The following is a 225871-nucleotide window of genomic DNA, read 5'->3' on the forward strand; positions in this document are numbered from 1 at the left end:
GGTGGTGCGGAGAGGGGATGGCGCCGTTGCCATGGCGTTGTCCTTCTGCGGAGGGGGAGGACGGGGTCATCACGGATCGGGGACGGGGCTGGCTGGCGCGCTCTACTAGCGCGCTCTAGTCGAGTACGATGGCCGCTGTCCGAATGTCATGTCAATAGCTTGTTGCCGGGGGATTTCGCGACTGACCGTAAGGTTGGGCCGCGTCGGAAGGTGATCACGGGTGGAAACATCGGGCAGGCAGCGGCCCACCATGGCGGACGTCGCCGAGAAGGCGGGCGTGTCCCGGGCCCTGGTCTCGATCGTCTTCCGCGATCAGCCGGGGGCGAGCCCGCAGACCCGTGACCGGGTGCTGCGCGTCGCCGACGAGATCGGCTACCGGCCCGACAGCGCGGCCCGGCTGCTGGCCCGTGGCCGCAGCCGCACGCTCGGCGTGATGTTCACCGTGCGTCAGCCCTTCCACGCCGACCTCGTCGAGGCCATCTACCCCGAGGCCGAGCGGCTCGGCTATGACGTCCTGCTCTCCGCGACCGCTCAGGGGCGTGGCGAGGCCAAGGCCGTCGAGGCGCTGCTCGGCCACCGCTGCGAGGCGGTGATCCTGCTCGGCCCCGACGCCCAGCCCGCGGACGTCGACGCACTGGGACACCGCACGGTCGCCGTCTCCGTCGGCCGCCGGGTCCCCCACGCCCGCGTCGACAGCGTGCACACGGCCGAGGGCAAGGGCGTACGGCAGGCCATGGAGCACCTCGTCGAACTGGGCCACCGCGGGATCGTGCACATCGACGGCGGCCGCGGACCGGGCTCGGCCGAGCGCCGCCGCGCCTACCGGGCCGCGATGCGCCGCCATGGCCTGGAGCCGGAGCTACGGGTGATCCCGGGTGAGCACACCGAGCAGTCGGGCATCGACGCGGGACGGCTGCTGCTGGCCGAGCGCGATCACGGCCGGCCCCTGCCGACGGCGGTCCTCGCGGGCAACGACCGTTGCGCGATGGGGCTGTTGATGACCCTGGCGCACGCGGGTGTCGAGGTTCCGCGCGATCTGTCGGTCGTGGGCTACGACGACAGCCACCTCTCCCATCTGATGCCGATCGGCCTGACCACGGTCCGCCAGGACGCGGTGCTCATGGCCGAGTACGCGGTGCGGTTCGCCGTGGAGCGGCTGGAGAACACGGTGCCGGAACCGAGAGAGGCGGTGCTGGACCCCAAGCTGACGGTACGGGGCACCAGCGGACCGCCCACGGGTGGCTGAACGCGAGGCGGCTCACCGATTACCCGGGGCTGGAGCGACGCCTGTTGGAACGCGGCTTCCACCACCTGGCGGATGGTGTGAATACGGCTGGGCAGCAGCAGGCCGACGTCGACCAGCTCCTGAGATGAAGGCCATGTCCATCCGGCCGGTCATGATCGCTTCGCTGATGACCCCGCCGAAGTTCTCGCGAAGACCTGAAGGAGGTCATGGCCAAGTCCCGGGCCCGCGTCGACGCGGAAGACGGGTACATCGCCGACTACCGCGCGGGGAAGAGCGTGATCGAGGTCAGTCGGCTGGCGGCGGTGCTCGAGGCCAAGGGGCTCGTCATCGACGAGTAGCGCCGGGCGGCGCGCGGCAGGTCCACACCTTCCCGAAGGAATCGTGGGGTCTACAGCTTCTCGAAGGGATCGTGGTTCGCGAGCAGCTTCTCCACCCGCGCCTGATCGACCCGGCTGACGATCTGCCCGGCCTCCTGCCGGTCCCGGATCACCTTGGCCAGGGTGAAAGCGGAGGTCACCAGGTAGAGCACGGAGATGGCGAGGAAGCCGCGCACCCAGGCGTTGGCGCTCAGCTGGAAGATGCCGATGGCGGTGGCGGCCATGGCGACGGCGAAGGAGGCGATCGCCTGACCGTAGAACGCGGCCGTGCTCTGCTGCTTGACCGGTGTCTCACTCATGCGGACAAGAATGGGCGGATGCGAATCGGCCCCGCATCCGTCCGGATACTCAGGTACGTACTCAGAAATACGTATTCGGAAATCGGCGCCGTCAGTGCGGTTGGCGCAGTCCCGCGATGAGGAGGGCGACCAGTCGGCGTGCGTCATAGCCGGGGTCGTGCTCGGCGCCGATGCAGAGGTTCCCGACGCCGCGCATGAGCTCGAGCGCCTTCAGATCGGACCGGATCTCTCCGGCTTCGGCCGCGGCGTCGAGCAATTGGGTGCACACGGGCAGGAGGCGGTCGATGAAGTACGAGTGCAGCGTGTCGAAGCCCGCGTTGTCGGACCGCAGCACGGCGGCGAGGCCGTGCTTGGTGACCAGGAAGTCGACAAAGAGATTGATCCACTGGCCCAGCGCGGCATGCGGCGTCTCGCTGCTCGCCAGCAGGGCCGGACCGGCCTCGGCGCAGGCCTCGACCTGGTGCCGGTAGACGGCGATGATCAGATCCGCCCGCGTCGGGAAGTGGCGGTAGATCGTGCCCACCCCGACACCGGCCTTGGCCGCGATGTCGCGTACCGGAGCTTCCACGCCCGAGGTGACGAAGACCGAGGCGGCCGCGTCGAGCAGGGCCTCCTGATTGCGCCGGGCGTCCGCCCGCTTGGACCGGGCCGAGGGCCCCGCGCCCTTGTCGCCGTCGTTCACCGCGCACTCCCTCCACTGCCGGACTTGCCATACGGAACAGCGTTCCGTATCTTTACCGGAGCCAGGTTCCGTTTGCTTATGATGCCAGAGCGGGGGCCCGGCAACCAAACCGCGCATTGCCGTCGCGCAATGCCACCACGCTTCCCCGCAGTGGAGGAACACGGTCATGCAGTACCGCACCTTGGGCCGCACCGGTGTGCAGGTCAGCTCCCTCGCGCTCGGCGCGATGAACTTCGGCAGGATCGGGCGCACCACCCAGGACGAGGCCACCGCTCTCGTCGACGCCGCTCTCGAGGCCGGGATCAACCTCATCGACACCGCCGACATGTACAGCGCCGGCGAGTCGGAGGAGATGGTCGGCAAGGCCATAGCCGGCCGCCGCGACGACATCGTGCTGGCCACGAAGGCGGGGATGCCCATGGGCGACGAGCCCAACCACCGTGGCAGCTCACGCCGCTGGCTGGTCACCGAGCTGGACAACAGCCTGCGCCGTCTTGGCGTCGACCATGTCGATCTCTACCAGATCCACCGATGGGACCCGGCCACCAGCGACGAGGAGACGCTGTCGGCGCTCACCGACCTCCAGCGCGCGGGGAAGATCCGCTACTTCGGCTCCTCGACCTTCCCCGCCTACCGCGTCGTACAGGCCCAGTGGGCCGCCCGCGAGCACCGCCTGAGCCGCTATGTCACCGAACAGCCCAGCTACTCGATCCTCCAGCGGGGAATCGAGCGCGACGTACTGCCCGTCACCGAGGAATACGGACTCGGCGTGCTGGTGTGGAGCCCACTGGCCTCGGGCTGGCTGTCGGGCGCCATCCGTGCGGGCCGGGCCATCACCACCAGCCGCTCGGCAATGATGCCGGAGCGCTTCGACGTCACCCTCCCCTCCAACCGGGCCCGGCTCGATGCCGTCGAGCGGCTGGCCGAGGTCGCCGACGAGGCCGGACTGACCATGATCCAGCTCGCGCTCGGATTCGTCACCGCGCATCCCGCCGTGACCAGCGCGCTCATCGGTCCCCGCACACTGGACCATCTGCGCACGCAGCTCGCCGCCGCCGACACCGTGCTCTCCGCCGATGTGCTCGACGCGATCGACGCGATCGTGGCCCCCGGCACCGACCTCGCCGCGCATGAGAAGCACGACACTCCGCCCGCGCTGCTCGACCCGTCACTGCGGCGCCGCTGACGGGTCCGGCGCCGCCTCCCTCCGGGCGCGGGTGAGCGCGGCGACCGCTTCCCGGGGGTCGTCCGCGTGGAACCGGAGCGTATGGGCGACGCCTTGGCGCCCGAGGGGCCGTACGAAGGTCACCGGCTCCGTCAGCTCCACCGTCACCGTGGTCTGGCTGCCCACCGCGAGGTCGAGCACCCCGTCCGGGCCCAGCCGCACCAGCCGTGCGTCCGGATAGCGCCGGTCGACCCGGGCGGCGGCGATGGTGGCGGCCGGAATCCGCAGGTCGAACAGTGCGCCGTAGCGGATGCGCAGCGAGCCGTCGGACCCCACGACATGCGGCCGGACCACACAGGCCGCGTGCAGGGCGAGGACCAGCACCACCCCGTACACATCGATGACGAGCGTGATGGCGTGCACGACCGGCCAAGGGATGATCAGTGCCAGCCCGACGGTCTCGATGACCGACACGAAGATCATCCCGTACATCATGGCCGTCTGGGGTCCGGTGTAGGGGACGGCCAGCGCGCCCTCGGGGACCTGGTGGCGGCGGCGCAGCACCCACGGTCCGAGGCTGTGCAGGGCCCGGGCCTCGTGCATGAGGAGTCGGCGCGCGACCAGCGGGACCCGGCTCATGACGCCCTCCTGCCCAATCGGCCGGTCAGCTGCTCCATCACCCGGCGCACCACCGCGGCCTGGGCGGGCGAGTAGTCGTCGAGCAGTGCCTGCTCGAAGCCGGTCGCCGTCGGGCCGCCGTCCGGGATGGCCGCCAGCACCTCGTCGGGCACGGCGGCGGACAGCTCCTCGGCCAGCGGCGCGATCCGGGGATCGTCCGCCGCGGCCCCCTCCAGTTCGTCCAGCCGCTCGTACAGCGGGAGCACGGCGGGGTCCTCGGCCAGCGGCCGCAGCGCCGTGTACACCGCGTCCCCGCCGATCATCCCCTCGAGCAGCATCAGGTGCTCGCGGTCCTTGGCGGCGGTCGGCGAGGAGGTGGCGGGCGCCACCTTCAGGAGCTCGATGAGCGCGGGGGAGAGCGGCGCGTCCGGTGTGAGCGGGCCGTCCAGCAGCGCCGCCAGCACCTTGCGGCGCTGCTGGATCTCGTGTTCCTGGCGGGCGAGATCGGTGTCCAGCTCGCCCAGCACCTCGGCCAGCTCACGCCCGGCGTCGTCGGCGAGGACGTCCCGCACCTCGTCCAGGGAGAGCCCGAGCTCGGTCAGCCGCCGGATCCGGGCCAGCAGAACGGCGTCCCGGAGGGTGTAGACCCGGTATCCGTTGGCGCGCCGCCGGGGCTCGGGCAGCAGACCGATGTGGTGGTAGTGCCGCACGGTCCGGGAGGTGACTCCGACGAGCGCGGCGATTTCTCCGATGCGCATGTGGCCAGTAGAAACCCTGCCGCTGCGACAAGGTCAAGCGCGGCCGCCCGGCGGCCCCTCGACGGCGCCGATATCGGGGCGGCCGCGGTAGAGCGGGGCGCCACGGTAGTCACGGCCACCGTTGTCCGGGACGACGGTGCCGGTGCCGATCAGCGGTGAGTCCGGGCGGGGAGCGAAGCCCAGCGCGGTGCCCAGCCGCGGTCCACTGTCGGCCGTGCCGTACGGCCCGGACACCTCGGGGTTCACCAGCAGCGGGTCGCCCGTGCGCGCGGTGGGGTCGGTGGCGGGGACGGGCAGCGGTCCGCGTGGTCTGTGCGGTGTGCGCGGCGGCGGGGTGCGCGACCAGTGTGGCCGCGCCGAGAGCGGCGGCCACGAGAAGGCCGAGCGGCCGTCGGCCGCGTCTGACGGATCGTCGTCCGGATGTCATTCGTCGAAGAGAAAGCGCTGTCACACGGAGCGTCAAGGGTCCGTCACTTCCGTAGCGGCCGTCCGGCGCCGAAGCCCCCCGCACCGGCGGTGACCTGGCCGAGGCGCTCGGACTGCACCCGCGCGGCGCCGCCGACTTCCTCGACGCGCTGGTGGCCCTCGGATTCCTGGAGCGCTCCGAGGGCGTGTACCGCAACAGCCCGTCCGCCGACACCTTTCTCGACCGCAGCAAGGCCACCTACGCGGGCGGCATCCTGGAGATGGCCAACAGCCGGCTGTATCCCTTCTGGGGGTCGCTCACCGAGGCGCTGCACACCGGGAAACCGCAGAACGAGCACAAGCACGGCGGCGACGTATTCGACGCCATCTACCACGACCAGGAGGGCCTCGAGCGATTCCTGCACGGAATGACCGGGCTCAGCATGGGCAAGGCGATGGTGATAGCCGAGCGGTTCCCCTGGGCCGACTGCCGGACCGTGCTGGACGTCGGCGGAGCGGTGGGCTGCGTCCCGGTGGCGGTGGCCCAGCGCCACCCCCATATGAGCGGCGGTGTCTTCGCGCTGCCCCGGGTGCGGCCCGTCTTCGAGAAATACGTGGCGTCCTTCGGCCTGGAGGACCGGCTCACCTTCCACGGTGGCGACTTCTTCACCGATGACCTGCCCCGCGCCGATGTGATCGTGCTGGGCCAGATCCTGCACGGCTGGGGCCTGGAGGAGAAGCGGCTGCTGCTGAAGGAGGCGTATGACGCGCTGCCCGACGGGGGAGCGGTCCTCGCCTACGACGCCATCATCGACGACGACCGTAAGGAGAACACCTTCGGTCTGCTGGCCAGCCTGAACATGCTCATCGAGACCCGGTCCGGCTTCGAGTACCCGGCCGCCGGCGGCCGTGCCTGGCTGGCGGACACGGGGTTCAGCGGCAGCCGGATCGAACCGCTGACGGACGGCTACTCCATGCTGGTGGGCATCAAATAGCGGTGACCTGGCCGCTCGGCCCGGCCCCGGGACCAACCCGGCGCCGGGCCGGAGCCGCTAGAAGCGGTAGCGCAGGATCCGGCCCACATTCCGGAAACCGGGCAGATGCGCCATCACCCGCATGCTCATCCGGCCGGAGGCCGGCATCTTCTCCACCCCCGGCATGTCCACGCTGCGCACCGCGTCGAGGCAGGTCAGCCCCGGGTGCCAGGTCTCGACCTCATGGGGGTCGTCCAGGCCCCAGTGGAGAGTGGCGCCCGCGTTGCGCACCGCGGGGACCATCTTCTGGAGCCGGATGCCCAGCGGCCCGTAGACATCGAAGAGCAGCTGGCCGCTGGGGAACCGCTCGGTGATCCGCTGGATCAGCCGCTTGCCCTCCTCCTTGCGCAGATACATCGTCAGCCCCTCGGCGACGACCACGGCGGGCCGGTCGTCCGGCACCTCGCGCAGCCATGCCTCATCGGTCACCGAGGCGCCGACCATCTCGTAGTTCCCCGACGGCTCGGGCAGCAGCCGCCGGCGCAGATCGATCACCTCGGGGTAGTCGACGTCGAGCCAGCGCACCGACGACGGCGGGTCGAGGCGCTGCACCCGGGTGTCGAGACCGCACGCGAGATGGAGCACGGTCGCCTTCTGATGCTCGGCCAGGAACTCCAAGGCCCAGTCGTCGAGCTGTTTCGCCCGCAGGGCGATGCCGACCGCCGTCGTGTCCGTCATCCCCGTTTTGCCGAAGTCGTAGGCCACGCGCTCCACGGCCTCCCGGGCCGCGTGGTCGTGCAGGATGGAGTCGGGTGAACGGCTGTCCACCGCCCTGCCGTACAGCGTGGCGAGCAAGGTCTCCTGAGCGCCGCTGAGAGTGATCTTTTCGCGATCCATGGTTCCTCGTCGATGTGGGGGTACCGGACGGACCATTCCGTACGGTTGCGTAGGGAATGGGCAGAACCCGTGTCCGTACGGTCCCACGTTCCCCCCGGCAAAAGCGACCGGCCCCTGGGCCATTCGAGTTCATCCGGCCAACATCGGGCGGACGGGCGCGGTGAGCGTCAGTGGTCCTCGCCGTGGTCCCGCGTCAGCCACAGATCGGGGCCGAAGACCTCGTAGTGGATCGCGGAGGGGTGCACACCCCGCTCCAGCAACTGGGTCCGCACCGACCGCATGAAGGGCATCGGCCCGCACAGATACGCCTGCACGCCGTCCGGGATCTCGATGCCGGACAGGTCGACGCGGCCGGTGCGCTCGGCCGGCCAGTGGCCCTCGGGCCGCTCGTACCACGTATGGGCGGTGCCCCGCGCCAGCTTGGTGACCAGCCGCTCCTGGTCTTCGCGCAGGGCGTGGTCGGCGGCGGAGCGGTCGGCGTGGACGGCGATGACCGGGGCCTGGTGCCCGCGGGCCGTCAGCTCCTCCAGCATGGCCACCATCGGGGTGCAGCCGATCCCGGCGGAGGCGAGCAGCAGCGGTGTGTCCGTGCCGTCGAGCACGACATCGCCGTAGGGCGCGGAGACGGTGAGCTCGTCGCCCTCGTGGATGTGGTCGTGGAGGTGGCCGGAGACCTCACCGGCCGGGCCCTCGCCCGCGGCCTCGCGCTTGACGGAGAAGGAGCGCACGGTGGCGCCGGGGGCGTTGGTCAGGCTGTACTGGCGGATCTGCCGCGCTTCGTCGGCCAGTTCCACCTGCACCGAGACATACTGGCCCGCCGTGAACGCCGGGGCGGGGCGGCCGTCCGCCGGACGGATCCGGAAGGTGGCCACATCCGCGGTCTCCCGGACCCGCTCGACCACCTCCCACTGCCGCCAGGTCCCGCCGGCCAGCACGCCCTGCTCCGCGTACAGCCGCCGCTCGATCTCGATCAGGGCGTTGGCCATCAGCCAGTACACCTCGTCCCAGGCGGCGGCCACCTCCTCGGTGGCCGCGTCGCCGAGCACCTCCGCGATGGCGGCGGACAGATGACGGTGCACCACCGGATACTGCGCGGCGCTCACCCCGAGCGAGGCGTGCTTGTGGGCGATCCGGCTCAGCAGGGCGTCGGGGCGGGTGCCCGGCCGCTCCACCAGGGCGGTGGCGAACGCGGCGATCGCGCCCGCGAGGGCCTGCCGTTGGGTGCCCGCGGCCTGGTTGGCCCGGTTGAACATGTTCCTCAGCAGTTCGGGGTGGGCCGTGAAGAGCTTCCGGTAGAACAGCTCGGTGATGGTGCCGATGGCCTCACCAACGGTGGGAAGCGTGGCGCGGACGGTCTCGGCGGACTTCTGGGAGAGCATGAGCGGGCCTAACTGGTATCTCAGATTCGTATTCAACGGCATGGGTGAACCGGGCATGGTGACCTCCGTGTCAGCACGGCTCGGTGGGATGGGATCCGGGGTCCGTGACGCGGACGGCGGCCTCATGGGGACAGTCCGGGTGCGCGCCCGACCAGCCCCAGCAGTACCGGGCCGGTCGGGGACGCCACCAGATCGTCGACCGTGAGGGGGTCGAGCGAGGCGAGGAACGCCTCCTGCGCCCGGCGCAGCGCCATCCGCAGCCGGCAGCCCTGCCGCAGCGGACACGGCACATCCCCCTCGCAGTCGACGACATCGCCGACCCCCTCGAGCTCCCGGACCAGCTGGCCGACCGAGGCGGTGCGCCCGGTCGTGGTGAGCGTCAGCCCGCCGCCCCGTCCGCGCCGTGTCTCGATCAGACCCAGGTGTTGTAGCCGGGCCGCGACCTTGGCCAGATGGCTGTACGGCACCTGCATCTCCTCGGCGACCTGCCGGGCGGTGCAGGGCTCGGCGCCGGTGACCGCCAGCCGCATGATCGTGCGGAGCGCCAGGTCCGTTGACTTCGTCAGCCGCATTGCGGCAGATTACGATAATACGAATCTGAGATGCAATTTATAGCGGCGTGTTCCGGCCTCCGGCGTACGGGTGTTCCGGCCACGGCGCCGGTCAGGCCTCGCCGGGCGGCCGCCCGCGCAGCGCCCGCGTCACCGACCAGGCGACGGACACCATGGGCACGGCCACCACCGCCCCGACCACCCCCGCCACGATGCTCCCGGCGATGACCGAAATCGCCACCACCACCGGATGGAGCCGCACCGCCCAGCTCATCACCAGCGGATGCAGCACATGGCCCTCGAACTGACCGACCGCCACGATCAGCAACAGCACCACGGCCGCGATGGCCGGACCCCGCCCGGCCAGGGCCACCACCGTCGCCACCGCCAGCGCGATCGGCGAACCGATCAGCGGGACGAACGTCGCGAAGAAGACCAGCAGCGTCAGCGGCAGGGCCAGCGGCACCCGCAGCAGGAACAACGCGATGCCGACCAGGGCCGCGTTGGAGGCGGCCACGACGATGATGCCCCGGGTGTACCCGGCGAAGGTGGTCCACGCCGCCCGCGCCGCACGCTCCCACGGGGAGCGGGCGCGCTCGGGGAGCTGGCCCCGGAACCACTGCCACATCCGGTCGCCGGAATGGATGAAGAAGATCGAACAGAACAGGGCCAGGAACAGTGCCGTGCCCGCCTCCACGACCCGCCCGGCGCTGCTGAGCGCCCTGCTGATCAGCGTCGCGCGATGCCGTGACACAAAGGCGGTGACCTTGTCGTGGGTCCCCGACAGCACCCCGTGCCGCACATGGAACGGCGGCCCCTCCAGCCACCGCTCGATCCGGCCGATCCCGCCGCGCAGCTCACCCACCAGCCGACCCGCCTCCGCGGCCGCCGCGTTCCCCACCAGCGCCAGCAGCCCCAACACCGCGAACAGCGTGCCGAACACCGCCAGCGCCACCGCCAGCGGCCTGGGACACACCCGCGCCAGCAGATCGGCCAGCGGGCGCAGCAACGCGGTGGCCACCAGCGCCAGGAACACCGCGATCGCGACGAGCTCGAACCGCCCCAGCACCGTGAACGCCAGATAGACGGCCACCCCGATGACCATCAGACGCCATGTGTACGCGGCGGTCAGCCGCAGCCCGGGATGGACCCGTCCGTTCTCGTCCCCCGCCCGGCGCACCGCCGCCGTCAGGGCCGCGGAGCCGGAGCGGCGGGCCCGCGCCACCGCCCGCGAGGCCCGCCCCGCCGGTCCGCCCGCCACCCCACGCCGAGGGCGTACGCCCCGGCCTCCCGGCCGCTCGGGCGGGGGAGGAGAGTCGCTGCTCACGTCGGCGCCACCGCCTTCTGCGTCCGGTCCTGCGCGGCGGAAGAGGATGGTGATTCATCCTGCTACGTACAGATTCAATCAGGGTTGCCGTCCGGGCGCCGGACACCTCTTCCCGGCGCGGCGGCCCTCATGTCCCCGGCGCGGCGGCCCTCGTGTCCCCGGCGCGGCGGCCGTCCTCGCCCCCTGCCGTTCCGCACCCGGGCCCGCCTAAGATCGCCCTGGTCACCCGCTCGCCAAGGCACTCTGCAAGGAGCCGCTCGTGACATACGACATCACCGCCATCCGCGCACAGTTCCCCGCGCTGAAGGCCGGGTCGGCCCACTTCGACGGCCCGGGAGGCACCCAGACCCCGCTCCCCGTCATCGAGTCCATCTCCGACGCGCTGGCCAACCCCCTGGCCAACCGCGGCCACCTCACCGCGGGGGAGCGCAACGCCGAGGCCCTGGTCCAGTCGGCCCGGGGGGCCATGGCCGATCTGCTCGGCGCCGACCCGGCCGGGATCGTCTTCGGGCGCAGCGCCACCGCCCTCATCTACGACTTCTCCCGCACCCTCGCCAAGACCTGGTCGCCGGGCGACGAGGTGGTGGTGTCCCGGCTGGACCACGACTCCAACATCCGCCCGTGGGTCCAGGCCGCCGAGGCCGCCGGGGCCACCGTGCGCTGGGCCGACTTCGACCCCGCCACCGGCGAGCTGACCCCCGATGACATCAGCGCCCAGCTCGGCGACCGCACCCGGCTGGTCGCGGTCACCGCCGCCTCGAACCTGATCGGCACCCGCCCGGACATCCCGGAGATCTCCCGGCGGGTGCACGCGGCCGGGGCGCTGCTCCACGTCGACGGCGTGCACTACGCCGCCCACGCCCATGTCGACATCCGGCGGCTCGGAGCGGACTTCTTCGTCTGCTCCCCCTACAAGTTCCTCGGCCCCCACCTCGGCGTGCTGGCAGCCGACCCCGAGCTCCTGGAGACCCTGACCCCGGACAAGCTGCTCCCGTCGACGAACGCCGTCCCCGAGCGCTTCGAATTCGGCACCCTGCCCTATGAATTCCTCGCCGGCACCCGCGCCGCCGTCGACTTCCTCGCCACCCTGGACCCCGGCGCGGAAGGAAGCCGCAGGGACCGGCTGGCATCGTCGTTCGCGGCCCTCGAGGAGCACGAGGCCACGCTGCGCGGGCGCATCGACGAGGGGCTGGCCGCAATGGACCCGCTCACCATCCACTCCCGTGCTGTGGACCGCACCCCGACCGTGCTGCTGACCATCGACGGCCGCGACACCACCGACGCCTACCGCTACCTCGCCGGCCGTGGCGTCGACGCCCCCTCCGGTTCGTTCTACGCGGTGGAGGCATCCCGCAGGCTGGGCCTGGGCGACACCGGTGGGCTGCGTATCGGCCTGGCCCCCTACACCAGTGCCGAGGACGTGGACCGGCTGCTGGAGGCGCTCTCGGACTTCCTGCGCACTCCGGCCCCGCGCGGCTGACTCACCCGGCGCCCACCAGCCGGTCTCATGTCTCGGTGGCGTGCCCTTCGAGCAGCTCCGCCACGAGTCCGCGGGCATGCGCGGCGTCGAGCCCGGCGGGGCGGAAGAGGATGCGGTACATCAAGGGCGCCACGATGTGGTCGACGACCGTCTCGACGCCGGGGGTGTCCTCCCCGCGTTCGGCCGCGCGGGTCAGGATGACATCGACCTGGTCGGCGGCGTAGGCCGAGCACTGGCCGGCGTTGCTGCCGTCCGGGTCGCCGAGCAGGGCGTCGCGGATGTAGGCACGCCCGGCCGGGGAGGCCATCTCGTCGAGGAACTGCTCGGCCCAGGCCGTCAGATCGGACTCCAGACCGCCGTGGTCCTGGGGCGTGGTCTCGGGCCGCAGACGCTCGACCGCGACATCCGACAGCAGTTGGCTGAGGTCTCCCCAGCGGCGGTAGATCGTGGAGGGGGTGACGCCCGCGCGCTGGGCGATCAGCGGCACCGTGAGACCGTCGCGGCCCACCTCCGCCTCCAGTTCGCGCACGGCGGTGTGCACCGATGCCTGGACCCGGGCGCTGCGCCCCCCGGGGCGCACCATCTGCCTGCTCATTCATCCCACCTTAAAGCAAATCTGTTGCTTCTGGGGAGGCGGTGCGTCCCGGGGCCGCTCAGTGGACGCGTCAGGCCGTGGGCGCCGGCTCGAGTGCGGGCCGCGCCGGCTCGAGTGCGGGCCGCGTCCGCTCGTAGGCGTGACCGACCCGCAGCAGCACACCCTCCCCGAGCGGCCGCCCGAGCAACTGCATGCCGATCGGCAGGCCCGCCGTGTCGTGGCCGACCGGGACGGACAGCGACGGCAGCCCGGTGAGGTTGGCGGGGGCCGAGAGGCGCACATAGGCGTCGGAGACGGCCTCGACGGTGCCGTCCGGCCAGGTGATCGTCTCCTGACCGGCCTTCACCGCGGTGGCCGGGACCGTCGGGGCGGCGATCACATCGACGTCCTCCAGCATGCGCGCCCACTCCCGCCGCATCAGGGTGCGGGAGCGCTGGGCGCGCAGATAGTCCCCGGCGGGCATCAGTTCACCCGCCTCCAGCAGGATGCGCACATCCGCCTGGTACAGCTCCGGCGCCGTGCGCAGGGTGCGCTCGTGGTACGCGGTGGCCTCCGGCACCATCAGGCCCCACTGCGTGGCCTGGATGTAGCGGGTCATGGGGATCTCGACCTCGACGAGGCGGGCGCCCAGGGCCTCGAGCCGCTCGACGGCCCGCCGGACCGCGGCCTCCACCTCCGTGTCGACGTGCTCGAAGTAGTAGTTGCGCGGCACGCCGACGCGCAGTCCCGTCAGGTCCTCGGCCGCGCCCGGCCGGTAGTCCCGTGCGGGCACGTCCAGGGACGCGGGGTCGCGGGGGTCGTGCCCGGCCAGGACCGCCAGGACCAGGGCCTGGTCCTCGACGGTGCGGGTGAGCGGGCCGACGTGGTCCAGCGACCACGAAAGGGAGGTGACGCCGTGGCGGGGGACGAGGCCGTACGTCGGCTTGAGGCCGACGACCCCGTTGAGCGCGGCGGGGACGCGGATGGATCCGCCGGTGTCGGTGCCCAGGGCGAAGGCCGCGGTGCCCGCGGCGACGGCCACGGCGGATCCGCCGCTGGAGCCGCCCGCGACCCGGCCGGTGTCCCAGGCGTTGTGGGTCTGCGGGGTGGTCAGCCCGTACGCGAACTCATGGGTGTGGGTCTTGCCGACCAGGACCGCGCCGGACGCGCTCAGCCGGGCGGCGACCGTGCTGTCCGCCTGGGCGCGGTGGTCGGCGCGGACCCGGGAGCTCGCGGTGGTGGCCACGCCCGCGACGTCGATCAGGTCCTTCAGGCCCATCGGGATGCCGTGCAGCGGGCCGCGGAGGCGGCCGGCCGCGGCTTCGTCCGCGGCCTCGCGCGCGGCCCGGCGCGCCCGCTCAGCCGTCACCGTGGCGTAGGCGTTCAGCCGGGGTTCCAGCCGCTCGACGCGGTCCAGGACGGAGTCCACCAGCTCGACGGGGGACAGCCGCCGGGCCCGGATCGCCTCGGCGGCCGCGGTGAGGGACAGCTCATGCGGCCGCATCGCGCTGCTCCTCTCCCGCGCGGTAGGCGGGGGCGGGCGGGGTGTCGCCGAAGTCCAGCTCGCGCAGCACGGCGACGACGGCGTGGATGTGGTTGGCGGTGGCCGCCGCGGCGGCGTGGCGCTCGGCCGGCAGCGGAAGCCCGGCGCGTGCGGCCCAGCGGGCCGCCTCCGGAGGGGTGAGTTCAGCGGCGGACAAGGTGTCTCCCTCAGCGAGATCGAGGCAAAAGCTAACTGTTTGCGTTAGTCGACTGTAGGGCCTACGGTGACTTAAGGCAAACGGATTGCGTTTAGGAAGAGCGGACCATGCATACACCCCAGGCCATCGACATCCCCTTCTGGACCGTGGGCGACATCGCCGTCCACCGCGTCGACGAGGTGCTCCTGCCGCCGCAGACCGGGCCATGGCTGCTGCCCGACGCCACCACGGACGTGGTCTCGCGGCAGGACTGGCTGCGCCCCGACTTCGCCGACCAGGACGGCACCCTGCGCATCGCCAGCCACAGCTTCGCCTTCGAGGTGGGCGGGGCGCGGGTCCTGGTCGACACCGGCATCGGCAACGGCAAGACGCGGGCCAACCCGGCCTGGCACGATCTGCGGACCGACTACCTGGAGCGCCTGGCCGCCGCCGGGTTCCCCCGGGAATCCATCGACCTGGTGATCCTCACCCATCTGCACACCGACCACGTCGGCTGGAACACCCATGAGGTGGACGGCGCATGGGTGCCCACCTTTCCGCACGCGCGCTACCTCACCTCCCGCGCCGAGCGGGAGTTCTGGGCGGCCTACGACATGGACGAGCCGCGCACCCAGATGTTCCTCGACTCCGTGATTCCGGTCGAGGACGCGGGACGGCTCGATCTGGTCGACGTCCCGGACGAGGGCACCGAGGTCCTCCCCGGACTGCGGCTGATCCCCACGCCCGGGCACACCCCCGGCCATATCGCCCTTCAGCTCGACAGCCGCGACGAGCGGGCGCTGATCACGGGCGACTGCGTCCACCACCCCGTCCAGCTCGCCCACCCCGCCATCGGCTCATGCGTCGACATCGCCCCCGAGCAGTCCGAGGCCACCCGCCACAAGCTCTTCGGCGCCCTCGCCGACACGGGCACCCTCCTGCTCGGCACCCACTTCCCGCCGCCCACCGCCGGTCATGTGATCACCCACGAGAATGCCTACCGGCTCTCGCCCGTGCTCCCGGGCGCGCGCTGACACGCCCCTCCGCGGGTGGTGCTGTTCGCCTGGATGTTCCCGTAGGGGCGCTATTGGGGCCGGGGCGGTGCGACGGGCAGGCTCGTGGGTGCTTTGCCTGCTTCGTATGGAGAGGGGTCTCCTTTGGCCGGTGTGTTGTCGCGGGGCGATCGGCTGCCGTCGTTGACGGGGCTTCGCTTTCTGCTGGCCGGTGTGGTGTTGGCGGGCCATGTGCTGACGCTGGGCAGATTCTTCGAGGACCAGGGGGTCTATGAGGCCGCCGACGCCTCGTCCATGGCGAGCGCGGCGGCGGTCTCCTCGTTCTTCCTGCTCAGCGGTTTCGTACTGGCGTGGAACGCCTCCCCGGCCGACACCGCCGTCCGGTTCTGGCGCCGCCGGCTGGTGAAGATCTTCCCCAACCATGTGGTGACCTGGTCGCTGATGCTGGGCCTGCTCATGGCGACGGGCACCGCCGCGTTGCTTCCGGTGCCGGACCCGGGGCCGGGGGAGGCGGTCCGGAATCTGCTGCTGGTGCACGCCTGGGTCCCCGACATGGCCGATTTCAGCAGCGTCAACCCGGTGACCTGGTCCATCTCCTGCGAGGCGTTCTTCTACCTCCTCTTCCCCCTGCTGATCCGGCCGGTGCGCGCCCTCCCGGCACGGCTGCTCTGGCCGGTGATCGCCCTGGTGGCGGCGCTGGTGGTGACGATGCCGCTGGTGGCGATGGCCGTCACCGACGAGGCGGCTCCCGGGAGCTGGTCACCGCTGTCGACGGAGCGCTGGTGGCTGATCTACTTCTTCCCGCCGGTGCGGCTGCTGGAGTTCGTCCTCGGACTGGTGCTCGCCCGGGCGGTCCAGCTCGACCGCTGGCCCACGCTGCGTCCGCGGTGGCCGCTGCTCGCCCTGGCGGGGGTCTTCGCGGCGCGGACGGAGCTGCCCGAGGAGTACCTGTGGGGAGCCGCGACCTGTCTGCCGATGGCCGCCCTCATCCCGGCCATCGCCACCCGCGATGTCGAAGGGCGGGAGAGCCTGCTCGGGCGCCGTGGGCCGGTGCTGCTGGGCGAGGCGTCGTTCGCGCTGTACATGGTGCACTTCCCGCTGCTGTACGAGATCCGGGTGCTGCTGGACCGGCGGACGTTCGACACGGTGACCGCCGCGCTGTTGTCCGTGGTGGTGTCGGCCTTCTGCGTGGCGGTGTCGCTGCTGCTGTGGCGCGGTGTCGAGGTGCCGATGATGCGTCACTTCGCCCGCCCCCGTGGCCGTTCCGTACCGGCTGCCGAGCCCGCGCCCGGCGACCGGACCGCACCCCTGCGCCAGCAGGACCCCGCTCCTTGACGCAGGCGGCCCGTGCGCATCGCTCAGTCCGGCGACGTGGCGACGCGCACGCGGTGGCTTTCGCCGTCGGAGAGGAACGACGCCAGTTCCCGGCCCTCCTCTCCGACGGCCGTGCGGTCGGCCGAGGAGAGGCGGCCCAGCGGGGTGACGACCACGGTGGCGTCGTCCACCCTCCAGGTCGCGGCGACACGGCCGTCCACCAGCACCACGCGCTCCCCGGCGACCGACAGGCCGCGGTGGGCGTCGTCGATGATCCGGCCGCGGTCGTGGTACCCGAGGATCGCGTTGTCGAACGCGGGCAGGAACCGCACCGGCGCGGGGGTGTCGGGGTCGGGACGTGGCGCGTCGGGGAGGTCGAGCAGCTCCCGGCCGCGTTCATCGCGGAAGGTGACCAGCTCCTCCCGTATCGCGGCCACCGCGGCCGGGAGCCCGGCGAGGCCGCACCAGCCGCGCAGATCGGCCGAGGACGCGGGGCCGAAGGCGGCCAGATAGCGCCGTACCAGCGCCTGCCCGACCGGGTCGGCGCCGTCGGAGGCGGGCGCGTCCACCGGTCGGCCCAGCCAGGAGGAGAGCAGGACGTTACGCACACCTCCCCGGGAGCGCCACAGCCCGCGTGGCGGCGCCTGCGCCACCGGGACGAGGGCGGCGATCAGCATCTCGCCCAGTGCCCGCGGTGCCGGGGCGGGCCAGCGGTCGGCCAGCGCCCGCACCAGCTCGGCCATCGAGCGGGGCTCGCCGTCGGCCATCACCGCCCGGCCCGCGGCGGCGAGTTCGTCGAGGTCCACCCCCTCCAGCTCGCGACGGTAGGTCCCGAGTACCCGCTGGCGCAGCATGGCGTCGTGGCGGGCGCGCCAGGCCACGATGTCATCGGCGGTGACGAGGTGGACGGTACGGCGCATGAGGTGGGTCCGCACCACGCTCCGACCGGTCAGCAGGTCCGAGAGGACGCCCGGGTCGAACGCGCGCAGCCGTGACCAGAGCCCGGTGAACGGCTCCTGCGGTTCCTGCGCCTGCATGCCACACAGATGCGCGACGGCGTCGTGGACCGGCATATCGGCCCGATCGAGCAGCAACTGCCGGGCGAGTGTCGCCCGGCCCAGCGCCTGGCGGTCGAGAACGGTCATCGCGCCACCGCGGCGCGCTCGTCGGCCGATCGCCGCCGTAGCGACGGGAGTTGGACGGATGGCGGGGTGTAGGACACATCGGCGGTGTCGATGAAGTTGGTCCCCGAGTCCAGCGCCCGGTGGATGATCCGGACACAGTCGTCGTGATCGGGGTTGCCCGCCTGGCCGAACATCATCGTGCTCAGGCAGTAGGGGCTGACCCGGATACCGGTCCGCCCCGGCTCACGCGTCTTCACAGTCGCGCCGTTCCCTTCGGTTCCTTGGCTGTTGGGGTCCGGAGCCGTGCCGGTGACGGGCGTCACCGGCACGGCTCCGAGGAGATCCGGTCGGGCGGTCAGCCGGACTTCTGCCCGTCGAGCGACTCGCGGATGATGTCCGCGTGCCCGGCGTGCTGGGCGGTCTCGGCGATGACGTGCATCAGCACCCGGCGCACGCTGTGCGCCGCGCCCGGCTCGTTCCAGGGCGCCTCGGGCAGCGGGTGCGTCGCCGACAGGTCGGGGACGGCGGTGATGATCTCCTCGCTCCGGGCGGCGACCTCCTCGTAGCGCCGGAGGACACCGGCCAGCGTCTCACCGGGCAGCATCTGGAAGTTGTTCTGGTTGTCGATCGCCCACTGCGGGATCTCCCGTGCGGTACCGGCCGCGAGGTCGGCCCAGGTGACACCGTCGGGCAGGTCGTAACGCAGCGCTGACGGGCCTTCGAGGACGAAGCGCAGCCAGCCCTCCTCGATGGCCGCGACATGCTTGATCAGCCCGCCCAGGCACAGCGCGCTGACCGTCGGGCGTTCGCCGGCCTGCTCGTCGCCGAGCTCGCGCACCGTCCTGGTCAGGGCGGATCGCGCGGCGGCGAGTTCGGCGAGCAGGTCGGCCCGCTCGCCGTCGAGAGTGGTGGCGGGAGTGGTGGCGGGAGTGGTGGCGGCGGTCACAGTGATCGGGTCCTTCGGTCGTTCTCGTCGTCTGACGAGGACTACCGTCGCAGGGGTAGCGGACAGGGTGTGGCCGCTTCTCCGGGCAGAATCGGTGGTATGCCGAAGACATCAGCGCGACTGCTGTCACTGCTCTCCCTGCTCCAGGCGCGCCGGGACTGGCCGGGGCAGCTGCTGGCCGAGCGGCTGGACGTCAGCCCGCGCACCGTGCGCCGCGATGTCGACCGCCTGCGCGAGCTCGGCTATCCCATCGTGGCCGCCAAGGGCCCCGACGGGGGCTATCGGCTCGGCGCCGGGTCGGATCTGCCGCCGCTGCTCTTCGACGACGACCAGGCCGTGGCCCTCGCCGTGGCGCTTCAGACCGCCACCGCCACCGGGGCGGGGATCGAGGAAGCGGCGGCGCGTGCGCTGAGCACCGTCCGGCAGGTGATGCCCGCGCGGCTGCGCCATCGCGTCGACGCCCTCCAGGTCACCGCGGTGGAAGGCGCGGATACCCGACCGAATCCGCAGGTCGGCCCGCGGGTGCTCATGACCCTCGGCGCGGCCGTCCGCGCCCGCGAGGTGCTGCGCTTCACTTACGCCCCCGTGTCCGCACCGGATGCCTCCGACGCCGACCCCGCCGTCACGCCGCCGCGCCGTGCGGAGCCACACCACCTCGTCAGCCGGGGTGGGCGCTGGTATCTCGTCGCCTGGGACCTCGACCGCGACGACTGGCGCACCTTCCGCGTCGACCGGATCACCCCGCGCACCCCCACGGGGCCGCGCTTCACCCCGCGCGATGTGCCCGGAGGGGATGTGGCCGCCTTCGTCGCGAGCCGGTTCCAGGGTTCCGACGGCTTGGGTGGCTGGCCGTGCCGAGGAGAGGTCATCCTCGACCTGCCCGCCTCCGTCGTGTCCACCTACACCCGGGACGGGGTCGTCGAGGAACTCGGCCCGGACCGCTGCCGGCTCGTCCTGGGCGCGTGGTCATGGCCCGGACTGGCCGCCACCATCGGCAGGTTCGACGCCGACATCGAGGTCATCGGGCCGCCCGAGCTCAAGGGGGCCTTCGCGCACCTGGCCCGCCGCTTCGCCGACGCGGCGGCCGAGGCAGCCACCGGGGACACCGTGCCACCCCGCACCGCTGAGCGACCCGCGCCACCCCCGAGCCGCTGAGCGACCCGCGCCGCCCGTCCGCTGAGCGACCCGCGCCGTCCATCGCGCCTCAGGGCGCGGCGTCGAGATCCACCTCGAGGTTCTCGGCCTCGGTCCAGAACCCCTCGTCCGCGTCCTGGAGCCGGGACGCCGCGTGCCTCAGGTGGAGCAGCGCGGCGTCGCGGGCCGCCTCGGCGTCACGGGCCTCGATGGCGGCCAGGATGGCGTGGTGCTCCTGCCGGACCGCTTCGAGGAAGTCGCCGCGGCGCGCCTCGTTCGCACGCGTGACGCGGATTCCGCCGCGCAGCACCTCGCCGAGGTAGCGCAGCGTGGAGAGCATCACCGCGTTCCCGGTCGATTCGGCGACGGAGCGGTGGAAGGCGAGATCCTCGTCCACGCCGTCGCCACCGGCCGCCACCGCCGTGTCGATGGCCTCCAGGGCCTGACGCATGCGGGCGAGGTTGGCCGGGGTGGCCCGGGTGGCCGCGAGGTACGCCGCCTCGCCCTCGATGGGGCGGCGTACCTCCACGATCTGCCGCACCTTGGACTTGGTGTCCTCGGCGGTCTCGGCCTCCAGGTCCAGGGGCCGGGTGCGGCGCGGCATCACGAACACGCCGAGCCCCTGACGGGGTTCGACCAGGCCCGCGTTGCGCAGCCGGGACACTGCCTCGCGTACGACGGTCCGGCTGACGCCCAGCTGCTTGACCAGCTCCACTTCGGTCGGGAGCTTGTCGCCCTCGGCCAGCCGTCCGGACTCGATCTCTTCCGAGAGTATGGCCGCGACCCGATCCGCGAGCCGCACGGGACCGCTCACCTTGGAGAACATGGTCTTCAGTTTATCGGCACCGTCCCGGTCGCCCCGGCCGCTACGGGGTGTCCCGCGGACCATGCGGCCCCGCCCCGTGGCAGGGGCTTCGCCGCGTGGCAGGGGCTTCGCCCCTGGACCCGGGGTCTGGGGCGGAGCCCCAGTTGCGGGAAGGGGCGGGGAGGGGAACAGCCCACCGCAGGCATCGAGATCCGTCGGACACCCCTAAGAGCGCGCACCGTCCACCACCGCGTCGGCGTGGTCTTCGAGGTAGGCGCGCACCACCGAGGCGAAATCCGGGTCGGGGGCCAGCCCGAGCGCTGCGGCGCGCGCGTTGTCGAACACGGCGGGCCACGAGCCGACGATGGCCTCGACATCGGGGTCGGGCGCGACCGTCACCAGGTCGGCGACGGCGTCGCCGGCCACCTGCCGCAGCGTGCTCAGCATGTCGGCGACCGAGACCGTGAGCGCGGGAAGGTTGACCGGCACCCCGCCGTCGATCCGGCCCGGCCCGGCACCGCGCTCCGCCTCCGCGACGCGGAGGATGCCCTCGACCGTGCGCCGTGGCGAGGCCAGCGCCACCTTCAGCTCGGGGTGGACCGGGCAGATGGCCGGGAGGCCCGCGAGCGGCTCGCGGATGATGCCGGACAGAAAGCCGGAGGCGGCCGCGTTCGGCTTGCCCGGCCGTACCGACACGGTCATCAGCCGGGCGACGCGCCCGTCCAGGAAGCCGCGGCGGGTGTAGTCCGCGATCAGCTGCTCGCAGACGAGCTTCTGGATCCCGTAGCTCGACCGCGGTGTGGGCAGGGTGGACTCGCTGACGACCGGCGGCAGCGGCAGCGCGGGGTCGGATCCGTAGACGGCGACGCTGCTGGAGAACACCACCCGCGGCACCGGCCCGCCGGCGGCCGACTGGGCCCGCGCGGCCTCCAGCACCGCGCGTGTGGTGTCCACATTGACGCTCATACCGAGGTCGAAGTCGGCCTCGCACTCGGCCGAGACCGCGGCGGCGAGATGGATCAGCACATCCACCGGCTCCGCGAACACCTCGTCAAGACGGTCGGCCAGATCGCCCTGGACGATGCCCACGAGGGGGTCGTCCGCCCCCGAACCGGGCGGCACCACGCGGTCGGCGAGCACCAGCCGGTCGATCGGCGCACCGCGGAACGTCCGTGACGCGAGCAGTGCGGCGGCGACCCGCCGGCCCAGGAAGCCGAAGCCACCCGTGATGACGATCCTCATGCGTTGTCTCCTCGGTAGTCGTGGCGCCAGCCGAGCCCCTCGCTCGTACCGGCGCGGGGGATGTACTCACAGCCGATCCACCCGTCGAAGCCCAGGCCGTCGATGACGCCGAACAGATGGCGGATGTTCAGCTCGCCCCGGTCGGGCTCATGGCGATCGGGTACGCCCGCGATCTGAAGATGGCCGACCCGGCCGGTCGGCAGGTCACGGCGCAGGGTCGTGGTGAGGTCGCCCTCGACGATCTGGCAGTGGTAGAGGTCGAGCTGCACCTTGAGGTTCGGGGCTCCCACCTCCCGTACCACGGTGTGCGCTTCGGACTGCCGGTTCAGGAAGTAGCCGGGCATGTCGCGGCCGTTGATCGGCTCGATCAGGATGTCGACGCCCGCCGCGGCGGCCCGTTCCGCGGCCCAGGCGAGATTGGCCAGATACGTGTCGCGGTGCTCGGCCGAATCGCCCGGTCCCACCAGCCCGGCCATCACATGCACCCGTGGGCAGCCGAGCTCCGCCGCGTACTCCAGGGCCCGGCCGATCCCGGAGCGCACCTCCGCCTCGCGCCCGGGGAGCGCCGCGATCCCGCGCTCCCCGGACTCCCAGGCGCCGGGAGGCGCGTTGAAGAGCACCTGCCTCAGACCGTGGTCGTCGAGCCTGCGGCGCAGCTCGGTGGCGTCGTACGGGTAGGGGAAGAGGTACTCGACGGCCTCGAAGCCGTCCGCCGCCGCGGCGGCGAAGCGGTCGAGGAAGTCGTGTTCGGCGTACATCATGGACAGGTTCGCGGCGAACCTCGGCATGCTGGCTCCTGCGTTCGGGCCGGGACGTCCCGGTCAGCGGTTGACGACCTGCTTCTTGGTGGTGAGCACGGCAGCGGCGCCCACGACCAGAGTGAGGGCCAGGACGTACATCGGGATCGACGCCGAGCCGGTGGCGTCCTTGAGCGCGCCGATCATGTAGGGGCTGACGAAACCGGCCAGGTTGCCCACCGAGTTGATGATGGCGAGGCCCGCCGCCGCCGCGGTGCCGCCCAGGAACGCGGTGGGGAGCGACCAGAACAGCGGAGCGCAGGTCAGCACCCCGGCCGCGGCCACGGACAGCGCGGTCAGGGACAGCGCGGTCGACCCGTTCCACACGGCGGACAGCGAGAACCCGACGGCGCCCATCAGGCTCGGGACGACCAGGTGCCAGCGTCGCTCGCGGCGCTTGTCCGCCGAGTGGCCGAACAGGTTCATCGCGACGAGGGCGGCAAGGAACGGCACGGCGCTGAGCACGCCGATCGCGAGGTTGCCGTCGATGCCGGTGGACTCGACGAACGTGGGCATCCAGAAGGTCAGGGCGTACTGGCCCATCACGAAGCAGAAGTAGATGAGGCACATCAGCCATACCCTGGGCTCACGGAAGGCGTCCAGGACCCGGCCGTGCACCGCCCGGTGCGCGCCGTCCTCGGCGACCGCCCGCTCGACGACGGCCTTCTCCTCGTCGGTCAGCCACTTCGCGTCCCGCACGCCGTCGTCCAGGTAGAAGAGGGTGAGGACACCGACGAGGAGCGCGGGGACCGCCTCCAGCAGGAACATCCACTGCCAGCCCTGCCAGCCGTTCACACCCTGGAAACCGTCCATGATCCAGCCGGAGAGCGGATTGCCGAAGATGCCCGCCACCGGGATGGCCGACATGAACATCGCGATCACCCGGGCCCGGCGGTGCGAGGGGAACCAGTAGGTGCAGTAGAGGATCACCCCGGGGTAGAACCCCGCCTCCGCGGCACCGAGCAGAAACCTCAGCACATAGAACGTCACCTCGTTGGTGACGAACATGAACGCCGCCGAGACCAGGCCCCAGCTGATCATGATGCGGGCGATCCAGGTGCGGGCTCCGACGCGTTGCAGCATCAGGTTCGAGGGCACTTCCAGGAGGAAGTAGCCGATGAAGAACAGGCCCGCCCCCAGGCCGTACGCCGCATCGCTGAACCCGAGGTCATCGGACATCTGGAGCTTCGCGAAGCCGACGTTGACCCGGTCCAGGTAGGAGGCCACGTAGCACAGGACGAGGAAGGGGACGATGCGGCGTACGACCTTGCGGTAGACGGTGTTCTCGCGGGCAAGCGCGGGCGTCTCGGTCGCCACTGCGGGCATGGGCATGACGGAATCCTTCTGCGGCTCAGGGATTCTGCGACGGGGACGGGGACGGGGACGGGGACGGGGACGGGGACGGGGACGGGGAGGGGGATGGGAACTGGGAGGGAACGGGGACGGGGGGAGTGACAGGTCACCACGTGGCGCCGAACGTCGTCCTCAGTTCGTCGATCGCGTCGGTGGTGAGAGGCCCCGGTCGACGGTCGGTCAGGAGCCAGAGGCGTGCCGTCTCCTCGAGTTCTTCGAGGACGGCGAGGGCGGCGGCCGCGTCCGGGCCCCAGACCACGGGGCCGAGCCGGTCGAGCAGGACGGCCCTGATCGGCGTATGGCTCGCCAGGTGGTCGGCGATCCGGGCGGTCACCAGGTCGGCCACGCGCGGGTCTCCGGGCCGGTGGTAGGGGATGAGCGGCACGTGCCCCACCTTCATCACGAAGTACGGCGTGATGGGCGGGAGTACGTCGTCCTGGCTCCACACTCCGGCCAGGGTGAGCGCGACCAGGTGGGTGGAGTGGGTGTGGATGATGAACCGGGCCGTGGGGTCGGCCGCGTAGATACGCCGGTGGAGCGTCAGGGTCTTGCTCGCGCGGTCGCCCGCGCGCTGCTCACCCTGGGCGTCGACCAGCGCGAGGCGGTCGCGCTCGAGGAAGCCCAGGGCGGCGTCGGTGGGTGTGATCAGATGGCCGTCGCCGATCCGGGCGCTGAGGTTCCCGGCGCTGGCGTGCACATAGCCCCGGTTGAACAGGCTGGTGCCCACCCGGACGATCTCGTCGCGTGCCTCGTCCACGGCGGTGTCGTGGAGCTCGGTCATGAGACCTCCCGGTCGAGCAGGGCGAAGGAGTCGGTGAAGAACGCGGGGCCACCGAAATTGCCGGACTTCAGCGTGATGTGGAGTGTGTCCCCGCCGGGCAGCGCCGCCGCGCACCAGGGCACACCGGGGTCGATCTGCGGTCCGATGCGCAGTCCGGTGACGCCGAGCGCCCGGACGACCGCTCCGGAGGTCTCGCCGCCCGCGACGACGAGTTGACGCACACCGCGCTCCACCAGGCCCTCGGCCACCCGGGCCAGGGTCCGCTCCACCAACTCGCCGGCCTCGGCGGCGCCGAGCCGGGTCTGGACGGTGCGGACCGCCTCGGGTGCCTCGGTGGAGTAGAAGAGGACGGGCCCGTCGGCCAGACGCCCCTCGGCGAAGGCGAGCGCCTCGCCGGACACGTCCTCACCGGCCGCGACCCGCAGCGGATCCACGCTGAACGCCGGTCGGCCGGTGCGCAGGAACTCCTGGACCTGCTGGTTGGTGGCGGCGGAGACCGATCCGGAGATGACGGCCCGGTGGCCGCCGGGCGGTGGCAGCGCGGCGGCGGCGTGGGACGGTGTGAACCCCCAGTTCGCGGGCAGCCCGATGGCCAGGCCCGAACCGGCGGTCACCAGGGGCATCCCCTGGACCGCCGCGCCGAGGCGCACCAGGTCGTCGTTGGAGACGGCGTCGACGATGGCGACTCCGGCACCCTGCTCGCACAGTTCGTCGATCCGCGCCCGGACCGCCGTGGCATCGCGGCCGACCACCGTGTGGTCGATCAGGCCGACCGTTCGGGTGGTCTGCGCGCCGAGGACCGAGACCAGATTGGGGTCGGTCATCGGGGTGAGCGGGTGATGGCGCATACCGCTCTCGCTGAGCAGCACATCGCCGACGAAGAGATGCCCCTTGAAGACCGTGCGCCCGTTGTCGGGAAACGCGGGCGTGGCGATGGTGAAGTCGGTGCCGAGCGCGTCCATCAGGGCCTCGGTGACCGGCCCGATATTGCCGGCCGGTGTCGAGTCGAAGGTCGAGCAGTACTTGAAGTAGATCTGCTCGGCACCGGCGGACCGCAGCCAGGCGAGGGCCCGCAGCGACGCGTCGACGGCGTCGGCGGCCGGAACGGTCCGCGACTTGAGCGCGATGACCACGGCGTCCGCGTCCACCGGCCGTTCGGCGCCGGGCGGCGGTACGTCGATCAGCTGGACCACGCGCATGCCCGCCCGCACCAGGTTGTTGGCCAGGTCGGTGGCGCCTGTGAAGTCGTCGGCGATGCAGCCGAGTCGGACGCCCATGTCAGGCCTCCACCGGCTGGGGCAGATCGATCCCGGGGAAGATCTTGATGACCGCGCTGTCGTCCTCCGAGCCCAGGCCGGACGCCGACGCCTGGAGGAACATCTGGTGAGCGGTGGCGGCCAGGGGGAGCGGGAACCTCTCCGGCCTCGCCGAATCGAGGACGAGCCCGAGGTCCTTGACGAAGATGTCGACCGCGGAGAGCGGTGTGTAATCACCGGCGAGCACATGCGCCATCCGGTTCTCGAACATCCACGAGTTGCCCGCGCTGTGCGTGATGACCTCGTAGAGCGCCTCGGCCGGAACACCGGCCTTCAGACCCAGGGCCATCGCCTCGGCCGCCGCGGCGATGTGCACCCCCGCGAGCAGCTGGTTCACGATCTTGACCTTCGAGCCGAGACCGGGCTGCTCGCCCAGGCGGTAGACCGTGCCGCTCATGGCCTCGAGCACCGGGTCGGCGACCGCGTACGCCGCGGCGGGGCCCGACGTCATCATGGTCAGCTCACCGGCCGCCGCACGCGTGGCGCCACCGGAGATGGGGGCGTCCAGGTAGAGCGCACCCCGCTCGGCCAGACGTCCCCCGAGCTCCGCCGACCAGCCCGGGTCGACCGTGGAGCACATCACGAAGACGGCCCCCGGGCGGAGCCGGTCGGCGGCCCCGTCTGCGCCGAACAGCACCGACTCGACCTGCGCCGCGTTGACCACGACACTGACCACGACGTCCACCGCGGCCGCCAGGTCGCCGGGGGAGGCGTACGCCGTTCCGCCGTCGCGGGCGAAGTCCTCGGCCACCTCCGGCCGCAGATCGTGGACCCCGACGTCGTAGCCCGCCGTGCGCAGGCTGCGCGCCATGCCGAGCCCCATGGCCCCGAGCCCCACCACGCCCACGCGCGGCCGCGCCGGCCTGTCCTGGTCGCTCATGCCCCTCCTCGTCCTTGGGTTGTGCTTTGGGGGAGCGCCGCCGCGCTGGCTGTGGTGTCCGGGGCGCGATCGGCCCCGACTGCCTGCGGCGATCGGGTCATATGATGACCTGAAGACAAGTCTCCCGCATACTGTGACGTCCGTCACACGAGGTTGAGATGAGGGGGGAGGGGGGCGGGTGGGACGTGGCGCGGCCGGGCGTGGTGTGTCCAGCTCGGCTTCGATGTCAGGCGGCCGCTCGGGGGTCGCGCCGGGGGCCAGACACCGGCCGGGTGCCAGGGCACGATCTGCCCCTCGCGCACCAGCTCTCGCCATACTGCTCGGGCTTCACCGGCTTGAGCACCGGCTCCAGCAGCGGCCCGGCGGCCTCGTCGGGCGTCGGTGCGTCGCTGACGTCCCACCACCCCTGGGAGGTGGGGGTGTTCATCATCCCCGGACACACGGAGGCGATGAGCACATCGCGCGCCAGGTCGTCCTCGCGGCGCCGCTTCGCCAGTGTGCGTACGGCCGCCACTTGGCCGATCTTCGAGGGGATATCGACGAAGGCGGGCCAGGGGCCGCTGAAGGCGCTGCCGTCCCGCACCGCGTCACGCCAGTCGGCGACCGCGCGGTCCACCTCGTCCAGTGTCGCCAGGTCATCGAACCGGCTGTGCAGCACCGGGGCGAGATAGCGGAGCGAGCCCAGCGCACTGGCCACGACGATCAGCCGACCACCGTCCCGCAGCCGCGGGGCGAGCGCCCGCAGCACCCGTGTGGTGGCACATCAGGGCGGCAATGTGAGCAGCGTCAACTTTCGTGAGGCCGACCTATGCCGAAGTCGAATGGCCCGTACCATCACGGCGATCCGCGGGCCGCGTGCGTACGGGCGGCGCGGGAGTTGCTGGAGGAGGGTGGCAGTGCCGGGCTGTCGCTGCGGGCGGTGGCGCGGCGGGCCGGTGTCTCCGCCACGGCCCCCTACCGCCACTACGCGGACCGCGAGGCGCTCGTCTCCGCGGTCGCCGCGGAGGGCTATCGCGAACTCGCCGGGTATCTCGCCGCGGCGCATCCCGCACCCTCGACGCCCGACGCCCGACGCCCGACGCCCGACGCCCGACGCCCGACGACCTCGCCGCCGTCGCCGTCGCCTACGTCCGGTTCGCACTCGACCACCCGGCACTGTTCCGGGTGATGTTCGTGGAGCCCTGCGACCCGAGCGGCGACGAACGGGGCGACGCGACCGCCGCCATTTCCGCATACGTCTGCGACCTCGTCCGGCGCGCCTTTCCCGGTGTCGACCCGGAGGCGCTGTCGACCGCGGTGTGGGCCCTGGTCCACGGCCTGGCATTTCTTGCACCTCGACGGCAAACTCGACACCTCCACCCCCGACGCGGTCGCCGACCAGGTCCGCACCGCCGTCCACGCGCTGCTCACCGCCGCCGAGGTGACGTCGCAAGACCGGCCCGGGGGGTAGCCGGGGCCGGCGACATAGGCGCGGGTGCGTTCGTCGAAGCGCATGCGGGTGAGCACGATGGTGTGCAGGGCGTTGTTGGCGGCCCGGTCGCCGCCGCGGTTGAGGCGGTGGCGGTGGGTGCGTCCGGACGAGGCCGGGATCGGCGCGACCCCGGCCAGGTGCGCGAACGCGGCTTCCGAACGCATCCGTTCAGGGTTGTCCCCGGCCGGGGCCAGCAGCTGGCCGGCGGTCTCGGGGCCGACGCCGAACAACTCCAGCAGTTGGGGTGCGGCCTGCTTGACCAGCGGGCTGATCTCGGCGTCCAGCTCGGCGATCTCCTCGTCGAGCGCCTGGTGGCGGCGGGCCAGTCGACGCAGCGCCGCTCGCGTCGCGGCCAGGGGCCGGGACAGGTTGTCGCCGGGCCGCAGCCGGGCGAGGGTGCGTATCAGGGATGCCCTCTCCAGCAACCGTCACCTGTTCACGCAGTATGGCGGGGGCCGAGACGAGGAGGCCGCGGATCTGGTTCATCGCCTGAGTGCGGGCCTTGACGGCGCTGCGGCGCGCGATCCGCAGGACCCGGACCGTCTCGACCAGACCGTCCCGGCTCTTGGGAATGCCGGTGGCCCGCCCGGACAGCACGGCCATCGAGGCGGCGTAGGCGTCGATCGGATCGGATTTGCCCTTCATCCGCCGCGTCTTGCGGTCGGGGCGGTCGACGTCGATGACCGTGACGCCGGCGGCGGTCAGCACCCGGGCGAGTTCGGCCCCGTAGGCGCCGGTGCCCTCCACGCCCACCGCGACGAGCTCGCCGTGTGAGCGCATCCAGTCCAGCAGATCGCGGTAGCCGCGGATCGTAGCAGGGAACTCCCGGTCGGCCAGGTGCCGGCCGACTGTGCCGACAAGGCTGCCGCCTTGATGAAGGGCATCCGGCCGGTCACGGCCACCGACAACTGCCGCCGGGACATAGCCCGTGACCTGCTGGCCGACCTGCGCAGACTGGACCGGCACGTCAAGGGCAACGAAGCCGAAATGCGCGAGGCCATCGCTGCGACCCGCACCACGCTGACCACCCTGCCGGGCCTGGGCACCGTGCTGGCCGCGAAGGTCCTCGGCCACATGGGGGACATCAGCCGGTTCCCCACCGAGCACCACTTCGCCAGCTACACCGGCAGCGCACCTCTGGACGCCTCCAGCGGCAACAACGTCCGCCACCGGCTCAACACCGGCGGCAACCGCGCGCTGAACTCGGTCCTGCACACCATCGCCGTCTGCCAGATCCGCGACGGCGGGCGCGGGCAGGACTACTACCTCCGCAAGATCGCTGAGGGGAAGACGCCTTCGGAGGCTCGCAGGGCTCTCAAGCGACGCCTGTCCAACGTGGTCTACCGGATCATGAAACGAGACCAACGGAACCACCTCGCTCAAGCCGCTTGACACACAGAGGCGCTATAAGGTCACAAACGCCCGTCCGGCCGCGTGCGTGGTGACACCCGGCGGGCCGACAAATCCGAAACAGGACAGCCAAGACGTCAGTCAGGTGAGGGGTCAAACCCACCAGCAGCGTCACCACGTCACATCCTCACTGCCGACTTCTATGGCGGGATGACCCTTGTCTGTGGTCATCTCACCCAGCTCGGCCATCGCCGGGTGGCCTATCTGAGCGGCCCCGAAGCGTCCTGGGCCAACGCGGAACGCATCCGGGCCTTCGAGGCCGCGGCGGCCTTCGGCATCGATGTCACCGTCATCCCTTGCGGTCACACGGCGCGGCATGGCTACGACGCGGTCGACGCGGTGCGGGGCCGCGGTGTCAGCGCTGTTGTCGCGTACAACGATCTGGTGGCGCTCGGTGCGATGGCGGCTTTGGAGGAGCCGGGTCTGCGGGTCCCTGAAGATATGTCGGTGATCGGCTGCGACGACATCTCCGTTGACGACCTGCCCAGTTCACGCCGCCTTACCACGGCCTCGATGGCCCGGGATGAACTGGGCAGGCTGGCCGCCCAGGAACTGGAGTCCGTGATGGCCTCCGACGGCGACACCGAACCTCGATCCATTCCGATGGAGCTTCGCGTACGGCTCACCAGCGCGCCGCCTGCGGGAGCGCCGGGCTAGAACTCAGCGGAGGCCGACGGAGGTGCCCGCGGTCAACTGGTGGTAGCGGGCTCCGACGCCGGGGCCGTTGGCGCCCAGGAACCCGCCGACCATCGCGTTGCCGACGTCGTTGAGGGCGCCGTCGTGGATGGCGTAGGCGTCCCGTGGGGCCACCTCCCGCACGTAGTCGATCAGCTGTCCGGTGGTCGACCAGGGGCCGTGCACGGGCAGTAGCAGGGTGTCGACGATGGCGTCCGGGACGGTGAGCGCGTCCCCGGGGTGGAAGAGGGTGTCGTCGATGAGGAACCCGACGTTGCCGACCGGCGGGATGTCGGGGTGGATGGGCGCGTGCCACGTGCCGTAGACCCTCACCTCGAAACCGGCCGCGGTGAAGGACTCGCCCTCGCCGACGGTGGTGACCCGGGTGCCGAGGCCGGCCAGCTGCTTGGCGACGGAGGTGTTGGTCCAGAGGCGCAGGGCCGGGTTGTTCTCCGCGGCCTTGCGGAGCGCCTCCTCGGAGAAGTGGTCGAAGTGTTCGTGGGTCACCAGGACCGCGTCCGCGCCGTCCAGTGCGTGCGGTTCGGTGAGGCCGCCCGGGTCCACGACGAGGCGGTGGCCGTCCTTGTCGATACGGACGCAGGCATGGCCGAACTTGGTGAGCTGCATGGTGGGTCTCCTTGATCCATGGCTGAAACTGCACAACCAGGTTGTGCAAATGGACTGTACAACATGGTTGTACAACTTGCCTTCATGATCTGGGTAGGGTGGGGCCATGGAAGAAGACGACGCACTGGCTGAAGACCTGCGGCAGGCGGTCGGCGAACTCGTCCGCGCCGTACGGGCCGCCGACACCATGCCCTCCGGAGGGGCCGCCATCCTCGGCCACCTCGACCGCGGTGGCCCGCAGACCACGGCCGACCTCGCGCACCGGCGCGGAGTGACCCACCAGTCGGCCGCCAAATCCGTCAAGGAACTGGTCGGCGACGGCCTCGTGCGCACCGAGCCCCACCCCAGCGACGGCCGCAAGCGCCTGCTGCACATCACCGACGCCGGCCGCGCCCGCCTCCAGCGGGAGCGCGCCCAGCGCGCCGGCTGGCTGGGCGCCGCCATCCGCGACACGCTCAGCCCCGACGAGCGGCGGCAACTGCGGGACTGCGTACCCCTGCTGACCCGTCTGACCGCCCGCATCACCGAAAGGTGAGCCCGGAGGCGATGTGTCTGGTTCGGCATCTTCTGGGGGTCAATGGTTTATATCCCGGGGGGGAGATGCCTGGCATAAGCAGTTCGGGATTTCCGAGCGCGCTGTGCGGTGGCTGGCGCGAACCTCGACGCCGCCAATGGTGGATTCGAGTGAATGGGTGGACCGGGGGAGTGGGATGCGACTGCTCGTGAAGCGGTCATCCGATCAGGTCAAGGGGCAGATCGCCGTTCCGACCTCGAAATACCACGCGCATCGCGCCCTGATGCTGGCCTCGCTCGCCCCCGGGACCAGCCGCATCGTAGGGCTGTCGAACGCGCAGCACATCCGGCACACCATCACCGCGCTGCGCGGCCTCGGTACGCGGATCGAGGTGGACGGGGACGACTTCCTCGTGCACGTGGGTCCGTACCGTCCGCTGCGATCACAGGTCTCGGTGGGCGGTGCGGGTACGGCGCTGTATTTCCTCACCGGGCTCGCCTCTCTCGCGAGCGCGCCGGTGACCGTCGTGGGGCAGAAGTCCTTCCCCCGGCGTCTGATAGGCCCGCAGCTCCAGGCTCTGTCCGATCTCGGTATCGACCTCGATTCGCCCACCGACGGCCCGCCGATTTCCGTACGGCCGCGCCGCCCGAAAGGGGGCCACGCGCGCATCGAGGGCATTCTTTCGCAGTGAATTTCCGGATTGCTCATGGTGGCGCCGTTCGCGACCGGGCCGAGCACCATCACCGTGGAGGGCGAGTTCAACGAGCGCTCCTACGTGGATCTGACGGTCCGGATGATGCGGCGGTTCGGACTGCGGGTCGATGTCTCCGAGAACGGGCGGCGGTTCGACATCGAGCCCGGCCAATGCCCCACCCCCGCAACGGTGGTGCTGCCTCCCGACGTCGGCGCGGCGGCGTTCGGCCTGGCCGTGACGGCGCTGCACCCGGCCGATGTGCTGTTCCGGGGGCTGCCCGCGCTCCCCGTGGACCAGGTGGACCACCCCGATGCGGATCTGCTGAACATCGTCGCCGGGATGGGCCTGCCGATGACGGCCGACCCGGCGACCGGCATGGTGCGCGTCCGCCACGACGGGATCAGGCTGCGCCCCGCCCGGATCGACTGCCGGGCGGTGCCCGACACGCTGCCCGCGCTGTCCGTGCTCGGGGCGCTGGCGGACGGCACCACCGTGTTGGACAACGTGGCACAGGTGGTAAGACCCGTCCATGAGGGTCTAGTTGGTCTGGGACAGTCGCGTACGTCCAGGTCGGAGCCTCACAGTCCGGGGCAGTCCGTACAGTCTGTGAGATCTGTGTGAGATGTGTGGGTACGCGAGTAGGTCAGTCGGGGAGCGACTGGTCCGGTTCGGGCCCGGTGCCCAGTCGGCGGCGGCCCGGCGGTCGCGTCTGCATCTGGTCCTCGTCGGAGGCGTCGGAGGGGTCGAGCTGCTGGGCGGCGGCCCGCTCAGCAGCTGTGCGGGCCCGCTCGCGACTGTCGCCGACTGGCGTCGACTCCGGCTCGTCGGGGCGGGGCCCGGCGCCCAAGGTACGGCGGGTGGGACTCACTGCTCTCGTCTCCCCGGTGCTCCGAGTACGCCGCGGTTGCGCAGGTCGCCCAGGTCCGGGAGCTGGACTGTGGGCAGTCCGGCGTCCAGGTCGGCCTCGTGGGCGCCCTTGCGGTACGGGGATGTCGTAGCGGGTGCCGCGAGTGGCTCCTGGGGGCCGGAGCCCAGGACGCGGCGTACGGCTGTCACATGATCATCATACGGGCAGGGTGCTCTACAGCACGCCGTGCAGGGCGTTCTCGGTGAACCCGTCATCGTCCTCGCGGTAGCGGCGCATCACCTTGGAGCCCTTGGCCCATCCGCCCTGCTTCTCCGCCACGGCGTCCGGGTTGCCCGCGCGGGAGGACTCGGTGACCAGTCCGCGGCGCGGGCCGTGCCCGGTGGGCCGGATGTCGAGGTCGGCGCGCTCCGCGAGCCGGGTGATGACGTCGCCCACGGCCTCGGCGCCGAGGCCCTGGTCCATGACGGTGTGGTGCCGGGAGTGCAGCCGCCGGTAGGCGAACCCGTCCGGGTCGGCGCCGATGCCGGACGCCTCCCGCCAGCGGCGCCAGGCCCGGACGGGGCAGAGGTGGGCGCGGGAGCCGTACGGCACCTGGACCACGCGGGGGTAGTTCTTGCTGATCCGCACGTCCACGATCAGGCCCCGGCCCTCGGGGTCCTCGGCGACGTGGCGCTCGCGGAGCCATCCGACCTCGTGCTCGCGTCCGGCGATGGCGAAGTGCATCGTCATCATCGACAGGTCGCGTACGCCGGACAGGTCGTCCGGCAGGGTGCGGACGATCCGTTCCATGTGCCGGACGAGCAGGGCCGGGGCCTGGCCGCGGCCGCGCTGCTCGCCTGCCTTCTCCATCGCCTTGACCTTCGCCTTGAGCAGGGCGCGGGGCCTCCTCGGCGACGTCGACCGCCAGTTGCAGCTTGTGCTCGCGGCGGCCGGTGACGACGACGCCGGCCAGGCGGCGGTCGATGGTCGAGGGCGCCATGAACAGCCCCGGCACCAATCCTGGGTGACGGACACCCCCGGCTGTCCGTCCTCTTTCCCCGCAAGGCATGCCGGGAATGCGACGACCGGCTGAAATGCACCGGCAACATCGACGGCAAGGGACGCCACATCTTCCTGCTGACTGAGCCCCAGCAGAAGATCCAGACGCAGGTGCGGAAAGACCAGAAGACCAGCAACTGGCAGCGGCGCTATGCCGTCCGCGCGGGCTGCGAGGCCACCGTCTCCGAAACGGTCCACGCGCACGGCCTGCGGCACTGCCGTTACCGCGGCCTGGCGAAAACGCACGTCCAGCACGTGCCCACCGCTGCCGGGGCCAACATCATCCGCCTCAGCGAACACTTCCCACCAGGCATTACACCAGCATCGCCGCCTCGACCACCCAGCCACTTCCAGCAGCTCTGCCCAGGCTCCCCACCTAGAGATCACCAACAGCACCCAGAAGATGAGCCAGAGCCGCTGAACGTGAACAAAGCCAGGTGGGTGAAGGTCAGCGGGCCGAGTGGGCGCCGGCCATCAGCGCGGCGAGGTCCTCGGGCTGCAGGAAAGAGGGGGGAGGGGGCGGGCCCCAGCTGAAGAGGCTCTTGGCGGCCTCCCAGACCTCGGGCTTCCACAGCGCGTCGTCGACGACGCAGTCCATGTCGGAGTAGTACTCGGAGAAGTTGCCGGCCGGGTCCTTGAGGTACCAGAAGAAGTTCGAGCCGACGTGGTGGCGTCCCAGACCCCAGATGTGGCGCTCGGGGTGCTCCCGCAGCATCGCCGTGGCGCCGCGGCCGATCTCGTCGACGTCGTCGACCTGCCACGAGGTGTGGTGGACGAAGTTGACGGGCGCGCTTGACACCAGGATGTTGTGGTGCTCGGTCGAGCAGCGCATGAACGAGGAGAGCCCGGGTACCTCGTCGCTGATCTTCAGGCCGATGCCCTCGGCGAAGAAGCGCTGGCTGGCCTCCTGGTCCGTCGAGCCGATGACGACGTGTCCGAGCTTGCGGGGACGGACCCTGCCCTCGCGCAGGATCCCCGGGGCGCGGCCGGTGCCGCGGTCCGTGCGGCCCGGCCCGTTGTACGCCGTCGCCGGCGCCTCCGGTTGCTCGATGCGCGGGGTGACCGTCACCTCGACCTGTACACCGGTGATCGGCTCGACGGCGGCGACGCGCGTGTCCGAGGCGTCCGCCTTCAGGTCGAGCCGGCGCAGCCGGGACTCGATAGCGCCGATGTCGTCGGGGTTCTCCGCGCCTATCGACAGCGCCACGAGCTGGCGGGCGGGTGAGGCGACGAGGCGGAGCTGGCGGCCTCCGTCGGCGGTGGAGAGCCAGCCGTCGTCCTCGCGGGTCAGCCCGAACTCTTCGTAGTACCGGGTCGTGGCGTCCACGTCGGGGACGCCGATCGTGACCGAGCTGAGTCGGTGCAGGGCCATCAGGAGACCTCCTTGGTCGCCTCGGCGACGAAGCGCTGGCGCAGCTTGCCGATCCCGTCGAATGGCGTGCCGCGCAGTTGACGGATCGTAGGCGGGGGCGGACGCGGGATCGGGGTCGACCCCGGCGGATCGCGGGAACCGGACCTGCCCGCCGATCCACGGTACGGACATCAGCAACCGACCTGCGCGAACTTCTCAGCACGGCTGCTCACCCCGCAGGTCTCCGCCGCCTTGACAGCAATAACCTACACTCGTTTACTCATCTTGCCAACAGTTGTTCAGTCACGAGCTGGGCCGGGACCCCACCACGGTGGTCGGCGCGACCGGAAGGACCGGTCGTCGGCTCGTCGACTCCGCCCTGGACTCCGCGCCGGACCGCTCGCGGATCTACGACGCTCCGTCCTGTCGCCGCGCTCATGCCGGGCGCGGCGCGGGTTCTTTCGAGGACCGGTGCCGGACCCCGGGGGTGATCCACGCGCTTCCCCCTCGGACGCCGGGATCGCTCCGGTCCCAGGGGCCGGAGCGTTCGTGACGTCGGGGCGGTACCGCACACGAAGGGCGCGCCGGACCGTCAGACAACCGTCAAGCGCAGCGGGGGCCGGCCGTCAAGTGGGCCGGTGAGGATCGCTGTTGTCACTTCCACTATCTGAAAGGGATTGAGTCATGGCTACGCTCCTGTACCGGCTGGGCGCCTTCGGCGCTCAACGATGGCGGACGACGACGGTCGGCTGGCTGTTCGTCCTCGGGGCCGTCGTCGGCCTGGGAGTGGAGTTCCACGGATCGTTCCAGAACAGCGGATCCATCCCCGGCTCCCCGGCCCAGACCGCGCTGACGAGGATGGACCGGCCCTGGCCGGACCCGAACGGCATCGGTGATCCGGACGCGAGGCGCTCGGGCGGGTCCCGCGCTCGATCCGCGTGGACGAAAGTCTGCTGACGGGCGACCACCCAGCCGAACACCGAAGGATCCCGCGGCCGCGGGTCGCCTTCCAGCGGATCACGTCCGTTGCCCGACGGCCGACAGACGTGATCCGCCACCGCACGGCCGAGCGCGTCTTCGGTATCGGCCGGGCCACACCACCGTCCCCCTGTGGACGTCACCGCTCGCTGTGTGCCCTTCTTACCAGCGACTGAGCAGAGAGAACGGATCATCATGCGTATTGCAGCGCCCGGCGCTCGGACATCTGCCGCCGCGTCCGCGGGACGGCTCGCCGTCAAGGTCCCGGAAATCACGGCCCTGTTCTGGGTCGTCAAGATCCTCACCACCGGGATGGGCGAGACCTTCTCGGATTTCCTTGTCGGCCACCTGAATCCGGGACTCGCCTTGGGCTCGGGCGCGACCGCGTTGGCGATCGCGTTGATCGTCCAGTTCCGCAGCGACCGCTACCACCTCTGGATCTACTGGTCGGCCGTGACCATGGTGGCCGTCTTCGGCACCATGGTGGCCGACGCCCTCACCTTCCTGGTCGGGCTTCCGTACCCGGTGACGACGGTGGGGTTCTCGATCATGCTGGCCGTCATCTTCGTCTGGTGGTACGCCCGGGAGAAGACCCTGGATGTGCACAGCATCACCACGCCGCGCCGGGAACGCTTCTACTGGTCGATGGTGACGATCACCTTCGTCCTCGGCACCGTCGCCGGCGATCTGACAGCCGACATGCTGCACCTGGGGTACCTGGGTTCGATCGTGGTGTTCGCCATCGCCATCGCGGTCCCGGCCGCCGCACACCGCTGGGCGGAGCTGGGCACCGTTGCCGCGTTCTGGTCGGCCTACGTCGTCACCCGCCCGCTCGGCGCGTCGATCACCGACTGGCTGTCCTCGTCCCGTCAGGACGGCCTGGGCCTGGGGTTCGGCTGGGTCAGCCTCGGCGCGACGATCGTCATCGTCGCGCTGCTCGGACTGCTGACGACGCGCGGCGACCGCCCGGCCGCCGGCCTGCGCTCTGACGCCGTCCGCCCCGGAGAGGCGGACGCCTCGCTGTAGGTGTCCATCGTGGTGGTGACGACGTGCCGTCGCGGCGGTCGCGCGCCGGAAGGGACTCGGCATGGAGATGGCCGCGCCGCAGGAGCGCCGCGACGTGGTGGCGGGCCTGTGGCCGACCGGGCTCAGGTCACCTCCATGCGATCCGGGCGGCGACCGGCAGGTGGTCGCTGCCGGTGGCGGGCAGGGCGCGGATGTGGCCGACGGTTGCCGAGCGGGCCATGACCTGGTCGATCCGGGCCAGCGGGAAACTCGCGGGGAAGCTGAAGGCGAAGCCCCGCTCCGCCACGTTCATCCGCGAGGTCAGCGGGGCCAGCCCACGGTCGTCGACCGTGCCGTTGAGATCGCCCAGCAGGACCACCCGATCGCGCTTCTCGGCGGCGATGGCCGCGCCCAGCAGACCGGCGCTCTCATCACGCCAGGAGGACGCGAGGCCAGTCGCCCGGACGCGCACCGACGGCAAGTGTGCGACATACGCCGCGATCGCGCCGTGCGGCGTGTGGACGGTGGTCCGCAGCCCGCGATTCCACCCCTCCGCGATCCCCTGGGGTTTGATGTCCAACGGCCGGGCATCGGTGAGCGGATGCCTCGACCAGAGTCCGACGGTGCCCCGCACGGCGTGGTACGGATAGTCCGGAGCGAGGGTCTTCTCGTAGACCGGCAGCGCGCTGGGCACCAGCTCCTCCAGCGCGATGAGATCGGGCCCGGCGTCGGCCAGGGCGCGGGCCGTACCCGCCGGATCGGCGTTCTCATCGCTGACGTTGTGCTGCACCACCACCAGGTCACGCGGGCCGGGCTCCGCCCCGGGCGGGAACAGCCCGCCGAAGAGATACGTCCACGCCGCCACCGGCAGCAGCAGTGACACCAGCGCGAGGGCCGAACGGCGCAGCAGTGCCAGGCCGAGCAGCGCCACGACCACCACGCCGAGCCACGGCAGGAACGTCTCCAGCAAACTGCCCACGTGCCCCGGGGAGTTGGGCACGGCCCGGTGGAACACCAGCAGCCCGGCCGTCAGCACCGCCAGTACGGCGAGCACCCGCCCCCGCGTCCAGGGCGACCCGCCCCGCGGGTCCCCGGTCGCGCCTCCCCACCGGGCCCACCGCACCAGTCGGCGCCTCGCCCGCATCGGCGCCGTCGTACCGCCGTCCACCCGCTCCACCATGGCTTCCCATCCGTGTGATTCCGCACCCCAAGACGGGCCACCGGGCGCATCGGTTTCCGTTCGCGGGGCGGCGGCACGGGGCCGACGGAAATTCCGGTGACGATGGGCCGCCCGCTCCCTAGGATTGGGCCCTGTGCTCTCCCGTCCCTCCTTCATCAGCGACGAAGCGATCGCGCGGGCCGTCGCCGCGCATTGGCTGCCGGACGTCGCCGAGGTCGCGTATCTGCCCTGGGGTTTCGGCGCGCATCACTGGCGGGTGGCCGGTGGCGGCACGACCCTGTTCGTGACGCTGGACCAGCTGGAGCCGCGGCATACAGAGGCCACGCTGGAGGCCGCCTACGCGGGAGCGGCGGCACTGGCCGCAGCCGGTGTGGACGTGGTGTGCGCGCCGTTGCCCGCCCGGTCATCCGGCCGGTTCACCGTCGGCTCAGAGGCGGGTGCGCTCAGCGTGACGCCGTGGCTGGACGGGCGGAGCCCCACCGAGGAGGAGGCGAGCCGGCCCCGGCACGTCCGCGAGGTCGAGGCCGCGCTGGCCACGTTGCACGCCGCCACACCGCCGGCCGGTCTGCGGCACTGGACTCCCCAGGTCGGCCCCGGGTTCGCGGGGGAGCTACGGACCCGGACCGCGCGCCCCTGGACGTCCGGCCCGCTGGCGGAGGAGGCGCGGGCCGCGATCGCCGCACACGATGCCGCGATCACCCGCTGGACGGACCGCTACCTCGCACTCGCGGACCTCGCCCACTCCCACCGGGACCAATGGGTGGCCACCCACGGCGAGCCGCACAACGACAACCAGGTCGTGGGCGCGTGCGGGCTCAAGCTCGTCGACTGGGAGTCGCTGGCCCTCGCGCCACGCGAGCGGGACTACGCCGATCTGCTCGCGGCCGGTGCGGGTGACCGGCTGCGCCCCGACCCGGCGATGGGCGAGCTGTTCGCGCTCGACTGGCGCCTCTCGGAGATCGCCGAGTACGCGCGCTGGTTCGCCGCCCCGCACACCGGCACGGACGACGACCACACCGCCCTGGAAGGGCTGTACGAGGAATTGCAGCAGGTCACCGCGCCAGGGCAGCCCGGGCCACCGTGACCGCCTGCCCGGCGTAGCCGCGGCCGAACAGCACGGTGTGCACCAGCAGCGGGAAGAGCTGGTGCAGTCCGACGCGGTCGGCCCAGCCCTCGGCGAGCGGCGCCACCTCCTGGTAGCCGACCAGCACCTGGTCGAGATGCGGGCAGCCGAACAGGTGGAGCATCGCCAGATCGGTCTCCCGGTGACCGCCGTGCGCGGCCGGGTCGATCAGCCACGCCTGACCGTCGGCGCCCCACAGGACGTTGCCGTTCCACAGATCGCCGTGCAGCCGGGCGGGCCGCTCGGCCGGTCCGGTCAGCTCGGGCAGCCGCTCACATGCGCGTTCGATCACCTCGGCCTCGCCGTGGCGCACCGTGCCGTCGTCGACGGCGCGCCGCAGATAGGGCAGCACCCGGTGCTCGGCGTACCAGCGCGGCCAGTCGGTGCCCGTGACATTGCGCATCGGGGCCATACCGATGTACGCGTCCGTGGGGCCGTCGGGCGGCGGGGCGCCGAACGAGGGGGCGCCGACGGCGTGCAGGGCGGCCAGGTCGCGGCCGAACCGGGCCGCCGCCCGGGCGCTCGGCCGGCCGACCGGCACCTGGTCGGTGACCAGCCAGTGCCGGTCGTGGCCGTGCACCGCCGGGACGCGGACCGTTCCGGCGTCGGCCAGCCAGCGCAGCCCCGCCGCCTCGGCCTCCACCGCACCAGGATCGTCACCGCGTTTGACCATCACCGTCTGCCCGCCGTCGAGGGTGACCTCGGTGAGCATGGCGGACAGCGGCCGCCGCCGGGTCGCCGGACGGCCGGTGAGGCGGGCCGCCGCGGCACCGGGGTCCTCGCCCGTCCCGGCCTCGGCACGGGCGCTCATGAACCGAGGCGCTCGCGCACCCGGGCCAGCAGGCCGGGCACCGAGGCTTCGATCATGGCCAGCACCTCGTCGAACCCTTCTGGACCGCCGTAGTACGGGTCGGGTACGTCCAGGTCGCCGGTGGCGTCCGGGTCGAAGGACCGCAACATCCTGACCCGGGACGGATCGTCGACCAGCCGGCGCAGCGCCTTCTCGTGGCCACGGTCCATCGCCAGGAACAGCTCGGCATCCGCGTGCTCGGCACCGATCTGGGCCGCGACATGCTCGACCGGATAGCCGTGCCGTGCCAGCAGCTCGCCGGCCCGTTCGTCGATCGGCTCACCGGCGTGCCAGGGGCCGATACCGGCGCTGCTGACCCGTACCGCGCCGTCGAGTCCCGCCCGGCGCAGATGCTCGGCGAAGACCAGTGCGGCGGAGGGTGACCGGCAGATGTTCCCGCTGCATACAAAGCAGATGTGCACGGCCACCAGGGTAGGGCCTGGCGCCGCGGTGGCGCAGGGGGCGGGCCGCCCGGGGAAGACCCCGGCTCACCCCGCCCAGGGCTTGTCCACCAGCGGTGTCCGGAGCCACCCCACGCCTCCGGTGCCCTCATCGGGCCTCAGCTCCAGCATGTGGCCACCGGGCCGGTCCGAGGCCCGCGCGATCGCGCTCACCAACCGCTCGGCGAGATCGGGGCCCTCGGTGTCGTCCATGTCGTCGACCGGCGCGCCGGCCCGTACGTCCTGGCGGACCTCTTCACCGCTGTGGAGGGTCAGGATCAGGTGCTGAGGTGTCTTCCTGTCCCATCTGACCTGCTCGATGATGTCGGCGCGCACCATACGGCCGCCGAACGACGCGCTGTTGACCCGCACCCACACATCGGGCGTCATCGCGGCCCTCCCTCGCACGGGCGTCGATGCTCCTCCTCGTCCCTTCCCGTTGTACCGGACGGACCCCGGCGTCAGGCGCCGTGGTCCGCGAACGGACCATCGGCGGCGAAGGCCAGCGTGGCGAAGCGTTCCCCGATACGGCGGTGGGTGGCGGCGTCCGGGTGGAGCTCGTCGGGCAGCGGCAGTTCGGCGGCGTCGGCCTCGCCGTAGAGATCGCGGCCGTCCAGGTAGTGGAGGTGGGGGTCGTCGGTCGCCCGCTGCTCGACGATCCGGGACAGCTCGTCCCGGATGACGCCCAGCGTCAGCTTCCCGGCGGCGCGCTCGGCGGGGTCGCCGGTGGCCAGGAACCGCAGCTTTCCGGCGCCGAGCGCCTGGAAGTCGAAGGACGCGGGGCCGGGCGTGTCCTCGTGGATGGGGCACAGGATGGAGGAGACGACCAGCAGTGGCGTGGTGGGATGCCCCTCGCGGATGGTGTCGAGGAAGCCGTGCACCGCCGGGCCGAAGGCGCGCAGCCGCATCAGATCGCCATTGACCAGATTGATGCCGATCTTGATGCTGATCAGGTCGGCGGGGGTGTCGCGCATCGTCCGCGCGGTGAACGGGTCGAGCATGGCGCTGCCGCCCAGACCGAGGTTGATCAGTTCCACGCCGCCGAGGGAGGCGGCCAGCGCGGGCCAGATGGCGGTGGGGCTCGCGGCGTCGGAGCCATGGCTGATCGAACTGCCGTGGTGCAGCCACACCCTGCGGCCCCGGTCCGGTACGGGCTCGACGGGGGCATCGGTGCGCAGGGCGATGAGCTCGGTGGTCTCGTTGTGCGGCAGCCAGATCTCGATGTCCTTGACGGTGTCGGGGAGGTCGGTGAAGCGGAGGGTGCCGGCCGGGCCGGGGTGACTCTCGGCGGTCCCGGTGGCCAGGTCGATGGCCAGGGTGTTGCCGCCGGTCACCGTGGACTGGGCGGTCAGACGCCCGTCGATCAGCAGGTCGTAGACGCCGTCCGGGCGGGGCGGGGCGCCCGCGTAGACCCGCTTGGTGGGCAGCGTGTCCAGCTCGACGGCGGTGGCCCGGGTCCGGAAGGCCAGCCGTACGCCGGACGGCTGGGCCTCCACCATGGCCAGCTGCCCATCGGTGCACTGGGCGCGGGCCCAGGCGGGCAGCCGGTGCGGCAGCAGTCCGTGCGCGGTGCGCTCCAGGTCCAGGGCGCCCCGCAGGATGTCGTCGGTGATGGGCGTGGTGATCCAGTGGTGCTCGGTGGTGTGCATCGTTCCAGCCTGTTGATCAGGGATGTACGTATGGATCGCGCGGGCCCGCGATGAGGGATACGCGCGGTGAGCGATATGCGCGGTGAGGGATACGCGCGATGAGCGGTGCGCGCCGCGTCAGGGCGCGGGCCAGTTCCGCAGCAGGGCGTCGAGGGCGTCCAGGGCCCGAGACCAGCTCACCTGGCTGTCCGGAGCGCTGTGGCTGAACCCGCCCGCCATCTCGAGGCTGACGTAGCCGTGGAAGACGCTGCCCAGCAGCCGGACCGCATGCGTCTGGTCCGGTTCGGTCAGGTCATAGCCGCGCAGAATCGCCCGGGTCATCTGTGAGTGCCTGACCCCGGCGCTGGCGGCCGCCGCCTCCGGGTCGAGCCTGAGCCGGGCGGCGGTGTAGCGGCCGGGGTGCTCGCGGGCGTAGTCGCGGTAGACGTTGGCGAAGGCGATCAGGGCGTCCTTCCCCGCCCGTCCCGCCAGGGCGTCGGCGGCCCGGTCGGCGAGCTCCTCCAGGGCGAGCAGGGCGATCCGGGTCTTGAGGTCCTGGGAGTTCTTCAGGTGCGAGTAGAGACTTGCGACCTTGACGTCGAACCGTCTGGCCAGCGCCGAGACGGTCACCTGGTCGAAGCCGACCTCATCGGCGAGCTCCGCCCCAGCCTGGGCCAGGCGTTCCGTGGTGAGTCCTACCCGTGCCATAGCCTTCCTCTCCTCGACCAGAGCCGATTATGCATTTGCCTAAAGGCTTTAGGCAAATTAGCGTGCGGTCTGTGAAGCCGATGACTGAGCAAGAGATCCGCGCCGCGTTCGTGAACTGCTCCAAGGGCGAGGCCAAACGCCTGTCCGTCCCGCGCGACCTGGCCGACCGGCCCTGGGACGACCTGGACTACCTCGGCTGGCGAGATCCGCAGGCCCCCGACCGTGCCTATCTGGTCACCGTGCTGGACGGCCGCCCGACCGCCCTCGCGCTGCGCTGCCCGGGCCCCGCCTCCTGGCAGGCGCGGCGCAGCATGTGCTCGATGTGCCTGACGGCCCACACGGGCGGCGTGTCCCTGATGGTGGCGCCGAAGGGGGGGAAGGCCAGGCAGCAGGGCAACTCGGTGGGCGCCTATATATGCAGCGACCTCGCCTGCTCGCTGTATGTGCGGGGCAAGAAGGACGCGGGCGCCGGATCGCGCCCGCAGGAGTCGCTCACCCTGGAGCAGAAGATCGAGCGGACCGTGGCGAACGTCGCCGCGTTCCTCGCCAAGGTGACCGCCTAGCTCGTATCCCCGGGGGGCCTGTCACGGCCCGTTCAACGGCGGTGCCCCGCACGCCACGGCGTGCGGGGCACCGAGCGGGCCGGACGTCAGCCGCAGTTGGTGTTGGCCTTCTCGAAGCGCACACCGTCGATCCAGCCCCACCAGTCCACGCAGGTGCCCCGTGCGTCCGTGTAGATGGGCCCGGCGTAGGAGCGGTAGTTGCCGCTGTCGTAGATGTTGTGGATCTCCGTGTCGCTCCGCGAGAGGTAGATGGTCATCGGGACCGGGTCACCGGCGACGTTCCGGATCGCGACCAGGCAGTTCTTGCCCGTGGTGGAGCTGTAGGTGAGATACGCCGTGCCCTTGTCCCCGACCTCGGTGGAGTTGACGACCGTGTAGCCGGAGCCGCAGGCGCCGTTGTACGCCGCGTGCGAGGGCGCCGCGGAGGCCGCGGGCGCGGCCACCATGAGGGCGGCCGCGCCGGCGCCGGTCACTGCCGCGCCGGCCAGGGCGCGCTTGATGTGCGTCATGGGTGGGTCCCCGTTCGTGTGGTGTCGGTGCTGTCGGTTGAAGTGCCGTGGGTGGATTTCCCGGTCATGACGACCCGCCACCCGGCCCTTGAGTTGTCCCCCTGCACCGTTACGGCTCTGTCCCCACTGTCACCAGCGTGTAACGGGGGCCCCGCGCAAGAAACACAAGCCGAAAAGATCCTGACGGCCATCGAGCCACCAGTGGACGAGATATCGAATGTTGTGGTGTTCCGGTGGAGGGGATGGGGGTGTTTTCTGGTCCTTCCTCGGCGCTTTCGCCGGATGGGTTGTCGTTGCTGGATGTGGGCGTCCCCGGCGGTGCTGCCGGTGACGCGTCTCTCTTAGACTGTGCCGGTCCCCAAGTTGATCGGAGCACCATATGCGTCGCCTTGCCGCCGCCCTTTTGGTAATGACCGCCTTTGCCTCGCTCGCCGGCTGCGCGCAGGATTTCGACCGGGGCCCTGACGGGCAGGTGACCGATAAGGTCAAGGACGGGAAGAAGTTCTACTTGGTCGTCAAGCCGACCAAGGGGGACGGGGAGAAGAAGTTCCGCGTCAGTAAGTACGACTATCACGACTGCAATCGGGGTTCGAAGTACCCCAAGTGCGTTGACGATTAATCAGTCCGTCTTCACCGACGAGTTCGTCGTCACCGCCGATCGCCGGGTCGGCCGTCCCCTTCGGCCGACCCGTTTGCGATAGGAGTGATTGAGCGTGCGACGAAGCGTGCGCTGTGCGGAGCGATTGGGATAGGGTCGGCCCGGAGGTGAGCCCTGTGCCCGCTGAGGACGAGTTGTTCAGCGCCGTCGACGCGCTGCTGGAGCAGGTCGCCCAGGACGATCTGCCGGCACCGGCCGAGCGCAAGAGGCTGCGTGAGGCCGCGGGGCTGAGCCAGGCCGAGGTCGCCAGGGCGCTGGACATCCGCCGGGAAGCGGTGGGCAATTGGGAATCCGGCAGGACCGAGCCGCGACAGCCGAAGCGCGCCGCCTACGTCCGGCTCCTGAAGGGCCTGGCCGCCCGCTTCCCCGCCCCGGCCGCGGATGAGCCGGGCCTCCCCGACCCGGCCGCCGAGGCGCCGGATCTCCATGCCCCGGCCGTGGAAGCGCCGCGTCTCCCCAGTCCGGCCGTGGAGGCACCGGTCCATGGCCCGGCCGTGGAGGAGCCGGGACTCCCCGCTCCCGCCCCGGCCCCGCGGCGGGTCCGCCCGCCCCGGCCGTCCACTTCGCGGCGCCCGGACGCGCGGCGACCCGCGACAGCGCCAACCACGGCGAGCGCCAAGACCACCGCCGCCACCCCCGCCGTGGACCCACGCTTCGCCAACGGCCCGCTGGCGGTCGTGGACTGCGCGGAGGGCCGGCTCGCGGCGTACTGCCCCGGGGGTCTGATCCTGGACACCCCGGCCAAGTCCCTTCCCGCCCTCGTGGACTGGACCCTGGCCGAGGCGCGGCTGGGCGCCCCACGGCTGAACCGCAACGGCAGGGACGCCGACCCGGTGCTGGTGCTCACCGACGCGGCCGCGGTGCGCTTCGGCCTGCCGGCCCGGCTGACCGACGAGGAGCGGCGGGCCGGTCGGCTGTCCGAGGGCCACAAGGTCCTCAAGCAACTGGAGAAGGCCGACTGGCGGCTCACCCGGCGTGGACTCGGCCCATGGGCGCGAATCTACCGCCCCGCCGAGGGCTCACGGCGCGCCTGCGTCCAGCTGTGCGTCCTGGGCTGGGACGCCCGCGATGCCCGCTCCTGGGGCGCGGCCGCGCAGTTGCCGCCCGCCGAGCTGGCGCAGCTGCTCGGCACGTACGCCGACCGCGTCATGACCCCGTGCGGCTCCACCGCCGTCACCGGCCTGGAGCTGATGACCGCTCTGCACCCGCCCACCCGCGCCGGTGAGCCGGACAGCGGTGGACGACGGCACAGCGAGCACAACCCCGGCTCGCTGGGCACCCAGCCGGTGCGGTGCGCCCCGCCCGAAGCCCCGGACGGCCACCCGCTCCTGGCCCACCTGCCGCGCTTCCACCAGCGCACCCCCGAAGAGGTCCTGGTGGAGGAGGCGTACGACTGGGCACGGCCGCTCACCGACGAGGAGTGCGCCAAGCGCTATGTGGTGGGCATCGACGTCAACATGGCCTTCGCCGCGGCCGCCAACGGCACCGCCTTCGGCCTCGGCGCACCCGTGCACGCCGAGCGACCGCCGTTCGACCCGAAGATCCCCGGCTCATGGCTGGTGGACCTCTCCCACGTCGAACTCGATCCGCGCCTGCCGAGCCCCTTCACCCCGACCGGGGAGCGGCCGTCGGGACCCGCCTGGTACGCCACGCCGACCGTCGCCTACGCCGTCGAACTCGGCTACGGTGTCGCCCCCGTCGAGGCGTACCTCCGCCCGGACAACGGCCGCTATCTGGACGCCTGGTACACCCGGCTGCGGGACGCCTATATCGCCACGATGGCGGACCTGGGGGTCACCGCCGGGATGGAGCCGGGGGAGTTCCTGACCGCGATGGACGGCCACCGGCAGGCCGACCCGCGGATGGCGATCGTCCTCTCCGCGATCAAGGCGACCGTCAAGGGCGGCATCGGCAAGCTGCGCGAACGCCCCCGTGGCGGTGGCTGGCGCCCGGGCCAGCCCTGGCCGGCGCTCCAGCGCCCGACGTGGCGGCCCGACATCCGCGCGGCGGTCATCTCCAAGGCGCGGATCAATATGCACCGCAAGATGCTCAAGACGGCGGCGGCCACCGGCCAGTACCCGGTGGCGGTTCTCTCCGACTGCGCCGTCTACCCCTCCGACGGGCCCAGCCCGCTGGACTTCCTGCCCCACCGGGACGGCAAACCGCTGCCGGGCGGTTTCCGGATCGGGGTGAGTCCGGGGATGGTCAAGCACGAGGGCACCCAGACGACCCTGTGGGCCGAGGGCGTGCGCGAGGAGCACGGCGATGACCTCAATCTCGCCCGGTACATCAAGGACGGCCACGTCGCCGCCCCGGACAACGGAGAGTAGGGGCGACGATGGGCATGCTCGCTGAGAGCCTGGACAAGGCGGTGGAGGGCTCCTTCACGCGTCCCGTCCCCAAGTCGGCCGGTGCGCAGATGCGGTATCTGGTCCGACAGCTCAAGGGCACCCGGGCGGTGGCCGATCTGCTCGGCATCTCCCAGCGCACCGTCGAGCGGTACGTCAAGGACCAGCTCAAGCGGCCCCGTAAGCCCCTCGCCACCCGGATGGAACGCGAGGTGAGGAAGCGGTGGCAGCCGCAGGTGCGCGCCAGGGCCAAGAAGCAGGCCGCCACCACCGGCGGCATCGTCCTCGACACCCGCGCCCGCTTCGGCTTCACCGCCGCCCCCGGCACCACCGATGACGCCCGGCTGCGCCACATCACCCAGGCGCTGCCGCCGCAGTACGCCGCGCGCCTCTTCGACGCCCAGGAGGAGGGCGCCGCCGAACAGCGACTCCGCGACATCGCCGCCGAGGGCCTCCAGGAGATCTACTTCAAGGACCGCGGCCGCCGGGCCCAGGGCCTGCTGGTGGAGTTCACCGACATCGACTACATCGAGATCGACCTGTAAGCGGCGGCCACAGGCGAAGCCCTGACCTTCGTCGGAGTTCTGTCGGTGCTCCCGGCTACATTCGCCATGTGACTGAGCCTTCCTACCTCGCCGCCGTCCGGGAGTCCTACGACACCGTCGCCACCGCCTACGTCGAACGCGTCAAAAACCCCGCCGAATTGGATCCGCTGTCGCGCGGGATGCTGGCCGCGTTCGTCGAGCTCGTACGGACGGCTCGGCGTGGCCCGGTGGCGGACCTGGGGTGTGGGCCCGGCAAGGTGACGGCACACCTGGCCGGGCTGGGGGTGTCGGCGTTCGGCATCGACGTGTCGCCGAAGATGGTCGAGCTGGCCCGAAAGGCTCATCCGGACCTGCGGTTCACCGTGGGGTCGATGACCGCGCTCGAGATCGGGAACGATGAGCTCGGTGGCATCCTGGCCTTTTACTCCACCCACCACACCCCACCGGAGCTGCTGCCCGTGGTGTACGCCGAGTTCCATCGCACCCTGGCGCCCGGCGGACACCTCTTGCTGGTCGGCTATGTGGGGGACGACGAGTTGCTGCGTCCGACGCGGGCGTATGGCGGTCATCCCGTGTCGTACGCATCCCATCTGCTGCCACCGGATCGGCTCGCCGAACTCCTGGACCGGGCCGGGCTCGCCGTCACCGCACGGCTGGTGCAAGCACCCGGCGAAGGCGTGAAGCGGACGGTGGCCAGCTTCATGGCCCGCAAGCCGGAATGACGCCCCCCGGGGTTGCCCGGCCGGATCGAAGGCGTCTCGGCAAACGGTGATCCGGCCTTGCGTGATGGTGAACGTCCCCCGGACCCGGAGGAGCCCCAAGGCGCGGGTGTCAGCGGCGCCCCAGCACCTCGGCCACGCGAATGAACCCGTCCGTGCCATGGCCCAGCGCGATGGCGCGGCGGGTCATGCCCTCGGCCGCGCGCGTCACCCCCGCGTCGATGCCGTGCCCCTCGGAGGTGTGGACGATATGGGCCATGGTCGATACGCCCGAGGTCATCGGGTTGCCCTCACCGGAGAAGGTGCCGCGGTCCAGCTCCTCCGCGGTCTCTTCGAAGAGCGGCGGAAGGATCGCGCCGATGCCCTTGGCGAAGGGCGCCAACTCCCGGGCGCTGATCCCCTCCACCCGTGCCACCGCCAGGGCGTGCGCATAGCCCGCCATCGCCGTCCAGAAGATGTCGAGCAGCGCGATGTCGTACGCCGCCGCCCGGCCGATCTCCTCGCCGAGGTGGGTATGGGTACCGGCCAGTGCCTCCAGTACGGGCCGGTGCTCCTGGTAGAGCTCCGCCGGGCCGCTGTGGATGAACACCGAGGCAGACGTTCCCATGGTGGTGGTCGGCGTCATGACCCTCGTAGTTCACCACACACCACGGTCAACGCGCTTGCGGCGACCGCCTCTTCCGCCGAGGACGCGCCAACCGCGCCCCGCTCGATCAGCTCCCGGTCCCTGCCCGGCGTCCGGTTCCAGACCGTGATCCGCAGCCCGGCGTCCGGAAACGCGTCGGGCGTCGGCGGTTGCCAGGACTCAGCGAGAAGGTTCTGAGTCAGGCGCTCCGTGAGATGGAGACGGACGGGCTGGTGCACCGGGAAGTCCACGATGTGCTGCCACTGAAGACCGTGTACTCCCTCACCCCGTTCGGCCGCGACCTTTCCCAGGCGTTGGCCCTCCTGTCCGATTGGGGACGTCGTCGCCTGGAGAAGCTGGCCGAGGCCCAGTCGGCACCCTGACGCGACGCCACCTCCGTGTCATCCGATCCGGCGGCCCTCCGGCCGCCCACCACCAGATTCGCCCGGCCGCGCGTCGGTGCCAAGTACCCAAAAATAAGTGGGTACGGCGGATGACACGGGACCGGTATGCGAAGGTCCCGATGACCCCGAGCGGTCAGGTCGTCTTCTGCGTGGACAGGACGGCGGCCTGTACCTCACCGAGGGCCTGTCGGGCGACAGCGCTGAACTCATCGGTGTTGTCGAAGTCGCTCCAGCGCTCGTAGGCGATCTTCAAGGCGAGTGTTCCCAGCTCCGCGGTCACTCGGGCCATGAGGGCGGGTGCACCACGGTGCGCCAGGGCCCGGGTGATCGAAGCGGTGAGGTTCATGCTCTTCAGGGCCTCGCGCTCCTGAAGGTCGGGATGGGCGTCGATCACCGCTCGCCTGCGGACGGCGAATGCGCGGTGGGCGGGCGTGAAGACGTTCCGCCCGAGCGCGTCGAAGCCGCACCCCACCGCTTCGAGCGGGTCGGCCCCGGAGTGCGCGGTCGCGATCGCGGTGGTGAGGTGCTCGGTCAGTGGGTCCTCGCCGAAAAGCACCTCCCGCTTGTCCTGGAAGTGCCGGAAGAAGGTGCTCTTCGTGAGCCCTGCGCGTTTTGCGATGTCGAGCACGGTCGTGTTCTCGTAACCGCGCTCCGTGAACAGTTCGAGGGCGGCTTCAGCGAGCCGTCGCGATGCGTTGGGTTCCCAGCGAGCCATGAACACAGCTTACGGGACTTGGTCTCGTCATAGGGTAAAGTGATAAGACCAAGTCCCATCACTGGCCGTGGAGGCATGCTATGAGCCGAGCCGTCATGCACGAGACGTTCGGAGGACCCGAAGTACTGGAGCTGCGCGAGGTCCCTGAGCCGCACGCGGGAGCGGGGGAGGTCCGCGTGCGCGTGAGTGCCGTCGGCCTCAACCCCATGGACTGGATCCTCACCTCGATGCCGGAAGTGGCGAAACAGTTCGGCATCACTCTTCCGTCCGGCTTCGGCACCGACTTCGCCGGCACCGTGGACGAGGTCGGTCAAGGGGTCTCCGACTTCACCGTGGGCGACCGTGTCCACGGATCCGCAACGGGCCGGGCCGCCGCCGACTTCGTGGTGGTCGACCCCTCCGGAGCGGATACGCTCCGTCGCACTCCGGCGGAGATCGGCGACCAGGTCGCCTGCACGCTCGCGGTGGCGGGAATGACCGCCTCGGCGGCGCTCGCGGCGGCCGACGTCAAGGCCGGCGACACCGTGTTGGTCGGGGGCGCCGCCGGCGGTGTCGGCGTGTTCGCCGTCCAGCTCGCCAAGCTCGCCGGTGCCCGGGTGATCGGAACCGCCTCCGAAGGCACCTTCGGCTTCCTGCGGCAGTTCGGTGCCGAACCTGTCGCCTACGGTCCCGGCCTGGAGGCCCGAGTGCGCGAGGTGGCCCCCGACGGCGTCAGCGCGGCGACCGACCTGTTCGGCACGGAGACGGCCGAGGCGGCGCTCGCGCTCGGCGTCCCGGCGGAGAGGATCTCCACGGTCGCCGCCGGACCCAACCCGCCCGGAGGTGTGCGCCCGACCGGCGGCATGAACGCGCGCCCCGAGGACCTGAAGCGGATCACCGACGCCATAGTCGCCGGTGACATCACCGTGCCGATCGCCGCGACCTTCCCCGTCGAGCAGATCCGCGAGGCCGTGCGACTGCAAGCCGGACGCCACGTCCACGGAAAGATCGTGGTCAACCTCTGAGCCCGTCATTCATTGCGGCCCGGTGCGCTCGCGGCCACGTACGTTCGCCACCGGTGGACTTCGGCTTTCCGGTGTTCGCGGCGCCCGCGGCCCGTATCTCAGCAGTCCAGCAGATGTTCTTGTGAACAGAACATCTATCCCTCATTCTGTCGAGACTGCGAACACACCGACAGCAGGGCCCCCCTGCTGCGTGCGCAACCCCCTGTCCATGGACAGAAAGTGAGATCGTCATGAGTAGCCGGCATCGCCAGTAGCGTCAGCACCTCGCTGCACGGCAGCACCGCCCTGGTGACCGGTGCCACCTCGGGCATCGGCCGTGCCGTGGCCCAGCGTCTGGCCGAACGGGGCGCGCGGGTCGTCCTGCATGGGAGGGACCCCGCGCCCGCGGCGAGTCCTTGGTGAAGGAGATCGCGGAGGCGGGCGGATCCGCCCGGTTCATCGCCGCGGACCTGACCGATGCCGGGGACACGCTGCGGCCGGCCGCGGCCGATCGGCGCCGTCTACGGGGCCTCCAAGGCCGGTGTCGAGATCCTCACCCGTTACTGGGCCACCGAGTTCGGTGGCAGCGGGGTACGGGTCAACACCGTCTCACCCGGGCCGGTGAAGACCGAAGGCACCTCCGCCATGTTCGGAGCGCAGGTGGCCGTGCTGGACCAGGTCAACGCCCGGGGCCGGGCGGGTGAACCGCACGAGATCGCCGAGATCGTGGCCTTCCTCGCCAGTCCCGCGAGCAGCTACATCAACGGCGCGATCCTCTTCGCCGACGGCGGCGAGCTCAGCACGCTGCCGGACTGAGGGGCACCGACCCGTCGCCAACTGGGCTGGGGGCCACACCACACCGACATGCTGACCATGGTCGGAGAACCTCGCCTGCGGGAGCTGGCCTCCCCGCGCCCATAACCGCCCGGCGCGGGCTACCGGTTCGGCGGGATTCGGTAGACGGAGACGTGGGAGCGCGACTCGGCGGTGAATTCGCCGCCGGACCAGTCCGCGTGTCTGCTCTCCAACTCGAATCCCGCCAGCTGGGCCATCAGATCGAGTTCGGCCGGCCAGATGTAGCGGTGCGGGCTGCGGGTCAGCCGGGCCTGCCGGGTGTCGTCGAACCGGAAGTGGTGTGAGACGACGTGCTGGCGCAGTACGTCGTAGGTGTCCAACCCGATGTAGCCGGGCTCGGCCTGACAGACGGTGGCCGTCTGGCCCGGCGGGAGCTTGCGCAGCTCGGGCACCCAGAGCTCGATCACGAACCTGCCACCGGGCTTGAGGTGGCGGGCGGCGTTACGGAAGCACTCGACCTGCTCGGCCTGGGTGAGCAGGTTGGAGATGGTGTTGTAGACGAGGTAGACGAGCGTGAACTCCCCGGGGGCCACGGACGTCGCCATGTCGCCCACGATCACCGGGATCGTCGCTTCGTCGGCCCTGGTGCGCAGTTGCCGGACCATTGGACGCGACAGCTCGATACCGGTGACGGAGACCCCGCGTTCGGCGAGCGGGACGGCCACCCGGCCGGTGCCGATGGCGAACTCGAGTGCCGCTCCGCCGCCCGCGAGCTCGGCCAGGCGGTCCACGGTCGGCCCCAGGATCTCGGGCGCGAACATGCCCGTGCCGGGCGTGTCATAGCGCTGCGCGGCGTCGATGTCCCAGATCTCCTCCTGCTTCATGGCGTCACCCTTCACCGCTGGGGCATGCGATGTCCACCGAATTTGCCCCTCGGGGCCCGGGCCCGGGTTCGCCCGTGCGGCCGGCCTCGCGCTTTACCTTCACACCATCCCCACACAACACCGTTGACGCACTGGGCTGCCGCGGGCACCCGGCTGGGGTCGCCTGCTGAGGAAGGGGCCCTTCGTCGTGATTGTTGTAGCGGTTGCAGTGCTGCCCATGCTGGTTTTGATGCTGCTGGTCATGGACCGTGTCGAGGACTGGCTGTCCGGGTCCTCCTCGGTCCCACGACACGCGGGTGAGCGGCGTCATCTGCGGTTGATCCCCGGCGGGGTGCGGGGATCGGGCTCCCGGGCGAAGGCCGCGTCGTCCGAGCGGCGGTCGAAGGCCGCCTGAGGCCGGTGGCCGGGGGGCACACTGGCGGGCCTTACCGCTTCCTCGGCTCGGTGCTACTGGTGTTCCTGGAGTGTGCGAGGAGGCGCCTGAGCCAGCGGGTGCGGGCGTTGCGTGCGTCCTCGCTGATGGCCGCCCGCGGTGCCATGCCGTCGAAGCCGTGGTACGCGCCGGGCCATACGTGCAGTTCGGCCTGGCCGCCGGCCTGCCAGATCCCGTTCGCGTACGCCACGTCCTCGTCGCGGAACATCTCCGCCGAGCCGACGTCTATGAACGCCGGAGGAAGACCCGAGAGGTCCGTGTCGCGGGCAGGCGCCGCGTAGGGTGGCACGTCCGCCGTGCCGTAGCGGTCGCCCAGCAGCGCCTTCCAGGCGGTCTCGCCGGAGATGAGATCCCACATGCCGAGGCCCGACATCTGGTGGCTGGAGAAGGTGTGTCCGCGGTCGTCGAGCATCGGGCACAGCAGGAGCTGCCCGAGGATGCCGGGGCCGCCGCGGTCACGGATCAGCAGGGCGAGGGCCGCGGCGAGGCCGCCGCCCGCGCTCTTCCCGCCGACGATGACGCGGTCCGCGTCGATGCCCAGTTCGGCCGCGTGCCCGGCGGCCCAGAGGAGCCCCGCGTAGCAGTCCTCCAGCGGTCCGGGGTACCGCGTCCCCGGTGCCAGCCGGTACTCGACCGAGATGACGGCCATGTCCAGCGGGAGGACCCACTCGCGAAGGATCCGCGGCAGTACCGACCACGCGTTGCCCATGATCATCGCGCCGCCGTGCATGTAGTACAGCAGCGGCAGCGGCCCTTCGCGCCCGGCGGGCCGCACGCTCACCAGCGTGACATCGGGCCCGTCCCGCAGCCCCGGGACGGACAGCTCCGCCACCTCGAAACGGCCGTCGGCCCGGAGGTCATCGGCCGTCGGCCTGGGCCGGGTCGCGGCGTCCCGCTTCTGCCGGGCCGCGAGATTTCCCGGAGTGACCGGCTCTCTCGGCCCGTTGCCCAGGGACCCCAGCGCGACGCTCAGCTCGGGGTCGAACGGAGGCACCGGCATCGGCCTCGGGGCGGAAGGGCTTGTGTGGGGGAGGCTTGTGTGGGGGAGGCCTGTGTGGGGGAGGTTCATACCGCGCAGCCAAGCATCCGGCGCCGCTCGGCGACACCGATGGTCACGGCGGCTCGTACGTCCGTTGCGCGTTCGGTACCCCCGCTGGTCCCAGCCCCGGGAGATCGCGGACGGTAGCATTTCGCCCGCGGGCCGCATGAGGGTCGACCGTGGCCGGGGGGAGACGTGGAGAGCACCGGGGAGCACAGCGACTCACTCGTCGTGCTGACCGCACTGGACGTGGAGTACGAGGCGGTCCGGGCGTACTTGGTCGAGCCGCGGCCGCGGCTCCACCCGGCGGGCACCCTGTTCGAGGTCGGCCGGCTCGACGGCACGCCGTGGCGGGTGGCCCTTGCCGAGCTCGGTGACGGCAACCAGGGAGCGGCCGTGCTGACCGAGCGGGCGATCACCATGTTCGGCCCGCGCGCCGTGGCATTCGTCGGGGTGGCGGGAGCCCTCAAGGGCGATATCCAGCTCGGGGACGTCGTCATGGCCACGCATGTGTACGCGTACCACGGCGGCAAGGACGAGGACGGCGAGTTCCACTCCCGCCCGAGGGTCTGGCCGGTGCGTCAGGAACTCGACCAGCTGGCCCGTATGGTCCGCAGGTCCGGTGGGTGGACCGAGCTGCTGAGGGAACGCCCGCCCGGTGCCGCCCGCCCGGCCGTCCACCTCAAGCCCGTGGCCGCCGGTGAGGTCGTCCTCAACTCTGCGGACTCGCCCCTGCGACGGCAGCTGCGCCGGAACTACCAGGACGCCGCCGCCATCGAGATGGAGGGCGCGGGCGTGGCGCAGGCCGCCCATCTCAACGCCGCGTTACCCGCCCTGATCGTCCGCGGGATCAGCGACCGGGCCGATGGGAAGAAGTACGACGCGGACGCCGAGGGCTGGCAGTCCCGCGCGGCCCGCCACGCCGCCGCCTTCGCCTTCTCCGTCCTCCGCGAGCTGCCGCCCGGGGGCGGCCCAGCCGTCACACCTGGCCCAGCCCTCACACCTGGGCCAGCCCTCACACCTGGGCCAGCCGCCACACCCGGGCCGGTGGCGCCCACGGGCCCGGCTCCGGAAGGGTCCCAGGAAGGCCCGACGGCCCCGCCCCCGCCCCCAGACGCGGGAACCCCACCGGACACCGGACCGGCCGCACACCGCCAACTCCTCCGCTGGGCAAGGAGGTTCTCCGACGACCTGGACCTCGTGGACTCCCCGCGGCCGGACGCCGGCACCGGCTCCCCGCCGCAGCTCAGCGGCGGGCTGTATGTGCGGCGCGCCATCCAGGACCGGGTGGTGGAGGCCCTCTACGACGATGATCCGAAGGCGGTCCTGGTGACCGGGGACGCCGGGAACGGCAAGAGCAGCCTGCTGTGGGGCCTCGCCCGGGACCTGACCGTTCTGGAGGACGCCGAGGTCTTCCTGGTGAACGCCGCCTGGCTGCTGCGCCCCTTGGGCGGCGCCTCCGCAACGCCCATGCTGACTCCCGCGACCGTCGTGTCCGGTGCCACGCACGCCCGGACACGGGGGCGTTCACCCGTCGTGCTCCTTGACACCGCCGATCTGCTGCTGCACGACGACCACCACGAGATGACGCTGCTCGACCTGTGCGAGGACCTCGCCGCCGCCGGTGTCCGCCTGGTGCTGACGTCCCGGCCGGAGGAGGCGAACCGGCTGCGCACCGGCTTCCTCCGGATGTCGCTGGGCCCCTACGACGACGGCGAGATCCCGCACGCCATCCGTGGCCACGCCGCGCTCTACTGCCCCGACGCCGTCCCCCGGGACGACGCGGCGCGGGTGCGGAGGCTGATGGAGCCCGTGGCCCGCGGACTGCCGGTGCGCGAGGTGTGCAGAAGCCCCCTCCAGCTGCGGCTGCTGTTCGAACTCGCCCGGGACGACGGGGCGTTCCCCAGCGCCGAGATCGACGCCACCGGCCTCTACCGCCGCTACTGGGACCACCGGGTCGTCACCGACCGGCGCCAGCACGGCAACCAGAGCGCCACGGCGCCGGAGGACCTCTCCTCGATCACCGGAGCGATAGCCGTCGTGCTGATGTCGGACGGCCGTACCGAACTGCCGCGCGAGGACCTGGTCGAGCGGCTCGCCTCGCCGCACGGCGGCCCCCGCCCCCCGTGGCCGTACGAACCCGCCCGCGTCCGGTCCTCCCTCGATCTGCTGCTCGACCGGGGCGTGCTGGGCAGGGGCGCCTCGGACGGCATCCACTTCTTCCACCAGACCATGTTCGAGTACGCGGCCGCGCGCGGTCTGCTGTGCCTCACCGGGGTACGGGCGCTGCCGTCGCTGTGCGAGTGGATCGGATCCCATCCCCGTGACTTCTTCGTCGGGGCGATCCTGGAACAGCTCCTCATGCTCGCCGCCGGGTCCGAACGGTATCGCGGCCCGGTGCGGGAGACGCTGATCCGCATGGCGGCGCACGAGGACGCCATGATCCTGCACACCGTCGCCGTGGCCGTCGCGGCGCGGAACCCCGCCGTGGGCGTGTCCGTCGAGCCGCTGCTCGCGACGGCGCCGCACGGTGTCGCCCGACGGTACGCGGTGCTGGCACCGACCGTACGCGACACGGACGTCGACGCCCTGCTGCCGCGGCTCCACGGGCTGTGGGAGCGGCAGGAGCCCAGCCTGCGGGAGGCCGTGCTCGAGGCGCTGGAACGGCTGGCCGCCCAGAACTCGCTCGCGGTCCACGCCGCCCTCGCCGACTGGGGCTGCGTACGGGAACTGACCGGGCGCCGTACGGCCGGTGCGGGCCTCGACGTCCTGCCCCGGCTGCTCGTGCTGACGTCACACATCGACGTGGCGTCAGCGCGGACGGGCCTCATGGAGATGCTCGACTTCGCCCTGACCCGGGGGCTGTCGGAGCTGGCATCCGGCGTGCTGACCCTATGGGCACGGCACTGGGAGACACTGGGCTCGGCGGAGTGGGCCGCCGCCGTCCAGGAGCGTCTCCAGCGTGTGCGCCTCGCGCGGAAGTCGTACGACCTCGAGCTCTTCCAAACGGCTCTGGCCAGGGTGCTGGCCGCATCCTGGACCCATGACCACGGACTCCCGGGTGACCACCCGGTCCCCGCCGACGACCTCGATGGCGGACCCGCCACCGCGACCCACCCCTGGACGCGCCGCCTCGACACCGCGGTGGCGCTCCTCGAAGCGGATGACCACGACACCGCGGGCAACGCCGGACTCATCGCCGCCACAGCGGTCCTGACCACTCTGCCGCCCGGCCACTGGGCCATCGAGGCCACCCTCGACCGCTGTCTGGCGATGACCGGGCCGGGAGCGCCGCACGCGCTCCAGCACCGGATGGTCTTCCCCCTGCTGCTCAGCGTCGACTGCGCCGCCGCGGAACGCCTCGTCCACCGGCTCGCCGCCATGCTCAAGGCGCTGCCCTGCCCCGAGAACCAGGCGGTCACGCCCTCGCAGCGGCTCGCGCTTGTGGCCCGCCGGATCCTCGCCCACCGGGACGTACCCCCGCACCGCGTCCGGCAGGTCCTGGAACACTCGGGCTGGGACGCCGACTCCGAGCTGTGGCTGTCCCGGGACGGCCTGGCCACGCTCCTCCTGCCGGCCGCGCTCGGCGGCCACCCCACCGCGGTGAGCAGGATCGAGAAGGCGACGACCGCCCCGGCCGCCGTCCGCAGCCTCGTCCGCCAGTCCCTGCACCGGGCGGTCACGGACGCCGGGCTGCACACCGAGCGCCACATCGGCCTGCTGGTGAACCTGTCGCTCATGGACGCCGACACCGTGCTCCTGGAGGCCATCACCACCGGCCGGGCCAAGAAGGGCACGGGTCCGCTGCCGCCCCTCGCCCATGAGCGGGTGCTGGCCGCGCTACGGGCATCGGCCCCGGCCCTCACCGGGCTGATCGCGGACGAGATCGCCGAGGGCAACAGCGGAAAGCGGCACCGCCAGGCACTCACCCTCTGGGAGTGCTCCGTGTCCGCCGGCGTCCTCCCCGCGCCCGGCCTGACCGAACTCCTGCCCCGGTACGGCACCTTCTCCGACCAGAAGGGCCGGGCGGCCTTCCTCGGGCTGGTGGGAACCATCGCGGCGCGCGAACCGGCCCAGTACACCACGGCACACACCTTCCTTTCGGAGCTGGTGTTCGACGCCGCGGGAGGCATCCCGCCCCTCGACGTCGCGTCGGCCGCCACCCGGAACGCCGCCCGCAAGGCCCTGCTCCACGCCGCCTGCGAGTCCGGCCCGCTCACTCCCACGGCCCTCACCACGGCCCTCGACCTGGCCTTCGCCCCGCCGACCGACGCCGGACTGATCAGCGGGCTCGGCCAGCTGGTACGGCGGCTCAGCGCCGCACACGGCGCGGCACCCGCCGCCGAGCTGCTGATCCGTGTCATCGGCGCGGCCGTGGCCTCGCACCAGGGCCGCGCCGCGGAGAACCACCTCGCCAAGTCCCTCCGCGGCGCGATGGACAGCATTTTCGACCACGGTTCCCCGGCCGTGTACCGGAGACTGTGGGAGCACCTCAAGGAGCCTGGCCCGGAGGACGACGCCGATCGCGTGGTCTTTCCGGAGCGGTACGCCCTGGGTCTGGTGAGCTGCGCGATCCGCCGCTCGTACGCGACAACGCGCCAGGATCTGGAAGCACTTGTCGCCCATCCGCGGGTGCCGCGGCCCACCAAGATGTGGATCAGCGACCAGCTCAGCGCCCGGTCGCGGGAACACACCGAACACGACCTCAGCTGGGTGCTGGGTGGCCGGACGGCCTGGCAGCCAGTGGCAGGATGCTCGCGGTAGTCGTCATCGAGGTCACGGGTGCGTGCGGGGCCCCGTTCGATCGCGGGAAGCCGAAGGAGCCCGATGAGCCGGAAGAACCACCACGTCGTCGTGCTCGTGCTCGACGGTGCGAAGCCACTCGATGTCGGCATCCCCGCGCAGGTGTTCTCCAACCGGCCGAGCATGCCCTACGAGCTGCGGGTGTGCGGCGCCGCGCCCGGGCCGGTCACCGGTGGCGAAGGACTCTCGTACCACGTGGCCGAGGGACTCGAGGCGTTCGAGCACGCCGACACCATCTTCATCCCCGGCTACCGGGAGCCGGCGACCACGGAACCACCGGCGGCCGTCGTCGGCGCGCTCATGGCCGCCCGCGAACGTGGCACCCGGCTCGCGGCCATCTCCACCGGGGCGTTCGCGCTGGCGGCCACGGGTCTGCTCGACGGCAAGCGGGCGACGACCCACTGGCACTACACCAAGGCTCTCGCCGAGCGGCATCCGCTCGTCCGGGTGGACGAGAACGTGCTGTTCGTGGACGAGGGCGACGTGCTCACCTCGGCGGGCGCGGCATCCGGTATCGACCTCTGTCTGCACCTGGTGCGGCGCGACCACGGCGTCGGGCTCTCCAACCATGTGGCGAGACGGCTGGTGGCGGCGCCGTACCGCAGCGGGGGACAGGCGCAGTACGTGCCCCGGAGCGTGCCCGAGCCGCTCGGCGACCTGTTCGCGAGCACGCGGGAGTGGGCCCTGGCGCACCTCGCCGAACCGCTGACCCTCGAAGCGCTCGCCCGCAACGCGCGGGTGTCCGCGCGCACCTTCTCCCGGCGGTTCGTGGAGGACACCGGCTACACACCGATGCAGTGGGTGCTCCGGGCGCGTGTGGACCTGGCGCGTGAACTGCTCGAACGCACCGATCTGAGCGTGGAGCAGATCGCCGACCGGGTCGGGCTCGGCACCGGCGCCAATCTGCGTCTGCACTTCCACCGCATTCTCGGCACCTCCCCGACGGAGTACCGCCACACCTTCTCGGCCTGAGCCCCCGTGCCGGGCGCCGTTCGTGTGAAGGGCGCGATGGCTGTGGCGAGATCCTTGCGTGTGGTGGCGTTCATGCCGCTGTCGGCCGGGGATCCGGATGCCGACGATGGGGGCGGAAACGAAAGGAATCTCCATGACCCGCATCGCCATCAACGGATTCGGCCGCATCGGACGCAACACCCTCCGTGCCCTGCTCGAGCGGGACAGCGAGCTCGAGGTGGTCGCCGTCAACGACCTCACCGCCCCCGAGTCCCTCGCCCATCTGCTCAAGTACGACAGCGCGCTCGGTCCACTCGGCCGCTCCGTCGAGGTCGATGGGACCGACCTCGTCGTCGACGGCCGCCGCGTCAAGGTGCTCGCCGAGCGCGAGCCCGCCGACCTGCCATGGGCCGAGCTCGGCGTCGACATCGTGCTCGAGTCCACCGGCCGCTTCACCGCGGCGGACGCAGCCCGCGCGCACATCCGTGCCGGTGCCCGGCGCGTGCTGGTGAGCGCCCCCTCCGCCGGTGCCGATGTCACGCTGGCCTACGGCGTGAACACCGATGCCTACGATCCCGACCGGCATGTGATCGTCTCGAACGCCTCGTGCACCACGAACGCGCTGGCCCCGCTGGCGGCCGTGCTGGACGACCTGGCCGGTATCGAGCACGGCTTCATGACCACGGTGCACGCCTACACCCAGGAGCAGAACCTCCAGGACGGCCCCCACCGCGACCTGCGCCGCGCCCGCGCCGCCGGGGTGAACATCGTGCCCACCACCACCGGGGCCGCCAAGGCCATCGGTCTGGTGCTGCCGAACCTCGACGGCAAGCTGTCGGGCGACTCGATCCGCGTACCGGTGCCGGTGGGCTCGATCGTGGAGCTGAACACCGCGGTCTCCCGGGAGGTCAGCCGTGACGAGGTGCTCGCGGCCTACCGCGCCGCCGCCGACGGCGGGCTCAAGGGCATCCTCGACTACTCCGACGAGCCGCTCGTCTCCAGCGACATCACCCGCCGGCCGGCGTCGTCCATCTTCGACGCCGCCCTCACCCGTGTGGACGGCAAGCACATCAAGGTGGTGGCCTGGTACGACAACGAGTGGGGCTTCTCGAACCGCGTCATCGACACGCTCGAACTGCTCGCGCGTGACTGAGCACGCCGGCTGACCGACGGTGAGGGGCCGGGACCGACCGGCTCCTCACCATTCCCAGAAGGGCGCTTGAGCTCAGCTACGGTCCGCGCCGCGCGGGGAGGGCCGGGTGCGTGTCGCGTGGATGGAGCCGAGCAGACGCAGCGCCTCCGCGCTGCCGCTGCCGGGCTCCGCGTGGTAGATGACGAGTTGCTGACCCGGGGCCTCCCGTACGTCGAACGCCTGGTAGCTGAGCGTGAGCGGGCCGACGTCGGGGTGCAGAAACCGCTTGGCCTCCTGGGTCTTGCCGCGCACGGTGTGGCTTTTCCACAGGCGCGCGAAGTCCCCGCTGTCCTCGATGAGCGCGTCCACGAGCCCGCGCAGGCGCGGGTTGTCCGGCTCGTAGCCCGCCGCTTGGCGCAGATTCCCCACGGTGGCCTGGGCCGCCCGGTCCCAGTCCTGGTAGAAGGTGCGCCCCGCGGGGTCCGCGAACGCCATGCGGGCCAGGTTGTCCGCCGGGTGGAACGGCGAGTAGAGGGCGTCGGCCAGCGCGTTGGTGGCGAGGATGTCCAGGGTCCGGTCGAGCACGAAGGCGGGTGTGTGCGGATAGCCGTCCATCAGCTGTCGCAACCCGGGGCTGACCTGGTCGGGCACCCGGGCGGCGGGGCCGCCGGGCACCGTACCGCCGAGCCGGTACAGATGGTCCCGGGCGTCGCCGTCGAGGCGCAGCGCGCGGCTGAGCGCGTCGAGCACCTGCGCGGAGGGATGGCGCTCCCGGCCTTGTTCCAGGCGGGTGTAGTAGTCGGCGTTCACACCGGCCAGCACCGCGACCTCCTCACGGCGCAGCCCGGGAACGCGGCGGGTGCCGTGGCTCCTCATCCCGACCTCTTCGGGCCGAAGTCCTGACCTGCGGCTGCGCAGGAATGCTCCCAGGTCGTCATCACCCATGCCGCCAGGCTACGAAACGCCGCGGCCGGTTGCCTGGGTGTGTCGCACCCAGGGAGAGCGTGTCCTGGCCGGCCCGTGGCGCACTGCCCGGTCTCGGTGGCGTGGATTTCTCCATGTAGTGCTATACGAGGCATGACCGGAATGGCGAATACACTCCATGAGCACGAATGGAATGAGCAATTCCATTCGCACCCATTGCGCGGCTTGTGACTTGCGTCACAAGCGCATCCTCAATGGATCACATTTTCGTATCCCTGTGAAACGATGCCTCGGTGCTGGCCTCGAAGTAGTTCATCGCGAGACATCACCGATCCACCGGTCCACCCGAATCCACATCGGGCGGCAGTACGGCAAACAACTTCTTCAAGTTTTGGTCAGCCGTAACGGGGAGGCGAGAATGCCGACGATGATTGTTATCGGGTACAGAGGCGATCTCGATCAGGCACTACAGCGCCGCGGCATTGATCCTCACTATATTGTCCAGGCGCCGGCGAGCCCGCCGCGGAGTCGGAGATTCACATGGGTCGCCGACATGGAGAACGCCCAGGAAATCTTCCGAGCAGTGCTGTCCGCGGACATCGACGATGTGGCCGGGGTGCTGAGCGTCCATGAGATGGGCGTATTCGGGGCAACCTACTTACGGCAGCAGCTGAACCTTCCCGGGAATGCCGATTCCAGGACGGCTCTCCACTTCCGGGACAAGTACCTCCAGAAGGGCATGCTGCCGCCCCAGGTCAGGCGAGCGCGCTGCCGCCATGTGCCCGTGGGCACATCGTTCGCGGAGCTCGCCGACGACCTGGGAGAGGTCTTCGTGGTCAAGCCGGCGACCGGGGCCGGTGCTCTCCGTACGAACATCGTCCGCACCCCGGAGGAGTACGCACTGGCCCTGACGCCCTTCACCGGCCAGTCGGATGTCGAGATCGTCGCCGAGTCCTTCGTGGACGCTCCGGAGGTCTATCTCGACGGCGTCTGGGGAAAGGGAGACCTGCAATGGTCGTCCATGAGCGGCTATCACACCTCACCGCTCAGGGCCGTACAGGGCGGCGTTCTGTCCGCGTACGTCCTGGACCGGAGGCGGCATTCCGTCTTGTTCGATGAGATGGAGACGCTCGCCGGGCAGGCGCTCACCAGCCTGAACGCGCCTGATTGCGTATTCCATATGGAAGCGTTCACGACAGAAGAAGGGCTGACCTTCGGCGAGTGCGCCATCCGCTTACCCGGGGCGCTGTCCCCCCAGGTCAATCAGCTGACATACGGCGTCGACCTCTTTGACGTCGAAATCAGTCTGGCGCTGGGGGAGGGGGCGACTCGGGCCCTGGGCGACCGGCGCACGCCGGAGCGCTTCCACGGATACATTCTGCTGCGTCGCCCCAACGGGTGCCATTTGACCCAGAGCGACTTCGAGCGGAACTTCCTTTTCGATGAGATCGTCTACGACTCGTCGCCCGATGCGCCGGTCGGGCCGTACGGCCGCGTGGGACAGGCCGTCGTCTCCGACCCGGATGAGCTGAAACTGCGGAAGACGATCGAGGACATCGTGCGATTCAACGAGGTCGGATCCACCTGATCTGACGGCCGGTCCGACCGGTCCGACGGCCCGGGACGCCCTGGCCCGGACCCGCCGACACCGTCGCGTCACCTCGATCACACGTGCCGCGGGCGCCGAGCCCCGCCCGCCCCCGCCGCGTCCAGCCGCGCCCCCACGATGCGCACCACCGCCGACGGCGATGTCAGAGCCCGGCCCTGGTGCCCTTCCCGAGCGCGGCGTCGCGCCCCCAGCCCCGCTCGCCATGGTTTTCCGTCCCTTCTGATCGGAGGACTTCCCCCATGCCGGATCAACGTCATGCTTCGACACTTCCGCGGCTGCTCGAGCGCGCGGCCCACGACACGACTCAAGGCATCGCGTTCATCGGCGGCCCGTTCCTCTCCTACGCCGAGTTGCGGGAGTGCGCCTGCCGCATCGCGCAAGGGCTGCGGGAGCGCGGCACTGCCCCGGGCGACCGAGTGCTCATCGCGGCCAGTGATCCGGAGATCTTCTTCCGCGCCTTCTGGGGATGCGTACTCACCGGTGCCGTGCCGTGCCCGGTGGCGCCGCCGGCCGACCCTTCCCGGTGGCGTGCCCAGCTGGAGCATCTGCGCACGCTTCTGGGCGACCCGTTGGTGATCGTGTCCAAGACGGCTCATGGAGACCTGCCCGAGGCCGGGCTGCGGTCCGTGACGGTCGAGGAGCTGAGCCATGCCGCGGCCGAGCCCGATCAGCTCCATGTGCCCGCGCCGGACGAGCTCGTCCTGCTGATGCTCACCTCCGGATCCACCGGATCGAGCAAGGCGGTCAGGCTCACCCACGCCAATCTGCTGGCGGCGCAGGCCGGCAAGGCGGGGGCACTGGAACTCGGGCCCGACGACACCTCGTTGAACTGGATCTCGGTCGATCACATCGCCGCGATCGAGGCGCATCTGCTGCCGATGTTCAACGGCGCCGCCCAGGTCATGACGGTGCCGGCCACCGTGCTGGCGGACCCCGTGGAGTTCCTCAGGCTGCTCACGGCCCATCGGGTGAGAGTGACGTTCACCCCCAACTTCCTCTTCGGGCAGATCAACCAGGCACTCGCCGGGCGGCCGGTATCGCGGCAGGAGGTGGACCTGTCACAGGTGCGGCACATCATCTCCGGCGGTGAGGCCACCGTGACCGCCACCGTACGGGCGTTCCTGGACACGCTCGCGCCCTACGGGTTGCGCGGGGATGTGATCGTGCCCGCGTTCGGGATGACCGAGACCTGCGCGGGCAGTGTGTTCAACCGCGACTTCGCCATCCGCGACCTGGAGACGGAGTTCCCCCCACTGGGCCGCCCGGTGCGTGGCCTGCGGATTCGCATCACCGACGACGACGGCACGGTGCTGGCCTCCACCGACCGGCCCGGAGCGGCCGAGCCTGGGGAGGTACAGCTGCACGGCCCGATGGTCACGGGCGGCTACTTCGGCGATGAGCGGGCCACCGCGCAGGCGTTCACCGCCGACGGCTGGTTCCGCACCGGAGACCTGGGCCGCCTCGGCTCCGACGGCCGGTTGACGCTGGTCGGCCGCACCAAGGACTCCATCATCGTCAGCGGTGTCAACTACCACAGCCATGACCTGGAAGCGGTCCTGGACGAGCTGGACGGGGTGAAGCGCGGCCATGTCGCCGCGTTCCCGATACGGCCCGGGGGCGCCGACACCGAACAGCTCGCCATCGCGTTCGTCCCGGCGGGCGACCCCGCCGACGAGACCGCGGTGTACCGCGCGATCGTGGCGATCCGCAGCTCCACGGTGATGCACTGGGGGTTCCGCCCCCAGCTGATCCTCCCCGTCGCCGAGGACGCGATCCCCCGTGGCAACCTCGGCAAGATCCAGCGGTCGCGGCTGCGCGCGGCCGTCGAGAACGGGAGCCTGGACGAGGCCGCCCGCCGGTCGGACGAGATCAGTACCCGGTTCCTCGGCGGCCATGTGGCGCCGGAGGGTGAGGTGGAGACCGCACTGGCCGAGATCTACGCCCGCGTCCTGGACACCAGGGCGGTGTCGGCCACTGCCAGTTTCTTCGATCTGGGCGGTACCTCACTGGACGTACTGCGGCTGAAGCTGGAGATCCAGGCCGCGTTCGGCATCGAGGACGTGCCGATGTCCACGCTCCTCCAGGCCCCGACCGTACGAGCGCTGGGCGGCCGCCTGACCGCGGAGCAGGGCGCCGGCGGGGACGCCACCTACGATCCGCTGGTGCCGCTCCAGATCACCGGCGACGGGACGCCGCTCTTCTGCGTCCACCCCGGTCTGGGGGAGGTGCTGGTGTTCGTCAACCTCGCCAAGTACTTCACCGGCGAGCGGCCGTTCTACGCGCTGCGGGCCCGTGGATTCGGGCAGGGGGAGACCCACTTCGGGTCGTTCGACGACATGGTGTCCACCTATGTCGAGGCCATCCGGCGGGCGCAGCCCAGCGGCCCCTACGCCGTCGCGGGGTACTCCTACGGCGGGGCGGTGGCATTCGAGATCGCCAAGCGGCTGGAAGCCGACGGCGACAAGGTCGACTTCGTGGGCGTCTTCAACCTGCCACCGCGGATCTCCGACCGCATGAACGAGATCACCTTCACCGATGGCGCGATCAATCTGGCGCTGTTCCTCGAACTCATCGATCCCACCGACATCGAGCGGCTGACCGCCACCCTCCGGCCGCTGCCCGAGGCCGATCAGCTGGCCCATCTGATCGACCACGCCCCGAAGCGGCGGCTGACCGAACTCGACCTCACCCTCGAACGGTTCGCCGACTGGGTGCACCTCGCACAGAGCATGGTGCACCTGGGCCGTACCTACGAACCGTCGGGTTCGGTCGGGCGGGTGAAGGTCTTCTACTGCACTCCGCTGCGCGGCACCAAGGAGGAGTGGCTGGACCACCAGCTCAGCCACTGGGACGAGTTCACCCGCGACCCCAACACCTATATCGAGGTCGACGGGGAGCACTACACCCTGATGAGTCCGCAGCATGTGCACACCTTCCAGGCGACCCTGCGGCACGAACTGGCCCGGGCGCTCGGCTGAGGACCGGCGAAGGCAACCGCTGACACCACCAGGAGCCGCCGATCATGCAAGGCAAGAAGATACTCATCACCGGGGGGACCGGGCAGGTCGCGAGGCCCGTCGCCGAAGCGCTCGCCGTCGGCAACGAGGTGTGGTGCCTGGGCCGGTTCGGCGATCCACACGCCCGCGAGGCGCTGGAGGAAGCGGGCGCTCACACCGCCATCTGGGACATGGCCACCGACGACCTGGAGGGCCTGCCGCGCGACTTCACCCATGTGCTGCACTCCGCGGTGCACCGGGGCGACGGCAAGGACTTCGAGGACACCGCGCGCGTCAACGCGGTCGGCACCGCACGGCTGATGACCCACTGCTCCGCCGCCGACTCGTTCCTGTACGTCTCGTCCGGGGTCGTCTACAACCGCGCCGACCGGACACATCGCTACCGGGAGAGCGATCCGCTGGGCGGGGCGGCGCCGTGGCTGCCGACGTACCCCGTCGCCAAGATCACCGCCGAAGGGGTGGCACGCGGCCTGGCCGAGACACTCGGGCTGCCGACGGTGATCGCCCGCCTCAACATCGCCTACGGCCCGTACGGCCACGGCGGCGTGCCCATGATCCTGTTCAACCAGATGCGCAAGGGGCAGCCCTGTGCGGTGCCCCGCGAGGGCCAGAACTACTGCAATCTGCTGCACACCGACGACGTCGTGCGCCAGGTGCCGCTGCTGTGGGACGTGGCGCGGGCGCCCGCGCGGGTCGTGAACTGGGGCGGGGACGAGGAGGTCGGCATCACCGATCTGCTGGAGTACCTGTCCGCGCTCACCGGAGTGCCGCTGCGGCTGGACCGCGGTGACTACAGCCGGGAAACGGCCATCTTCGACCATGACATCCGCCGTGACCTGATCGGCGACTGCACCATCGGCTGGCACGCCGGTATCGCCCGCACCGTGGCCGACCTGTTCGAGGAGTACCGCGACCGCGTCGACGCCTACCTGGACGCGCACGGAGCCGGAACACCCCAGTGACCACGAGGAGTGGAGAACGAGCATGCGCAGGTCAGCAGATATCGACGCACTTCAGCATGTGCTGTCCGCCGCCCTGGGGTCCCCGGACCCGGTGTGCGCCTTGGCCCGACTGGACCAGGGCGCGGGCGCGTTCGCCGCCCTGGACACCGCGGTGCTCGCGCGCCCCACCCTGGTGGGCGGCGGGTCCCCGTACCACCCGACCAGCCCCGCCCCCACCCGCCACGCCCTCGATGAACTGGTCCGCCGCGCCGAGACACTGGGCGTGCCCCAGATCCTGGTGCCCAATGTGCGCCGCAGCGACGACACCAGCGTGCTGCGGGCGGCAGGGCTCGTTCCGGTCGCCACCGAGAGCGAGTGTGTCGTCCGGCTGACCGGGGAGGTGGACGAGGTCCTGCGCACCCGCGTCGGCGCCGAGCGACTCAATGACCTCCGCCGCCGCGACCGCGAGACCTCCCCCGAGGTGACCTGGGAGCGGATCCCGCTGAGCGAGCTCGACGGGAGCCCTTGGGCGCGAGACGCCTTCGTCACGCTCCACCGGCGTCAGGCCGAACGCCACGGCGGCCATGACAACCTGTACAACGCCGAAGCCCTCGACGCCCTGGCCCACGGCCCGTTGGCGAAACGCACCGAGATGCTCGTACGCCGCGAACAGGGCGCCGTGGTCCAGGCCGGACTCCTCACCACGTCCCACAACGGCCGGGGGATCTACTCCCTCACACAGGCCATTGACCACGACGACCCCGCCGCACGGGACGACCTCTTCGCCGCGTCCGTGCACCGGCTGTACCTCCACGCCCGGCGCTGCGGTCTGGAGTGGGTACACCTCGGTCGGGGGGACATCCCCCGCATGCGCCGCCTCGGAGCCGATCTGTTCGTGCCCCTCGACCACTGGCTGCGCGCTCCCGGCCTCGCGTCCCCGGAGGAAGCGGGAGCGGAACACCCGCTGTCGGAGTACGCGGCTCCCCCCGTCACGGGGGTGCCGGTCCCCGGCCCGGCCCGCTTCCGCCAGGTGCCACGGTTCGACACGATCGACCTGTCCAGCAACACCAATCCGTTCCTGGGCGCCGCGGGAGAGTACCCCCACCTCGACACGACAGAGCTGGCCGACACCTACCTGGCCACGATCGCGACCTTGCCCGGCCACGAGGGCGTGGCCGCGCTCAGCGCGGACCACCTGCTGTTCAGCAGTGGCTCGGTGGACGGCGTCATGCTGCTCCTGGCGGCGCTGGCGTCACCCGGCGAGCGCGTCTGCGTCACGCCGCCCACCTTCCCGCTCTACGGCCACTTCGCCCACCTCCTCCGCCTGCCCGTCGTCGAGGTGCCGCTGCATGGCGACGACCTGTCCCGGCTCGACACCGAGCGCATCCTGGCGGCCGATCCACGGGTGACCATCCTGTGCGACCCCAACAACCCCGTCGGGACGAGGCTCGACCCGGAACAGGTCCACGAGCTGGTGGTTCACGGCCGTGGGCTGGTGGTGATCGACGAAGCCTACGTCGAGTTCAGCGAGCAGCCCTCGTACGCCCGGCTGATCGCCCGGCACGACAACCTCATCGTGCTCAGAACACTCTCCAAGGCATGGGGACTCGCCGGCGCGCGCTGCGGAATCGCCCTGGCCCAGCCCGGCATCATCGAAGCGCTGCGCCGGGTGCAGGTGCCGTTCGGGTTCACCAACGCCTCCCAGCACGCCGTGCGGGACCGGCTGACCGATGTGCGGCGGGTGGCCGCGGGCATCCGGCGCATCCGTGCCGAGCGTGACCGGATGGCCTCGGCGCTGACCGGGCATCCCGCGGTGGCCCGGGTGTTCCCCTCGGAGACCAACTTCCTCTTCGTCCGACTGCACAAGCACGAGCGCGTGATGGACCAGCTTCGGGGTGCGGGCATCGTCGTCGCCGACACCGGGCGGGTGGTCCCGGACACCTGCCGTATCACCATCGGCGACCGGCGCGCGAACACCGCCCTGCTCGAAGCGCTCTCCGCCGCTCTGTGAGCCATATCGTTCAGCGAAAGGACGCCGCTCGTGGGTAAAGATTCCCGCTCCGATATCCCACTGTCCAGCACCGTCGTCGCAGAAGGTTATGACCGCTGGAGCCCGCAGCTGCACAAGGAATTCTACACCAACGCCCATCATGGGTGGATCGGCCGGACACTGGTAAAAGAGACCGATTCCCTGCGCATCTGGGAGACCCATCTTCAGCCGGGAGAGCGAATTCCCGTCCACCGGCATGTACTGGACTACTTCTGGATAGCTCTCACAAACGGCCGGGCCCGCCAGCACTCGGGCGATGGAACCACGCACGAGATCTCTTACGCCCGCGGACAGTCTCAGTATTTCCGCTGCCCCGCGGGGCGATATCACCTTCATGACCTGAAGAACATCGGCGACGACGTTCTGTCGTTCCTGACCATCGAGACAAAGGGCGGGCCGAACGAGCCCATTCGGCTTCCCAAGGATTGAGGGCTGCCGGCCCGCGGGGCGCATACGCCCCGCGGGCCGACGGCTCAGCTCCCCTTCTTGGTGATGACGAACCGGTCGATGACCAGATAGTCGATCTCGGTGGCGAGGAAGCACTCCAACGCGTCCCGCGGCGAGCAGACGATGGGCTCACCGGCCACGTTGAAGGACGTGTTGAGCAGGCAGGGCACATCCGTCCGTGCCGTGAAGGCGCGCAACAGCCGGGCGAGCGCGGGGTTCTGCCGCTCGTTCACCGTCTGGGCCCGCGCGGTGCCGTCCACGTGGCAGGCGCCGGGGATCCGCTCCTGGTACTCCTTCCGCACCGGGAAGACGAAGGTCATATACGGGGACGAGGTCTTCTTGCCCATCGAGAAGACGCGCGGGGCCTCCGATTCGAGGATGACGGGCGCGAACGGCCGGAAGGGCTCCCGGTGTTTCACCCGGAGGTTGATGATGTCCTTGATGTCGGGGAAGGCCGGGTTGGCGAGGATGCTGCGGTTGCCCAGGGCGCGCGGCCCGAACTCGGCCCGGCCCTGGAACCAGCCCACGACGTTCTTCCCGGCCAGCAGCTCCGCCGTCCGGTCGGCGATCGAGGCGGCGTCGGGCTCCTCCCGCCACTCGACGCGGTCCGCGTACTCCGCGAGCGCGTCCTGGACCTGCCGCTCGTCGTACGAAGGGCCCAGGTACGGGGTGGTGACCGCGTCGGCGGGCCGATTCCTGAGACCGGCGGCGTACACGGCCGCGCCAATGGCGACCCCGGGATCGCTGGCCCCGAAGCTGACCTCCATGCCGGTGAACGGCGACCTCTCCAGCATCTTGGTGTTGGCCACGCAGTTCAGCGCCAGCCCGCCCTCGAAGAGCAGGGTGTCCAGGCCGGACGCCGCGGTCAGCGCCCGCACCTGATGGGCGGTGACGGCCTCGACCATGTGCTGTGCCAGCCCGGCGACCTTGACGCGGAAGTCGAACTGCTCGCGCTTCTGGCTGTCGCCGCCGAACAGCTCGTCGAACAGTGCGTAGTAGGCCGATATGTCCCGGGGAATGGAGATGGTGTACGAGCCGTTCTCGTGCAGCCGCACAACGCGCTCGAGCAGCGGGTTGTGCCGCGGCGGCGGGCCGTACGCGGCCAGGCCCATCACCTTGTACTCGTCGTTGTTCGGTACGAACCCCAGATAGCGGGTGATCCGCCCGAACGCCACCCCGAGCGAGCTGGTCATGGGGACCGCGCTCTCGTCGAACTGGCGGACCACGCCGTTCCGCAGCTCGCCCATGACGGAGGACAGGGTCTCCGCCCGGCCGTCGCTCACCAGGAAGGCGGCGTCGCCCCCGCCGGCCAGGTAGGCGCCGCACATGAGATGGGCCAGATGATGGGGCACCAGGGTGAGTTTGTTGGGATCCAGCTCATGGCCGGTGCGCTCGACGAAGTCGTGGTACACCGCGTCCGGGCTGAGCATGCCGGTGTAGAGCTCACCCGTGCTGCGCAGGGCGTCGAACTTGGCCGCGACCGGCAGGTCGGAGTCGCATATCCCCGAAATCATCTCCTCGGCCACCGTCGTCGAAAACCGCCAGGGGAAAGCGAAAACGTCGACCTGATCGAGGTCGACACCGGCGGAGTTCAGGCACCAGGTGATTGCGTGGACCGGGAAATCGGAGGTCTTCTTGACCCGGCTCAGCCGCTCCTCCTCGACCGCCGCCACCACCTCGCCGTCGATCACCAGAGCCGCCGCGGCGTCATGACCCACCAAGAGATTACGGCCGACACCAGTCGCCCCGTAGAGACGCCCGAAAAGCTCCGCACCTCTGCTGAATCCGTTGTAACCGAGTACGATCACTGGCTCTCAGCCTCCCAAGCACGACAGTATCGGCGGAAGAACAGGCTACTGGGGCCGCATACTTGAGGGATAGGCATGATGCACCAGCAGATTGTGGATTTCCTTCCCGGGGATACGGCATGCCGGAGAGAATTCCGCACCGAATGCTCGACGGGCCCGGACCGCGGCCGGGCGCGGCCTTCGTTACGTATACTTTTGGGCATGTTGAGGTTGGAACGGCTCCGGGCCGACCACGCGCCCGCCCTGCTGGCCTTCGAGCGCGAGAACCGGGAGTACTTCGCCCGGTCGATCTCGGACCGGGGGGACGCCTACTTCGAGGAGTTCGCATCCATACTCCGTGCCCGGCTCGCCGAGCAGGACGCCGGTGTGTGTCACTTCCATGTCGTCGTGGACGACCAGGGGGAGCTGGTCGGCCGCGTCAACCTCGTGGACGTCGAGGAAGGGGACGCCGAACTCGGCTACCGGATCGGCGAGCGCGCCGCGGGCCGGGGGATGGCGACCGCCGCGGTGGAAGAGGTGTGCCGCCTGGCCGCCACGGCGTACCGGCTCTCCACCCTCACCGCCTACACCACCCTCGACAACGTGGCCTCCATGACCGTGCTCGGCCGCAATGGATTCACCGTCGTGGCGGACGCCACCGTCGGCGGACGCCCCGGCCTGCGCTACCGTCGCCGCCTCGGCGCGGAGCCCGGCTGACGCCGGTGATGTGCACCTGCCGGGTGCCGTGTTTCCGGCAGTGGTGGTGGCCCGTCCGGGACGCGGTGAGGAGTGGCTGATACGCCCACACAGCGGCGGCGCCCCGCGCATTCGGCGGACCACGGCCGTGTCGGGGCCGGGATTCCCGCACTCAGGGCGGTATGTGTGCACACATGGCCTTGTTGTCGGGCGATGACCGAGGTGGGCAGTGGTGAGTGCGTCGACGCTTCCTTCGGCCGAGGGAGCCGTGATCGGCCCGGATGGGTTGACCGCTCTGGTCGATGTTCTGCGGGCACGTGGTTACACGGTGGTCGGACCCACCGTGCGGGACGGTGCCATTGTGTTGCAGGAGCTGGAGTCCGCCGCTCAGCTGCCGTACGGATGGGGTGTGGACCTTGAGGCCGGGCAGTACCGGCTGCGGTCGCGTACGGATGGCGCGGCCTTCGCCAACGCGGCCGGTCCGCAGTCGTGGAAGACGTTTCTGCACCCCGCCCGGGTCCGCCAGTGGACGGCGGAACGCGCGGGCGGAGAGCTGGTCATCGAGGCGGACGACACCACCCCTCCTCGCTTCGCGTTCCTCGGCGTCCGCTCCTGCGATCTGCGGGCCATCGCCGTCCAGGACCGGATCCTCACCGCTGGGCCGCACTCCGACCCGGTCTATCGTGGCAGGAGGTCCGGGGCGTTTCTGGTGGCGGTGGAGTGCACCGAGCCCGGTGGGACATGCTTCTGCGTCTCGATGGGCACCGGTCCCGCCGCCGGGCCCGGGTACGACCTGGTGCTGACCGAGCTGGTCGATGACGAGGGGCACCGCTTCTGGATCCGCGCGGGCAGCACGGAGGGGGCCGAGATCCTGGCGGAGCTGCCCGGCGAACCGGCCCCGGAGGCCGTCTGCCGGGGCGCCGCGGACGCCGTCGCGTCCGCCGCCGAACGGATGGGCCGCACGATGCCGGACACCGACATGCGGCGGCTGATGGCGGAAACGCTGGAGGCGCCCCGCTGGGACGACGTCGCCGCCCGGTGCCTGACCTGCGGCAACTGCACCATGGTGTGCCCCACCTGCTTCTGCACCACCACCGAGGACATCACCGACCTGACGGGAAACCACGCCGAGCGCTGGCGAGTCTGGGACGTCTGCTTCGACCTGGACTTCTCCTATCTGCCGGGCGGTCCCGTCCGCGCCTCGCCGCGCAGCCGCTACCGGCAGTGGCTCACCCACAAACTGGGCACCTGGTACGACCAGTTCGGGTCGTCGGGGTGTGTGGGATGCGGCCGGTGCATTGTCTGGTGTCCGGTCGCCATCGACATCACCGAGGAGGCCGCGGCCCTGCACGACTGGACCCGGCGTGCGGAGGACGAGCCACGATGACCGGGTGGCCCCTGCTGCTGGACACCCTTCCACAGGTGCAGCGCGACCGGCTGTTCACGCTCGCCGACGAGCGGGACTTCCGCGCGGGCAGCACCCTGTTCGACGAGGGTGATGTCGCCGACCGGTTCTGGCTGATCCGTTCCGGCGAGGTCGCCCTGGATGTGTACGTTCCCGGGCGCCGGGCCCAGGTGGTGGAAACCCTGGGGCCGCGACAGCAGCTCGGATGGTCGTGGATCTTCCCGCCGTACCGCTGGCACCTGGGCGCCCGAGCGTTGGGGCCCGTGCGGACCTGGGAGTTTCCCGCGGCCGAGGTACGTGAGCTGTGCATGGCCGACACGGAGCTCGGATACGAGCTGATGCTGCGGTGCGCGGCGCTGATCGCCGATCGGCTCCAGGCCACCCGGTTGCGGTTGCTCGACCTGTACACGCCGCACGGAAGCGTCCCGTCGTGACCACCGTGCCCCTGCCGTACCGGGTCACCGCCGTTTCGGCGGAGACCGCGGACTGTGTGTCGCTGGAGGTGACACCGGTGGGGCGGGCGCTGCCGGAGTTCTCGCCGGGCCGGTTCGCCATGATGTACGCCTTCGGCGTCGGGGAGGTGCCGATCTCGGTCAGCGCGACCGGTGACGCCCACCGTCTGGTGCACACCGTCCGAGCGATCGGCGCGGTCACCGGCGCGCTGTGCCGACTCAGGGCGGGGGACGTGATCGGCCTGCGGGGCCCCTACGGCACCGGCTGGGACCTCGACGCGGCGGCCGGGTCGGACGTCCTGGTGGTCGCCGGCGGCATCGGGCTCGCCCCGCTGCGCCCGGTGGTGCGCCATGTGCTCGGCCACCCCGGGCACTACGGCGGCCTTCAGGTGCTGATCGGGGCCCGTACGCCCGAGGATCTGCTCTACGGGGCGGAACCGGAGCACTGGCGGCGCGCCTCGGCCCAGGTGGAGGTGACCGTCGACCGGCCCGGCCCGGGTTGGCATGGCAGCGTGGGCGTGGTCACCACCCTGCTGGACCGGGTCGACTGGCGCCCGGACCGGACCGCCGCGCTGCTCTGCGGCCCCGAGGTGATGATCCGGCACACTGCCCGGGCTCTGCTCGCCCGCGGCCTGCCCGCGCGTCGGATCCAGGTGTCACTGGAACGGAACATGCGCTGCGGCACCGGCCACTGCGGCCACTGCCAGCTCGGGCCGCTGCTGCTGTGCCGGGACGGCCCGGTGGTCGGCTACGACCGCGCCCAGCCCCTGCTCGCCGTCAGGGAGCTGTGAGATGGAACCCGACCCCCGCCCTTCCCTTGCCGTGTGGAAGTTCGCCTCGTGCGACGGCTGCCAGCTGACCCTGCTCGACTGCGAGGACGAACTGCTCCCGCTCACCGACCGGGTACGCATCACACACTTCCTGGAGATGTCCAGTGCGGAGGACTCCCGGGAGCGGGCCACCCTCGAGGGGACCGGGCCGTACGACCTCTCCCTGGTGGACGGGTCCATCACCACCGCCGAGGACGTCCGGCGCGTCCACCACATCCGGCGGATCTCCCGCCGCCTGGTCACCATCGGCGCCTGCGCCACCGCGGGCGGCATCCAGGCGCTGCGCAACTTCGCGGATGTGGCGGAGTTCCGCGCCGCGGTCTACGCCGACCCGGAGTACATCGCCACGCTGGACACCTCCACACCCATCTCGGCGCATGTGCCGGTCGACTTCGAGTTGCGCGGCTGTCCGATCGACCGCGGCCAGCTGCTGGAGGTGATCACGGCCTTTCTGGCCGGGCGCAAGCCGAACGTCTCCGGCCACAGCGTCTGCTTCGAGTGCAAGCGGCGTGGCACGACCTGTATCACCGTCGCCCAGGGCATCCCGTGCCTGGGGCCCGTCACCCATGCCGGGTGCGGCGCCCTCTGTCCCGCCTACGGGCGCGGCTGCTACGGCTGCTTCGGGCCGATGGTCCAGCCCAACCTGGAGGCCATGGTGCGCGAGCTGCGGCACGACGGCATGAGCGAGCGGGACATCGTGCGGGTCTTCCGCACCTTCAACGCGGCCTCACCCGAATACGGCCCCGTACCCGAGCTCGCGGCCCAGGAGGCCCCCGAGACCCCGGCGGAGGAAGAGCCCCGATGAGCCACCGCGGATCCCGTGTGTTGCGTCTGGACGCACTCGCCCGGGTGGAGGGGGAAGCGGCCCTCCACTTGGCGGTGCGCGACGGGACGGTCGCCGAGGCGCGGCTGCGGATCTACGAGCCGCCCCGCTTCTTCGAGGCGTTCCTGGTCGGCCGCGGCCACGGCGAGCCACCCGACATCACCTCACGGATCTGCGGAATCTGCCCGGTCGCGTACCAGACGACCGCATGCCAGGCCATCGAGCGGGCCTGCGGGGTGACGGTCGACGAACCGCTCGTGGAACTGCGGCGGCTGCTCTACTACGGCGAATGGATCGAGAGTCAGTCCCTGCACATCCACCTGCTGCACGCCCCCGACTTCCTCGGCCACCCCAGCGCCGTCGAACTCGCCCGCGAGCACCGCGCGGCGGTGGAACGCGGCCTGCGGATCAAACAAGCGGGCAACGCCATCATGGAGCAACTCGGCGGCCGCGCCATCCACCCGATCAACGTCCGGATCGGCGGCTTCTACCACGTACCCGCTCCGGCCGAGCTCGCCCCACTGGCCGATCGGCTGTGCCGGGCCCATGACGACGCGCTGGAGACCGTGCGCTGGGTGGCCGGCTTCGACTTCCCCGATGCCGAATACCACGGCCCGCTGATGGCGATGCGCGACCCCGGACGGTACGCCATCGACTCCGGAACCCCGGCCGTCATGGCCGCGGGGGTGGGCTCGAACGGCTCCACCCCCGTACGAGCGCTTCCGGTGGAGGAGTTCGAGCGCCATGTGGTGGAACGGCAGGTACCCCACTCGACCGCCCTGGTGTCCGAGCTGGACGGCCACCACTATCTCACCGGTTCGCTGGCCCGGTACGCGGTGAGCGGACGGTGGCTCCACCCCTCGGCCCTCGACGCCGCGCGGGAGGCGGGGCTCGGCGATCCGGCCACCGGCGCGGTGTGTCGCAATCCGTTCCGGAGCATCATCGTCCGCGCCGTCGAGGTGGCCCATGCCGTGGCCGAGGCGCTGCGGATCATCGACGCCTACGAGCCGCCCTCCCGGTCGTACGTCGCGGTGCCACCGCGCCCGGCGACCGGCTGCGCCGCCACCGAGGCGCCGCGCGGGCTGCTCTACCACCGCTACGCCATGGACGCCGACGGCACCCTCACCCTGGCCCGTATCGTGCCGCCCACCGCGCAGAACCAGTCGGCCATCGAGGACGATCTGCGCCGCCAGGTGCAGTCCCGCCTGGACCGGCCGGGCGAGCCGCCCGGCGACGAGGAGCTGACCGCGCTGTGCGAGCGGGCCGTCCGCAACCACGACCCGTGCATCTCCTGTTCCGCGCACTTCCTGGACCTGACAGTGGAGCGCGGATGACGGGCCGGGTGGTGGTCATCGGAGTGGGCAATCCGTTCCGCCGGGACGACGGCGTCGGCCCGGCCGTCATCGAGGCCCTGCGCGCCCGAGCACCCGCGGGCACGGTGCTGACCGACAGCGACGGCGAGCCCGGGAGGATGCTCGGCCTGTGGCACCGTCAGGACGCCGTCATCGTGGTCGAAGTGGTGCACGCGCACCCCGGGCAGCCGGGGCGGCTGCACACGCTGACGGCGGAGCGGGCCGCGCGCTGCGCCGCACGCTCCGCCAGTACCCACGCCCTCGGGCTCGGCGAGACATTCGCCCTGGCGGCGGCGCTCGACCGGATGCCCAGGGAGCTGACGGTGCATGCGGTGGAGGGCGAGGACTTCGACCTCGGCCGCGGGCTCAGCACCGCGGTGGCGGACGCGCTCCCCGAGTTGATCCGTCACGTGGCCAAGGCCATCGACAAGGCGCACGACCGGCTTCGGTGCGCGGGCGCGCTGACCGACGAGCGGGGAAGCGCATAGTCCGTCCGCTGGGCGACGTGGTGTGTCGCCTGGGCTGTTCGGGGTGTGTTGGGCCGCCGCGCGGGCGTGGTCTCCCACGGTGGCCGGGCCCGTTCCTAACATGACGAACGGCCTGGTCGGACGGGTTTCGTGGTACGGACGGAACCTCGCGCAGGCTCGACCACTCCGGACGGAAGCGCCGTGTCCATGAAACAGCCCTTGGTGTCCGGCTCCGCCACGGCGGAGCCGGACACCAAGGGCGCGCAACGGCCGGTCCGCCGCCTGGTGACGGTCGGTGGCGTGGTGCAGGGAGTCGGATTCCGGCCCTTCGTCCATGCCTTGGCCACCGAACTGGGCCTGTCCGGTCAGGTGGCCAACGGGTCGGCAGGGGCGCGGATCGAGATCGAGGGCGGCCCCGAGGCGGTGGCCGCCTTCTGCCACCGGCTGACGACGGACGTACCCCCACTGGCGGACATCGCCTCGGTGGCCGCCTCGGAGCTGCCCCCGACCGGCGGCACCGGTTTCGCGATCGTGCCCTCCCTGACGGGCCACGGTCGCACCCTGGTCCCGCCCGACGCCGCCACCTGCGACACCTGCCTGACCGAGCTGGCCGATCCGGCCGACCGCCGCCACCGGCACCCGTTCATCACCTGCACCGACTGCGGCCCACGCTTCACCATCACCACCGCCCTGCCGTACGACCGGGCCACGACCACCATGGCGGCCTTCCCGATGTGCCCGGAGTGCGCGGCGGAGTACACGGACCCGTCCGACCGGCGGTTCCATGCCCAGCCCATCGCCTGCTGGGCCTGTGGGCCACGCCTGAGGCTCACCGGCTCCGTACGACGGGAGGACGGGGCCGCGCTGGCCGAGGCCCGGCGGATGCTGACGGCCGGGGCGATTCTGGCGGTCAAGGGCCTCGGCGGCTATCACCTGGTCTGCGACGCCACCTCCTCGAGGGCCGTGGGCGAACTGCGACGCCGCAAGGCCCGTGGCGACAAGCCGTTCGCCGTCATGATCCCCGATGCCGACACCGCCGCCCGGCTCGGCCACCTCGGCCCGGCGGAGCGCCGCGTCCTCACCGGGCGGTCCCGCCCCATCGTGCTGCTGCGTCGCCGGTCCCCGACCCCGCTCGCGCCACAGGTGTGTCCGGGGAGCCCAGACATCGGGGTGATGTTGCCCTACACCCCGTTGCACCGGCTCCTGTTCGGCCTCCCGGACGACCCACCAGGCCCCGGCGTCCTGGTGGTGACCAGCGGAAACCTCTCCGGCGAGCCGTTGGTGACCGACGACCGGGAGGCGACGCTCCGCCTGGACGGGCTGGCCGACGCCTGGCTCTGGCACGACCGGCCCATCGTGGTGGCCTGCGATGACTCGGTGGTCCGGGTGCGCGCGGATGGTTCGCCCCTGCCGATCCGCCGCTCGCGCGGTTTCGCTCCGGCACGCATCCGCCTTCCGGTGGCCGTCCGTCCGGTCCTGGCGGTCGGCGGGGATCTGAAGAACGCTGTGTGCCTGGCCGAGGGTGACGCCGCCTGGCTGTCCGCCCACATCGGGGACATGGACAGCCTGTCCGCCCAGGGCGCCTTCGAACGCGCCGAGAGCCATCTGCGGACGCTCACCCGTATCGAGCCGGTCCGCGTCGCCGCCGACCGCCACCCCGGTTACCGGTCCGCGCGATGGGCCCGGCGGGATGGCCGACCGCTGACCCTGGTCCAGCACCACCACGCCCACATCGCTTCCGCCATGGCGGAGCACGGGCTGGACGAACCGGTGCTCGGTGTCGCCTTCGACGGCACCGGCTACGGCGACGACGGCGCCGTTTGGGGCGGTGAGGTGCTGCTGGCCGACTACGCCCGCTACCGCCGCCTGGCGCATCTGGCGTACGTACCCCTGCCGGGTGGTGACGCGGCGGTGCGCAACCCGTATCGCATGGCACTGGCCCACCTGCGCGCGGCCGGCCTCGCCTGGTCGCCCGACCTGCCGTGCACCGCCGCCTGCCCACCGGATGAACGTCGTCTGCTGGAGGTCCAGTTGGCGCGTGGCATCGCGTGTGTGCCGACGTCCAGCGTGGGGCGGTTGTTCGACGCCGTGTCCTCGCTGGTGGGCATCTGTCACCGGGCGGGGTACGAGGCCCAGGCGGCGATGGAGCTGGAGGCCGCGGCCGCGACCGCCGACGGGGTGCGAAACGGCTACCCGTTCGCGCTGGAGGATCCCGCACCGCTGCTGGCGGCGATCGTGGCCGATCTCCGCACGGGTACGCCGGTCCCGCTGATCGCCGCCCGCTTCCATCTGGCGGTCGCCGGTGCGGTCCGCACGGCCTGCCGGAAGGCACACCGGAGCACGGGCGTGCGGGCGGTCGTCCTCACCGGCGGGGTGTTCGCCAACGCCCTCCTGGACGGGATGTGCACCGCCGGGCTGGCCGAGGACGGATTCACCGTCCTCGGGCACACGATGGTCCCGCCCGGCGACGGCGGCCTGGCTCTGGGACAGGCGGTCGTCGCCGCCCGTGACGCCGAGACATGAGGAACCGAGGAGGAGCACATGTGCCTGGCGGTACCCGGCCGCGTGGTCGGCATCGAGGAACGGGACGGTACGCCGATGGGGCGGGTCGACTTCGGCGGGGTGGTCAAGGACGTCTGCCTCGTGTATCTGCCGGAGATCGAGGTCGGTGAGTACGCGATCGTCCACGTCGGCTTCGCGATCCAGCGGCTCGACGAGGAGTCCGCCCTGGCCACCCTCCGGCTCTTCGAGCGGATCGGCGCACTGGACGAGGAGTTCGGCGATGCCTGGGCACGTGCGGCGGCCGAGGCGGAAAGCGCGCCCGAGGAGGAGAACCGGTGAAATACATCGACGAGTTCCAGGACCCTGCCCTGGCCCGAAGGCTCCTGGACGACATCGCCCGGTCGGTCACCCGGCCTTGGTCGATGATGGAGGTGTGCGGCGGTCAGACGCACTCGATCATCCGGCACGGCATCGACCAACTGCTGCCCGAGAACATCGAGTTGATCCACGGGCCGGGCTGTCCGGTCTGCGTCACTCCGCTGGAAGTGATCGACAAGGCGCTGGAGATCGCCTCCCGCCCGGGCGTGGTCTTCTGCTCATTCGGCGACATGCTCCGGGTGCCGGGGAGCGACCGTGACCTGTTCCGGGTCAAGAGCGACGGTGGTGACGTCCGAGTCGTCTACTCACCGATGGACGCGCTGCGGATCGCCCAGCAGACCCCGGACCAGCAGGTGGTGTTCTTCGGAGTCGGCTTCGAGACCACCGCTCCCGCCATCGCCATGACGGCCCACCAGGCCAAACGGCTGGAGGTGCGGAACTTCAGCCTGCTGGTCTCCCATGTCCGGGTGCCACCGGCCATCGAGGCGATCATGCGATCACCGAGCTGCCGCGTCCAGGCATTCCTCGCCGCCGGGCACGTGTGCAGCGTGATGGGCACCCTTGAGTACCCCGCACTCGCCGACACCTACCAGGTGCCCATCGTGGTCACCGGGTTCGAGCCGCTGGACATCCTGGAAGGCATCCGCCGGGCGGTCCGCCAACTCGAGCGAGGAGAACACCGCGTCGAGAACGCCTACCCACGCGCCGTGCGCCCACAGGGCAACCCGGTCGCCCTCAGCGTGCTGCGAGAGGTGTTCACCACCACCGACCGCGCCTGGCGTGGCATCGGCACCATTCCGGACAGCGGCTGGCGGCTGACGGACGCCTACCGCGACTACGACGCCGAGCACCGGTTCGAGGTCGCCGGCCTGGCCACCGAGGAGTCCGCGGTGTGCCGCAGTGGAGAGGTGCTCCAGGGGCTGATCAAACCCCACGAGTGCGCGGCCTTCGGCACCGCCTGCACTCCGCGCACACCGCTGGGCGCGACCATGGTCTCCAACGAGGGCGCGTGCGCCGCCTACTACCTGTACCGGCGTCTGGCCACGCCCCGCACGGAGGAGACGGCTTCCGTTGGCTGACAGCACCCCCAGCGCCACCGGCTGGTCCTGTCCGACACCGCTGCGAGACCACCCGGTGGTGGTGATGGGCCACGGTGGTGGCGGAGCGCTTTCCGCGGAGCTCACCCGGCACCTGTTCCTCCCGGCCTACGGTGGCGAGACGCTGGGAGGACTCACCGACTCGGCCGCCGTCACGCTCGGCGGTGCCCGGCTGGCCTTCTCGACCGACTCCTACGTCGTCCGCCCGCTGTTCTTCCCCGGCGGGAGCATCGGGGACCTGGCGGTCAACGGCACCGTCAACGACCTGGCCATGAGCGGAGCCGTTCCCGCGTACCTGTCCTGCGCGTTCATCCTGGAGGAGGGCACGGAGCTGAGCACCGTCGGCCGGGTCGCCCAGGCGCTCGGCGCGGCCGCCCGCGCGGCGGACGTCACCGTGGTCACCGGCGACACCAAGGTGGTCGACTCCGGCCACGGCGACGGCGTGTACGTGAACACGGCGGGGATCGGGCTGATCCCCGAGGGTGTGGACATCCGTCCGCAGCGTGCCCGGCCCGGTGATGCGGTGATCGTCAGCGGACCGATCGGACAGCACGGCATCGCGATCCTCAGCGTCCGCGAAGGGCTGACCTTCGGCACCGAGGTGGTCAGTGACACCGCGCCCCTGGCCGGACTGGTCCAGACGATGCTCGCCGTCACCCCCGATATCCACGTCTTGCGCGACCCGACGAGAGGCGGCCTGGCCGCCGCACTCAACGAGATCGCGGCAGCCTCGGCCACCGGCGTCGTCCTGGACGAGGCGGCGGTGCCCGTCCCGGAGGCGGTGGCCACCGCATGCGCCCTCCTCGGCCTGGACCCGATGTACGTGGCCAACGAGGGCCGCCTGGTCGCCTTCGTGCCCAGGACCCAGGCCGACGCGGTCCTGGACGCGATGCGCGCGCACCCGAGGGGACGCGAGGCGGTCGTGATCGGCGAGTGCGTGGCCGAACACCCCGGCATGGTCGTCGCCCGTACCGGACTGGGCGGGACCCGGATCGTGGATCTGCCACTCGGTGAGCAACTGCCCCGGATCTGCTGAAGGGCGTGGCTCTCGGGTGGCCGGGGGACACCGGCACGCCGGACACTGGAAGGGGAAGAACCGCTGGAACGCCGCGCGGAGGGAGGTATCCCCATGGCTGAGACTCCCCACATCGTGAGTGATGTGATGACCCGGACGGTGGTCGCCGTCGGGCGTGAGGCGTCGTTCAAGGAGCTGGTGCAGACGCTGGGTCAGTGGCGTGTGAGCGCCATGCCGGTGCTGGAGGGCGAGGGGCGTGTCATCGGCGTCGTCTCCGAGGCGGATCTGCTGCCCAAGGAGGAGTTCCGGGACACCGATCCGGACCGCTTCCAGCAGCTGCGGCGCCTCCCCGATCTCGCGAAGGCGGGGGCGTTGACGGCGGAGGAGCTGATGAGCTCCCCGGCGGTGACCGTGCACCCGGACGCCACGCTGCCCGAGGCGGCCCGGATCATGGCCGTGAGAGGGGTCAAACGGCTTCCCGTGGTCGACGCGGAGGGCAAGCTGCTGGGAATCGTCAGCCGGGGCGATCTGCTGAAGGTCTTCCTCCGCGCGGACCAGGAAATCGAGGAAGAGGTCCATCGCACGGTGGTGTCCTGCCTCTTCCCCGGCAGCAGCGTCCATGTCCGGGTACGGGAGGGAGTCGTCACGCTCGGCGGACAGCTCCGCGACACCACGCTGATCCCCGTGGCCGCGCGCCTTGCCCGGGCCGTGGAGGGGGTGGTGGACGTGGAATGCCACTTCCGGGGCGTCGGACCGGACGAGACGGAGGGCACGGTCTGAGGGCGGTGCTTCCCGGACACGGGCGGCCGGGGCTATGGCTCGATGTCCAGCACGTCGTGGACCGGCCGCCTGGGGGTCCGTGTGCCCGGAGGGCCGTATCCGAGCCGCAGCACCGTCTGCACGTAGGCCATGCCCGACATCGGGTCGCGCAGCGGCCAGCGCAGGTCGTGCCATTCGAGGGCCTGGGTGACGAACGAGGCGGACAGGCCCGCCAGAGTGGCGCGCAGCAGCACCCGCTCCACCGCCTGGCCGGTGCGCAGCCAGTCCACCGGGCGGTCGCTGGAGGTGCTCAGCAACACCAGATGGGGGAGGGTCTCGAAATCGGCCATGGGGCGGCCGGGGACGGGCTTGCCGCCCGCGAAGTCCCGCATGGGAGCCTTGCCGATCCGGCGGCGGGGCCCGAAGGCGTACTCCGGGACCCCTTCGGTGGCCGACCGCGTATCGTCCGCCCGGCGGGTGAAGCGGGCCAGGTCCGCGGCGGCTCCGGCGTCGGTGAGATTGCGGGCCTCGGCCTCCAGCGCCAGGTCCACGACGTACTGAAGATGCCAGCCGGAGACGAAGGACAGCGCGACCTGTTCCCGGTGCGCGGCGTCGACGAGTGCCGTCCGCACCGGTGGGGGGATCTCCCTCTCGTCGAAGGGGTACCGGCTGGTATGCCGGGTGCGCACGGCCGGGTACAAGCCGGCCGGATCGGCCTCGCCACCGAGCGGGCGGGTCAGAGTCACCGACGCCAGCAGCATCGGGTCGCCGGGGTCGGGCAGCGGCCGGGTCTGTGCCTCCCAGCCCTCGTGCGCCACCGCGACCCGCAGGTTCATCAGGGCGGCGCCACAGCCGATGTGCAGGGCGCGGAGCTCGGGGTCGGAGTGCGGCAGAGCGCCACGGAGGTCGGCCCTGAGGTGAAAGACACGCCTGCGCCGGGAGTACTCGAACCGCCAGGGCTGCGCGTTGTGCATCGAGGGCGCGGCCGTGGCGTCCTCCACCAACGACATGATCACCGCTTCGGAGAGCGCACGAGCACCGCGGTGCGTCGCCGTGGACGTGCGCTGCCCGGTCGCCTCCCGCTGCCCTTCGCGCCCGTGGCCGATGGGCTGAATGTGTGCGTCAGGACCGGGGAACACAAGGGTGACCTGGTCGGTGTCCGACCACCGCACCTCATAGGGAGGTGTTCCGTCGTCATGGTGGAGTCCGACGATCTCACCGTCCCGTTTGGTGACACCTGTGGTGGGGCTTTCGACAATCAGTTGGTCGCCGACATGCGCACGCATCGACATCCCGCCTTTCCTCCTCACATCCACTGTGTCACCGCAGGTGAGTGGTGTCCTGGGGACGGAAAGCCCTGGATCGAGGGGTCGGACGGCCCCGTGGTGGGCCGGGTGGCCGGGAGAGGGAGCCATGAGGCTCATCCGGTGGCGGGGACGAGCTGGCAGGCTCGAAAGCGGAGCCAAGGCCTGACAAGGGAACACCGGCCGACCCAACCGGCCGACCCACCGCGAGGTGCGAGAGGAGTCGGAACATGCACCACAGAACGGTCGGAGACCTCATGACGCGCCCGGTGGTCCAGGCGCCCCGTGAGTTGCCGTTCAAGGAACTCGTGGCGCTGCTCGCGGAGAGCGATGTCACCGCCGTACCGGTCGTGGACGGCTCGGGACGTCCGATCGGCGTGGTGTCGGAGGGCGATCTGCTGCGCAAGTCATCCGGCCAGGCGGACCCCTCCGGTCTCCTGCCGGTCCCGCATCTGGAGGCGTGGGAGCGCGCGAAGGCGGAGGGGGCGAGAGCGGAGGAGCTGATGTCGGCGCCCGCCGTGTGCGCGCGTCCGGAGTGGACGGTCGTCGAGGCGGCCCGTGTGATGTCGGACCGGAACATCAAGCGGCTTCCCGTGGTGGACGAGACCGACAAGCTGCTCGGCATCATCAGCCGTGGCGATCTGCTGCGGGTGTTCCTGCGCCACGATGACGCGATCCGCGACGAGATCGAACGGGATCTGCTGCGGCGAACACTGCGGCTGGCGCCCTCGGCCATGACGGTCGACGTACGGGAGGGCGAGGTCACGCTGGACGGATCGGTCGAGGCCAGGAGCCTGGTCCCGGTCATCGTGAGACTGTGCCGGGGCGTCGACGGGGTCGTCTCGGTCACCGAACACATCGCCTACGACACCGATGACACCGGCGGCCCCGCCCTGGCCGCGTGAACCCGGGAAATCCGGCGGGAGGCACCACCGTGGAACAAGCCGTCATGGAACAAGTGGTCACCGTGGGCCTCGACGGCTCACCCGAGAGCCTGGCCGCCGCGCACTGGGCCGCGGACGAGGCGGAGCGGCGTGAGTTGGCGCTGCGTCTGACGCACGCGTGGATCCTGCTGGCCCCGCCCACGCCCGACAGCCCGGCGGCCGATGACCAGAACTACTGGGCGAAGCGGATCGTGCACGACGCGCACACCGAGCTGGCCCGTGACCATCCGAAGCTGACCATCATCGAGGACCTGGTGGCGGACGAGGCCGAGCCGGCCCTGCTCGACGCGGCGGCGCACTCCCGCCTGCTGGTGCTCGGGTCGCGGGGGCTGGACCGGGTGGCGAGCTTCTTCCTCGGTGACACCGGGCTGCACACCATAGCCCGGGCGGAACGGCCGGTGGTGCTGATGCGCGCGGGGCAGGGGGCGGAAGGACGACGACGGCATGTGGTCGTGGGCCTGAGCCTGCACGGCCCGCAGGACAACCTCCTGGAGTTCGCCTACGTCACGGCGTTCACCCGCGATGTGCCCCTGCACGCCGTCCACGGACGCAAGCCCGACGGGGCACGCGCCGCCACCGGGGGCGATGACACGGCCCGGGACACCATGGAGCGGGCGCGACGGGAGCTGGACGAGGTGCTGCGGCCGTGGCGGGAGAAGTTCCCCCGGGTGAAGGTCGTCGACGAGATCCGGCTGGAGAGCCCGGCCCGAGCCGTCGTCCAGGCCGCGGCCGACAGCGATCTGCTGATGGTCGGACGGCGCAAGCACCCGCCCGCACTGGGGCCCCGCCTGGGCCCCGTGGTGCAGGCCGCGGCGCACCACGCGGGGTGTCCGGTCGCCGTCGTACCCCACGAATGACCGGGTCGCGGCATGGGTGGGACGGATGACCGTCGTCATCCCTGATGGTGGAGAGCCCATGATTCACCCAGGACGACTGCCGCGTGGCGCGTACGAGAAGGAACTGCGGCGTCTACAGGTCGAACTGGTCAAGCTCCAGGAGTGGGTGCGGGTCGAGGAACAGCGCGTGGTGGTGGTCTTCGAGGGGCGGGACGCGGCCGGGAAGGGCGGCGCGATCAAACGGGTCACCGCACGCCTCAACCCGCGCGTCGTCCGCACCGTCGCCCTGCCCGTGCCCACGGACCGCGAACGCACCCAGTGGTACTTCCAACGCTATGTCGAGCAGCTTCCCGCCGCGGGGGAGATCGTGCTCTTCGACCGCAGCTGGTACAACCGGGCCGGCGTCGAACGCGTCATGGGATTCTGCACCGAGGAGGAGCACCAGCGCTTCCTCCACCAGTGCCCGGTCTTCGAACGGATGCTGGTCGAGGACGGGATCCTGCTGCGCAAGTACTGGTTCTCGGTGAGCGACCCCGAGCAGGAACAGCGGTTCCGCCAGCGCCTGAGCGATCCCACGCGACGCTGGAAGATCTCCGCCATGGACCTGGAGTCCATCACCCGCTGGGAGGCGTACTCCCGCGCCAAGGACGAGATGTTCGCGTACACCGACATGCCTGAGGCCCCGTGGTACGTCGTCGAGAGCGACGACAAGCGCGCCGCCCGGATCAACATGATCGCCCATCTGCTGTCGACCGTTCCGTACGGCGACGTCCGGCTCCCGGAATTGCGTCTGCCTCCCCGCCCCGCGCCCACCGGCTACCAGCGGCCGCCCAAACACCTGCAGAATTTCGTGCCCGACCACGCGGCCTCGCTCCGGGCACCGGATCGCGGGCCGGCCTCAGATGCGGATAGGGCCGACGGAAGCGGACACCGATGACGGACACCACATCCCGCTCCGATACGGTCCACGCCCTGCTCGCCGACGGCTCCACCGTCGAGATACGCCCCGCTCGGCCCCAGGACCGCGACGAGGTCCTGCGCATGCATCAGGAGATGTCCCCCGAGGCCATGCGGCTGCGGTTCTTCGCCGTCAACCCGCGCTACGCGCAGGAGGCGGCGGACCGGATCTGCGCGCCGGGGCACCCCGGTTACCGTGCGCTCCTCGCGCTGGCGGACGGCCGGGTGGTCGGGGTGGCCGAGTACACCATGCTGCCCGTGGCCCCCGGCGAACCGGTGTCCGCCGACATCGCCCTGGCCGTCGCCGAGGGCCGCCACGGGCAGGGCATCGGCACACTGCTGCTCGAACACCTGGTCCACGCGGCCCGGGAGGCGGGCATCTCCGGCTTCACCGCCGAAGCGCTCGCCGAGAATCACGAGGTCCTGAAGGTCTTCGCCGATCTGGGGCTGCGCACCTCCCGCCACTTCGACGGCACCGACGTCTGCTGCACCGTCCACCTGGAGCAGGACGAGCACTACCTGTCGGCGGTGGACCGACGGGGCCGGATCGCCGACGTGGCCAGCCTTCGGTCACTGCTGAGGCCGCGTTCGGTGGCCGTCGTAGGGGCGGGCCGGCGGCCCGGATCGGTCGGGCGGGCCGTACTGGGCAATCTGCGGTCGGGTGGCTTCACCGGGGAGCTGTACGCGGTCAACCCGCACGCCCGGGTCATCGAGGGAACACCCGCGGTCCCCTCCGTGGCGGCCCTCCCCGTCGTACCGGATCTCGTCGTACTCGCCGTACCGGCGCCCGTGGTGCCCGACGTCGCCGAGGAGTGCGGCGACGCGGGGGTGCGGGCGCTGGTCGTCCTGACGGCGGGGCTCGACACCGGCCAGGCGGAGGCGCTATTCACCTGCTGCCGACGCCACGGGATGCGGCTGGTGGGCCCCAACTGCCTGGGGATCGCCGATACGGCCGAGGAGGCGCGCCTGAACGCCACGTTCGCCGCGCGTCCTCCGCTGCCAGGGTGCGCGGGGGTCGCCGTGCAGTCCGGAGGGGTCGGCATCGCGCTGCTCGAGCGGTTCGGCCGGCTCGGCATCGGCGTGTCCAGCTTCGTGTCGCTGGGCGACAAGTACGACGTCAGCGGCAACGACATGCTCCAGTGGTGGGAGGCGGACCCCAGTACCCGGCTCGCCGTGCTCCACTTGGAGTCCTTCGGCAATCCGCGGGCCTTCTCCCGCACCGCGCGCCGCGTCGCCCGCACCATGCCCGTGCTCACCGTGGACGCGGGCCGCTCGGAGGCCGGACGGCGCGCCGCCGCCTCGCACACCGCCGCCGCGGCCACCCCCACCATGACCCGCGGTGCCCTGTTCACCCAGGCGGGCGTCATCGCCACCCGAAGTATCGCCGAGCTGGTCGACACCACGGCCCTGCTGCACGCGCAGCCGCTGCCCGCGGGCATCCGGGTAGCGGTGGTGAGCAACGCGGGAGGTGCCGGTGTGCTCGCGGCTGACGCCTGCGTTGACGCCGGACTCACCGTCCCCGCGCTGGACCCCGGTCTGGCCGGTGAACTGCGGGCGGTCCTGCCGCCCGGCGCCGCCACCGGCAACCCCGTGGACACCACGGCCGCCGTCACCGCCCAGCGGATGCGCTCCTGTGTGGAACGGCTGGCGGCACACGGGACCGTGGACGCCGTGCTGGTGGCGCTCGTGCCCACCGCGCTGGCCACCGGAACGCGGGACGACCCGCTGCTGGCCCTCACCGGCTCCCCGGGCCGACAACGCTGCCCGGTGGCCGCGGTCCTCCTCGACCAGGAGGCGCCCGTACGGTTCCTCGCGAGCGCCGACGACCGCCCCGTCCCCGCATACTCCGAGCCGCAGTCGGCGGCGCGCGCACTGGCCCATGCCGCCCGCTACGCGCGCTGGCGCGCCGAACCGGCGGGCAGCGTGCCACCGCTGTCGGGCATCGACCCCGCCGGTGCCACGGCCATCGTGGAGGAGTTCCTCACCCGTCACCCCGACGGCGGCTGGCCGGACCCCCGTGGCTGCGCGGCCCTGCTCGACCGCTACCGCATCCCCCAGCTGCCCTGGGCCTGGGCCGAGGACGAGGACACCGCCGTGGTCGCCGCACGGCACCTGGTGGAGGACGATCGCGGCCGGGTGGCCGTCAAGGCGTACTGGCCCGGGCTGGTGCACAAGAGCGACCTGGGAGCGCTGCGGCTCGATCTGGAGGGACCGGACCAGGTGCGCCACGCCTACCGGGACCTGCGGGCGCGTTTCGGGGACCGGATGGCCGGTGCGCTCCTCCAGCCCATGGCGCGCCGGGGTGTCGAGCTGTTCGCGGGTGTCGTCCAGGACGCGGTGTTCGGCCCCCTGGTGCTCTTCGGCCTCGGCGGTACCGCCACCGAGCTCCTCGCCGACCACGCCGCGAGACTGGCCCCGCTCACCGACCGCGATGTGCACAGCCTCCTCACCGCCCCGCGCTGCGCCCCGCTGCTCTTCGGCTACCGGGGTGGCCGTTCCGTGGACCTGGAGGGCCTGGAACAGCTGCTGCTGAGGCTGTCCCGCATGGCCTGCGACCTCCCTCAGCTCGCCGAGACCGACCTCAACCCGGTAGTGGTCCGGCCCGACGGAGTCCTCGCCCTGGACGTCCGGCTGCGCATCGTGCCACGCCACGCCCACGACCCCTACCTGCGGCGACTCCGTGCTGCCCGGCAGTGGCGGACCTGAGCCGGCCTGGTGGCGTACGCGCTCACACCCGCTGGGGCACGATCACGACCGGGCATGCCGAGCGGTGGAGTACGGCGTGGCTGACCCGGCCGAGCTCAAGCCCGGTGTGGTCACGGCGCCGGAGAGCACCGACGACCAGCAGATCGGCCTGCTCCGACACGTCCAGCAGGACCTGGTGCGCCGGTCCTTCGATGACTTCGCGATGGACCGTGATGTCGTCGTGCCCGCGCTCGACGTGGTCCAGCACCTCGCTGAGGACACCCGCCGCCTGCTCCTCGTAGATCAGGCTGCTCGCCTCACGCTCCAGCGGCGACTGACCTGCGCGGGGGTGCGCGGGGCGCCGCCAGGAACGCACGGCGTGTAGTGCGGCGCCCCGCGCCCGCGCCTCACGGAAGGCGAACCGTACGGCCGCCGCCCCTTCCCCCAGGTCGCCGACGGCGAGGACCACGCGCCGGAGGGCGCCCGCGCGGTTCTTCTCCCCGCCCCGGACCACGACCACCGGGGAGACGGCACGTGCCGCCACCGCCAGACTGACCGACCCCAGAAGCGTCTCCGCGATCGCGCCCCTGCCACGGGACCCCGTGACCACGGCGAACGCCTCACGACTCTGCTCCAGCAGCGCCATCACCGTGTCCTCGGCCAGTACCTCGGCGGACACCTTCACCTCAGGGTTGCGCAACGTCGCACGTTCCGCGCAGGCGGCGACGATGTTCTCGGCCGCTACATCCCCAGTGGGACGGTCGGTGCGGAACGAGGGCAGGCGGCCCTCATACCGTTCCCATCGGGAGGCATTGACCAGGTGCAAGGGGAGCTCATGGCGTGCCGCCTCGTCCACGGCCCAGTCCAGGGCATCCAGGCTGGACTCCGATCCATCGACACCCACCACCAGCGGGAGCGCCATCATCCCCACCGCCTTTCCTGCGGTCGACTCGTCCGCATGTGGGTACCCCGTGGCCACGGACACACCGCCCTGCTTCCTGGCGCCGCCCCCGTGGGCGCCGGATGCGATTCGGGAACATCGGCCACACGATGAAGGCATGGCGCCCCCTCGTCCTGCCGAGCACTTTGGCTCCTTGCGGACCCTGGCCGCCCGGCGAGGGCGGCCGATCAGGGATGAGCCCTGGTGACGGCGGGGCTGTCGCAGGAGGAGGCGGCGCGGCGGCTGGGGGAGTACGGGGCCAATGTCGTTGCCCGGGAGCGGCGCACTCCGGTGTGGCGCCGTGTGCTCCAGCAGTTGCGCGACCCGTTGATCGTGGTGTTGCTCGTGGCCGCCGTGCTGACCCTGACCACCGGAGACTTCCCCGACGCCTCGGTGATCCTGCTCGTCATCACGGTGAACACCGTGGCCGGTGTCGTCCAGGAAGTACGGGCGGAACGGGCAGTGGCCGCCCTGACCGCCCTCAGCGCGCCCACCGCCCGGGTGATACGCGACGGCGGCGAGTGTTCCGTACCGGCGGCCCACGTGGTGCCGGGAGACCTGGCCCTGCTGGGCGAGGGGGACATCGTGCCAGCCGACGGTGAGGTCGTCGACGCGGCCCTGCTCCTGGTCGACGAGTCGGCGCTGACGGGCGAGTCCGTCCCGGTGGAGAAGACCACCGGCGCGGACCGGCCGCCGTCCACGGTGCCGGCGGACACGGTGTCGGCGGACACGGTGTCGGCGGGCACGGTGGTCGTCCGCGGCCGCGGACGGGTCCAGGTCACCGGCACCGGCCCGGACAGCGCGCTCGGCCGCATCGCCGCGCTGATGGGCACCGCGCCCGGACTGACCCCGCTCCAGCGTCGACTGGCCCGGTTCGGCCGGGTGCTGGCGGCCGTGACCGTCGCACTGTGCGCGGTGGTGCTCGCCTTGGGCCTGGTACGCGGGCAGCCGGTCGAGCTGATGGTCGTGGCCGCGATCAGCCTCGCCGTCGCGGCTGTACCCGAGTCCCTGCCCGCCGTGGTCACCCTCGCCCTGGCCCTGGGGGCACGGCGGATGGCGGAGCGCCACGCCATCGTCCGGCGACTGCCCGCGGTGGAGACCCTGGGCTCGGTCACGGTGCTCGCCACCGACAAGACCGGCACCCTGACCGAGGGCCGGATGGCCGCGGAGAGGCTGTGGACACCCCAGGGCGAGGCCACCGTCAGCGGCATCGGCTACGACCCCGAAGGCCGCGTCACACGCGACGGCCATCCGGTGACCGTGAACGACGCCCCGGACCTGGCCGCGCTGCTCCGCGCCGCGATGCTGTGCAACGACGCCGGGCTGGAGCCTCCTTCGGACGGTGACGGACGGTGGCGTGCGATGGGCGACCCCACCGAGGCGGCCCTGCTCGCGGCCGGAGCCAGACTCGGCCTGGACCGGGCCGCGCTGGAACGCGAACTGCCACGGGCCGACGAGATCCCGTTCGACAGCGCGCGCAAGCGCATGACGACGGTGCACCGCGCGCCCGGCGGCGGACTGCGGGTCGTGTGCAAGGGAGCCCCCGAGGTCATGCTCCGGTCGCCGGTCCTCACCGACACCCTGGACGCGCGGACCCGGGCCGCCGTCCAGGCCGAGGAACTGGCCCGCGACGGATACCGTGTCCTCGCCATCGCCTCGGCCGACCACGACGAGACACAGCTCCGGAGCCCCGACGCCTGGGAATCGGGCCTTTCGCTGCTCGGCCTGGTCGGCATCCTCGACCCGCCCCGCGCCACCTCCCGGACCACCGTCACAGCGTGCCAACACGCCGGTATCACCCCGGTCCTCATCACCGGCGACCACCCTCTCACCGCACGGGCGGTGGCGGCGCGTGCGGGCATCGTGGCCCGGGAGGACGAGGTCACCACGGGGATGCGGATCCGCCAGGGCACCGCGGGCCCGCTGACCGCCTCGCGCGTCTACGCCCGGACCACGCCCGATCAGAAGCTGGACATCGTCCAGGCGTGGCGCGCCTCGAAGCAGGTGGTGGCGATGACCGGCGACGGCGTCAACGACGGTCCCGCGCTGCGGCGCGCGGACATCGGCGTGGCCATGGGACAGCGCGGCACCGAAGTGGCCCGCCAGGCGGCCGACCTCGTGCTCGCCGACGACAACCTGGCCACCGTCGTCGCCGCCGTCGAGGAGGGCCGCCGTGTCTACGCCAATGTGCGCCGGTTCCTGCTCTACGCCCTCGCCGGAGGAACGGCGGAAATCCTGGTCATGCTCCTCGGCCCGTTCCTCGGCATGCCCCTGCCTCTGCTCCCCGCCCAGATCCTGTGGATCAACCTGCTCACCCACGGCCTCCCCGGTGTGGCGATGGGAGCCGAACCCGTGGCGCCGGGGGCGATGCGCCACCCACCGCGCCCGCCCGAGGAGAGCGTCCTGGGCGCCGGACTCTGGCCGCGGATCCTGGCCATGGGGGTCTTCGTCACCGGTGTCACTCTGGCCGCCGGAGTCTGGGCGCGGGAGACCGGCCGCCCCTGGCAGTCCATGATGTTCCTGATTCTGGGCGCCACTCAGCTCGGCGTCGCGCTGGGCTCCCGGGCCCGCCCGGGCAGCCTCGCCAATCCGTTCCTGCTGCTGGCCGTGGGCACGGCCCTGGCCCTGCAAGTGGCGGGCGTCTATCTCCCGCCGCTGCGCGCCCTGCTGGGTACGGAGCCATTGCCACCCGTCGACCTCGCGATCGCCGGTGCGCTCTCCGGCCTGGGGCATGTCGTCATGCGCGTGCAGAGGCGGCTCTTCCCGGCTCGCCCGCCCGGCACCCACCCGGCGCCCGGCCCGGCTCCTGGCTGAACCGGCCGACGGCCGGGTGGTGGCGCGGCCTCAGGGCCCCGCCCCGGTGGCCCCGGGAAAGCCCGGGGTGCGCCAGATCTCACCCGCTGCGGTGATCCCCAGCCCCTCGTGGCCCTCCAGCGCCTCGACCCAGTCACCGGCCCCGGCGCCCATGGCGAACGCGGCCGTGGCGTAGGCGTCGGTCCGGGTGAGGCCGTGGCCGGTCAGGGTGAGAGAGGCCAGGACGGTGGCGGGCTCGCCGGTGTGCGGGTTCACCACGTGCGCGCCGCGCTCGGCCGTCCCCGAGGTGGCGACGGCCAGATCGCGACCGGTGACCACGGCGGCCAGCTCCCCGGGGCGGGTGGGGTGGGCGATGCCGATCCGCCAGGGTGTGCCGGGGGCGGCCTCGCCGCGCAGCCGGATGTCCCCGCCGCCGTTGACGCAGGTGTTGTGCGCGCCCGCTTCGTACAGCATCCGTGACGCCCGCTCGATCGCCCAGCCCTTGACCATCCCGGAGGGGTCGAGCCGGCCGCCGGGGGTGTGGCTGAACCAGCCGCCGGTGGTGTGCGCCACCTCGTCGCACAGCGCGAACACCTCGGCCACCTCCGATGCGTACCGCTCCGGGACCGGCTCGCCGCGGCCCAGGCGGCTGATCACGCTGTCGGGACGGTAGGTGGAGAAGACCTCGTCCACGTGGTGCAGCCAGGCCACGGCCTCCTTCAGGGGCCGGCGGACGGGCAGGGTGGCCGGATCGCGGAGGTCGAAGGAGAACACCGTGCCCATGGCGTGCTCTACGTGGCGCAGCCCGCGCGCGGGGGCGCACGCCTCAGACACCGGCCTGGTCCAGTGCGCTCTGGAGGGACCGGGCGTACCCCTCGCTGGTGTAGGTGGCGCCGGAAACGGCGTCGATGTGCGCGCTCTGGGCGCTCAGCGCCTCCCGCGTCAGCCGGGGCACGGCGTCCGCGGCGATCTGCTGGGAGCGAGGCCGGTCGGACGGGGTCCGGAGCGCCTTGACGGCGGTGATCCTGCCGTGGGCGAGCGTGACGGACACCTGGACCGGTCCGTACGAGGTATTGATCACGCTGCCGGTGTACGTGCCGGAGGCGCCGCCGTTCGAGGGCTTGTGCCCGGTCGGCGCGGGGGACGACGACGCTCCCGGTGTCCCGGAGGACGGCGGCGACGCCGCCATGCCCGGGGCCGGGTTCTGGTGTGGTTTGAGCGACAGCAGCAGGATCACTCCCGCCACGGTGGATACGGTGGTCACGGCGGCCTTGCGCACGGTCTGACTCCTGTTCGTCGGGGGTGGCGCTTTCGTCGGGGAAGTGGCGCACGGCTCAGAGCGCGAACGACTCGTGGTGGATACGGCCGCGTGGCACCCCGGCCCCGCGCAGGGCCGCGACCGCGGCCTCGGTCATCCCGGACGGCCCGCACAGGAACACGTCGCGTTCGGCGAGGTCGGGCACCAGACCGCGCAGCGCCTCCGGAGTCAGCGGTGAGAAGTAGGCGGCCGGCTCGTCCACGACGTAATGGACGGCCGCCCCGCGCGCGGCGGCGAGCGCGTCGAGCTCGCCGCGCAGGGCCAGGTCCTCGGGGCGCCGGGCCCGGTAGACGAGGATCACCTCACCGGGCAGCGTCTCGAAGAGGGCCCGCAGCGGGGTGATCCCGACACCGCCACCCAGCAGGAGGGTCTTGCGGGCGCGGCGGCGGCGTGCGGTGAAGGCCCCGTACGGGCCCTCTGCGCATACCCGGGTGCCGGGTCGGAGTTGGGCCAGGGCCGCGCTGTGGCCACCGGACGCCTTGACCGTGATCCGCAGATACGCGGGGCGCGGAGCGGCGGACAGGGAGTAGGGGTTGGCGGCCCACCACATGCCCCGGGTCAGGAACCGCCACCGGAAGAACTGGCCGGGCTCGGCGCGCAGCTCCGCCAGCCCGCTGCCCGACAGGTACACCGATACGACGCCCGGGGCCTCGGGCCGGACCTCGGCGACGTACAGCCGGTGGCGCAGCGCCCGGCGCACCGGGACGGCGAACCGGTACCAGGCCAGCAGCGCCGCCACCGTGATGTAGAGGGCGTACCAGACCATCTGGGCGGTGCGGTCTCCGGTGAAGTCGGCCCCGTCGGAGAGCTGGTGCCCGAAGGCCAGGAAGACCGCGAGATAGGTCGCGAAGTGCAGAAGGTGCCAGGTCTCGTAGGGGAGGCGACGGCGCACGGCGCGCGCGGACACGATCGCGGTGACGAGGAACAGCGAGAAGCCGATCGTCCCCTTGAGCAGGTCCGGGTAGTGGAGGACGAGGGTGGTGGTCTGGTCCACCACCCCGGTGTGCGATTCCAGCGAGTACCCCCAGATGATCAGCAGGACATGGGCGCAGGCCAGCGAAACCGTGTAGCGGCCGCCCATCGCGTGCCAGCGGGCCAGCCGGTCGGTGCCGACGGCGCGGTCCAGCAGCGGTGCGCGCGCCATCAGCAGCAGGAGGATCGCGCATGCGTATCCGGCGAGCAGCCCGGTGATCCGCCCCGCGCCGGTCAGCCAGCCGGCGGCGCCGACGACCGAGGGGGTGTCGCTCCACCACAGTGCGAGGACTGCGGCGGCCCCACCCCAGATCATCAGGTGCGCGAGCACCGGGACGGGGCTGGGCGGGCGCGGTGCCGACCGGGACGGGCGGGTCATGGCCGGGACCGGTGGCGTCGTGCTGCTCATGGGAGTCCTCTCGGTGAGTGCCCGGTCAGCGTCGTCTGCGAAGCTCTGAGGACCCTCTGAACCCGAGCGGACCCGTTCGGATTCAGAGGAAACTCAGAGGAAGGGCGGGTCTCGGCACCGCGCACCGCGAGGGATGCTGGATGCATCATGGATACGCACTCCACCGGCCGTTTTCTGCTGCGACCTGATGGCTCCCGGGTCCGCGTCCTCGTCGTCGACGACGAGCCCGATCTGACCGAGGTGCTGTCGGGTGCGCTGCGCTACGAAGGCTGGGAGGTCCGTACCGCCGCCGACGGCGCGTCCGCGCTGGACGCCGCGCGGGCGTTCCGGCCGGACGCGGTGGTGCTCGACTGGATGCTGCCGGACACCGACGGGCTCGCGGTGCTGCGCGCGATGCGGTCGGAGCTGCCGGATGTGTGCGTGCTCTTCCTGACCGCGCGCGACGCGGTGGAAGACCGGATCGCGGGCATCACGGCGGGCGGCGACGACTATGTGACCAAGCCGTTCAGTCTTGAGGAGGTGCTGGCCCGGCTGCGCGGGCTGCTGCGCCGGGCCGGGATGGCGCGGGAGCCGGGCGACGACCGGCTGGTGGTCGCGGATCTGGTGATGGACGAGCAGGCGCGGGAGGTGACCCGCGGGGGTGTGGCCGTGGAGCTGTCCCGCACCGAGTTCGAGCTGCTGCGGTTCCTGATGCGCAACCCCCGCCGGGTGCTGTCCAAGGCGCAGATCCTGGACCGGGTGTGGAGCTACGACTTCGGCGGCCAGGCCCATGTGGTCGAGCTGTACATCAGCTATCTGCGCAAGAAGATCGACGCGGGGCGGGCGCCGCTGATCCACACGGTGCGCGGGGTCGGCTATGTGCTGAAGGCGGAGGTTTCATGACGCGGCCGCTCACCAGGTGGCTGTCCTGGTGGCCGCCCCGTACGCTGCGCGCCCGGCTGACCGCGGGGCTGGTGGTGCTGCTGGCGGTGGCGAGTCTGGCGGTGGGGCTGACCACGGTGTTCGCACTGGAGGGATTTCTGGTGCGCCGGCTGGACCAGCAGCTCACGGCGGCCGGAGGCCGGTTCCCGGCCAGTCTGGAGCACGGTGAGCGGCACCCGGACGCCGACAACGCGCCCGACACCCGTGGCCAGTCGGACCGCACCTTCGGCGCCCGGCTGCTGCGCGGCACGACGACCGATGCCGCGGTGGTACGCGACCAGACGGACGCCGCCGTACCGCTGACCGGCGCCGACCGGCGGGTCCTGGCGGGGCTGCCGGTGGACGGCGACGGCCACGGTGTGCGGCTATCCGCGCTCGGCGGCTACCGCGTGGTCGCCGTCCACGGGGACGACGGGGATGTTCTGGTCACCGGGCTGCCGCTGCGTCCGGTGGAGGAGACCGTGCACCGGCTGGAGATCGTGGAAACCGTGGTGTTCGGCAGCGCGCTGCTGGTCACCGGGGTGGCCGGGGCGCTGTGGGTACGGCTGTCGCTGCGCCCGCTGCGACGGGTGACCACGACCGCCGCCGGGGTGGCCGAGCTGCCGCTGGCCAGCGGTGAGGTGGCCATGCCGCCACCGGTGCCGGACACCGATCCGCGGACCGAGGTGGGTCAGGTGGGCACCGCGCTCAACCGGATGCTCGGCCACGTCGGGGACGCGCTGGCCCGTCGCCAGGCGAGCGAGGAGCGGTTGCGGCACTTCGCCGCCGACGCCAGCCATGAGCTGCGCACCCCGGTGGCCTCCGTCCGCGGCCACGCCGAGCTGGCGCTGCGCCATCCGGGTACGGTGCCGGCCGAGGTGCGGCACTCGCTGGAGCGGATCCAGGCCGAGTCGGAGCGGATGTCCACGCTGGTGGACGATCTGCTGCTGCTCGCCCGGCTCGACGCGGGACGGCCACTGGCCCGCCGATCGGTCGATCTGACCCGGCTGGTACTGGACGCGACGGGCGACGCACGGGCCGCCGGGCCGAGCCACCGCTGGAGACTGGAGCTGGCCGAGGAACCGGTGACGGTGCTCGGCGACGAGCACCGTCTCCAGCAGGTGGTGGGCAACCTGCTCACCAACGCCCGCACCCACACCCCACCCGGCACCCGGGTCACGGTCCGGCTCGCCGTGGCGGACGGCGACGCCGAGCTGACGGTGGCGGACGACGGGCCGGGCGTCCCGGACGCACTCCAGAGCGAGGTGTTCGAGCGGTTCGCGCGCGCCGATCCCGGCCGTTCGCGAGCGGCCGGCGGAACGGGACTGGGGCTGGCGATCGTGCGGGCCGTGGTCGCCGCGCACGGCGGCACGATCACGCTGACCAGCGGGCCGGGCGCCACCGTCTTCCGGGCCCGGCTCCCCTGCCGTGCCGCGGCGTCCGATCCGGGCCGAACAGGCTGAACGCGGCCTTCGCGGGTCACGGTCTGTGAAGGCCCCGCGAGGGCACCTTCTCAGTCGTCGACCGGCCCCATCGGGAAGATGGCCAGTTCGGCCTTGCCGCGGTGGAAGCCCTCGTCGGAGAGGGGTTCCAGGGCGGCGGCGAGCCAGCGGTTGTCCGGGGACCAGCTGAGGGCGTCGACGTAGGTGCGCATCTGACGGCCAAGGATGATCTTCTTGTCGGCCATCCGCCACACGCACAGTTCGTGCGGGCGCCGCTCACGGAAGTCCAGATAGCCCAGCTTGCGGCTGAAGCTGCCGACGGCCAGATAGCTGCCGTCCTCGTTCGAAGCGAGGGTGAACAGCCGTTCCGAGGCGTCGTCCACCTGGTCGATCACCGCGCCCGTCGCCGCGTCGACCACATAGAGGTTCTGCTGCGCGCCGAGGAAGAGCCGTGACGAGTCGCCGGAGAAGGCCGTGCACTGGATCGGATCCCACTCACCGGCGTGGGAGACGCGGCGGTAGGGCTCGCGCTCGTCGCCGTGCAGGTCGAAGCCGCCCTCGCGGGCACGGTTCCGGCTGATGCGGTGCGCGCCGTCGCGTGAGCGCAGATGCCCGAGCTGGAAGGGAGCCTCGGTCTCGGCCCGCCGGTCGACGTCGTAGGCCCACTGCTTCCGCTCCTCCGGTCCGTCACCGGTGCTGTAGCCCTTGACCACGAGGATGTGACCGCCCGGCACCCACATCATCAGCGGCACGATCCAGTCACCGGCGTGGGTGTGCACCACCTCGCTCCAGTCGGCGGTGTCGTAGACCCACACCCGCCCCTGATCGCTGCACACGGCCAGGTACTTGCCGTCGTCGGAGAAGTCCATCCCGTTGACATGGTCGTACTTGACGCTGCCGGTCGTGGTCTCGAACGGCCGCAGTGTGACAGCCTGGTGGGCCAGATCGGGTATGTGCGGGGAGTCCTCGGCGGTCCAGCTGTCGCCGTTGAGCGGAAAGGCCGCCGAGCCCCAGCCGTCGCCCACGCTCAGCGGCTCCAGCCACTTGCGGTCGGTGACCCGGATCTCGTACTCGGCCTGGATCAGCAGGTCCTCGTCCTGCCAGGCACCGCCGCGCTCGTAGTAGAAGTCATGCATTCCTTCCCACTGGTCGTCCGTGAGCGGGTAGTTGCTGAGCTCCACCCTCTCGACCCGGGAGATGAACCGGCGGGCATTGGTATCGGCCCATTCGTAGTCGAGAAGTTGGCTGGTGCTCACGGCGCGCCCGAGCGGGCCCGTGCGGTCGTCGCCGTCGCCGAGGTAGCCGGACGCCGCCTCCCAGAGGAAGTGCAGGAAGGTGTTGGGCTCCTCGTTCGGCAGCGGGATGTGTGTGCGCGAGCCCACGTCGTAGTAGACGACGAACACCTTCAACCTGGCGCGCAGCTCATCCGGATCCACGGCAAGAACCCGTACGCCGTACATGTCGGTCGACATTCGTCGTCCCCCTCTGGAAGTGGTGGTGCGGACCTACCGACACCGGCCTGTTGGCCCATCGCCCGGTGTCGGAACGCCCTTGATGCTTCCAGAGGGGTCTGACAGCGTTACGTCGAGGAGCACAGGGCGTGGTCGACGAGGTCGGCGACATCCCGGATCAGCGCCACGGGCCGCTCCCGCCCATCGGGGCGGGAACGGCCCGATCGACTTCCGCTCGCCACCGGTGGTGTCGGATCATCTCCCCGTGGCTGATGTCCTTCGTCCAGGCACCGGACGGGAAAGTGGTGTTGTTGGCCCGCGCGAAGGGATTGCCCTCGGAGGCGGCCAGCGGTGTCCACGAGCCCGCGATGCTCGCGGCGGTCCAGGACCGGAAGCAGCGCCGTCCGTCCGAGCCGATCGCCTCGACCATCATCAGAGCCCGGCGATGTTGTGGGTCGAGTCCGGCTTGGGGGACATCAGTGCGCCGCTGGAGCTCCAGGAGAAGGCGGACGGCAGCGCGGCGGCCCTGGCGGGCGAGGCGGCCGCGGTGCCGCCCAGTGCGGTCAGTACGGATTGATAGGCCGGCTTCTTGTTGCCGCCACGGTCGAACAGCAGCGGGTTCTCCCCGGCGCGCCAGGAGTCGCTGTCCCGGATGCCCCAGACGGTGATGCCGGTGCAGCGCGAGACGCTCATACACGCCTTGACCGTGTTCGCGTACGCGGCCGTCGGTGCCTGCGCGATGTCCAGCTCGGTGATCTGCACATCCACACCGAGGGCGGCGAAATTGGCCAAGGTGGTCTGGAAACTCGCCGGCGGGCCCCCGGTGCCGAAGTGGGCCTGGAAGCCGACGCAGTCGATGGGCACGCCGCGCGTCTTGAAGTCGCGCACCATCCGATAGACGCCCTGGGTCTTGGCGTCGCTCCAGTTCTCGATGTTGTAGTCGTTGTAGCACAGCTTGGCCGACGGGTCGGCCGATCGAGCGGTGCGGAACGCCTCCTCGATGAAGCCGTTGCCCAGCAGGTTCTGGAACACCGAGGGACGGTGCTGGCCACTGCCGCCGTCGGCGAACGCCTCGTTCACCACGTCCCAGGCGAGGATCTTGCCCTTGTAGTGGTTCACCGTGGTGGTGATGTGGTTGTTCATCACGCTGCGCAGGGTGTTCGCGTCGGTGATGGAACTGACCCAGCTGGGCAGCTGGGAGTGCCAGACCAGGGTGTGGCCGCGTACGCGCTGTCCGTGCGAGGTGGCCTGGCCCACGATCTGGTCGGCGGGGCCGAAGTTGAACGAGCCGCGGGACCGCTCGATGGTGTCCCACTTCATCTCGTTCTCCGGGGTGACCGCGTTGAACTCGCGGTTCAGGATCGTCGAGTACGTCGCGTCCCCGAGCTTGCCGGCGGCCACGGCGGTGCCGAAGTACCGGCCGGACTGGGCGGCTTGGGCGCCCAGGGTGGTGGCCCGGGTGGCGTCGGACGCGGCGATCGCGGTTCCGGGCACCGCCATCGCGACGGCGGCCAGCAGCCCGAGCGCCCAGGCTCGGGGGCGGCCATGTGGGCCGCCACGTCGGCCAGCTCGGCCATGTCGGTTCGGAAGGTTCATCTCTCTCCTTGGGGATCAGGGCTCCCTTGGGAGCGCTCCCAAATACGACCGCATGAGTGCCAGTGCCTGGAGTGCCTGGGTGGTACCGGTGGAGACGGTGCGGGTGCTTTCTGTGGTGTCCGGTTCGCGTGGCGCGCACAAGCCGCCTCGGCCAAGCCTTGGTTCGGATGGTCGAACGTCAATCGGCCTGTCGGATGCCATGGAATGATAGACGCCTCACGCGAAGCGTCAACGCCCTTGGCGGCAACGCGCGTGCTTCCTGGAGTGGAGTTCGGTCACGTAGCCCGCGCCGATGGCGAGCAACGCACCGGACAGCGCGAGGACGTAGAGGGACGCCGCGGCAGCGGCGGCCAGCCTCGTGCCACGCCGCATCAGATGCACCGGCCACGGCTGGGGCCGCCCCGGAAGCGCCATCGCGACGGCGCCGACCAGGGCGATCAGCGCGCCGAAGGCGCATAACGCGGAGACGCCGAGACCCAGGATCATGATTCGCCCGGGGACTGGGCGTATCCGCCGCCGGCCGCATTGAACAGCACGATTTCCTCGATTGTCTGCTGGAGTTTCAGCTCATTCTGGTCGGATACGATGGCCTGCCCCACGCGACCGTACGGGCCGAGCGGCGTATCGGGTGACGAGGAATACTGGATCTCGTCGAAGCGGAAGTTGCGCTCGAAATCCTGTTGAGTGAGGCTTCCGCTCTTCGGGCGGCGTAGCAGGATGTATCCGTAGAAGCGATCCGGGTCGCCGCTGTTGAGCGGCTCGGTCGGCTCTTCCCCCAGTGCGAGGCCGATCTCGACGTCAAAGAGGTCGACGCCGAATGTGAGCTTGTTGACCTGAGGGGAGAGCGCGCCCGGGAGGCGGATGGCGCACTCGCCGAACGTCAGCCCCGCGTCTTCCGTGAATGCTTCCAGATGGAATACGCAATCAGGTGCGTCGAGGCAGGCGAGCGCCTGCCTTGCGAGCGTCTCTGCTTGCTGGAAAAGCGTCGGACGGCGTCTTCTGTCCAGGATGTGGGCGGCCAGGACGCCGCCCTGTACGGCACTCAGCGGTGAGGTGTGGTTGCGACTCATGGACGACCACTTGAGATCGCCGTTCCGCCAGACGCCGTCCATGTAGACTTCCGGGGCGTCGACGAAGGACTCGGCGACGACCTCGACGTCCGACTGCCCGGTGAACGGGGTCAAGGCTCGTTCGTACTCTTCCGGGGACCGGACGATGGCCGTACGGAGGGCGCCGGCTCCGGTGGCCGGCTTGACCACGAAGACCTCTCCCAGATCGTCGGCGAGATCCTTGAACGACGTGCCCACGGAGACGTGTCGGCAGCGCGCTCGCCGGATGTGAGGCGGCAGCCTGCTCTTCTGTAGGTACTTGTCCCGGAAATAGAGAGTGGTCTGTGAATCCGTATTGCCGGGAAGGTTCAGCTGCTGCCGCAGATAGGCCGCTCCGAATACGCCCATCTCATGGACGGTCAGCACTCCGGCTATACCATCCAGTTGCGCGGCAAGCACCGCTCGCGATATTTCCTGGGCGTTCTCCATGTCGCTGACGTATGTGAAGCCCCGGCCCTCCGGAGGCTTCACCGGAGGCTGGACGATATAGAAGGGCTCCAGACCTCGGCGTCGTAGTGCCTCGTCCAGGCCGTCCCTGAACCCGATGACAATCATCGTCGGCATTCTCGTCTCCCCCGATTACGACCAGCCAAAACGGTGAACATCATTTCACGGGAATGCGGAGGCGGAGCCTGTGACGTGGGTCACGGATCAATCTCCGCGGTAAGGAAGTGTGTGGAATCCGGTCGGTGTCGGTTTCGGTGTCGGTGTCGGACTCGGCGACGAGGACGTCGAGTCCGGCGCGGGCGCACACCTCGGCGATGCCAGCCGCTGGTGCGGTGGGCGAGCACGGCGCCGATCTTCTGGTCGAGCCAGGGACGGACATCGACTGTCGCGCTGACCCACTCGTCGGGGACGCTGGACATCGCCCTGCCGTCCCGGACCAGGCGCGCCTCGGCCCCGCATCGGCGGCGCAGACCCAGCTGACGTAAGTGGCCCTCACCGACGGGGGATGCGGTGAGGGCCACCCACAGTGTGGCACGACACAGGCGCGGAAGCGCACGTTCCGAGCGAGGCAGACGCATATATCTACAATCGGAACTCGACGGCCCGCACGACGGCGGCGGCCCCGGCCACCCCGACGATGATCACCTGGATGCCCAACCGAGGTAGCTGTGGCGCGCCGTTCACCGGATGCTGACGTGGGAAACGGCACCTCATGTGACCCGGGGTCACTGGCCGCCCGAGGCTCTCGGAGGAGAGGACCATGCACCACGTCAAACGGTTCCGTCCTGACCGCTGTCACCGGCCTGGCGGCCGCCCTGTGCTGCGCTCCTCTGGCAGTGGCCGCCGCACCGGCCGCCGGCCCCGCCTTCCTCTTGCCTCCTCATGAGAGGGACGAGGTCTTCGAGCTGACGGCGCGGCCCACGCAGATCAACTTCGTCGACGTGGCCCCTCCGGGGAACAGCCAGGGGGATGAGCTCATCGTCACCGGGGACCTCTCCCGTTCCACTGCCACGGTGGGCCGGTTCGACGAGGTCTGCACCGTGACCCGCACCGCCCCCATGGACACGAGCGGCCTTCAGTGTCAGATCACTCTGTCGCTGCCCGAGGGCCGGATCACCGTGCAGGGGGTCTTCACCATCACCAGTGCCGGCCCCGGTGACATCACCCTGGCCATCACCGGAGGCACGGGGCGCTATCGCACGGCCCACGGCTACATCCACGCCGTCAACACCAGCGACACCGAGACACAGCTCACCGTCCATCTCATCCGTTGAGGATCCGGGGGTCCGAGGGGCTGAGGACGTCCCCTCACGCGCGCCGCTCGGCCGGGCCGACCATGGCCGCCGGGTCGGCGATGCGGTCGAAGTCCTCCGCGGTGACGTCGCCGGAGGCCAGCGCGGCCTCGCGCAGGGTGGTGCCCTCGTCGTCGGCCTTGTGCGCGATGGCCGAGGCCCTGTCGTAGCCGATGACCGGGGAGAGGGCGGTGACCAGCATGAGGGACCGGTTGACGTCATCCTCGATCTGGTCGCGGTTCAGCCGGGCGCCCTCGATGCAGTACTGGCGCAGCTTGGCGCAGGCGTCGGCGAGGATCGTGGCCGCGTGCAGGAAGTTGTTGATGATGACGGGGCGCATGGCGTTGAGCTCGAAGTTGCCCTGTGAGCCCGCGAAGGCGATGGCCGAGTCCTCGGACAGCACCTGGATGCAGACCATGACCATCGCCTCGCACTGGGTCGGGTTGACCTTGCCCGGCATGATCGAGGATCCCGGCTCGTTCGCCGGGAGGCGCAGTTCACCGAGGCCGCAGCGCGGCCCCGAGGCCAGCCACCGGATGTCGTTGGCGATTTTCATCAGCGGCACGGCAAGGGCCCGCAGCCCGGCCGAGGCGCCGACCATGGCGTCCAGGCCGCCCTGCGCCGCGAACTTGTTGGCGGCGGTGGTGAACGGATAGCCGGTGGCCGAAGCGATCTCGGCGGCGATCCGCTCGCCGAAGTCCGGTGGCGCGTTCAGCCCCGTGCCGACGGCCGTACCGCCCGCGGCGAGTTCGTGCAGTCCTTCCGCGGACCGGGTGGCCCGGTCCGCGGCCTGGTCCAGTTGGCGGGCGTAGCCGGACCACTGCTGTCCGACGGTGAGCGGCACCGCGTCCTCCAGGTGGGTGCGGCCGATCTTCACCACGTCGCGCCACTGGTCCGCCTTGGCCTCGATCGCCCGCTGGAGCGCCCGCACGCCGGGCAGCAGACGTTCATGGACCGCCTTGACCGCGGCCACGTGCATGGCGGTGGGGAAGGTGTCGTTCGAGGACTGCCCCATGTTGACGTGGTCGTTGGGGTGGATGGGCGACTTGCTGCCCAACTCGCCGCCGACCAGCTGGATCGCCCGGTTGCTGATCACCTCGTTGGTGTTCATGTTGGACTGCGTCCCCGACCCGGTCTGCCACACGTACAACGGGAAGTGGTCATCGAGTCCGCCCGCGATGACCTCGTCGGCCACCCGCTGGATCAGGTCGGCCTTCCAGGCCGGCAGCCGCCCGGCCCGCCCGTTGACGATCGCGGCTGCCTTCTTGACGTGGCCGTAGGCGTGGTAGACGGCCTTGGGCATCCGGTCGTCCCCGATGGAGAAGTGGATCAGGGACCGCTGTGTCTGCGCGCCCCAGTACCGGTCCGCCGGGACGTCGATGGCGCCCATCGAGTCGGTCTCCCGGCGGCTGCCGGCCGCCTGCAGACCGATGGGCAGGTCGAGGATCTCCGGGGCGCCGTCACCCCCGGCCGAGGCGGGGTGCCGCGCGGTCATGACGCCGCTCCGTCGCCGTAGACCGGCTCCCACATGGCCTGGTGGACGGCCTGGGCGGGATCGGCCGGCCTGCTGGTGGCGACACCCTCGCCGACCGCCGCCTTGACCACCGCCGTGGCGGTGGCCGCCGAGGACTCCCGCAGGTTCTCCACGGGCGGCAGCAGGGAAGCGCCCGGCTGCCCGAGGTCGACCTGGTCGGCCACCGCCTGAGCGGCCGCGAGCAGCATCTCCGCGGTCACCGCGGACGCCCCGGAGACGATCGTGCCCAGTCCCAGCCCGGGGTACAGCAGCGCGTTGTTGGCCTGCGCGATCCGGTAGGTCACACCGTCGTGTTCCACGGGTGGGACGGGGATGCCGGTCGCTATCAGGGCCTTGCCCTTCGTCCAGGCGACGATGTCGTCCGGCATGGCCTCGATCCGCGAGGTCGGGTTGGAGAGCGGAAAGACGATCGGGCGCTCGGTACCCGCCGCCATGGCCTCGACGACCTCGCGGGTGAACGCCCCGTGCACGGTGGAGGTGCCCAGCAGGATCGTCGGCTCGACCCGGCGCACGGTCTCCAGCAGTGAGATCGCGCCGCCGTCGGCCGCCCAACCGGCGACCTCCGACCGGTCGCGCGCGTAGGGCTGCTGGAAGTCGCGCAGGTCGGTCATGTCGCGGATGAGCAGGCCCTGCTTGTCGATCAGCCAGATCTGGGCGGTGGCCTGCTCGGGGGTCGCGCCGTCGCGGATCATGGCATCACGGAGTTGATCGGCGATGCCCACCCCGGCCGTGCCCGCACCGAAGACCACGAGCTTCTGGTCGCGCATCCGCACCCCGCCGACCTCGACCGCCGACAGGGCCGCGGCCAGGGTGATCGCACCGGTGCCCTGCATGTCGTCGTTGAAGATCCGGTAGCTGCGGCCGTACGTCTCCAGGATCCGCCGGGCGTTGCTCGGACCGAAGTCCTCGAAGTGCAGCAGCGCGCCCGGGAACATCGACGAGGCCGTCCGCAGATACGTCTCGATGAACGCGTCGTAGTCCGCGCCGCGGACCCTGGGATGCCGGTTGCCCAGGTACAGCGGGTCCTTCAGCAGCGACTCACGGTCGGTGCCCACGTCCAGCGACACGGCGATGACGCGGCGCGGATCGACCCCGGCCGCCGCGGTGTAGACCGCCAGCTTGCCGACCGAGATCTGGATCCCGCCCACGCCCCAGTCGCCGATACCCAGGATCTCCTCGGCGTCGGTGCACACGATCAGGTCCACGTCCCCGGGCCCGAGCCCGAGCGTGGCGAAAGCCTTCTCCATGCCCTCCGGCTCGTCGATGGAGAGGAAGACGCCCCGGGGGCGGCGGTACTCATGGGAGTACTTCTCGATCGCCTCGCCGACGGTGGGGTCGTAGACGATCGGCAACAGCTCCACGAGGTGGTCGGTGAGCACCTTGAAGTACAGGGTCTCGTTGCGGTCGTGCAGCTGCTCCAGGTACACGTTCTTGGCCAGGTCACTGCCCTGGGCCCGCAACTGCTGGTGGGCACGGAGCGCCTGCTGCTCCAGCGTCAGCACGCCGGACGGCAGCCGCCCGGTCAGGCCCATCTCGTCCCGCTCCGGCCGCGTGAACGCCACACCACGGTTGAGGAATGGATCCGTCAGGGCGTCCGGAGTAGCAGGAGTCCGTACGGTGCTCTTGGCCATGATGCCTCTTCCCCATGTGCGTCTGCATGCGTGTGTGCGTGCGCCGCACGGCGAACCCGGACCGGAGGAGTCCCGCGACGCCATCTCCACCGTGCGCACAGGGCTCGCACTGCCGCTCGTCGATCTTGAGCGAGGCGGGACGGTGCCCCGGGAGCCGTCCCGCCCGCGGCCCGTGGACGGCCTTGGACGGAACGTGTGCGAGTTCGGCGCTTGGATTGACGTATGGGGGTTATTCATCCCTTTAGGGGCATACGCCAACGAAAGGCCTGTCATGAAGTTCGCGGTCATCGGCGGTACCGGACTCATCGGGTCGCAGGTCGTCAAGAATCTGAAGGCCGCCGGGCACGAGGCGGTACCGCATTCGCCATCCACGGGCGTCGACATCATCAGCGGCAAGGGGCTGGACGAGGCCCTGGCGGGGGCCGACACCGTCGTCAACTTGGCGAACTCCCCGACGTTCGACGAAGCCTCCCTGGCCTTCTTCCGGACGTCGATGGACAACCTTCTGGCCGCGGCCCGGAAGGCCGGCGTCGGCCACTTCGTGATCCTCTCGATCGTCGGTGTGGACCAGGTGCCGGAGCTGGACTACTACCGGGCCAAGGCGCTCCAGGAGGAGCTCCTCACGGCCGGGCCGATCCCGTACTCGATCGTCCGGGCGACGCAGTTCATGGAGTTCATGGACGCCATCCTGTCCTGGACCGCCGACAACGAGACCGTCCGGCTGCCCACCACGCCGATCCAGCCGATCGCCGCGAAGGACGTGGCCGCCGCGGTGACGGATGTGGCCCAGGGGCCCCCGCTGCGCGGCATTCGCAACATCGCGGGCCCCGAGGTCTTCCCCCTGGACGAGCTGGGCCGGATCACCCTGTCCGCCAAGGGGGACAGCCGCACCGTCGTCACCGACCCGACCGCCGGTATGTTCGGCGAGGTCAAGGGCGACGTCCTCACCGACACGGGTGCCGACCTCGCCCCCACCCGCTACGCCGACTGGCTCTCCTGACCCGCGCGCGCCGCTACGGGGCGGCCCGCCGTGGGCGTCACGATCCGTCGCACCTCCTGGCCCCTTCGCGATCGCCCTGGGCGGTGAAGGGCCCGTGGTCGACGAAGCGGTGCAGCTGGCGGGCGAAGGTTCCCGCTTCGCCGGGTGGCCAGGAGGCGAGGGAGTCCTCGATGTGCGCGGCGAGGCGCTGCCGGGTCGTCTCGAGCGCCGCTCGCCCGGCTTCGGTCAGGGTGAGCAGGGTGGCGCGCCGGTCGGCGGGGTCGGGCTCGCGGCGCAGCAGACCGGCCTCCTCAAGGCGGGTCGCGCGGCGGGTGACGCCGGAGCGGTCCAGGCCGATCTCGTCGGCGAGACCGGCGGCGCTGCGTGGGCCGGTGCGGGCGAGTCCGCTGAGCACGGGATACGTCACCTCGTCCACGGCCTCGCCCAGGCCCTCGGTCAGGCGTCGGTAGATCTGTTCGCGGGTGCTGCGCTTGAGTAGCGTCCCCAGCGCGTCGGCGATCTCATGTCCCACATCGTTCGGCATGACCCCAAGACTAGCGTGCGCGGCGCACGCAATATGCGATACGGTGCGGATGCGTGCTCGGCGCACGCAGTTTGCGATCTCCGAAACCGAAGGGCACCGTCATGGCCACTGCCACCTCCACCCCCACCTCCCGTACCGACATCGCCACCGCCCTCACCGACCTGCTCTTCACGCCCGGTCTCGGACTGGCCGAGGCCGTCGACCGGCACTTCGCCCCCGACTACCGCCAGCGCACCGATGGCCGCTGGGACGGCCGCGGTGAGTTCATGGCCCACATCGCCCATCTGCGCACGATCGTGTCCCGTGGATCGGTCCAGGTCCTCGACGAACTCGCGCAGGGCGACCGGTACGCGGACCGTCATGTCATCGACGTCGTCAAGACCGACGGCTCCACCGTGCGTACGGAGGTCTACCTCTTCGCCGAATTCGCCCCCGACGGGCGGTTCCGCCGCATCGAGGAGACCACCCTCATGCTCGAGGGCGCCGACGCCGACCGGAACCTGGGCAGCGCTCGCTGACGCCGCGGGGCCCGTACCGCCGCGGTGGTACGGGCCGCCCGGGCCGTACGGTGGCGCGGCCGAGCCGCCCGGCGGGGGAGCGGGCCACCGGCCGTACCAACGGCGGCGCGGCCCACCGGCTACCCTGATCTCCCGCTACGCCCCATGGGGCACGCGTCCTGCGGGAGAATGACCTGAGCGAAGGCGGCCCGACCGGGGACCGCCGACCGTCGTACCCGATGCGGGAAAGGGAACTCGGAGATGAGCGCACAGCCCGAACACCCCACCGACCGCAGGATCCCGGCGATCCCGAACACGATCAACGGCATCGGTGACGCGCTGACCGGAGCGAACCGGGCCCAGTTCTACGCCGAGGTGCTGGCCGCTGAGGAGGAAACCGTTCCGGGCGTGATGCGCAAGTGGTGGAAGGCGGCCATGCTCGACCGCGCCCCCGGCGCCGCGGAAAGCCGCTCCCACGCGGCCGCCGGCACCCGTCTGGTCTCCGTGGACGACCTCGCCGACCGGCTGGAGGGAATCACCCGATGAGCCCCCGGCCGCACGGCGGCTGGACGGCGTGGACCGAGGAGATCCCCGCCCGGACGCTGCTCGACATGCCACCGGACCTCTCGAAGAAGGTGGTGAACTTCCTGAGCGCGCTCGCTCTCGAAGTCGGCGGCGCGATCGACCGCGACCGACAGCCCCCCGGCGACCCCATGGACGACCTGGGCGCCCGGTACAGCTTGCAGATCGGCGGCGAGCCGGTCGTCTTCGAATACGTCGTCCTCCCCGAACTCCGCGAGATCCGCGTCCCCGTACTGGTCTGGTTCCGCTGATCCCGGGCCACCTCTGATTTCGGGCTACTTCGATTCGACTCGTCCGAGCGGGCCGGGATCGGCCGCCAGTGCGTCGCACGCCGTCTGCCACGCGGAATCCCCGGGGGTGAGCTGTGTGCGGAGGTAGGCCGAGGTGAGCCGCTGGACCGCGGACACGCGCTCGGGGCTTTCGTCGGTGGTCTCGGCGACGTCATAACCGGAGACCCCGCCGAGTCCGTGCTCCGCGTCGAACAGCGTGAGCAGGGACTTGGGGCCGGGGGAGAGGAAGTACGGATCGGTGTGCCACTCCGGGCCCCGGACCGTCAGGTGGGGAGAGGCGTCCTTGTCGCCGGCGACCACGAGCGCGGGTGTGGTCATCTTGGAGAAGTCCGTGGTCAGGAAGAACGGGAAGTTCCCGGCCGTGGACTCGGTGAGAGCGTCGCCGCCCCGGCCGGGCGCGGCAAGCAGGACACCCGCCGTGATCCGGGGCTCGGTCAGGTCCACTTCCGTTCCGTCGTCCGGATCGGTGAGCCGGGCGCCGAGCAGCAGGCTCGCGGTGTGCCCGCCCATCGAATGCCCGGCCACGGCCACCTTGCTCCGGTCGACGCGCCCGAGGAGCTGTGGCACGGCGTCCTCGATCACATCGAGTTGGTCGAGGACGCGCGTCATGTCCTCGGCCCGCGATCGCCAGAACAGCGGTGCGCCGGGGGTGCTGGGGTCCAGGTTCAGCGTCCGCGAGCTCAGATGGGTGGGCTGGATCACGACGAAACCCCGTGCGGCCCAGAAGTTGGCGAGAGGGGCGTATCCGTTCAGGGAGGAGAGGTGGTTCGAGTAGCCCTGACCGTGCGAGAGGAGGATGACCGGCAGGCCGCTCCCGGTCACGGGCGCGGAGACGCGCACTTCCAGGTCCACGGCCCGTCCGGGAGCCGGCAGTACCACCGGGCCGACCGAGAGGACGGGAGTGGGCGAGCCGAAGGCGTCGGCGGCGTATGTCGATTCACTCATGATGTGCGCATATCCCTTCAATGGCCTCTGTCGCCGGTCTCGTTCGCCGGGGCGGGTGAGGCGATCAGGAACGTCCGGTCTCGGGCAGCGCCGAAAACGGATCGTCGTTCCGATTAATGTACGGAGCGACGTTCCGTTTTGTCAAAGCGGTTGACCGTGAGGCAGTTCAGCCGGCCATCCACGGAACACGGGATGCCAGCCGCATGGCCCTGGGGGCAGGCCGTTCGGCCTGCCCCAGGGACGCGACCACCCTCAGGCCCGCCGTGCCGCCACGCAGCGGGCGTGGGCCGCCAGGAGGGTCGGCATCGCGAGCCGCGGGCCGTCCGGGTCCTTGGCCGCGTCGTCCCAGCGGCGCAGCGCGACCGCGTCCGTGGCCAGCGGATGCGCCGCGAACTCCGCCACCTCGCGCTCGTCCATCGGGCCGCCCTGGACCTTCAGGGACGCGATCGACGCCGGGCTGAGCAGGGCGTGGTACGCCGCGTCGGTCGCCACCAGATAGCGCTTGGCGGGGACGTGCTGGGCGATGACCCACGCCGCCCGTTCGCTCACCCGGCGGCGGGCGAACTCGGCGCCCGCCACTTCGTGTGGCACGCCCGGGTGTTCGGCCCGGACCGGGCGGGCCCGGCCGATGTCGTGCAACGCCGCGGCCACCACCAGTTCGTCGTCCGCGCCCGCGTCCATCGCAAGCCACGCCGTCTGGAGCGCATGTGTCCGCTGGTCGACGGCCTCTCCGTCGTACGGCAGGCCCGCGAGGCCGTCGACGAGCGCGGTCAGTTCCTCGCCCGTGAGCGGGTCGAGGGGGGCAGGGGCGGTCATCGGTCCTCCGTTCCGCGGATGGTCTCGGCCAGTTCCTCCGAGAGCCGCGGCGTGGCCGCGACCACACCCGACCAGCGGCGGGTGAGGTCGGGGTCGATCTCCAGCGGGCGGCCGTGCACATCGATCACCGCGCCGCCCGCCGCGGGGACGGTGACCATCGCGGCCGCCAGGTCGACGATCCGGTGGGTGTCGGAGCCGGCGTCGGCGAAGGCGTCCGTCGACCCCTCGGCCACCAGCACCGCTTCCAGGCAACTCGTGGACAGGATGCGGATCCTGGCCGCCCGCGTCGCCACCCGCCACCACGCGTCGGCGATGTGCGGCTGGGGCCTCAGCAGACTCACCGCCGCGCCGTCCAGCTCCGTACGGCCGTTCGTGCGGTACGCCGACGGCTGCCCCGCCACCGTGTGCCAGCAGCGCCCGGTGTCCAGCCAACTGGTCAGCGCCTCGGTCGGCACACCGTCCACCGCGATGACACCCGCGAACGCGGACAGCGGGACACCCGAGGCGGCGTTCGCCGTGCCGTCCACCGGGTCGGTGACCAGCGTGACGGCGGATCCGTTGTCGATGCTGCCCAGTTCCTCGCTGAGCAGGTTGATCCGGTGGGCGTTCACCACCTCGGCGATCGCGGTGTCCACCAGGATGTCCAGCCGCATCGTGGGCGTACCGTCCGCGCCGATCTGTACCTTCTCGGCCAGCTGGGCCCGGTCGTACGCCTCGCGCGCGGCGCGGAACGCGTCCGTGGCGGCGCGGGTCGCCGCGGCCAGCGCCGGGTGGACGCCGGAGGGCAGGTGCGGTTCGGGCACCGGCCAGGGGATCCGGCCGCTCATGCCGCGTCACCTCCCGAGCGCGCTCCCGAATTCGTTCCCGGGTCCGACGCCGAGCCCGCTTCCGAGGCCGCGCGCAGCACGGCCGCCACGACCGGCCAGGGGCGGCCCGGTTCGGCCAGCACCAGGTCGGCCCGCAGGCCCGCCTCGAGCCGGCCGCGGTCCGGGAGACCGGCGACGTCCGCGGCGCCGCCGGTGACCAGGCCGACCGCCGCGGGCAGCGGCGCCAGCCCCTCCTCGGCGAGCAGCAGCGCCGCCGAGAGCAGCCCCGACGGCAGGTAGTCGGAGGCGAGCGCGGTGACCAGGCCGCGCCCGACCAGCTCACGACCGGAGGCGTTGCCGTTGTGCGAGTGGCCGCGCAGCACGTTGGGCGCGCCCATCACCGTCGGCATGCCGTGCTCGTACGCGGCCTCCGCGGCGGCCGCCGTGGTGGGGAACTCCGCCACCGTGCCGCCCCGTGTCCGCAGCTCCTCGATCTCCTTCGCCGAGCTGGGATCGTGGCCGAGCAGCCGGATACGGGACGCGCGGGTCTGCTCGCCGAGCCAGTCCAGCGCCTCCTCACGGACGTCGAGGCGGCCGTCCCGGTCCTCGATCAGCCGGTCCACGTAGGCGCGGGCCTCGTCCTCGGTGACCCCGCGGGTGCCGACGAGATACCGCTCGTAGTAGCCGCGGTCCGCGTACTGCCCCTGGCCCGGGGTGTGGTCCTCGTGCGACACCAGGACCGGTCCGCGCCCGGCGCCACCGATCCGCTCCAGCCGCTGCCGCAGTCCGGCCAGGCCCTCCGGGCAGCGGACGTCCAGCCGGTGCAGGATCCGGTGGTCCACCAGGCCGTCGTCGCCACGGCTCTCCACGGCCGCGCAGATCCGCCGCGCGTTCTCCAGGGTGCGGCGTATACCGCGCCCGCCGCTCTCCTCGAACGCCGCGCCGTGGTAAGCCGTGGTGACGCCGGCCGCGCGCAGCTTGCCCTCGAAGGACAACAGCGCGAATTCCAGGGGCAGTTCGGCCCCGGGGCGCGGCAGCAGCTCCTTCTCCAGACCGTCGCTGTGCACATCCACCAGACCGGGCAGACACAGCATCCCCTGGCCGTCGACATCGGCCTCCACACCGGCCGGGTGCGGTGCGACCTCCGCGATCCTGCCGTCCCGGACCGCGACCAGCGCGTCGTCCAGCACCCGGTCCGGCAGCACCGCCCGTACGTGCCCCAGCACGTAGTCCCGGGGCGGGCCGCCCAGCGTCCAGCCTTGAGCCGGCGCCTCGGCCGGCCCCCTGCTCACCAATCCCGTGCTCATGCCGCCGCCTCCAGCATCTGATCCGGCGCGCCCTGCCGGGCGATCCGGCCGTCGCCGACGAACACCACGCGGGACGCCAGCCGCCGGATGGCGTCCATGTCGTGGAAGACGGCGAGGACGGCCACGCCCTGCCCCGCCAGCGAGTCGACCAGCTCGAGCGCGGCCTCCCGGTTGGCCGGGTCCAGCGCGGACACCGGCTCGTCGAGCAGCAGCAGCCGGGGCGGCTGCACCGTGCCCGCGGCGAGGTTCACCCGCTGGCGCTCACCGCCGGAGAGGACACCGCAGTCCACGTCCCACAGCGTCTCGTCGAGGTTGAGCCTGCGCAGCGCGGCCGCGGCGGCCTCCCGCGCCTCGCCCCGGTCGAGCCCGCGCCGCCGGGCGGTCGCGGCGACCACCTCCAGCGGGCCGGTGCGCGGCGGGGCGGCCAGGAACTGCGATACGTAGCCGAACTCCCGGCCGCGCAGCCGGGCCATCCGCCGGTCGGGCAGTGTGGTCAGCTCGACCGTCCCGGCCGCCGTGCGCAGCCGTACGGAGCCGGAGTCCGGCAGGTAGGTGCGGTACACACAGCGCAGCAGCGAGGACTTGCCCGCACCGCTGGGGCCCGCGAGGGCGACGTGTTCGCCGGTGTGCACATCGAGGTCGACACCGCGCAGCGAGGGGACGGTCCGGCCGTCGATGCTGTGCAGGGTGAAGGACTTGTACAGGGCGCGGACGGTGAGGACCGGGTCCTCCGCGCGATCGGTGGGGGTGGTGTTCACCGGGCTCACCTCCGGGCGGCGGCGACGAGCCGCTGGGTGTAGGGGTGGTGGGGGTCGTGGAAGAGCTGGTCGGTCAGGCCCCGTTCGACGACCCGGCCCGTCTGCATGACCAGCGTGCGGTCGGTCAGCGCCTCGATCACGGAGAAGTCGTGGCTGACGACCACGGCGGCCACGTCCCGCTCGGCGAGCAGGCTCCGCAGCAGATCGAGCACACCGGCGGCAACGGAGGCGTCCAGACCGGTGGTGGGTTCGTCGAGCAGCAGCACCGGCGGCTCGGTGGCCAGGGCCTTGGCGATCTGCACCCGCTGCCGCATACCGCCGGAGAAGGTGTGCACCGGGTCGTCCATGCGGGACAGCGGCACCTCGACCCGGTCCAGCAGCTCCGCCGCGCGGCGCCGGATGGCGTGATAGCCGCGCCAGCCCGCCGCGGTCAGCCGCTCGGCGATATTGCCACCGGCGGAGACCCGCAGGTCGAGTCCGGCCGCCGGGTCCTGGTAGACCACGGCCATCGAGTCGATCCGCAGCCACCGCCGTACGGCCGCGGGCAGCGCGAGCACTTCGGACGCGCCGCCGTCCACCGAGGCGAGGTGGACCTGTCCGGCCGTGGCGGGCTCGTCGCCGACGACGCAGCGCAGCACGGTGGACTTGCCGGAGCCCGACTCGCCGATGAGGCCCAGGGCCTCGCCCGGCGCCACGTCGAAGGAGACGTCCCAGGCGGCCACCACCGCACCGGTGGACGGGCTGATCGCGGTGGAGTACTCAGGACCCGTACCGGGTACGGCGGAGGCGCCGCCCGCGCCGTGCACCTTGCCGATGCCGTCGACGCGCAGGGCCCATTCGGGGCCGCCGGCCCGGGTCCCGCGGGCGGGCGCGGGCGTGTCGTCCGCCGCGGTGGTTCCGGCCGTCGGCGTGTCGCGGCGTCCCGCGCGGGCCCGCGGATCGGGAAGCAGGGCCAGCGGCGCGCGCTCCCGGTGGGCGGCGGTGTCGGCGTCCCCCGCCTGCACCCGTGCGCACCACTCGGTGTCGCTACAGGCGAAGGCGCCCTCGGTGCCCGCGTTGACGAGGTAGACGTCGTCGCTGCCGCAGAACTTGCAGCGCCCGCCCGGCTCGTGCTCGACCTCGAACGGCACGTCGTCGAAGGTGAGGGGCCGGACCTCGGTGTGCGGGGGCACCGCGTGGATGCGCTTCTCGCGGCCCGCGCCGAAGAGGTTCAGGTGCCCGGCCTCGTGCAGCCGGGGCACGTCCCAGCGTGGAATGGGGCTGGTCGCCATCACATAGCGGCCGCCCACCAGCACCGGGTAGCCGGTGCTCGCGGTGATCACGCCGTTGCGGACGATGTCCTCGTAGAGGCTGACCCACATCGCGGAGTAGTCGCCCTCGGCGTGCATCCGCGCGCACTCGGCCACCGACTTCTGCACACCGCGCAGCGGCTCGGGCACCGGCACCTGGTACACCAGCACATGCTGGGCGCCCAGCTCCTCCTCGGGGACGCGGTGGCGGGTCTGTACGACCGTCGCCTCCCGGGTGTCGGCGGACTCGTCGCACCCGGTGGTCTGCGCGATCATCCGGCGCAGATTGGTGGCGTTGACCCCGGCGTCGTCGCCCTGGTCGATCACCTTCACCGTGTCGTCGGCGCCGATGACCCCCAGCGTGATCTGGAGTCCGCCCGAGCCCCAGCCGCGCGCCACCGGCATCTCCCGGGAGCCGAACGGGACTTGGTAGCCGGGCACACAGACCGCGGCCAGTGCGGACCTGCGGATCTCCCGCTTGGCGTCCTCGTCCAGGATCCCGGCGGGCGGCCTGCCCGCGTCCGCCTCGGCGACGAGCGCGCCGATCCCGGCCGCCCGCGGTGTGTCGTACGTCGTGCTCATCGGCATTCCTTTCCGGCGGGCTCGGCGGCCCGTGCGGGCGGTTCCTCTCCCGCCTCGGCGGCGGCCCGCATGGCTTGCTTGCGCTCGGTCATCGAGCGGAAGGTGACGTAGTGGGGGAGCTTCAGGTGTTCCAGGAAGCCACCCGAGTCGAGGCCGTCGATGGTGAGCAGCAGCAACTGCTCCAGCGGCCCGTTGCGGCCGAACCTGCGGTTGGCGATGTCCAGGTTGGCCATGGCGATCGCCTTGCGCTCGTTGTGCCCGAAGCACAGGCCGTAGCCGACGTCGAAGCGCGTACGGTCCTCCTCCGCGCCGTCCAGGTCCTCGATGGCCTCGGCCTCGGTGACCCGGAACTCGCCGACGGCGACGGGGTTTCCGGTGTGCGGGTGGCGGACGCGCAGCGGCAGCCGGCCGTGGCGCAGTTCGCCCAGGGTGATCTCGTGTACGTCGCCGTCCGGCCCGAGGATCGAGCGGTACCACAGCGCCACCAGCGCACCGGACTCGGAGCGGGCCATGGCGGCCAGGACGGCCGACCGGTCGGCGGGCGGCCGGGCGGGCTTGCGGGTGATGTCGTGCGGCTCCGGATCGTCGGCTGCCCGCCCGTCGGCGACCAGGTCCATCGTGCGGAGCAGGTCGAGGAACCGGCGGGGACTGCGCTGGTCCTCGGTGCGGTCCGCGCCGTTCGCGGTGTCCGGGACCTGGGGTGACGGCTCCGGCGGACCATCGGGCCGCTCCAGCAGCCGGCCGGTGTAGTCGGAGGTACGGCCGAGCAGCTGCGGGCCGTCGGGTTCGCGGAACGCCGGGACGATACGGCGCAGCACGGTCATCTCACCGGGGTCGACGGGTTCGCTGACCGCCAGCCGCGGCAGGGTGGACCGCTGCGCGCGCAGCAGGTGCGACGCCTCCAGAGTGTCGCCCTCGGCCTGCCGGAAGGCGTCGGCCGCGGTGGGCTCGTCGTACAGACCGGCCTCGCCCATCACCCGGTCGACGGCCAGCCGGAAACGGGCCGTGATCTGCTCGGTGGACGCCCATGCCGCGGACGCGTAGTCGCGCTTGCGGCGGACCAGGTCCTCGGCGGCGAGAATCGCCTCGAGTCCGCCACGTGCTCCCGAGTACCCCATCAGTCCTCCTCCTCGGCCACGACACCGGCCACGACAACGGCCATGGCATCGGTCGCGGCACCGGTCGTGTCGTCCACGGCATCGGCCAGGATCACGGCACCGGCCACGATCGTGACGGTCGTGCTGCGCGGCAGGCCCATGACGCGGCCGTCGGGCGTGGCCAGCAGCAGATCGACCCCCGCCGGGAAACCGCCGACGGCCTCGGCGCGCGCCGCCACGAACCCCTCGGGCACACCCTGCGGGGCGATGTCCCGTTCACCCGGTACGCCGGGCCCGGACAGCCGCCAGGCGGACGGTCCGCCCTCCAGCGCGGTCACCGGCAGACACAGCACGGCGCCGTCCTCCGGCGCTTCGGCGGTGCCCCGGGCCAGCCGCGGGATCTCCTCGGCCGCGACGGGCCGTACGGCGGCGGCGAGCCGGGCCTTCTCCAGCGGCACCGCGGGCGCGTCGGTGGCCACGCTCACCACGTCCGACCAGCGCCGCGCGCCGTCCTCCTCCAGCACGTGGACGCCGGTGCCGAGGTCCGCGAGCGCGAGGACCGGCAGCAGCGCGGACGGCACCACGCCGATGACGTCCGAGGGGAACCGGGTCACCGTGCCCGGCCGCGCCAGGGCGTCGAGCACGGCGCGGAAGACGCCCTGCGCCTGGGCGGGGCGCAGCTTGGCCGCGGCCACCAGCTCCGCGGTCCCGGCGGCGTCCGCGGCGGGAACCATCTCAAGGGCGGTCACGTCAGCTCCTCGAATTCGACGACGGTCGGGGCGAGCTCCGCCCACTCCTGGTCCTCCCGCCGCTCCCGGCGCGCCGCGATCCGTTCGCACAGCGCGTCGATCTCGGCGGTCCGGGGGCGGCCGGACTGGGCCTCGGCGTCGAGCACCGCGGCGGCCAGCGCGGCGGCGCGGTCGTCCCCGAGGCGCATGGCCCAGCCGCGGTGGCCGGCGAGCTCCACCTCGGCCCGGCAGGCCAGGACGTCACCGAGCAGGAAGCGCTGCTCCAGGACCGGCTCGCGGACCTGTGCGGTCACGCAGCCGACCTCGGGCCCCACCAGCACCCGTACCCGCGCGCCGTCGGCGATGCAGGCATCGGCCAGTTCGATCAGTTCGGCCTTGTCGGCCTCGGCCAGCAGGGCACAGCGATGCTCCCTGCTCATGACGTATGTCACCACTTCTCCTGGTTCATTGCGGCCTGACAACTCTCTGCGGTGTGACGGCCACGTCGGCGACGGCCCTGCGGTCGTCGAGCTCGACCACGACACGGACGGCGTCGGCACGGGTCCAGGTGCGGCTGCACATCAGCACGTCGCCGATCGCCTCGTCCCGGCTGACGCTCTCCACCAGCCAGGCGGGCTGACTGCTCTCCATGCGCAGGACGCGCAGGACTTCCGCCGGTGGGACGTCGATGCTGACCCGGCACCAGGCCCGCATCGGCCGCACCCGCCCCGTCTGGCGGAGCACCTGGTCGACGGAGTCGACGGCGTGCAGGGCCAGGTCCAGATGGGGCACCTCGGCCACCGGGATCCACTCATGGACCCAGGAGGCGAGCAGGTCGTCGATGTAGAACTCGCGCACCACCTCGTGCACCGGCGAGCCGGCCGGCCGCTCGAACCTGTCCGCCAGCTCGGCGGGCAGGGGGATCGTGCGCACCGACTTGACCAGGGCCCGAGGCGTGGCGCCCGCCGCGGCGATCGTGGCGGACCACGACGGCGGGACGCTGCGCGAGATGACGTAGTCGATCCGCCGGTTGACGAAGGTGCCCGACCCCTGGGTCCGGCGGACGACGAACCGGCGCTCCAATTCCTGTACGGCCGCCCGTGCGGCGGCCCGGCCCACGCCGAACCGCCGGGCGATCTCCGCCTCGCTGGCCACCCGTGTGCCATGGGCACACTCGGCCAGCTCGGCGGACAACCGCTCCGCGATCTCCAGATACCTGGTCGCATTCACACCGGGAACTGTGATCGGCCCACTCGTCCGGACAACCTGCCGACGCCCAACGAGTCCGAACCGGGAACGTGAACAACCGGGACAGTTGTTTCGCGATTGGCTCCGGCCGTACCGGCGCCCGCCCCGGCCGCCGGTCGGGGCGGGCGCGGCGGGCCGTAGGCTCGATCCGACGGAGAATGTGTGGTCAGCCGGGCGGGGAAACAGCGGCCCGCGGTCGGAGGAGCGATGTCAGGCGCGTGTTGTGCCCCCACGTCCGGGGGCGGCGAGGAGATTCCCGAAGGGTCCGCCCTGCGGGTCCGGGCCCCGGAGCGGGACCGGGCGCAGGGGCTGCGCGCCATGCTGCGCATCCCCGGAGGGACGTTCTCGATGGGGGGCGACGACGCCGACGCGTTCCCCGAGGACGGGGAGGGCCCGGTCCGGGAGGTGCGGCTGGCACCGTTTCTCATCGACGCGACCACCGTCACCAACAGGCAGTTCGCGGCGTTCACGCGCAGCAGCGGCTACCGGACCGACGCCGAGCGCCACGGCTGGTCCTTCGTGTTCTACGCACTCGTCCACCCCGAAGCCCGGCGCATGGTGCGCGACGGCACGGTGGCGCAGGCGCCCTGGTGGCTCGCGGTGGACGGGGCGTGCTGGCGGGCCCCCTACGGGCCGGGGTCATCATGGACCGATCTGTCGAACCACCCCGTCGTCCATGTCTCCTGGCGCGACGCGGCCGCCTACGCGGCGTGGGCGGGCAAACGCCTGCCCACGGAGGCGGAGTGGGAGATGGCGGCGCGTGGCGGTCTGGAGCGCGCCCGTTACCCCTGGGGGGATGAGCTCCTGCCTCGGGGACAGCACCGCTGCAACATTTGGCAGGGGCAGTTCCCGCAGGTCAACACCGGTGAGGACGGGTATCTGGGAACCGCGCCGGTCAAGACCTACCGAGCCAACAACTTCGGCCTGTACAACACATCCGGCAATGTGTGGGAGTGGTGCTCCGACTGGTGGAGCACCACATGGCACGCGGCCGACCGCCCGGAGACCCGCCGTGACCCGGCCGGACCTCCCACCGGGGAGGCGAAGGTGATCCGCGGCGGCTCCTATCTTTGCCACGCGTCGTACTGCAACCGCTACCGGGTCGCCGCGCGCACGTCCAACACACCGGACAGCAGCACCGGGCACATGGGATTCCGCTGCGCGGCGGATCCGCCCCCGACCCGCTGACCACGCTTTTGGTTGACACCACTTCGGGAGCAGGTGAGACTTACACCGCCTACTGGTAAGACCAGTTAACTGGAGCGTCCTCGGATCGATCTGTCCATGCCAAGGAGCGTCCTGGATGACCAACGCCTCTCCTCATTCGCCGCCCATGAGCGGCACTTTTCAAGGCACGATCGGCACCACCTACGAGGAGTCGACTCCGTGGTGGCCCGAGCAGCAGACGCTTCCCGAGGACACGCCCAATGTCGTGGTCATCGTGCTCGACGACGTCGGCTTCTCCGATCTCGGCTGTTTCGGCTCGGACATCGACACGCCGGCCATGGACGCCCTCGCCACCGGTGGCCTTCGCTACGCGAACTTCCACACCACCACGCTGTGTTCGCCGACCCGTGCCTCCCTGCTGACCGGCCGGAACCACCACTCCGTCGGCATGCGGATGCTGTCCAACTTCGACACCGGCTTCCCCAGCGGGCGCGGACAGATCACCAAGGCCGCCGCGATACTGCCCGAGGTGCTGCGCGACAACGGCTTCAACACCATGGCCGTGGGCAAGTGGCATCTGGCGCCGATGGAGCAGACCACCGCGTCCGGGCCGTACACCCAGTGGCCGCTGTCCCGCGGATTCGAGCGCTACTACGGATTCCTGGAAGCCGAGACGGACAGCTTCTATCCGGAGCTGTTCTACGACAACCACGCGGTGGATCCGCCGAAGAGTCCGGAAGAGGGCTATCACCTCAGCGAGGACCTGGTCGACCGGGCGATCGAATTCGTCACGGATCAGACGTCGGTCACTCCGGACAAGCCCTTCTTCATGTATCTGGCGTTCGGCGCGGCGCACGCCCCGCACCAGGCTCCCCAGGAATACCTGGAGAAGTACCGGGGCCGGTTCGACCACGGCTGGGACGTCGAGCGCGCCACCAGGCACGCCCGCCAGATCGAACGGGGCATCCTGCCGGAGGGCACCGGACTGGCGCCGCACAACCCCGGGGTCCTTCCCTGGGACGAGCTGTCGGACGACGAGAAGAAGCTGTCCGCACGCCTCCAGGAGGCCTATGCGGCGATGGTCGACCACACCGACCACCACATCGGCCGGCTCATGGAGTTCCTGGAGCAGGTGGGCCAGATGGAGAACACCATCACCATCCTGCTCTCGGACAACGGAGCCAGCCAGGAAGGCGGGCAGAAGGGTTCGCTCAACCCCACCGCCTTCCAGAACGGGATCTCCGAGGACTTCGAGGAGATGCTGGTGCGGATCGATGAGATCGGCACCACGCGCGCCCATGCCAACTATCCCTGGGGCTGGGCACAGGCGGGAAACACGCCGTTCAAGCGCTACAAGCAGAACACCCACGAAGGCGGTGTCCGCTGCCCGCTCATCGTGAACTGGCCCCGGGGACTGCCGCGCACCGGCGAGATCAGGCAGCAGTTCCACCATGTCAACGACATCGCCCCGACCCTGTTCGAACTGCTCGGTCTGCAGGCTCCTGAGGTCTTCAACGGCATCCCGCAAATGCCGATCCACGGTGTCAGCATGACCTACACCTTCGACCAGCCGACCGCGCCGACGCGCAAGGAAGCCCAGTACTTCGAGATGTTCGGGCACCGCGCGATCTGGCACGACGGCTGGAAGGCCGTCGCCTTCCACCAGCGCGGATCGTCCTTCGACGATGATCAGTGGGAGCTCTACCACCACGACACCGACTTCTCCGAATGCCGCGACCTGGCGCGGGAGCGGCCCGAGCAACTCCAGAAGATGATCTCCCGCTTCTGGGTGGAGGCGGGGAAGTACGATGTGCTGCCGCTGGACGACCAGGGATTCGCCCTCCGGGCGAAGATTCCGCGTCCCGGCTCTCCGCGCAAGCGCACCACCTTCACCTACTACCCCGGCATGGCCCATCTGCCCGGCGCCGCGGTGCCACCGGTGATGAACCGCGCGCACCGCATCACCGCGTTCGTCGACCGGGACGCCACCTCGGACGAGGGCGTCCTGGTGTCCCTGGGCAACATCAGCAGCGGATACGTCCTGTACGTCAAGGACAACCGGCTGGTCTACGAGTACAACTTCCTCGGCACCCGGTACGCGGTGACCTCGACGGAAGAACTCCCGACCGGCCCGGCGGAGCTGACCTTCGAGTTCGTCAAGACCGGTGACAGGCAGGGTGTCGGACACCTGTACGTGTCGGGAAAGCCGGTCGGCTCCGAGGCCATTCCACAGGTCCTCCCGCACTTTTTCGGATGGCAGGGCCTCGACGTCGGCCGGGACACCCTGTCGCCCTCCTCACCCAGCTACGAGGGCGAGTTCGCGTTCACCGGAGGGTTCGAGAAGCTCGTCTTCACGGTCGCGCCGGACGAGGAGAGCACGGAACCCTTCGAGCGGATCGACTGACCCGCTCCCGTTCGCCAAGAACGTGAAGAAGCCCCCGCCCGGCAACGGCTCGTCCATTGCCGGGCGGGGGCTTTGGGCCCGACGGCCAGTCAGCTGGGCGGCGTGTAGCGCCCGTCGATCGCCGTCCAGCCCCCGTCCACGAAGAGCTGGCTCCCGGTGACGAAGGACGAGGCGTCCGACGCGAGGTAGACGACAGCGCCGGCCAGCTCGTCGGGACGGGACCAGCGACCCAGGGCGCTCTTGGTCGCATAGGCATCCGACCACTCCGGCACGGCCCTGATCTGCGCGGTCAGCGGTGTGTCCACGACGCCCGGGGCGACGGCGTTCGCCCGTACGCCCGATGGGCCCAGCTCGGCCGCCGCGGTCCGCAGCAGCTGGACGAGCCCGGCCTTCGTGGCCGCGTACACCCCCTGGCCCGGCTCGACGGCCACCGCGCGGATCGAGCTGAAGCCGATGATGCTTCCCCTGCCGCGTTCGGCCATGCCACGGCCGAACGCCCGCACCAGGTCGAAGGACGCGCGCAGGTTGAGCGACACGACCCGCTCGAATTCCTCCGCCGTGTAGTCGAGCAGCGGCTTGCGCACGTTCGTCGCGGCGGTGAAGACGAGCACGTCGACGGGTCCGAGCTCCGCGGCGGCATGCGCGACCGCGTCGCCGTCGAGCACGTCGAGGGCATAGGCCGAAAGACCCGGCCCCATCGACGCCGACTCCTCGGCCGCCGTCAGGTCGCGGTCGGCACACACCACTGTGGCGCCGTGCGCGGCGAGGGCCAGGGCGCTCTCCCGGCCGATTCCGCTGCCCGCGCCCACCACGACGGCCTTGCGGCCGTCGAGCCGGAAGAGGCGGGAGTACGCGTCCACCGCATCGGTGCGGTCCTTTGTGTGCATGGTCCTCACGGCTTCTGTGTCGTCGGGCGGATCACTGCCATACGGGTGACAGTGAGCTCTTCGATGGCGAACCTCGGGCCTTCCCGTCCGGCCCCGGAGTCCTTCACGCCGCCGTACGGCATGACGTCGGAACGGAAGCCGGGAACCTCGTTGACGACCACTCCGCCCACCTCCAGACGGTCGAGAGCGGTGAACGCCGTGTCCAGGGCGCTGGTGTAGACGCTCGCGTGCAGTCCGTAGCGCGAGTCGTTGACCAGGTCGAAGGCCGTCTCCAGATCGGGGACGGACCGTACCGCGACCACCGGGCCGAAGATCTCCTCCTCCCAGACGGGGAGGGCGCGGTCCGCGTCGAGCAGCACGGTGGGCTCGATCACCCCGTCGGCGACCCTGCCTCCGGCCACCAGCGACGCCCCGGCCTCCACCGCCTCTTCGAGCCACGCGCAGACCCGCTCGGTCGAGCGCTTGTCGATAAGTGCCGAGACCCTCGTCGCCGGATCGCGGGGATCGCCCACCGCCACCTGGGCCACCCGCTCCGTCAAACGGGCCACGAACTCCTTGCGCACGGCGTCCACCACGATGACCCGCTGCACGCTGATGCACGCCTGGCCCGACGCGTAGTACCCGCCGCGCACCACCGCGTCGGCGGCGGCGTCGAGGTCGGCGTCGGCGGCCACCACCAGGGCGGCGTTGGAGCCGAGTTCGAGCAGCACCTTGGTGGGTGCCGCGTCCCGGGCGATCCGGTGGCCCACGGCCGCCGAACCGGTGAAGGACACCGCCCCGATCCGGCGGTCGGTGGTCAGCGCGGCGCCCACTTCGGGCCCGCCGGTCACCAACTGCACCGCGGCCTGCGGTGCGCCACCCGCGCGCAGGGCCTCGCGCAGGAGGTGCACCAGCCACAGGGTGGCCAGCGGCGTCTGCGGGGCGGGCTTGGCGATGATCGGGCAGCCGGCGGCCAGCGATGGCGCTATCTTGTGCGCGGCGAGTAGCAGTGGGTAGTTGAAGCCCGCGATGCCCACCACCACGCCGATCGGCTTGCGGGTCCAGAAGCCGAGCAGCCCCTCGCCCGACGGCAGCAGGTCCAGCGGGACGGTTTCCCCGTGCAGCCGTGCCACTTCCTCCGCCGCCGTCAGCAGCGTCAGCAGGGTGCGGTCCACCTCGACACGGCAGTCGACCAGCGGTTTGCCGGTCTCCAGGACCAGGAGCCGCTCGAAGTCGGCACGCCGGGAGGCGACCGCTTCGTGCGTCGCGAGCAGTGCCGCTCTGCGGGTGTGCGAGGGGAGTCGCCCGACCCGCTCGCGGACCGCGACGGCCACGTCCAGTGCGCGGCGTGCGAGGGCGGTGTCCCCGACCGGCGCCCGCGCGACGAGCGTCCCGTCGTAGGGGAAGCGGACGTCCTCGACGGCGGGCGCCGCCACCCAGTGGTCACCGATGGGAAGTCCCTCGGGAAACTGCCCCACCACGGGGCTTTCGCCGGTGTCGGGTTCGGCATGGGTCGTCACGGTCGGTACTCCTGGTTGAGGTCGGCCGCCGACACTCCGGACAGTGCCTTGCCCAGCGTCGGAACGGCGGCGATCAGCCTGCGTGTGTAGGCATGCTGTGGGTCCTCGTACACCTGCTCCGTGGATCCGGTCTCCACGATCTGCCCGGCGTGCATGACCGCGACCCGGTCGCACACATGGCGGACCACGGACAGGTCGTGGGAGACGAAGACCAGCGTGAGGGACAACTCGTCGACCAGGTCGGCGATGAGGTTGAGCACCTGGGCCCGTACGGACACGTCCAGGGCGCTCACCGGCTCGTCGGCCACGATGATCTTCGGGCGGGGGGCGAGGGCGCGCGCGATCGAGATGCGCTGCCGCTGGCCACCGGAGAACTGGTGCGGATACCGGTTCGCCGCGTCGGCTCGCAGGCCGACGGCCTCGAGCAACTCGGCCACCCGCTCCCGGCGGTCCCCATGCCCCTGTGCCACGAGTGGCTCGGCCACGATGTCGCCCACGCGCATGCGCGGGTCCAGCGAACTCATCGGGTCCTGGAACACGAGCTGGAGCCGTTCGCGGACGAACTTCAGCTGTCTCTCCCGGAGCCCGGTGATGTCCCGGCCGTCGATCGCGACGCTGCCGCTGGTGGGGCGGTCGAGCCCGGCCAGGATCCGCAGCAGGGTCGACTTGCCGCACCCCGACTCGCCCACGATGCCGAACCGCTGCCCCTGGGGGACGGCGAAGCTGACGCCGCGCAGGGCGTGCACCGGCGGGCTGGAGCGGCGCAGTGAGGTACGAGGCCGTTGGTAGACGCGCGTGACGTCGCGGACGCTGATGGCGTCCACGGGGCCGGTCCGCGGCCCGGGCGCGAGGGGGGCGCTGGTCGGCTGCTCAGCCACGGCCGGCCTCCTGGTTCATGGGGGTGCCGGTCCGGTGCGCGCCGCTCCCGGGCACCGGGTGGAAGCAGGCGTAGCCGGAGTCCGGCCCGGTCGGCACCCATTCCGGTCGGGTGGCGCACACGTCGGTCGCGTGATCGCATCTGTTTCTGAACACGCATCCGGCGGGGAACCGGCCGGCCGGCGGAACGGACCCGCGGATCGTGGCCAGCCGGCCGCGGTCGTCGACCACGGTCAGATCCGACGCGCCGATCAGACCCTGTGTGTAGCGGTGCCGGGGCCGGGTGAACACCTCCCGGACCGGGCCGGACTCGACCAGCCGCCCGCCGTACATGACCATGACCCGCTCGCAGACGGTCGCCACCACGGCCAGGTCGTGGGTGATGAAGAGCATGGCCGACCTGCGCTCCTGGACACCTCGCACGACCAGGTCGAGCACCCGCGCCTGCACCGTGACATCGAGCGCGGTGGTGGGCTCGTCGCAGACCAGGAGGGCGGGGTCGTTCGCGAGGGCGATGGCCAGCACCACCCGCTGCCGCTGGCCCCCGGAGAACTGGTGCGGATAGGCCCGTGCGGCGGCCTCCGGGTCGGGAAGCCCCACCTGGGCGAGGAGTTCCACGGCGGCGGTGTGGGCGGACGCGCGGTCGGGCCTGGTCCGGTGGATCAGCAGCACCTCGGCGATCTGCCGCCCGACCCGCATCGTGGGGTTCAGAGCGGTCATGGGCTCCTGGAAGACCATGGCGAGCTCCTTGCCCCGCACTCGGGACATCCGCGCCTCGTCGGCACCCACCAGGTCATGGCCGACTCCGGCGAGCCGTACCGAACCCGAGGCCCGCAGCCCCTCGGGGAGCAGGCCCATGACGCTCAGCGCGGTCAGCGACTTGCCCGACCCGGACTCACCGATCAGGCCGACCCGTTCGCCCGCCCGGATGGTGAAACCGACGTCCTCGACGAGCTTGCGCCCGCCCACCGCGACGTCGAGGTTCCGCACGGTCAGCACGTCGTCATGGGCTGCGGCGGCCGGTCCCGTCTCAGGTACCGGGGTCATCGGCGGTCCTCCAGCTTGGGGTCGAAACGGTCACGCAGGCCGTCACCGAGCAGGTTGAATCCGAGCACCGCCACCGCGATCGCGACGCCCGGAAACACGGCGAGCCGGGGGGCGGACGACAGCATCTCCTGGCTCTCCTGCAGCATCCGGCCCCAGGACGGTGTGGGGGGCGGGGTTCCGAAGCCGAGGAACGACAGCGCGGCTTCGGCGAGTACGGCGATGGCGAAACCGACCGACGCCTGCACGATGACGAGACTGCTGACGTTGGGCAGGACGTGCCGCAGGCCGATCGCGAACGGCCCGCGGCCCGCCGCGCGCGCGGCGATGACGTATTCGGTCCGCATCACCTGGAGCGTGCCGCCGCGGATCAGCCGGGCGAAATTGGGGATGGACGCGATGCCGATGGCGACCATCGCGACCAGCGTGCTGGCGCCGTACACGGCGGCGAACATGATGGCCAGCAGGAGCGCCGGGAAGGCGAGAAGCAGGTCGTTGCCGCGCATCAGCAGCTCGCCCAACCAGCGGGGCGCCATTCCGGCGACGATGCCGAGGGGCACTCCGACCAGGGCGGCCACCCCTACCGCCACGAAGCCGACGAAAAGCGTGGTGCGTGAGCCCATCAGGATCTGGCTGAACACGTCGCGGCCAAATTTGTCCGTGCCGAACCAGTACTCCGCCGAAGGCTCTTGCAGCCGCGCCGAGGGGTTCACCAGGGTCGGGTCGTGCGGGGTCCATACGAAGGACAGCAGCGCCATGCCGAGCACGAGCGCGACGATGAGACCGCCCACCAGGAGGCTGCCCGTGATCGGGCGCCGCCGCCGGCGGCCGTCGGGCACCGCGGACGCGACGGCGGCTTCCGTGTCCAGAGCACTCATGACGCACCCACCCTGAGCCGCGGGTCGATCACCAGGTAGATGAGATCCACCAGGAAGTTCACAAGCAGCACCGCCATTGCGATGATCATGACCACGTCCTGCACCAGGATGAGGTCCCGGTTGGAGACGCTGTCCAGCAGCAGGCTTCCGAGCCCGGGGATGACGAAGACCCTCTCGATGACGACGGCGCCCACCAGCAGTGTGGCGAGGTGCAACCCCAGGACGGTGACCACGGGCACCGCCGCGTTCCGCAGGCCGTGCCGCAGCAGCGCCTGCGTCGGGCGCAGTCCCTTGGCACGAGCGGTGCGCAGGTAGTCCTCCCGGAGGACGTCGAGCACGGCGCTGCGGACATAGCGGGTGAGCATTGCTCCCTGCACCAATCCGAGGGACAGCGCGGGCAGCACGAGTTGCTTGAGGAACAGGACCGGATCCTGCGCCGGGGGCGTCCAGCCGTTCGCCGGCAGCCACCCGAGCCCCACCGCGAACACGGTGATCAGGAGGATGCCCGCGAGGAATGCCGGGACGGCCACCCCGACCTGGGACAGGGCCGAGAGAATGAGCCCGGACGGCCTGCGGTGCCGCACGGCCATGAGCGTGCCCATGGGGATCGCCAGGATGCAGGCGAGCACCATCCCGGCGCCGACGAGCCACAGGGTGACCTGGAGGCGGTCGGCGATCTGCGGGCCGATCTGCGCGTGTGAGACGTACGAGGTTCCCGGATCGAAGGTCACCAGTCCGCGTACCCAGCTCAGGTACTGGGTCACGAGCGGCCGGTCGAGCCCGAACTGCTCGCGCAACTGCGCCACGGCCGAATCCGACGCGCTGGTGCCGAGGGCGACGCGGGCCGGATCCCCTGGCAGGATCGCCATGAACGCGAACACCAGGACGGAGCTCACGACGAGGCTGGCCAGGAGGATCGCGATCCGCTGCACTAGACGGACGATCATTGATTCAGGCCGCCTTTCACGACCGGCCCAGGCCGGTGAGGTCCAGCGACTCGGAGACGGTGTTCACCGGCAGGCCGGTGATGCCCTTGTTCGCCACCATCAGATTCGGCTGAAGGAACAGCCAGTCGGCCGCGGCGTCCTTGGACAGAAGCCGGGCGGCCTCCCGCATGTAGGTGATCTGGTCCTTCTGGGTGCCCTGGTCCGCCTTCTGCAGCAACGCGCGGAATTCAGGGTTGTCGTAGCGGGTGTAGAAGTTTTTGTCCCCGAACACCGTCTGCATGTCGCGGGGCTCCACATGGGAGATGATGGACATGTCGTAGTCGGCGTTCTTGAACACGGTGGACAGCCAGGCGGCGGGGAACTCCAGCTGATCGAACTTGACCTTGAAGCCGGCCTGTTCGAGCTGGCTCTTGACCACGGTGCCGCACGCGGTGGCATAGGGCAGCGTCGGAACCCGCAGCCGCAGCGTCTGGCCGGCCACGCCGGACTCCTTGAGGAGCTTCTTGGCCTTGCCGCGGTTGTACGGATAGTCGTTGTTGAGGTTCTGGTACCACGGGTCGGTCGGAGGGACCATGCTGCCGATGAGCTTGCCACGGCCTCCCCAACAGGTCTCCAGCAGGGATTTGTGGTCGATCGCGTAGCGGACCGCCTGGCGGGCCTTGAGATTCTTCAGCGGACCCGAGCCGTTGTTGAGGGAGAGGACCACCTCACCGTTGGTCGTGCCCTCGATGACCTTGTACTGCGGGTCGTTCTGGAACTGGTCCAGCGATTCCGGGGTCTGCATCGTGCCGATCACATTGATGGCACGCGAGCGCAGCGCGTTGTTCATGGCCGTCGGGTCCTTGAAGTACTTCAGGGTGACCGACGCGAAATGCGGTGTGCGCCCCCAGTAGTCAGCACGGCGGGCCAGCGTGATCGAGTCGCCGCGGTTCCACTTCTTCACCTCGTACGGGCCGGTGCCCACCGGATCGGTGGCCAGCTTGTCCACGCCGGTCCGGCTGAACATCGCGCCGACGCGGGTGGTCATCCGGTACAGCCAGTCGTTGCTCGGCTTTTTGAGGGTGACCCTGAGTTCCGTGGGCGACACCGCCCGCACCGTGTCGACGACGCTCATCTGGCCCTTCTGCGCTATCGTCCACGCGGTTTTGACGCGTTCGATGGAGAACTTGGCGTCCTCGGCCGTGAACGGTCGCCCGTTGCTGAACTTGGCGTCCTTCACCAACTGGAACGTGTACGTCTTGCGGTCCTTGGACAGGCTCCATGAGGTGGCCAGTTGGGGCTGTATCTTCCCGGACTGGTCCAGCTTCACCAGGTTCTCGTAGACGTTGTAGAGCAGCGCCTGCGGAATGGCGGCACCGGCGGTCTTGGTCATGTCGAGGTTGGCCGGTTCGGCGTTGAGGCCGATCTTCAGGTCGCTCTTGTCGGAGCTGCCGCTGCTGTCCCCGTCCGTCGTGGACCCTGCCGAGCAGCCTGCCACCAGCAGGCATGCGAGCGTGGCTGCGACCGTCCCGGTGTGCCGCGTGAGCTGCGCGTTCTGTGTCATGTGTGCTAACCCTGGCTTTCGATTGTGTGGAGGACGGCGGATGCCACATCCGCTGTAGTGGCGTTGCCACCGAGATCGGCCGTGTGGTGCCTGGTATCTCGCAAGGTGCCCGCCACCGCGCCGCGGATACGGCGCGCCGCGCCATCGTGCCCGAGGTCGTCGAGCAGCAGCGCACCGGAGAGCATGCACGCCACCGGATTCGCCACGCCCTTTCCGGCGATGTCGGGTGCGGAGCCGTGGACGGGTTCGTAGATGCCCGGCACATCCGCGCCCGGCAGGACGTTGGCACTGGGCGCCATGCCCATACCGCCGGCGAGCACCGCGGCGAGGTCGGACAGGATGTCGCCGAAGAGGTTGCTCGCGAGCAGTACGTCGAGGGAGCGCGGAGCCTGGATCATACGGGCGGCCATCGCGTCGACCAGCACCGTTTCCAGCTGGACCCGCGGGTACTGCTCGCCGACCTCGCGCACCACCCGGTCCCACAGCGGATAGCCGTACCGCATCGCGTTGGACTTGGTCACCAGGCACAGGCGCCCCGACCGCCGGCCGGCCAGGGCGAAGGCATGGTGTGCCGCCCGCTCGATGGCGCGACGGGAGTGCACGGCGACCTCGATGCCCAGATCGTGTCCGCTGCCGGCGTGCGCCATCCCGCCGGCACCGACGTACTCGCCCTCGGTGTTCTCCCGAACGATCACCAGATCCACGCCGTCGGTGTCGCGCACCTTGGTGGGCACACCGGGGAACGCCCGCACCGGGCGGAGGTTCACGGCGAGGTCGAGTTGCTGCCGCAGGCCGATGATCAGGCCCCAGACCAGCTCGTGCTCCGGCACATCCGGACGTCCGACGGCGCCGAACAACACGGCGTCCGCCTTCTTGACCTGGTCGGCCGCGTCGGTCGGCATGGCCGCGCCCTGCCGGAGGAACCGCTCACCTCCCCAGTCGAACGAGGTCACGTCGAGCCGGTGTCCGTCGGCCTCCAGCGCCGCCCGGAGCGTGGGCACGGTCGCCGCGACGACCTCCGGGCCGATTCCGTCTCCTGGAATGACCGCGAGCCGCACGACTTTGGTGTCCCGCGTCATGGACGCCACCTTCCGCTATCACTGGCCTGACCAGTAAGCTCACTTGGCAGGTACCGTGGCGATTGAAGCTGTACTTGTCAAGGGCTGAACGCCCTCAGGCATCGCGAGGGTGGCACCGCCCGGCGGTAGCCGGGGGAGTAAGGAGTGTGCGAGTGCTCACGAAACAGGGCCTGGCCGCCATGTCGGCCGTCGAGATGGCCGCCGGATTCGCCGACCGCACGTTGTCGCCGGTCGAGGTCCACGATGCCGTCCAGTCGGTGATCGAGGCGCGCGAGAGTGTGCTCAACGCGTTCTGGGTGCGGGACCCGGACGAGTCCCGCAAGGCGGCCCTGGCCAGCGAGGCCCGATGGGCGGCGGGGGAACCGCTCGGACCTCTCGACGGCGTGCCCGTGACGCTCAAGGAGAACGTCGCCCGTCGGGGTGTCCCGATGCCCTCGGGCAACGCCGGCACCGAACCCGTCGTCCCCGAGACGGACGCGCCCATCACCGCGCGCGTCCTCGAATCCGGCGGGGTGATTCTCGGATCGACCGTGATGCCGGACTGGGGCATGCTCTCCTCGGGCGTCTCCAGCCGGCACGGCATCTCGCGCAGCCCCTGGAACCCCGACTGGACGACGGGCGGTTCCAGCTCCGGCGCGGGGACCGCGGCCGCCGGGGGATACGGCCCGCTGCACGTCGGCACCGACATCGGGGGATCGATCCGGCTGCCGGGCACCTGGCTGGGCCTCGCCACGCTCAAGCCCAGCTACGGGAGGATCCCGCTGGACACCCCGTACCTGGGGCGTGCCGCAGGACCCATGACCCGCACCGTGGCGGACGCGGCCCTGTTCATGGGGGTCCTGAGCCAACCCGATTCCCGGGACTGGACGAGCCTGCCGCCGGAGGACATCGACTGGTCGGCACTGGACGGCGAGGTGCGCGGACTGCGGGTGGGAGTCCACCTGGACGCCGGCTGCGGGGAGCCGTGCGACGCCGAGATCCTCGCCGCGGTGAACCGCGCCGCCGCGGTCTTCGAGGCGGCGGGAGCCGTCGTGGAGCCGGTGGGGCCGTTTATGACCCAAGAGCTCCTGGACGACCTGGATCTGTTCTGGCGGGTGCGGTCCTGGAACGACTTCCGCGCCCTGGAGCCCGAGGCCGGACTGCGCGTCCACCCTCACATCGTCCGGTGGTGTCAGGGGGGCGCCGATGTGCCGGGCGCGAGGGTCCTCCAGTGCTACCAGCAGATCATGCGCATCCAGGCGCGCACCGTGGCGGCGACGCTCCCGTACGATCTGATGCTCTCGCCGGTGGCGCCGGTGGCGGCGTTTGCCGCCGAGCAGCCGATGCCCTTCCCGGGGGACGAGAAGACCATGGCCCACATCGGCTTCACCGCGCCGTACAACATGTCGGGCCAGCCCGCCGCGACCGTCAACTGCGGCTTCACCGCGGACCGCCGGCCCATCGGGGTGCAGATCGCGGGCCGCCGATTCGACGATCTCGGCGTCCTGAGGGCGGCGGCGTGGTACGAACGGAACCGGCCCGCCGAGGCGGTCCCGCGCTGGCCGGACGAGGCCGATGGGGCGCCCACGGGGGAGCGGACGACATCGACCACGCCCGAAGGGGGGAAGCCTTGAGCGACGGGGCACAGTTCCGGCAGGTCTCTCCGGTACGGCTCTACCAGCGCATCGTCGAGCAGATCGAGCAGGCGATCGTGCGCGGTGACCTCAAGCCCGGTCAACGGCTGCCGAGCGAGCGGGAGCTGGTGACGCAGTTCGGGGCCAGCCGTCCCACGGTGCGCGAGGCGCTGCGCGTGCTGGAGAGCGACGGCCTCGTCCGCTCGCGCCCGGGCGACCCGAACGGCCCGGAGATCCTGCCCTTCTCATCGGCCGGCCTGACCAAGCAGATGACCCGGCTCGTCCAGTTCGACAACGTGTCGATGGCCGAGCTGATCTCGTTCCGCATGATCCTCGACGGGTCGGCGAGCTCGCTGGCGGCCCGGCTGCGGTCCGAGGAGGAACTGTCCGCCATGGAACGGACGATCGCCGTCATGTCGGATGCGATCGAGGCGGGGTACGAGGAGTTCGGCAAGGCCGACGTCGCGTTCCACGAGGCGGTGGCCGTGGCCAGCCGCAACTCCCTCATCGAGGTCTGCAACCAGGTGGTCAGGGGCGCGGTCCTCGCGCTGATCTCGGACAAGGTCGCCCATGCGCACAACAGCGCGGCGCTCATGCGGGAGTCGCTCCGCCACCATCAGGAGGTGCTCGAGGCGATCCGGGCGGGGGACGGCCAGGCGGCGGCACGCATCTCGCGGCGCAAGCTCTACGAGTACTACGCCGGCTACGTCCCCGAGAACGAGCGGGGGCCGCTGCTCGCGCTCGTGGAGGACGAGGAGAGCTGACCCCCGCCGCCGCCCGGCGCGGGAGCCGCTTCCCTCAGTGCAGCGATCGCCCCGCCTTCGCCCATGAGGGGCAGCAGCGCCCGGCTGACCGTCCACACCGGGCGCAGGACAGGAGCCTCCCGGAGACCTGGCTTATGCGACCTAGCTACTGGTCGGACCAGTAGCAAAGTAGGTCACCGCGCCGGGCGTGTCCAGGGCCGCGGTTCCCCGAATACCTCAGGGCACGGGAGCTCCGCGTCGCCAGGAGTCGATGACGATCAGCGTCTTCGTCTGGAGCACACCAACCCCCTTGCGGCGCAGACGATTGACCACTTTTTGCAGGTCATCGACGCTGTCGACATGCAATCTGACGAGCGCGTCCACATCGCCGGTGAGCGTCAGCACCTCGTCGACCTCCGGCAGGGTCGACGCGAACTCCACGATGTCGTGGATATCGGTGTCGCCCGTGAAGCGCAGCTCGGTGACCGCCTGAAGACCCTGCCCCAGCTTGGCCTGGTCCGTCGTGATCGTGTAGCCGGTGATGATCCCCGACTCCTCCAGGCGTGCGATGCGCCGGCGGACCGGCGCCGGGGAGAGCTTCACCAGGCGTGCGATGTCGCGAACGGTGCGCCGCCCGTCAGCTCGCAGCAACTCCAGGATGTGCAGATCGACCGAGTCGAGATGTACGGGTGCCGACATGCCGGAAGTGTAAGCAGTACTTCCCCCAAGACTCACTCCAGCCCCTGCTGGACTGCTCAGGAAGAGCGTGTTCCGCATCGCTGTGCACACTTTCGTTGTGGACGGATCGGGGCCCTTGAAACCGTGTCCCGCATGTCACCGTCGACACAACCGGCAACACACGTTGCCCCCTCCGAAACCGTGAAGCCAGGCAGGCACCAGGCCGGTGCCGTGCTGCGACTCGATGTCCTCGCCACGCCCCTGGCGGTCGCCCGGATCGCCTCGATCCTGGCCCATCGCCAGTTCGACGTGATCACCATGGACATCGCCGCGCCCGTCGACGGGCTGCGGAGGATCACCATCGAGGTGGACACGACGGACGACATCAGATTGCGGCAACTCGGCAATTTCCTGAACCGCTCATCCGACGTCGTCGAGGTCTTCCGCCTCGCCTGAGGACGGCGATGAGCCCGGCGTCGCGCGCATGGGGAACGCGTGACGGCCTGTCGCGTGCTACCAGCGGCGATTACGGTGAGGCAGGTGACGCTCAGCGCAAGATCCCTGCTGCCGGTCAACCTCACCCTCGGCGTATTGCTGGTAGTGCTGCTGGCCGTGGCCGCGGGGGTCGCCCACTGGTCCGGTCTGTCCCCAAATCCCTCCGTCAACCGTCCACGGGAGATCGTGGTGGCCGGCGTGCGCGCGGCGGCGCAGCTCGCCGCCGTGTCCGTGATCATCACCTGGGCCGTCACCAACGTGGCCGGGTTGGCCGCGTTCCTGGTCGTGATGTTCGGCGTCGCCGTGCGCACGGCGGGCCGGCGGCTGACCAGCAACCGCACCTGGTGGCTGACCGCCGCACCGATCGCCGCCGGCGTCGTCCCCACCGTGGCCGCGCTGCTGCTGACGGGACTCGTTCCCGCGAAGGGGCTTGTCCTCATCCCCATCAGCGGCATCCTCATCGGTGGCGCCCTGACGGTAACGGTGCTCGCGGGCCGACGCGCCCTCGATGAGCTGGAACTCCGGCGTGGCGAGGTCGAGGCGGCGATGGCTCTGGGTTTGCTCGACCGGGACGCGCGCATGGAGATCGCACGGCCGGCCGCGTCCGACGCGTTGCTGCCGGGGCTGGACCAGACGCGCACGGTGGGGCTGGTGACGCTTCCCGGGGCGTTCGTGGGCATGCTCCTGGGCGGGGCGAGCCCGCTCATGGCCGGGGCGGTTCAGCTGTTCGTCCTGATCGCCTTGATGGCGGTCCAGGCCATTGCCGTCGCGGTGACCGTCGAGCTCATCGCTCGGCACCGGCTGTTCCGCCCTGGAGCGCATGCCACCTGACGTCCGCGCCGGGCGTGCCGGTACTGGCACGCTTCCTCGAGCGGCCGGACCTGATGGCTCTTCACCGCTGACCGGCCGTCCAGGACGTGAGGACGCGCAAGGCATCGTGCGACGGGCTGCCGGGCTCGGCGGTGAGGACCATGAGGCGCTGCCCCGAGCCGTCGGGGCTGCTCCAGATGTCGCAGTCCAGCGTCAGGTCACCGACCAGCCGATGCCGGTAGTGCTTGGTGCCGTAGCTGTCGCTGTTGACCCGGTGCTCGGCCCACCAGGTGCGGAAGTCGGCGTCCCTGACGGACAGTTCGCCGACGAGCTGCGTCAGCTCGGGGTCGTCGGGGTCGGCCGCGGCCTCCATACGCAGCGCGGCGACGGCGTCGCGCGCGTCGTGCCGCCACTCCCGGTGCATGTCTCGGACGATCGGGTCCGTGAACAGCAGGCGTACGTAATTGCGCCGCCCCGATGGCATCAGCGAGAAGTCGGTGAACAGGGCCGCGGCGGCGACGTTCCAAGCCAGGATGTCCATCCGGCTGCCGAGGACGATGGCGGGTGCTCCGGTGAGCTGATCGAGCAGGCGGCGCATGGTGGGCCGTACGCGCTGGGCGGGCCGCCGTCGGCGGCGCGGCCACTCATCGGCCCTGCCGGCGAGTTCGTACAGGTACTTCTGCTGGTCGTCGTCGAGGCGTAGTGCGCGGGCGAGGGTGGTGAGCACCGACGCGGACGCCCGGACGCGACCCTGCTCCAAGCGTGTGTAGTAGTCCACGCTGATGGCCGCGAGCTGGGCGACCTCCTGGCGGCGGAGTCCCGCGACCCTGCGCTGGGAGTCCGTCTCGGGCAGGCCCAGGTCCTGCGGCGCCAGCTGCGCTCGGCGAGCCTTGAGGAAGGCCCCGAGCTCGCGGGGGGCGGGTGCCGGAGTCATGGGTTCCATTGTGGCGTGAGCGGCACGAGGGGAGAGGGGGCAGGTTTCTTCCCACGCAGAAACGTGCCTCTTTTGCGTGCCGGGGGGCGCGCCGAGGGTGGGGGAGCGCCCGGCGATGTGCCGGGCGCGGAGCCCATCGTCCGGGGCGACCCACCGTTCATCGTCTGTGGCGGACCCACCGCCCCAGGGCGGACCCACCGCCCCAGGGCGGACCCACCGCCCCAGGGCTGACCCACCGCCCCAGGGCTGACCCATCGCCCCAGGGCTGACCCATCGCCCCGGCCCGAAGCACCGCCGTGGTGCGGCCCCGCCGAGACAGCACACACCTGGAGCATTCCGTGGCGAAGACCACCGTCACTTTCGACAGCGTCGGCATCCCGCTCGCCGGTCACCTCTACGTCCCCGACACCCCCGCGCGCGGCCCGCGCCCGGCGATCGTCGTCGGCCATCCCGGCAGCGGTGTGAAGGAGCAGGCCGCGGGCCTGTACGCGCGTCGCCTGGCCGAGAGGGGCTTTGTCACGCTCGCCTTCGACGCGGCCTACCAGGGCGAGAGCGGTGGCCAGCCACGTGGCCTGGAGGATCCCGCCCACCGTGTCGAGGACCTCAAGGCCGCCGTCTCCTTCCTCACCACCCGCGGCGAAGTCGACGCGGCCCGCATCGGCGCACTCGGCATCTGCGCCTCCGGTGGCTATGCACTGTCCGCCACCGCGAGCGATCACCGTATCCAGGCCGTCGCCACGGTCAGCGCCGTCGACATCGCCCGCCAGTTCCGGCTGGGGGCCGACGGGGCCCAGGACCCGGCCGTGTTCCAGAGCATGCTGGCCGCCGCGGCCGACGCACGCACCACCGAGGCCCGTGGCGAGACACCGCCGGTCCTGACCCTCTTCCCCGACACCGTCGAGCAGGCCCGCGCACTCGGCGGAGAACACGGCGCCGAGGGCTTCGCGTACTACCGCACCCCACGCGGCCGGCACCCCCGCTCGGCGGACTTCCTCACCTGGACCAGCGTCGACAAGATGGCGACCTTCGACGCCTTCAGCCCGGTCCCGCTGATGGGGCAACGTCCGCTGCTCATGATCGTCGGCACCCGAGCCGTCACCTCCTGGATGAGCGTAGAAGCGTTCCAGCGGGCCATCGGTCCCAAGGAGATCCACTGGATCGACGGCGCCGGCCATGTCGACCTGTACGACAGGAAGCAGTACGTGGACCCCGCCGTCGAGAAGCTCACGGACTTCTTCGGCGACCACCTGGGCCAGGCGATTTCGCCGACATCGACCAGCTAGGCATCTGCAACCGCAACTTCACCAACGGGGCTGAGCACTGCGCAGCCAGCGCAGCGAGGCGAGGCCCAGCGCGTTCATCATGGCCACGATGTTGGGATCGGCGGCCGGCCCGGCCGCGGCAGCGGTGCGCAGCAGAAATCCGGCGTGCAGGGCGAGCATCTCGTTGATCCGGGCGGGGTCGAGGTCGCGGGTCAGCGGGTGGTTCTCGGCGATCGGCCGCGGGTCCACGCCGCTGAGGGAGGCGCTCGACATCAGGGTGACCACGTCACAGTGACGGGGGCCGATCCAGGCGTGCGGCCAGTCGACGACGAAGACACGGTCCGCGGTCAGCATGATGTTGAACGGGTACAGGTCTCCGTGCAGAAGAGTGGCGCCGGCCAGCGAAGCGTTCTCTTCCAGGGCGGTGAGTTGGTCGAAATGGTGAGCTGCCCACGGTGACAGCTCCGCGACCTTGTCTCTGACGGCGGTATCGCCGGCCATCGCCCGCCATCCTCCCAAGCGCGGCTTGCCCAAGATCGCCTCATCCACCGGCGATGGCGTCAGGACCTCCGCCATATCGGTCACTGCCGCGAGCACTCTGTCGAGTTCTTCCCGCTGCCACGGCTGGGCGGGCAGGTGTCCCACGATCTCCTCGAAGGCCAGTACGACCCAGGTGCCGTCGTCGTACGCGTCGAGCAACCGCGGCGCCGGCACCTCCCTGGGAAGCCGCTCGGACACGGCGATCTCCCGGCGGTGGAAGTCCGCCACCGCCGGTGCCATCAGCGAGCTGGCCGCCTTGATGAAGGCACGCTTGCCGTTCTCCAGACGCACTCGTGCGGCGAGACCCTCGGAGAACCCGCCCCGCTGGCTGCTCGCATGGGCCACCGGGCTGCCGAGCAGCCGCCCGATCCGGGCTGTCACCTCGCGCGGCATCGCCGCCCAGTCCATCCTTCGGCTGCCTGTGGCCTCGGGCAGGCCGAGGCCCAGGCCCAGGCGCAGGCCCGGGCCCGGGCCCGGGCTCGCCGAAACGGGTCTGTCGTCGGGATCATGTGTCATGGTCGGCTCCGAGGTCGCGCTTCACCGTTCTCTGCTCTCCTCCACCGCGTAGCCGGGCACGGATGGCCATCGGACGGTCAGCACCACCGACTCTTCCTCCGCGAACCATGAGTGATCGACTCCGTGCCCCCACACGACGTAATCGCCCTGCTCTTCCAGAAGAACGTCGCGGCCGGGGAGCTCCACGCGGAAACGGCCGCTGATGAGAACCAGGAGAGCCGTGCGTTCCTCGCCCCGCACCCACTCCGCCCGTTCGTCGCCACGGGGGTGGACGCCCCATTTGATCTCCACGGCCTCGCTGTGGCGCGGGTCGCCGGCGTCCTTGAAGTGTCCGAGGAGCCACCCCCGGTCCAGTGCCGCATCCTTGCCCGCATTGCCCACGTATACGCTGTCGCTCACGGTGCCGGACGCTAGCAGTTCCTCGTATGCGCATCCCGGCATCCCCGTGGCCGTCGCGTCCTCATCGTACGGCGGCCGGGGGCGGGGCCCAAGGACGGTGCCCAGGACGTGTGTCGTGGGGAAGTAGCCCGCCTCGCGGGAGTCGTAGCTGTTGTGGGTGTTGTCGCCCAGGAGGATCAGTGCCCCGGGTGGGACGGAGCCACCGGCGGTGGCGTACGGCTCCGGGAGGGCTCCCGGGGGTGGTCGGTCGCCCGCCACCGCCGCCACCCGCTTGATCATCCACTGTTCCGCGGTACCGGTACCGGTGGCCGCTACCGCTCGGTGCGGGGCGGGTGACGGGAGCCCGTCGTCCTCCTGTCGTACGACGACCACCTGCCCGACCGCGCACCGCCCGCCGCGCCGCACCAGCACTCGCTCCCCGTCGCGGTACGTGGGTTCCATGCTCCCGCCCCGTACGGTCACGACCACGAGCGTCCGCCGCAGGACCGTTCCGGTGAGGAGAGCCGCCCCCAGGGCCATCCCCAGTCCCAGCACCATCAGATCCATCACACGGCCTCTTCCGGCGCCACCGGAGAGTCCCCGGCGGAGAGTTGATAGCCACCGGCCTGGAGGGTGAAGAGCCGCGCGTACTCGCCGCCCGCCGCCATCAGCAGGGTGTGGTTCCCCCGCTCGGCGACCCGTCCGTCCTTGAGTACGACGATGACGTCCGCGTCCCGCAGCGCGCTGAGCCGGTGCGAGATCAGGAGACTGGTGCGGGTGCTCCGCTCGCTCCGCAGGGACGCGTGGATCTCGTGCTCCGCCTCCGCGTCGAGTCCGGCCGATGGCTCGTCGAGGATCATCAGTTCGCGGCGCGTGGACGCGTCGCGCAGGAATGCCCTCGCCAGTGCCAGCCGTTGCCACTGACCGCCGGAGAGGACCACGCCCGTCTCCGGGTTGCCCTTGTCCTCCTCCGTGAAGAACATCCGGGTGAGCAAGGTGTCGTAGCCCCGGGGGAGTGCGGCCAACTGGCCGTCGATTCCGGCCCGTTGGGCGGCCTGACGCATCCGCTCACGCGATCGGTGCCGTTCCGCCAGCACGGTGAGGTCGCCGAGCGCGATGTTCTCCGCCGCCGTCATGTCGTACTGCATATAGTCCTGGAACACCGCGCCCACGCGTTCCCGCAACCGCGCGGGATCGACGTCACGGATGTCCACGCCGTCCCACAGGATCGCGCCGCGCGTCGGGTCGTAGAACCGGCAGAGCAGCTTCACCAGAGTGGACTTGCCCGCCCCGTTGAGCCCGACGAGGGCCAGCGCACGGCCCTGCGGAAGGTACAGGTCGACGCCGCGCAGCACCCAGGGGAGATCGGGCGAATAGCGGAACCAGACGTCCCGGAGCTCGATCCCGTGGCGCAGTGTCGGCAGCGGGCGGGGCCGGTCCGCGACCGGGAGGTCCGAGGTGGCCTGTGTCACCGCCGTGTAGTGGTCGAACATCAGCAGCGTCTGCTGGCCCTGCGCGGCGTCGCCCGCCAGCGAGGCCAGCGCCCCCTGCACACCGGCGATCGCGGCCACGAACATGGTCACATCGCCCACCGACAGCGCCCCGCCACGCGCCGCGAGGACAGCCCAGAGCAGCCCACCGCCGGAAACCAGCGCCGCCAGTCCGCCCAGCCCCGTCTGCACGGCGATTTCGCGCCGGTCCATGGCCCGCTTCGCGGCATTGGCCGTACGCCGTTCCATCAGCATCCGCTCGCGCAGAAACGGGCCGATGCCGAAGAGCCGGACCTCCTTGGCCGCCTCCACACTCGACAGCAGATCGGCGTAGAAGAACTCCCGCCGCTCGACCGGCCCGACCTCCCACAGCATCCGCGCCCGCCGCCGGGCCAGTGCCACTTCCGACCACAGCACGGGCACCCCCGCCACCAGCAGAATCCCGGCCATCGCGGGGCTGACGAGGAGGAGCGAGCCCAGGAAGCCACCGATGGTCACCCCGGCGCGCACGACACCCAGGATGCTCTCCGCGACATGGGTGGCCGTCTCGTGGCCCGCCTGCTGGGCCAGCCGCAGCCGGTCCAGGAAGTGCGGGTTCTCGAACTTGCCCAGCCCGACGAAACCATCGACGGCGGCGAACAGCCGGTCCTGCATCTCCAGCCCCACCCGGCGGTCCAGCTCCGCTCGCGCGTATCGCATGGCCTGCGAGGCCACCACCGCCGTCACACCGAGGCAGGCCATCGCCGTTCCGGGCAGCAGCAGCGTTCCCGGGGCACCGCTCGCCAGGTCGTCCATGACCAGCTTCATCAACCAGGCCGTCACCACCGGCAACGCGCTCACCAGCAGCGACAGCCCCATGTGGAGCAGCAGGGTGCCGGGGGCGGCGCGGGCGGTGACCGCGCAGACGGCGGCGAGCCGCCGCAGCGCGATCACGGCGCGCGCGCCCGGGGCGCCCGCAGGGGCGCAGGCGGTGTCCGCCGCCGACTCCTCGTGGCCGCCTCGCCCGCGCACGGTACTCACACCGGAAGTGCCGGCCGGGACAGGTCCACCGCGTCGTCGGTGACCACGACCTCGCCCTCGGCATCCGGCGCGACCATGAGCACGGTGGGGAAGGCCATGATCTCGAACGCCGCGCCCATGGGTTCCTCGTTGCGGGTCTGGGTCACGACCTTCGCCACCGACCGCAGTTCGGCGACCATGGGCGCGGCCAGGTCCTCATCGCCCACCACGGCGGCCAGCACCCGATCGCGTCCGCCGGGCACCGTACGGGCGTACTCCAGGAACTTCGGCAGCTGCTCCTTGCACGGCCCGCAGGTCGGGGTGAAGAAGCCCACCAAGGTGGTCCCGGTCATCATGGCGCGGCTCAACGGCTCGCCGTCCACGGTGTGGGTGGTGAACTCACCCACCGGCTCGCCGAGTTCGATCGCCGAGCGTGGCCGGTCGACGGACCTCGCCGCCAGCAGCTCGCCGTGCTCCCGCAGGCGCTTGATCACGCCCAGGGTGAGGATCAGGTCCAGCGAACACAGTGCCCCCACGAGCACCACGGCGCTGATCAGGACTGGCATGGTTCCTCCCGGATGTCCCGGATATCCCGGATGGCCTTCGGATGGTGTGTGCGCGCGTCGAATCGGGGATCCGCCGGGCCCTGGACGGGGCGAAGAGCTCGGCCAGGTCGTCGAGTACGGTCACCAGGGCACCCGCGACGAGCCCGGCGGCCGCCGCCACGAGCGCTCCCGTCGCCGTCGCCGGTGCCGGGCCCGCCAGTGTCATCAGGCCGGCCGCCGCCGCGATGGCGGTCAGCACTACATTGCGCAGGAGATGGCGGCGGCCCAGCGGGGCCGCCGAGGCCCCGAAACAGCGGCAGGTGGCGCCCGTTCCCCGCCGTATCGTGCGGGCTGTCGCCGCCGAGAAAACGCTCAACAGCCCCGCCGCGAGGGCCAGTCCGGCCATGGTGGCGCCGTCCGAGGGCGGGATGAGCAGGGCACAGACCGCGCCCTCCGCGGTGACCACGGCCGCCGCCGCGGGTTCGACCAGCCGCGGTGGGACCACTCCCATGGCGGGCAGCGATTCCACGAAGGCCGCGAACCTGCCCCGGCCCGCCGACTTGCTCAGGAAGGCGATCAGGAAGACCACGCCGATCATGGCCCGGACCGCGATCACCAGATACTGCACGGCAACCCTTTCAATCGAGGTAGGGATGCGGGCTGAGCGTGAAGACGGCCCCCGAATGCCCCCGTTGGCCACTCGGGGGCCGCCTGCCCGCTGTCGTTCAGCGGTGCGCCGCGTACGCCGTCGTCCAGGAGCAGACGGCGGCCGGCGCGGCCCTGCGCGGTGTCAGCAGCCCACGCAACCGGTGCAGTCGAAGCCTCCGGCCGAGTTCTTGCAGCACCGGGCGTTACAGCTGCACGAACCGCCGTACTGCCGGTTGCACTGCCAGCATTGCGGCCAGCACTGCTTCACCTGCACGGCAGAGGCCTCCACCTGGGGAACGAACAGGCCGAGCAGCCTGCTGCCCATCGTGGTGAGCGTCCTGTACATGTCCACCCTCCTTCCGTCGAGTCCGGCCCGGCTCCGTGGACTGGGCGCGGGCCGATGTGGGGTCGAGCCGGCAGACGGCGCCTGCCGACTCCGCCACCATCGCGATCCGGCAGGAGGGATGTCTTGTACGAATGCGACGCCGGGAGCGCGCGGCCCTCACTCGGCGAGCAGAACGCTGGTGACCTGATCGGGCAGGAAGTCCAGCGGGTCGCCGGGCTTGGAGGACGCCCGGCGGGTTCCGAACCGGCCCGGCGTACAGCCGACCCGGTCCTTGAAGGCCCGGGTGAAATGGGCCTGGTCGTAGTAGCCCGCGAGGGCCGCCGCCTCCGCCCACGGCAGACCGCCGTCCTGGAGGCGCAAAGCCTCCTGTAGCCGCAGCACCTGGGCGAACTGCTTGGGTGGCAGGCCCACTTGCTCGCGGAAACGCCGCTCCAGCCGTCGGCGGCTCCATCCGGTCTCGGTGGCCAGGTCCCCCACGCGTATCCGGCCGTGGGTGCGTCCCATCCGCCGCCATGCCCAGACCACCTCGGGCGCGCACTCCGGCCCGGCCTGGGCCCGGGCCGCGAACACCCCGTCGAGCACGTCGAAGCGCGATGTCCAGTCGCGGCACTCGGACAGGCGGCAGAGGAGGCGGCCCGCCTCCCGGCCGAGAAGATCGGCCGGGTCCAGGTTGCGCTCCGCCAGCTCGGCCATCGGCATGCCGAAGAAGCGGAAGGCCGCGATCGGCGTCAGCATGACCGTCACACCGGACAACTGGCCGGTGTGCTCGCCCAGCGTGGCGGTGGCCCGTAAGCCGTTGATCATTGAGGTTCCGGTGACGGACTGGCGCGGATCCACCGCGTCGGCGATCCGTACCGGCTCGCCGAACCCGAGCATCACCTTCACCACACCGTCCGGCACCAGCAGCCGACATCGGGGCTGACGCGCCCCGAACCGGAAGCCCCGGTATCCCAGCACATGCTCGCGCGCGGCGGCACCGGGTTTCCTGGTGATCAGCTCTCGTGAATCCGCCGCACTCGATAAGGCCCTCGGCGAGTGCTTCTTGTGCATTTTGCTTCCCCCTCGTGTCCGTGGATCGGTCACATAGGGCCCATCGTGTCCGGCGGGGGGAGGCGGGGACCACAGCGATCAGGCCAATGCGGACGGCGGGGCCGCGCCAGTGCACCGACTACCCGTCGCCGCTCCGCTCCGCGAACCGGTTCCACCAGTAGGTCGAGCCGTAGGCCCCGCGACCGGGGATGCCCCGCGTCGCGCGGCCGCACCGCCTGACCGTTGCGCTCCGGCCAGGCGTCGGACTCCACGGCAGGCTCAGGCTGTGCACTGCCCGGTCGCCTGCCGGCAGGCGCGTATGTAGTCCAGCACCAGGGGACGGTGGTCATCGGCGCGCCGGGCGAGTGCGTACTGGCTCGGTGAGAGGCCGCGCACCGGCCGGGTCACGACGCCGCCCAGGGTGATGAGCGGCGCGTTCCCGTTGGCCAGCAGGCAGACCCCGCGCCCGTCCACCAGCGCCTCGTACGTCTCCTCGGTACTGGCGATCTCGGCGCCGACGATCGGTGGCCGGCCGCCACGGGCGTCCGTGGCGAGCCAGTACTCCCGGAGCGCACCGGCGCTCGGCGGCAGTGCGAGGAACGGCTCGTCCAGCAGGTCGGCGAAGTCGACCGTGTCCCGGGCGGCCAGGGGATGCTCCTCGGGCAGCGCGACCAGACGGGGTTCCTGGGCCACCACCACCCAGGTGTAGCGGTCCGGGTCGGGCATCGGGAGCCAGACGAAGGCGAGGTCGCTGGAGCCGTCCGCGAGACCCGCGGTCGGATCCTCCCAGCTCACCTGGCGCAGTTTCATAAGGGCGTCGGGGTGGGCGTCGGTGAACCGGGACCTGATCCCCGGCAGCAGACCGCCGCGGCCCGGGCTGGTGCTCATCCCCACGACGAGGGTCGCCCGTTGCCCGGCCTTGGCCTTCTCGACCGCTTCCCGCGCGGCGTCCCATGCGGCGAGCACCTGCTGGGCGTGGGGCAGCAGTGCGGCGCCCACCGGTGTGAGCCGGACACTCCTGCCGTCCCGTACGAACAGCGGCGCGCCGAGCAGGCGCTCCAGCATCCGGATCTGCTTGCTCAGCGCCGGCTGTGAGATGAACAGCCGCTCGGCCGCGCGGGTGAAGCGCAACTCCTCGGCCACGGCGGTGAAGTACCGGAGATCCCTCCCATGCACATCCATAACCATCGGTTATCACAGCGGGTCTTGGACGCGCAAAGGGCTTCTCCGCGAGAGTCGATCCCGGAGAGCACAACACTTACGTGAAGGGATGTCCGATGGGCAAGGTCTGGCTGGTGACCGGGGCGAACAGTGGCTTCGGCCGGGCGATCACCGAGGCCGCGGTGGCCGCCGGGGACGTGGTCGTGGCCACCGCACGCCGTGTGGAGGCGCTGAGCGACCTCGTGGCCGCGCACCCCGACCAGGTGGAGGCGCTGACGCTGGACGTCACCGATATCGCCGGGATCGAGGCCACCGTGCGGGATGTGGTGAGCCGTCACGGCAGGGTCGACGTCCTGGTCAACAACGCGGGGCGCGGCCACGTCGGCGCGGCCGAGGAGACCACCGACGCTGAGCTGCGCTCGCTGTTCGACCTGCATGTCTTCGGGCCGGCCGCCCTGGTCAGGGCCGTGCTTCCCGCCATGCGGGCCCGGCGCTCCGGTGCGATCGTCCAGATGAGCAGCATGAGCGGCCAGATGTCCTTCGCCGGATTCTCCGCCTACAGCGCCACCAAATTCGCCCTGGAGGGATTCTCGGAGGCGCTGGTGGCGGAGGTGCGCCCGCTCGGCATCAAGGTGCTCATCGTGGAGCCCGGCGCCTTTCGTACCAGCCTGATGGACAACACCGGCGCCAGCGAGGAGATCGCCGACTACGCCGAGACGGTCGGGCCCACCCGGCGGATGACCCGGACCGCCGGGGGCGCGGAGCCGGGCGACCCGGCCAGGGCCGCGGCGGCGATCCTGGCCGCCCTGAACGCCGAGCCGACGCCGCTGCGGCTGCCCCTGGGCAGCGACGCGGTCGACGCGGTCCTCACCCACCTCGACGCCATCCGCTCCGACGTCACCACCTGGGAGAAGACCGCTCGCGACACCGCCTACCCGCGGTAGACACCACCTCGGACGTTCACCGCTGAGGGTCCGTTTCCCGCTGGGCGGCGTACCAGCCCAGTGCGCCCGGCCCGTGGCCGGACGCCTATGGCCGCCGTATCAGGCCGGTGAGGTGACGGTCCGGCCGAGGTGCCGGGCGAAGAACCGGACCGCGCTGTCGGCCTCGAACCTGGGCACTTCCTTGTGCCGGCCCGCGTTGGCGTGCAACGTCTTCTCCTTCGAGGCGAAGGCGTCGAACAACGCCAGACCGGACTGGCGCGGGATGTGCTCGTCGTCCCACTGGAGCACGAACTCGATCGGAATGGTGATCCGCTGGGCCGTCTCGGCCAAGTCGTGCCAGAAGATGCCGAAGACCGCGGCGGTGATCCTGGGCTCGGCCGCCACCAGCGGCACCCCGATCGCGGTGCCCATGTTCAGACCGAAGTAGCCGACCGGCCCGTCCGCGCCGATCTCCGGCAGCTCCTGGAGGGCGTCCAGTGTCGCCCGCCACTCCGGTACGGCACGCTCGGCCAGATGGGCGTTGTAGCGGACGACGATCGGGCCGACCGGCTCGCCCGCCGCCATCGCCCGCCGCATCGCGGCGATCTCCCGCTCATCGACCGCCGTACGCGGCCGGCCGCCATGACCGGGCGCGTCGATGACGGCGACGTGGAAACCACAGCCGGCGATGAGGCGTTCCGCACGGCCCGACATCGCCGGAGCCTTCTTGTGGGTGCCGCCACCGTGCCCCATGAGCACCAGCGGCGCGCGCTCGGGGCCGGTCGCGGGTGACCAGAGCACACCGGTGACCTCACCGACGGTGAAGTCGCGTTCCATCACACCGCTGGACGATGTCTCCGCGGTGAACTGCAAAGGATTCATAGTGTGTTGCCTTTCGGGAGTGCCTGTTGTCCAGGCGCTCCCGGCGACACCTACGTCAATCGCCCGACCGTGTTGAAGAGGGGAGCACCCACATGAATACAGCGTTCACGGGTCTCACCTCCTGGCTCGATGTCACGGGCTCGCCCGCACGTTACCAACCCGGGCGTCACCCCGACCAACCTTTTTCTCCTCGGCTTCGGGCCCTACCCCGCCCAGGCGAAGGTCGCCGTTCCACGCACCCCCTCGAAGACGACCGCATCGCCCACACGGTGGGCACCCCGGCCCGCGTCCCCCGACGGGCGGCCGTCGCGCCAGGCGATCCGGCCGTCCACGGCGATGGTGCGGTCCTTGTGGAGGAGGGGAACCGCGACCCGTCCGGCCGTGCCTTCCGGTGCCCGGACGGTGAGGACGAACGAGTCATCGCCCGCCCCGCGCCGCCACCGCACGGACAACGCGCCCGCCGGCACCGGGACGTCGCCCTGTGCCCAGCGCAGATCGACCGGCTCGGGCTCCACCGCCCACCTGCGGTAGCCGTCGGCGAGCGGTCGGACGCCGAGCACGTTCATCGACAGCGCGGGCACCGCGGTACTCCAGGCGTGGGCCATGCCGACGTGTCCGCCCCAGGCCAGTGAGGTGCCGGGCCGGGGCACGGCCGGCTGCCCGTCGGCACCGGCCTCCTCCCAGGGTGTTCCGGGACCCTTGCGGATCATGTGGTCCCATGCGGTGCGGATCAGTCCGAGCGCTCCGGCGCCGTCCCCGTGGCGGAACCGGCCCAGGCTCTCCTGGGCCATCACATACGGGGAGATGTACTGCGTCATATAGGGGTTGTCGGTGTGCCGGGTGGTGAGCGTGCCGTACGGACCGCTGAGGTGTGTGTCCAGGTACGCGATGGCGCGCCGGGCCCGCGGACGGTCGAGCACCCCGAAGGCGAGGGCGGCTGCGTTGGCATCGGCGGTGTGGTCGCGGCGCGGGTCGTCGGTGTTGAGCGTCATGGCCCCGGCCGCCGGATCCCACAGCCTGGTGAGGAGCGCGGCCCGGACCCGGTCCGCCCGGCGGTCGAGCGCCGCCGCGGCGCCCCGGTCGCCCGCCACGGACCGCTCGAGCCGGGCCAGTGAGCGCAGCGCCGCGTAGTAGGCGGCGTTGGTGGTGGCGTCGACGCCGGCGGCCCGGTCCGGGGTGTGCCAGTTCTGGGCGGGCAGACCGCCGTAATCGGCGGTCCGGAACAGCCCGCCGTCGGCGTTCGGGGCGTGTTCGCCGAAGAACCGCAGGGCGCGGCGTGCGACGGGCAGGAGCGGCCGCACGAAGGCCCCGTCCCCGGTGAAGCGCAGGTAGTCGGCCACGCTGACGACCCACAGGAGGGTGAAGCTGTCGAGCCTGACCTGCCCGGCCGCGCCCGGCGGTTCGAACCCGGCCGGCGACCCGTCCGGCGGGCCGGGGTCGCCGGGTTCGCACGGCACATCGATCAGGCTGGTGGCCGGTAGCGTGCCGTCGGGCCGCTGCTGGCAGGCGAACAGGTTGATGGTGTCGCGCACTACGCGACGGTACGCGCCACCCTGCTGGTACGCGGCCAGGGCCACGAGCTGGACGTCACCCGCGTACACGGTGCGGTCCCGCTTGGGGCCGTCCATGACGACCCACGGCCGCCCCACGGCGGTACGACGCCCACGGGCCGTCGACAGATCCAGTCCGTAGGCGCTGGCGTACCAGGCACGGTTGAGCACCGGGTCGCTGGAGAGGAAGTGCCCGTCGTACGCGCCGGGGAAGGCCGTCTGCCGCACCCGTACGAAGTCCAGGGCGAGCGAGCCGGGTCCGTCCAGCGTGATCGCGACGTACCGCTGGGAGCCGCGCAGACCGGGGCTGCGCAGCACGGTGGATCCGCGCGGCGGGGCGTAGACGTCGGCACGTCCGTCGGGATCGTCGTCGGTGCCCAGGGACCGGCCCCCGTGGAAGAAGCCGTCGGGGTCGGGATCGGCGTCCCCCTCCGGGCCGAGGTACTGGCGCGCCTCCGCGTACGACGCTCTGATCGGCGCGCCGGACGCCCGCCGGATCCCCAACTCGACGTATCCTCCGGCCAGTACGCCGAGGTCGATCACCAGCCGCGCGCCCCGCGGCGCGGTCGTGGTGAGGACCGCGGCCGCGCCGCCCTCCCGTAACGCCCCGTCGGCGCCGGTGACGGTGCCACCGTCTCCCTCGGCGGTCACCGATGTGGGCCGCACGAACGTGCCGGGGACGCGCAGCACCTGCCGCCGCCAGGCCGGGTCCGTGCCGACCGGTTCCCGGGACAGGGCCACTGCCCGGTCCCGTGGCCCGGCGGCAAGGGTCCCGGAGAGGGTGGCGGCGAGACAGACGAGGACCATGGTTGAACGAGTCATTCGGTGCGATTTCATTGTTTATGCTGTACGCATACGCTGAGTGCTGGTCAACGTTTGACGGGGTGATGGCGGATGGAATCCGGCCACAGCGGGGAAGCGAGCGCCGTGCGCGGCCTGGAACTGCTCTGGGGCCTGGGCGAGCGCCCGAACCGAGGCCGGCGCCCGGCCCTCACCCTCGATCAGATCGTGCGCACCGCCATCGGGATCGCCGACGTAACTGGACTTGCCGCCGTGTCCATGCGCCGGGTCGCCGAACGGCTCGGCTGCACCACGATGTCGCTCTACCGGTATGTGCCCGGCAAGGCCGAGCTGCTCGACCTCATGACGGATGCCGTGATGGGCGAGGTCCCGCCGGCCGATGCCGCGCCGGGCGACTGGCGGACCCGGCTGGAGCTGTCCGCCCGCGCCGACTGGGGCCTCTACCAGCGTCACCCCTGGATCCTGCGCCTCCCGGCCGGGCGTCCCGCCCTGGGCCCCCACGGTTTCGCCTGGTACGAATCGGTCCTGCGGGTGCTCACCGCGACCGGTCTGCCCCCGGCGGCGCTGGTCCATGTCTTCGACCTGGTCGACGCCTATGTGCGGGGCGCCGCCCGCGACGCCCTCGACGCGGCCGCCGTCGAGCGCCATTCCGGCCTGACCGACGAGCAGTGGTGGGCCGCCCGCGCCCACTTCTGGGACGCCGTCTTCGTCCCGGCGCGCTATCCGGTGGTGGCGAGCCTTCGCGCCGCGGGTGCCCTGCGTCACCCCCGCGACCGTGGCTTCGAGTTCGGCCTCCGGCTCGTGCTGGACAGCATCGAGACGTTCGTCCGGAACCAGCCCCATGGCCGTAACGAAACATCAAGGCGTTACGAAATCCCCTGTCCGCAGTGCGGCAACCCCGTCTCCCGCCCCGCTTCCACTGGCCGCCCACGTACCTACTGCTCCGACGCCTGTCGCCAACGTGCCTACCGCGCCCGCCGGTCCCGCCCTGCGTAGGAAGCCCGGTGCCGAAAGTCCAGCCAGGGGTAGCAAAGCAGGACCGGTCATCTCGATCACCGAAAGCTCCGCGTTCCCTTCGCCGAGCCCGCGGCTACGCTCGTCCCCGTGATGCAGTCGTGGAAGGACCACGTCATCCGTCATCCGCTGTGGGGCGCGGTGGAGTTGACGTTCGCATGGCACACCGTGCTGCTGCTCTTCGCCAAGGTGATCCTGCCTCCACTGGCGCCCTCCTGGTACCCGGACCTCGGCGCCACCGTGGTCAACGCCATCTGCGCGGCGGGGGTGTGGTTCGTGCTGTGGCGGTGGGAGTGGCTGCGTGTCTCCGGGGTGGCCACGCTCGGCCGACTGCGCCGCTGGTGGCTCGCCGCGCTGATGCTGCTGGTCGCCTGCTCGTACTCAGCGGCCGGCCTCGAGGGCAGCGCGACCGTGGTCGTCAGCGGCCTGGTGTCGCTGCTGTGGGTCGGCATCAACGAGGAGATGTACAGCCGGGGACTGGTCCAGGAGACCCTCGGCCCACTCGGCCCGGTGCACGCGGCCGTCGGCGTCGCCGTCCTCTTCGGAGCGGGCCACATCCAGAACTTCCTGTTCTTCGGCGACCCGCTCGACGACACCCTCTGGCAGATGCTGTCCGCCGGATTCTTCGGCTTCACCTGCGCCGCACTGCGCTATGCGATCGGCTCGATCTGGCCGATGGTGGTCGTCCACGGGCTCGACGACTTCTTCCAGATCCGCTCTCCCGGCTCGGCCCCCGACTGGTGGCAGGCGGCCGTGTACGCCTTCCACTTGGCGTACGGCCTGTGGCTGCTGCGCCGGTACGGCGCGGGCGGCGGATCGTACGAGTGCTCGATCACCAGATGAGTGGCTCCGCGGACCGCGGTCGCCAGGGACGCGGTCGGTGGCGGGCATACTCGCCGGCCAGGGCCCGGAAGGATTCCTTGGGCTCCCAGTGCCAGGGGGAATCCGGCTCCGCCGGACGGTCCCGGACCACCTTCACCAGGCTGTAGGCGGCCATGTCCAGGTCGAGTCGCGGCTCGCGGCGGTGCGGGCGGCCCGCGTCGGGCGTGACGAAGGTGTAGGCCATGGCCGCGTACAGGTTCATCGACTCGAACACATCGAGCACATCGGTCAGATACGCCGCCTGTGTGTGCTCGCTGCGCACCAGCCCCTTCTTGACCCGCGGCGGCGTCTTGTCGTAGTCGACGACGTCCCAGCCCATACCGCCCAGGCGGGGTGCGCCCTCGAAGGTGCAGCAGCCGAACTCGGTGATCGCGAGCGGCTTGCCATGGCGCTGATAGGTACGCAGCTCCTTGATATGTCCGGCGCGGTTCGGGAACCAGCCGTAGTAGTCGACGCACACCAGGTCGAACAGGTCCCAGTCCACGTCCTCGTCCTGCGCGGCCCCGTACGACAGCGGCCCGCGGAAGACCGAGCGGCCGACGGCGGCGGCCCGTGCGGTGAAGCGGCGCAGTCGCCGGGCGGTCTTCACTGGGTCGTAGTCGCCCTTGACCAGGTTCTCGATCCGTTCGGCCGCGGTGGCGCCGGGCACGATCCCGGGGACGAACAGCAGGAACTCACACCCCACGTTCAGATGCACCCGCACGCCCTGCCGACGCAGTCGTTCGGCGAACCGTCCGGTCTCCGCGAGGTGGTCGAGGATGTCCGGGGCGGGCACATCGCCGAGGGTCGGCTCCAGCCAGACACGCAGTCCGCTCTCGGCCGCCTCGGCCGCGGTGCGGGTGAGCCGTTCGACGCCATCGCCGGTGATCTTCACCGTGTCGGCGTGCAGTTGGTGGCGGATAGCCCGCAGGTCGGCCCGGGCACGAGCCGCGCTCCACGCCGTCGCCGGCGTCTCGCCCTCGCCCACTTCGTAGACGACCCCGCGATAGCGCACCCCGCCCGGCCGGGCGTGCCCCGCCCGCTTTCGATCGGCCGGGGCACGCGTGCTGTCGTGCCACTCCGCCGCGGCGGCGTACCCGGCGGGAAGCGCCGCGCCGACGGCGACCGCCCCCGCGAGCCGCAGCAACCGCGCCCTGCTGACCTGGACCGCACCCATGTCGTTCTCTCCCGTCTTCCGGATGACAGCAGCCTGCGGGGACCACCCGGGTCGGCACCATTCGCCGACCGTCCACAAGGAGATGGCGGGAGTTGGACCGATGGCCGAGGGCCCCCTGGCCGGTCGGCCGATGTGCCGCCCTGCGCGGCCCGCATACCCTCATCTCATGACCAACGGCCTCGACCCCGCCCTCCCGGCCGGGCACACCTGCCGCGACCGGGCGGTGGACGCGGGACTCTTCTGCGCGGCCGTCTTCCTCGGCATGGTCGTGCTCGGCGTGGTGAAGGAGCAGGGCGATCTGCCGGGGTGGGCGGCGGAGCTGGACCCGCTGCTGGGGCTCGTGGCCTGCTGTGCGCTGTGGTGGCGGCGTGACTTTCCGCTCGCCGTCGCGCTGATCGGGCTGCCCGCGGTGGCGCTGGCGACCAGCGCTCTGCCTGCCGGTGCGATGATCGTCACCAATCTCGCGCTCCGTCTCCGCTGGCGGCGGGCGCTGCTGATGCTCGGGGCGTATGTGGTGTGCATGGTGCCCTCCGGTCTGCTGCTGTCGGGAGCGGCTGACGACCTGTGGTTCGACGCCGCGTTCTCGCTGGCCTACCTCCTGGCCGCCTTCGCCTCGGGCAACGCCCTGCGGTCCCGGCGGCTGCTCGTCGAGCGGCTGCGCGTGGACGCCGAGCGGGCCCGCGCCGAAGACGAGCGCCGGCTCGCCGACGCCCGCCGCGGCGAACGCCAGGCCATCGCCCGCGAGATGCACGACGTGCTGGCGCACCGGATCTCCCTGGTCTCCGTGCACGCGGGCGCGCTGGCCTACCGCACCCGGCAGGCGGAGGCGGGCGCCGGTCCCGCGCTGAGCGGCGCCGAGGTCGCCGAGAGCGCCGAGGTGATCCGGGGAAACGCGCACCAGGCCGTGGAGGAGTTGCAGGAGGTGCTGCACCTGCTGCGGGCGGAGGGCGACGGAGAGCCGGTGTCGCTGCTGCCACGGATCGCGGACATCGACGGTCTGGTCGCGGACGCCCGTGCCACGGGCCAGCCGGTGGACTTCCGTACCGAGCTGGCCGCCGACGCCGTCCGCGACCTGCGGGGGCAAATGCACCGCACCGTCTACCGCGTGGCGCAGGAGGGCCTGACCAACGCCCGCAAGCACGCGCCCGGCAAGCCCGTCAGCTTACGTCTGACCGGAGGGCCCGGAGGCGGACTCACGGTGGAGGTCCGCAATGGGCTGCCCGCCGCGCCACGCACCGAGGCGGCGGTCCCGGGCACCGGTGGCGGCCTGACCGGGCTCGCCGAACGGGTCCGTCTCGACGGCGGCACCCTCGACCACACCGCCACCGACGGCGCCTTCACGCTGCGCGCCCGGTTACCGTGGCCCGCGAGGTGACGCCATGATCCGAGTGCTGCTGGCCGACGACGACCCCCTGGTGCGGACCGGGCTGAAGATGATGCTGCGCGGGGCGGACGGTATCGAGGTCGTGGGGGAGGCGTCGGACGGCGCCGAGGTGACCGCCGCCGTCCGTGAACACGCGCCCGACGTGGTCCTGATGGACATCCGGATGCCGGTCATGGACGGCCTCGCGGCCACCCGCGAGCTCACCCGGCGCGGTGCCCAGGCACCCCAGGTGATCGTGCTGACCACCTTCGACGAGCACGGCCTGGTGCTGGAGGCGATGCGCTCCGGCGCCGCCGGGTACCTCGTCAAGCACGCCGTGCCCGAGGAAATCGTCGAGGCGGTACGGCGGGCCGCCTGCGGCGAGCCCGCGCTGTCGCCGTCCGCCGCGCGTGCCCTCATCCGGCACGCGGCGGTCGGACCGGACGACCGCGCCGAACTCGCCCGGCAGCGGCTGGCGTTGCTCACCGAACGCGAGCGCGAGGTGGCCGAGGCGGTTGCCGAGGGCCTGTCCAACACCGAGATCGGCACCCGCCTGCACCTTTCCCTCGGCACGGTCAAGGCCCACCTCTCCAGCGCTCTGGCCAAACTGGACCTGGAGAATCGCGTCCAGCTCGCCCTCCTCACCCACGACGCCCATCCGCGACCCTGACCGGAGGCGCGAGCGGATCCGGCCACCGGGGTTCGCCACTGCCGTCAGGGCTGACCGGTGACACGCCCGGAACGCGTGCCCGTGAAGTTGGCAGTTTTTCTTCTGTCGCGGTCGCTCGCCGGTCATGCGGATACCAGGTGGTTGTAGCGGCTCCGGAAGAACAGTAGGGGTGACGCCGTGCTGTCGGCGTCGAGGTCGTTGACCCGCCCGATGACGATGTAGTGGTCACCGGCGTCGTGCACGGCTTCGATCCCGCAGTCGATCCAGGCGACCACGCCGTCGATGACCGGGTCTCCGTGCGGCCCCGGCCGCCAGGCCACTTCGGCGAACTTGTCGCCTCCGGACACCGACATGGCGCGGCAGATCCGCTCCTGGTCGGTGGCGAGGACATTCACGCAGAAGGTGCCGCGTTCGGCGATGACGGGGAAGGTCGACGACGTCTTGCCGGGCAGGAACGCCACGAGTGGAGGGGCGAGTGAGACGGAGGTGAACGACGCGACGGTCATGCCCACCGGCTCGCCCTGTGCGTCGCGCGATGTGATGGCGGTGATGCCGCTGGGGAAGTGGCCGAGGACGGCCCGGAAGCGCGCGGTGTCGGGGCCCGGCTGCTGGGGGTTCGCAGATGTAAGCATGCTGATAAGATAGAAGCATGCTTAGTTCAAATGCAAGCATGCTGATGTTCCGGTCCCGCGCGCCGTATGCTGTACGGGTGTCCAGCGCTCTCCCCTACATCAACCCGTTCGACGACGGTCGCTCGCCGACCGAGGCCGCCGCAGGCATGGACGAAGCGTCCTCGATGATCGATGCGGTCTTCCGGTTCGAGCGGGCGGTCACCAGGATCGGGAACACGCGACTGCGTCCGTGGAACATGACGCTGTCCAGCTACACCGCCCTGCGCATCCTGGCCCATCAGCCCCATCTCAGCCTCGCTCAGCTATCACGCCGTTGCTATGCGCGGCCGCAGACCATGACGCGGATGGTCACACAACTGGAGAATCGCGGTTTCGTGGCCCGCGCCGCGCATCCGGAGAGCGAACGGGCGCTCTCGCTCCAGGTCACCGAGGCAGGCTTGGCCGCCTTGGAGGAGATGAGCAACGAGATTCTCAAGATCAGCGAGACATTGAACGCCACGCTGGGGCGGGACGACATCGTCGCCACCGACGGCCGCCTGAGGCAGGCCGCGCTGGTGGTGGAGAACGAACTCCGGGACATGGGCCGCCCGGAGGAGTAGACGCGCGGATGACCGCAGCCGCGGGGGCTTTCCGTGGGGACTTTTCCGCGCGGGAGTCCCCACGGAAAGCCCCCGCGGCCGCGTGGTGTTCGTCAGGCCGGGCGAGGCGCCGACGTGGCTTCGGTCGCGGCGGTGTGTCCGGCCGCGCGGCCGAACACCGCGGCGCGCATCAGGGCGGCGCCACCGGGATAGTCCCCGTGGAACAGACCGCCGATGGCCTCGCCCGCCGCGTACAGGCCGGGCGCCGGCGCCCCGTTGGCCCCGAGCGCCCGTCCGTCCGGGTCGATCCGGATGCCGCCGAAGGTGAAGGTGAGCCCCGCGACCGCGTGGTAAGCGACGTACGGTGGCCGGTCGAGGGGCGCCGCCCAGCGGGACTTCGGCGGGGTGATGCCGGAAGTGCCGCGGTCCTCGCTGATGGTGTCGCCGGGCGGGCAGGCGTTGTTGAACGTCTTGAGCGTGTGCGCCAGCCGGTCCGCGGGCACCCCGATCCGTTCGGCGAGCTCGACGACCGTGTGCGCGACGATGGGCACCGCCGCGCCGGCGAACTCATCGGCCACCCTGGGCGCGGTGCGCTGGTCGAAGATCTCGAACGCCTCGCACCCGGGCTGACCCATGATCGCTTTGCCCATCTTCGAGTAGTTCCTGACCCACGGGCCGGGGCCTTCGTCGACGAACCGCTCGCCGTCGCGGTTGACGAGCACGCCGAGCCAGAAGCCGTGCAGCGGGAACGGCGGCGAGTCGGCACTGCGCCCCGGTGAGGGCATGGTCGGGTCGACCGCGGCCGAGTGGCAGCTCGACCACGTCCCGGCCTTCTCCGCCCCGGCGCGCAGCGCGGCCTGGATCCCGTCGCCCGTGGCCAGGCGGGTGCCGCGCAGGCGCGCCGTCTCCCACTCCGGCCCCAGATGCTCGCGGCGCAGTTCACCGCTCGCCTGGAAGCCGCCGGTGGCGATCACTACGGCATCGACGGGCACGGTCCGGCTGCCGTCGCCGACCGCGGCGCCCGTGACCCGGCCGTTGCCGCGCCGCACCTCCGCCAGCGGTGTGGACCAGTGGATTTCCACGCCGATCCGCTCGGCGTGCGCGAGCAGCGGCCGGATCACCTCGAACCCGCGTGACATTCCCTCGCCGACGCAGGTCAGCACCTGGCCGGGCGGGATGTGCAGGACACCGTCGCGGACCTCGGCCCCCAGGGTGCGGTTGAACGTGAAGCGGACGCCCTTCGCGGCCAGCCAGCGCACCGTGTCCAACGACCGTTCGGCGAGCGCGTCGACCAGCCGCGGCTCGGCCCGGCCGCCGCTCATCGCCGACAACTCGGCCGCGTAGGCATGGCGGGTGTAGGGCGGTGCCTCGATCCGGTCGGCCTCCATGCCCGGCTCGAAGTCCTCGGTGATCGACGTCAGATCGTCCGGTCCGTCATAGCGGAACAGAAACAGACCGCCGGAGAAGGCCGCGTTCCCGCCGACGTCCTCGCGGCCGCCCTTCTCCAGCAGCACGACGCGGGCACCGGCCTCCCGGGCGGAAATCGCCGCGGAGAGGCCGGTCAGCCCGGCGCCGGCGACGACGATCGTGGGCGTACGGGTATGCGTCATGAGTCCTCCTTGATGCGTGCTGCTGAACCGAGGGGTGGGTCGGCGTGGCGGTGGCGCACCGGGCGCGAGCTCTCGTCCGCCGTCACCAGGTGAAGGCGAGCGGATCGCCGGGGCGGGCCGTGCTCGGCACACGACCGGTGTGCCGGACGAACCCCTTGCCGGGCACGCCGATCTCGCCGGTGAGCCAGTTCGCCGTCTCGATGAGGCGGGACAGATCGATACCGGTGTCCACACCGCACAGTTCGAGCATCTGCACGGCGTCCTCGGTGCACAGGCCGCCGCCCTGGGCGCCGGGCATCGCCGGGTGGCCGCCGCTGCCGGCGAGGGAGGTGTCGATGGCGTGGACCCCGAGTTCGAGGAGCGGGAGCAGGGCGGCGAGGCCCATGCCGCGGCCGTCGTGGATCTGCACGGTCAGGTTCCCGGGCGGTACGTGCGTGAGCGCGGCGCTGACGAGTTCGCGGATCTGGGGCGGTGCCGCGTAGCCGGAGGAATCCGCCAGGATCCAGTGCTCGACCCCGATGTCGAGCAGCCGCCGGGCCAGCGGCTGGAGCTCCTCGCCGGTGCGTGCGGGGCCGGTCGGCCCACCCCAGGCGAAGATGACGTAGGTGCCGAGCAGGATGCCTTTGTCCGCGGCGTACGCGGCCATGCGCTCCAGCTCGCGCAACGAGTCCGCGGTGGACCGTCCGACGTTGGCGCGGGCGAACTCCTCGTCGGCGGAGAGCAGGAAATGCGCCGTGTCGGCTCCCGCGTCGGCCGCGCGGGCGAGCCCGCGCGCATTGCCGACGCAGCAGCCGAGGCTGAGTCCGGGCACCCGCGGTACCCGCGCGAACACCTCCGCGGCGTCGGCGAGACCGGGTACGAGATCGGGCCGGACGAAGGAGGACAGCTCGAACCCGCGGACGCCGGCATCGATCAGCCGCCGCACGAGTTCTATCTTGACGTCGGTCGGGACCGCATGGTCCTGGAAGGTCAACCGGGGCGCGATCTCGCGGATGCGCACTCCGTCGGGCAGGGACATGGTGGTTCCTCAGACGTGGCGGGTGGGTGCGAGCCCGGCGGCCAACGCGTCCCAGGCCCCGGCGCGGCCCTGGTCACGCAGCTGGTGTTTGCGCACCTTGCCGTTCGGGGTGACGGGAAGCCGGTCCACGACGCGGTAGTAGCGGGGGACCATGAAGTGCGGCATCGAGCGGTCGCAGTGGGCGAACAGCTCCGTGAGATCCAGCTCGTGGCCGGGTTCGGGTTGCACGGCGACGAGGACCTCGTCCTCGCCCAGCTCCGATGGTGTGCCGATGGCGGCGGCGGCCAGGACGCCGGGGCAGGCGAGCAGAACCGATTCGATCTCGTGGGAGGAGATGTTCTCACCGCGGCGGCGCAGCGCGTCCTTCTTGCGGTCGATGAAGTAGAAGTAGCCGTCCTCGTCCGTGTGGCCCAGGTCGCCGGTGTGCCACCAGAGGTCCTTCATGGTCGCGAGCGTCGCTTCGGGGTCGCGGTGGTAGCCGGAGAACATGATGTCCGGCAGGCGGGGCCGGTACACGATCTCCCCGGCCCGGCCGGGCGCGGCACGCTGCCCCGACTCGTCGTGGATCTCCAGAACGGACGACGCGGTGGGCAGACCCAGCGAGCCCACCTTCCGGGCGTCAAGAGGGTTGTAGAGCACGTTCTTGATCTCGGTGAGCCCGTAGCCCTCGACGACGTGGACGCCGAAGCGCTCCTCGAACGGATGGAGCACCTGTGGCGGGGCGGGCGCCGCGAACACCTTCGTCGCCCGGTGGTCGCGATCGCGGTCGGACGGGGGCTGCGCCAGGAGCATCGGCAGGACGGAACCGAGCGCGTTGAACTGGGTGACCCGGTGGGTGCGCAGCTCGTCCCAGAATCTGCTGGCGCTGAACCGGCGCCCGAGGACCACGGTCGCCCCCGCGTAGAAGGCGTGCAGGGATATGTTGATCTGCGCGGCGCCGTGGAACAGCGGCAGGCAGGTGTAGAGCCGCTCATCGGCGGTCGTGGCCATCTGCGCCGCGCATTCGCGCGCGGCGACCAGGGGCATCAGATGCGGATGGACAACTCCCTTGCTGCGCCCGGTCGTTCCGGAGGTGAGCATGATCGCGACCGGGTCCCGCGGCGCAACGCGGGGGAGCTCCACCGCCGGGTCACCGGCCGCGAGCAGGTCGTGCCAGGTCCGTACCGTCACCCCGGGCGGGGTACGGCCGTGGCCGTCGCCGTCGAGCAGGACGACGGTCTCGAGGGTGTGCGGTACATCCGGCAGGTCGGCGACGAGCTCCAGCAGGGCCGCGTCGGTGACCAGTACCCGCACGCCGGTGCCGCGGAGCGCGTGGTCCAGGAAGGAGCCCTTGTAGGCGATGTTGATCGGGACCTCGACGGCCCCGGCGCGGGCCGCTCCCAGCCAGGCGAGCAGGTATTCGGGCCGGTTGGGCAGGAAGATCCCGACTGAGCTGCCCGGGGCGGCGCCCGCCGACATCAGACCGCGTGCCACGTCGGTGACCGCCGTGTCGAGCTCGCCGTAGGTCAGTTCGGTGTCTTCGAAGACGAGCGCGGGCTTGTCGGGGTGCAGTGCGGCCCGGGCGGCGATGAGCCCGCCGACCGTGCCGTCGGCGAGATCGGAGAATCCCTCCAGGCCCGGGGCGCCGTTGCCCCGTGCGATGGATACCGTCATGCCAGCTCCTTCTTCGCCCGGGCCAGGAAGCCCTCCAACGACGGGTCCCAGGCGGCTTCGGCGCCGGTCGTCACCAGAAACGCGTCGACTCCGAGCTCCCGGTACCGGCCGAGGGTGTCCAGGACGCGCTCCTCGGTGCCGACGAGCGCCTGGGAGTTGGCGAAGCCGCCCAGGAGCTTGGTCAGCCCGGTCCAGAAGCAGTCGTCGTGCAGCTCGTGGTCGGTGAGCGCGAGAGCCCGTTGCCGCCCGACGGAGGTGTCGGTCGACGACGAGCGCAGGAAGGCCGGGGTTCCGGCGGCCTCGGCGATCCGCCGCTCCACGGCCCGGGCCCGGGCCCAGGCGTCGTCGTCGGTGTCGCCGATGAACAGGCGCAGGCTCAGCGAGAACCGCATGGCACGGCCGTGGTGTTCGGCCGCCGCGGTGACCCGGTCGATGCGCTCCTTCGTGCCGGCGAGCGGTTCCCCCCACAGCATGTACAGGTCGGCGTGGCGGGCGCCGAAGTCCACGGCGTCGGCGCTCTCGCCGCCCATGAAGATGGGCACCTGGCCCTGCACCGGCTTGTTCCGCAGGTTCACCGCCTCGGCCGTGTAGTACTCGCCGTGGTGGTCGAAGGGTTCGGTCTCGGTCCAGGCACGGCGGATGATGTCGAGGTACTCGACCGCCCGCCGGTAGCGGTCGGCCTTGGGCAGGTCGTCCGACTCGCGGCGCAGGTCCTTGTCGGAGCCGCCCACGACCACGTTGATGGCGAGCCTGCCCCGGGCGAGTACGTCGAGGGTGGCGAAGTAGCGCGCGGCGGCCACCGGCGCCATCACGCCCGGACGGTGCGCGACGATGGGCGAGAACTTCTCCGACATCGCCAGCGCGAACGGTGCGGTGGCGTGGTTGTGCGGCCAGGTGGCGGAGTACCCGAGCAGGACCCGGTCGATGACCTGCGAGCGGTCCAGTTCCCGGATCCTGGAGATCATGAGGTCGGGGTCGGTTTCGCCGGTCTGGAGGGGCTGTAGCCCGGTGAGGAATTCGACCATGGCGTTGTCAGCTTTCTGTGCGGGGTCCGTTGGGGGACGGTGATCGGCGGGCGAGCCAGGCTTCGTGGCGGGCGAAGTGGTGTGGTCGGCGTGTCCGCAGTTCGGCCCGTGCGGTGGCCAGCGCCGTACCGGAGAGCGTCATTTCGGCGGACACGTCCCACTGCCTTCCGGTGTGCCGCTCGATCCGTGCCAGGACGGCCACGGGCCGCCCGACCGGGACCGGGCGGAGGTAGCGGATCGTCAGCGACTTCGTGACCAGCCGCGGTTCGATCCGCAGCGCGACGACGTTGAGCGCGTCGTCGAACACCGCGGCGGTCCAGCCGCCGTGCGCGACGCCGGGCCCGCCGTGCCAGAACGGTGGGCAGACGACCTCGAACCGCACCGCGTCGTCCCGCACCTCGGCGATCTCGACGCCCAGGCGGCAGGTGTCGTGCGGAGCGCAGCCGCCGCACAGGAGCCGGCCGGACGGGGAGGGCTCGATCGCGAAGGCGTCGGGGTCCTCCGCCAGGGCGTCGGGGTCCTCAGCCACCCGCGGCCTCCTTGCGCAGGGCCGCCACCACCGCTTCGGGCACGTCGATGGCACCGCGCCGAAGCGTCTCGTTCCGTCGGGTCGCCGAGCGGTCGAACGGCATCCGCACCGCGTGGCCGTCCTCGACGGGACGGGTGGCGCGGACCCATTCCGCGAAGGCCGCGACCCGCTGTCGGTAGTCGTCCGGGTCGGTGAGCACGCCGGGATCGACCAGCACCACGAAGAAGCCGCAGTCCGAAACGCCCGGCGGGTCGGCGGCCGCCCCGGTCATCATGCCGAGCAGCTGGACGACCAGGGCGAGCCCGGAGCCCTTGTGGGCGCCCCAGACGCCGAACGCGCCCTCGAGTGCGGCGGCCGGGTCGAGCGTCGGAGCCCCGGCCGCGTCGTAGGCCTGGCCGGGGGCGAGCTTCTCTCCGAGCCGCGCCTTCAGCCGCACCTCCCCGTACATCACGGCGGAGGTACCGATGTCCCAGATGATCGGAGTCGGGGTGGCCGGGAACCCGAACGCGATCGGATTGGTGCCGAACCGGGCTTCGGTGCCGCCGTGCGGGGCCACCACCGCCGGTCCGCTGCCCGCGATCATCCCGGCGAGCCCGGCGGCCGCGGCCTTCTCCAGGTAGTACGAGAACATCCCGGTGTACCAGGTGTTGTGCGCGCCGACTACCGCGACTCCCTGGGCGCGGGCCCTCGCCATGGCCAGCCGCAGCGCGTGCATGCCGACGAGGTAGCCCACCTGGTCGCCGCCGTCCACGGTGGCGGACACCGGCGTCTCGGCGACGACCCGGATGGGTCGCGGCGGCGCCTCGGTCGTGCGGATGCGCTCCGCTATGGACAGCGCGCGGGCGAGCCCGCCGAAGGACAGTCCGCGCAGTTCGCAGTCGAGCAGGTGGTCAGCGATGGTCTCGGCGGCCCCGGCGGAATGCCCGCAGGCGGTCATCGCGGCCGCGACGAGTGCGCGGGCATCGGGGAGGGACAGAGCCGTCATGAGCCGACCTCCACGGTGAGGGAGCTGGGGATTCCGTAAGCATGCTGCGACAATATAAGCATGCGTACTAGATGGCAAGCATGCTGATACCTCGGAGGGCTGTCGAGGGGTGTGTGCCCGCAGGGGTGGCGAGGGGTGCATCCCCGGGGATCGTTGGCAGATCCCCGGGGCGGGGTCACATCACGGCGTCGGTCTGGAGCGGGCCCGCGGTGACGCGGAGTGTCCGGACGCGGACCGGCTCTTCCCGGTCGAGGTAGAAGATGTGCATGAACGGGGCGCGCACCACCTGGTCCGGCGCGCTCTTCTTGGCCATGGTCGCCTCGCCGCGCAGCAGGCGGACGCCATCGCCTGCGGCCCAGAACTCCAGAACCTCGTGGGTGATGTTCAGTGGCTCGTCGATCTTGACGAAGAACGCCTTGATGGCCTCGGCGCCGTGGATGTGCGCGGTGCCGAAGTACATCTCGGTGTCCTCGGTCAGCGGCGCGAAGCCCTCGTCGAAGTCCAGGGTGTCGATGGCGTCCATGAACTTCAGGATCCAGTCGGGCACGGATGTCGCGTGTGCGGTGTCTGTCATGCTAGTAGCGTAACGCTACTAGTTTCAGATCGCTACTAGTGTGCGGGTCGCGTCGCCCTCGGGCCCTCGGGGTGAGGTGGTCAGCGGGCGCCACCTTCCTCGGCGGGCACCGGCCGCAGGGTCGATGCCTCGACCGGCTGATGGCAGCTGCTGCACGCGAGGTACGGATTGGTCGGGTTGCCGCACACCGTGTGCATCAGTGGGTGACGGCTGATGTCGCTGTCGGTCGCATGGCTCTCGGCCCAGCGCGTGATGGCCGCGATGGCGGGAACGACGAGTTCACGGGCGCTGTCGGTGAGCTCGTACTCGTACCACGGCTTGTCGGAGCGGTAGGCGCGTTTGGTGAGCAGGCCCAGTTCGGTCAGGCTGTTCAGCCGCGCGGTGAGGATGTTCGCCGAGATGCCCAGCGCTCGCTTGAGCTCGCCGAACCGGCCGACGCCGAAGAACACCTCCCGCAGGATCTGGTAGTTCCAGCGTTCGGAGATCGCGGCCAGGAACTCCTGGCCGTGCTGGAAGGTGACGCGGTTCCCGTGGTCGGGCACGGCTTCTCTCCTTGGGTGACCCCGGTAGTGGTCTTGAATCGAAAGTAGTCTTGCAATGCTACCGGAGTCCGTGCCGAGATACCCAAGCCCCGCCGCTTGCACGGGAGTTGTGCCATCGAGATCAAATCACTGCTTTAATTGGGTAGCTGATCTTGAGCCCCGGCCCCTCGGAAAGGCAGCCCTGATGTCCCCGGTCCTCTACTCGTCCCGCTCCCGTTCCGAGGTCCCGTTCGAGGCTGCCGACGCCGGTGTGCTCCGCGTCATGTCCAACTCGCGCACTCCGGTGTTCTGCACCGTGCACGCGAGTGGACGACGCCGGTACGGCTACTGGCAGCCGTACGACTCCGTCACCAACAGGGGCGGCTGCTACGTCGCGCTGCCCACCCCGGTATGCGACAGGCTGTACTCCCAGGGGCGGATCACCCTCGGTGAGCCCCTGGTGGATCCGGCCAAGACCACCTACCGCGTATGGCCCGCGCATGGCCCGGTCGCGCCGGTACGCATCCCGGCGTCGCGTCTGCCCGCGAGGGCGGTGGCACAGGTGCTCGCGGCCTGAGTCAGACGTAGAGCGGCCTGAGTCAGACGTAGAAGCGGGACAGGCTCCGCACCACGGCCGCGGGCTTCGTGCCGCCCTCCACCTCGATCGTGCCGTCGACGGTGATCTGGACGCCGCCGGGTACGTCCTCGACCGAGGTGAGCCGGGCCACGAGCCGTATGCGGGACCCGGCCTTCACCGGTGCGGGGAAGCGCACCTTGTCCAGGCCGTAGTTGACCTTGGTGGTCACACCCCGTACGTCCAGCAGTTGGGTGAAGAGGGGAATGAACAGGGACAACGTGAGATAGCCATGTGCGATCGGTGCGCCGAAGGGGCCCTGGGCCGCTCGCTCCGGGTCGGTGTGGATCCACTGGTGATCGCCGGTGGCATCGGCGAAGGTGTCGATGCGGTCCTGGGTGACCTCGATCCACTCGCTGGTGCCGAGGTCCGCGTCGGCGAGCTTCTTCAATTCGTCCAGGCCATTGACGGTGATGGTCATGAATCGGCTTCCTGTTCAGGGGCAGGGGTGCCGTAGCGGTCGCGCACCCGGGACTTGAGGAGCTTTCCGGAGGCGGTGCGCGGAAGTTCGTCCGCGACCACCACCGACTTGGGGATCTTGTATTTGGCGAGCCGCCCGGACAGCGATGCCAGCACCTGCTCCGGGTCGAGTTCGGCGCCCGCAGCCGGGACGACGACCGCGCGGGGCACCTCGCCCCATGTGTCGTCCGGGACACCGATCACCGCGCACTCGGCGATGTCCGGGTGGGCGAGCAGGAGGTCCTCGATCTCGGCGGGGTAGACGTTCTCGCCACCGGAGATGATCACGTCCTTGATCCGGTCGACGATGTACACATAACCGTCTTCGTCGACCCGCGCCGCGTCCCCGCTGCGGAACCAGCCGGCCGCGAAGGCGGCCTCCGTCTCCTCGGGCAGCCCCCAGTAGCCGGACATCACATGTGGCCCGCGCACCACCACTTCGCCGGTCTCGCCGATGCCGACCGGGGTGAGGTCGGGCCGTACGACCCGTACGTCGCTGAAGAAGTGCGGTACGCCCGCCGAGCCCGCCTTGTCGACGGCGTGCTCGGCGTCCAGGAAGAGGGCGCCGGGCGCGGCCTCGGTCATGCCGTAGCCCTGGAGGAAGGTGAGCCCGCGCTCCTGGTAGGTGGCGATGAGCGGGGTCGGCACGGGCGATCCGCCGCAGGTGAGGATGCGGAGCGAGGACAGATCGGCGTTCGCCCAGCGGGGATGCCGGGCCACCTGGCCGAACATCGTCGGCACTCCGAACATGAAGGTGATGCGATGCCGTTCGATCAGATCGAGGGTCGTCCCCGGGTCGAAGGACTCCACCAGGACGCAGGTGCCGCCCTTGAGCAGCACCGGCAAGGTGATCATGTTCAGGCCGGCGGTGTGGAACAGCGGGGCGGACACCAGGGCGCGCTCATCGGCGAACAGATCGTGGTCGACCAGCACATTGACGGCGTTCCAGATGATGTTGGCGTGGGTGAGCATCGCGCCCTTGGGGCGGCCGGTCGTCCCCGAGGTGTACATGATGAGGCAGGTGTCGTCGGGGGAGACCGGCTCGTCGATCGGCTCGGTCGGCGCGGCTGCCAGGATCTGTTCGTATGCGTCGCCGATCTCGACGCGGATCCGTACATCGGTGCCGGCCGGCAGTCCGGCGACGAGCCCGGCGTGTGCGGCGCCGTGGATGAGGGCCTTGGCGCCGGAGTCGGCGAGCTGGTAGGCGATCTCGGGGCCGGTGAGCCGGGTGTTGAGGGGGACGAAGACGGCGCCGAGGAGCCCGGCGGCGAACAGGCCCTCCAGATAGGCGGGGTGGTTGGTGCCGAGATGGGCGATGCGGTCGCCACGCCTGACGCCCCGGGCGCGCAGGGCGTGGGCGAGGCGGGTGGTGCGGGTGTGCAGGGTGCGGTAGTCGGTCGACTGCTCGCCGTGGATCAGGGCGGTGCGGTGGGGGGTCTTACGGGCCCGGCGTGCGGGCCATGACCCCAGTCCCTCGTTGCGCATCTGACACCCCTTACGGTGTGGTCAGCCCGAGCAGCCGGGCCGCGTTCTCCTTGAGGATCTTCGGCTTGACCGCGTCCTTGATGGAGAGCTTGTCGAAGTCGGCCAGCCATCGGTCCGGGGTGAGCACGGGGAAGTCCGAACCGAACAGGACCTTGTCCTTCAGCAGCGTGTTGGCGTACTGCACAAGCTGCGGCGGGAAGTACTTCGGCGACCAGCCGGACAGGTCGATGTGCACGCCGGGCTTGTGGGTCGCCACCGCCAGCGCCTCGTCCTGCCACGGGAACGACGGATGCGCCAGGATGATCTTCAGATGCGGGAAGTCGGCGGCCACGTCGTCCACATGGAGGGGGTTGGAGTACTTCAGGCGGATCCCACCCCCGCCGGGCACACCCGCGCCGATGCCGGTCTGGCCGGTGTGGAAGAGAGCGATGGTGCCGGTCTCCTCGATCACCTCGTACAGGCCGTACGCCACCGAGCGGTCGTCGGGGAAGAAGCCCTGGATGCTGGGGTGGAACTTGAAGCCCTTCACGCCGTACTCCTCGACCAGCCGCCGGGCCCGCTTTACGCCCGCCTTCCCCCGGAAGGGGTCGATGGAGGCGAAGGGGATGAGCACGTCCGCGTTGGCGGCGGCGGCCTCGGCGACCTCCTCGTTCGGGACGGGCTCGGTGCCGGTGGCGGACTCGGCGTCCACCGTGAAGATGACGGCGGCCATCCGCCGCTCGCGGTAGTAGGCGGCCGTCTCCTCGAGGGTGGGCTTCCGGTTGCCCTCGACCTTGAAGTAGCCGGCGGAGGCGTCGTGCAGAGCGTCGTCCAGGGAGGAGTGGCCCTTGGAGGACACCTCCGCGTGGGTGTGGACGTCGATGGCGACCAGATTCTCCAGGTCCATCACGCCTCCGGGGTCTTCGGCGCGGGGATGCCCACCGTCTGCGGCTCGGCGCCGACCGATGTGGGCCAGGCGTCGGCGAGGGCCTCGGGGGTCCAGCCGCCGTCGGCGTAGGCGGCCCGGATCTCCTGCGGATGCGACCAGAGCGCCACCTTGTCGCCGCCGATGCCGACGCACTGGCCGGTGATGCCGCGGGCGGCTTCGGAGGCCAGGAAGGCGACGAGGCCGGCGCAGTCCTCCGGGGTGCCGAATCCCTCGCCCTTGCGCAGGAAGTCCGGCAGCGGTTCACCGTTCCTGAGGGCTTCCACATACGGGGCGAAGGCGGGAATGGTCTCGGTCATCGCGGTGGCGGCGACCGGCACGATCGCGTTGACGGTGATGTTCGCGCGGGACAGCTCCATGGACCAGGTGCGGGCCATGGCGGCGATTCCGGCCTTGGCGGCGGCGTAGTTGGTCTGGCCGAAGTTGCCGCGCTGCCCGGCCGGGGAGCCGACGAGGACGAGTGTGCCGCCTTCGCCCTGCTCGCGCATGCGCACGGCGGCGGCGCGGGCGCAGGTGAAGGTGGCTCGCAGATGGGTCGTGATGACCGTGTCGAAGTCCTCGTCGGTCATCTTCCACAGCACCTTGTCGCGCAGGATGCCCGCGTTGGTGACCAGGACGTCGAGCCGGCCGAACTCCTCGACGGCACGGCTCACCAGCCGGTCCGCGGCCTCCGCGGAGCCGACCGGGACCACCTCGGCCACGGCGGTGCCACCGGCCTCGGTGATGGACTTGACGGCCCGTTCGGCCACGGCTTCGTCGACGTCGTTGACGACCACGGACGCGCCGTGGGCGGCGAGGGCGTGTGCGTAGGCGAGGCCGAGACCCCGGCCGCTACCGGTGACGACGGCGGCCTTGCCGGTCAGATCGATGGTGGGCACGAGCGGGTCCCTTCGCATGGGGTGCGTCTGTGCCGCGCCGGGTGCGGCGGCGAGATCGAAGCTAAGCGCAATAATTGGTGTCGTCAACAGTTGTTGTCGACCTCGGGTGCGTCATGCTGGACTCTGCACACGAGACCCACCCCTCCGGGAGTCGAGACCGGCGCCCCGGGGCCGAGACCAGGGAGCCCGCCATCGCCCGCCGGCACACCGACACCCCGCCCCCCATCGACGCGGACGAACCGTGGATGCGGGAGCTGCACGCGGACACGGGCTATCTGCTGTACCGCCTCGGTCTGCGCTCCGGCCAGCTGTTCAACACCTTCCTCCAGGAGTCGGGGCTGCGGCTGCGGCACTACGCCGTGCTGCGCTACCTCGCCACCTGCGAGGGCGCGTTGCAGCGAGAGCTCAGCGCCCGGCTCGGCTATGACCCGAGCGCGATCGTCGGTCTGGTGGACGACCTGGAGAAGCTCGGCTTCGCCGAGCGCCGCCCCGCCCCCGACGACCGCCGCAGCCGCGTCGTCGTCCTCACCGAGGACGGCCGCGCGTTCCTCCGCGACACGGATCAGGCGGGCCGGCGGGTGACCGACGAACTGCTCACCCCGCTCGCGCCCGCCGAACGGGAGGCGCTGCACACGCTCCTGGCGCGCGTCGCCGGGAACGGGCTCGCCTGACGCCGCCGCGTGTGCGCGGGCCTCGTAATGTATGCGTGTGACCGGTCCAGCCCTCCGCCCCCAGTCCCTCCTGCTCAGCTTCCTCGGTGACGACGTACTGGGCCGCGGGGTGTGCGTGTACACGGGGAGTGTCATCGAGGTGTTCCGGCGCGCCGGAGTCGGAGAGCAGGCCACCCGGTCCACCCTCACCCGCATGGTCGGCCGTGGCCTGCTGAGCCGTCGGCGTGAGGGCCGGCGGACCTACATCGGCCTCACCGACCGCTCGGAGGCGATCCTCCGTGACGGCGAGCGGCGCATCTGGAAGACGGGCGCGGTCAACCGCGAATGGGACGGCACCTGGACCCTGCTCGGCTTCTCGCTCCCGGAGTCATGGCAGCGCCAGCGGCACGATCTGCGCTCCCAGCTGACCTGGGCGGGCTTCGGCGCGCTGTTCAGCGGACTGTGGATCGCGCCGGGCGAGGTCGACGTCTCCGAGATCGTCGCCGAGCTGGGCCTGGCCGCGCATGTGAAGGTCTTCCGCGCCCACGCGGACGCCGGCATGAACATCGCCGAGATGGTCGACGACACCTGGGACCTGCCCGCACTGGGCGCCGGTTACCGGGACTTCGACGCGTCCTGGCGGCCGTACGCCTCAGGTGGCGTGGACTTGGCCGGAGAGGACGCCCTCGCGCTGCGTCTCCGATTGACCGCCGAGTGGCTCCAGGTCATCCGCGGTGATCCCCGGTTGCCCGTACGGCACCTGCCGGAGGATTGGCCCGCGGCCGGGGCGGAGGAGACGTTCCGCGCGGTCCACGGCCGGTTGGAGGCGCCCGCCCGGGAGGCGGCGCACCGGTCGATCGAAACCGTGCCGGCGTAGCCGTCCTCACGCGTGCCACACCAGGGCACGCTCTACGGCGAAATTGTGCATTGCATTGACGGCTGCAAGAAATCGGCCCTACATTCCTCCACACCTTCGTTCAGCGCGCTGAGCACGCGCCCCAGGTTCCCCGCTCCGCAGCCGCCCACAAGGAGCCACTTCGATGTCTGCTCGGACCCGTCCGCGTGTCGCCCTGGCCGCCCTGGCGTCCGCCGCCCTCGCCATCTTTCCCTGGTCAGCCGCCCAGGCGGACCCGACGGCCACGGCTCACCTCACCGGCACCCTCGCCGACGGCGCCACCTGGACGGCGGACGTCCCCGACCGCTGGAACGGCACCCTGCTGCTGTTCAGCCACGGCTTCGGCCCCACCGTCGCCCAGGACGCCCCTTCCGACGCCGTACGCACCGAGTTGCTCGCCGAGGGCTATGCGATGGCCGGTTCGTCGTACGACCCCCATGGCTCGATGTGGGCCCTGAACAGCGCCGAACTCGACCAGTTCGCCACACTCGACGCCGTCACCGCGAAAATCGGCACCCCGCGGCGCACCCTGGCCGTTGGCCAGTCCATGGGCGGACTCGTCAACGCGCAGATCGCCCGCGACGGCGCCGGCCGTGTCGACGGCGCGCTCGGCCTGTGCGGCCTGGTCGCGGGCGGCACCGACCTGGACAACTACCAGCTGGACGCCGAGTACACCATCGCCCGGCTGCTCCTGCCGGGGGAGGACGTCGGTCTGGTGCGCTTCGGCTCCGCCGACGACGCGGCGGCCACCGCCGCGAAGCTCACCGACGCCGTCACCGCCGCGCAGGCCACCCCCCGGGGCCGGGCCCGGATCGCGCTGGCCGCGGCCTTCCTCAACCTGCCCGCCTGGGCGCCCGGACAGGACCGGCCCGCCCCGACCGACTGGGCGGGCCAGGAGGAGCAGCAGTACACGTGGTTCGCGCAAGGCATCCTGTCGTTCGTCGAGGGCGGCCGGTTGGCCATGGAGCAGTCCGTCGGCGGCAACAACTCCTCGAACCGGGGCGTCGACTACGCCAACCTGCTCGCCGGTTCCGCTCACGCCCCGCGGGTCCGCGCGCTGTATCGGACGGCCGGGCTCGACCTGCGCGCCGACCTGACGTCCCTGACCCGGGGTGCCTCGATCGCCGCCGACCCCGCCGCGGTCCGTACGGCGCAGCGCACCTCGTCCGCCGGTCAGGGCCTCGGTGTGCCGCTGCTGGACGTGCACACGATCGCCGACAACCTCGTACCCGTGGAGCAGGAACGGCGGTTCGGCGACCGGGTGCGCACGGCCGGGGACGGCGCGCTGCTGCGGCATGCCTACGTCGAACGGCAGGGCCACTGCGCATTCACCACCGCCGAGACCGTGGCCGCCCTGCACGCGCTCGAACACCGCGTCACCACCGGCCACTGGGACGACGCCGCGACCCCGGCCGCGCTTCAGCGGTCCGCCACGGCGCTCGGCCTGGACGGGGCGGCGTACACCCCGTACCGCCCGGCACGTCTGACGGTCGGCCGCGATCGCCCGGCGCCTACTGTCCGCCACTGACGTTGGGACCCTCGCATGTCCGACGCATCCGCCTCTTTTCCCTCCGCGCCCCCTTCCGTGCCTCCTTCAGCACCCCCGGCCCCGCGTCTCCCGCTCGGTACGCTCGTCGCCGGCTGTCTCGCCGTCTGCCTCGCCCAGATCGGCCTCGCGATACCGGCCACCCTCAACGGCCTGTTCCAGGAACACCTCCACCCCGTCGGCGCCCAACTCACCTGGATCTCCGACGCGTTCCTGTTGCCCGTCACCGTCCTCGAACTCTCCTTCGGCGTGCTGGGCGACCTCTTCGGCCGCAAACAGCTCCTCGTCGGCGGGGCCGCGCTGGTGTGCGCGGGCGAGGTCGTCGCAGCGAGCGCGTCCGGCATCCACCAACTGTGGGCGGGACAGGCACTGGCCGGTCTCGGCGCCGCCGCGCTCTTCCCCACCTCGCTCGCCATGATCGCGGCCGGTACGCACACCGGTGCCCAGCGTGCGCACGTCATCGCTCTCTGGACCTCCAGCCTCTCCGCGGGCGGCTTCCTCGCGCCGCTGCTCGGCGGTATCACCGGCACCTACGGCTCGTGGCGCTCGGCGTTCGTGGTGGTCGCCGCGCTGGCCGCGGTCAGCGCCCTGGTGAGCCTGTGGCTCGCGGCCAACTCCCGGTCCCCAGAGGGACGTTCGCTGGACATCGGCGGCCAGATCACCATCGGCGTCGGTCTGTTCGCCCTGCTGTACGCCGTCATCCAGGGGCCGACCGACGGCTGGGGATCGACCCCCGTGGTCGTGGCGTTCGTGATCGCCGCGATGTTCCTGGGCCTGTTCGTGGCCGCCGAGAGCGGGGCCCGCTCGCCCCTGCTGCGCCTGGACCTGTTCCGCAACCGTTCCTTCGCGATCGCGTCGGTCGTCGCGGTGGTGGGCATGTTCAGCTTCCTGGGTACCGCCTACGCGGCGAGCATCCGGCTCGGCCCCATCCAGCACCAGAGCCCGATGCGCACCGCCTTCGCGTTCCTGCTGCTCAACGGCATCACCCCGGTGCTCACCCCGCTCACCTCCCGGCTGCTGAACCGGCTGCCCGCACGGGCGCTGCTCACCTCCGGTCTGGCACTGATCGCCGTGGGCGACTTCCTGGCCGCCGGGCTCGACGTCGACGACCGGAGCCTGGCCTCGCTGATTCTGCCGCTCGGCCTGGTCGGCATCGGCTTCGCCTTCACGGTGTCGTCCATCACCGCGACCGCCGTCAACACGGTGCCGCTGCCGCTCGCGGGCATGGCCAGCGCGGCCACCAACCTGCTGCGCGACTTCGGCTTCACCCTGGGGCCCGCGGTCATCGGCGCCGTCGCGCTGAGCCAGGCGGCGTCCCGGGTGACCTCGTCGCTGACCACCTCGTCGTCCCTGACCGCGGAGTCGAAGGCGGCGGCGCACGACGTGCTGCGGGAAGGCGGCCCCCTCGCGCTGAACTCCGTCCCCGCCACCTCCCCGCCGGGCGCGGCCCGCGCACATGCCCTCGACGCCCTCGGCCACGGCTACGCGATCGGCTTCGTGGTGTGCGGCTCGGCCGCCGTGTTCTCGGCGCTGCTGGTGGTGACGGCTCTGCGGGGGCGGACGGCGGAGAAGGGCGGGCCGCAGGCGGACGGTGTGCGACGCCGGCCCGCCGGAGCGCCTCAGGCCGCCGGTTGAGTGAAGCGGAGGCGGTTGCCGAACGGGTCACGCAGGCCGCAGTCGATCCCGTACGGGCGCTCGGTGGGTTCCTCGGTGAATTCCACGCCCTGGGCCAGCAGGGTCTCGTAGGTCTTGCGGCAGTCGGGGGTGGTCAAGATGAGCCAGCCGCCCATCGCCCCCTTGGTCACCAGCTCACGGACCTGCTCGGCCGTCTCCTCCGACATCGCCGGAGCGCCCGGCTTCTCCAGCAGGATCTGCCGCTCGGGATGACCGGGAACGCTGACGGCGAGCCAGCGCATGAAGCCCAAGTTGACGTCCGCGGCGACCTCCAGGCCGAGCTTGCCGACGTAGAAGTCGAGGGCCTCGTCCTGGTCGAGGACGTAAATCTGCGAATGTGTGATGGCGTTGAACATGGGCCTCACGCTACCGAGCGGACCGGACGAAAACTTATCCGAAACTGCTCAGTCGGCGGGCGGCTGACACCGGGACGGTACGGATACGGCCGATGGTCGTCAGTCGCTCGGTCGCGTCCACGCCATCGTGAAGCACGTCGGCACGCCCGTGGCCACCGCTTCCTTGCGGTAGGCCCGCGGCGATCGGCCGACGATGTCGCGGAACGTACGGCTGAAGGTGCCCGGACTGCCGAAGCCGACGTCGAAGCAGATGTCCGTCACGCTGCGGTCGGTCTCCCGCAGCAGGAACATCGCTCGCTCCACACGACGGCGCTGGAGATAGCGGTGCGGCGTTTCACCGAACGTGGCCCGGAAGGTACGGGTGAAGTGCGCCTCGGACACGTGCGCGATCCGGGCCAGGGCCGGGACGTCCAGGGGGCGCGCGTAGTCGCGGTCCATCGCGTCCCGGGCCCGGAGCATGCGGCGGTTGGTCTCTTCAGCGGCGCGGCTCACGGTGTCATCACATCATGGTCCACCGACACCGACACCGACACCGAGGGCTCGGCCATGCCCCGCTCCGGAACCTGGCTGCTTCAAGCCGAGCCGCTCCTCAAAGCTGGACGCAGGCGGTCCGGCAGGTAGCGGCAGTTGACTACATGGAGGAAAAGGCTTTGGGCGGTGACTGGAGCTGTGGCCGCATCGACGGCGGCCTTGCTCGTTGCCGTGGACGGCTCGGTCCTCGAACGTGTACTCACGACTCACGGAGTTCGGCGGCGGCTTCAGCCCGTGGGGTGCTCCGCCGGCGGGCTGACGTCTTCGGTGGCGGCCCAGGAGGCGAGCAGGCGCAGTCCTTCCTCCGAGGAGGAGCCGGGTTCGGCGGTGTAGATGGTCATGCTGAGTCCGGGTTCGGCGGCCAGGTCCAGGGCCTCGTAGGCGAGGGTGAGGTCGCCGACCGCGGGGTGGCGGAACCGCTTGGTGCCGGTCCCGTGGCGTCGGACATCGTGGGCACCCCAGCGGGTGCGGAAGTCCTCGCTGCGGGTGGACAGCTCCCCGACGAGGTCTTGCAGGTCCTTGTCGTGGGCGTCGCGGCCGGCCTCACGGCGCAGGATGGCCACCGCCATGTCCCCGAACAGCTCCCAGTCGGGGTAGAACCGGCGGGAGGCCGGGTCGAGGAAGTTGAATCGGGCCAGATTCCGCTGGTTGTCCGCGTTGGCGAAGAGATCGGTGTAGAAGGCGCGGGCGAGGGGGTTGGCCGCCAGGATGTCCATCCGGCCGTTGCTCACGACCGCGGGCCCCGCCGTGATCGCGTCCAGAGTCCATTGCAGGCTGCGGTGCAAGGTCCACTGCCGGGCGGTGCGGCGCCGGGGGCGGGTGAGGGCGTCGGAGCCGTCGGCGGCCTGGGCCAGGTGCAGGAGATGGGCGCGTTCGGCGTCGTCCAGCTGAAGCGCGCGGGCGACGGCTTCGAGGACGGCCGGGGAGGCGCCGGCGAGGCTGCCGCGCTCCAGTTTCGCGTAGTACTCGACGCTCATGTCGGCCAGCGCGGCGACCTCGCTCCTGCGCAGCCCCGGCACGCGCCGCCGGGACCCGGTGGGCAGGCCGGCCTGCTCCGGGGTGATCTTCGCTCGCCGCGAGGTCAGGAACTCGCGGGCCTCCGCACGGTGGTCCATGCCTCCGACCGTACGACGCGTACGCCACCGGAGCGATGTACCAGCAGTACACCCCTCACTGGTGACTCGTTGCCCGCGCGGGATGGGGTTCTCCTGGGGGACGTGGCGCTCGACGCCGGCCCGTGAAAGCGGGCAGGCGCAGCGCTCGGTCCCGGGCCGCGGGCGGCAGCTTCGTCGTCGCACCGGGACCGCCATCGCACAGCGGTGTCCGGTTCCGGTACACCCCGATACCGGACACCTCAGCAGGTAAGGAGCCTCCTTCATGCGAGGAGCAGTGATCCACGCCCCCGGCGACGTGCGCTTGGAGACCGTGGACGACGCGAAGATCCTCAAGCCGACCGACGCGATCATCCGCACCGCCGTCACCTGTGTGTGCGGCTCGGACCTGTGGCCGTATCGCGGCGCGGAGCCGACCGAGCATCCGCACCCCATGGGGCACGAGTACGTCGGCTTCGTGGAAGAGGCAGGAGCCGAGGTCACCGCGGTCGAGCCGGGTCAGTTCGTCGTCGGTTCGTTCGCCACCTCCGACAACTCCTGCGCGAACTGCCGCAACGGCTTCCAGTCGAGCTGCCTGAACCGTGAGTTCATGAGCACCTGCCAGGCCGAGTACGTGCGCATCCCCAACGCCCAGGGCACCCTGGTCGCCACCGACGAGGTGCCGGGTGAGGAGTACTGGCCCGGCCTGCTGGCCGTCTCCGACGTCATGGGCACCGGCTGGTGGGCCGCCGACGCCGCCGAGGTCAAGCCCGGCTCCACCGCCGTCGTCGTCGGCGACGGCGCGGTCGGCCTGTGCGCGGTGATCGCGGCCAAGGAGATGGGCGCGGAGCGGATCATCGCCATGTCGCGCCACGAGCCCCGGCAGCTGCTCGCCCGCGAGTTCGGCGCCACCGACATCGTGACGGAGCGCGGCGAGGAGGGCGCGGCCCGGATCAAGGAGCTGACGAACGGGATCGGCGCGGACTCGGTCCTGGAGTGCGTGGGCACCGCCCAGGCCATGCGGCAGGCCCTGCACTCGGCCCGGCCCGGCGGCAACGTCGGCTTCGTCGGCGTCCCGCACGAGGTGGCCGTCGACGGCCAGGAGCTGTTCTTCTCCCACGTCGGCCTGCGCGGCGGCCCCGCCCCCGTGCGCCGCTACCTGCCCGACCTGATCGAGCGCGTCCTGACCGGCCGGATCGACCCGGGCAAGGTCTTCGACCTCACCCTGCCCCTGGAACAGGTCGCCGAGGGCTACCAGGCCATGGACGAACGCCGCGCCATCAAGACCCTCCTCATGCCCTGACTCAAGCCCGACACCTCAAGCCCGACACCTCAAGCCCGACACCCACCGGACAAGGAAACGACCTTGCAGATCACCCGAAGCTCGATCAACACCGTCAAGGGGCCTGCCGACTGGTTCACCGGCGACGTCTACATCGACGCCGTCGCCGCCGCCCCTGCCCCGTCCCGGGTCAGCGCCGCCCTGGTGCACTTCATGCCCGGGGCCCGCACCCACTGGCACCGCCACCCGCTGAGCCAGACCGTCTTCGTCACCGAGGGGATCGGTCTGTGCCGACGCCGCGGTGGACCCATCGAGGTCATCCGCCCCGGCGACCGCGTCCTGTTCGAGGCCGACGAGGAGCACTGGCACGGCGCCGCGCCGAACCGGCTGATGGTCCACCTGGCCATCAACGAAGCCGACGCCCACCACGACGTCGTGCACTGGCTGACCCCCGTCACGGACGACGAGTACGCCGCCGCTCCGCCCACCGACTGACACCGGCCCCAACGTGGCTGGAGCCGATGTTCAACGAGCGCCTCGAGCTGAGGGACGGCCGTATGGTCATCCCCAACCGCGGTGGGCTCGGCCTCTCCCTCAGTGAGCAGGCCGCCGCGTGGACCAGGGAGCCGGCGGTCTTCGGCGGCGGCCTCCGGTGATCGCCGCCACCCGCGAGGTGCCCTTCTTCCGCGCCATGCGTCCGGCGCGCTCACCCGGAGGGCCGCTGCCCGGACGTTGCGGCGGTGTCGGTGTCGAGCAGTGACTCCGTGCTGGTCTCCGGTGCCCACACCCAGCAGACCAGTCCGCCGACGAGGAGGATCACCACGCATCCGACGAGGGCGGTGTTGATGCCGTGGCCCGCCTCGACGACGGGGAGCAGGAAGGTGCTGGCGGCCGATCCGAGCCGGCTGGCGGCCGTCGCGATGCCCACGCCCGAGGCTCGCAGATCGGTGGGGAACAACTCCGGTGGATAGACGAACTCCAGGTTCACCGCGGCGGACATGAGGAAGGCGAAGGCGGCGAACACTCCGATGACGACGATGGCGGACGCGCCCGCCTCGGCGGACAGGATGAGCGCGGTGAGCAGTACCGCGCCGATGAAGAAGGTTCCCACCAGGAACCGGCGGCGGCTGATGTGGTCGATCAGCACCAGGCCGACGACGGCCCCGATGAGCAGGAACACGTTGTAGAGAGCACCGGCGCCCATCTTGCCGGTGACGCCGAGGGACTCCATCACCTGGGAGGAGAAGGTGCCGAGCGCGAAGAAGGGGATGACCTGACAGACGTAGAAGAGCGCGCCCACCGCGGTCCGCCTGCGGTAGACGGGGCCGAAGAGGGCTGTGAAGCCGCGGTCCCGGCTCAGCGGGGGAGCGGTGGGCGGAAGGACACCCGGGCCGAGGTGGCGGCGGACGACATCGGCGGCTTCGGCGTTCCGCTGGTGCCTGGCGAGCCAGAGCGGGGATTCGGGCACTCCCAGGCGGAAGCCGAAGACGAGCAGGGCCGGGAGCGCGCTGATGGCGAGCATGTACCGCCAGGCGTTCTCTCCGTGTCCGGTCAGGAGGAAACCGATGAGATACGCGAAGACGTAACCGGCGGCCCAGGCGACGGCCAGCAGGCTCATGAGGCGGCCGCGGAACTTGCGCGGTGAGTGCTCGGTGACGAGGGACTTGCTCACGACGTAGTCGGCGCCGAGCACCAGTCCGAGGAGCAGCCGCAGGATCAGGAGCTGTCCGGGTGTCTGCACGAAGAACTGAAGGAGCGACAGGACGGCGAAGAAGAGCATGTCCCAGCCGAAGATCGATCTGCGGCCGATCCGGTCCGCGACCGGGCCCACGGCGATGGCACCGACGAACAGGCCGGTCAGGGTCGCCGCGCCCAGCGCGCCGGTCCACAGCGGAGTGAGACCGAGGGTGTCGCCCGCCGAGGCGATGACGATGCCGATGATGCCGAGGATGAACCCGTCGCTGAACTGTCCGCCGGTGCCGGCGACGGCGATCCTGATGTGGAAACGCGTGAGCGGGGCGTCGTCGTAGGCGATGGGCGCGGGCTGGGTGGGGGAGACGGGGGTGGTCATCGTGCCGCTCCTCCGTCGCTTCCGCCCGCTCGCAGTTCAGCGGTGGCCGACTCATAGCCGCGGGTTGCCGCCATCTCGACCCACCGGTCGAGCGCCCCGGCGAGGTTGCGCTCGCGGTGGGGGCCGTTCCAGTTCAGGCCGAGGACGCAGCGCTCGGTGAAGGTCGTGGCGGCCGCGGCCAGGTCGTCGAAGATGTTGCTCAGGGCGTCGAGGATCACCGGTTCCATGACGTTGAGTTCGAGTTCGCCGGCGGCGACGGCGCATTCAACGGTGTGGGCGCTTCCCCTGACGCGATAGCTGAGCTGCATCACATACTCCGGTATCACCGGATTGACCTTGGCCGGCATGATCGAGGATCCGGCCTGGACCGCCGGAATCGTCAGCTCGCCGAACCCGCCCCGCGGCCCGGAGGACAGCAGCCGGACATCTGCGGCGATCTTCGCCATGGTGATCGCCACCCGCGCGCCCGCCGACGCGATCCGGGCGTAGGGGTCGAAATGCGCGAGGCTGTCGTAGGGGTTCTCGGACGCGCTGATGGGAAGCCCCGTGAGCCGTGCCAGTTCCTCGGCGCAGCGTTCCGCGAAGTGGGCGGGCGCGCCGATCCCGGTACCCACCGCGGTCGCTCCGACCGGGACGGTGGTCAGGGCATGGGTGGCCGTCTTGAGAACGCCGGTGGTGCGGCGGACGGCCGCCGCCTGTGCCCGGTGGGTGTCACCGGCGGTCAGCGTGACCGCGTCCTGGAGACACGTACGGCCCAGGCGGCGGGTCGTGTCGAACTCGGCCGCCTTCGACTCCAAGGCGTCCGCGAGCCGGTTCAGCGCGGCCACGGGCGCGTCGACCTGGCTCAGCAGCGCGAGCGCCATGGCGGTCGGATAGGTGTCGTTGGTGGACTGGGACGCGTTCACATGGTCATTGGGGTGGACCGTGGCTCCGGCCAGCTCACCGGCGCGCGCCGCGATCACCTCATTGACGTTCATGTTGGCGGTGGTGCCGCCGCCGCCGTGCACCAGCGCGGTGGGGAAGTGGTCGGCGTGCTCACCGTCGAGGATCTCCTGGCACGCCTTGGTGATGGCGTCGCAGCGCTGTTCGTCGAGCACACCAAGGGCCTGGTTGGCCCGTGCCGCGGCCAGCTTCACCTGGGCGTACCCGCGCACCAGGGGCGGGAAGTCACCGAAGGTGCGGCCACGAGGCGGGAAGTTGTCCATGGCCAGTTCGGTCTGCGCTCCGTACAGGGGCGCCCACGTCGAATCCGGATGGATACCGGTGCTCACAAGCTGCTCCGTTCTTCGGGGAGAGGGGTCGGCCACCACCGCGTCTGCGGTGCGCGTCACCCTAGGCACCGATATACCGCCTGAACAGGGATGATGCTCTCCCAGCAACAACCTTGTGGCATCTTGGCTGGTGGGATGGAAAAGCAGCGACAGTATGTTGCTGTGACAACAACAAGTGGAAGGGGGCGGGCATGGACTCGGCAGCCGAACGCGTAGCCGTACTCCTGCTGGCCTTCGGGCGTCGCGGCACCACCGGGGACCACTCCGTCAGCGACCTGGCCAGAGCCGTCGGCCGTGAACGCAGCCAGGTCTCCCGCATGCTCCAGGCCCTCAGCCGCGGCGGTCTCGTCGAGCAGGACAGCCAGACCAAGCGCTACCGACTGAGCTGGAACATGCTGGTCCTGGCCGCCGGTGCCGGGGACAGCTCGCTCCTGCGGGCGGCCAGACCCGTGCTGCGCGCGCTCGTCGCACGCACCGGCGAAGTGGCGCTGCTGTCCGTGCAACGCGGCAACCGGTCGCTGACCGTACTGCGCGAAGAGTCGAACCAGTCCCTCCGGGCCGGTGGCTGGGTGGGCCGCAGCTCACCTCTGCACTGCACGGCCTCCGGCCGGGCCCTGCTCTTCGACACCGACGACGATCTCGTGGCGGAGCTCGTCGCGGAGGACCTGACGACGCCCATATCGGGACTGTCCGCTCCCCGGACCCTGGAGGAGGTTCTCGAACGCCTGCGGAGCGAACGTGACCGTGGGTACAGCATGGCGAGCGAAGAGGTCGAGATCGGTCTGACCTCGGTCGGAGTTCCGCTGCGGACACCGGCCGGTGGGCTGGTCGGCGTGATCAACGTATCCGGCCCCACATCTCGGATGATCAACCGGCTCGATGACGCGGCCCGACGGCTCCGCGCCGCCGCCACCGCCATCGAGAGCACCCTCGGGCGCATGCCGGACGGGAACGGGCCGGGCCGGTCCTCCTGACCGGCCCGGCCCGTTCCCCTCGGCGTGGCCTGTGCCGAGGTTTTCATGAGGCGCCGAGGTCTTCATGAAGCGCGGGCGACCGCCGCGTCGCTGTGGTCTTCTGGGCGCACGCCGCCCTGACGCTCGCCGGTATCGTCACCCTGCTCGAGGGGGGTGCCGCCGGTCTCCTTGCAAGGGCTACCTTGATCACTCCGCCCGCGTGGACCGGTCCCCGCGTCGGTGTCCGAGCGCCACCTTCACCGTGCGCCGGACCGGCCGGCGCAGCCGCCCCATCGCGGCGCCGGCCATGCGCGTCTTCTTTTCGGGGGAAGCGGGCCCCGCACGCTCTGCGGGTGCGTTTCGACCGGCCGCGAGGCGGCCTGCGCCACGACGGCGCTCTTCGGACCCGGTCTCGTGGTCCTCGAGACACACGTCCTGCCGCTGCCGCTCATGGGCCCCGAGCCACACGGCGAGGATCACACAGGTGGCCATGCACCCCAGGGCGGTGATCTGCAATGCGGTGTCGGAGGCCGCTTCGGAACCCACGTCGCGTTTCCGGTCGGCGACAGCCCCGGCCAGGGCAATGCCGAGTCCGGCCGCCACCGTGATGACCGTCTTGGTGACTCCGGACGCCTCCCCGGCGCGCTCCGGTCTGATCACCCCCTGAGTGGCGACGAGGGTCAGTGAGTTGGCCGTTCCGAGAACCGCACCGCCCGCGGCGGCCGCGATCAGATACACATCGAGCGATGAGGCTGCGCAGGCGGCAGGCTGCCCGCTTGGGGTCCAGGACGCAGGTCATGCCCTTGCCGGGGAAGATCTGCAGGTCGGGGTTGGCGAGCATGGTGCTGGCGTGCCGCTTGGTGCGCAGGACTCGACCGGCGAAGCGAGTGGCGGCCTGGACGCGGTGCCGGTAGGTCTCGGCTGCTGGGCCGCTGACCTGCTCGCCTTCACGTAGGCGCTGGTGTGCGTCGGCGAGGGTGTCCAGCCGGGCCGGCCAGTCCTCGAAAGCGAGTTCGTCGGGGAAGCCCGAGGCGTGGTTTCTGTCGGTAATCCCCGTTATCGGAACATGGCGCGTTCGGCCGGTCGACGACCTTGCAGGGCGCGCGGCCCTGATGTAGTTTACGTGCCGTAACGTAAAGGAGGTAGCGGTGGACCACGCCACTCTTAGATCGCTTGTGGTGTCCGCCCAGGGGCTGGGCTGCATGAGCATGAGCGAGCACTACGGTCCGACCGATTGGGACCGGGCCACCTCGGCCATCCATCGAGCACTCGACCTCGGGGTCTCACTGCTGGACACGGCCGACATCTACGGCGCCGGCCACAACGAGGTGCTACTCGGCCGCGCGATCGCCGACCGGCGCGACGAGGTCGTCGTGGCCACGAAGTTCGGGGTCGACCGCTCCGCCGGCGACCACCGTCGCCGGGTACGGGGAGAGCCGGACTACGTGCGCCGCAGCTGTGACGCCTCGCTGCTGCGTCTGGGAGTCGACCACATCGACCTGTACTACCTGCACCGGCCACCGCAGGACGTCGACCTGGCCGAGACCATCGACGCGATGGCGGGTCTGGTCACGGCCGGCAAGGTGCGCCATCTGGGGCTGTGCGAAGTCGACGCCGACCAGCTCAGGCGGGCGCATGACGTGCACCCGATCACCGCGGTCCAGAGCGAGTACTCGTTGTGGAGCCGGGACGTCGAAGCCGTCGCACCGGTCATGGCCGAACTGGGAGTCGGACTGGTCCCGTACTCCCCGCTGGGACGCGGCTTCCTCACCGGTGGTGTCGCCCCCGCCTCGCTCGGGGAGACGGACTCACGAAGCGGGCATCCTCGCTTCCAGGGAGACAACGCGACCGCCAATCAACGTCTGGCCACCAAAGTCGGCGCGGCAGCGCGGAACCTGGGCGTCAGCAGCGCCCAACTCGCGCTGGCCTGGGTACATGCCCGCAGTAGCCGGCTCGGGATCCCGGTCGTGCCCATCCCCGGTACCAGCAGCCCGGATCACGTGACCGACAACGTGAAGGCGCTGGACATCGTGCTCGACGACGCGGTGCTCGCGGAGTTGGAACCGCTCGCCCAGCAGGTGTCCGGAGACCGCAACGGTGCCTTGCAAACCACCGCGCCCCAGGAGGTGCGGCCATGACCCGCTCGCCGGGCCGCCCCCGCGAAAGCACGCACGAGGTCCGCGCGCTCGAGAGCGCCAACGAGCTTCTGTTGGAAGGCGGTGTGGCCGCCTGCACCGTCGAGGCCGTCAGTCGGCGCAGTGGCGTCAGCAAGCCCACGCTCTACCGGCGGTGGCCACACCGCACCGCACTGGCGATCGATGCGTTCGCCGCCCGCATCGGCCAGCAGGTACCGCTGGCCGAGACCGGAGACGCCGCGGAAGATCTCGTCCAGGCCGTGGCTCGCCTGGCCGAGCAATACCAGGGTCGCGACGGAGTTGTCTTCGCCCAACTCATCGCCGCCGCCGTGCTGGAACCCGGCACCGCCGAACTGCTCAACGACCGCTTCTTCGCCCCCCGACGCGCCGCGTTGCGCGCGCTGTGGGCCGACGGCGTCAGTCGCGGCCAACTCGACCCGCACGCCGACGCCGACGACGTGATCGACCTGCTGTTCGGACCGACGACATTTCGCCTGCTCCTGGGACACGGACCGACCGACGCACGCTCAGCTGTTCAGCTCGCCCGTGCGGCGCTGCGCGGATTCACCGTCACTCAACCGCACCGCTGACATTCGGAGGATCCACCCCATGCTGCCCATCACCGACACTCCGCAGCGGGAGAACGCGGCACATCCCGGTCGCACCCTCGTGACCTCGCACTCGTTCAGCTTCGCCCGCCGCGAGTGGATCGAGGCCAGCGCACTACTGTCGGAACAGTTCCGGGTCGTGGCCGTGGACGCCCCCGGTCACGGTGAGGCGCATGACATCCCCGGCTACACTATGGCCGAGATGGCGGCCCAGTTCGCCGCCACGATCAGCGAGCTCGGCCTGACCGACTACGTGCTCGTCGGTCACTCGATGACCGGCAAGATCATGCAGATCCTCGCCAGCCGTGCGGGCGCCGAGCTGGGACTGGCGCACCCGCCCGCGAAGCTGGTGCTGGTGACCCCCACGCCGCTCGGCCGCGAAGTCGGCGGCCGGGAGCTGCGGGAGTCGCTGTTGGCCAGCCGCCGAGACCGCGCGGACGCCGAGAAGTTCGTCCGCGACCGCACCGCAGTGACCCTGCCGCAGGAGGTGTTCGACCGCTCCTGCGAGGACTACTCGCGGATGAACCGCAAGGCCTGGGACGCGTGGCTGAATGAAGGCATCTACGAGGACTGGACCGAGCGGGCCGCACCGATCGACGTCGAGACCCTGCTGATCGTGGCCGACCACGACCCCGTCTGGGGCCTGGACATGCAACGCGAACTGACGATGCCCAGCTTGACCCGGGTGACGATCGCGACGGTCGACTGCGGGCACCAGGTGCCGATGGAAGCCCCGCAGGCCCTCGCCGAGCTCATCACCGCGTTCGCCGCGTCGTGACCGCCGTCGCGGGGCCGTCTTCCGGGGACGAGAACTGGGGTGGACGCCTCCCTCTCGTCCGCTCGGGCCGGTTGGACGAGGACCAACTCGCACTGGACGACGAGGTACGCACGGAGGTCGTGCCGTGGGCTCGGCGATCGGGATTCCACGCAGCCACGGCGGAGGGTGACCTCATCGGGCCGTTCAACGCGTTCGTACACCGCCCCGACCCGGGCAGGTTGTTCGTGGACTGGGTTCGTGCCGACCAGGCCGATTCGACGTTGGCCGCGCCGCTTCGTGAGATCATCATCCTCACGATCGGCGTGGCCTGGAACTCCGACTACGAGATCTACGCCCACACGGCGGTCGCCCGGCAGGCCGGCGTCGCGGAACCGGTGATCGCCGCTCTCCTCAACGGAGAACCGTCCGAGCAGCTCTCCGCCACCGAAGCCGCCGTGCACCGCTTCACCGTCGAACTGGTGGGCACCCGGTCGGTCTCCGACGACAGCTCGGCGGCGTAGCCGGCGCGGGTGTTGCCCGCGACGTCGTTCCAGGCCGTGGCGGTCCCGGTGTGCAGGTTGAGCAGATCGGACAGCACTGTCGCAGGAAGTTGGGCGGCCAGGTCGATCAGCGCGGTGTTGCGGCTCAGCCGTGCTTGGATGCCCAGCCGGCTCAACCTGCGCATCAGTTGCCGGGCGCTGATCGGGCGGCCGGGCGCGCCTCCCGGCAGAAGCCAGGTCAGGTCCATCGTGCGGCCCACGACCGCGCGTCCGTGGCGACGATCGACCAAGTCCAGCAGCAGCGCGCCCAGCGGCGGGGGCAACCCGAGGGGTTTGCTGCCCAGGCGGACTTGGACACCATGATCCGTGACCCGCTGGGTGAGCTGGTCGAGGGTCAGGGTGGCGATCCGGGCCAGCGGCTGGGCATAGAGCAGCAGGAGCAAGCCGGCAACTCGGTCGACGGTGTCCAGCGCGTCGTCGTGCAGCAGCCGACGAGCCAGGGTCCAGCGCTCGTCGGCCTCGACGAACTCCGAACGCAGGTTTTCCTTGACATAGATGGGAATCGTGATGTCGCTCGCGTGTCCACGCCGGACGCACCACAGCACGAAGTTGCGGGCGCTGTAATGGTAGCTGGTGCCTTCGGCCAGCCACTGGTCGATGTCGCCCTGCCCGCAACCGGCCAGGGACTGGCCGCGAGTGTGAAGCCAGTCCAGCATGCGCACAGCGACACGCGTTTCGCGTTTGACCACCACGGCTTGTTCGAACGTGCGTCGGGCGGGATGCGGTCGCTGCGGCCGTGCTCGGTGCAGTAGGCCTCGACCCAGGCCAGGAATTCGGCGATGTCGTGGTTGATTCGGGTCTCCGACCGCGAGCCGCCGACGCGGCTGCGCAGGACGGTCGCGCCGTCGCGGCCGTCGGTGAATAACGTCGCCGGGAACAGCCAGGTGCTCGTGTGCAGCCGTTCCAGGACGGCGACGGCGGTGGCGACGGCCTCGGTGACGACCCACGGATCGGCCCGGATCTCGCCCTCGGGCATCTTGTCGCCGGCAGCGGATCCCGCCCGCTTCCTCGCCCTCGTCGAGGAGTTCACGCAGGCCACGAGTCCGGCGGACGGGAGCCGGGAGCACTGGCGGCTGCTGGTCGAAGGAGAGCCCGGCAGAACGCCGGACGACCCGCACGGGGCGGTGAACCGGGCGCTGGAACGGGAGTTCAGGGAGGCCAGTGAACGCAGCGCCACATGAGGGCGTGAAGGGTTCGAGATCACCTTCCGGCAGTCGGTTCACTACGTCGGCCGCGCGACGGAGTGGAGCGCCTCCCCAGCAGTACCCCCACCGCGTCGGCGAAGGACAGGACGATCGGTTCCGCCGCCGCCGTCGCGGGGTAGCGGGAGCGCAGGAAGAGGCCCTCATGGGTGCGGGAGAACCAGAACTGGGCGTCGTCGGCCACCGTCACGCTGCTGATGTGGTGGGCCCGGCGGGCGAGGTGGGTGGCGGAGCCGGAGAAGCGGCGGTAGTCGATGTACGAGGCCATGAAGACGTCGGTCCGGGTGCGCCGGAAGCTGTCGCCAAGGGCCGGGAGGACCTGCTCGACCGGTAGTTCGGCCAGGGCGCGAGCCTTGCGGAACGCGGCCCGGGTCCGCGATGACCCTTCGGCGGGGTCGGTCGCGTCGCTGACGTCGAGAGTGAGCGGGGCGACGGTGGTGAACCAGCCCATCGCGTGCTGCCACCGCTCCTCATGGCGCGTGTGGAGCGGGACGAGCAGCCTGATCACCTTGTCCGCGCCGAGCCGGTGTGCGGCCAGGCCGAGGGCGGTGAGCAGGCCGGTGAAGACGCTGCCTCCGGCCGCTCGGCAGCGGCGTTCGAACTCGTCGGTGGCGTGGGAGTCCAGGAGCCGGCGGACATCGGTGCCCTGCGGGGCCCGTTCGCCGGGCGGCATGCCCAGCGGGAGCGGGAACGACGGGGTCGTGCCGTCGCAGTCGGCGAAGAAGGACGACCAGGACTGGACGAGGGGGTCGGTGAAGTCCGGGGGAGAGCTTGAAGACTGCTCCTGTTCGAGGGCGCAGTAGTCCACGAAGCTGCCTGTGGGCGGAAGAGACGACGCCGGGCGGCCGGTGTAGAGCTCGTGCAGTTCGTGCACCGCCACCGCCAGCGAGTAACCGTCGGCGTCGCAGTGGTCGAAGCCGCAGACGACGGTGCCGCCGTCGGGGCGCAGGATCGCCGCGAAGAGGTAGGAGGGCCAGGACGTCGGGCGGCAGTTGGCCGCCAGACGGTTCCTGAGCCATGTACGCAGCTCTTCGGCGGTCGCGTACGTCTCACCGTCGCGCACCATCACCAACTCAAGCTTCTCGGCGGGCAGTACGAACCGCTCGGGTCCCGCGGACCCGGCCGAACGGAACCCACTGCGCAGCGTCTCGTGCCGGCCCGCGAAGGTCTCGAAGGCCGTGCGCAGGGCCTCCGTGTCGACTGGCCCCCTGATGTCGAAGGCGCACGCCAGCCAGTGGCCCGGGGCCCCCGCCAGGTGGAACCGCTGGTTGAAGGACGGCGGTACGGGGGAGGCGGGAGCGCCTTCCGCAACGGCCAGGGTCGCGGCGGACGTCGCGAACTCCACGACCCGGCCGGGCGCGGGGACGAAGCGGTCGATCGTGGTCACGTGCACGGTGAATCAGGCCCTGCCCGTGCCGTATTCACCGGTGCGCGCGATCTCGCGCAGCACGTCCCGCAGATGTCCGAAGAACCGCGGCACATTGACCCGGGCGGCCTCGGTGTCCGGATACCTCGTCTTCAGATAGGTGCGACCCCACAGCCGGTTCACCCAGACAGGTACCTCCCTGCTGTCCCCGGGCCCCACCAGCGCGTTGCAGTTGGCCGCTGCCCAGTCCTTCGACCCGGGCGCGTGCCGCACATCGATGTACGAGGTCATGGGCGGCACGGCCGCGGCGTCCGACTGCACGGTGGCGGACAGCCCCGGCATCAGTTCCGCCACCCGCAGAGGCGACACCCTCGCCAGTTCCCGCGCTCCTTCGAAGGCCCGCTGCGCATCGCCCACGACCTGGCTGAACGGGCGCCCGCCGACCGGAAATTCGACCGGCGCCAGATTGATGAACCAGCCCTGGGTGTACTGCCAGCGTGCTTCGTCCCGGGTATGGACGACGGTCAGCCCCCGGTAGGACTCATGGCCACCGAGTTCGTACCCGCTGAGGGCCAGGGCCGCCAGCAGCCCGGCCGAGAAACCGGCCCCCTGCGCCTTGCACGCCTTGGAGAACGCCTCGGCCTCCGCCGTATCCAGCAGATCCATCTCGATCGGGATGCTGGGGTACGTCTTCCCCGGCTCCACTCCGATGTCCAGCGGGAACGTGGGCGGCGGCCCGGCCAGGTAGAACTCCAGCCAGCGGCGTACCTCGGGCGAGTCCACGGTGATCGCCGCGGACCGTTCGCGGTCGAGGGCGCAGTAGTCGACATAGCTGCCGACGGCGGGCAACTCCGCCTCGACTCCGCTCAGTTCGGCCTCGTACAGCGTGCGCAGTTCGTCGAATACCAGCACGACCGAGAACCCGTCGGAGTGGGTGTGGTCGACGGCGAAGAACACCGTGGACGCGGTCCCGTCGTCCCGTACGACGGCGCCGGCGACGAACGGCGGCCAGCGCAGCGGGTCTGTGCCGTTGTCGAACAGCTTCACCAGGTGGTCGCGGACGGCGGACCCCGAGCCGTACGAGCCGAGGGAGACCGGCTCCAACAGGGGCGACAATGTTTCCGTCTCCGGGTTGAGCGCATGGCGCCGCAGGCGTGGAAGGGTATCCGCCCCCGTTGCGACCGTTTCCACGTCGAACCAGGTCAGCAGCGTGGGATGGCGACGTACCCACTTCTCCAGCGCCGTCGCCATCGCCCCGGTGTCGAGTCTGCCGGGCACGTCGAACACGATGCCCAGCCACCCCGAGTGCCGTTTGCCCGCGATCTGGTTGGCCAGCCGCCGCCAGATGTGGTTCTCCTGTACATAGGACGGCGGGGCCGGGTGCTCGGGCGCCTTGGCGGTGACCTCCAGTACCGCAGCGGGTACCCGGAATTCGACCAGTTCACCGGGTTCCGGAGCGTATTCGAGAATCGGTGTCATCAGCATGTTGTGGATTCCTTTCCTCGGCAGTCTTCACTGCCTTCATTGGCAATCTGTTCCATGAGCCATCCGGTCTGTTCGATATGGCGTGGAACGGCGGTTCTGATGCCCTCCGTATCCGGGTATCGGAAACTCAGGTAGACGCCGCGGCGTGAGCGCATGATCCAGAGGAACACTTCGTGGGGATGTATCCGGCGGCTGCGCAGCGCGAACGCCCGCCATTCGCCCCACTGTTCCGCGCCCGGAGTTCTGCGTATATCCATGTACGAGACCATGAACCGTGGTTCGAGTGGCATCCCGAGTAATTCGGTGATGCGGGGAAGCGGCACAGTCGCCAGGGGTTTCGCGCGTTTCAACGCTAGGCCGGCTTCCGCCATCACTTCACGGAAGGCGTCGGTGCCGCGCACCGCGAATCCGACCGGCGCCAGTCCGACGTACCAGCCGACCGACTGGGCCCACTGCGGATCGGTCCGGGTGTGGAACGGTGCGATCGCACGGAACCGCTGCTGCCCCGTGTTCCCGTGCGCCACGATCGCCAGGCACGCGAGCGCCCCGGAGAAGAAGTTCCCGCCCTTCCTGACGCAGGCGTCCTGGAAGGCCTGCGCCCCCTGCGCGTCGAGGAGCCACTCGCAGCCGCCGGCCTGTGCCTGGGCCCCGGCGTGTCCGTGGCCCAGGCCCTGACCGGTGACGTCGCCGACGGCCCCGGTGCCGCTCGCCGGTGTGCCCGGCGGAGCTGGGAAGCCCGGCAACTCCCCGCCGTTCGTCGCGACGAAGTCGCGCCACCCGGCGACCGCCTCATGCTCGCTGTGCACCAGCGCCGCGCCCGCCCGCTCGCTCCCGGCGAAGTCGAGAAAGCTCCCCACCTCGGCCAGTTCCGCAGGCCTGCCCCGCAACGCTGCCGCGTACAGCTCACGGATCTCGTGTGCGATGAGAAAGATGGAGTAGCCGTCCACGTTGGAGTGGTCGAAGCCCACATAGAGCGTGGTGGATTCGGTGTCGGTATGTCCGACGGTGGCGAAGACGAACGACGGCCAGGTGAGCGGATCCGTCTCCTGGTCGAACAATGCCTCGATACGGTGCGAGAGTTCGTCGCCGCTCGGAAAGTCACCGACGACGGTACGCAGCATGGCAACCGTCCCCGCCCGCAGCGTCGCCCGGCTCACCCGACCGCCCCTGGGCCCGGCACCAGGCCCGCCGTGGGGGAGCAGTCGGCTGCGCAGCGATTCGTGCCGGTCGATCCAGCCGAGCAGTGCCCGCTCCAGCGCCCCGGCGTTCAGTTCCCCGGGCAGTTCGAAGACGGTCGCCAGCCAGGAGGGTGGGCGCGGGCCGGGGTCGGTGATGCATGCTTCCCTGATGTGCGCCTCCTGGAGGTACGACGCCGGTCGTGGATCCGGTATCCAGGGGGTCGAGTGCGGTCCTGCGGGCGCAGGTCGCCAGACGGTGAGCAGTCCTGGCAGGACATCAAGGTCGTGCATATCGATGAATTTCACGTGTCTGCCTGTCGCTCGTAAACGATGTGGGGTGGCGTGAGCGTAAAGAGCAGTCGATTGTCCGGGCGGGCGTCATTGTGTGACTTCCGCTGTTAACATGGCGGCAATGTTTCGCTGAGCCTGAATGCGTTCAACAGCCGGGACGGGATGTTACTCAGCAGTCAGTGTAATTTGCAAGGGGGTTTCACCGGCCCGTAAGGGGTTTCGCACTCGGGAATTCCGCTGGCTGATGCGAATGGGGAGCGATTTTTGGTCATGACTTCCGGGATACCGGAGGCGTTCGTCGGCCGATGGGTCGCGGGGCGGCTCGAATGTGGGTCGACTGCTTGGACGCCTTCATGCCGGCGAACATGGGTGGGTGTTCAGTCGCGAATGTCGGGACCCACGGAATGATGTCCGGCGTCGGGGACCTGCGGCGTCCCTGTGAACGGCCTGCGGAGCCCGGCGGGCTCACCCGGACCGATGAGCCCGCGGGTTCAGGAACCTCCGCGCCGCCTTGAGCCGCAGCGGATGCCCGGCCGGGCGCCGCGTTCGGTCAGATCCCCGCGGCCTTGAGTTCGTCGTCCGTCAGCGGCGGGCCCGGGAGCAGGGGCTTCCTCCGGCCCAGACAGACCAGGGCCGGCATGTCGGGCATGAGCAGCCGCGCCGGCGGCTTCTCCATGCTCATCACATCCAGGAGGATGCGCAGGGCGCGGGGGTTGCGGGCACCCGCGTCGACGACCCGGTCGACGAACGCCGCGAGGCTCTTTTCGAGGCGGGTCGGGGGCTGGTCGCTGGCGCCGGGGTGGAACACGTCCTGGCCCACGGCCAGATTCCACGCGTTGTCCACTGGACGGGCCGCCGCCCGCTGGATGCGCCGGGCCGTGCCGGGCGCCCCGATCGGCCGCCGGCGCACGACCTCGCGCACGGCCACGACACTCTGCGCGGCGGCGCTGAGCCCATGACCATAGACCGGGTTGTACCCGGCGACGGCGTCCCCGAGAACGGCGAAACCCTCGGGCCCCGCCGTCTTTTCGTAGTAGCGCCGTACGTTGGCGGTGCTGCGGGTGGTGACGACATCGCTCCCGGGCTCGGCCCCGGCGAGCAGTTCGCCGATGATCGGATGCGGCAGCTTCCGTGCGAACGGCACGAACGCCTCGTTGTCCGCGGTGGGGTCGGCGGCGGTCCGGCGGAACAACCTCTTGCGGGCGGCGGGGTCCAGCGAGTCCAGCGACGCGGTCATCCGCCGGCCGCCTGCGTCGCGCATCTCCAACCGCCGGTTGCGGGTCCTGCGTTCGACCAGCAGCAACTGCGGCAGCCGCTCGTAGCGGCAGGCGCGCTGGGCGCGGCGGACCGCTGCGGCGCGTTCACCCTCCTCGTAGGCCAGGACGTCGACCAGCACGCTGCGCGGCATCCAGAACCGGCGCCCACGTCCACCCTTGGCGCATGCCTCCGCCAGCCGGCAGGTGTAGTAGGTGCGGGCCTCGTCGTCGGCGGGCAGCTCCAGGCGCAGGACGCTGGCCCACTCACTCAGCCGCAGCCCGGTGCCGTAGAGCCCGTCGACGAACGCGCAGTCACGCTGGCTGTTGCGCCCGCGTCACCCGTCGATCTCCCGACCGCGCAGGTCCAGTCCGCGCAGCCCGACGTCGACCCAGCGGGCGTAACCGGCCGGGTCCAGCCACTTCACGTCCTTGCTGCGCACGAGGTGCGGGCCGGCCTCGAACGACTCCGTGCTCGTGCCCGGGTCAGGGCCGGGAACCTGCCGTCGGGCCACCGGATCACTCACTCCGAACCGGAACCCGGCCCAGCGGTAGAACGCGCTGATCGCGACCAGGTCGTCCAGCACCGTCCCGCCGGCCACGCGCCGGACGTTCGCCTCGTCGGTCATCCGCCAGAACGTGAACCCGGCGACGTCCTCTGCGTTCGCGTCGTGCCAGGCCCGGCCCGCCGCATCAAGGAATCCCAGCCAGACGGCTACCGCGAAGGCGTACTTCCTCCGCGTGCCCGCGCTCGCGTTGCGCATCCGAGGGCGAAGACCCATTGACCTCCGGCACCGACCACCCATCGGCCCGCAGCAGCACCGGCTGTCCCAGCTGCGTACCGTCCGCGTGCGCCCACTCCGCCAGCGTCGGCAAGCCCGCCGGCACCGGATCAGCCGCGTACCACGAAACCTCCCGCCGCGGGTCGCACCAATGCACCTGCCACCGCGCCAACGGACCGGCTTCCACCTCAAGTTCATCGATCATCAAGGAGTGAACATACAGCCACCCACAGTCACTGAAATCCCAGCAACAGTTGCTTGCGGCCAGAGACCGCCCGTGGACAATCACGACGGTGCGACCCACCCGGAGGTTGGCCGTGGCCGACCAGGGGCGCTCGATGTGGGGGACCGCCGCCTTGGCGATCCTCACCTCGTCGGTGACCGCAGGCCGCCTCGGCCGGGCGCCGGGGGTCGGCTTTCAGCCGTGCGGTACGACGGCCACGGGAACGGGGGAGTGGTGCAGCACCGCGTGCGTGACCGGGCCGATGTGTGCCCCCAGGGCGGGACGGTGTGTCCGCCGGCCGACCACCAGCAGCCCGGCCTGGGCGGTGGCCCGCAGCACGGCCCCGGCCACGAACGCGAGATCGATCGTGCGTTCCACCGTCACCCGCCGGTACTTCTCCCGCCACGGTTCCAGGGCCTTTTCCAGTTCCCGGTTCACCTGGGCCTCCAGATCACCGTTCAAGTAGCCGACGGGCCCCGTGGCGAGGCCGTACCCGTAGTCGGAAGGGGGCAGCTTGCGGACGTGCACGACCCGCAACGTCGCCCCGCGCGCGCACGCCGCGGCGAACGCGAAGTCCAGCAGCGGCCCGGGGGCCTCCGTCAGGTTCTGGAGCGCGACGACGACCTCGTCGCCCGGCCGCTCGGCGGCGGACTGTTCGTTCGCCCGCACCATCACCACCGGGCACGTCGCACGGGCGAGGACCTGCTGGCCGACGGAGCCGAGCAGGAAGCCGGTGAGGGCGCTGAGCCCGCGCGAGCCGACCACCAGCATCTCGGCGCTCTCCGCCCGCTCCAGCAACGCTGTGACGGCCGTGGTGGGCATCTGCTCGGTGGTGAGCGGAAGGTCGGGGTGGCGGCCGCTCAGTTCTTTCTCGGCGTCGCGCAGGATGCGCCGTGCCCAGTGCCGCACGGTGTCCTCGCTGTCCGCGGCGGGCAGATCGCCGGCCTGCCAGAGCCAGGCGTGCACCAGGTGCAGTGGCAGCCCGCGGCGCTGGGCCTCGCGGGCCGCCCAGTTGGCCGCGGTGAAGCTCTCGGGGGAGCCGTCGAGCCCGACGACGACAGGGCGAAGCATGACACGTACCTCCGCGTGTGAGGGGGTGGGCAGCGGATGTTCCGCGCCGGGGAGATTCATCGCTGGACCTTGGTCACGCTGATGTCGGAGATGAGCGCGACGTGGTCGAAGGCGGACTTCGCGGCACCCGACCGGTCCGCCGGCACGGTGTCCTCCTGAACACCCGACTCACGCGGTGTCGAGGCGGCGGTGTGTGCGGCGGTGGGCACGGCCGGAGCCGGTGTCAGCAGGGACGAGGCGAGGACGGTGTGCAACACGGTTCTGAACATGGATGGTTCCCTTCGACGGACGGACGGACGGACGGACGGACCGGGAACGGTGTCGGCTTCGCGGCTGCCTCTCGACGGGGCGTCAGCTGTGCGCGGTCATCGCCACCGGCGCGGTGGAGTGGTGCGGTACGGAGTGGGTGACCGGACCGATGCGCGGGCCGGGCCGCGGGCCGTGGGTGAAGCGGCCGACGACCACCAGGGCGGCGTGGGCCGATGCGTCCACCAGGTGCCCTGCGGGGCTGCCGACCACGGCCTGCTCGCTCACCTCTACGCCGGGAAATTTCGCCCGCCACGGGCGGAGCACGTCAGCCGGCTCACTCGCGACCTGAGCCGGCTGTCCGGTGCCTGAGGGGACCGGGTAGCCGGAGGCGGGGGACGGGCTCCATCCGTGGATGACACGCAGTGTCGCCCCCGGCGGGCAGCCGCGTCGAACGCGCCTTCGAGCATCGGGTACGGGGCATGGTGCGGACCTCCTTCCGGGGCGCGCTTCCACTCTCTCGACGGGGATGGGGCGGAGGGATGGGCCCCAGGTCCCCTGAGCGCGGCCGACCGGCCCCATGCCGTGCTTGGCGAGGGCGTCGAGCTGCTACTGGAGCTCCTGGGTGAGCGTTGAGCACCTGGCAGCGTCGAACCAAGTGGTGCGGACGCGTTCGTTGTTCCCGTTGGGGGGCTCGTGGTCGGCGGCGGGTCGGTGCAGGGAGTGACTCTCGTCGCTCAGGGCGCGGCCGACGCCCTGGAAGAGTCCGCGGATGTAGCGCGGTGTCGTCGGAGGCCATGCCCTGACCGGCAGACCACCGGTCCTGGCGGCGTAGGGCAACGACACGATTCGGTGACCCGGTCGCTCCACGCCGGGGCCGCGCCGGAGGTGGCCCGGCGGGCCGTCTCGGACGCCGTCCGCACCGTGGCCAGGGCGGCGCTGCGGGAGGAATTGGGCCGACCGGCCCTGGTCCCTCGGCACGAACGCGAGAAAGATCTCGGTTCGATGCCCGGTCCCGACGCGATCGGGCATCGACGGAACGCGGAACCTACAGGGAGTCATCCATGGCGGACAGCGAGCGGCCGGGCCCCGGCAACCCCACCCGGGTCTTCCTGCTGGACGACCACGAGGTGGTACGGCGTGGTGTGCGCGACCTGCTCGACGACGAGCCGGACATCAGCGTGGTCGGTGAGGCCGGGACGGTGGAGCAGGCCCTGGTCCGCGTCCCCGCGCTGCGACCGCGGGTGGCCATTCTCGACGTTCGCCTGCCCGACGGGGACGGCGTGTCCGTGTGCCGGGAGTTGCGCTCGCGCATGCCCGAGCTCGCCTGCCTGATGCTGACCTCCTTCGACGAGGAGGAGGCCCTGCTGGACTCGATCACGGCGGGCGCCTCCGGGTACGTCCTGAAGCAGATCCAGGGCTCGGACCTGGTGTCCGCGGTACGCACCCTGGCCGACGGCCAGTCCCTGCTCGACCCGAGCGCCGCCACCAGGCTGATGGCCCGGCTGCGCGGAGAGCAGCGGCAGGAGGAGCCCGACGCTCTGCCCGGCCTGACGCAACGGGAGCGCGAGATCCTGGCTCTGATCGGCGAGGGGCTGACCAACCGCCAGATCGGCCAGCGGCTGTACCTGGCCGAGAAGACGGTGAAGAACCACGTCTCCCGTCTGCTGGCCAAGCTCGGCGTGGAACGTCGCATCCAGGCCGCGGTCATCGCCACCCAGGCCCAGGACCGGCAGCGCCGGGAAGCCCGCTGAAGACCGGTGTCGGTGGGGCCGAATCCCGGACTGCCGAAGCGGCTTCGACCGGCTGACGGCGGTACGCCGACCGGGTACGCCCGGCCCCGTCGGGGGGTCGGTCACGCCACGTACCGATGACGCCGGCGAAACCCGCGCGGAGCAACGGCCTGAGACGCCTGCTACGGGGGCGATGGCGTCGTCTCCAGCCGGTAGCCGGTCACGAACTCGGCACGGATGCGGACCACGTGCTCCATCTCCGTGTTGATCCAGGGCGTCAGCTCGGTGCGGTAGCGGGAGAGTGCCTGCGGATCCGTGACACGGCTCGCGGTGCCGGTGATCATCACACTCCAGCCGGTGTGCGTGGCCTCGTCGATCTGGTCGGCCTCGTACACCACCACCTCGGAGGCCGACGCGGTGGCCAGCAGCGCGGCACCGGCGTGGGTGCGGATGACGATGTCGCCGTCGTCGTTCACGAGGTGGTTGACCGGCCGGATCACCGGGAGCGCCTGGTGGGTGAAGCCCACCCGCCCCATGGACACGCCCGTCAGCAGCGTGATTGATTCCTTCCGGTCCAGCTCCACCATACGAGTGCCAGGAGCGGGAGGAAGAGGCCGAACGGTCATGACGGTTCCCGGCAGACGGTCCCGTGCCTGGCCCCCCGCGGCCAGATCACCTCGACATCGACCCCGTGACTGCGCGCGTAGGCCACCAGATGCGCCGTGACGTCCCGGCCGTTGGACGGCGAGCCGTCCCATACCGCGAGCACGCGGGCGCAGTGGCGCAGCAAGCTCTCGTCCGCGGTCACGCACGAGCCGCGGTCGCCGGGGTCGTACTCCACCAGCCGCACCTGCTCCGACAGCAGCAGCAGTTCGCCGGCGGCCCTGCGGTCGAGCTCGGCCAACTGCGTTGGCACGCCGTTGCGCGAGGGCAGGACCGTCACCAGGGCCAGCCCGGCCTTACGGGCGGCCCTCCCGAAGGCCGTCGGCAACCCCTTTCCGGCGCGGACCAGACCGGCTCTGCCCGCCCGGGCGAACTCGACCAGCCGCGCTCGCAGTTCCTCCTCCACCAGCACGAGCGTCGACGTGCTGAGATCGGGATGCCCTACGACAGCGATCATTCCCGACTGTCCTTTCTCCTCACCGCTCACTGGTCTGCTTGATCGTCTCCGGGTTCGGGCGCGGCGCGCCAGAGCCGAGCGGAACGAGGAAAGGGCCGGTCGGTCCTTGCGGGGGCAAGCCGACGCCGCTCTGGTTTCCGTCGGTCCGCGCGCGAACGGTCGAGCCTCACTCGGCCCGACGGGGCTTGGTATCAAGGAAGTTCGGCCCTACTCGGGATCGCCGTGCCACCGGCACGATCGATGTACTGGTGCGATCCACACGACGGACCCGGCTGTGGCGGTGAGCGCCGTCCCCCTACGTGCCCGCACACCACCCGCACAGAGGAGAGCCATGCTTTCGCTTGAATCGGCCCCTGTCATTCGCGCCACCCTGCCCGTTGTCAGCGAGGCCCTGGACGAGATCACGGCGCGCTTCTACGGCACCATGTTCGCCGAGCGACCCGAGCTGCTGGACGGACTGTTCAACCGTGGCAATCAGGCCAGCGGCGAGCAGCGCAAGGCCCTGGCGGGATCGATCGCGGCCTTCGCCCAGGCGCTGCTGGCCGATCCCGAGACCCGGCCCGACGCGCTGCTGTCCCGGATCGCCCACAAGCACGCCGCGCTCGGTGTCACCGAGGACCAGTACTCGATCGTCCACAAATACCTGTTCCGCGCCATCGGCGAGGTGCTGGGCGATGCCGTCACCGCGGAGGTGGCCTCCGCCTGGGACGAGGTGTACTGGCTGATGGCCGGTGCCCTCGTCGCCCAGGAGGCCCGCCTCTACCAGGAAGCCGAGGTCGACCCGCGGCACCCGTGGCGGCAGTGGACCGTCGTGGAGCGGCGGGAGGAGACCCCGGACGTGGCCTCCTTCCTGCTGCGCCCGGCCGATGACGGCCCGCCGCCCGCTGCCCGCGCCGGTCAGTACGTCAGCGTCCGGGCGCTCATGCCCGACGGAACCCACCAGACCCGCCAGTACAGCCTGTCCAACGCCCTCGGCGACCGGCTGCGGCGCATCACCGTCAAGCGCGTGGCGAGCGTGGCCGGCGCCCCCGAGGGCGAGGTGTCCCACCAACTGCACCGCACCGTCCGGGCCGGCGGTGAACTCACCCTGTCGGCCCCGTTCGGAGACGTGGTCCTCGATGACACCGACACCCCGCTCGTGCTGGTGTCCGCAGGTATCGGCTGCACCCCCATGGTCGCGATGCTCGAACACCTCGCCGCCACCGGTTCGGCCCGGCCGGTCCGTGTCGTGCACGCCGACCGCGCTCCGGCCGACCACGCCCTGCGGGCCGACACCCGCCGTCTCGTGGCCCAGCTGCCCGAGGCGCGAGCGGAGTTCTGGTACGAACAGGACGCGGCCGAGGAAGCCGGTGCGCGCACGGGCCTGATGGACCTCGACGGACTGGACCTGCCCGCCGACGCCGATGTGTACCTGTGCGGTGCACTCCCCTTCATGCGCGCCGTCCGCGCCCAACTGCTCCAGGCGGGTGTCCCCGCACGCCGCATCCGCTACGAGGTCTTCGGCCCCGACCTGTGGCTGGCCCACGCCGAGGGCTGTGACGCCCGGCCGCCGGGCAGCAGGAAGCAGGCCCCACGGACCAGCCGGTCCGTGGGGCCCGGCCCGTTTACAGCAAGCTGCTCCAGTAGGACCAGAAGCGGATGAGGACCAGGACAGCGATCACGCCGTACCAGCCGGCGAGAAGTATCCAGTGCGTTTCCAGGACCAGATCGAGAGGGCGCCCCGGCCGGCCGCCGGTACGGGGATGGCTCCCCGGTCGAGGTTGTGCAGCGTGACGTACCAGAACAGGGCGATGGTGACGGCCCGGACCACGGCGCAGTAGGGGCAGAGCCTGCCGAGCCCGAACAGCGACTGGTAGATCAGCCAGTGCACGAACACCGCACCGGCGAGGGCACCGGCGTTCAGCGCCAGCCACAGCATCCGGTGCAGACGGGCTCCGGTGAGCACGGCCAGTCCGAGGACGGCGACCGCGGCGAAGGCGCCGAGGCCGAGCAGCATGTTGGGGAATCCGAAGGCGCTGCCCTCCGGACTGGACATGACGCCGCCGCAGCTGACGATCGGGCTGATGTCGCACGGCGGCTGATACGCCGGGTCCTTCAGCAGCCGCCAGTCATCCACCGTGAGTTGGAAGGAGGCGAGCCAGCCGACGGCCCCGGTCAGGGTCAGCAGCCAACCGGTGCGCCGATCCGCCCGTCCGGGGCGGGCCCGACTCATGCGGCGCGCCTGGTACGCGATGCGGGAGCCGAGCCGGTGCGCACCACTGGTGCCGGAGTGGCCGCGCGGCGTCGGTAGACCAGGTAGGGGCGGATGAGACAGCCGATCGGGGCGCTCCAGACGTGGACCAGGCGGGTGAACGGCCAGGCCGCGAAGAGCAGGCACGCGCTCAGGACGTGCAGCTGGAACAGGAGCGGCGCCCCGGCGATCGCCTCGGGGTGCGGGTGGAGGTCGAAGACGCCGCGGAACCAGACCGAGACGGTCTCGCGGTAGTTGTAGCCGGGCCCGAAGACGTTGTGCGCGGCCGTGGCGCTGATCCCAGGCCGCCACCGGGTTGCCGAGGCGGCGGCGCGCCGCGCGCCACGGCTTCAGCAGCGCACCCCGCACATACGGGTAGCGGACCCGGCTGGGCGAGTAGGTGTACCAGGAGAACGACGCGCCGCGTGGGCAGCCCCGCGGTTCGTACTCGGGGCGGTGGCCGCCCTGGCGCTGCGCGATGCGCCCGGCCGTACGGTGCCCACCGAATCGCTGGGCCGCCGCCTCGCCGCCACCCTCGGGCTCGGCATCACCTGGCAGGCATCCGCCCTGTACGCGGTGGCTTTCGGCGGCTACGTCGCCTTCTCCGTCTACCTGCCCACCTACCTGAAGACCGGCTACGGACTGACCCAGACGGGCGCGGCGAACCGCATGGCCGGCTTCGTGCTGCTGGCGGTCGTGATGCGCCCGATCGGCGGCTGGCTGTCGGACCGCATCGGCCCGGTGCGGGTGCTCGACGCGACGCTGGCCGTGGTCCTCGTCGCGGCCTTCACCCAGTCGTTCACACCGTCCCTGGCGCCGGTGGCGACGATCACGTTCCTGGCGATGGCCGCCGCGCTCGGCGCGGGCAGTGGCGCCGTCTTCGCCCTGGTCGCTCTGCTGGCCCCGGCGGACAAGGTCGGCCCGGTCACCGGCGTCGTCGGCGCCGCGGGTGGCCTCGGAGGCTTCGTCCCACCACTGGTGATGGGCTCGCTGTACGGCGCGTACGGCTCGTACGCCCTCGGCCTGGTCCTCCTCGCGGTGGTGGCGGCCGCGGCTCTCACCTTCACCGGCACGGGCGTGCGCCACGCGGGCACCCGGCGGACTCCCGCACCCCAGGCGCACTGAGCGGGAAAAGAGAGCCACACGATGGCCTGACGGTTCCTTCCCTCCCTCCGCGTGGCACCCTCGACCGGCCGACGGCACGCGCCGGGCGCCGGGACCGCCCGCGCGCCGCCGCCGAACCGCTCCCCGGGGCGCCGTCGATCCGCGTCCACGCGTCGGGCATTCTGGTGAGGTCGGCGTGAGGGAAAAGGGGAGCAACTGTGGTGGACGAGTGCGGCCATGAGCCCCGCGACACCCCGGTGTCCGGGGTCTTGCCCCAGTTGCGGCTGGATGAGCTGCTGGAGGGTCTGCAACAGCAGGTGGCGCAGGTGCGGTCGGCACGCGACCGCATCCACACGCTGCTGGACGCCGTGCTCGTGATCGGCTCCGACTTGGAGCTGGAGGTGGTGCTACAGCGCATCGTGGAGTCGGCCGTCAGCCTGGTCGACGCGGAGTACGGGGCGCTCGGGGTGCTGGGCGAGGAAGGCACGATCAAGCAGTTCCTCACCGTCGGCATCGACGAGGAGACCATCGCGGGAATCGGTCACTACCCGCGCGGTGAGGGCATCTTGGGGCTGCTGATCCGCCACCCGGAGCCGCTGCGCCTGGCCAACCTGGCGCGGCATCCCTCCTCCGTGGGTTTCCCGTCCGGGCACCCGCCGATGACCAGCTTCCTCGGCACCCCGATCAAGGTGCGCGAGCAGGTCTTCGGGAACCTGTACCTGACCGACAAGCAGGGCGCCACGGAGTTCGACGCCGACGACGAGGCGGTGCTGCGCACCCTGGCCGCGGCGGCCGGTGTGGCGATCGACAACGCTCGGCTGTACGACGACGCCCGCCGTCGGCAGCGGTGGCTGGCGGCGAGCAACGAGCTGACCCGCAGTCTGCTGTCCGGGACCGAACCCGCCGCGGTCTTGGAGTCCTTCACCGCCACCCTGCGGGAGATGGCCGGCGCGGACCTGGTCACCCTGGCCATCCCGGTCGGCGACAGCGGCGAGCTGGTCATCGAGGCCGCCTCCGGACCGCGCGCGGAGGATGCGCGCGGTCTGGTCCTGGGTGCCGCCACGCTGGCCGCGAAGGTCTTCGCCTCCGGGGAGACCATCACCAGCGACGCGGTCAGTGCCGATCCGCGCGCCACCGGTGGCAGCGCCGCCGTCGTGGAGCTGGGCCCCGCGTTCCTCGTCCCCCTCGGCACCCGCGACCATGTGCGGGGCGTGTTGCAGGTGGCCAATGTGCCGGGCGGGCCGGTCTTCACCGACGCCGTCATCGACATGGTGATCGGGTACGGCAATCAGGCGGCGCTGGCGCTCGAGGTCGCCGAGCACCGGCAGGACGCCGATCGCATGCTGGTCCTCAACGACCGTGACCGGATTGCCCGCGATCTGCACGACCTCGTCATCCAGCGGTTATTCGCCGGGGCGGCCTGGCCAACCTCCAGCAACGCGCCGAGGAACTGGGCGGCTCCTTCTCCCTCCGCCCGAACGAGCCGAGCGGCACCGTCGTGGAATGGGCCGCGCCGCTGCACGCCGCCCCGTGAGTGGGGGCGAGATTTCAGGCTCAGCGCAGCGCGTGGACCACGGAGTGGAGCAGTGCGAAGAGCTCCGGCGGTGCGAGGCTCGAGCGGCTGGACGTACTCGGGTGCCTCGACCGCGCCTCCGCGCCATCCACGCCGAGAGCGCTCACGGCTGCGATCCCCGCCGCGGCGAGCGTGGACCGGCGGCTCAGGACGGCTGAGGCTGCGGCTCCGTGTCCTATGGGCGGCCGCCGCTGGTCCGCACCACCCGCATGCACACCCGCCGGGAGAAGTGGCCACGGCGGGAGACGGTCGACGGCGTCCGCCACGTGTGGGTGCGGGAGCTCTGCCGGTCAAGGGTGCGTGCGATGCTCGTCGCATCTACCGCGAGGAAGCCGACCCGGACTTCGACGGAGCGACCGAGGCGGGCACCCCCTACTGCGCCCCGGGCACCCCCGGCTGTGACGCCGACTACGACTACGCCACCCGGCCGCCCGACGCGTTGCTGCCCATCGGCAGGGACTCGGACGTCTACGCCCGCATGGTGCGCCAGGCCGGTCGGGGCGCGCTGCTGCGCTACTACCGCGTCGAGGACGGCACGCACGTCGACTCCCTCGTCGACACCTTCCCCGACAAGCTGCGCCCGATGGTCCCCTGCCACCGCTCCGCCTTCGAGGCACTGGAACGGTGGCTGGCCGGAAAGGGCCGCCCCCCGGCGGACCACACGGTCCGGCGCCCGGCCGACGCGGACCCCGCGACACTGCTCACGAGCTGCCCGCTGGACTAGCGGCCTCCGGGCGGCCTGGCCGCGGTCGGGGCGCACCGGGAAGCGAAATTCGTCGCGCAGACCCTCAGCGCGGTGCTGTGGGAAAGCCACGCGCGGAGGCGCAGACTCGCTGTCGCGCGCGGCGGTGACTGTCAGCCGAACCAGGTGGCCTGGAGCATCACGATGCGCTTGCCGCGCCTCGCCCGCCCGGATGAACGCCTTCTGCATGTCTTCGAAGCCGCGGGAGATCCCCGTGCCCCGCTGCCCGGTGCCGACGCGCCGTGGACGGCAGGGCAGACTGTCGGCGGGCCACGCGGTGACGAGGCGCGGCGACGAGACCGGGAGGGGACCGATGACCGGCACGTCCGCCCACCAGCACTCGGAGACAGCCGGACCGGTACACGTCACCGTGTGGGAGGACGGTGGAGCGGGCCTCCCATCCGTCGTCCTGGTCCACGGGATTCTCACCTGGGGTGACGACGAGCAATACGGCTTCGCGGCGCAGCGCCCGCTGGCCGACCGGCACCGGCTGCTGGTGATGGACCGCAGAGGTTACGGGCGCAGCCCGGACATCGCGCGCAGCGACTGGTCGATCGATGCCGAGGACATCGTCGGGCTCCTCGGTACCGGGGCCCATCTGGTCGGACACGCGTACGGCGGCGTCAGCGCGATGGCCGCCGCCGTACGCCGTCCCGACCTGGTCCACTCGCTCACCCTGATTCAGCCCGGCGCGCTGCGGCCCGCCGAACGTCACCCGGTCGTCGCCGAGGCGCTGGCGCGGGCCCGCGCGGCCACCGCCGCGCTGCCCGAAGACCTCACGCCCAGGAGTTCCTGAGCGCGGCTACCGCATCGGTCGGCATGGCGACACCGGAGCCGACGCCGGCGAGCCGCTGATCGCCTGCGCCGACCATGTCGCGGCGGCGATCGGAGCCGACCACCTGATCGTCCCCGGCTACTACCCACACACGCAGCAGCCCGAACGAACCAATGCCGCACTGCGGGAGCTATGGGACCACGCCGAGCGAGCGTGACCGCTTCGTGGAACCGCCGGCCGAGAACACGGAGGGCTCGTGATGAACCACAACCTGGCCGCGCTGACGGCCGCGACCGCCTTCACCTGGTTGGGCATGGTGGTGGGCATCTCCCTGCTGGAGACGCCCCTCAGATTCCGCGCGCTTCGAGCAGATGTCGAACAAGACGCGGAAGCCACTCGTCTGGGCCTGGGCATCGGCCGACTGGTCTTCCGCGCGCTCAACACCGCCGAGGCGGTCCTCGCCGCTGTGATCGTGGTGACTTCAGCGTGGCGCCCGGGGGCGGCCGGGAGTGGATCTGGACCCGCCGGTTCCGCTGCGTCTAGCCTTGGCCACGACCTGACGTCCCATCATGTGGCATGAGCGGGGCCGTCGTCGTGACCTGTCGTGATGTCCCGTGCCGTGCGCCATGGGTGCGTACGGCCGGTGACCGCCGCCGCTCGCCCAGGAAGCGCTCTCTCATGACGACCACCCCCTCCGCGGCGCCCGACATCCTCTCCCCGGAGTTCGCGGCGGACCCGTACCCCGCCTACCGGACCATGCGCGAGGACTTTCCACTGATCCACCACCACACGACCGACGGCTACATCATCTCCCGCTATGAGGATGTCGCCCGGGCCTTCAAGGACCCGGTGTTCACCAGCCACAACTACGACTGGCAGATCGAGCCGGTGCACGGCCGGACCATTCTTCAGATGGACGGGCGTGAGCACTCCGTGCGTCGCGCGCTGGTGGCGCCCGCCTTCCGCGGGAAGGACTTACGGGAGAAGTTCCTGCCCGTCATCGAGCGCAACTCCCGGGACCTCATCGATGCCTTCCGGGACGCGCCGGAAGCCGATCTGGTGGGACAGTACGCGACCCGCTTTCCGATCAACGTGATCGTCGACATGCTCGGGCTGGACCGGGCGGACCACGGCCGGTTCCACGTCTGGTACACCTCGATGGTCGACTTCCTGGGCAATCTGAGCCAGGACCCCGAGGTCGCGGCGGCGGGGCTGCGCACCCGGGACGAACTCGCCGCCTACATGATCCCGATCATCCGGGACCGGCGCAGCCACCCGGGTGACGAGCTGCTCTCCGTCCTGTGCACCGCCGAGATCGACGGCACGCGGATGAGCGACGAGGACATCAAGGCGTTCGTCAGCCTGCTCCTCGCGGCGGGCGGGGAGACGACGGACAAGGCCATCGCCGGTCTCTTCCGTAATCTGCTGGCCCATCCGGAGCAACTGGCGGCCGTGCGCGAGGACCGTACGCTCATCCCGGCGGCCTTCGCCGAGACGCTGCGCTTCACGCCTCCGGTGCACATGATCTTCCGTCAGCCGCGCGAGGACGTGGAGGTGAGCGGTGGCACGATTCCGGCGGGTGCCACCGTCACCTGTCTGATCGGGGCGGCCAACCGTGACGAGGGCCGTTACGCCGATCCCGACACGTTCAACATCTTCCGCGAGGACCTGACGACCGGCAGCGCCTTCTCGGCCGCCGCGGACCATCTGGCTTTCGCGCTCGGGCGGCACTTCTGCGTGGGGGCGCTGCTGGCGAAGACCGAGGTGGAGGTGGGCGTCAACCACCTGCTGGACGCCTTCCCGACGATGGCCTTCGCCGATGGTGAGGCCCCCACCGAGACAGGGGTGTTCACCCGGGGCCCGGGCTCGCTGCGGGTGCGGTTCACCCAGCGGGCCTAGGCGCGGGCCGGGGATGGGAGCTCCAGAACGGCGGCTCCCGGAGTCCGTCCGGGTCAGCGGAAGGCCGTGTGCCCGGTCAGGGCCTGGCCGAGTGCGAGGGTGTGCATCTCGGATGTGCCCTCGTAGGTGAGGACGGACTCCAGGTTGTTCATGTGGCGGATGACCGGGAATTCGAGGGAGATGCCGTTGGCGCCCAGGATCGTCCTGGCCGTGCGGCAGATCTCGAGTGCTTCCCGTACGTTGTTGAGCTTGCCGAGGCTGATCTGCGCCGGGTGGACACCGTCTGCGGAATCCTTGAGGTCCGCCAGCCGCATCGCGGTCATCGTCGCCTTGTGCAGTTCCAGGGCCATGTCGACCAGCTTCTGCTGGGTGAGCTGGAAGGCCGCCAGGGGCTTGCCGAACTGCTCGCGCCGGGCCGCGTAGTCGGCGGCTGTGCGCCAGGCCGAGCGGGCCGCGCCGGTGACGCCCCAGACGATGCCGTAGCGCGCCTCGTTCAGGCAGGTGAGCGGGGCGGAGACGCCCTGGGCCCGGGGCAGCGCCGCGGATGCGGGCAACCGGACGGAGTCCAGGACGAGTTCGCTGGTGACACTGGCCCGCAGGGACATCTTGTGCTTGATCTCGGGTGCGCAGAAGCCGGGGGTGTCCGTGGGTACGACGAAGCCGCGGATGCCGTCGTCGGTGCGCGCCCAGACGACGGCGACCGCCGCCACCGAGCCATTGGTGATCCATGTCTTGCGGCCGTCGAGGATCCAGTCGCCACCCTCGCGCCGGGCGCGCGTGCGCATCGACGAGGGGTCCGAGCCGTGGTCGGGTTCGGTCAGGCCGAAGCAGCCGATGGCCTGGCCCGCCGCCATACGCGGCAGCCACTGGTCCTTCTGTTCCTCGGAGCCGAAGCGGTGGATCGCGAACATGGCCAGGGAGCCCTGTACGGAGACGAAGGAACGCAGGCCCGAGTCGCACGCCTCCAGCTCACGGCAGGCCACCCCGTACGCCAGGGCGGACATGCCCGCACAGCCGTAGCCGTCGAGATGCATGCCGAGCAGGCCCAGCTCTCCGAAATCGCGGGCGAGGTCGGCCAGGGTGGGGAGCTCGCCCTGTTCGAACCATCCGGCGATATGCGGTTCCACCTTGTCGGCCAGGTAGTGGCGGACGGTGTCGCGGACGGCCCGCTCCGTGTCGGTGAGCAGGGACTCCAGGCCGAGCGGGTCGACCGGGTCGATCGGGCCGAGCGTGGTGGACGCCATGGTCAGGCTCCTCGCTGGTGTGGGCGCGGGTGTGCGTGCGGGGTCGGGTGGTCGAGCAGGCGGGCGATCTCGGCCTCGCCGTAGCCGAGTTCGGCGAGTACGTCGCGGCTGTGCTGGCCGAGTGTGGGCGGGGCGGTGCGCATCGGTGGGCGCTCGCCGCGGAAGGTGACGGGGAAGGCGATCTGCCGCAGCGGTCCGATGGCGGGGTGGTCGACGTGCCGGAGCATGCCCAGCGCCTCGGTCTGTGGGCAGTCGTAGACCTCGTCGAGATGGCGGATGGGGGTGACCGGGATGCCCTCGCTCCCCAGCAGGGCGCACCAGTGGGCCACGGTGTCGTCGACCAGGACGGCCTGGAGCTTGGCGTTGAGGGCGGTGCGGTTCGCCACTCGGTCGCGGTTGGTGGCGAACCGCGGGTCGTCCGCCCATTGCGGGTTGCGGAGCGCCGCGCACAGCCGGCGGAACAACGCGTCGTTGCCGACCGCGATCACGAAGTGTCCGTCGGCGGCCGGGTAGGCCTGGTACGGGACCAGGCTCGGATGGCCGGAGCCCAGGCGCCCGGGGCGTTCCCCGGTCGCGAAGTAGCCGGTGGCCCAGTTGATGTGCAGGGCCAGCTGGGACTCGTACAGCGAGGTGGTGACGTACTGCCCGTGTCCGGTGCGCTCCCGTTCGACGAGCGCGGAGGTCACCCCGATGAGGCCGAAGAGGGCGGCGGACAGGTCCCCCATCGCGTATCCGGCCTTGACGGGCGGGCCGTCCGGCTCGCCCGTGAGCGACATCAGACCGGCCGACGCCTGCGCGATCATGTCGTAGCCGGGTTCGTCGCGCAGCGGTCCGTGGTCGCCGAACGCCGAGATGTGCAGCAGCACCAGGCGCGGGTAGCGGGCGGACAGGTCCTCGTAGTCGAAGACGCGCGCGAGGGAACTGCCGGGGCGGAAGTTCTCCACGACCACGTCGGCGGTCGCCAGCAGCCGGTGGACGGCCTCCTGGCCCAGGGGCGACTTCAGGTCCAGCGTCACCGAGCGCTTGCCGCGGTTGGCGGCCAAGTAGTACGTCGCGTCGGGGCCGTTGAAGGGCGGGCCCCAGCCGCGCGTGGGATCGCCGCCGTCGGGGTGTTCGACCTTGATGACGTCGGCACCGAGGTCGGCGAGCGACATCGTCACATACGGTCCGGCCAGGATCTTCGACAGATCGACGACCTTGATCCCGGCGAGCGGGGCGGGCACGGGCTGCTCAGACACGGGCGGCCTCCGTCGCCTCGTACCCGGCGCCGGGCGCGGGGACCACGGCGAGGGGCACCCGGCCGCCGTCGGCGACTTCGGCGAGGTGGTCCAGCGCGGTGCGGGGGAGGGCGTCCGGGTCGTCCAGCAGGGCGAGACAGGCGTGGGCGACCAGGAGCTTTCGGCCGTTTCCGGTCGCCTCGGCCTCGTACTCGGCCTGCTCGAAGAGGAGCGTGGCCATGACGGTACGGGCGAGTTCCTCGGCGTACCGGCCGATCCTCATCTCCGCTTCCTCCCCGGGGAGCTCCAGCAGCCGGTCCCCCTTCTCGCGCAGCGCCTTCCAGCGGTCGGCGAGGCGGCCCGCGAAGCGGTCCGTCCCGTAGGTGTCGGCGAGGGTGTGGTGGGCACCCCGGCGGCGCATGCAGCGCAGCACATCGAGCGCGATCACGTTCGACGCCCCCTCCCAGATGGAGCCGAGGTGGGCGTCGCGCAGCAAGCGCGGGTTGACCCAGTCCTCGATGTAGCCGTTGCCGCCGCGGATCTCCATCGCCTCGCCGGTGACGGTGCGGGCGCGCTTGCACAGGGAGTACTTGGCGAGTGGGGTGAGGACGCGGATCAGGTCCCGGGCGGCGGTGGACCCGTTGTCGGCCTCGGTCAGACGGGCGGCCGCCTCGAGCACGAGGCCGAGCGCGGCCTCCGCGTCGACGACCATCGGCAGCAGGGTGGCGCGCATCAGGGGCTGCTCGAACAGCGGCTTGCCGAACACCTCGCGGACGCGGGTGTGGTCGATGGACTCGCGGACGGCGCGTCGCATCAGAGCGGTGGCACGCATGGCGTTGGAGAGCCGGGAGACATTGACCATCTCGGCCATCTGGCGGAATCCGCAGGTGAGTTCGCCGACCGGGGTGGCATACGCCTCCTCGAGGGAGACCTCGGCGCTCGCGATGGACCTCGAGCCGAGCTTGTCCTTCAGACGGTCGATACGGATGGCGTTGCGGCTGCCGTCCGGGCGCAGCCGCGGGACGAGGAACATGCCGAGCCCGCGCGTGCCCGCGCCCTGCCCGGGGACGCGCGCGAGCGTGAGGATCACATCGGCGGCCGGGTTGGAGGCGAACCACTTCTCGCCCGTGAGGGTCCAGTGGGTGCCGTGGTCGGTGGCGAGGGTCCGGGTCAGGCCGACGTCCGTACCGCCCTGCCGCTCCGTCATGAACATCGCCCCGGTGGCGCGGAGTTCAGGGTCGGTGGAGGACAGCGCGGCGATCTCGCCGGCGTACCGTTCCGGGTCGAACAGGCGCAGCACACGGGCGGCGGAGTCGGTCATCGACAGCGGGCACGCCATGCCGAACTCCGACTGCACGTACAGATAGGAAAGGGCGTACTTGACCGGATGCGGGACCGGGGTGGGCCAGCCGTGGACGCCGGGGCGGTGCGACATCGCGGCGAGGCCGAACCGCTCGTACGCGATCGAGGCCACCCGGTCGTGCGCCGGGTGGTACTCGATCTCGTCGACGCGTTCGCCGTCGGGGGCGTACTGGCGCAGCTTCGGCGGGTTGGCGTCGGCGAGCGCGGCCTGCCGGTCCAGCTCACCGGCGGCGAGCTCGCCGAGCTCGGTGAGCAGCGGCTCCACTCGGGCGCGGTCCTCGGCGGACAGGATCCGGTCGAGCAGCGGGCGCAGGGCGGGGTCCTGATCGGCGTAGTTCACAGATGGGTCTCCTGTGTCGGGTGAGAGGCGGCTCAGACAGGTGTGGCGGCGCGGGCGGCGACGGCCGGGGAAGGTTCACCGGTGCGGGCCAGCAGGGGCAGCACGCCGAGGAGGGTCACGGCGGTGTAGCCGAGGCCGAGACCGACGACCGGCCAGATCGAGCCGGAGGCGGTGAGCAGGTACTGGGCGGCGATCGGTGCGGTCCCGGCGAAGAGCGTGGTGCACAGCTGGTACGACAGGGACATTCCGGTGTAGCGGACCTCGACGGGGAACACACGGGCGAGGATGCCCGCCAGGGCCGCGTAGTACATGGCGTGCGGGAAGGTCGCCAGCCCCATCCCGAGGACGGCCAGCCAGAAGTTGCCGGTGGCGCAGAGCACGAACATCAGCGGCAGGACGACGAACTCGGGCACGAGCATCCACAGCACGGCCTTCTTCACCGGCCACTTCCCGGCGAGGACGGCGCCGAAGGGCTGGACCACGACCTGCACCACGAGGGCGAGGGAGATGACGGTCAGAAAGGTGGTGCGGTCGAAGCCGATGTCGGAGGTGGCCCAGGAGAGCGCGAAGGTCGTCTTGATGTAGGTGATCGCGACGCCGGCCGTGCCCGCGAGCACGCCCAGGGCGACGAGCAGCGGATAGCGGGTGAGCACCACCTTGATGGGCAGCCTGGCGGTCTGCCCGCGTTCCAGGACGGCCAGCATCTCGGGGGTCTCCGCCAGCCGCAGCCGGATGACCAGGCCGATGGCCACGAGGACGGCGGAGGCGAGGAAGGGGACACGCCAGCCGCAGGATTCGAAGGCGGCGTCCGGAAGCCTGGCGATGGCGAGAAAGGCGAGCGTCGCGAGGAGGTAGCCGACCGGGGAACCCTGCTGGGCGAAGGCCCCGTAGAGCAGCTTCCGCTTCGGCGGGGCGTACTCGGTGGCGATGAGCACCGCGCCGCCCCACTCCCCGCCCATCGCGACGCCCTGGACCATGCGCAGCAGGACGAGGAGGACCGGGGCGGCGGCGCCGATCTGCGCGTATCCGGGCAGCAGTCCGACGCAGAAGGTGGCCGTGCCCATCATGACGAGCGTGGTGATCAGGGCCTTCTTGCGGCCGTGGCGGTCGCCGTAGTGGCCGAATATCAGGCCGCCGAGGGGGCGGGCGAGGAACCCGACCCAGAAGGTGGCGAACGCGGCCAGTGTGCCGACCGCGGGCGGGATGTCGGCGAAGAAGACCTTGCCGAGGACGAGCGCGGAGGCGGAGCCGTAGATGTAGAAGTCGAACCACTCGATGGTGGTGCCGACGAAGGCGGTGATCCCGGCGCGCCTGGCGTCGCGGGCCGTGGGTGGCCGATCGGCGGGAGTGATGTGCTGCATGACGAGCGTCCTCTCGTAGCGGCAGATCTCGCCACGAGAGCGGGTGGAGGAGAGCGGTGCGGCCGCTCGGCGCCCCATCGCGAGATGGGCATCACTGTGCACCCGCCGTTTCAGAGGTGTCCAAGACCAATTACGCCCATCGGTGAGACGTCATCCGTCACAATCGACGGGCGATCGCCGCTATCCGTGGAAGTCCGCCGGGGTGGGCAGGACCCGGTCGGCGACGCGCAGCACCGCCGCCAGCGCGGCGGACTGGTTGCCCGAGCGCCAGCCCAGCGCGATCGGCAGCACCGGCACATCGTCCCCGGCCAGGGGACGGAAGACGACATGTCCCAGTTGGATGTTGCGCGCCGACTCCACGACCACCGCGAGGCCGACACCCGCGCCGACCAGGGCGAGCATGGTGTACGAATCGGGTGCCTCCTGAGCGATCCGCGGCGCGAACCCCGCCTCGTGGCAGGCCTGCATCATCGCCTCCCGCACCGCGGAGCCGCGGGAGAGCGGGAACGTCACGAACGGCTCCCGCGCCAGCTCGGCGAAGGCCACCTCGGCACGGTCCGCGAGCGGATGGCTGTCCGGCAGCGCCAGCTGAAGCCGCTCCATGCGGACGACCCGCGCGCCGATCCCGCGCCGTACGGGCAGCGCCACGAAGCCGAGGTCCAGCGACCCCTCGGCGATCCGTCCCAGCGCCTCGCCGGCATAGGTCTGGCCTTCCAGCACCAACTCGATACCAGGGTGTTCGGAGGTGACGGCACGCGTCAGCACCGGCAGGGCGGAGTAGCTGCTGGCGCCCGCGAAGCCGAGCGTGACGCGGCCGACCTCGCCCAGATGCGCCGCCTGCACGGTCCGTCGCGCGGCCGAGGCCTCGGCCAGCAGCCGCCGGGCGGGCTTCAGCAGCGCCCGCCCGGCGGCGGTGAGCTGCACGGACCGGGTCGTACGGTCGAACAGCCTGACCCCGAGGTCCCGCTCCAGCAGCCGGATCTGCTGGCTGAGCGGCGACTGGGCGATGTGCAGCCGGTCGGCTGCCCGCCCGAAGTGCAGTTCCTCGGCGACGGCGACGAATCCGGAAAGATGACGTAGCTCCACACACCCGACCATGCCATCCACACCGCTGCAAGAGAACTGACGCCACATCAAATTGCCGCGGTCGGGACCGGTTATCGGCAGAATTCATAACACCCCGGGAACACCGGTGTGAAACGAGTGTGAAGAAGGTTTCGGTTGGGCTGTCCCGGCAAGGGGGAGCCCCATGAGTTACCCCCATGACCGCATAGCGGATAACAGTCAGTACAACACCGATGGAAATCGTCCATACCATGCCGACCCGGTCGGCTATCCCGCTCCCGCCAATCAGCGCCGGGCGGGCAATCGAGGGGGTCTGGGTGCAGACAGGACAGCGCTGGTCATTCACACCGTCGCAGACATTGCCGCGGGTTTTCTGGCGTTGTGGATCCTGCTGTACATGCTCGACGCGAATCAGGCGAATGTCTTCGTCGACTTCGTGCACGGTGTAGCGGACTGGCTCGCCGGCTGGTCGCAGGACATCTTCACGATGGACACGGAATCGGTGCGGGTCTTCTTCAACTACGCACTGCCCGCGGTGATTTACCTGGCGATCGGCCACGGTGCGGCGGCCTGGGTGCGACGGCTCTGACTCCGCAGGCTCGGCGGCCGGTACCCCTCCTCGTGCCGAGGGGTGCCGGCCGCCGTCGTGTTGGGGCGGACCATGCGGCTACCAGCGGCGATGCCCCGTGCGGACGACGTCGGCGCCGGGGGTCGGCAGGGGGCTGGAGGAGGGCGCGGGCGGATAGCGAGTACCCGCCCGCGCCACGCGCCCTGCTGTCCCTGAACCCGGGGGGGGGACCGGAGATCGACCAGGGAGGGCGCGCGCCGATGACAATCGGCAGTACTTACAGCGCCGTACCGTAAACGCGTGTTACTCCTGGGCCATTCTCACCCGGTGCACCCCCGTCCGAGCGTGGCTGAGTAACACGATCCGCGCCCCCGGCGCTGTAGGTAATGGAGCCGTCAGCACCGCTGTGGAGTGGTGTGTAGAGCCATGCCCCAGCCGCATGCGGCAAATCCCGGAACGTCAGCACACGAGAGCTGGAGGCCCACCGAGAGCGCACCTAGATAATGTCCGAAATGCAGAATGGTCGCAAGGCCTTCACATTCACAGTCACAGCTGATGGGAAATATCGGCTGTGCGCTTTTCGCTGCCCGCCCTAGTTGTGTATCGAATTGGAAACACTCCGAGGCGCATGCCCTCCGCCATTTGCGTTTCAGTCGGGTGAGGAATGCACACTGTCGGGCATGCACCCAAGGACAGACAGCAGAAACCCCGACTATGCGCGCCCCGCTGGATGGGGAAACACCGCGCCGGGCGCCGACGGCCCGTACCCACCGGATGACTTCCCGTACGAGGAGCACGGTGGCGGGCACCGCGGCAGGCCGCACCGCCGCCGTGGCAGGACGGTCATACGCGTCCTGGTCGCCCTGGTCCTGGTTCTGCTGGTCGTCTCGGTGGCAACGTACTTCTGGGCCGACTCCCGGCTGCGCAAGGAAGTCGACCTCAGCAAGGTGGTCGACCGCCCCGGCACGGGGGAGGGCACCAACTATCTGATCGTGGGATCCGACAGCCGCGAGGGCATGTCCGACCAGCAGAAGAAGGATCTGCACACGGGCTCCGCCGACGGCAAGCGCACGGACTCGATGATGATCCTGCACGACGGCGCGTCCGGCCCGACACTCATATCGCTGCCGCGCGACTCGAACGTGTCCATCCCGAAGTTCCGCGGCTCCGAGTCCGGGAACCTCAAGGGCCCGCTGGGCGACAACAAGCTGAACGCCGCGTACTCCATCGACGGCCCACAGCTGCTGGTCCGCACCGTCGAGTACAACACCGGCCTGCACATCGACCACTACGCGGAGGTCGGGTTCTCCGGTTTCGCCAACATCGTGGACTCCATCGGCGGCGTCGACATGACCCTCGACAAGGGCTTCAAGGACAAGTGGTCCGGCGCCGACTTCGAAGCGGGCGAGCAGACGCTGAACGGTCGGCAGGCACTCGCGTTCGTCCGCACCCGGCACGCGTTCGCCACCAGCGACCTGGAGCGCACCAAGAACCAGCAGAAGTTCCTCTCCGCGCTGGCCGACCAGACCGCGACGCCCGGCACGCTCCTGAACCCCTTCAAGCTCTACCCCACCATGGGCGCCGGACTCGACACCCTCATCGTCGACAAGGACATGAACCCCTACTACCTGGCCAAGATGTTCTTCGCCATGCAGGACGTCACCGGCAGCGACGGCAAGTCGATCAACATGCCGATCTCCGGCAGCGTCGGCGGCAACCTCCAGTGGGACAAGGCCAAGGTCAAACAGCTTGCGCAAGAGCTCAGGAACGACGACCCGGTCACCGTGACCGACACACAGTGACGGGCGATGGGGCAGCGGCCGCTCGATGAGCGGAGTGGGCCGGAGCCGTCGCCGGACCCTTTGACCGGCGGCGGCCCCGGCTCCGGTTCACCGCGGGCCGTCAGCCGCGGAACGGCCCCGTCACCTCGTAGGTGATGCCGCCCGACGAGCTGCCGCTGGTGCCGCGCTGGCTGGAGAAGTACAGTCGCCTGCCGTCCGGTGAGAACGCCGGGCCGGTGATCTCCGAGCCCGACTGGCCATCGACGCGCAGGAACGGGGCCACCACATCGTCCGGGGTGATGACGCAGATCTCCATGTTCCCGCCGTCCTCGGCCACGTACAGATCGCCGGAGGACGCGCCGGTCACGTTGTCCACACCGGTCAGCGGCGCCGTCCCGCCGGTCACCAGCGAATCGTCATAGGCCAGTTCGATCGTCCGGGCGGCCGCGTCGTAACTCCACACCCGGTTGTCGCCCTTGGTGGTGAACCAGCAGGTGTCGTTCGCGTAGTAGCACCCTTCGCCACCGTTGAACCGCTTGGCCCCGGCCACCTGGTTGCGGGTGGCGGTGGCGCCGGTCGGGTCCGGCACGGCCGCCCAGGTGACGGGGCCACTGGTGCCGGAACCGGCGACCATGACCTCCAGCCTCCCGGAGGACAGGTCACCCCATGTCGTCGGCGTGAAACGGTAGAAGCACCCGTCCGTGACGTCCTCGGTCATGTAGACGGTCCGGCGGACGGGATCGGCCGCCGCCGCCTCGTGCTTGAAGCGGCCCATCGCGTCGCGCCGCACCGCGGCCTTCACGCCCCACGGATCGGTCTCGTACACATAGCCCCGGTCGACCTCCTCACAGGACAGCCAGGTGTTCCACGGGGTCTTGCCTCCGGCGCAGTTCTGCCGGGTACCGGAGAGGACGCGGTACGCGCCCGTGACCGCCCCTGCCGAGGAGAACGTCACCGCGCTCGCCCCGCCCGATGGGTTGATCTCCGAGTTGGAGACGTAGATCCAGCCGCTGGCGTCGGCGTAACAGGCCCCGCCGTCCGGGGCGTCGTGCCAGGTGTACGAGGTGCCGGCGACCGTCTGCCGCGAACGGGCGATCACCCGGCTGGTGAACCCGGCGGGAAGCCGTACGCCGTTGGCGTCCGGCGAACCGAGTGCCCCGTACGGGCCGGCGCCCGGCTGTGCCGGCGCCGCGTACGCGGCGCCGCGCCACAGGGTTCCGCCGAGCGCTGACGAGGAGCCGCCGATGACGGCGGCACGCAGGAGGGTGCGACGTTTCACTCTGGCTCCAGGGAGTGCCGTGATCGTTCCCCGCTGTCGGCTGACGGCGGGGTCTCACGGCCTTGAACCCTAGGGAGGTATCGCATAGGCGGAATTGACGGGGCCTGGACACCACATGACGCGGGCGTGGATGCCCGCACTTGCCAAGGAAGAAGGGCATACATCGGTTGGTTGATGACCTCCAGCGCCGTGAAGTTTGCCGGGTCGTCCAACTCACCTGCGGATATGGGCTCTTCTGAATTCTGATACGTCGGAGGTCTTCCCTTGGCCCTCGTACGGCCTGCACCATGCCGGGTAGTTCACCACCGGATATGGGAGGCACATACGTGACCCCGACAACAGGGAACGGGATCTCTCGAAGAGGAGTGATCGGCTCGGCTGCCGTAGCCGGCTCGGCGGTCGCGCTCGGTGCCGGAGGGCCGCTGACCGGTTCCGGTACCGCCTGGGCCGCGCCCCGGGGGCCCGGCGGGTCGGGAAGCCTGGCCGAACGGCTGGCCAGGGCCGCGGCGCCGCGCTGGCGGCGGATGCCCGGCGACTGGAAGGACGGTCCCTTCCTGGCCAACGGTCTGCTCGGGGTGAACGTCTACCGGGGCGCCACGGCCAACTCCCTGAAGGTGATGGTCAGCCACAATCAGGTACAGGACCAGCGGCCCCAGTGGGCCGCCACATACGGCTACTCACGGCTGCCCATAGGGCATTTCGACCTCACGCTGGCAGGCGAGGTGACCGATGTCGACTGGACCCTCGACATCTGGGACGCCGAGCTGCGCGGCACCGTCACCACCACCCGGGGCAGCGTCCGCTTCTCGATGCTGGTGCACAACGCCCGTACCGCGCTGCTGATCTCCACCCGGCCCAGCGCGGGGGAGGAGAGCGCGGCCTGGTCGTTCACATGGATGTCCGCCACCTCGCCCCGGACGAAGGGCAAGCCCGCCGACTACACCGGCAACCCCGACCCCCGCACCGGCTCCACGGGCGCCACCCACTACGTCGAACAGCCGTTGATCGCCGGTGGCGGGTGGACCACCGCCTGGCGGGAACGCCGAGTCGGCACCGGCAGGCTGCTCGCCGCGCATATCGTCTACCGCCACCCCGACGACCTCTCGAAGACCACCGAACTCGCCGTGGCCGAGGTGGCCCGCACCCTGGCCGAGGACCCGGACGACCTGGTGCGCGAGCACCGCGGCTGGTGGCACCGCTTCTACGAGCGCAGCCTGCTATCCGTACCCGACAAGCGCCTTCAGCACTTCTACTGGATCCAGCTCTACAAGGCGGCCTGCGCCACCCGCGCCGACGGGCCCTCGATGTCCGAATGGGGGCCGTGGTACCCGGAGACCGGCGGCAGCTGGACCGCGGTCTGGTGGAACCTCAACGTCCAGATCGCCACCTGGCTGATCCAGGGCTCCAACCACCTCGAACTCGACTCCGTCACCTCCACCTTCAAGAGTTTCGAGAAGAACCTGCCGCTGTCCCTCCCGCCCGAGATCCCGAACGAAGAGATCTACGCCCTGTCCCACCCCTCCGACTGGACGCTGCGCCCCGGCGCCCACACCGTCGGCGTCCCCGGCACCTCCACCAAGACCGACAACAACGGCAATCTCATCTGGGCCATGCACAATGTCTGGCTCAGCTACCGCCACACCATGGACATCCGCATCGTGCGCGACGTCCTCTACCCGATCCTGGTCAAGGCGGTGAACTACTACGACCACTTCCTCTACGAGGGCGGCGACGGCAAGCTGCATCTGCCGCTCACCCGGTCCCCGGAGTACGCGGACGCGGTGGACTGCACCTACGACCTCTCCCTGCTCCGTTGGGGCTGCGCCACCCTCCTCGACTGCCTGCGCATCCTCCGCACCGACAACCCGCGCGCCGGGCGCTGGCGGGAGATCCTGCGGCGTCTGGTCGACTACCCGCGCGGCGCGGACGGCGTCCTGATCGGCGCCGGCGTACCACTCGCCGACTCCCACCGCCACTTCTCCCACATGCTGTGGCTGTACCCGCTGCACGAGCTCACCTGGGACCGGCCGGCCGACCGGGACATCATGCGGACCACGTTCGACCACTGGACCCAGGACCGCAGCCTCTGGGCCGGGTACAGCTACGCGGCGGCCTCCTCCATGGCGTCGCGGATGGGGCGCCCCGAGGACGCCCTCGACTTCCTCACCACCTTCACCGGGAACCTCTTCGACGAGTCCTACATGGACTGCTACATGACCGCGAACACCATGTACGCGGAGGACACCAACCTGGGCATCGAGTCCCCGCTGACCACGGCCCAGTCGATCCTCGACATGGGGATGCAGAGCCATGGCGGCGTCGTGCGGGTCTTCCCCTCCGTCTCACGGCGCTGGCCCGACGTCTCGTTCCAGGCCCTGCGCGCCCAGGGCGCGTTCCTCGTCGACGCGGACCGCGCCGACGGCAGGACCAGGTGGGTGCGGGTCCACAGCGAGGCGGGCGCGCCACTGGTGCTCCAGCACGGCATCGCCGGCGCCATCGACGTACGGGACGAGCACGGCCGGCGGCTGCGGTACCGGGAGACGGGACCCGGCCGTATCGAGATCCCGCTCGGCCGGGACGAGACGGCCATCGTCGCCCCGCGCGGCAGCCACCCGGAGCTACGGCCGCGCGACGTACCGGCCGTCGGCGACGCGAAGCCGTGGGGACTGCCGGACTGAGCCGGGGTCCGGGGGAGGCCGGGCGCGGGACGGCCTCCCGGTCAGGAGAACTCGATGGGGTTGACGCGGTTGATCAGCTCGTGTCCGTCGAGCAGCCGGGTGGCGTTGGCGGCGAAGAGTTCGGCGATGAGGCGGTCCTCCGCCGCGTCGAGCGCGGCGGTGTGCGGGCTCACCAGCACCCGCTCGTGGTCCCACAGCGGGCTGTCGGCCGGCAGAGGCTCCGTCTCGAACACGTCCAGCGGCGCGAAGCCGACCCAGCCGGAGTCGAGTGCCCGGGCCAGGGCGGCCTCGTCGACGTCGCTGCCGCGGCCGACGTTGACGAGGCAGGCCCCGGGCCGCGGGGCGGCGAAGAACCGCTCGCCGAGGAGGTGCTCGGTCGCCTCGGTGCCGGGGAGCGTGTTCGCGACGGCGTCCATGGTCGGTGCCACCTCGGTGATGCGGTCGGGGTGGATCACGGCGGAGACACCGGGGACGGCGACGTCTCTCCGGCTCGTGCCGATGACCGTCGCTCCCCAGCGCCTGGAGTGCCCCGGCGACGGCCCGGCCGATCCCGCCGAGGCCGAGGACGAGCACGGTCTGGCGGCTGACCTGCCCCATCGTCCAGCGGCCGCTCCACTCCCGGTCACGCTGCCGGCGGCTGAGGCGCGGCAGGTCCTTGGCCCCCGCGAGCACGCCGAAGACGGCGAACTCCGCGAGCGGGCGTCCGTGGACCCCGGCCGAGGTGGTGAAGAGGACACGGTCGAGTTCATCGGGACGCAGCCCGGCGGCCTTGACCTGGCTGTCCCCGCCCGCGGCCATGGTGTGCACCCAGCGCAGGCCCGGATTGGCCCGGACGGCTCGCGCCAGGGCGGCCGGGTCCACATCGGGGATGCCGTACAGGGCGTCGGCGGAGTCGATGGCCTCCTCGTAGGCGCGCTGCCGCGCGGGGCCGCGCCGCCAGGCCGGATCCCCCGCGAAGTCGGCGGGCCAGCGCATCGGGGGCAGCAGTTCGTGGTCGACGACGAGGTCGATCCGCGGCTCCAGCTCCCTGACGCGGGCGCGGTTCTCCTCGGACAGCGGGGCGGCGACCGCGACCCGGAGGCGGTCTCCCGCCTGGTTGAGGCCGGTCATCGGACGCCCGCGTTCCGCAGCGCGTCGACTTCGGCGTCCAGTGCGGCCTCGCGGGCGACGATCTCCCGCACCGACGTCAGCGCTTCCTGGGCCCGGTGCGGCGGGATGACGATGACGCCGTCGCCGTCGGCCGCGACGATGTCTCCGGAGTTACCACGGCGCCGCCGATGGCGACCGCCTCATGGGCGCACTGCGCGGAGCCCTGATCGGGTGGTCGGCGGCCCGGCCCGGCACGCCGGAGGAGTCAGGTCTGGTCTCTTCCCCACTGAAGGGCGACACCGGCTGAAGTACGCTGTCGGCGCACTTCCCGCGCCTGAGGCACAGCTCGTGCCGGCGCCCGGCCGGCTCGCATGCGAACGGAGAGAACAGCGCACATGGACGTCAGCGCCTACCTCGAGGCCGTCTACGGCAATCTCCACCGCCGGGATCCCGCAGAAACGGAGTTCCACCAGGCAGCCCACGAAGTCCTACAGGCGATAGGACCCGTGCTCCAGGCCCACCCGGAGTATCTGCACGCCAGGATCGTGGAACGGCTCTGCGAGCCCGAACGGCAGCTGATGTTCCGGGTCCCGTGGGTGGACGACCAGGGAACGGTGCAGGTCAACCGAGGCTTTCGGGTGGAGTTCAACAGTGCCCTCGGCCCGTACAAGGGCGGCCTGCGGTTCCACCCCAGTGTCAACCTCGGCATCGTCAAGTTCCTGGGTTTCGAGCAGATCTTCAAGAACGCGCTGACCGGCATGGCGATCGGCGGCGGCAAGGGCGGTTCGGACTTCGATCCCAAGGGCCGCTCGGACGGCGAGGTCATGCGCTTCTGCCAGGCGTTCATGACGGAGCTGTACCGGCATCTGGGCGAGCACACGGATGTGCCCGCCGGGGACATCGGAGTCGGCGGCCGTGAGATCGGCTACCTCTTCGGCCAGTACAAGCGGATCACCAACCGCCATGAGTCCGGTGTGCTGACCGGCAAGCCGGTCGGCTGGGGCGGCTCGCACGCCCGTACCGAGGCCACCGGCTACGGCGCGGTGTTCTTCGCCCAGGAGATGCTCGCCACGCGCGGCCAGGACTTCGACGGACGGCGGGCCGTGGTCTCCGGATCGGGCAACGTGGCCATCTACGCCATCGAGAAGGTCCACGCCCTCGGTGGACGGGTGGTGGCCTGCTCCGACTCCTCCGGTTATCTGGTCGACGAGGACGGCATCGACCTGGAGCTGCTCAAGGAGATCAAGGAGGTGCGCCGCGAGCGGATCTCCGCTTACGCCGAGGTGAAGACGACCGCCCGGTTCTCCGCCCGGGGGTCGGTGTTCGACGTGCCGTGCGAGGTCGCACTGCCGTGCGCGACCCAGAACGAGCTGCACCAGCAGGACGCCACCGCGCTGACGAAGAACGGTGTGCTGGCCGTGGCCGAGGGCGCGAACATGCCGTGCACGCCCGAGGCGGTCGAGATCTTCCGCGGCGCGCGGATCCTGTTCGGTCCGGGCAAGGCCGCCAATGCGGGCGGGGTGGCGACCTCCGCACTCGAGATGCAGCAGAACGCGTCCCGCGAGAGCTGGAGCTTCGAACGCACCGAGGACCAGCTCGCCACCATCATGCGGCAGGTGCACGCGCAGTGTCGCGCCACCGCGGAGACCTACGGCGGTGACGCCGACGACTACGTGCTCGGCGCCAACGCCGCGGGCTTCCTCCGTGTCGCCGAGGCCATGACCGCCCAGGGGGTCGTCTGAGTCCGGAGTACTTCCGTGCACGGGGGCCGTGCGGATGCCGTACACAGCGTCAGGGTGTCGGCGTCCGCATGAGGGCCGCGGCACGAGCGGCGATGTCGGCCACGATGCGGCCCGCCGGGACGACGTCGTGGACAAGCCCGGCGGTCTGGCCCGCGTAGAGGGCGAGAGCCTCCAGGTCGCCCGACATGCCGGGCACGGGCACCATGACCTCGTAACGCGGCCAAGTCCGTCCGTCGGCGCCGCGGGCCACCACGGTGCCTTCTCCGGGACGATTCGGCGCGGCGGGACGGTCCGCGGCCTCCCAGGCGCTGAGCGTGGAGTTGCGCAGTGCACGATGCGGTGCGCCTGGCCGGCCTCCGTCGAAGCACCGGGTGTGCACGGCTTCCTGCGGCGCCGCCCGGATGACGGTTTGGCGGTAGACCTCGTGCGTGGCGGCCTCGCATGCCGTCAGGAATCGGGTGCCCAGCCATCCCGCCTGGGCCCCGAGAGCCAGTACGGCCGCGAGCCCGCGCCCGTCGGCGATGCCGCCTGCCGCGATGACGGGCACCGGGTGCACGGTGTCCACGACTGCGGGCACGAGCGCCATCGTGGTGGTCTCCCCGCGCACATGGCCGCCTGCCTCACACCCCTGGGCCACGATCACATCGACACCCGCGGCAACAGCGGCTTCGGCCTCGGCGACGGAACCGACGGTGTGGAGGTGAACGGCGCCGGCCGAGTGCACGCGTCCGGCGACAGCCGAGGGATCGCCCCAGAACGTCGAGATGACCGGCACGCTCTCCGCCAGGCAGGCGTCGAGAAGTTCGTCCACGGGGAAGTCCAGCACCAAGTTCACGGCGAAGGGCCTCGGCGTCGACCGCCGAACCTCCCGGATCCGGCGCACCGCCTCTTCCGCGGTGACTCACGTCAGAGCAAGGGTGCCGAGGCCGCCGGCGTCCGCCACCGCGGCCACCAGGTCCGTCGTGACCGCGGACCCGATGGGCGCCTGCGCCACCGGCACCTCGATCCCCAACTGCCGACACAGAGGTGTGGTCAATGCCGTCATGCTGCCCTCCACACCTGGGAGCGGTTCGGTTTCCGAATCACCGGGCGATGTCAATGTTTCGGCACTCCTGCCGTCGGCGTTCCGGACATCTGGGATGCGGGGCAGGAGCGGACCTGCGGGTCGCGTCCGTGGTTCGCGTCGAGGACCGCTCCCGATAGCCTTCCGCGTCGCCGTCGATCGCCGAGTCCGCGTCGGCTACGAGGCCGACGGTCCGGTCCAGTCGGCGGCCACATGGCCGATGCGCACCCGCTGCGGGTGGTCGCCGACCGAGACGGACGCGGTCTTCTCGCCCGTCGCGAAGTCGATCGCGGTGACCCGGTCGGCACCGCTCTCGGAGACGACGCAGGAGGCGCCGTCGCCGCTCACCGTCGCCCAGTACGGCTTCGAGGTCGGTACCAGGGGGCCTTCCTGGAGCGATTCCCGGTCGACGACGGTCGCGTAGTCGTCCATCGTCCCGGCCACGCACAGCTTCTTGCCGTCGGGGCTCATCGACAGGCCGTGGTGGCGGGAGTCGTTGACCCAGGTGGTGCGGTCCTCGCTGGTCTCCGGGTTCTTCGGGAGGGTCTTCGCGCGGGTGATCTTGTCCTTGGCCACGTCGTACTCCAGGAACCCGTTGAAGAAGGACACCTGGAAGTAGAGCTTGGACTCATCGGGGGTGAAGGCGACGGGCCGGACGGCGTCGGACAGGTCCTTGCGGCCGAAGGCGTCCAGCCGTTCGCGCATGTCGATGACCTTGACCTGCCGATAGGTGGTCGTGTCGACCACGGTGATGTGCCGGTCGCCCTTCGTCCAGTCCATCGACGGATCGTCCAGGGCGGTGTTGACCTCGCCGATCGACATGTTCCACAGATACTTGCCGCCGTCGGTGAAGACGTTCTCATGGGGCTTGTCACCGGCGGAGAACGAACCGAGCTGCTTCCCCGTCTCGATGTCGAGGACATGCACCGTGTTCGACGTCGAAGCCGACACCGCGACGCGTTTGCCGTCGGGGGACACGGCCATGTGGTCCGCGCGGAATCCCGACACGGGGAAGCGCCAGTTGAGTTTGCCCGTCGCGACGTCGATCGAGACCACGTCGGCGAAGCTGGGCCGGGAGACGACGATGTCGGAGCCGTCCGGGGTCGAGTACATGTCGTCCACGAACTGGTCGTGCCCTTCGCCCGGCCCCAGCCGGATCCCCAGGAAGAAGGCGAGCTTGATGGGGTTGAGGTAGATCTCGGTGAGCCGCTGGTCCTTGTCCGGTATGACGTTGATCCGACCGATTCTGGCCAAGTCGCCACTGGATTTGATGACGTCGGCGGTGCCGTCCCAGTTGTTGCCCACGAACATCACCTCCCGCAGACCGGCCGTCTTCGACTGCGCGGAGGCGCTCGCCGCCGTGGAACCGGTCACGGCCAGCGCCACGGCGGCGGCGAGGGAGAGAACCATTCGGGTGGAGCCACGGTGCTCGGAAGGCATGGCCACTCCATGAGAGGTGGGGGTCTGTCGTCGTCGGGGCGCCGCCTACTGGAAAGTAATGAAGGCGGGTACCTCTCACAAGAGCTCTGACGGCAAAAAATGACAAGCTCTCAACTTCGCCGACGCGGGCCCCGCGAGCCCGGGGCGATGGAAACGCCGAGGGGGGCGGATTATGGCTTGATGCCGACGCCGACCCACAGGCTGACGTCCGCGTCGCTCGGTGCTGGGCCGTCCTCCCCGGCCGCTCCGCCGTCCTCCCCGGCCGCTCCGCCGTCCTCCCCGGCCGCTCCGCCGTCCTCCCCGGCCGCTCCGCCGTCCTCGGCGGACGGCCGCCAGCGGTGGCCGACGACGATACCCGGCTCGATCAGGT

General features: G+C 71.0%; 214 protein-coding genes and 16 pseudogenes (2 of these 230 cut by a window edge). 98 read left to right on the top strand and 132 right to left on the bottom strand.

What is annotated here, in order from left to right:
• Positions 1-33: pseudogene (locus tag KHP12_RS48080) on the bottom strand (2-keto-myo-inositol dehydratase) (its annotated part extends 382 nt beyond the left edge of the window); the annotation flags it as partial.
• A 217-nt stretch (positions 34-250) separates the two neighbouring features.
• On the opposite strand from KHP12_RS48080, the gene KHP12_RS48085 reads away from it, so the two are divergent.
• Together KHP12_RS48085 and KHP12_RS52655 are read left to right on the top strand one after the other, a co-directional pair.
• Positions 251-1246 carry a LacI family DNA-binding transcriptional regulator gene (locus KHP12_RS48085; protein WP_086880365.1) on the top strand — a complete coding sequence of 332 codons (996 nt, stop codon included), beginning with the start codon at positions 251-253 and terminating at the stop codon, positions 1244-1246.
• Between the two features lie 206 nt (positions 1247-1452).
• The gene (locus tag KHP12_RS52655; protein WP_276328615.1) at positions 1453-1584 is read left to right on the top strand and encodes a hypothetical protein; all 132 of its coding nucleotides are present in this window, start codon (positions 1453-1455) and stop codon (positions 1582-1584) included.
• A 50-nt stretch (positions 1585-1634) separates the two neighbouring features.
• On the opposite strand, the gene KHP12_RS48090 is transcribed toward KHP12_RS52655, so the two are convergent.
• Positions 1635-1922 (bottom strand): YiaA/YiaB family inner membrane protein, encoded by a 288-nt coding sequence (locus KHP12_RS48090; RefSeq protein WP_037957710.1) that lies wholly within the window; start codon positions 1920-1922, stop codon positions 1635-1637.
• Between the two features lie 91 nt (positions 1923-2013).
• Entirely contained in the window at positions 2014-2604 is a 591-nt protein-coding gene (locus tag KHP12_RS48095; protein WP_086880366.1) for a TetR/AcrR family transcriptional regulator, read from the bottom strand.
• 166 nt (positions 2605-2770) lie between these two features.
• Here KHP12_RS48095 and KHP12_RS48100 point away from each other — a divergent pair, with 166 nt between their 5' ends.
• A complete protein-coding gene (locus tag KHP12_RS48100; RefSeq protein ID WP_211834697.1) occupies positions 2771-3790 on the top strand; it encodes an aldo/keto reductase in 1020 nt (339 codons plus the stop codon).
• On the opposite strand, the gene KHP12_RS48105 is transcribed toward KHP12_RS48100, so the two are convergent.
• From KHP12_RS48105 to KHP12_RS48115, 3 genes are read right to left on the bottom strand one after another with little or no spacing between them, the layout of a single operon-like run.
• Positions 3773-4408: a hypothetical protein gene (locus tag KHP12_RS48105; RefSeq protein ID WP_086880368.1), complete on the bottom strand. Its 636-nt coding sequence runs from the start codon at positions 4406-4408 to the stop codon at positions 3773-3775. The two genes, KHP12_RS48100 and KHP12_RS48105, sit on opposite strands and share 18 nt — an antisense overlap.
• Positions 4405-5145, bottom strand: coding sequence for a MerR family transcriptional regulator (locus KHP12_RS48110; RefSeq protein ID WP_086880369.1), 741 nt, complete (start codon positions 5143-5145; stop codon positions 4405-4407). The genes KHP12_RS48105 and KHP12_RS48110 overlap by 4 nt, the downstream gene beginning before the upstream one ends.
• Before the next feature lie 33 nt (positions 5146-5178).
• On the bottom strand, positions 5179-5391 hold the full coding sequence (locus KHP12_RS48115) for a hypothetical protein (protein ID WP_208652876.1): 213 nt from the start codon (positions 5389-5391) through the stop codon (positions 5179-5181).
• A gap of 263 nt (positions 5392-5654) precedes the next feature.
• On the opposite strand from KHP12_RS48115, the pseudogene KHP12_RS53920 reads away from it, so the two are divergent.
• A pseudogene (locus KHP12_RS53920) lies at positions 5655-5783 on the top strand (methyltransferase family protein); the annotation flags it as partial.
• Positions 5784-5831: 48 nt separating this feature from the next.
• A complete protein-coding gene (locus KHP12_RS48120) occupies positions 5832-6545 on the top strand; it encodes a methyltransferase (RefSeq protein WP_281429691.1) in 714 nt (237 codons plus the stop codon).
• Between the two features lie 57 nt (positions 6546-6602).
• Here KHP12_RS48120 and KHP12_RS48125 read toward each other — a convergent pair whose 3' ends face one another.
• From KHP12_RS48125 to KHP12_RS48140, 4 genes are all read right to left on the bottom strand, one after another.
• Positions 6603-7421 carry a class I SAM-dependent methyltransferase gene (locus KHP12_RS48125; RefSeq protein ID WP_211834698.1) on the bottom strand — a complete coding sequence of 273 codons (819 nt, stop codon included), beginning with the start codon at positions 7419-7421 and terminating at the stop codon, positions 6603-6605.
• A gap of 167 nt (positions 7422-7588) precedes the next feature.
• Entirely contained in the window at positions 7589-8800 is a 1212-nt protein-coding gene (locus KHP12_RS48130; RefSeq protein WP_211835016.1) for a globin domain-containing protein, read from the bottom strand.
• A 122-nt stretch (positions 8801-8922) separates the two neighbouring features.
• Entirely contained in the window at positions 8923-9372 is a 450-nt protein-coding gene (locus tag KHP12_RS48135) for an RrF2 family transcriptional regulator (RefSeq protein ID WP_211834699.1), read from the bottom strand.
• Positions 9373-9463: 91 nt separating this feature from the next.
• Positions 9464-10678, bottom strand: a complete 1215-nt coding sequence (locus KHP12_RS48140) for an AI-2E family transporter (RefSeq protein WP_372455284.1) — start codon at positions 10676-10678, stop codon at positions 9464-9466.
• A gap of 259 nt (positions 10679-10937) precedes the next feature.
• Between KHP12_RS48140 and KHP12_RS48145 the strand changes: the two genes are divergently transcribed.
• Positions 10938-12158, top strand: a complete 1221-nt coding sequence (locus tag KHP12_RS48145; RefSeq protein ID WP_211834700.1) for a cysteine desulfurase-like protein — start codon at positions 10938-10940, stop codon at positions 12156-12158.
• Positions 12159-12183: 25 nt separating this feature from the next.
• Here the strand turns inward: KHP12_RS48145 and KHP12_RS48150 are convergent, their stop codons facing one another.
• The 3 genes from KHP12_RS48150 to KHP12_RS48160 all read right to left on the bottom strand — a co-directional run bounded on the left by KHP12_RS48150 (position 12184) and on the right by KHP12_RS48160 (position 14432).
• Positions 12184-12753 (bottom strand): TetR/AcrR family transcriptional regulator, encoded by a 570-nt coding sequence (locus tag KHP12_RS48150; RefSeq protein WP_086880376.1) that lies wholly within the window; start codon positions 12751-12753, stop codon positions 12184-12186.
• Positions 12754-12823: 70 nt separating this feature from the next.
• Positions 12824-14236 carry an amidase gene (locus tag KHP12_RS48155; RefSeq protein WP_086880377.1) on the bottom strand — a complete coding sequence of 471 codons (1413 nt, stop codon included), beginning with the start codon at positions 14234-14236 and terminating at the stop codon, positions 12824-12826.
• Positions 14223-14432, bottom strand: coding sequence for a hypothetical protein (locus KHP12_RS48160; protein WP_086880378.1), 210 nt, complete (start codon positions 14430-14432; stop codon positions 14223-14225). Before KHP12_RS48160 ends, KHP12_RS48155 begins: the two co-directional genes overlap by 14 nt.
• Before the next feature lie 107 nt (positions 14433-14539).
• Here KHP12_RS48160 and KHP12_RS48165 point away from each other — a divergent pair, with 107 nt between their 5' ends.
• The gene (locus KHP12_RS48165; protein WP_086880379.1) at positions 14540-15445 is read left to right on the top strand and encodes an MBL fold metallo-hydrolase; all 906 of its coding nucleotides are present in this window, start codon (positions 14540-14542) and stop codon (positions 15443-15445) included.
• A 132-nt stretch (positions 15446-15577) separates the two neighbouring features.
• The gene (locus KHP12_RS48170; RefSeq protein WP_308016680.1) at positions 15578-16759 is read left to right on the top strand and encodes an acyltransferase family protein; all 1182 of its coding nucleotides are present in this window, start codon (positions 15578-15580) and stop codon (positions 16757-16759) included.
• 23 nt (positions 16760-16782) lie between these two features.
• On the opposite strand, the gene KHP12_RS48175 is transcribed toward KHP12_RS48170, so the two are convergent.
• The 3 genes and pseudogenes from KHP12_RS48175 to KHP12_RS48185 all read right to left on the bottom strand — a co-directional run bounded on the left by KHP12_RS48175 (position 16783) and on the right by KHP12_RS48185 (position 18808).
• Positions 16783-17883, bottom strand: coding sequence for a winged helix DNA-binding domain-containing protein (locus KHP12_RS48175; protein WP_086880381.1), 1101 nt, complete (start codon positions 17881-17883; stop codon positions 16783-16785).
• A gap of 74 nt (positions 17884-17957) precedes the next feature.
• A pseudogene (locus KHP12_RS53715) lies at positions 17958-18059 on the bottom strand (aldo/keto reductase); the annotation flags it as partial.
• Positions 18060-18217: 158 nt separating this feature from the next.
• Positions 18218-18808, bottom strand: coding sequence for a DinB family protein (locus KHP12_RS48185; protein WP_086880383.1), 591 nt, complete (start codon positions 18806-18808; stop codon positions 18218-18220).
• Positions 18809-18907: 99 nt separating this feature from the next.
• Between KHP12_RS48185 and KHP12_RS48190 the strand changes: the two genes are divergently transcribed.
• Positions 18908-19963 (top strand): helix-turn-helix transcriptional regulator, encoded by a 1056-nt coding sequence (locus tag KHP12_RS48190; RefSeq protein WP_211834701.1) that lies wholly within the window; start codon positions 18908-18910, stop codon positions 19961-19963.
• Positions 19964-20012: 49 nt separating this feature from the next.
• Here the strand turns inward: KHP12_RS48190 and KHP12_RS48195 are convergent, their stop codons facing one another.
• The 8 genes from KHP12_RS48195 to KHP12_RS48230 form a co-directional block, all read right to left on the bottom strand.
• Positions 20013-20768 (bottom strand): FadR/GntR family transcriptional regulator, encoded by a 756-nt coding sequence (locus KHP12_RS48195; protein ID WP_037955873.1) that lies wholly within the window; start codon positions 20766-20768, stop codon positions 20013-20015.
• A 204-nt stretch (positions 20769-20972) separates the two neighbouring features.
• The gene (gene denD / locus KHP12_RS48200) at positions 20973-21989 is read right to left on the bottom strand and encodes a D-erythronate dehydrogenase (RefSeq protein ID WP_086880384.1); all 1017 of its coding nucleotides are present in this window, start codon (positions 21987-21989) and stop codon (positions 20973-20975) included.
• A complete protein-coding gene (gene otnI / locus KHP12_RS48205; protein WP_086880385.1) occupies positions 21986-22777 on the bottom strand; it encodes a 2-oxo-tetronate isomerase in 792 nt (263 codons plus the stop codon). Before otnI ends, denD begins: the two co-directional genes overlap by 4 nt.
• A gap of 33 nt (positions 22778-22810) precedes the next feature.
• The gene (locus tag KHP12_RS48210; protein ID WP_086880386.1) at positions 22811-24118 is read right to left on the bottom strand and encodes an MFS transporter; all 1308 of its coding nucleotides are present in this window, start codon (positions 24116-24118) and stop codon (positions 22811-22813) included.
• Positions 24119-24245: 127 nt separating this feature from the next.
• A complete protein-coding gene (locus tag KHP12_RS48215; RefSeq protein ID WP_086886574.1) occupies positions 24246-24920 on the bottom strand; it encodes a class II aldolase/adducin family protein in 675 nt (224 codons plus the stop codon).
• Positions 24917-26197, bottom strand: coding sequence for a 3-oxo-tetronate kinase (otnK, locus tag KHP12_RS48220; protein ID WP_211834702.1), 1281 nt, complete (start codon positions 26195-26197; stop codon positions 24917-24919). The genes KHP12_RS48215 and otnK overlap by 4 nt, the downstream gene beginning before the upstream one ends.
• A 1-nt stretch (position 26198) precedes the next feature.
• Complete coding sequence (gene ltnD / locus KHP12_RS48225; protein ID WP_086886572.1) at positions 26199-27116, bottom strand: L-threonate dehydrogenase; 918 nt, start codon at positions 27114-27116, stop codon at positions 26199-26201.
• Between the two features lie 226 nt (positions 27117-27342).
• Positions 27343-27864, bottom strand: a complete 522-nt coding sequence (locus tag KHP12_RS48230; RefSeq protein WP_086883492.1) for a hypothetical protein — start codon at positions 27862-27864, stop codon at positions 27343-27345.
• A gap of 60 nt (positions 27865-27924) precedes the next feature.
• Between KHP12_RS48230 and KHP12_RS48235 the strand changes: the two are divergent.
• A pseudogene (locus KHP12_RS48235) lies at positions 27925-28566 on the top strand (TetR/AcrR family transcriptional regulator).
• Positions 28567-28637: 71 nt separating this feature from the next.
• Here KHP12_RS48235 and KHP12_RS52055 read toward each other — a convergent pair.
• Positions 28638-28817, bottom strand: a pseudogene (locus KHP12_RS52055) (transposase); the annotation flags it as partial.
• Positions 28756-29424, bottom strand: a complete 669-nt coding sequence (locus KHP12_RS52060; RefSeq protein ID WP_246644156.1) for an IS110 family transposase — start codon at positions 29422-29424, stop codon at positions 28756-28758. The gene KHP12_RS52060 and the pseudogene KHP12_RS52055, both read right to left, overlap by 62 nt.
• Between KHP12_RS52060 and KHP12_RS52065 the strand changes: the two genes are divergently transcribed.
• Positions 29425-29979 (top strand): transposase, encoded by a 555-nt coding sequence (locus KHP12_RS52065; RefSeq protein WP_244203038.1) that lies wholly within the window; start codon positions 29425-29427, stop codon positions 29977-29979. It begins immediately after the preceding gene.
• A 168-nt stretch (positions 29980-30147) separates the two neighbouring features.
• Complete coding sequence (locus tag KHP12_RS48255; RefSeq protein WP_244203037.1) at positions 30148-30654, top strand: substrate-binding domain-containing protein; 507 nt, start codon at positions 30148-30150, stop codon at positions 30652-30654.
• A 3-nt stretch (positions 30655-30657) separates the two neighbouring features.
• On the opposite strand, the gene KHP12_RS48260 is transcribed toward KHP12_RS48255, so the two are convergent.
• Positions 30658-31299 (bottom strand): MBL fold metallo-hydrolase, encoded by a 642-nt coding sequence (locus tag KHP12_RS48260; protein WP_211834703.1) that lies wholly within the window; start codon positions 31297-31299, stop codon positions 30658-30660.
• A 106-nt stretch (positions 31300-31405) separates the two neighbouring features.
• Here KHP12_RS48260 and KHP12_RS48265 point away from each other — a divergent pair, with 106 nt between their 5' ends.
• Together KHP12_RS48265 and KHP12_RS52070 are read left to right on the top strand one after the other, a co-directional pair.
• Positions 31406-31834 carry a MarR family winged helix-turn-helix transcriptional regulator gene (locus tag KHP12_RS48265; RefSeq protein ID WP_211834704.1) on the top strand — a complete coding sequence of 143 codons (429 nt, stop codon included), beginning with the start codon at positions 31406-31408 and terminating at the stop codon, positions 31832-31834.
• A 175-nt stretch (positions 31835-32009) separates the two neighbouring features.
• Positions 32010-33128 (top strand): annotated as a pseudogene (locus KHP12_RS52070) (3-phosphoshikimate 1-carboxyvinyltransferase).
• A 22-nt stretch (positions 33129-33150) separates the two neighbouring features.
• Here KHP12_RS52070 and KHP12_RS48280 read toward each other — a convergent pair.
• Genes KHP12_RS48280 through KHP12_RS52075 form a run of 3 tightly spaced genes read right to left on the bottom strand, consistent with a single transcriptional unit; the run spans position 33151 to position 34224 of the window.
• Complete coding sequence (locus KHP12_RS48280; RefSeq protein WP_086883487.1) at positions 33151-33375, bottom strand: hypothetical protein; 225 nt, start codon at positions 33373-33375, stop codon at positions 33151-33153.
• The gene (locus KHP12_RS48285; protein ID WP_143678167.1) at positions 33372-33563 is read right to left on the bottom strand and encodes a hypothetical protein; all 192 of its coding nucleotides are present in this window, start codon (positions 33561-33563) and stop codon (positions 33372-33374) included. Before KHP12_RS48285 ends, KHP12_RS48280 begins: the two co-directional genes overlap by 4 nt.
• Positions 33564-33588: 25 nt before the next feature.
• Positions 33589-34224 (bottom strand): site-specific integrase, encoded by a 636-nt coding sequence (locus tag KHP12_RS52075; protein WP_246643301.1) that lies wholly within the window; start codon positions 34222-34224, stop codon positions 33589-33591.
• Positions 34225-34395: 171 nt separating this feature from the next.
• Between KHP12_RS52075 and KHP12_RS53720 the strand changes: the two genes are divergently transcribed.
• Positions 34396-34947: a transposase gene (locus KHP12_RS53720; protein WP_472911732.1), complete on the top strand. Its 552-nt coding sequence runs from the start codon at positions 34396-34398 to the stop codon at positions 34945-34947.
• On the opposite strand, the gene KHP12_RS48300 is transcribed toward KHP12_RS53720, so the two are convergent.
• Positions 34862-35785, bottom strand: a complete 924-nt coding sequence (locus KHP12_RS48300; RefSeq protein WP_211834707.1) for a VOC family protein — start codon at positions 35783-35785, stop codon at positions 34862-34864. The two genes, KHP12_RS53720 and KHP12_RS48300, sit on opposite strands and share 86 nt — an antisense overlap.
• Positions 35786-36448: 663 nt before the next feature.
• Here KHP12_RS48300 and KHP12_RS48305 point away from each other — a divergent pair.
• Both KHP12_RS48305 and KHP12_RS48310 read left to right on the top strand, forming a co-directional pair.
• Positions 36449-36721 (top strand): hypothetical protein, encoded by a 273-nt coding sequence (locus KHP12_RS48305; RefSeq protein ID WP_086883484.1) that lies wholly within the window; start codon positions 36449-36451, stop codon positions 36719-36721.
• Positions 36722-36937: 216 nt separating this feature from the next.
• On the top strand, positions 36938-37768 hold the full coding sequence (locus tag KHP12_RS48310) for a COG4705 family protein (protein ID WP_086883483.1): 831 nt from the start codon (positions 36938-36940) through the stop codon (positions 37766-37768).
• Between the two features lie 127 nt (positions 37769-37895).
• Here KHP12_RS48310 and KHP12_RS48315 read toward each other — a convergent pair whose 3' ends face one another.
• Positions 37896-38927 carry an endonuclease/exonuclease/phosphatase family protein gene (locus KHP12_RS48315; protein ID WP_210608901.1) on the bottom strand — a complete coding sequence of 344 codons (1032 nt, stop codon included), beginning with the start codon at positions 38925-38927 and terminating at the stop codon, positions 37896-37898.
• A 133-nt stretch (positions 38928-39060) separates the two neighbouring features.
• On the opposite strand from KHP12_RS48315, the gene KHP12_RS48320 reads away from it, so the two are divergent.
• Complete coding sequence (locus tag KHP12_RS48320; protein WP_086883072.1) at positions 39061-40011, top strand: aminoglycoside phosphotransferase; 951 nt, start codon at positions 39061-39063, stop codon at positions 40009-40011.
• Here KHP12_RS48320 and KHP12_RS48325 read toward each other — a convergent pair.
• From KHP12_RS48325 to KHP12_RS48345, 5 genes are all read right to left on the bottom strand, one after another.
• Positions 39980-40861 (bottom strand): fructosamine kinase family protein, encoded by an 882-nt coding sequence (locus tag KHP12_RS48325; RefSeq protein ID WP_211834708.1) that lies wholly within the window; start codon positions 40859-40861, stop codon positions 39980-39982. The genes KHP12_RS48320 and KHP12_RS48325 overlap by 32 nt on opposite strands.
• Positions 40858-41322, bottom strand: a complete 465-nt coding sequence (locus tag KHP12_RS48330) for a low molecular weight protein-tyrosine-phosphatase (RefSeq protein ID WP_037955859.1) — start codon at positions 41320-41322, stop codon at positions 40858-40860. The genes KHP12_RS48325 and KHP12_RS48330 overlap by 4 nt, the downstream gene beginning before the upstream one ends.
• 66 nt (positions 41323-41388) lie before the next feature.
• The gene (locus KHP12_RS48335; protein ID WP_086883074.1) at positions 41389-41730 is read right to left on the bottom strand and encodes a hypothetical protein; all 342 of its coding nucleotides are present in this window, start codon (positions 41728-41730) and stop codon (positions 41389-41391) included.
• A 71-nt stretch (positions 41731-41801) separates the two neighbouring features.
• Positions 41802-42989 (bottom strand): GDSL-type esterase/lipase family protein, encoded by a 1188-nt coding sequence (locus KHP12_RS48340; protein WP_086883075.1) that lies wholly within the window; start codon positions 42987-42989, stop codon positions 41802-41804.
• Positions 42990-43106: 117 nt separating this feature from the next.
• Positions 43107-43676, bottom strand: coding sequence for a TetR/AcrR family transcriptional regulator (locus tag KHP12_RS48345; RefSeq protein WP_037955853.1), 570 nt, complete (start codon positions 43674-43676; stop codon positions 43107-43109).
• A 71-nt stretch (positions 43677-43747) separates the two neighbouring features.
• Here KHP12_RS48345 and KHP12_RS48350 point away from each other — a divergent pair, with 71 nt between their 5' ends.
• Positions 43748-44239 (top strand): FBP domain-containing protein, encoded by a 492-nt coding sequence (locus tag KHP12_RS48350; RefSeq protein ID WP_211834709.1) that lies wholly within the window; start codon positions 43748-43750, stop codon positions 44237-44239.
• 86 nt (positions 44240-44325) lie between these two features.
• On the opposite strand, the gene KHP12_RS48355 is transcribed toward KHP12_RS48350, so the two are convergent.
• Positions 44326-44748 (bottom strand): spore-associated protein A, encoded by a 423-nt coding sequence (locus tag KHP12_RS48355; RefSeq protein WP_211834710.1) that lies wholly within the window; start codon positions 44746-44748, stop codon positions 44326-44328.
• Between the two features lie 379 nt (positions 44749-45127).
• Between KHP12_RS48355 and KHP12_RS48360 the strand changes: the two genes are divergently transcribed.
• The 4 genes from KHP12_RS48360 to KHP12_RS48375 all read left to right on the top strand — a co-directional run bounded on the left by KHP12_RS48360 (position 45128) and on the right by KHP12_RS48375 (position 49021).
• The gene (locus tag KHP12_RS48360) at positions 45128-45367 is read left to right on the top strand and encodes a hypothetical protein (RefSeq protein WP_037955849.1); all 240 of its coding nucleotides are present in this window, start codon (positions 45128-45130) and stop codon (positions 45365-45367) included.
• 155 nt (positions 45368-45522) lie between these two features.
• Positions 45523-47736, top strand: a complete 2214-nt coding sequence (gene tap, locus KHP12_RS48365; RefSeq protein ID WP_211834711.1) for a telomere-associated protein Tap — start codon at positions 45523-45525, stop codon at positions 47734-47736.
• Positions 47737-47744: 8 nt separating this feature from the next.
• Positions 47745-48299, top strand: coding sequence for a telomere-protecting terminal protein Tpg (tpg, locus tag KHP12_RS48370; protein WP_210608897.1), 555 nt, complete (start codon positions 47745-47747; stop codon positions 48297-48299).
• 68 nt (positions 48300-48367) lie between these two features.
• Positions 48368-49021, top strand: a complete 654-nt coding sequence (locus KHP12_RS48375) for a class I SAM-dependent methyltransferase (protein WP_211834712.1) — start codon at positions 48368-48370, stop codon at positions 49019-49021.
• Between the two features lie 109 nt (positions 49022-49130).
• Here KHP12_RS48375 and KHP12_RS48380 read toward each other — a convergent pair.
• Positions 49131-49846 (bottom strand): annotated as a pseudogene (locus KHP12_RS48380) (imine reductase family protein).
• On the opposite strand from KHP12_RS48380, the pseudogene KHP12_RS48385 reads away from it, so the two are divergent.
• A pseudogene (locus KHP12_RS48385) lies at positions 49805-50026 on the top strand (winged helix-turn-helix transcriptional regulator); the annotation flags it as partial. The pseudogenes KHP12_RS48380 and KHP12_RS48385 sit on opposite strands and share 42 nt — an antisense overlap.
• A gap of 154 nt (positions 50027-50180) precedes the next feature.
• Here the strand turns inward: KHP12_RS48385 and KHP12_RS48390 are convergent.
• Entirely contained in the window at positions 50181-50762 is a 582-nt protein-coding gene (locus KHP12_RS48390) for a TetR/AcrR family transcriptional regulator (RefSeq protein WP_086886019.1), read from the bottom strand.
• A gap of 80 nt (positions 50763-50842) precedes the next feature.
• On the opposite strand from KHP12_RS48390, the gene KHP12_RS48395 reads away from it, so the two are divergent.
• From KHP12_RS48395 to KHP12_RS53730, 3 genes are all read left to right on the top strand, one after another.
• On the top strand, positions 50843-51766 hold the full coding sequence (locus KHP12_RS48395) for an NADP-dependent oxidoreductase (protein WP_211834714.1): 924 nt from the start codon (positions 50843-50845) through the stop codon (positions 51764-51766).
• 288 nt (positions 51767-52054) lie between these two features.
• Positions 52055-52168 (top strand): SDR family NAD(P)-dependent oxidoreductase, encoded by a 114-nt coding sequence (locus KHP12_RS53725; protein WP_372455285.1) that lies wholly within the window; start codon positions 52055-52057, stop codon positions 52166-52168.
• Between the two features lie 54 nt (positions 52169-52222).
• Entirely contained in the window at positions 52223-52561 is a 339-nt protein-coding gene (locus tag KHP12_RS53730; RefSeq protein ID WP_244203430.1) for an SDR family oxidoreductase, read from the top strand.
• A gap of 119 nt (positions 52562-52680) precedes the next feature.
• On the opposite strand, the gene KHP12_RS48405 is transcribed toward KHP12_RS53730, so the two are convergent.
• Positions 52681-53424, bottom strand: a complete 744-nt coding sequence (locus KHP12_RS48405) for a class I SAM-dependent methyltransferase (protein WP_086886015.1) — start codon at positions 53422-53424, stop codon at positions 52681-52683.
• A 217-nt stretch (positions 53425-53641) separates the two neighbouring features.
• Here KHP12_RS48405 and KHP12_RS48410 point away from each other — a divergent pair, with 217 nt between their 5' ends.
• The gene (locus KHP12_RS48410; protein WP_244203429.1) at positions 53642-53818 is read left to right on the top strand and encodes a hypothetical protein; all 177 of its coding nucleotides are present in this window, start codon (positions 53642-53644) and stop codon (positions 53816-53818) included.
• A 31-nt stretch (positions 53819-53849) separates the two neighbouring features.
• Here KHP12_RS48410 and KHP12_RS48415 read toward each other — a convergent pair whose 3' ends face one another.
• Positions 53850-54857 carry an alpha/beta hydrolase gene (locus tag KHP12_RS48415; protein ID WP_208653265.1) on the bottom strand — a complete coding sequence of 336 codons (1008 nt, stop codon included), beginning with the start codon at positions 54855-54857 and terminating at the stop codon, positions 53850-53852.
• Between the two features lie 234 nt (positions 54858-55091).
• Here KHP12_RS48415 and KHP12_RS48420 point away from each other — a divergent pair, with 234 nt between their 5' ends.
• From KHP12_RS48420 to gap, 3 genes are all read left to right on the top strand, one after another.
• On the top strand, positions 55092-59660 hold the full coding sequence (locus KHP12_RS48420) for a phosphorylase family protein (RefSeq protein ID WP_308036213.1): 4569 nt from the start codon (positions 55092-55094) through the stop codon (positions 59658-59660).
• A gap of 63 nt (positions 59661-59723) precedes the next feature.
• Positions 59724-60671 (top strand): GlxA family transcriptional regulator, encoded by a 948-nt coding sequence (locus tag KHP12_RS48425; protein ID WP_086885981.1) that lies wholly within the window; start codon positions 59724-59726, stop codon positions 60669-60671.
• Positions 60672-60804: 133 nt separating this feature from the next.
• Positions 60805-61803, top strand: coding sequence for a type I glyceraldehyde-3-phosphate dehydrogenase (gene gap / locus KHP12_RS48430; RefSeq protein ID WP_086885980.1), 999 nt, complete (start codon positions 60805-60807; stop codon positions 61801-61803).
• A gap of 72 nt (positions 61804-61875) precedes the next feature.
• Here the strand turns inward: gap and KHP12_RS48435 are convergent, their stop codons facing one another.
• Positions 61876-62727 (bottom strand): helix-turn-helix transcriptional regulator, encoded by an 852-nt coding sequence (locus KHP12_RS48435; protein ID WP_211834715.1) that lies wholly within the window; start codon positions 62725-62727, stop codon positions 61876-61878.
• Positions 62728-63124: 397 nt separating this feature from the next.
• On the opposite strand from KHP12_RS48435, the gene KHP12_RS48440 reads away from it, so the two are divergent.
• From KHP12_RS48440 to KHP12_RS48460, 5 genes are all read left to right on the top strand, one after another.
• Positions 63125-64294, top strand: coding sequence for an ATP-grasp domain-containing protein (locus KHP12_RS48440; protein ID WP_211834716.1), 1170 nt, complete (start codon positions 63125-63127; stop codon positions 64292-64294).
• 260 nt (positions 64295-64554) lie between these two features.
• Positions 64555-67293: a non-ribosomal peptide synthetase gene (locus KHP12_RS48445; protein ID WP_086879566.1), complete on the top strand. Its 2739-nt coding sequence runs from the start codon at positions 64555-64557 to the stop codon at positions 67291-67293.
• Between the two features lie 44 nt (positions 67294-67337).
• On the top strand, positions 67338-68294 hold the full coding sequence (locus tag KHP12_RS48450; protein ID WP_086879567.1) for an NAD-dependent epimerase/dehydratase family protein: 957 nt from the start codon (positions 67338-67340) through the stop codon (positions 68292-68294).
• Between the two features lie 22 nt (positions 68295-68316).
• A complete protein-coding gene (locus tag KHP12_RS48455) occupies positions 68317-70284 on the top strand; it encodes a pyridoxal phosphate-dependent aminotransferase (RefSeq protein WP_211834717.1) in 1968 nt (655 codons plus the stop codon).
• 30 nt (positions 70285-70314) lie between these two features.
• Positions 70315-70752, top strand: a complete 438-nt coding sequence (locus KHP12_RS48460) for a cupin domain-containing protein (protein WP_086881787.1) — start codon at positions 70315-70317, stop codon at positions 70750-70752.
• Positions 70753-70796: 44 nt separating this feature from the next.
• On the opposite strand, the gene KHP12_RS48465 is transcribed toward KHP12_RS48460, so the two are convergent.
• A complete protein-coding gene (locus tag KHP12_RS48465) occupies positions 70797-72578 on the bottom strand; it encodes a carbamoyltransferase family protein (RefSeq protein ID WP_086881786.1) in 1782 nt (593 codons plus the stop codon).
• A 201-nt stretch (positions 72579-72779) separates the two neighbouring features.
• On the opposite strand from KHP12_RS48465, the gene KHP12_RS48470 reads away from it, so the two are divergent.
• From KHP12_RS48470 to KHP12_RS48525, 12 genes are all read left to right on the top strand, one after another.
• Complete coding sequence (locus tag KHP12_RS48470; RefSeq protein ID WP_086881785.1) at positions 72780-73274, top strand: GNAT family N-acetyltransferase; 495 nt, start codon at positions 72780-72782, stop codon at positions 73272-73274.
• Between the two features lie 208 nt (positions 73275-73482).
• Entirely contained in the window at positions 73483-74640 is a 1158-nt protein-coding gene (locus tag KHP12_RS48475; RefSeq protein ID WP_086881784.1) for a 4Fe-4S dicluster domain-containing protein, read from the top strand.
• Entirely contained in the window at positions 74637-75092 is a 456-nt protein-coding gene (locus KHP12_RS48480) for a cyclic nucleotide-binding domain-containing protein (protein ID WP_037955807.1), read from the top strand. The genes KHP12_RS48475 and KHP12_RS48480 overlap by 4 nt, the downstream gene beginning before the upstream one ends.
• Positions 75089-75901, top strand: a complete 813-nt coding sequence (locus KHP12_RS48485; protein WP_086881783.1) for an FAD/NAD(P)-binding protein — start codon at positions 75089-75091, stop codon at positions 75899-75901. The genes KHP12_RS48480 and KHP12_RS48485 overlap by 4 nt, the downstream gene beginning before the upstream one ends.
• Position 75902: 1 nt before the next feature.
• On the top strand, positions 75903-76745 hold the full coding sequence (locus KHP12_RS48490) for an NADH-quinone oxidoreductase subunit B family protein (RefSeq protein ID WP_211834718.1): 843 nt from the start codon (positions 75903-75905) through the stop codon (positions 76743-76745).
• Positions 76742-78097, top strand: coding sequence for a Ni/Fe hydrogenase subunit alpha (locus tag KHP12_RS48495; RefSeq protein ID WP_086881781.1), 1356 nt, complete (start codon positions 76742-76744; stop codon positions 78095-78097). The genes KHP12_RS48490 and KHP12_RS48495 overlap by 4 nt, the downstream gene beginning before the upstream one ends.
• Positions 78094-78603, top strand: a complete 510-nt coding sequence (locus KHP12_RS48500; RefSeq protein WP_086881780.1) for a hydrogenase maturation protease — start codon at positions 78094-78096, stop codon at positions 78601-78603. The genes KHP12_RS48495 and KHP12_RS48500 overlap by 4 nt, the downstream gene beginning before the upstream one ends.
• Before the next feature lie 186 nt (positions 78604-78789).
• Positions 78790-81105: a carbamoyltransferase HypF gene (gene hypF / locus KHP12_RS48505; RefSeq protein WP_086881779.1), complete on the top strand. Its 2316-nt coding sequence runs from the start codon at positions 78790-78792 to the stop codon at positions 81103-81105.
• An 18-nt stretch (positions 81106-81123) separates the two neighbouring features.
• On the top strand, positions 81124-81423 hold the full coding sequence (locus tag KHP12_RS48510) for a HypC/HybG/HupF family hydrogenase formation chaperone (protein ID WP_086881778.1): 300 nt from the start codon (positions 81124-81126) through the stop codon (positions 81421-81423).
• A complete protein-coding gene (gene hypD / locus KHP12_RS48515; protein WP_086881777.1) occupies positions 81420-82541 on the top strand; it encodes a hydrogenase formation protein HypD in 1122 nt (373 codons plus the stop codon). Before KHP12_RS48510 ends, hypD begins: the two co-directional genes overlap by 4 nt.
• Before the next feature lie 64 nt (positions 82542-82605).
• Complete coding sequence (gene hypE, locus KHP12_RS48520; RefSeq protein ID WP_208652989.1) at positions 82606-83595, top strand: hydrogenase expression/formation protein HypE; 990 nt, start codon at positions 82606-82608, stop codon at positions 83593-83595.
• A gap of 93 nt (positions 83596-83688) precedes the next feature.
• On the top strand, positions 83689-84354 hold the full coding sequence (locus KHP12_RS48525) for a CBS domain-containing protein (RefSeq protein WP_037955787.1): 666 nt from the start codon (positions 83689-83691) through the stop codon (positions 84352-84354).
• 32 nt (positions 84355-84386) lie between these two features.
• On the opposite strand, the gene KHP12_RS48530 is transcribed toward KHP12_RS48525, so the two are convergent.
• Positions 84387-85625 carry an Acg family FMN-binding oxidoreductase gene (locus KHP12_RS48530; RefSeq protein WP_086881775.1) on the bottom strand — a complete coding sequence of 413 codons (1239 nt, stop codon included), beginning with the start codon at positions 85623-85625 and terminating at the stop codon, positions 84387-84389.
• Between the two features lie 242 nt (positions 85626-85867).
• Between KHP12_RS48530 and KHP12_RS48535 the strand changes: the two genes are divergently transcribed.
• The 4 genes from KHP12_RS48535 to KHP12_RS48550 are packed head-to-tail and all read left to right on the top strand — an operon-like array spanning position 85868 to position 91080.
• A complete protein-coding gene (locus KHP12_RS48535; RefSeq protein WP_086881774.1) occupies positions 85868-86542 on the top strand; it encodes a CBS domain-containing protein in 675 nt (224 codons plus the stop codon).
• 44 nt (positions 86543-86586) lie between these two features.
• The gene (locus tag KHP12_RS48540) at positions 86587-87438 is read left to right on the top strand and encodes a universal stress protein (protein ID WP_086881773.1); all 852 of its coding nucleotides are present in this window, start codon (positions 86587-86589) and stop codon (positions 87436-87438) included.
• 58 nt (positions 87439-87496) lie between these two features.
• A complete protein-coding gene (gene ppk2, locus KHP12_RS48545; RefSeq protein WP_211834719.1) occupies positions 87497-88354 on the top strand; it encodes a polyphosphate kinase 2 in 858 nt (285 codons plus the stop codon).
• A complete protein-coding gene (locus KHP12_RS48550; RefSeq protein WP_211834720.1) occupies positions 88351-91080 on the top strand; it encodes a bifunctional acetate--CoA ligase family protein/GNAT family N-acetyltransferase in 2730 nt (909 codons plus the stop codon). Before ppk2 ends, KHP12_RS48550 begins: the two co-directional genes overlap by 4 nt.
• 22 nt (positions 91081-91102) lie before the next feature.
• Here the strand turns inward: KHP12_RS48550 and KHP12_RS48555 are convergent, their stop codons facing one another.
• On the bottom strand, positions 91103-91981 hold the full coding sequence (locus tag KHP12_RS48555) for a universal stress protein (RefSeq protein ID WP_086881789.1): 879 nt from the start codon (positions 91979-91981) through the stop codon (positions 91103-91105).
• Between the two features lie 222 nt (positions 91982-92203).
• Here KHP12_RS48555 and KHP12_RS48560 point away from each other — a divergent pair, with 222 nt between their 5' ends.
• Complete coding sequence (locus tag KHP12_RS48560; protein ID WP_308036214.1) at positions 92204-94813, top strand: cation-translocating P-type ATPase; 2610 nt, start codon at positions 92204-92206, stop codon at positions 94811-94813.
• A gap of 30 nt (positions 94814-94843) precedes the next feature.
• Here the strand turns inward: KHP12_RS48560 and KHP12_RS48565 are convergent, their stop codons facing one another.
• Genes KHP12_RS48565 through KHP12_RS48575 form a run of 3 tightly spaced genes read right to left on the bottom strand, consistent with a single transcriptional unit; the run spans position 94844 to position 97491 of the window.
• The gene (locus KHP12_RS48565) at positions 94844-95575 is read right to left on the bottom strand and encodes an FAD:protein FMN transferase (protein WP_211835021.1); all 732 of its coding nucleotides are present in this window, start codon (positions 95573-95575) and stop codon (positions 94844-94846) included.
• Between the two features lie 43 nt (positions 95576-95618).
• Positions 95619-96071 carry an FMN-binding protein gene (locus KHP12_RS48570; protein ID WP_086880814.1) on the bottom strand — a complete coding sequence of 151 codons (453 nt, stop codon included), beginning with the start codon at positions 96069-96071 and terminating at the stop codon, positions 95619-95621.
• A gap of 55 nt (positions 96072-96126) precedes the next feature.
• Positions 96127-97491, bottom strand: coding sequence for a ferredoxin reductase family protein (locus KHP12_RS48575; RefSeq protein ID WP_086880813.1), 1365 nt, complete (start codon positions 97489-97491; stop codon positions 96127-96129).
• Positions 97492-97638: 147 nt separating this feature from the next.
• Between KHP12_RS48575 and KHP12_RS48580 the strand changes: the two genes are divergently transcribed.
• Together KHP12_RS48580 and KHP12_RS48585 are read left to right on the top strand one after the other, a co-directional pair.
• Positions 97639-98373 (top strand): response regulator transcription factor, encoded by a 735-nt coding sequence (locus tag KHP12_RS48580; RefSeq protein ID WP_037955765.1) that lies wholly within the window; start codon positions 97639-97641, stop codon positions 98371-98373.
• Complete coding sequence (locus tag KHP12_RS48585; protein ID WP_211834721.1) at positions 98370-99854, top strand: sensor histidine kinase; 1485 nt, start codon at positions 98370-98372, stop codon at positions 99852-99854. Before KHP12_RS48580 ends, KHP12_RS48585 begins: the two co-directional genes overlap by 4 nt.
• Positions 99855-99904: 50 nt before the next feature.
• Here the strand turns inward: KHP12_RS48585 and KHP12_RS48590 are convergent, their stop codons facing one another.
• The 4 genes and pseudogenes from KHP12_RS48590 to KHP12_RS48605 all read right to left on the bottom strand — a co-directional run bounded on the left by KHP12_RS48590 (position 99905) and on the right by KHP12_RS48605 (position 104553).
• Positions 99905-101305, bottom strand: coding sequence for a WD40 repeat domain-containing protein (locus KHP12_RS48590; protein WP_086880811.1), 1401 nt, complete (start codon positions 101303-101305; stop codon positions 99905-99907).
• A gap of 229 nt (positions 101306-101534) precedes the next feature.
• Positions 101535-102880 (bottom strand): annotated as a pseudogene (locus tag KHP12_RS48595) (glycoside hydrolase family 10 protein); the annotation flags it as partial.
• A gap of 228 nt (positions 102881-103108) precedes the next feature.
• Positions 103109-103366, bottom strand: coding sequence for a hypothetical protein (locus KHP12_RS48600; RefSeq protein ID WP_211834722.1), 258 nt, complete (start codon positions 103364-103366; stop codon positions 103109-103111).
• Positions 103363-104553, bottom strand: coding sequence for an ATP-grasp domain-containing protein (locus KHP12_RS48605; protein WP_211834723.1), 1191 nt, complete (start codon positions 104551-104553; stop codon positions 103363-103365). The genes KHP12_RS48600 and KHP12_RS48605 overlap by 4 nt, the downstream gene beginning before the upstream one ends.
• 643 nt (positions 104554-105196) lie before the next feature.
• Between KHP12_RS48605 and KHP12_RS48610 the strand changes: the two are divergent.
• A pseudogene (locus tag KHP12_RS48610) lies at positions 105197-105710 on the top strand (allene oxide cyclase barrel-like domain-containing protein).
• Between the two features lie 34 nt (positions 105711-105744).
• Here the strand turns inward: KHP12_RS48610 and fumC are convergent.
• Together fumC and KHP12_RS48620 are read right to left on the bottom strand one after the other, a co-directional pair.
• Complete coding sequence (gene fumC, locus KHP12_RS48615; RefSeq protein WP_086880807.1) at positions 105745-107223, bottom strand: class II fumarate hydratase; 1479 nt, start codon at positions 107221-107223, stop codon at positions 105745-105747.
• Positions 107220-108893, bottom strand: a complete 1674-nt coding sequence (locus tag KHP12_RS48620) for an NAD-dependent malic enzyme (RefSeq protein WP_086880806.1) — start codon at positions 108891-108893, stop codon at positions 107220-107222. The genes fumC and KHP12_RS48620 overlap by 4 nt, the downstream gene beginning before the upstream one ends.
• 271 nt (positions 108894-109164) lie before the next feature.
• Between KHP12_RS48620 and KHP12_RS48625 the strand changes: the two genes are divergently transcribed.
• A complete protein-coding gene (locus KHP12_RS48625) occupies positions 109165-109893 on the top strand; it encodes an SDR family oxidoreductase (protein ID WP_211834724.1) in 729 nt (242 codons plus the stop codon).
• Positions 109894-109930: 37 nt separating this feature from the next.
• Here KHP12_RS48625 and KHP12_RS48630 read toward each other — a convergent pair whose 3' ends face one another.
• Positions 109931-110416 carry a MarR family winged helix-turn-helix transcriptional regulator gene (locus KHP12_RS48630; RefSeq protein ID WP_086880804.1) on the bottom strand — a complete coding sequence of 162 codons (486 nt, stop codon included), beginning with the start codon at positions 110414-110416 and terminating at the stop codon, positions 109931-109933.
• Between the two features lie 101 nt (positions 110417-110517).
• On the opposite strand from KHP12_RS48630, the gene KHP12_RS48635 reads away from it, so the two are divergent.
• The 3 genes from KHP12_RS48635 to KHP12_RS48645 all read left to right on the top strand — a co-directional run bounded on the left by KHP12_RS48635 (position 110518) and on the right by KHP12_RS48645 (position 111746).
• Entirely contained in the window at positions 110518-110934 is a 417-nt protein-coding gene (locus KHP12_RS48635; protein WP_086880803.1) for a nuclear transport factor 2 family protein, read from the top strand.
• Between the two features lie 240 nt (positions 110935-111174).
• Complete coding sequence (locus tag KHP12_RS48640) at positions 111175-111459, top strand: hypothetical protein (protein ID WP_037955745.1); 285 nt, start codon at positions 111175-111177, stop codon at positions 111457-111459.
• Positions 111456-111746 (top strand): hypothetical protein, encoded by a 291-nt coding sequence (locus KHP12_RS48645; RefSeq protein ID WP_086880802.1) that lies wholly within the window; start codon positions 111456-111458, stop codon positions 111744-111746. Before KHP12_RS48640 ends, KHP12_RS48645 begins: the two co-directional genes overlap by 4 nt.
• Positions 111747-111770: 24 nt before the next feature.
• Here KHP12_RS48645 and KHP12_RS48650 read toward each other — a convergent pair whose 3' ends face one another.
• The 10 genes from KHP12_RS48650 to KHP12_RS48695 form a co-directional block, all read right to left on the bottom strand.
• The gene (locus KHP12_RS48650) at positions 111771-112730 is read right to left on the bottom strand and encodes an alpha/beta hydrolase family protein (RefSeq protein WP_211834725.1); all 960 of its coding nucleotides are present in this window, start codon (positions 112728-112730) and stop codon (positions 111771-111773) included.
• 252 nt (positions 112731-112982) lie between these two features.
• Complete coding sequence (locus tag KHP12_RS48655) at positions 112983-113546, bottom strand: HD domain-containing protein (RefSeq protein WP_211834726.1); 564 nt, start codon at positions 113544-113546, stop codon at positions 112983-112985.
• Positions 113543-114373 carry an inositol monophosphatase family protein gene (locus KHP12_RS48660; protein WP_211834727.1) on the bottom strand — a complete coding sequence of 277 codons (831 nt, stop codon included), beginning with the start codon at positions 114371-114373 and terminating at the stop codon, positions 113543-113545. The genes KHP12_RS48655 and KHP12_RS48660 overlap by 4 nt, the downstream gene beginning before the upstream one ends.
• Positions 114370-115659 carry an alpha-D-ribose 1-methylphosphonate 5-triphosphate diphosphatase gene (locus KHP12_RS48665; RefSeq protein WP_211834728.1) on the bottom strand — a complete coding sequence of 430 codons (1290 nt, stop codon included), beginning with the start codon at positions 115657-115659 and terminating at the stop codon, positions 114370-114372. The genes KHP12_RS48660 and KHP12_RS48665 overlap by 4 nt, the downstream gene beginning before the upstream one ends.
• Positions 115656-116417 carry an ATP-binding cassette domain-containing protein gene (locus tag KHP12_RS48670; RefSeq protein ID WP_086880797.1) on the bottom strand — a complete coding sequence of 254 codons (762 nt, stop codon included), beginning with the start codon at positions 116415-116417 and terminating at the stop codon, positions 115656-115658. Before KHP12_RS48670 ends, KHP12_RS48665 begins: the two co-directional genes overlap by 4 nt.
• A 5-nt stretch (positions 116418-116422) precedes the next feature.
• The gene (locus KHP12_RS48675; RefSeq protein WP_208652921.1) at positions 116423-118288 is read right to left on the bottom strand and encodes an alpha-D-ribose 1-methylphosphonate 5-phosphate C-P-lyase PhnJ; all 1866 of its coding nucleotides are present in this window, start codon (positions 118286-118288) and stop codon (positions 116423-116425) included.
• Positions 118285-119406, bottom strand: a complete 1122-nt coding sequence (locus tag KHP12_RS48680) for a carbon-phosphorus lyase complex subunit PhnI (RefSeq protein ID WP_086880795.1) — start codon at positions 119404-119406, stop codon at positions 118285-118287. Before KHP12_RS48680 ends, KHP12_RS48675 begins: the two co-directional genes overlap by 4 nt.
• A complete protein-coding gene (gene phnH / locus KHP12_RS48685; RefSeq protein ID WP_086880794.1) occupies positions 119406-120134 on the bottom strand; it encodes a phosphonate C-P lyase system protein PhnH in 729 nt (242 codons plus the stop codon). Before phnH ends, KHP12_RS48680 begins: the two co-directional genes overlap by 1 nt.
• A complete protein-coding gene (gene phnG / locus KHP12_RS48690; protein ID WP_167442428.1) occupies positions 120131-120553 on the bottom strand; it encodes a phosphonate C-P lyase system protein PhnG in 423 nt (140 codons plus the stop codon). The genes phnH and phnG overlap by 4 nt, the downstream gene beginning before the upstream one ends.
• 25 nt (positions 120554-120578) lie before the next feature.
• Positions 120579-121343 (bottom strand): GntR family transcriptional regulator, encoded by a 765-nt coding sequence (locus KHP12_RS48695; protein WP_210608888.1) that lies wholly within the window; start codon positions 121341-121343, stop codon positions 120579-120581.
• A gap of 225 nt (positions 121344-121568) precedes the next feature.
• Between KHP12_RS48695 and KHP12_RS48700 the strand changes: the two genes are divergently transcribed.
• A complete protein-coding gene (locus KHP12_RS48700; protein ID WP_107471702.1) occupies positions 121569-122549 on the top strand; it encodes a formylglycine-generating enzyme family protein in 981 nt (326 codons plus the stop codon).
• Between the two features lie 115 nt (positions 122550-122664).
• Complete coding sequence (locus KHP12_RS48705) at positions 122665-124932, top strand: arylsulfatase (RefSeq protein WP_086880792.1); 2268 nt, start codon at positions 122665-122667, stop codon at positions 124930-124932.
• Between the two features lie 89 nt (positions 124933-125021).
• Here the strand turns inward: KHP12_RS48705 and KHP12_RS48710 are convergent, their stop codons facing one another.
• The 8 genes from KHP12_RS48710 to KHP12_RS48745 are packed head-to-tail and all read right to left on the bottom strand — an operon-like array spanning position 125022 to position 133685.
• Positions 125022-125819, bottom strand: a complete 798-nt coding sequence (locus KHP12_RS48710) for an SDR family NAD(P)-dependent oxidoreductase (protein ID WP_086880791.1) — start codon at positions 125817-125819, stop codon at positions 125022-125024.
• Positions 125820-125824: 5 nt separating this feature from the next.
• Positions 125825-127318 (bottom strand): aldehyde dehydrogenase family protein, encoded by a 1494-nt coding sequence (locus KHP12_RS48715; RefSeq protein WP_208652919.1) that lies wholly within the window; start codon positions 127316-127318, stop codon positions 125825-125827.
• On the bottom strand, positions 127315-128196 hold the full coding sequence (locus KHP12_RS48720; protein ID WP_086880790.1) for an ATP-binding cassette domain-containing protein: 882 nt from the start codon (positions 128194-128196) through the stop codon (positions 127315-127317). The genes KHP12_RS48715 and KHP12_RS48720 overlap by 4 nt, the downstream gene beginning before the upstream one ends.
• Entirely contained in the window at positions 128189-129241 is a 1053-nt protein-coding gene (locus KHP12_RS48725; protein ID WP_086880789.1) for an ABC transporter ATP-binding protein, read from the bottom strand. Before KHP12_RS48725 ends, KHP12_RS48720 begins: the two co-directional genes overlap by 8 nt.
• Entirely contained in the window at positions 129238-130116 is an 879-nt protein-coding gene (locus tag KHP12_RS48730; protein ID WP_208652918.1) for an ABC transporter permease, read from the bottom strand. The genes KHP12_RS48725 and KHP12_RS48730 overlap by 4 nt, the downstream gene beginning before the upstream one ends.
• On the bottom strand, positions 130113-131063 hold the full coding sequence (locus KHP12_RS48735; RefSeq protein WP_086880788.1) for an ABC transporter permease: 951 nt from the start codon (positions 131061-131063) through the stop codon (positions 130113-130115). Before KHP12_RS48735 ends, KHP12_RS48730 begins: the two co-directional genes overlap by 4 nt.
• 16 nt (positions 131064-131079) lie before the next feature.
• Positions 131080-132606, bottom strand: a complete 1527-nt coding sequence (locus KHP12_RS48740) for an ABC transporter substrate-binding protein (RefSeq protein WP_086880787.1) — start codon at positions 132604-132606, stop codon at positions 131080-131082.
• 5 nt (positions 132607-132611) lie between these two features.
• Entirely contained in the window at positions 132612-133685 is a 1074-nt protein-coding gene (locus KHP12_RS48745; protein WP_086880786.1) for an isocitrate/isopropylmalate dehydrogenase family protein, read from the bottom strand.
• A gap of 152 nt (positions 133686-133837) precedes the next feature.
• Here KHP12_RS48745 and KHP12_RS48750 point away from each other — a divergent pair, with 152 nt between their 5' ends.
• Positions 133838-135298 (top strand): amidase, encoded by a 1461-nt coding sequence (locus KHP12_RS48750; protein ID WP_208652917.1) that lies wholly within the window; start codon positions 133838-133840, stop codon positions 135296-135298.
• The gene (locus KHP12_RS48755; protein WP_086880785.1) at positions 135295-136062 is read left to right on the top strand and encodes a FadR/GntR family transcriptional regulator; all 768 of its coding nucleotides are present in this window, start codon (positions 135295-135297) and stop codon (positions 136060-136062) included. The genes KHP12_RS48750 and KHP12_RS48755 overlap by 4 nt, the downstream gene beginning before the upstream one ends.
• 216 nt (positions 136063-136278) lie before the next feature.
• Here the strand turns inward: KHP12_RS48755 and KHP12_RS48760 are convergent, their stop codons facing one another.
• Entirely contained in the window at positions 136279-136740 is a 462-nt protein-coding gene (locus KHP12_RS48760) for an Lrp/AsnC family transcriptional regulator (protein WP_086880784.1), read from the bottom strand.
• Positions 136741-136920: 180 nt separating this feature from the next.
• Here KHP12_RS48760 and KHP12_RS48765 point away from each other — a divergent pair, with 180 nt between their 5' ends.
• Positions 136921-137175 carry an ACT domain-containing protein gene (locus tag KHP12_RS48765; RefSeq protein ID WP_143677931.1) on the top strand — a complete coding sequence of 85 codons (255 nt, stop codon included), beginning with the start codon at positions 136921-136923 and terminating at the stop codon, positions 137173-137175.
• Between the two features lie 84 nt (positions 137176-137259).
• Complete coding sequence (locus KHP12_RS48770; protein WP_086880782.1) at positions 137260-138045, top strand: ABC transporter permease; 786 nt, start codon at positions 137260-137262, stop codon at positions 138043-138045.
• A gap of 61 nt (positions 138046-138106) precedes the next feature.
• Here KHP12_RS48770 and KHP12_RS48775 read toward each other — a convergent pair whose 3' ends face one another.
• Positions 138107-138958, bottom strand: coding sequence for a helix-turn-helix domain-containing protein (locus tag KHP12_RS48775; protein WP_086880781.1), 852 nt, complete (start codon positions 138956-138958; stop codon positions 138107-138109).
• Positions 138959-139296: 338 nt separating this feature from the next.
• On the opposite strand from KHP12_RS48775, the gene KHP12_RS48780 reads away from it, so the two are divergent.
• The gene (locus KHP12_RS48780) at positions 139297-140241 is read left to right on the top strand and encodes an alpha/beta hydrolase (protein ID WP_086880780.1); all 945 of its coding nucleotides are present in this window, start codon (positions 139297-139299) and stop codon (positions 140239-140241) included.
• Between the two features lie 18 nt (positions 140242-140259).
• On the opposite strand, the gene KHP12_RS48785 is transcribed toward KHP12_RS48780, so the two are convergent.
• From KHP12_RS48785 to KHP12_RS48815, 9 genes and pseudogenes are all read right to left on the bottom strand, one after another.
• Positions 140260-141276, bottom strand: coding sequence for an aminoglycoside phosphotransferase family protein (locus KHP12_RS48785; RefSeq protein ID WP_244202650.1), 1017 nt, complete (start codon positions 141274-141276; stop codon positions 140260-140262).
• Between the two features lie 21 nt (positions 141277-141297).
• Positions 141298-141675 (bottom strand): cupin domain-containing protein, encoded by a 378-nt coding sequence (locus KHP12_RS52095; protein ID WP_037961187.1) that lies wholly within the window; start codon positions 141673-141675, stop codon positions 141298-141300.
• A gap of 105 nt (positions 141676-141780) precedes the next feature.
• Positions 141781-142221 (bottom strand): annotated as a pseudogene (locus tag KHP12_RS52100) (S26 family signal peptidase); the annotation flags it as partial.
• Positions 142221-144164, bottom strand: coding sequence for an ABC transporter ATP-binding protein (locus tag KHP12_RS48795; RefSeq protein ID WP_086880778.1), 1944 nt, complete (start codon positions 144162-144164; stop codon positions 142221-142223). The gene KHP12_RS48795 and the pseudogene KHP12_RS52100, both read right to left, overlap by 1 nt.
• A complete protein-coding gene (locus KHP12_RS48800; RefSeq protein WP_372455335.1) occupies positions 144161-144661 on the bottom strand; it encodes a TlpA family protein disulfide reductase in 501 nt (166 codons plus the stop codon). Before KHP12_RS48800 ends, KHP12_RS48795 begins: the two co-directional genes overlap by 4 nt.
• Entirely contained in the window at positions 144543-145388 is an 846-nt protein-coding gene (locus KHP12_RS53735) for a MauE/DoxX family redox-associated membrane protein (protein WP_372455286.1), read from the bottom strand. Before KHP12_RS53735 ends, KHP12_RS48800 begins: the two co-directional genes overlap by 119 nt.
• Before the next feature lie 90 nt (positions 145389-145478).
• Positions 145479-145682 (bottom strand): hypothetical protein, encoded by a 204-nt coding sequence (locus KHP12_RS48805; protein WP_037961106.1) that lies wholly within the window; start codon positions 145680-145682, stop codon positions 145479-145481.
• Between the two features lie 156 nt (positions 145683-145838).
• A complete protein-coding gene (locus tag KHP12_RS48810) occupies positions 145839-146732 on the bottom strand; it encodes a helix-turn-helix domain-containing protein (protein WP_211834729.1) in 894 nt (297 codons plus the stop codon).
• A 258-nt stretch (positions 146733-146990) separates the two neighbouring features.
• Positions 146991-147899 carry a LysR family transcriptional regulator gene (locus KHP12_RS48815; protein WP_208652916.1) on the bottom strand — a complete coding sequence of 303 codons (909 nt, stop codon included), beginning with the start codon at positions 147897-147899 and terminating at the stop codon, positions 146991-146993.
• 89 nt (positions 147900-147988) lie between these two features.
• Between KHP12_RS48815 and KHP12_RS48820 the strand changes: the two genes are divergently transcribed.
• The gene (locus tag KHP12_RS48820) at positions 147989-148816 is read left to right on the top strand and encodes an oxidoreductase (protein ID WP_211834730.1); all 828 of its coding nucleotides are present in this window, start codon (positions 147989-147991) and stop codon (positions 148814-148816) included.
• Between the two features lie 99 nt (positions 148817-148915).
• Here the strand turns inward: KHP12_RS48820 and KHP12_RS48825 are convergent, their stop codons facing one another.
• Both KHP12_RS48825 and KHP12_RS48830 read right to left on the bottom strand, forming a co-directional pair.
• Positions 148916-149677 (bottom strand): alpha/beta fold hydrolase, encoded by a 762-nt coding sequence (locus KHP12_RS48825; RefSeq protein WP_086880773.1) that lies wholly within the window; start codon positions 149675-149677, stop codon positions 148916-148918.
• 203 nt (positions 149678-149880) lie between these two features.
• The gene (locus KHP12_RS48830) at positions 149881-152049 is read right to left on the bottom strand and encodes an alpha-L-rhamnosidase C-terminal domain-containing protein (RefSeq protein ID WP_211834731.1); all 2169 of its coding nucleotides are present in this window, start codon (positions 152047-152049) and stop codon (positions 149881-149883) included.
• Positions 152050-152121: 72 nt separating this feature from the next.
• Here KHP12_RS48830 and KHP12_RS48835 point away from each other — a divergent pair, with 72 nt between their 5' ends.
• Positions 152122-153024: a TetR/AcrR family transcriptional regulator C-terminal domain-containing protein gene (locus KHP12_RS48835; protein ID WP_086880771.1), complete on the top strand. Its 903-nt coding sequence runs from the start codon at positions 152122-152124 to the stop codon at positions 153022-153024.
• Between the two features lie 111 nt (positions 153025-153135).
• Complete coding sequence (locus tag KHP12_RS48840) at positions 153136-153885, top strand: CPBP family intramembrane glutamic endopeptidase (protein ID WP_086880770.1); 750 nt, start codon at positions 153136-153138, stop codon at positions 153883-153885.
• On the opposite strand, the gene KHP12_RS48845 is transcribed toward KHP12_RS48840, so the two are convergent.
• The gene (locus KHP12_RS48845; RefSeq protein ID WP_211834732.1) at positions 153875-155080 is read right to left on the bottom strand and encodes a glycoside hydrolase family 113 protein; all 1206 of its coding nucleotides are present in this window, start codon (positions 155078-155080) and stop codon (positions 153875-153877) included. The genes KHP12_RS48840 and KHP12_RS48845 overlap by 11 nt on opposite strands.
• Before the next feature lie 166 nt (positions 155081-155246).
• On the opposite strand from KHP12_RS48845, the gene KHP12_RS48850 reads away from it, so the two are divergent.
• On the top strand, positions 155247-156455 hold the full coding sequence (locus tag KHP12_RS48850; protein ID WP_211834733.1) for a sensor histidine kinase: 1209 nt from the start codon (positions 155247-155249) through the stop codon (positions 156453-156455).
• A 4-nt stretch (positions 156456-156459) separates the two neighbouring features.
• Positions 156460-157113 (top strand): response regulator transcription factor, encoded by a 654-nt coding sequence (locus KHP12_RS48855; protein ID WP_037961129.1) that lies wholly within the window; start codon positions 156460-156462, stop codon positions 157111-157113.
• 122 nt (positions 157114-157235) lie between these two features.
• Here KHP12_RS48855 and KHP12_RS48860 read toward each other — a convergent pair whose 3' ends face one another.
• Entirely contained in the window at positions 157236-157745 is a 510-nt protein-coding gene (locus KHP12_RS48860; RefSeq protein ID WP_086880767.1) for a flavin reductase family protein, read from the bottom strand.
• A gap of 38 nt (positions 157746-157783) precedes the next feature.
• Here KHP12_RS48860 and KHP12_RS48865 point away from each other — a divergent pair, with 38 nt between their 5' ends.
• Entirely contained in the window at positions 157784-158344 is a 561-nt protein-coding gene (locus KHP12_RS48865) for a MarR family winged helix-turn-helix transcriptional regulator (protein ID WP_244202649.1), read from the top strand.
• Between the two features lie 92 nt (positions 158345-158436).
• Here the strand turns inward: KHP12_RS48865 and tcuA are convergent, their stop codons facing one another.
• The 8 genes from tcuA to KHP12_RS48905 all read right to left on the bottom strand — a co-directional run bounded on the left by tcuA (position 158437) and on the right by KHP12_RS48905 (position 166259).
• Positions 158437-159933 (bottom strand): FAD-dependent tricarballylate dehydrogenase TcuA, encoded by a 1497-nt coding sequence (tcuA, locus tag KHP12_RS48870; protein WP_086880766.1) that lies wholly within the window; start codon positions 159931-159933, stop codon positions 158437-158439.
• An 82-nt stretch (positions 159934-160015) separates the two neighbouring features.
• Positions 160016-160951, bottom strand: coding sequence for a hydroxymethylglutaryl-CoA lyase-like TIM-barrel protein (locus KHP12_RS48875; protein ID WP_086880765.1), 936 nt, complete (start codon positions 160949-160951; stop codon positions 160016-160018).
• 9 nt (positions 160952-160960) lie between these two features.
• On the bottom strand, positions 160961-162604 hold the full coding sequence (locus KHP12_RS48880; protein ID WP_086880764.1) for an AMP-binding protein: 1644 nt from the start codon (positions 162602-162604) through the stop codon (positions 160961-160963).
• Entirely contained in the window at positions 162601-163629 is a 1029-nt protein-coding gene (locus KHP12_RS48885; protein WP_086880763.1) for an LLM class flavin-dependent oxidoreductase, read from the bottom strand. Before KHP12_RS48885 ends, KHP12_RS48880 begins: the two co-directional genes overlap by 4 nt.
• A 7-nt stretch (positions 163630-163636) precedes the next feature.
• Positions 163637-164158, bottom strand: coding sequence for a PaaI family thioesterase (locus KHP12_RS52105; protein ID WP_211834734.1), 522 nt, complete (start codon positions 164156-164158; stop codon positions 163637-163639).
• Entirely contained in the window at positions 164151-165143 is a 993-nt protein-coding gene (locus tag KHP12_RS48895) for an Ldh family oxidoreductase (protein WP_211834735.1), read from the bottom strand. The genes KHP12_RS52105 and KHP12_RS48895 overlap by 8 nt, the downstream gene beginning before the upstream one ends.
• A gap of 175 nt (positions 165144-165318) precedes the next feature.
• Complete coding sequence (locus KHP12_RS48900) at positions 165319-165717, bottom strand: nuclear transport factor 2 family protein (RefSeq protein ID WP_211834736.1); 399 nt, start codon at positions 165715-165717, stop codon at positions 165319-165321.
• Positions 165718-165797: 80 nt separating this feature from the next.
• Positions 165798-166259 (bottom strand): winged helix-turn-helix transcriptional regulator, encoded by a 462-nt coding sequence (locus KHP12_RS48905; protein ID WP_086880760.1) that lies wholly within the window; start codon positions 166257-166259, stop codon positions 165798-165800.
• Between the two features lie 184 nt (positions 166260-166443).
• Here KHP12_RS48905 and KHP12_RS48910 point away from each other — a divergent pair, with 184 nt between their 5' ends.
• A complete protein-coding gene (locus KHP12_RS48910; protein ID WP_086880759.1) occupies positions 166444-166815 on the top strand; it encodes a hypothetical protein in 372 nt (123 codons plus the stop codon).
• Positions 166816-166837: 22 nt separating this feature from the next.
• Here the strand turns inward: KHP12_RS48910 and KHP12_RS48915 are convergent, their stop codons facing one another.
• From KHP12_RS48915 to KHP12_RS48930, 4 genes are read right to left on the bottom strand one after another with little or no spacing between them, the layout of a single operon-like run.
• A complete protein-coding gene (locus KHP12_RS48915; protein WP_086880758.1) occupies positions 166838-167293 on the bottom strand; it encodes a MaoC family dehydratase in 456 nt (151 codons plus the stop codon).
• Positions 167290-168816 carry an acyl-CoA synthetase gene (locus KHP12_RS48920; RefSeq protein ID WP_086880757.1) on the bottom strand — a complete coding sequence of 509 codons (1527 nt, stop codon included), beginning with the start codon at positions 168814-168816 and terminating at the stop codon, positions 167290-167292. Before KHP12_RS48920 ends, KHP12_RS48915 begins: the two co-directional genes overlap by 4 nt.
• A 10-nt stretch (positions 168817-168826) precedes the next feature.
• A complete protein-coding gene (locus KHP12_RS48925; protein ID WP_037961154.1) occupies positions 168827-169702 on the bottom strand; it encodes an amidohydrolase family protein in 876 nt (291 codons plus the stop codon).
• Complete coding sequence (locus tag KHP12_RS48930) at positions 169702-170619, bottom strand: SDR family NAD(P)-dependent oxidoreductase (RefSeq protein WP_086880756.1); 918 nt, start codon at positions 170617-170619, stop codon at positions 169702-169704. The genes KHP12_RS48925 and KHP12_RS48930 overlap by 1 nt, the downstream gene beginning before the upstream one ends.
• Positions 170620-170864: 245 nt before the next feature.
• Here KHP12_RS48930 and KHP12_RS48935 point away from each other — a divergent pair, with 245 nt between their 5' ends.
• From KHP12_RS48935 to KHP12_RS48950, 4 genes are all read left to right on the top strand, one after another.
• A complete protein-coding gene (locus tag KHP12_RS48935) occupies positions 170865-171290 on the top strand; it encodes a MarR family winged helix-turn-helix transcriptional regulator (RefSeq protein WP_086880819.1) in 426 nt (141 codons plus the stop codon).
• A gap of 31 nt (positions 171291-171321) precedes the next feature.
• Entirely contained in the window at positions 171322-172146 is an 825-nt protein-coding gene (locus KHP12_RS48940) for a PaaX family transcriptional regulator (RefSeq protein ID WP_086880755.1), read from the top strand.
• A 163-nt stretch (positions 172147-172309) separates the two neighbouring features.
• A complete protein-coding gene (locus tag KHP12_RS48945) occupies positions 172310-173692 on the top strand; it encodes an alpha/beta hydrolase (RefSeq protein ID WP_211834737.1) in 1383 nt (460 codons plus the stop codon).
• 57 nt (positions 173693-173749) lie between these two features.
• Positions 173750-175345, top strand: a complete 1596-nt coding sequence (locus tag KHP12_RS48950; protein WP_308289543.1) for an MFS transporter — start codon at positions 173750-173752, stop codon at positions 175343-175345.
• Here KHP12_RS48950 and KHP12_RS48955 read toward each other — a convergent pair.
• The 3 genes from KHP12_RS48955 to KHP12_RS48965 all read right to left on the bottom strand — a co-directional run bounded on the left by KHP12_RS48955 (position 175330) and on the right by KHP12_RS48965 (position 177386).
• Positions 175330-175740: a VOC family protein gene (locus tag KHP12_RS48955; protein WP_037961164.1), complete on the bottom strand. Its 411-nt coding sequence runs from the start codon at positions 175738-175740 to the stop codon at positions 175330-175332. The genes KHP12_RS48950 and KHP12_RS48955 overlap by 16 nt on opposite strands.
• Before the next feature lie 99 nt (positions 175741-175839).
• A complete protein-coding gene (locus KHP12_RS48960; RefSeq protein ID WP_037961167.1) occupies positions 175840-176232 on the bottom strand; it encodes a helix-turn-helix domain-containing protein in 393 nt (130 codons plus the stop codon).
• A gap of 266 nt (positions 176233-176498) precedes the next feature.
• Positions 176499-177386, bottom strand: coding sequence for a helix-turn-helix transcriptional regulator (locus KHP12_RS48965; RefSeq protein ID WP_211834739.1), 888 nt, complete (start codon positions 177384-177386; stop codon positions 176499-176501).
• A 262-nt stretch (positions 177387-177648) separates the two neighbouring features.
• Between KHP12_RS48965 and KHP12_RS48970 the strand changes: the two genes are divergently transcribed.
• The 3 genes from KHP12_RS48970 to KHP12_RS48980 all read left to right on the top strand — a co-directional run bounded on the left by KHP12_RS48970 (position 177649) and on the right by KHP12_RS48980 (position 179300).
• Positions 177649-178665: a zinc-dependent alcohol dehydrogenase family protein gene (locus KHP12_RS48970; RefSeq protein ID WP_211834740.1), complete on the top strand. Its 1017-nt coding sequence runs from the start codon at positions 177649-177651 to the stop codon at positions 178663-178665.
• A gap of 63 nt (positions 178666-178728) precedes the next feature.
• Positions 178729-179139, top strand: a complete 411-nt coding sequence (locus KHP12_RS48975; RefSeq protein WP_086880750.1) for a (R)-mandelonitrile lyase — start codon at positions 178729-178731, stop codon at positions 179137-179139.
• A 26-nt stretch (positions 179140-179165) separates the two neighbouring features.
• Entirely contained in the window at positions 179166-179300 is a 135-nt protein-coding gene (locus tag KHP12_RS48980) for a hypothetical protein (protein ID WP_276522166.1), read from the top strand.
• 50 nt (positions 179301-179350) lie between these two features.
• On the opposite strand, the gene KHP12_RS48985 is transcribed toward KHP12_RS48980, so the two are convergent.
• Both KHP12_RS48985 and KHP12_RS48990 read right to left on the bottom strand, forming a co-directional pair.
• The gene (locus KHP12_RS48985; protein ID WP_086880749.1) at positions 179351-180715 is read right to left on the bottom strand and encodes an MFS transporter; all 1365 of its coding nucleotides are present in this window, start codon (positions 180713-180715) and stop codon (positions 179351-179353) included.
• Positions 180712-181986 (bottom strand): lyase family protein, encoded by a 1275-nt coding sequence (locus tag KHP12_RS48990; protein WP_308016657.1) that lies wholly within the window; start codon positions 181984-181986, stop codon positions 180712-180714. The genes KHP12_RS48985 and KHP12_RS48990 overlap by 4 nt, the downstream gene beginning before the upstream one ends.
• A gap of 191 nt (positions 181987-182177) precedes the next feature.
• On the opposite strand from KHP12_RS48990, the gene KHP12_RS48995 reads away from it, so the two are divergent.
• Positions 182178-182960: an IclR family transcriptional regulator gene (locus KHP12_RS48995; RefSeq protein WP_086880748.1), complete on the top strand. Its 783-nt coding sequence runs from the start codon at positions 182178-182180 to the stop codon at positions 182958-182960.
• Positions 182961-183146: 186 nt separating this feature from the next.
• Here the strand turns inward: KHP12_RS48995 and KHP12_RS49000 are convergent, their stop codons facing one another.
• Positions 183147-183677: an MFS transporter gene (locus tag KHP12_RS49000; protein WP_211834741.1), complete on the bottom strand. Its 531-nt coding sequence runs from the start codon at positions 183675-183677 to the stop codon at positions 183147-183149.
• A gap of 464 nt (positions 183678-184141) precedes the next feature.
• Between KHP12_RS49000 and KHP12_RS49005 the strand changes: the two genes are divergently transcribed.
• The 5 genes and pseudogenes from KHP12_RS49005 to KHP12_RS49025 all read left to right on the top strand — a co-directional run.
• Positions 184142-185077 carry an aldo/keto reductase gene (locus KHP12_RS49005; protein ID WP_211834742.1) on the top strand — a complete coding sequence of 312 codons (936 nt, stop codon included), beginning with the start codon at positions 184142-184144 and terminating at the stop codon, positions 185075-185077.
• Positions 185074-185664, top strand: a complete 591-nt coding sequence (locus KHP12_RS49010; RefSeq protein WP_211834743.1) for a TetR/AcrR family transcriptional regulator — start codon at positions 185074-185076, stop codon at positions 185662-185664. Before KHP12_RS49005 ends, KHP12_RS49010 begins: the two co-directional genes overlap by 4 nt.
• A 19-nt stretch (positions 185665-185683) precedes the next feature.
• Positions 185684-186460, top strand: coding sequence for an alpha/beta fold hydrolase (locus KHP12_RS49015; RefSeq protein ID WP_211834744.1), 777 nt, complete (start codon positions 185684-185686; stop codon positions 186458-186460).
• A 224-nt stretch (positions 186461-186684) separates the two neighbouring features.
• Positions 186685-186960 carry a carboxymuconolactone decarboxylase family protein gene (locus tag KHP12_RS53740; protein ID WP_372455336.1) on the top strand — a complete coding sequence of 92 codons (276 nt, stop codon included), beginning with the start codon at positions 186685-186687 and terminating at the stop codon, positions 186958-186960.
• 1031 nt (positions 186961-187991) lie between these two features.
• A pseudogene (locus tag KHP12_RS49025) lies at positions 187992-188180 on the top strand (alpha/beta hydrolase); the annotation flags it as partial.
• A 19-nt stretch (positions 188181-188199) separates the two neighbouring features.
• On the opposite strand, the gene KHP12_RS49030 reads toward KHP12_RS49025, so the two are convergent.
• The 9 genes from KHP12_RS49030 to KHP12_RS49070 form a co-directional block, all read right to left on the bottom strand.
• Positions 188200-189588 carry a condensation domain-containing protein gene (locus KHP12_RS49030; protein ID WP_167442424.1) on the bottom strand — a complete coding sequence of 463 codons (1389 nt, stop codon included), beginning with the start codon at positions 189586-189588 and terminating at the stop codon, positions 188200-188202.
• Between the two features lie 12 nt (positions 189589-189600).
• Complete coding sequence (locus KHP12_RS49035) at positions 189601-191052, bottom strand: condensation domain-containing protein (protein ID WP_211834746.1); 1452 nt, start codon at positions 191050-191052, stop codon at positions 189601-189603.
• Positions 191046-192521 carry a condensation domain-containing protein gene (locus tag KHP12_RS49040; protein ID WP_211834747.1) on the bottom strand — a complete coding sequence of 492 codons (1476 nt, stop codon included), beginning with the start codon at positions 192519-192521 and terminating at the stop codon, positions 191046-191048. The genes KHP12_RS49035 and KHP12_RS49040 overlap by 7 nt, the downstream gene beginning before the upstream one ends.
• A gap of 550 nt (positions 192522-193071) precedes the next feature.
• A complete protein-coding gene (locus KHP12_RS49045; protein WP_086880740.1) occupies positions 193072-193929 on the bottom strand; it encodes a hypothetical protein in 858 nt (285 codons plus the stop codon).
• Positions 193930-194112: 183 nt separating this feature from the next.
• On the bottom strand, positions 194113-194538 hold the full coding sequence (locus tag KHP12_RS49050; protein ID WP_086880739.1) for a site-specific integrase: 426 nt from the start codon (positions 194536-194538) through the stop codon (positions 194113-194115).
• 436 nt (positions 194539-194974) lie between these two features.
• Positions 194975-195850 (bottom strand): universal stress protein, encoded by an 876-nt coding sequence (locus tag KHP12_RS49055; RefSeq protein WP_086880816.1) that lies wholly within the window; start codon positions 195848-195850, stop codon positions 194975-194977.
• 56 nt (positions 195851-195906) lie between these two features.
• Positions 195907-196119, bottom strand: a complete 213-nt coding sequence (locus KHP12_RS49060; protein WP_086880738.1) for a hypothetical protein — start codon at positions 196117-196119, stop codon at positions 195907-195909.
• Between the two features lie 82 nt (positions 196120-196201).
• Positions 196202-196678, bottom strand: a complete 477-nt coding sequence (locus tag KHP12_RS49065; RefSeq protein WP_086882158.1) for a universal stress protein — start codon at positions 196676-196678, stop codon at positions 196202-196204.
• A gap of 27 nt (positions 196679-196705) precedes the next feature.
• Positions 196706-196942 (bottom strand): hypothetical protein, encoded by a 237-nt coding sequence (locus tag KHP12_RS49070; RefSeq protein WP_246648953.1) that lies wholly within the window; start codon positions 196940-196942, stop codon positions 196706-196708.
• Positions 196943-197160: 218 nt separating this feature from the next.
• Between KHP12_RS49070 and KHP12_RS49075 the strand changes: the two genes are divergently transcribed.
• Positions 197161-197850, top strand: coding sequence for a response regulator (locus KHP12_RS49075; RefSeq protein WP_086882159.1), 690 nt, complete (start codon positions 197161-197163; stop codon positions 197848-197850).
• A gap of 161 nt (positions 197851-198011) precedes the next feature.
• Here KHP12_RS49075 and KHP12_RS49080 read toward each other — a convergent pair whose 3' ends face one another.
• Together KHP12_RS49080 and KHP12_RS49085 are read right to left on the bottom strand one after the other, a co-directional pair.
• A complete protein-coding gene (locus KHP12_RS49080; protein ID WP_086882160.1) occupies positions 198012-198455 on the bottom strand; it encodes a pyridoxamine 5'-phosphate oxidase family protein in 444 nt (147 codons plus the stop codon).
• Positions 198452-198949 (bottom strand): hypothetical protein, encoded by a 498-nt coding sequence (locus KHP12_RS49085; RefSeq protein WP_086882161.1) that lies wholly within the window; start codon positions 198947-198949, stop codon positions 198452-198454. Before KHP12_RS49085 ends, KHP12_RS49080 begins: the two co-directional genes overlap by 4 nt.
• Positions 198950-199280: 331 nt before the next feature.
• On the opposite strand from KHP12_RS49085, the gene KHP12_RS49090 reads away from it, so the two are divergent.
• On the top strand, positions 199281-200591 hold the full coding sequence (locus KHP12_RS49090; RefSeq protein WP_211834748.1) for a globin domain-containing protein: 1311 nt from the start codon (positions 199281-199283) through the stop codon (positions 200589-200591).
• Between the two features lie 15 nt (positions 200592-200606).
• On the opposite strand, the gene KHP12_RS49095 is transcribed toward KHP12_RS49090, so the two are convergent.
• Together KHP12_RS49095 and KHP12_RS49100 are read right to left on the bottom strand one after the other, a co-directional pair.
• Positions 200607-201161: a vitamin K epoxide reductase family protein gene (locus tag KHP12_RS49095; RefSeq protein ID WP_244202841.1), complete on the bottom strand. Its 555-nt coding sequence runs from the start codon at positions 201159-201161 to the stop codon at positions 200607-200609.
• Positions 201158-201481 (bottom strand): annotated as a pseudogene (locus tag KHP12_RS49100) (respiratory nitrate reductase subunit gamma); the annotation flags it as partial. The pseudogene KHP12_RS49100 and the gene KHP12_RS49095, both read right to left, overlap by 4 nt.
• 151 nt (positions 201482-201632) lie before the next feature.
• On the opposite strand from KHP12_RS49100, the pseudogene KHP12_RS49105 reads away from it, so the two are divergent.
• From KHP12_RS49105 to KHP12_RS49125, 5 genes and pseudogenes are all read left to right on the top strand, one after another.
• Positions 201633-202304: pseudogene (locus KHP12_RS49105) on the top strand (MFS transporter); the annotation flags it as partial.
• A gap of 197 nt (positions 202305-202501) precedes the next feature.
• Complete coding sequence (locus tag KHP12_RS52115; protein ID WP_244202842.1) at positions 202502-204580, top strand: GAF domain-containing protein; 2079 nt, start codon at positions 202502-202504, stop codon at positions 204578-204580.
• A gap of 331 nt (positions 204581-204911) precedes the next feature.
• A pseudogene (locus KHP12_RS49115) lies at positions 204912-205590 on the top strand (alpha/beta fold hydrolase).
• Between the two features lie 42 nt (positions 205591-205632).
• Positions 205633-205953, top strand: coding sequence for a hypothetical protein (locus tag KHP12_RS49120; RefSeq protein ID WP_372455287.1), 321 nt, complete (start codon positions 205633-205635; stop codon positions 205951-205953).
• Between the two features lie 98 nt (positions 205954-206051).
• Positions 206052-207272: a cytochrome P450 gene (locus KHP12_RS49125; protein ID WP_086882163.1), complete on the top strand. Its 1221-nt coding sequence runs from the start codon at positions 206052-206054 to the stop codon at positions 207270-207272.
• A gap of 53 nt (positions 207273-207325) precedes the next feature.
• On the opposite strand, the gene KHP12_RS49130 is transcribed toward KHP12_RS49125, so the two are convergent.
• The 5 genes from KHP12_RS49130 to KHP12_RS49150 all read right to left on the bottom strand — a co-directional run bounded on the left by KHP12_RS49130 (position 207326) and on the right by KHP12_RS49150 (position 213882).
• Positions 207326-208516: an acyl-CoA dehydrogenase family protein gene (locus KHP12_RS49130; RefSeq protein ID WP_211834749.1), complete on the bottom strand. Its 1191-nt coding sequence runs from the start codon at positions 208514-208516 to the stop codon at positions 207326-207328.
• Positions 208517-208518: 2 nt separating this feature from the next.
• On the bottom strand, positions 208519-209754 hold the full coding sequence (locus KHP12_RS49135) for a CaiB/BaiF CoA transferase family protein (protein ID WP_211834750.1): 1236 nt from the start codon (positions 209752-209754) through the stop codon (positions 208519-208521).
• Positions 209747-211435 (bottom strand): acyl-CoA dehydrogenase family protein, encoded by a 1689-nt coding sequence (locus KHP12_RS49140; RefSeq protein ID WP_211834751.1) that lies wholly within the window; start codon positions 211433-211435, stop codon positions 209747-209749. The genes KHP12_RS49135 and KHP12_RS49140 overlap by 8 nt, the downstream gene beginning before the upstream one ends.
• Positions 211436-211467: 32 nt before the next feature.
• Complete coding sequence (locus tag KHP12_RS49145; protein ID WP_211834752.1) at positions 211468-212796, bottom strand: MFS transporter; 1329 nt, start codon at positions 212794-212796, stop codon at positions 211468-211470.
• Positions 212797-212976: 180 nt separating this feature from the next.
• The gene (locus tag KHP12_RS49150; RefSeq protein ID WP_086882173.1) at positions 212977-213882 is read right to left on the bottom strand and encodes a LysR substrate-binding domain-containing protein; all 906 of its coding nucleotides are present in this window, start codon (positions 213880-213882) and stop codon (positions 212977-212979) included.
• Positions 213883-214045: 163 nt separating this feature from the next.
• Between KHP12_RS49150 and KHP12_RS52120 the strand changes: the two genes are divergently transcribed.
• Positions 214046-214450: a hypothetical protein gene (locus KHP12_RS52120; protein ID WP_246643307.1), complete on the top strand. Its 405-nt coding sequence runs from the start codon at positions 214046-214048 to the stop codon at positions 214448-214450.
• A 659-nt stretch (positions 214451-215109) separates the two neighbouring features.
• Positions 215110-216231, top strand: a complete 1122-nt coding sequence (locus KHP12_RS49160) for an LCP family protein (protein ID WP_086882168.1) — start codon at positions 215110-215112, stop codon at positions 216229-216231.
• Positions 216232-216331: 100 nt separating this feature from the next.
• Here KHP12_RS49160 and KHP12_RS49165 read toward each other — a convergent pair whose 3' ends face one another.
• A complete protein-coding gene (locus KHP12_RS49165) occupies positions 216332-217489 on the bottom strand; it encodes an alkaline phosphatase PhoX (RefSeq protein ID WP_086882169.1) in 1158 nt (385 codons plus the stop codon).
• A gap of 365 nt (positions 217490-217854) precedes the next feature.
• Between KHP12_RS49165 and KHP12_RS49170 the strand changes: the two genes are divergently transcribed.
• Positions 217855-220167, top strand: a complete 2313-nt coding sequence (locus KHP12_RS49170; RefSeq protein ID WP_344395748.1) for a glycosyl hydrolase family 95 catalytic domain-containing protein — start codon at positions 217855-217857, stop codon at positions 220165-220167.
• Positions 220168-220208: 41 nt separating this feature from the next.
• Here KHP12_RS49170 and KHP12_RS52125 read toward each other — a convergent pair whose 3' ends face one another.
• Positions 220209-220622, bottom strand: coding sequence for an NAD(P)-dependent oxidoreductase (locus KHP12_RS52125; protein WP_372455288.1), 414 nt, complete (start codon positions 220620-220622; stop codon positions 220209-220211).
• Positions 220623-220704: 82 nt separating this feature from the next.
• Positions 220705-221277 (bottom strand): annotated as a pseudogene (locus tag KHP12_RS53105) (Rossmann-fold NAD(P)-binding domain-containing protein); the annotation flags it as partial.
• Between the two features lie 374 nt (positions 221278-221651).
• Here KHP12_RS53105 and gdhA point away from each other — a divergent pair.
• Positions 221652-222998 (top strand): NADP-specific glutamate dehydrogenase, encoded by a 1347-nt coding sequence (gene gdhA / locus KHP12_RS49180; protein ID WP_210608885.1) that lies wholly within the window; start codon positions 221652-221654, stop codon positions 222996-222998.
• A 49-nt stretch (positions 222999-223047) separates the two neighbouring features.
• Here gdhA and KHP12_RS49185 read toward each other — a convergent pair whose 3' ends face one another.
• From KHP12_RS49185 to KHP12_RS49200, 4 genes are all read right to left on the bottom strand, one after another.
• The gene (locus KHP12_RS49185) at positions 223048-223833 is read right to left on the bottom strand and encodes an NAD(P)H-dependent flavin oxidoreductase (protein WP_211834754.1); all 786 of its coding nucleotides are present in this window, start codon (positions 223831-223833) and stop codon (positions 223048-223050) included.
• A 66-nt stretch (positions 223834-223899) separates the two neighbouring features.
• Entirely contained in the window at positions 223900-224034 is a 135-nt protein-coding gene (locus tag KHP12_RS49190) for a nitronate monooxygenase (RefSeq protein WP_211834755.1), read from the bottom strand.
• Positions 224035-224238: 204 nt separating this feature from the next.
• On the bottom strand, positions 224239-225501 hold the full coding sequence (locus KHP12_RS49195; RefSeq protein ID WP_086882172.1) for a YncE family protein: 1263 nt from the start codon (positions 225499-225501) through the stop codon (positions 224239-224241).
• Between the two features lie 170 nt (positions 225502-225671).
• A protein-coding gene (locus KHP12_RS49200; protein WP_211834756.1) for an SAM-dependent methyltransferase crosses the window boundary here: on the bottom strand, positions 225672-225871 show its 3' end. 700 nt of this gene lie beyond the right edge of the window; the window shows 200 of its 900 coding nt (coding positions 701-900); its start codon lies off the right edge, out of view; its stop codon occupies positions 225672-225674.

The organism is Streptomyces asiaticus (assembly GCF_018138715.1).
GTDB classification, from domain to species: domain Bacteria; phylum Actinomycetota; class Actinomycetes; order Streptomycetales; family Streptomycetaceae; genus Streptomyces; species Streptomyces asiaticus.

Excerpts from the sequence above, each read along its gene's own strand:
- KHP12_RS48775 (WP_086880781.1), bottom strand. The coding sequence starts at position 138,958 with ATGACTCCGGCACCCGCCCCCCGCGAGCTCGGGGCCTTCCTCAAGGCT.
- KHP12_RS48995 (WP_086880748.1), top strand. The coding sequence starts at position 182,178 with ATGGACTCGGCAGCCGAACGCGTAGCCGTACTCCTGCTGGCCTTCGGG.
- KHP12_RS48700 (WP_107471702.1), top strand. The coding sequence starts at position 121,569 with ATGTCAGGCGCGTGTTGTGCCCCCACGTCCGGGGGCGGCGAGGAGATT.
- KHP12_RS52120 (WP_246643307.1), top strand. The coding sequence starts at position 214,046 with ATGAGTTACCCCCATGACCGCATAGCGGATAACAGTCAGTACAACACC.
- KHP12_RS48480 (WP_037955807.1), top strand. The coding sequence starts at position 74,637 with ATGACCGGGTGGCCCCTGCTGCTGGACACCCTTCCACAGGTGCAGCGC.
- KHP12_RS48645 (WP_086880802.1), top strand. The coding sequence starts at position 111,456 with ATGAGCCCCCGGCCGCACGGCGGCTGGACGGCGTGGACCGAGGAGATC.
- KHP12_RS48210 (WP_086880386.1), bottom strand. The coding sequence starts at position 24,118 with ATGCCCATGCCCGCAGTGGCGACCGAGACGCCCGCGCTTGCCCGCGAG.
- KHP12_RS48105 (WP_086880368.1), bottom strand. The coding sequence starts at position 4,408 with ATGAGCCGGGTCCCGCTGGTCGCGCGCCGACTCCTCATGCACGAGGCC.
- KHP12_RS48325 (WP_211834708.1), bottom strand. The coding sequence starts at position 40,861 with ATGAGCGCCCGTGCCGAGGCCGGGACGGGCGAGGACCCCGGTGCCGCG.
- KHP12_RS48850 (WP_211834733.1), top strand. The coding sequence starts at position 155,247 with ATGACCAACGGCCTCGACCCCGCCCTCCCGGCCGGGCACACCTGCCGC.
- KHP12_RS49015 (WP_211834744.1), top strand. The coding sequence starts at position 185,684 with ATGCTGCCCATCACCGACACTCCGCAGCGGGAGAACGCGGCACATCCC.
- KHP12_RS48590 (WP_086880811.1), bottom strand. The coding sequence starts at position 101,305 with ATGTCGACCGACATGTACGGCGTACGGGTTCTTGCCGTGGATCCGGAT.
- KHP12_RS49075 (WP_086882159.1), top strand. The coding sequence starts at position 197,161 with ATGGCGGACAGCGAGCGGCCGGGCCCCGGCAACCCCACCCGGGTCTTC.
- ppk2 (WP_211834719.1), top strand. The coding sequence starts at position 87,497 with ATGATTCACCCAGGACGACTGCCGCGTGGCGCGTACGAGAAGGAACTG.
- denD (WP_086880384.1), bottom strand. The coding sequence starts at position 21,989 with ATGAGGATCGTCATCACGGGTGGCTTCGGCTTCCTGGGCCGGCGGGTC.
- KHP12_RS48530 (WP_086881775.1), bottom strand. The coding sequence starts at position 85,625 with ATGTCGATGCGTGCGCATGTCGGCGACCAACTGATTGTCGAAAGCCCC.
- KHP12_RS48920 (WP_086880757.1), bottom strand. The coding sequence starts at position 168,816 with ATGCGCAACGAGGGACTGGGGTCATGGCCCGCACGCCGGGCCCGTAAG.
- KHP12_RS48900 (WP_211834736.1), bottom strand. The coding sequence starts at position 165,717 with ATGACAGACACCGCACACGCGACATCCGTGCCCGACTGGATCCTGAAG.
- KHP12_RS48660 (WP_211834727.1), bottom strand. The coding sequence starts at position 114,373 with ATGAGCGGCCGGATCCCCTGGCCGGTGCCCGAACCGCACCTGCCCTCC.
- KHP12_RS48680 (WP_086880795.1), bottom strand. The coding sequence starts at position 119,406 with ATGGGGTACTCGGGAGCACGTGGCGGACTCGAGGCGATTCTCGCCGCC.
- hypF (WP_086881779.1), top strand. The coding sequence starts at position 78,790 with ATGAAACAGCCCTTGGTGTCCGGCTCCGCCACGGCGGAGCCGGACACC.
- KHP12_RS48845 (WP_211834732.1), bottom strand. The coding sequence starts at position 155,080 with ATGGGTGCGGTCCAGGTCAGCAGGGCGCGGTTGCTGCGGCTCGCGGGG.
- KHP12_RS48255 (WP_244203037.1), top strand. The coding sequence starts at position 30,148 with ATGACCCTTGTCTGTGGTCATCTCACCCAGCTCGGCCATCGCCGGGTG.
- KHP12_RS48655 (WP_211834726.1), bottom strand. The coding sequence starts at position 113,546 with ATGACCGCCCCTGCCCCCCTCGACCCGCTCACGGGCGAGGAACTGACC.
- KHP12_RS48875 (WP_086880765.1), bottom strand. The coding sequence starts at position 160,951 with ATGTCCCTGCCCGACGGAGTGCGCATCCGCGAGATCGCGCCCCGGTTG.
- KHP12_RS48785 (WP_244202650.1), bottom strand. The coding sequence starts at position 141,276 with ATGACACATGATCCCGACGACAGACCCGTTTCGGCGAGCCCGGGCCCG.
- KHP12_RS48925 (WP_037961154.1), bottom strand. The coding sequence starts at position 169,702 with ATGGACCTGGAGAATCTGGTCGCCATCGACGTCCACACCCACGCGGAG.
- gdhA (WP_210608885.1), top strand. The coding sequence starts at position 221,652 with ATGGACGTCAGCGCCTACCTCGAGGCCGTCTACGGCAATCTCCACCGC.
- KHP12_RS49050 (WP_086880739.1), bottom strand. The coding sequence starts at position 194,538 with ATGCGCAACGCGAGCGCGGGCACGCGGAGGAAGTACGCCTTCGCGGTA.
- KHP12_RS48935 (WP_086880819.1), top strand. The coding sequence starts at position 170,865 with ATGCGGGAGCTGCACGCGGACACGGGCTATCTGCTGTACCGCCTCGGT.
- KHP12_RS48735 (WP_086880788.1), bottom strand. The coding sequence starts at position 131,063 with ATGATCGTCCGTCTAGTGCAGCGGATCGCGATCCTCCTGGCCAGCCTC.
- KHP12_RS48555 (WP_086881789.1), bottom strand. The coding sequence starts at position 91,981 with ATGGCGCTCCCGCTGGTGGTGGGTGTCGATGGATCGGAGTCCAGCCTG.
- KHP12_RS48500 (WP_086881780.1), top strand. The coding sequence starts at position 78,094 with ATGACGGGCCGGGTGGTGGTCATCGGAGTGGGCAATCCGTTCCGCCGG.
- KHP12_RS48090 (WP_037957710.1), bottom strand. The coding sequence starts at position 1,922 with ATGAGTGAGACACCGGTCAAGCAGCAGAGCACGGCCGCGTTCTACGGT.
- KHP12_RS49120 (WP_372455287.1), top strand. The coding sequence starts at position 205,633 with ATGAACCACAACCTGGCCGCGCTGACGGCCGCGACCGCCTTCACCTGG.
- KHP12_RS48895 (WP_211834735.1), bottom strand. The coding sequence starts at position 165,143 with ATGACGGCTCTGTCCCTCCCCGATGCCCGCGCACTCGTCGCGGCCGCG.
- tcuA (WP_086880766.1), bottom strand. The coding sequence starts at position 159,933 with ATGACGCATACCCGTACGCCCACGATCGTCGTCGCCGGCGCCGGGCTG.
- KHP12_RS49145 (WP_211834752.1), bottom strand. The coding sequence starts at position 212,796 with ATGCAGCACATCACTCCCGCCGATCGGCCACCCACGGCCCGCGACGCC.
- KHP12_RS48825 (WP_086880773.1), bottom strand. The coding sequence starts at position 149,677 with ATGAATCCTTTGCAGTTCACCGCGGAGACATCGTCCAGCGGTGTGATG.
- KHP12_RS48955 (WP_037961164.1), bottom strand. The coding sequence starts at position 175,740 with ATGTTCAACGCCATCACACATTCGCAGATTTACGTCCTCGACCAGGAC.
- KHP12_RS48635 (WP_086880803.1), top strand. The coding sequence starts at position 110,518 with ATGGCCACTGCCACCTCCACCCCCACCTCCCGTACCGACATCGCCACC.
- KHP12_RS49085 (WP_086882161.1), bottom strand. The coding sequence starts at position 198,949 with ATGATCGCTGTCGTAGGGCATCCCGATCTCAGCACGTCGACGCTCGTG.
- KHP12_RS48130 (WP_211835016.1), bottom strand. The coding sequence starts at position 8,800 with ATGCTCTCCCAGAAGTCCGCCGAGACCGTCCGCGCCACGCTTCCCACC.
- KHP12_RS48830 (WP_211834731.1), bottom strand. The coding sequence starts at position 152,049 with ATGACTCGTTCAACCATGGTCCTCGTCTGTCTCGCCGCCACCCTCTCC.
- KHP12_RS48425 (WP_086885981.1), top strand. The coding sequence starts at position 59,724 with ATGAGCCGGAAGAACCACCACGTCGTCGTGCTCGTGCTCGACGGTGCG.
- KHP12_RS48805 (WP_037961106.1), bottom strand. The coding sequence starts at position 145,682 with ATGTACAGGACGCTCACCACGATGGGCAGCAGGCTGCTCGGCCTGTTC.
- KHP12_RS49080 (WP_086882160.1), bottom strand. The coding sequence starts at position 198,455 with ATGACCGTTCGGCCTCTTCCTCCCGCTCCTGGCACTCGTATGGTGGAG.
- KHP12_RS48440 (WP_211834716.1), top strand. The coding sequence starts at position 63,125 with ATGCCGACGATGATTGTTATCGGGTACAGAGGCGATCTCGATCAGGCA.
- KHP12_RS48155 (WP_086880377.1), bottom strand. The coding sequence starts at position 14,236 with ATGCGGCCGCATGAGCTGTCCCTCACCGCGGCCGCCGAGGCGATCCGG.
- KHP12_RS48535 (WP_086881774.1), top strand. The coding sequence starts at position 85,868 with ATGCACCACAGAACGGTCGGAGACCTCATGACGCGCCCGGTGGTCCAG.
- KHP12_RS48625 (WP_211834724.1), top strand. The coding sequence starts at position 109,165 with ATGAAGTTCGCGGTCATCGGCGGTACCGGACTCATCGGGTCGCAGGTC.
- tpg (WP_210608897.1), top strand. The coding sequence starts at position 47,745 with ATGGGCATGCTCGCTGAGAGCCTGGACAAGGCGGTGGAGGGCTCCTTC.
- KHP12_RS53730 (WP_244203430.1), top strand. The coding sequence starts at position 52,223 with ATGCCGGGGACACGCTGCGGCCGGCCGCGGCCGATCGGCGCCGTCTAC.
- KHP12_RS48300 (WP_211834707.1), bottom strand. The coding sequence starts at position 35,785 with ATGGCCCTGCACCGACTCAGCTCGGTCACGATCGGCGTCCCCGACGTG.
- KHP12_RS48965 (WP_211834739.1), bottom strand. The coding sequence starts at position 177,386 with ATGGACCACCGTGCGGAGGCCCGCGAGTTCCTGACCTCGCGGCGAGCG.
- KHP12_RS48550 (WP_211834720.1), top strand. The coding sequence starts at position 88,351 with ATGACGGACACCACATCCCGCTCCGATACGGTCCACGCCCTGCTCGCC.
- KHP12_RS48395 (WP_211834714.1), top strand. The coding sequence starts at position 50,843 with ATGAGCCGAGCCGTCATGCACGAGACGTTCGGAGGACCCGAAGTACTG.
- KHP12_RS48305 (WP_086883484.1), top strand. The coding sequence starts at position 36,449 with ATGGCTACGCTCCTGTACCGGCTGGGCGCCTTCGGCGCTCAACGATGG.
- KHP12_RS49160 (WP_086882168.1), top strand. The coding sequence starts at position 215,110 with ATGCACCCAAGGACAGACAGCAGAAACCCCGACTATGCGCGCCCCGCT.
- KHP12_RS48310 (WP_086883483.1), top strand. The coding sequence starts at position 36,938 with ATGCGTATTGCAGCGCCCGGCGCTCGGACATCTGCCGCCGCGTCCGCG.
- KHP12_RS48120 (WP_281429691.1), top strand. The coding sequence starts at position 5,832 with ATGGCCAACAGCCGGCTGTATCCCTTCTGGGGGTCGCTCACCGAGGCG.
- KHP12_RS48835 (WP_086880771.1), top strand. The coding sequence starts at position 152,122 with ATGGAATCCGGCCACAGCGGGGAAGCGAGCGCCGTGCGCGGCCTGGAA.
- KHP12_RS48435 (WP_211834715.1), bottom strand. The coding sequence starts at position 62,727 with ATGGGTGATGACGACCTGGGAGCATTCCTGCGCAGCCGCAGGTCAGGA.
- KHP12_RS49035 (WP_211834746.1), bottom strand. The coding sequence starts at position 191,052 with ATGCTGATGACACCGATTCTCGAATACGCTCCGGAACCCGGTGAACTG.
- phnG (WP_167442428.1), bottom strand. The coding sequence starts at position 120,553 with ATGAGCAGGGAGCATCGCTGTGCCCTGCTGGCCGAGGCCGACAAGGCC.
- KHP12_RS49195 (WP_086882172.1), bottom strand. The coding sequence starts at position 225,501 with ATGCCTTCCGAGCACCGTGGCTCCACCCGAATGGTTCTCTCCCTCGCC.
- KHP12_RS48360 (WP_037955849.1), top strand. The coding sequence starts at position 45,128 with ATGCGTCGCCTTGCCGCCGCCCTTTTGGTAATGACCGCCTTTGCCTCG.
- KHP12_RS49055 (WP_086880816.1), bottom strand. The coding sequence starts at position 195,850 with ATGCTTCGCCCTGTCGTCGTCGGGCTCGACGGCTCCCCCGAGAGCTTC.
- KHP12_RS48150 (WP_086880376.1), bottom strand. The coding sequence starts at position 12,753 with ATGAGCAGGCAGATGGTGCGCCCCGGGGGGCGCAGCGCCCGGGTCCAG.
- KHP12_RS48135 (WP_211834699.1), bottom strand. The coding sequence starts at position 9,372 with ATGCGGCTGACGAAGTCAACGGACCTGGCGCTCCGCACGATCATGCGG.
- KHP12_RS48585 (WP_211834721.1), top strand. The coding sequence starts at position 98,370 with ATGACGCGGCCGCTCACCAGGTGGCTGTCCTGGTGGCCGCCCCGTACG.
- KHP12_RS48980 (WP_276522166.1), top strand. The coding sequence starts at position 179,166 with ATGTTCAACGAGCGCCTCGAGCTGAGGGACGGCCGTATGGTCATCCCC.
- KHP12_RS49045 (WP_086880740.1), bottom strand. The coding sequence starts at position 193,929 with ATGCCGCGCAGCGTGCTGGTCGACGTCCTGGCCTACGAGGAGGGTGAA.
- KHP12_RS48455 (WP_211834717.1), top strand. The coding sequence starts at position 68,317 with ATGCGCAGGTCAGCAGATATCGACGCACTTCAGCATGTGCTGTCCGCC.
- KHP12_RS48085 (WP_086880365.1), top strand. The coding sequence starts at position 251 with ATGGCGGACGTCGCCGAGAAGGCGGGCGTGTCCCGGGCCCTGGTCTCG.
- KHP12_RS48445 (WP_086879566.1), top strand. The coding sequence starts at position 64,555 with ATGCCGGATCAACGTCATGCTTCGACACTTCCGCGGCTGCTCGAGCGC.
- KHP12_RS48865 (WP_244202649.1), top strand. The coding sequence starts at position 157,784 with ATGCTGATGTTCCGGTCCCGCGCGCCGTATGCTGTACGGGTGTCCAGC.
- KHP12_RS49065 (WP_086882158.1), bottom strand. The coding sequence starts at position 196,678 with ATGGGGCCGGTCGGCCGCGCTCAGGGGACCTGGGGCCCATCCCTCCGC.
- KHP12_RS49060 (WP_086880738.1), bottom strand. The coding sequence starts at position 196,119 with ATGTTCAGAACCGTGTTGCACACCGTCCTCGCCTCGTCCCTGCTGACA.
- KHP12_RS48985 (WP_086880749.1), bottom strand. The coding sequence starts at position 180,715 with ATGACCACCCCCGTCTCCCCCACCCAGCCCGCGCCCATCGCCTACGAC.
- KHP12_RS48335 (WP_086883074.1), bottom strand. The coding sequence starts at position 41,730 with ATGACGCCCGATGTGTGGGTGCGGGTCAACAGCGCGTCGTTCGGCGGC.
- KHP12_RS49095 (WP_244202841.1), bottom strand. The coding sequence starts at position 201,161 with ATGAGTCGGGCCCGCCCCGGACGGGCGGATCGGCGCACCGGTTGGCTG.
- KHP12_RS48190 (WP_211834701.1), top strand. The coding sequence starts at position 18,908 with ATGCCGAAGACATCAGCGCGACTGCTGTCACTGCTCTCCCTGCTCCAG.
- KHP12_RS48525 (WP_037955787.1), top strand. The coding sequence starts at position 83,689 with ATGGCTGAGACTCCCCACATCGTGAGTGATGTGATGACCCGGACGGTG.
- KHP12_RS48740 (WP_086880787.1), bottom strand. The coding sequence starts at position 132,606 with ATGACACAGAACGCGCAGCTCACGCGGCACACCGGGACGGTCGCAGCC.
- KHP12_RS48450 (WP_086879567.1), top strand. The coding sequence starts at position 67,338 with ATGCAAGGCAAGAAGATACTCATCACCGGGGGGACCGGGCAGGTCGCG.
- KHP12_RS48675 (WP_208652921.1), bottom strand. The coding sequence starts at position 118,288 with ATGAGCACGACGTACGACACACCGCGGGCGGCCGGGATCGGCGCGCTC.
- KHP12_RS48885 (WP_086880763.1), bottom strand. The coding sequence starts at position 163,629 with ATGGTCGAATTCCTCACCGGGCTACAGCCCCTCCAGACCGGCGAAACC.
- KHP12_RS48580 (WP_037955765.1), top strand. The coding sequence starts at position 97,639 with ATGGATACGCACTCCACCGGCCGTTTTCTGCTGCGACCTGATGGCTCC.
- KHP12_RS48745 (WP_086880786.1), bottom strand. The coding sequence starts at position 133,685 with ATGACGCGGGACACCAAAGTCGTGCGGCTCGCGGTCATTCCAGGAGAC.
- KHP12_RS48390 (WP_086886019.1), bottom strand. The coding sequence starts at position 50,762 with ATGGCTCGCTGGGAACCCAACGCATCGCGACGGCTCGCTGAAGCCGCC.
- KHP12_RS48260 (WP_211834703.1), bottom strand. The coding sequence starts at position 31,299 with ATGCAGCTCACCAAGTTCGGCCATGCCTGCGTCCGTATCGACAAGGAC.
- KHP12_RS48575 (WP_086880813.1), bottom strand. The coding sequence starts at position 97,491 with ATGAGCAGCACGACGCCACCGGTCCCGGCCATGACCCGCCCGTCCCGG.
- KHP12_RS48820 (WP_211834730.1), top strand. The coding sequence starts at position 147,989 with ATGGGCAAGGTCTGGCTGGTGACCGGGGCGAACAGTGGCTTCGGCCGG.
- KHP12_RS48705 (WP_086880792.1), top strand. The coding sequence starts at position 122,665 with ATGACCAACGCCTCTCCTCATTCGCCGCCCATGAGCGGCACTTTTCAA.
- KHP12_RS49005 (WP_211834742.1), top strand. The coding sequence starts at position 184,142 with ATGAGCATGAGCGAGCACTACGGTCCGACCGATTGGGACCGGGCCACC.
- ltnD (WP_086886572.1), bottom strand. The coding sequence starts at position 27,116 with ATGAGCGACCAGGACAGGCCGGCGCGGCCGCGCGTGGGCGTGGTGGGG.
- KHP12_RS48665 (WP_211834728.1), bottom strand. The coding sequence starts at position 115,659 with ATGAGCACGGGATTGGTGAGCAGGGGGCCGGCCGAGGCGCCGGCTCAA.
- KHP12_RS48355 (WP_211834710.1), bottom strand. The coding sequence starts at position 44,748 with ATGACGCACATCAAGCGCGCCCTGGCCGGCGCGGCAGTGACCGGCGCC.
- KHP12_RS48710 (WP_086880791.1), bottom strand. The coding sequence starts at position 125,819 with ATGCACACAAAGGACCGCACCGATGCGGTGGACGCGTACTCCCGCCTC.
- KHP12_RS48345 (WP_037955853.1), bottom strand. The coding sequence starts at position 43,676 with ATGGCACGGGTAGGACTCACCACGGAACGCCTGGCCCAGGCTGGGGCG.
- KHP12_RS48605 (WP_211834723.1), bottom strand. The coding sequence starts at position 104,553 with ATGCCGACGATGATTGTCATCGGGTTCAGGGACGGCCTGGACGAGGCA.
- hypE (WP_208652989.1), top strand. The coding sequence starts at position 82,606 with ATGGGCCACGGTGGTGGCGGAGCGCTTTCCGCGGAGCTCACCCGGCAC.
- otnK (WP_211834702.1), bottom strand. The coding sequence starts at position 26,197 with ATGGGCGTCCGACTCGGCTGCATCGCCGACGACTTCACAGGCGCCACC.
- gap (WP_086885980.1), top strand. The coding sequence starts at position 60,805 with ATGACCCGCATCGCCATCAACGGATTCGGCCGCATCGGACGCAACACC.
- KHP12_RS48565 (WP_211835021.1), bottom strand. The coding sequence starts at position 95,575 with ATGGGCACGGTGTTCTCCTTCGACCTCCGCGATCCGGCCACCCTGCCC.
- KHP12_RS48810 (WP_211834729.1), bottom strand. The coding sequence starts at position 146,732 with ATGCACAAGAAGCACTCGCCGAGGGCCTTATCGAGTGCGGCGGATTCA.
- KHP12_RS48340 (WP_086883075.1), bottom strand. The coding sequence starts at position 42,989 with ATGCACACCACCGAGCACCACTGGATCACCACGCCCATCACCGACGAC.
- KHP12_RS48840 (WP_086880770.1), top strand. The coding sequence starts at position 153,136 with ATGCAGTCGTGGAAGGACCACGTCATCCGTCATCCGCTGTGGGGCGCG.
- KHP12_RS48940 (WP_086880755.1), top strand. The coding sequence starts at position 171,322 with ATGCGTGTGACCGGTCCAGCCCTCCGCCCCCAGTCCCTCCTGCTCAGC.
- KHP12_RS49125 (WP_086882163.1), top strand. The coding sequence starts at position 206,052 with ATGACGACCACCCCCTCCGCGGCGCCCGACATCCTCTCCCCGGAGTTC.
- KHP12_RS48510 (WP_086881778.1), top strand. The coding sequence starts at position 81,124 with ATGTGCCTGGCGGTACCCGGCCGCGTGGTCGGCATCGAGGAACGGGAC.
- KHP12_RS48880 (WP_086880764.1), bottom strand. The coding sequence starts at position 162,604 with ATGACGGTATCCATCGCACGGGGCAACGGCGCCCCGGGCCTGGAGGGA.
- KHP12_RS48915 (WP_086880758.1), bottom strand. The coding sequence starts at position 167,293 with ATGACCATCACCGTCAATGGCCTGGACGAATTGAAGAAGCTCGCCGAC.
- KHP12_RS49090 (WP_211834748.1), top strand. The coding sequence starts at position 199,281 with ATGCTTTCGCTTGAATCGGCCCCTGTCATTCGCGCCACCCTGCCCGTT.
- KHP12_RS48410 (WP_244203429.1), top strand. The coding sequence starts at position 53,642 with ATGCTGGTTTTGATGCTGCTGGTCATGGACCGTGTCGAGGACTGGCTG.
- KHP12_RS49130 (WP_211834749.1), bottom strand. The coding sequence starts at position 208,516 with ATGGCGTCCACCACGCTCGGCCCGATCGACCCGGTCGACCCGCTCGGC.
- KHP12_RS48600 (WP_211834722.1), bottom strand. The coding sequence starts at position 103,366 with ATGATCCTGGGTCTCGGCGTCTCCGCGTTATGCGCCTTCGGCGCGCTG.
- KHP12_RS48415 (WP_208653265.1), bottom strand. The coding sequence starts at position 54,857 with ATGCCGGTGCCTCCGTTCGACCCCGAGCTGAGCGTCGCGCTGGGGTCC.
- KHP12_RS48110 (WP_086880369.1), bottom strand. The coding sequence starts at position 5,145 with ATGCGCATCGGAGAAATCGCCGCGCTCGTCGGAGTCACCTCCCGGACC.
- KHP12_RS48215 (WP_086886574.1), bottom strand. The coding sequence starts at position 24,920 with ATGACCGAGCTCCACGACACCGCCGTGGACGAGGCACGCGACGAGATC.
- KHP12_RS48265 (WP_211834704.1), top strand. The coding sequence starts at position 31,406 with ATGGAAGAAGACGACGCACTGGCTGAAGACCTGCGGCAGGCGGTCGGC.
- KHP12_RS48620 (WP_086880806.1), bottom strand. The coding sequence starts at position 108,893 with ATGGCCAAGAGCACCGTACGGACTCCTGCTACTCCGGACGCCCTGACG.
- KHP12_RS48855 (WP_037961129.1), top strand. The coding sequence starts at position 156,460 with ATGATCCGAGTGCTGCTGGCCGACGACGACCCCCTGGTGCGGACCGGG.
- fumC (WP_086880807.1), bottom strand. The coding sequence starts at position 107,223 with ATGACCGCGCGGCACCCCGCCTCGGCCGGGGGTGACGGCGCCCCGGAG.
- KHP12_RS48910 (WP_086880759.1), top strand. The coding sequence starts at position 166,444 with ATGTCCCCGGTCCTCTACTCGTCCCGCTCCCGTTCCGAGGTCCCGTTC.
- KHP12_RS48970 (WP_211834740.1), top strand. The coding sequence starts at position 177,649 with ATGCGAGGAGCAGTGATCCACGCCCCCGGCGACGTGCGCTTGGAGACC.
- KHP12_RS48815 (WP_208652916.1), bottom strand. The coding sequence starts at position 147,899 with ATGGTTATGGATGTGCATGGGAGGGATCTCCGGTACTTCACCGCCGTG.
- KHP12_RS48630 (WP_086880804.1), bottom strand. The coding sequence starts at position 110,416 with ATGCCGAACGATGTGGGACATGAGATCGCCGACGCGCTGGGGACGCTA.
- KHP12_RS48495 (WP_086881781.1), top strand. The coding sequence starts at position 76,742 with ATGAGCCACCGCGGATCCCGTGTGTTGCGTCTGGACGCACTCGCCCGG.
- KHP12_RS48125 (WP_211834698.1), bottom strand. The coding sequence starts at position 7,421 with ATGGATCGCGAAAAGATCACTCTCAGCGGCGCTCAGGAGACCTTGCTC.
- KHP12_RS48540 (WP_086881773.1), top strand. The coding sequence starts at position 86,587 with ATGGAACAAGTGGTCACCGTGGGCCTCGACGGCTCACCCGAGAGCCTG.
- KHP12_RS48315 (WP_210608901.1), bottom strand. The coding sequence starts at position 38,927 with ATGGTGGAGCGGGTGGACGGCGGTACGACGGCGCCGATGCGGGCGAGG.
- KHP12_RS48195 (WP_037955873.1), bottom strand. The coding sequence starts at position 20,768 with ATGTTCTCCAAGGTGAGCGGTCCCGTGCGGCTCGCGGATCGGGTCGCG.
- KHP12_RS48470 (WP_086881785.1), top strand. The coding sequence starts at position 72,780 with ATGTTGAGGTTGGAACGGCTCCGGGCCGACCACGCGCCCGCCCTGCTG.
- KHP12_RS52655 (WP_276328615.1), top strand. The coding sequence starts at position 1,453 with ATGGCCAAGTCCCGGGCCCGCGTCGACGCGGAAGACGGGTACATCGCC.
- KHP12_RS48175 (WP_086880381.1), bottom strand. The coding sequence starts at position 17,883 with ATGACCGTTCTCGACCGCCAGGCGCTGGGCCGGGCGACACTCGCCCGG.
- otnI (WP_086880385.1), bottom strand. The coding sequence starts at position 22,777 with ATGCCGAGGTTCGCCGCGAACCTGTCCATGATGTACGCCGAACACGAC.
- KHP12_RS52075 (WP_246643301.1), bottom strand. The coding sequence starts at position 34,224 with ATGGAGAAGGCAGGCGAGCAGCGCGGCCGCGGCCAGGCCCCGGCCCTG.
- KHP12_RS48945 (WP_211834737.1), top strand. The coding sequence starts at position 172,310 with ATGTCTGCTCGGACCCGTCCGCGTGTCGCCCTGGCCGCCCTGGCGTCC.
- KHP12_RS48490 (WP_211834718.1), top strand. The coding sequence starts at position 75,903 with ATGGAACCCGACCCCCGCCCTTCCCTTGCCGTGTGGAAGTTCGCCTCG.
- KHP12_RS48730 (WP_208652918.1), bottom strand. The coding sequence starts at position 130,116 with ATGAGTGCTCTGGACACGGAAGCCGCCGTCGCGTCCGCGGTGCCCGAC.
- KHP12_RS48650 (WP_211834725.1), bottom strand. The coding sequence starts at position 112,730 with ATGAGTGAATCGACATACGCCGCCGACGCCTTCGGCTCGCCCACTCCC.
- KHP12_RS48725 (WP_086880789.1), bottom strand. The coding sequence starts at position 129,241 with ATGACCCCGGTACCTGAGACGGGACCGGCCGCCGCAGCCCATGACGAC.
- KHP12_RS48760 (WP_086880784.1), bottom strand. The coding sequence starts at position 136,740 with ATGTCGGCACCCGTACATCTCGACTCGGTCGATCTGCACATCCTGGAG.
- KHP12_RS48100 (WP_211834697.1), top strand. The coding sequence starts at position 2,771 with ATGCAGTACCGCACCTTGGGCCGCACCGGTGTGCAGGTCAGCTCCCTC.
- KHP12_RS48640 (WP_037955745.1), top strand. The coding sequence starts at position 111,175 with ATGAGCGCACAGCCCGAACACCCCACCGACCGCAGGATCCCGGCGATC.
- KHP12_RS49040 (WP_211834747.1), bottom strand. The coding sequence starts at position 192,521 with ATGCACGACCTTGATGTCCTGCCAGGACTGCTCACCGTCTGGCGACCT.
- KHP12_RS49010 (WP_211834743.1), top strand. The coding sequence starts at position 185,074 with ATGACCCGCTCGCCGGGCCGCCCCCGCGAAAGCACGCACGAGGTCCGC.
- KHP12_RS48860 (WP_086880767.1), bottom strand. The coding sequence starts at position 157,745 with ATGCTTACATCTGCGAACCCCCAGCAGCCGGGCCCCGACACCGCGCGC.
- KHP12_RS48405 (WP_086886015.1), bottom strand. The coding sequence starts at position 53,424 with ATGAAGCAGGAGGAGATCTGGGACATCGACGCCGCGCAGCGCTATGAC.
- KHP12_RS48165 (WP_086880379.1), top strand. The coding sequence starts at position 14,540 with ATGCATACACCCCAGGCCATCGACATCCCCTTCTGGACCGTGGGCGAC.